Origin of the sequence: Siphonobacter curvatus (assembly GCF_002943425.1) — a bacterium.
In the GTDB taxonomy this organism is placed as follows: domain Bacteria; phylum Bacteroidota; class Bacteroidia; order Cytophagales; family Spirosomataceae; genus Siphonobacter; species Siphonobacter curvatus.
Map to the genome: position 1 here is coordinate 173,014 of NZ_PTRA01000001.1, position 230,686 is coordinate 403,699.

The window sequence follows — 230,686 nt, forward strand, 5'->3', positions numbered from 1 at the left end:
AACTGAAAGCGGAAACTGAAAACGAAACTGAAATCTCAGCAAAGACATGCTTCAGCAAGAATCTAGATGTAGCGTAGCGGATAATAGTGGTGCCAAAGAGGTACTCGTAATCCGCGTGTTGGGCGGTACGGGCAAGCGTTACGCATCTATCGGCGACAAAGTCGTAGTAACCGTAAAACAAGCCCTCTCCTCTTCGAACATGAAGAAGGGAACGGTGTCTAAAGCCGTAGTGGTTCGTACGAAAAAAGAAATTCGCCGGAAAGACGGATCTTACATCCGTTTTGAAGATAACGCCGTCGTACTTCTAAACAACCAGGACGAACCGCGTGGAACTCGGATCTTCGGACCAGTTGCTCGCGAATTGCGTGAAAAGCAATTCATGAAAATTGTTTCGCTGGCTCCTGAAGTGCTCTAATCACTCAGGATAATCGTACGAAATCAAACAATGGAAAAGCAAAAGCAAGTGAAGCTTCACGTTCGCAGCGGTGACACGGTTTTAGTGATCGCCGGTGACGCTAAAGGTAAAACCGGCGTTATCAAGTCTGTGGATCGCGAAAAGCAACGGGCTATCGTAGAAGGTGTGAATCTGGTAAAGAAACACGTGAAACCTTCCGCGACCAACCCTCAGGGAGAAATCAAAGAAATCGAAAGTCCCATCCACATCAGTAACCTGAAAGTGGTAGACCCGAAGACGAACGAAGCCTCCCGCACCGGCCGTAAACTGAACGAAAAGGGCAAGTCTCAGCGTTTCAGCAAAAAGAGCGGTAACCTTATTTAACTAGCTTGGCGGTTAAAAGCTGTCAACACGAAACAGTGGGTCGGAAATCCACAAACCATTCGCATCAATGGCAACTCCCAGATTAAAACAAAAGTACTTTGACGAAGTAGTTTCTGCTTTGAAAGAGAAGTTCCAGTACAAATCGGTGATGCAAGTACCGAAACTGGAAAAAATTGTGATCAACAAAGGTATCGGTGCTGCTGTAGCAGATAAAAAGCTGGTTGACGTAGGGGTAGAAGAATTATCTACGATCTCAGGTCAGAAAGCGGTAGCCACGATCTCTAAGAAAGCAATTTCTAACTTCAAGCTTCGTGAAAACATGCCTATCGGAGCGAAAGTAACGCTGCGTGGCGAAAAAATGTACGAATTCCTGGACCGTCTGACGTCGATCGCTCTGCCTCGCGTACGTGACTTCAAAGGAATTAGTGACAAAGGCTTTGATGGCCGTGGTAACTATACTTTAGGTGTAAAAGAACAAATCATCTTCCCTGAGATCTCTATTGAGAAAGTACAAAAAATCTCAGGTATGGATATTACGTTCGTTACTACAGCACAAACTGACGCTGAAAGCTTAGAACTGCTGAAAGCTTTAGGAATGCCCTTTGCTGGACAAAAAAAGTAATTATTGATCCCCCGTCACTTCAGATTTCTGAAAAGGACGGGGACCAATTATAAGCAAACAAAATGGCAAAAGAATCAGTCAAAGCAAGAGAGCGGAAACGCGAACGTCTGGTAGCCAAGTACGCTGCTAAACGCAAAGCCCTCAAAGAGGCCGGTGACTTCATCGGACTTGACAAACTTCCCCGCAACGCTTCCCCTGTACGTCTCCATAACCGCGATAAGCTGAATGGTCGTCCCCGGGGTTACATGCGGAAGTTCGGTATCAGCCGTGTTACGTTCCGTCAAATGGCTTCTGATGGAAAAATTCCGGGCGTAACAAAATCGAGCTGGTAATTTTTGGTGTATCCATTTTGATTCTCTAATTTTGCGAGCCGTTTTGAAGCGGCCCGTAGCAAAATCATATTCTTTCATGGATCCGATTGCAGATTACTTGACCCGTCTGCGGAATGCCATCAAGGCTCGCCACAGAATCGTCGAGATCCCGGCTTCCAATCTCAAGAAGGAGATTACTAAAGTTCTCTTTGAGAAAGGCTATATTCAAAGTTACAAATTTGACGAAGAGGCTTCCGTACAAGGAACCATCAAAGTCGCTTTGAAATACAATCCCCTGACGAAACAGTCAGCTATCGTTAAGTTAACCCGCGTAAGTAAACCCGGTCTTCGGAAATACTCAGGTTCGAAAGAACTTCCTCGCGTATTAAACGGCTTAGGCATCGCAATTGTTTCGACGTCAAAAGGAGTTATGACGGACAAAGAAGCTCGTACCCTCAATGTAGGTGGCGAAGTACTTTGCTACGTTTATTAATTAAACCAATGGAATAGCGGAGGTCAATCTTACCACTGAAAACCTCCGCTAATTCATTTTAACACTCAGTACCATGTCACGCATTGGTAAAAAAATCATTACCCTGCCTGCTGGAGTTAGCGTATCGGTTGATAAGAGCCAGGTTACCGTAAAAGGACCTAAAGGCACATTGAGCCAAACGATTGACCCAGACATTACGGTAGAAATCGAAGGTAGCGAGTTACAAGTGGTTCGCCCTACGGAACAAAAACGCCATAAGGCCCTGCACGGTCTGTACCGTGCCCTGATCAACAATATGGTAGTCGGCGTAAGCACGGGCTACCGTACCGAAATGGAAATCGTTGGGGTAGGTTACAAAGCTTCTAACCAAGGAAATATCCTGGAATTGGCTTTGGGTTACTCTCACAGCATTTTCGTCGCTATTCCTGAAGAACTGAAGGTAACGACAGCGATGGAAAAAGGACAAAACCCTAAAGTGGTTTTGGAAGGTATTGATAAGCAACTAATCGGCCAAGTCGCTGCCAAAATTAAGTCTCTCCGTAAGGTTGAGCCTTACAAAGGCAAAGGTATTCGCTTCACGGGTGAATTCGTGCGTCGGAAAGCTGGTAAAGCGGCTGGTAAGAAATAATATTTCCAGTAGAAAGCTTCGGCTATGGCTTGAAGCTTTCTATACTCAAACGTGTGGGTCGGTAATCCACAATCAATTTGAATTACAATGGCAACTACTAAAGATTCCCGGCGGCTTCGGATCAAACGTAGCATTCGCAGTAAAGTGGATGGTACGCCTGTGCGTCCTCGTTTGACGGTTTTCCGCTCTAATAAAGGTATTTATGCCCAACTAATCGATGACGAAGCTGGCAAGACAGTAGCCGCTTCTTCTTCTTTCGAATTAGGCTTACAGGGTAACAACGTTGAAGCTGCTAAGCAAGTAGGCTTGAAAGTAGCCGAATTAGCTAAGGCCGCTGGTATTGAAGCTGTGGTGTTTGACCGGAACGGTTACCTGTATCACGGGAAAGTAAAAGCACTAGCTGACGGAGCCCGCGAAGGTGGCCTTCAATTCTAATTTCAAAGAATCATGCAAACGAACAGACCTACCAAGTATAACGAGTCAGAGTTAAAGGAACGTGTTGTTGCTATTAACCGGGTAGCTAAAGTAGTAAAAGGCGGTCGTCGCTTCAGCTTCTCAGCTATCGTAGTAGTAGGCGATGGCAAAGGCGTAGTAGGCTACGGATTAGGTAAAGCCAACGAAGTAACCGACGCGATTGCTAAAGGAATTGAAGATGCCAAGAAAAATGTGGTACAAGTTCCTTTATTGAAGCATACGGTACCTCACGATATGGAAGGTAAATTCTCAGGTGGTTTCGTACTGCTGAAGCCTGCTGCTCCTGGTACGGGAGTAATTGCGGGTGGTGCTATGCGTGCCGTTCTGGAGAGCGCCGGTATTCGCGACGTATTAGCGAAATCAAAAGGTTCTTCCAATCCTCACAACGTAGTAAAAGCTACGGTTGATGCTCTGCTGAAAATGCGTGCACCCCACGAAGTAGCTCGTCAGCGTGGAGTGAAACTGGCAACCGTATTCAATGGATAAGTCATAGTGTTCTTAGTTCTTGGTTAATTAAGCATAACTTAAGAACCAAGAACTAAAAACCGAGAACTTTAAAGAAATGGCAAAGGTTAAACTTACTCAGGTTCGTAGCACGATTGAACGTCCTGAAAACCAAAAGCGTACTATTAAAGCCCTGGGTTTGGGCAAAATCAATCGGAGTGTGGAAGTTGAGCTGAATGATGCCATCGCTGGTATGATTCGTAAAGTGAACCACCTCATTCAAGTGGAAGAAATCTAAGAAACTCAGTGTGGAGCGGTAACGCTTTTCACTTTGAATCAATACGACAATGAATCTTAGCAATTTGAAACCCGCCGCTGGTTCTACGAAAGTAGGTAAGCGTGTCGGTCGCGGACAAGGCTCTGGTAAAGGAGCAACTTCTGCTCGCGGACATAAAGGGGCTCAGTCTCGTTCGGGTTACAGCAGTAAAAGAGGTTTCGAAGGTGGTCAGATGCCTTTGCAACGTCGTGTACCTAAGTTCGGTTTTAACAACCTGAGCCGCGTAGCTTACAAAGCAATCAATCTGGACGCTATCCAGTCTTTAGTTGAGAAAACTAATGCTACTGTAGTAGACATTGAACTGCTTTACAACAACGGTCTGGTTGGTAAAAAGGATCTGGTAAAAGTACTGAACCGCGGTGAGGTAAAATCAGCTGTTGAAGTGAAGGTACATGCCTTCTCACAAACGGCGGTTGAAGCCATTGAAAAAGCCGGTGGTAAAGCAGTTACGGTTTAGTTTCCGGATGAACGACAGGTGAATTTGAATCCTCGCTGGAATGAACAAGTTTATAACTACTCTCAAGAACATTTGGTCCATTGAGGAGCTCCGTAGCCGGATCCTCAACACCCTGTTGTTTATTACTGTTTATCGTATAGGTTCATATATTGTTCTGCCGGGTATTGATCCGGCTCGACTTCCTAAGGGCCAAGGAAATGGTTTGCTGGATTTGATTAACACCTTCTCTGGAGGAGCTTTTCAAAACGCTTCCATTTTTGCTCTGGGTATTATGCCCTATATCTCGGCGTCTATTGCAATTCAGCTGTTGACCATTGCACTGCCTTATTTTCAGAAAATGCAGAAAGATGGGGAGTCTGGTCGTCGCAAGCTAAACCAGATTACTCGTGTATTAACCATTTTCGTTACTACGGCTCAGGCAATCGCCTATACCCAATCACAGATTCCGGCGGAAGCCTTGATGATTGAGCGAAGCTGGTTTACCATTTACTCAACAATTATTTTGATTTCGGGCACAATCTTCTGTATGTGGATGGGTGAACGAATCACGGATAAAGGAATTGGAAATGGTATCTCTCTGCTGATTATGATTGGTATCGTAGCTCGTTTCCCGGTTGCTTTGCTGCAGGAAGCTGGTTCAAGAGGTACTGGTGGAGCTTTATTATTCGTAATTGAACTTGTTGCCCTGTATTTTGTTGTAATGGGTGCTGTTCTAATTACGCAAGCTACTCGCCGTATTCCTGTACAGTATGCCAAGCAGGTAGTAGGAAACAAGGTGGTTGGCGGACAACGTCAGTATATTCCCTTGAAGTTGAATGCTGCGGGTGTTATGCCCATCATTTTCGCCCAAGCGTTGATGTTCGTACCGGGTCTAGTAGCGGGCTATTTTGCTGAAAAGAGTGATACGGCTCAGTCGATTGCTCAAGCGTTTAATAGCTATGACCACTGGCAGTATAACGTGTTATTTGGTTTCCTGATTATTGTATTTACGTATTTCTATACGGCGATTTCAGTAAACCCGCAGCAGATTGCTGATGACATGAAACGGAGTGGCGGTTTTATTCCCGGTGTTAAACCTGGTTTTGAAACGTCAGAATATATCGGTCAGATTCTTGACCGTATTACCTTACCCGGAGCGATTATGTTAGCTCTGGTGGCAGTAATGCCAGCGATTGCTCGTCTGTTTGGTATTTCTCAAGGCTTTGCACAGTTTTTCGGTGGAACATCCTTACTGATTCTGGTAGGGGTAGTACTGGATACACTGCAGCAAATTGAAAGTTACCTGCTGATGCGTCGTTACGAAGGTTTAATGAAATCAGGACGCGTGCAAGGCAGAACGACTGAAAGCGTTTCTGCGATTTAATACACAGAAAGATGGTTTATCTAAAAACTGACGAAGAGATTGAATTAATCAAAATCAGTGCTCAGGTTTTGGGTAAGGCTCACGCCGAGGTTGCTAAACTGATTAATCCAGGAGTAACAACTAAGGAACTGGATCGTGTAGCAGAAGAGTTTATTCGGGATCACAAGGGTCATCCTTCGTTTAAAGGGTATAATGACTTCCCGGCTGCTCTTTGTATCTCCGTCAATGAAGTGGTCGTACACGGTTTTCCAAGTCCGTATCGCTTAAAAGAAGGAGATATTATTTCAGTAGATTGTGGGGTGTTTTTGAATGGATACCATTCGGATAGTGCATTTACTTATCCAGTGGGGGAAATTAAACCTGAAGTAAAACAACTGCTGAAACGCACCTATGATTCTCTTTACCTGGGCATTGATAAAGCAGTAGCAGGTAATCGGATTGGTGACATTGGGTATGCGGTACAAAGTCATGTGGAGCAATTTGGATACGGTGTGGTTCGAGAGTTAGTGGGACACGGCGTAGGTAAATTTCTTCACGAAGGCCCAGAGGTACCTAATTTCGGAAGAAGAGGTCAAGGTCCCCAACTCAAAGAAGGGATGACTATTGCCATCGAACCGATGATTACTCTGGGGAAACGAAGTGTGGTACAGGAAAAAGATGGTTGGACTATTCGTACAACGGATCGGCAGCCGGCCGCTCACTTTGAGCATACGGTGGCGGTTCGCAAAGGGAAGGCCGAAATCTTAACCACTTTCGAATACATTGAGCAAGTACTGGCCGAACGTAGTATGGCCATCGCATAATAGGAAGGATAGGGCGAGTACTTCTCAATTCTAAAAGTCCTATTCTAAACTAAACAAATGGCCAAACAAAGCTCTATAACCACGGACGGTATCATTCTGGAGGCATTATCGAATGCAATGTTTCGGGTACAACTCGAAAATAAGCATGAAGTGATCGCTCATATTTCCGGTAAAATGCGGATGCACTACATCAAAATTCTGCCCGGAGATAAGGTTCGCTTGGAAATGTCGCCTTATGACTTATCAAAGGCTCGTATTACCTACCGATACAAGTAAAGTTGATAGTTGGCAGTTTACAGTTTTCAATTACTGTGACTGGTAACTGAAAACCGAAGCGGTGAACCGCTGAAAACTGAAAACTCGAAATAAGATGAAAGTCAAAGCTTCGATCAAAAAGCGTAGTGCTGATTGCAAAGTAATTCGTCGCAAAGGAAAGCTCTTCGTGATCAACAAGAAAAACCCTAAGTTTAAACAACGTCAAGGTTAATCCCGCTCGATTTTGAGCGTACAAAACTTATCCGACCAATATGGCTCGTATTGCAGGGGTAGACATTCCCGACAAAAAGCGGGGCGAAATCGCTCTCACGTACATCTTCGGCATCGGCCGTAGTTTGTCCCGCACCATTTTAGCTAAAGCTGGCGTAAGCGTAGACAAGAAAGCTGGCGAATGGAATGACGAAGAATCTACGGCTATCCGTAACGTCATTAGCAGTGAATACAAAACGGAAGGACCACTTCGGTCAGAAATCCAATTGAACATCAAACGCTTGATGGATATTGGTTGCTACCGAGGTCTGCGTCACCGGAAAGGACTACCGCTCCGTGGTCAGAAAACGAAGAATAACTCTCGTACCCGGAAAGGTAAGCGTAAGACGGTTGCTAACAAGAAGAAAGCAACGAAATAATTAGTTTAGAGTTTAAGGTTTGAGGTATGAAGTCAACCTTAAACTTTAAACTTTGAACGTTTCAAACTCCATCAGAAATGGCTCAGGCAAAACGGAAAGACAAAGCCAAAAAGCGGGTCGTAGTGGTAGAACCAGTTGGACAGGTTCATATCCGAGCTACGTTTAACAACATCATTATTTCAATTACCAATAACCAAGGTCAAGTTATCTCTTGGGCTTCTGCTGGTAAAATGGGCTTTAAGGGTTCTAAGAAGAACACGCCTTATGCTGCTCAGGTTGCCGCTGCTAACTGTGCTCAAGTAGCTCACGAAGCAGGCATGCGTAAAGCTGAAGTGTTCGTAAAAGGACCCGGTTCAGGCCGTGAATCAGCGATTCGTACGATTCAAGGTTCAGGTATTGAAGTAACGTTGATTAAGGACATCACTCCGCTGCCCCACAATGGCTGCCGTCCTCCCAAACGTCGTCGCGTCTAGTACCGACACAATTCTAACTTTTAGTGAGATAGGCACCCCTGGTTGGTGATTACCAGTATCGGGCCGAAGTATTAATCAACCAATCACCTTGTCCTAATCGACAACTCAAAAGATATAGGAAACAGGTTATAACGGTATATACCGCTTCAAACCTCTCCAATTTCATTTTTCATGGCACGTTATACAGGTCCTAAGGCAAAAATCTCCCGTCGTTTTGGCGACGCAGCCGTTCTCGGTGGAGGTAAGGCTGTTTCTCGCAAAAACTATGGTCCCGGCCAACATGGCAAGGGCAAGCGGGGTAAAAAGTCTGAATATTCTCTCCAATTGCAAGAAAAGCAAAAGGTAAAATATACGTACGGTATTCTGGAAAGACAATTTGAAAACCTTTTCCATAAAGCTGCCGTTCGTGAAGGTATTACGGGTGAGAACCTGCTGAAATTGTGCGAAGCTCGTCTGGACAACACGGTATACCGTTTAGGTATCGCTCCGACGCGTCGGGCAGCTCGTCAGTTGGTCGTTCACAAACACATCGTTGTTGATGGTGAAATCGTGAACGTACCTTCTTATTCCCTACGTCCAGGCCAATTGATCTCGGTTCGTGAAAAGTCAAAATCTCTGGAAGCTGTACAGAATAGTCTGGCTGGCCGGAACACGAAGCGTTTTAACTGGTTGGAATGGGAACAGTCTAACTTACAAGGTAAATTCGTTAGCTATCCTGAACGCGATCAGATTCCGGAGAGCTTCAATGAGCAGGCAATCGTCGAATTGTATTCGAAGTAATAAGCCAAATCTTATTTACTCTGGATTTTTCCAGAGCCTTGATTCTCCCAGTAAGGATTGGAGGATGGGTTGGTCCATCCTTCAATCCTTTGCGTCGTCAAGGTTTACCATCCAAGTATTACGCTAAAAACCCAATCCGTATGTCAATACTCGCGTTCCAAATGCCCGACAAAGTCGTAATGGAAAAGGCCAACGACTTTCACGGTGTATTTGAGTTTAAGCCCTTGGAAAAGGGCTACGGTGTCACGATTGGCAATGCCCTCCGTCGGATCCTGCTCTCCTCTCTGGAAGGTTACGCCATCACAAGCGTAAAATTCTCAGGAGTATTGCATGAGTTCTCTTCCATTGAAGGTGTAATGGAAGATGTAACTGATATTATTCTGAATCTGAAACAGGTTCGCTTTAAAGCAGCCTCGGAAGTACTGGATAATAAGATTAACGTGAAGGTTAAAAACCAAAAGGTTCTCACTGCCGGTGATATCCAAAAGTTTACCCCTTATTTCACGATTCTTAATCCTGAATTAGAACTTCTCCACATCGACGAATCCAAGGAATTGGATATTGAGTTGATTCTGGAAAAAGGCCGTGGTTACATTCCCGCTGACGAACCTCGTACGACGGAATTGCCCTTCGGTCATATTGCTATCGATGCGATTTATACGCCTATCAAAAACGTAAAATACAGCATCGAAAACTTCCGTGTGGAACAACGTACGGATTACGAGAAATTGATCATTGAGGTAATGACCGATGGCTCAATCCACCCGGAAGATGCATTGAAAGGAGCTGCTTATATCCTGATTCAGCACTTCATGTTGTTCAGCGATCAGACGATGACTTTCGAAACGGTTAAACCTGAAGAAGAAAATGTAGTGGATGAGGAATTCCTGCACATGCGGAAATTACTCAAAACCCCTCTTCAGGATCTGGATCTTTCCGTACGTGCGTATAACTGCTTGAAATCAGCAGACGTTCGCTCGTTGGGTGATCTGGTGAAACTGGAAATTTCTGACATGATGAAGTTCCGTAACTTCGGTAAGAAATCACTTACTGAGCTGGAGCAACTAGTAGCAGATAAAAATCTTCACTTCGGAATGGACGTAGCTAAGTATCGTCTGGAAGAAGAATAGTATATTTGAAAGTGCTTAGAGACGAAGGCATTAGCTGTAGTTTCTAAGCACTTTTTATAACCATCGAACTGGCAGCACTCGATAGTTTTTTTAATCAATTCGTAATAGGTGGGGCAGTAGATCGCTGCAAACTGGTGTCCTGACCGCAACTTACGACTCCCATGAGACACGGGAAAAAATTTAACCACTTAGGCCGTCAGGCTTCGCATCGTAGCTCTCTGTTAGCTAACCTGACCATTTCTTTGATCTTGCACAAACGGATTGAAACGACTTTAGCGAAAGCGAAAGAACTTCGTAAATACGCTGAGCCTCTGATCAACCGTGCGAAAGAAGATACGACTCACAATCGTCGTACCGTATTTAGCTACCTGCAGAGCAAAGAAGCCGTTAAGGAATTGTTCAGTTCAGTAGCTGAGAAAGTTGCTGATCGTCCAGGTGGATACACGCGGATCATCAAATTGGGCAACCGTTTAGGCGATAACGCGGAAGTAGCTTTGATCGAGCTGGTTGACTTCAACGAAGTTTACAGCGTGAAAGAAGTAGAAGAAAAGAAAACGACTCGTCGTAGCCGTCGTGGTGGTAAGAAAACTACGGATGATGTTCCTGCTGCTGAAGTAGTAGAAACGACGCCGGTAGCTGCTGCCGCTACGGAAGCTCCTGCAACGGAAGAACAGGCTCCTGAAGCTCCCGCTGCTGAAGAAGAAAAGAAAGACGAAGAATAGTCTTTTCTCACTTTTAAAAAGGGTACTCACATTTCGTGAGTACCCTTTTTGTTTGTACTTACTTCCGGTAATCCAGAGCGGGCTTTCGATCACCCAGCAAAGCTTCGTATTTGAAATTTTTACCCCGCAATTCCTCCCATTCCTCTTTCGCTTTCTTCATTAGAGCAGGATCATTGTAAAGATCGATTGCAGTTAAGGCAAGTGTTTTGGCAGCGACCATCATTCCTTTTATACCAATGCTGGTACCACCCGCTGCTACGGCCTGCCAGCTATGCGGAGCGGTGCCAGGTACCCAGGTGGCCGCCGTCATCCCTACCGTTGGTACCACCCAGCTTACGTCCCCTACGTCCGTCGAGGCTGATCCTAGTAAACTGGCGGCCGAATAGGGAGCTATTTGTTGAGCACTGCCCGGTTTAGGCAGGGAACCGAAGGAGGCTCCAAAGCTTTCAGTAAGCTTTTCGGCAAACTTCTTCTCTTCGTCAGTGTACGAGAAGCCTCCTACCTGCTCAAGGTTTTTGTACATGAGGCTAGCCAGTGACTCTACCGAAAGTAAATTATATACGCCCCCAATTACTTCCAGTTCCATCGTGGTTTCCGTACCCAACGCGGCTCCTTCGGCGGCTTTAGTGATGCGTTTCCAGACGTTTTGTAAGATACTACGGTCTTTGTGACGGGCGTAGTAATACACTTCTGCAAAATCGGGTACTACGTTAGGAGCTTCGCCCCCTTTCGTAATGATGTAATGAATGCGGGTATCCTGTGGAATGTGTTCTCGCATCATGTTGACCATGTCATTCATGGCTTCCACGCCGTCAAGGGCTGAACGACCGCGTTCGGGAGCAGCGGCAGCGTGGGCGGAGATCCCTTTAAATCTGAATTTACCCGAAATATTAGCCAAGGAAGACGAAGGATTGGCTGCGTTCGCATCGCCCGGATGCCAGTGTAAGGCGACGTCAGTATCCTTGAAGATACCGTCCCGAACCATGTATACCTTACCCGAACCGCCTTCTTCCGCCGGCGTTCCAATGAGCTTGATAGTGCCCGTTTTGCCGGATTGCTTCAGCCAGTCTTTTACGGCAATGGCAGCTGCCGATGATCCTGTACCAAACAAATGGTGACCACAAGCATGACCCGCTCGCTGTCCTTCAATTACTTTACGTTCGGGAGTAGCTGCCTGAGCCAGACCAGGTAAGGCATCGTATTCGGCCAGAATACTAATGACGGGCTTTCCACTTCCATAGGTGGCAATAAAGGCCGTAGGAATACCCGCCACGCCTGACTCAATGCTAAACCCTGCTTTCTTTAATTCAGCCTGCAACAGGGCGGAGCTTTTCGTTTCTTGGTAGCCTACTTCGGCATAATCCCAGATTTTTTTAGAAATGGCTCCGTAGTGATCCGTTTTGTCCTGCAAGCTGGAAATGACTTTCTGGGTGTCGGATTGGGCCTGCGAGATGCTTATGCTAAGAGCAAGCAGGCTAAAACTAAGAAAGGATCGCTTCTTCATACGAGAAAGGAAATTGAGTCAATAGGAATGGAAACTTCAGACTATACTGAGGAAGCGAAGGCAAGTTACCTTCCCCTCACACTACTGGCAAGGCTACCCTTTTTGAATAATACAAAACCCATACTCTGCAATAGATACTTGCAATGGAATCCTCGTTTCGAATAAAAATAGAGACTATTTGTTCGTAAAAGCAGCGGATGGGTGAAATAGTATTTTGATTAAATGGGCGGTAGCGGTTTTCTTCAATTCCATATTTGAATAGTAGTAATTAGTGCCAAAATCAAATGTGTCTGAACTATTTTTCTTAAAAGTTTCTTTTTTAAAGAGCTTAGCTTTAAAGCTTTTCGGCTAGAAGAAGTATCTTTGTCCAATTTGTACAGTAAAAGAACTAATAGCACATAATGCCCTTGTCTGTCTTTCCGGCTAGCAAGGGCTTCTTTACGAACCAGGCATGAGCAATCAAACCCAGGAAGCCCTCCTTTTATTAGAAGACGGCACGACGTTTCGTGGTACTGCATTAGGCAAAATTGGCACGCACGGTGGCGAAATTTGCTTTAATACGGGCATGACCGGCTACCAGGAGATCTATACAGATCCCTCGTATTTTGGTCAGGTGGTTGTCAATACCAATGCACACATCGGAAATTACGGCGTCCTACTGGATACGGAAGAGGAATCGAATAGCGTGAAGATTTCAGGGATGATCTGTAATTCTTTCTCACCCATTCATTCTCGTAATGTAGCCGATTCATCTTTACAGGAGTATTTTGAAAAGGCTGGAATCGTGGGAATCAGCGATGTGGATACGCGTCAGTTAGTACGCATCATCCGCGAGCGTGGAGCGATGAACTGCATTATTTCTTCTGAAATCCTTAATCCAGAAGAACTGATGGTTGAACTGAAAAAGCTGCCTTCTATGGAAGGTCTGGAACTTTCTTCAGTAGTAAGTACGAAAGAGCCTTATTTTGTAGGGAATGAAGATGCGAAATACCGGGTTGCAGTAATGGATTACGGTACCAAGAAAAGCATCCTTAATAACTTCGCTACGCGTGATTGCTACAGCAAAGTTTTCCCCGCAAAAACGCCCGTAGAAGAGGTATTGGCCTGGAATCCGGACGGTTTCTTTATCTCGAATGGCCCGGGCGATCCGGCAGCGATGGAGTACGCCGTTGAGACAGTAAAAGAACTCATTGATACGGGTAAGCCCTTGTTTGGTATTTGTTTAGGCCACCAGTTACTGGCTGAAGCAAGTGGTATTTCCACGTATAAGATGCACCACGGTCACCGTGGATTGAATCACCCGGTACAAAACTTGATTACGGGTCTTTGTGAGATTACTTCCCAAAACCACGGTTTTGCCGTAAACGCGGATGAAATCAAAAGCCACCCGAACGTAGAAGTAACGCACGTTAACCTGAACGATAAAACCATCGAAGGGATCCGTCGGACGGATAAGCCGGCCTTCTCCGTACAATATCACCCAGAAGCGGCTCCAGGACCTCACGATTCCCGTTATCTGTTCGATCAGTTCGTTGAGCTGTTGAGTAAAGAAACAGTAGAAGCGTAGGTGTTGACTGTTTTTCGATATAAAAAAAGACCGATGCTTCAGGTATCGGTCTTTTTTTGTGAAGTCAGGGAATCGTTCGTCTTCGTAAATAGATGGCTCCAAAGACCCCTAATCCATTTTTAACTGAGCTGGGAATAAGCGTAGGCTCAGCAAAAGGATTATTGCCATTTTCCATTTGCAGGGCACTCGCTTTCAAAAATTCGTACGCATGGCGGTCACATTGGAGAATGAGTAAATCCGTTGATCGAGGCGAGCGTAAGACAGAGTCCGGGGAAACAATTCGTCCCAGATAAGCCCGTACCATGGGGGAATTAAGCCGAAGTTCAGCGGCAGTTTTGAAGTGATCCCACCGTGTTTCCAAACCGTTAATGACGGTATCTCGTCCATCAACGGCTGTCGTATCCGAAAAAGCCCACTGCCGTCCGAGGGCAAAGTAGTACGGCTCTGTACTAGTACCTCCGTTCCAAAGCAATGTATACGTTCGGTATACGGTAACGCTCAAGGGGCGTTGAATATAACTCAAGCCTTCGTCACGCCAGCTTACCCCATTCACCACGGACGGAATAGTACAGGAGGCTTCAATGGGTGGAAAATCAGGAGCTGAAGCCGTCAACGTATACGTGCTACCCGCGACTAGGGGCATTTGTCGGGTAGTAATCCGATAAACGTCGGCTCGTGGAGGTAAGGTAACCGTTCGCTGACCATTGGAAATCTGTACCACCGCATTGCGGATGAAAGCAGCACTATCCGTGCCCACCATGGGCTGATTGGAACGCAGCGTAACCTGAATGATCTGCTCGTGGGGGTTCAAGTAACATTCCAGTACCAATTTACGCTCGTACGGAATCAGTACCGAGTTTACTTCCTGCTCGCAAGCCAGGCAGCCGATCAGACTCAGAAACAGCACTACAGCAACGAGTATCTTCATGGTTTAAAACTTAAATCCGTACGAAATACTAGGAATGATCGGGAATAAGGAAACTTGCTTCAGAATACGTTTCGACTGCGTAGCGGTACTTTCCGAATCATCAATGTAATAGAAAAAGGGGTTTCGCCGACTATACGCATTGTATAGGCTAAACTCCCAAGTACGCTCGTGGTGACGCTTTTGTTTGCGAAGTTGTACGCTCAAATCCAGTCGGTGATACGGGGCGGCCCGAAAACTGTTCCGCTGGTTGTAATCAAAAACCTGAGCTGGAAAGAGAGAAACATTACCTGACTGGATCGGGCCTCGGATTTCGAAGGTGCTCTGTGGTAGAGAAAGGGCTTGTCCCGTTCCGTAGACCCAGGTTCCTGAAATCGTCACGCGGGAGTTGAGGTGATAAATGCCCACCAGTGATACATCGTGGCGGCGATCGTACCGAGCCCAGAACTTCTGTCCGCTATTGAGCTCGTCAAACTGATTTTGAATCCAGGAAAGCGTATACCCAATCCAGCCCGTAAGCCGACCGGTTTTCTTTTGTAGTAAAAATTCAGTTCCGTAGCTCCAGCCCTGACCCGCCGTAATTTGTTCTTCCCACGAACGGGGCTGCCGGTTCGTTTCCGTCAGACTTTCCAGACCCGTACTCGCCAAAAAGCTAGAACCTTCCTTGTACGAAAGAATACCATCCATCTTTTTGTAAAAGCCCTCCAGCGTTAGTGAGAAAGGACGGTAATCCTTGACCACGCCCAGAGCAATTTGCCGCGACTGTTGTGGAGCAATATTCTGCGTAGTAGGTACCCAAAGGTCTGTTGGCAATCCCACCCCCGAATTCGACAAGAGGTGAATGTACTGGTTCATGGTCGCATACGAAGCCTTTACAGCCCAATCCTGGCGAAAGGTATACGCAACCGCCAGTCGAGGCTCAGGCCGAACGTACGTGCGACCATCGGTGGTAAACGAACTTAACCGAACCCCCGCGTTGATTCGTAAAGGAGTAGTAGGGTGATAGGTGTCTTCCAGGTACAGGCCGCCTTCGTAACTGTCCAGGGGCTGACTACGAGCCACATTCTGGGAGGCAATACTACTTTCGAGGGTAACCGTCTGCGGTAGAAATCGATGTGAGGTTAGCAGTACACCCGCTTTGATGGCGTGCTTAGGTGAAGGTGACCAGTCAAAGCTACTCTTGAGGGAAAAATCCCGGATGGAAGAAGTATTTTGCAACACGTACTGACTCGTAACCTGATTGAACGTTTGGGAACTACGAGCATCTACCTGAAATTGATAATAGCTGTAAATCAGAGAAGTATTGGCGAAAAGCTGGTCAGAAAACAGGTGATTCCACCGCAGGCTAGCCGTGGCATTTCCCCAGTTTAATCCGCCGCCTTGGCTGTTGGCATCAATTCGGGAAGCGAAAGAAAATCGGTCCTGACCGAAATACCCGCTCAGATACAGCTTGTTTCGTCGGCCAAAATCATAATTGACTTTCGCGTTGAGGTCATAGAAATAATAACCGGCCTGGTTTTCGCGCGGTAGGAGAGGCCTGAGTAAAAGATCCGCATACGTCCGCCGACCGGAAATAATAAACGAAGATTGGTTTTTTTTGATGGGCCCTTCTAGTACCAAACGGCTGGAAATCAGCCCGATTCCTCCTTCACCGTGAAACGCTTCTTTGTGGCCTTCTTTCATCTGCATCTCGATAACGGAAGAAAGTCGACCGCCGTACCGGGCCGGGAATCCACCTTTGATCAGCTCGACGGATTTGAGAGCATCGCCGTTGAAAAGGGAGAAAAAGCCAAACAGGTGAAACGAATTGTATACCGGAGCATCGTCGAGCATAATCAAATTCTGGTCAGGACCACCCCCGCGAATGTACAGCCCGGAGTTACCTTCGGAGCCTTTTTGTACGCCGGGAAGCAATTGCAGGACTTTCAGCATGTCCTTTTCCCCCAATAGAGCCGGTACCGCCTTCATCTGCTGAATGGGAACCGATACGGTAGACATCTGAACATTCTGCGATTCTTTGGCTATCTGCTCGGCGGAAACGACCACCTCCTGTAATTGCCGGTTCTCCGCCCGCAAAGTCAGATTCAGTTCAGTACTTTTTCGAAAGACCAGAGTTCGGGTTTCCGTTTGAAAACCCACGGATGAAATGATTACGTTCAGACTATCCGAAGCAGGAAGCGTCAGCGAATAAAAGCCGTAAGCATTAGTAGTTGTGCCCGTTTGCCGCTCCGTTATACGAATCGATACGCCCGGTAATAGTTCGCCCGACCCCTGTTCCCGTACGTACCCACTGAGGGTAACCCGGCTGGTTTGAGCCTGAATTATACTGAAGGAAAAGAGTAAAATCAGGGTAAAACGTACCAGCATAGCAACCGATGGGTTGTCGAAAAGGTCTAGAGAGCGAACGCCAATCTACAAAACAAACGGCTGAAGTACAGAGATGTTACGAATTACTTCATTTATACGATCAATTGGGAAAATAAGAAGAAGCTACTGCAAGAAGGAGCGATCACCATACGCGAAGCTGGGGAATCCCCCAGCCGTAGCAGTTGTAATAGAGTGGATTGGATAATAGATCAGTGAACTAGCACTAAATAGGAAGGTGAAGGCTAAACGAAGAAGCACTTGTGGCAAGCAGCACACAGGCTATTCCATCAGCAAAATTCAGGATAACCGGGGAATTAAACATTGCGAAAACGCAAAAAACCACTTGCGTTTTCGCAACAAATGTACGTACACGTTTTACTTATCCCGCGAGAGTTGCGTGCGAATCCGGCTGATTTGGTAATAACTCATATTGAGATAACTCGCCAGTACGCTTTGAGCTAAACGTCCCCGTAAATTTGGATACTGTTCCTCAAACAATTGATAGCGGCGAAGCGGCGAACGCGTACAAAGCAATTGGATACGGGCATCATAGTCCAAGAAATATTGCTGCGTAAAATGAAGTACAACCTGAATATATTCGTGATGTTCTTCTTGCAATCGAATAAAGTCGCGATAATGCAAGCGAAAAATGGTACTTTCTTCTAGCGTTTCCAGGTATTGAGTAGAAGGAACTTGCTGATAAAAACTTTGGCTAATGGTACCTACTCCTCCTTCGGCTAGAATCCAGGCCGTAATCTCTTTACCCTCCTCAAAATAGTAGGCCCGCAAGAGTCCTTTTTCAATAAAATATAAGTAATCACTGGACTGGCCGGGCGTTACTAGAATAGAACCTTTTAGATACGTAGTGGGCTTAAATAATTGATTTAATGCCTGCTGAGCCGGTTCAGAAAAAGGCGGAAACTGAGTAATGACTTCAGCTAATTGGGTTGGTAATTCAGTAAGAGGTAGCATAGGCAAATAAAAACTAGCCCTCAATGTTACGAAACTTACCGTTAAATATGTCTAAGATAAAGATATTATTGTACAATAGCCATCACTTTAAAAGGCTTGGGTTCGCCAATAAATAATTGCTGAAAGCCTTCAATTTGATACGCCGCCAAACGTCCATTTTTACTTTCCAAAGTGAGAATTCGCTCCGATTCAAAGAGGTAATTTTTATCCAAAAGTGTGGCTTTAATCTTTTCCAATTTACCCTGGTCATCCGTAATTACCTCCATATATTGAACGGGTAAATTTTCTCCTTTTCGGAGGCGATAGGAAATGGTATGCGTAGAAAGCGTATCAACGAAGTAACTTTGGGTAAAAGACGGTTTATTGATATCGGCTTGTGTAAACAATTCCAGTTCTTTACTCCAATCAATTTTTTGCGTGATTAAGGTTTCGTTTTCTTCGTTTACAATCACGTCTTTCCGAACCAAGGGTTTCGTCCGACTTAAGGAGATAATCTGGGCATCGATGTATCCTTTTAAATCATAATACGGAGCTTTAAAATTATCCGAGCGTTGCGGCGACTGGCAAGCAAAGAATACTAGGGGTAGCAGGTATACCAACTTTTTCATGGCAGGAGAACAGCGAAAACGAAAAGATAGTTTGACGTCTACCAAGGTTTATGAATGCATTGAGGGGTTAAAACATAGCAGGGTTAATGTGTACCCACGAATGTTTTAACCCCTCAAGCCTCGGTATTCCGAAATTTATTTAAGGACGTAGCTCAGTTGTTCCGCGTTTTCCTGTAACCATTCGTGTACTTCTTCCACGATCTGGCGAATGGAAATTTCGGGTTTCCAGCCCGTTAGTTCGGTTACTTTGCTGTTGTCGGTGATGTACAGCGGAATATCCGCCGTACGGCCTTCCGTAACGGCTTTAATTGGAATCGTTTTTCCCGTAACCTCCTGGCAGACCTTCGTTAGTTCTACGAGCGACGTACTCACTTCGACGCCACCGCCAACGTTCAGCACTTCGCCATTTACTTTGTCGATATTGTGCAACTGCCAGTCTACCAAACGGTACAGATCGGCTACGTGCAGCATGTCACGGGTTTGTTTACCCGTACCATTAAAGCCAATGTACGCCAGTTGTTGTTCGTAAAAGTGGCGAGCTACCCACAATACCATCACGCCCTGATCGGCTTTGCCCATTTGCCAGGGGCCCGTCAGCACGCCGCAACGGTTGATCACCGTTTTCAGACCATAAAATTCATTGTATTCGTGAATCATCAGCTCCGAAGCTAGTTTAGTAGCTCCGTACAACGAGCGGGCTCCGTCGAGGGGGAAGTGCTCCGCAATACCCTTGTCAGAGGCTCCCGGAAGAGGTTGCTCTTCCGTCAGGGCAAAACGCGTATCTTTTTCCTGGTACGTCAGTTTTTCCAGCGGCTTGATCGGATAAATGCGACTGGTCGACAGGAAAATAAAGTTAGCCTTGTGCTTCAGAGCAAAGTTGAGGCAGTTGATGGTACCAACCAGGTTCGTATTGATCAGGTAATCGGGTGAGCCATTGAGACCAGCCAGGACGGAAGGTTCAGCAGAGGCTTCAATCACGGCATCTACGGCCGGAATCACGTCAAAATCTTCTTTGGAACGAATATCTCCGTGTACGAACTCAATACCAGCCGATTTGAGTCGATTGATATTTAATTCTGAACCCCGCCGTTTCAGGTTATCTAGGGCAAAGATTTCGTAGGAAGGATAGTTTTTCTTGAGACTAAGGGCGAGGGCTGAACCCACAAACCCGGCTCCGCCAGTAATAAGAATTTTCATGATACGTGAGGGTGTAGGCTGTTGCTTGCAGGCGTAGCGGTGGCTGACAGCTTCGGGCCTACATACTGGGATGGTTGAAAAATGAAAAGATGAATACTAGAAATTCAATATGTAGCTCAATCCGTAACCCGTTTGAGGTCAAAATTTTGAGCCGGACGAATGATAAGGGGCACTTTCTCGATCTTTACGGCCGAACTATCCAGCCCAAACCAGCGATCTTCGGAGGTAGTAAAGGCCTTGATGTAGAAGTACGCCTGCATGGTGATCCGCTCCCAGAAGGGTAGATCGTTTTCGAAGGACAGGAATTTTTCCAGTACGACGAAGCGGAAATCACCAATTACATTCTGCTTGTTCAGGGACTCATACCGGCTGGTAATATCCACTTCTTTCCGTTTTACCATGTCCTGGATTACTTTCCGGAAGTAAAGGTTGATACGTTGCTCTACCCGGAAACCCAGTCGGAAGGTCACTTTAATGACATCGTCAGGAGCAATAACGTTGACCTTGTACTCCATCGTGTACGGATCATCCACGGTATCCACGTGTACAAACCAGTAAATGTCAGCTCGCTTGGGACGCTTTTGGAAAATGGAGTAGATGACTTTCGATTCGATTTCACTGACCCGCGAAGCATTCGACATGAAAATCAGGTGCGTCGCGTATTTGGGAATGGACATATCCCGGCTGAGTTCTTTCAGTGGTTCCGTATAATCGGAAAGCTTCACGTATTCCGTCAAACGAGCTTTGATATTGAAGGCCCGTAACCAGATAATCATGACGCCTGCAATCGTCGAACCAATCAGTAACGAAACCCAACCGCCGTGCGTAAATTTCAGCAGGTTCGCCAGCAGGAATGAAAACTCAATGCTTAGGTAGACCACCAGGAAAAGAATCACACCGTAGAAATTGAATCGGTGCGTATACAGGTAGTACGCCATCAGCATGGTGGTCATCAACATCGTCAGCGTAATCGCTAGACCGTAGGCCGCTTCCATGTTCGTTGATTCGCGGAAATACAGTACAACGCCCATACAACCTGCCCACAACAGCCAGTTCACACTAGGCACGTACAACTGCCCTTTTTCGTTGGAGGGATACCGAAGCTTAACTTTGGGCCAGAAGTTCAAACGAATAGCTTCCGAAATCAGCGTAAACGATCCCGTAATCAAAGCCTGGCTGGCGATGATGGCTGCCATCGTCGCAATGGTAATACCGGGCAGTAAGAACCACTCGGGCATCATTTCGTAAATGGGCTTGCGACCCCGCAGAAACTCACCCGTATGTTCCATGAGCCAGGCTCCCTGACCGAAGTACTGGAGCATCAGACAGAGCTTCACAAAAACCCAGGATACCCGAATATTTCCGCGACCGCAGTGCCCCATATCGGAGTATAGAGCTTCCGCACCCGTCGAGCAAAGAAAGACCGAACCCAGTAACCAAAAGCCGCCCGCCTCGTGAGCCAGCATATCGTAAGCATAATAGGGACTAATGGCCCGTAGAATGGTCCAGTCGTGGGAAATCCAGAGAACTCCGAAGAAGCCCAGCATACTAAACCAAATGAACATGAGCGGCCCAAACGAGCGGCCCACCAGCTGCGTACCCAGAGCCTGAATCAGGAATAAAATCGTGATGATAACCAGGATGATATAAATAATATACTTCTCCAGGTGTGGATATCGCATCTCCAACCCTTCAACGGCCGAAGCCACGGACATGGGAGGCGTAATGATACCATCGGCCAGCAGAGCTGCTCCACCAATGATAGCCGGAACAGTTAACCAGCGGGCGTGCTTCCGCACTAGTGTGTATAAGGCAAAGACACCGCCTTCACCCCGGTTATCGGCCCGTAAAATAAGAATGACGTACTTGACGGTAGTAAGTAGAGTCAGCGTCCAGAATACGCAGGAAACGGCTCCTAAAGCAAGGCGTTCGGAAATGGGATTTTCGCCCACGACAGCCTGCATTACGTACAGCGGAGAGGTTCCAATATCTCCGTAAATGATACCCAGGGCAATCAGGAGCCCCGCAGTACTCACCTTATCCAGGTGTTTATGATCCATGTAAAAGTTGGCTTGATAGCCGCAAAGTTAAGTAATTAGACAACCAGCCGTACGGGGCAGAAACGAAGCTTCACAAAAAGGCCGACCAAAACGCGGAGTTTCGATCGGCCAGAAAAGTTATAATATACCTTCGACCTCTTTACGAAGCTGAGCTTCGTCCCGGAAGCCTACGAGGCGGTTGACGGGTTTACCGTCTTTAAAGAGAATAAGCGTAGGAATGGCGTCTACCCGAAATTGCTTTACCACGTCCGGGTCGCGGTCAGCGTCAATTTTTAAAACGGCTACTTTTCCGGTCCAGTCTTTCTTGAGTTTTTGCAGAATCGGATCCTGCTGTTTGCAGGGACCGCACCAGACGGCGTAGAAATCAACGAGTACTACTTTGTTGTCTTTCAGTGTCTGATCGAGTACGGCTTTCCCGGTAGGAGCCGCCACCATGGCCGGGCGTTCCTTCGGAGCAACGACGGTTTTGTTGGCGGTGGTCCATTTTAGATAGCCGCCGTCGAGGTTGTATACTTCCGTGAAGCCTTCTTTCGCTAAATACTCGGCCGCTTGTCCGCTTCGGCCGCCCGAGTAACAATACACCAGCACGGGCTTGGTTTTGTCAAGCTTCGCTACCTGCTCCGCAAAGGAGGCCTGCTGTTTCCAGTCGATGTTCTGGGCATTGGGTAAATAGCCGCGTTCGTACTCCGAAGGGGTACGAACATCGAGAATCTGCGTAGCACCGGGAAGCTTGCTCTCAAAGGCATTGACATCCAGGTTGGTTTGAGCAAGGGCCGACAGGCTCAGCAGGCTCGCCAGTACACTTACCAGAAAACGGAAATTCTTCATGTCAGGGTTGTTGATGAGCCAATGCAGCCCGAATCAGAGAGACGCTTTTTACTTCAGATTATCCAGATTATAATGGAGCCCGATGTTTTCCCGGCGGGACATGGCCATTTTTATCACAAGATACGAAACGTTGATCATGTTCCGTAATTCACAAATCGGTACCGAAACTTTTGATTCCCGGTACAATTGTTCGTGTTCGCGATACAGCAACTCTACCCGCTCATAAGCCCGGCGTAGGCGTCGGTTGGTACGCACAATACCCACGTAATTAGACATGATGCTGTTAAGCTCACGCGTCATTTCCGTCACCAATACCTGCTCTTCCGGATGCGTCGTGCCGGAGTCATCCCAGTCGGGTACATCATCCGGAATAACGGCCTGTGACAACTGTTCTATCGTATGCAAAAAGGCCCGGTGGCTGAATACGACGGCTTCCAGTAAGGAATTAGAAGCCAGACGATTAGCTCCATGCAGTCCCGTGCACGAACATTCACCGGCGGCGTAAAGGAAATGAATATTGGTTTGTCCCCATTCATTCACCCGAACGCCCCCACAAAGATAATGTTGTGCAGGTACAACCGGAATCATATCGGTCCGAATATCAATGCCCAGATCCAGGCAATGTTGCGTAATGTTGGGGAAGTGTTCCAGAAATTTTTCGTAATCGGCATCCCGCACATCCAGATAGACGTGATCGGTACCGTTCCGCTTCATTTCGGAGTCGATGGCCCGGGCCGTAATGTCGCGGGGGGCTAAAGAAAGGCGGGGGTCGTACTGTTCCATGAAGGTCGAACCGTCCGCGTTTTTCAGAATACCACCAAAGCCGCGTACGGCTTCCGAAATCAGGAACGAAGGCTTCTTACCGGGTTGGTACAGGCTGGTGGGGTGAAACTGGATGAATTCCATGTTATCACAAATCCCCTTGGCCCGGTATGCCATGGCAATGCCGTCGCCGGTTGCGATGGTTGGATTCGTGGTACTCTGGTAGATGTTCCCGATGCCACCCGTGGCCAGCATGGTGGTTTTCGCCAGAAACTTATCGACTTCGCCCGTTTGCGTATTCAATACGTATGCTCCGAAGCACTTGATGTCTTCGCGGTACCGCAGGACAGTTTCGCCTAGATGGTGTTGCGTGATGAGTTCAACGGCGTAGTAGTGCGTGAAAATCTGGATACTGCGGTGGCGTTGTACCTCTTCGAGCAAAGCCCGCTCGATTTCGGCTCCGGTAATATCTTTAAAGTGAAGAATGCGGTGATCGGAGTGGCCGCCTTCGCGGGCCAGGTCATAGTCTTCGCCGTGGCGATCGAACCGCGTTCCGTAATCAATTAGTTCTTGAATACGGGCGGGGGCTTCTTTGACTACAATCTCTACAATATCGCGTTTGTTGAGGCCATCGCCGGCGTCCACGGTATCTTCGATGTGTTTGTCGAAGGAATCTTCTTTGGACCATACCGCCGCAATGCCGCCCTGAGCGTATTTAGTGTTGGTTTCGTCGGCCTGAACTTTGGTAATGATGGCTATGGAAACCGCTTCCTGACGGCTTTCAAAATGACGAGCCAGTTTGGTCGCATAACTTAGCCCGGCAATACCCGAGCCGATCACAAGGAAGTCGTACTGATGAGTCATATTACATCCAAAACGATTTAGAGCGGCGAAAGTTAAAAGATATTTGGTAATGCGGGCAACTTAGGGAGGGAAATGTCAGGGGTATGGATGGTGATCAAGGACGGAATGTCTTATTTTAGTAAGCAGGAAATGAATTAGCTGGCCTGCAACGTATAAAACAACCTTCGAGGCCGAGCTGGCGGAGAAAAGGCTATTCTATCTAAACCCTAGTCAATGCAAACCCCTATGGATTTACTCCTTAATCGCTTACGTCGAAAGTCAATCGTACGAATAGTACTGATTCTCGGAATTAGTTTGGGATTTTTAACGGGCTGTACCGTGCGACTAGCCCCCCAACATAACCAGGCCTTAGCCGCGGGTTTAGTGGAGCAGAATAAGGCAGTGATGGAATTCTTTGCCTTTTACGCCTGGGGAACCAAAGCGGCCAGTTTTCCCGAACGCCTGCCCGAGTATAATCGCCTGATTGGTAATTTCGACGCTCTGGCCCTTCAGGCCGATGCCCGGCCCGTTCCCCGTAACAAGATCAAAACGAAAGTAAACGAAGCCTTACAGAAACGGGGCATCCCGGTACTGGAGGAGGGCGAAATACCGAGTGCTACGGCCCTGCGAAAAATTTACGAAACGCTCGTGAAAATGCGGGATACTGACCAAAAACAGGGATTGACCCTGACCGAAAGCCAAGCCTTTAAGGGGATGGTGAAAATTTACCTGGATCAGGCTCTGACGTACGAAAATTTTCTGGAACGCTAACCTACGCACCCATGGAGCTGGACATTACGCAACTCATGAAAGACATCAGCACGGCGGTATCCGCGGTACTGGGCAAAGATGTGACTACCATTCAGGGCTTTCGGGATCGGCAGTTAAAAGCCATCGCCCAGCAATCGGCCCTGATTACGGCGGGTATTGCGACGGGTGAAATCACGGAAGAAACCCGGGAGTTTTTTCTGGACAGTTTACAAGATATGGTGCTGAACTTCCTAAAAACACTACAAGGCGTTGCTCAGGTGACCATCGAGAAAGCCTGGAACGCCGCCGTAACCGTAATCTGGGACGCGATTGAAAAGGTGACGGGAATACGGTTAGTAGGCTGATCGTCATAACTACTAATGCAGAAAGAATGGAAATGCTCTTTTCCATACTTCCCGCATAGCGATTCATTGAAGTAATACAATCCGGCCTACCAATCCAGTTTGACCAGAGCTACCGCCTGCCGTTCCAGCGTAATCGGCAGGGAGACTTTGGCATCCACTGGCTGTACTTTACGCGTAGACAAACATTTTAATTTTCCCGCTTTTTCCAGGATCGCAATTTGCTGGGAACTAGGCTTTTGCGGAGAACCCATTTTCTTCCACGCCTCGTAGGAGTTGCTGTTTTCCTTATTAATTATGTAGATACGCAACGTTGTTTTGCGGGCCGGAATGTGAGCGATCTCCAGGTTGACGGTTTCCGTAGGGCCTGGTTTGTCGTCATCGTGGTAGTTCCAGATCATCACGGCTGCGGTTTTCTGATCACTGGTCGCCAGGGCTCCAAGATCGGAGGTTGGTCCATGAACGCTTGATTTCAGAACATCCGTCAACGCATACATGCGATTGCTTTGAGCCATGACCCGTTTTCCCGACATCATACCAAACATGCGGAATACATTCAGGACCGGCTTGTCTACGCCATTCGTAGCTAAATCCCGAAACCCGTAGAACCAGGGCTGATCTTCAAATTCAAAGGACCAAGATACGGCACCCAGAAAGTTGATTTTAGCCAAATCCGCCAGCAGGTACTTTCGGGCGAAAGTTGCGGCAGTATAACTGGAGTACATCGTGCCGTTACGATACGCATTCTCGGGATTCGTTGCCATGCCGCAGGCCGCACAACCTTCCGGGTCCGATTCCCCGATGATGATTGGTAAATCTTTGGTCTCGGGATACGCTGCCGTAATCGCAAAACCCGTCTTGATGTCATTCAACTGGGCGGACATGTCCATACGGACCGAGCCATCCACTAGTTTAGGCTGCCCCTTCGCGTGAAATAAAATAGCATCCACGGGTGAACCCTTCTTTCCGGTAGCGTAGTTGGTACCTGAAATGCAGTGCTTGATGAAGTTGTTGGTCCATTCAGTAGCTCCCTTGCCCCGCGTCCCCGCAATATTGATACCCCCGATTTTGGCCGTGGGTAAGGCCCGTTTCAAACCATCGGCGGCGTAGTCGTAAAGCTTCAGAAATTCTTCCTGCGTACCTTTCCAGTAATGCCCGTTGGGTTCATTCCAGACTTCCCAATACCAGCTTTCCACTTCCTGCTGTCCGTAGCGTTCGACCGAGTGTTTGACCCACTGATAGACCAATTCCCGCCATTTATTATAATCCTTGGGTGGATACGCCCAACCCGTAATAATATCCGTGTAGGGATCACCCGGCTTCCAGTAATGCCGATACGGTTCCGGATGCGTGGATAAGGCTTGCGGCATAAAGCCAATCTGAGCCAGGGGCTTCATGCCTCGCTTCACGTAACTGTCGAAAATGCTATCCACAATGGCCCAGTTATAAATGGGCTGCCCGTTGGCATCTTCGGTATACGCATTAGTAGAACCCCATTTCAGGGCCGCTTTACCATCTCCCGTTACTAATAGACTATGCGTTCGGACATAAACGGGTACGGGGCTTAACTGGGCTAGTTCCGTTAATAATTTTTGCCCGTCTTTCATGTAGGTATAGTTGGGTTCGTCATACCCAAACCAGGCCCATACGGGCCTCATGGGGGCAATTTCCTGCTTGAGATCTACTTGAATCGCAGGGTTTTGAGCAGAAGTAAAGGTCGCTGAAAGAAAGAATAGACTAAGGGCCATCCAAGCCGAAAGGATGGATGTTTGGCGAGACCAAGGTCTGCAAAAAGAGTTCATAACTTGAAGAAGTCTAGGTTTAGCAGTGGCAAAGTAAACTTTATTCTTTAGTTGAGGAATCCGGTCAGTCCGTCTACGGACGCTATTTTTCCTAGAAATGATCGTTAAGCGTACGTTGCGGTTACCTGGAGCGGGATAAATAAAGATGTGTACGAGCTTTTCGAATCGTAACGTTTACTCACAAAAAAGTCCGTAACCACCGTTACGGACTAAAAATTAAAGGATCGCTCGGTGCAGTTTCACCTGATCTTCCATAAACCCACCGTACAATCGCCGGTGGTCTTTGAAGTTGAAAACGCTTCCATCGTTTCGTACTTTCTCAATTTTTGACAAATCAAGCGTCTGTACCAGCCAATCTTCGGCCTGCGGCGTATGCGAAGCAATGATTCCTTCTTCGGGTAAACCCGTATCAGGGGTCGAGTAAAAGGCAGAAAACCCGTAATTGATATCCACCGCGGGTGACCAAAGGGCATTCCCTACGGTCTGTGAAACGACGGTATAACATTGATTTTCCAAAGCTCTTGCCCGAGCACCCACGTGTACCCGCGTAGCTCCGCGAATGGTTTCGGTACAGCTTGGAGCTACCACTAGTGAAGCTCCTAGGTTACAGAGCAACTGCGAACTCAGCGAAAATTCAACGTCGTAGCAAATCTGAATGCCAAAACGGCCCCAGTCCGCTTCAAACATGGTCAGTTCTTTTTCACCACTCGAAATACCCCAGTGCTCATTTTCGAAACGGGTCATAAAGAATTTGTCCTGATACCCCACGAGGCCCTTGGGCGAGAAGACATAAGCCCGATTGACCAGTTCTTTCTTCAGGAGTACCGGAAAACTCGGAGCAACAATACTGACGCCGTACAGGCGGGCCAGTTCAGCGAAAACCGTACAAAAATCGGCCCGCAGGGCGTCCATTTCCCGGACCTGCTGGCGGATGTTCTGGCGAATGTCTTCCGAAAACAGACTCACCAGTTCCATCGACCCGTATTCGGGAAATACCAACAGTTGGGCTTTTTGCCCGGCAGCCTGGGCTACCCAGCGTTCAGTATGCCGACGCCAGGCTAGAAAATCAACGTGTTCAGTAATCGGATATTGAGCAGCGGCAATCGTTACTTCCAAGGGTACAGGAGTTTAAGCAGTGGTAGGTGATAGAGCTTTGAGCCAATACACCATGGGTTTAGCCGTCGAGGTAGTTTCCCCAACGTCGGGCCATTCCATATGGCTTTGCAGCGAAGGTTCGCGATGATAGCCGCGTTTGGTCCAGAATTCGTCCAGGGGACGGTAGTCATGCGGACGAGCCGGATGCGTCTCCGGGCGAACCACGGAACAGAAGCAGGCCGTTTGAAACGTACCAAAGCTGCGAGCATGGGCTTCGCGTTCATCAAAAAAACGATGCCCTAATCCCTGACCCCGATAGTCGGGCAGGAGGATGCTTTCTCCGAAATAAAAAATAGTACGAACATCCATACCTGCTTCTTCAAACGGCTGACGAAGCTCAGCGGTTTCCTCTTCCAGAGGAATACAGGTGGTGGCTCCGATCATCCGGTCACCGTCATACGCCGCAAACAGGAACGAACGCTTCGTCTTCGTATAGGTCTGCAAATACGCTTTTTCGTACGCTAGAGAGCCTTCATAGAGGTACGGGAAACTTCGGAATACCGCAATGCGTAAATGGGCCAGGTCATCGAATACTTCTTCAATTGCCTGTCCAGTTTTATGAATGAAATGCATATAATCAGGAAAAGTCTGGGTGAGGCGTAACGCTGCAAAAGGTCACGCCCCACCGCAATGCCTTTACGAAACGCGTTGAATCCAGAGGGGCAGGTTGTAATACGTCGTAACGCGGGTAATTTTTCCGTCTTTCACTTCCAAGAAAGCCCCAGCGGGCAATTCGTAGGTTTGATGACGAGCTTCGGGCAGACCGTCTTCCCCCTTTTTATAAACGCCATTCACTACGAATTCAGCGGCCACCCGCGTCTGCGTAGGTTCGCTGAAAAATACCAAATCGGTTAAGGTTTCTTCGTAGCTTTCATCCATGTGCTCCAGAAACTTGGTAAACTGCTCGATGCCGATGCGGGCATCACCCTGGTTGGGTTCATGACGTATTTCGGGATCTACCAGGCTTAGCATTCCCTGCCAGTTTTTGTCGTTGAAATAGGTATAATATTGTTGAACAATTTCCAGTGCAGTCATGGTGGATACAGAAATTAAAAGATCGAATAAAACGTACTAAACATTAAAGAAACGTTTCAGGAAAAACGTTCAATGCAAATTACGACAGAATTGTAACTTTTGGCAGGATTAATGGTTCGATGTGTACAATCGAACCAATCCCTACGTTATGTCCCGCACCTATTCCTTAAAAACGATTCAGAAGTTACCTATTACGCTGGATCAGGCCTGGGATTTTTTCAGTCAGCCCGGAAATCTGAAAGATATTACGCCGTCCACGATGGGCTTTGATATTCGTAGCCACCACCATGGCGACCGGATGTACGCCGGACAAATCATTGAATATACCGTAAAGCCCTTATTCGGCATTCCGCTGTACTGGATGACGGAGATTACCCACGTAAAAGATCATGCTTATTTTGTGGACGAACAGCGGTTCGGACCGTACAGTCTGTGGCACCATCAGCACCATTTTCGGGAGATTGCAGGTGGCGTGGAAATGACCGACATCGTGCATTACCGGCTGCCTTTCTGGATTCTGGGAGATATCGCTCACGCGATCATAGCGAAAGATAAACTGCGGGAAATCTTCACCTTTCGTTATCAGAAATCTGAAGAGGTATTCGGAGCCTGGCCGGGTGGACAGTCGCTCAACATTCAGTTTTATTAGGGTACACTCACGGCTTGCTCCGATCACAGATCAGGACAAGCCGTGGTGAAGCGTCTCAGACGCAAAATCCTTACACTCCGATTGCAAATCGGGGTGAGCTTTTATCGTCTGCCTCGTTTTGGTCCGCTGGTGGGCTTTTTGCCGCCCGAATTTTTGGGTCCAGGCCGTCCACCTGGCTTGCTGGCTTTGGGTCCGCCGGGTTTACTGCCGGGCCGACCGGCGGCCTGAGCTTTTTGCCAGGGTCTGGCTTTTTTCTCGTGGAAAGCTCCCTTAAAAGTCGGATCTTCCTTCTTCCGCTGATCATCCACTTCCCGCAGCATATCCTGCCGTTCCTGGAAAGGCGTATTGGTTACTTCGACCGCTTCGGGTAAAAACTCCACTGGAATTTCCTGACCGATGATTTTTTCAATTTTCTCGATGTGGTATTCTTCAGCCTCCGTAACAAAGGTGATAGCCTCGCCGGTACGGAAAGCCCGTCCGGTCCGACCAATCCGGTGTACGTAATCTTCGTAAATCAGCGGTACATCGAAGTTAATAACGTGCGTTACTTCCTGTACGTCGATCCCCCGGGCGGCTACGTCCGTAGCCACCAGTACCCGAATTGTATTATCCCGGAAAGCCTGCATGGCGTTGATTCGCGTATTCTGTCCCTTGTTGGCGTGAATGACCCGAACTTCATCCTCTGAGAAAACCTTCCGTGAAATGAATTTGTGAATATTATCGGCGACTTCCTTCGAGCGAACAAAAATCATCACCTTTTGAAAGGCGGGGTCCTGTAAGAGGTAACCCAGCAGATTGATTTTTGTATGGAGGTTCGGTACGGAATAAATGACCTGATTCACCGTCGTTGCCGTCGTTGCCTGCGGCGTTACTTCAATACGGGTGGGGAATTCCAGAAATTCGAACGAAAACTTCTCCACTTTTTCCGGGAACGTAGCCGAAAACAGTAGGTTCTGCCGTTTGCGGGGAATGATTTCGAGAATCCGGCGAATCTGTGGCATGAAACCCATGTCCATCATCTTGTCGGCTTCATCGAGTACCATCACTTTTAGTTCTTTCGTGATGATGTCGCCGCGAAGGTACAGATCCATGAAACGACCCGGCGTACTGACCAAGATGTCTACGCCAGCCGTAAGGGCTTCAATCTGCGTTTTGGGGCCGAGTCCGCCGTACAGACAGAGTGTCCGTAAATCGGTATATTGGCCCAGTTGCTCAATAGCGTCGCCAATCTGCATGACCAGCTCGCGGGTCGGAGCCAGGATCAGAGCCCGTGGTGCCGAACCCTGAGCGTACTTGACCTTGTACAGAATGGGTAGGACGTAAGCCGCCGTTTTACCCGTACCGGTCTGAGCAATCCCCAATACATCATGACCCGCCAAAATGAGCGGAATGGCCTGTTCCTGAATGTCGGTGGGTTGCTCATATCCGGCCTCGCTTACGGCGTTGAGCAATTGCCGATTGAGGTTAAAATCTTCGAACGTCATCTTCTTATTCCTTCCAACGAAAACACAAAGGTCGCAAAAAGCCTTGGGAAACAGCATAAAAGCGACCAATGAATGGCTAGCCTGAGAGAAATCATTTGGGGCAGCATCCAAACGAATGACTGACTTGATTTTGAAAATGGGCTTTTTGACCTTTAAGAAATAAGGTTTAGTCGCCAAAAACGTTAGAAATACACAGGATCCCGTATTTTTAAGGCATTCATCAGCACTTCGGTAAACAGCTAAGCAGCCCGATGCTGCGTTCATCCCATTGTATGTTTCATCTTCCTAATGTTCGGGCCCTTTCACTGGGTCTGCTTCTAAGCCTACCTGCCGTATCTGTCATGGCCCAGAAACTGGGGCCGCTGACCGTCGAAAAAATCATGCGGGATCCCAAATGGATGGGCGTTTCGCCGAGTAATCCCTACTGGGCCGAAGACGGTTCCAGGGTTTATTTTTCCTGGAATCCCGAAGGAGCCAAAGGCGATTCGCTCTATGCTTACGAACTCGCCAGCAAAAAAATTACGAAAGTAAGTGTAACCGATCGGCAGCGTATACCGAGCGAATCGGGGAAGTACAATCAGGCGAAAACCGTAAAGCTGTACGAAAAGAACGGCGATCTGTTTTACCTCGACTTGGCTACCAAACAGATTCGCCAGCTGACGAATACGGTTGAAAATGAAAGTAATCCTACGTTCAGTAGCGATGAAAGACAGGTGATCTTCCGTCGGGGCATGAACCTGTTTTCCATGTACCTAGCTTCGGGTGAAATCAATCAACTGACCAACTTTTTGTCGGGTAGTAAGAAAGCTGATCCGAAAGCCAACGAACAGGAAAAATGGCAGAAAACGGATCAGTTAGCGATGTTCGAAGTTTTGAAGGAACGGGCCGATAAGAAAAAGGACGCCGCTAAAATCACCAAAGCCGAACAGCCCAAGCGGCCTAAGGAATTTTACCTGGAAGAACGGAACCTGATGGCTCCCACGGCAGCTCCCCACGGAAAATACGTGACTTTCCAACTGGTAAAATCGGCGGCAGGAGCGAAGAGCACGATTGTGCCTAACTACGTCACCGAATCAGGATTCACGGAAGACATTCCGGCCCGCACCAAAGTAGGGGCACCCCTGGCTTCGCATCAGTTGTTTTTGTACGACATCGAAAAGGATACCATCCGCGAAGTGAGTGCAAAAGACCTGACGGGCATTACGGAGCAGCCTAAATACCTGTCGGAGTATAAAGCGGATACTACGTCCAAAAAATCGAAGGTGCGTCCGGTACAGTTTTTCGGAACGAACTGGTCCGAAGATGGTACGTATGCCGTGGTGATCGTTCGTTCGCAGGATAACAAAGACCGCTGGATTGCCCAGCTCGATCCCGCTACGGCGAAACTAAAGGTACTTGACCGCCTCCGCGATGAGGCCTGGGTAGGTGGTCCCGGTTCATACGCACTGACCTGGCTGGATAAGGAAACGTTACTGTTTCAGTCGGAAGCGACGGGATACTCGCATTTGTACAGCATCAACCTGCGTACGAATGAACGTAAGCAGCTCACGAGTGGCAAGTTCGAAGTACAGCAGACGGTTCTATCCAAGGATAAAAAGACGATCTACTTTCAGTCGAATGAGGTACACCCCGGAGAACAGCACTGGTATAAAATGGCGGTTACGGGCGGTGAACGCGTGAAGCTGACAACCGGTATGGGAGCCCATGAGGTAAGCCTTTCACCGGATGAAACGAAACTGCTCATTCGTTATTCAACGCCTACGCAGCCTTGGGAACTGTATCTACAGGAAAACCAGGCGGGAGCGAAAGCGGAAAAAATCACAAATTCACTGTCGGATGAGTTCAAATCCTATGTCTGGAAAGAACCGCAGGTCATCACGGTAAAAGCCAGCGACGGACAGGATATTTACGCACGTCTGTACGTACCGAAGAAGAAAAACGGGGCGGCGGTCATCTTTGTCCACGGAGCCGGATACCTGCAAAACGCTCACAAATGGTGGAGTCAGTATTACCGGGAATATATGTTCCATAACTTACTGGTCGATCAGGGCTTTACGGTACTGGACATGGATTACCGGGGCTCGGCGGGCTACGGTCGCGACTGGCGAACGGGCATTTATCGCTTCATGGGAGGTAAGGACCTCGACGATCACGTAGACGGGGCGAAGTATCTGACGCAGAAACTGGGTATCAACGCCAAACGCATTGGGATGTACGGTGGTAGTTACGGCGGGTTTATGACGCTGATGGCTTTGTTCACCAAACCCGGCGTATTCAAAGCGGGGGCGGCTCTCCGGCCCGTAACCGATTGGGCGGCGTACAATCACGGCTATACGGCCAATATTCTGAATGAACCCCAGACGGATTCGCTGGCGTACCGTCGCAGCTCTCCAATTTATCACGCCGCTGGTCTGAAAGATAACCTACTCATCTGTCACGGGATGGTAGACGTAAACGTGCATTTCCAGGATGCTGTACGTCTCTCGCAGCGACTGATTGAATTGCGAAAAGAAAACTGGGAACTCGCCGCTTATCCCATGGAAGACCACGGATTTGTAGAGCCTACCAGCTGGATGGATGAGTACAAGCGGATTTTGAAGTTGTTTCAGGAGAAGTTGAAGAAGTAAGATTTACTTTAAGGTTATTTTATCAAACCCCGTACGCAGACCTGCGTACGGGGTTTGTTGTTGTCGTATAAATAGGATCTTTTACCTAGCTCGTATGAGTCAGACCGAATTTCGTCCCGCAGTCGCGGCTGACTAGTAGCTGGTGAGCCTTCCAGGCTGGACCTCTCCACGACTAACGCCTGCTCTGGGCCACCGCGTTTCGGCTATTGTAGGTCGCTCCGTTGCTCAGGAGCGGGAGAGGTTTTCTTCTAAAGGCAATTTATTTAAGTTTATTAGTTAGTGGTTGGTAGTTATTAAAGTTCAATCGGAAACCTTCATGGACGACTTAAATCCAGGCCCCGTCCTATCGCGATAAGTCGCCTTTTTCATCCGCAATGCGGTGGCTTAAAGCGGGATGAAAAGAGCGACGTTCGCGATATGCACTAAAAGATCAGCCATCTCAGCGGGACGAAAGACTGCATCTATATTATTTAAATTCACCAATCCTTGTAATATAATATTCCAACAAGCTCAGGTACAGCTTTTTCTACACCTCTGTAAACCAACCCTAAAAACACCCGATTATGGGAAAGCCTATTTCACGGCCCATGCACGGCCTAGCTGATTATGCGTATGTACCGCTTGTGGCCCTGGCTCCTAAACTGGCCGATTTTGAAAAGGAAAAAGCCGCTGTCAGCTTATGTGGTCTTTTGAGTAGTGGAGCCTTAGCCTATACTTTAGGTACCAAGGCCGAATGGGGCGTCCTGCGACTATTACCCTTCAAAAAGCACTTAGCTATTGACTTTTCGGCGGGACTTTTGGCACTGGCGGCACCCTGGCTTTTTGGTTTTGCCAAACACAAAAAAGCCCGTAATACTTTTCTGGCGATGGGCGTCATTAGTTTGCTCGCCAGTTCATTAACGAAGCCCGAAGAAATGGACGAATAGCAGACTATTGCGTCAAAAACGGATTGCTAAAGGCGGGATTCTGTAAAAACTCCGTGTCCGTAAGTGTATGTAGGAAGGCGATCAAATCTTTCTTTTCGGAAGAGGTCAGATGCATGGGACCTTTTAAGTCCGTACTGAGCGTACGGCTGGAAGCCATATGCTCACTGTAATGATCGATGACTTCCTCCAACGTCCGGAAGCGACCGTCGTGCATGTACGGACCCGTCACGGCAATATTCCGAAGCGTCGGTACGCGAAAGCGGGCAAAATCGGCGTCAAAGCCTGTTACTTCCTGCCGACCAGGATCGAGCGGTGAGGCATCAAGGCCATTATTGTGAAAGACGTTCTGGAAAAACTGGGCTCCGCCGTGACAGTGAGCACAATTCGCTCCGCGTATACCTTTGGCTACGTTGGAGGTTCGCATGAATAGATCCATGCCTCGCTTTTCGGCGGCGGTTAGCGTGTACTGATGTCTCAGGTACTGATCATACGGAGCCTGAGCAGAAATCAACGTCCGCTCAAACTGAGCCAGAGCTTTGGCCATCAGAAGGGGCGTAATGGAGTCGGTGCCAAATGCCCGTTTGAATTTTGGGGGATAAAAAGCCGTTTGTTGCAGTTTACGAGCCGCTTTCTCGGGAGCTAGTCCCAGTTCATCCGGATGAGCCATGGGAATCAGAGCCTGATCTTCCAGCGTGGGTGAGTGACCATCCCAGAAGAAATGACGTACCCAAAGCAGGTTCGCCAGCGACATGGAATTGCGGGCCGTGGTGCGTCCATTCACGCCGATACTCAACGCAAAACCATCGGTAAACGCCCGATTTTGCTGATGGCAACTGCTACAGGAGATGGTATTGTTCTTGGAAAGCAGGGAGTCGTAAAACAGAAAACGCCCTAGGGCCACGCCTTCCACGGTCATCGGGTTATCCGCCGGAATCGTGTAGCGATGCCCAAAAGAAGCCGGAATAGTAAGCGTATAGGGAGTATCGTTGCGGAGGTTAAAGGCCAGCACCACCGCACTACTCAGCAGGATCAACCAACGAAGCATACGTATCGACGAGAAGAAAAACGAGTCTACCTGTCCGGTTGCGGCCTTTCCGGCAAATGGAAAGTGAAAATAAACATTCTCTGGCAAACAAAAATCATTTGGCAAACCGGATTTCAATTTCCCTTACTTCCCGAATCCAGCGGGCGGGTTTCTTTTCGCCGGGTACTACGATTCGATACGGACCTAGGCCAGCGGGTAAGGGAGTACCGTCTACGGCATCGGCGAGTACGATAGTTCGCGTACTAAACTCTGGGTCGAGTTCTGGTAAAGCAAACAAGACCTCATACCCATCGGCGGCCCGTACCAGAGCGTATTTAACCAGATTTTCCCCGCGAAGTTGCCCGCCTACGGTTACCCCGGCTTTTTTGAGTAGCTCAATCAGCGGTATGGCCGAATAGTGGTGTTCTTTCTGGTCTTTGTCTACGGTTCTTACTTCTGTATGCGGCAGAGCTTTCAGATCGGAAGCCTGTAGTTGAAGCGGAGTATTGACTTCACCCGTAACCTTCAGAACCACCTGAGCTGATACATTCCAGGACCATACAAGAAAACCGAACAAGGACAGTAACTTTTTCATGCGACAGGAACGGGAATAGGTCTAAAGTTATCGTTATGTTTGAATGAATATAACGACCAAATGTAACGAATTGTTTAAAACTCTAGACTAGGGCTAGACTACTGGGAACCATCTATCTTTTCCGCTGTTTACTAGACACGAGTAAAAAAGCGTCTTTGCTTCCCGAACGTATGAATCAAACATCTACTTTAACCGATACTTCAGACACTTCTCATCAACAGTATCCCTGGTTGATCGCGGTTTCCGGGTTATTCATTCTCATTACCATCAATGGGCTTACTACTTCTTCGTTGTCGGTGTTTGATGAAGTTGTTCAGCGGGAGTTTCACTTGAGTCGGAGCGTACTGAAGTCCCGGGAAACGGTTACCTACGCTGTTTCGGCTCTATTCATTTTACTGTCAGGTTGGTTGATTGATCGGATTGGGGTAAAGAAGTTACTGCTGAGTGGATTAACCTTAATGACCCTGGCTCTGGGCGGCTACGGGTTCGCTCGTAATCTGACGGATTTGTATATTCTGCACGTACTGCTTGGACTGGCGTACGTTTCGGCGGGTTCAGTGGCCGTAGTGATTCTGGTTTCGTCCTGGTTTCAGAAAAAACGCGGATTAGCCCTGGGTATTACGCTGGCGGGCACAAGTTTGGGTAGTGCCATTTTTCCGCCCTTACTTACGAATCTAATTCATACGCACGGCTGGCGGGAAGCTTTTCACTGGCTATCGTTTGTCCCCCTGGTGCTGTTCGTTTATACGGCTGTCGTTGTGCATAGTACCCCCGAAACCGCCGGCATGCAACCCTACGGACGAGGGGCGACGGAAGAACCACTGGTAAAGGAGGGGCGAACGTATGCCGAAGCCCTACGTACGCCCTTGTTCTGGTTGATTGCTTTGTGCGGATTTCTTTCGTTTTTGGGAATTGTCGGCTTGGTTTCCAATCTCTTTTTACAATTACGAAGCGTTGGATTCGATTCCGGGCAAGCGGCCTGGACGCTATCGCTGTATTTCACGTTAGCATTGGTAGGGAAATTTCTGATTTCCTGGATTTCTGATCTGGTGTCCCTCTATCCTCTGTTTACCGGCTGTCTGTTGGGACTCATGGTCGGAGCAGTAGGCCTGGCTTCGCTGACGCCGAGTCTAATTATTCCTTCCGTAGGATTGGCGGCCTTAAGCTGGGGCGGCGTTTTCACTCTGTACAACGTATTGATTGTTCGATCCTTTGGCTTGAAAGCAGCCGGGAAGATCAACGGTACCATCAGCTTATTCGAAAACTGCGGTTCACTACTGGGACCACTAGTGATGGGCTGGCTCTTCGAAACCTCCGGCTCGTACCAGCAAGCCTTGTACCTGACGGCTGGCGTTTTTGGACTAACGGCCTTTCTTTCCCTGTTTTTCTTTCGGCGAGCACCCAAGGCGTACGTTTCATAGGAAGGCTCCCAAAGGGAGCTGATGATGGGGATGATTTGAGTTAAGAATCGACTAATCGTTTGGCTAAACTTAGGGATTCTACTACTTTCGTTGCGACGGAGGTAGGGAATAAAGTCCTGGATACCAGCGACGAATATTTCTTTTTACACGGTTAATCTCCAGAAAATTACGTTAAAACTACTTCGGCAGACACTTATTCCTCAACCGAAGCGTTTAAGAATCTGAAACCAATTTGGAGAGAGTGAATTCGATGAGAGCCCTTTTAGTAGTGTGGACCATTCTGGGGGTATTTCCGAACGTTTTCGGACAGACCTCTCAGTTTGTTAGTCAGTCCCATCCCCTAACCAAATCAAATTCTGAAGCCCGTTCGACGGTAGCTAAAGACAGTGACAAAACATCCCTGCACTGTATTCCGCTGTGGGGTGAAAAAAAGAAATCCGCCCAGCAAATCAAACAAGACGAAGCCTTTTTAAAGGCCTGTGACGAGAATTTCGGTAATCGGGCCGAAGCCAGCCGGTTTTTTGCCGAGCGTGGCTGGGAGTACATCGCCGAAGGTGAGCTGGATACAGCTTGCTACCGCTTCAACCTGGCCCAGTTGCTGAACACGAAAAACAGCGATGCGTACTGGGGTTTAGGGGTTGTTTGCCATCAGAAAGGACAAGGAACCGAGGCCATCCGTATGTTGAGCAAAGGAGTCGCCTGCGATTCTGCTAATTCGATGTTACTCGATGATCTGGCGACGCTGTACATTCAGCAACATCAGCAATCCGGTCAGGCTCATGATTTGGACGAAGCGTTTACCTTACTCAATCGTTCCGTACAGCTGGATACGACTAACGCCACGACGTACCTGAAACTGGCACTGGCCGAGTACCAGCGAAACAATTTTGATAAAGCCTGGGAACACCTGCACCAATGCCGTCAGCTGGATGTACAGGTCCTCGACTTCAATTTCATCGAGCAGCTTTCGGCTAAACAGGCCGATCCAAAAGGCGTATTTAATTCCGGAAAAAACTAAGTAATGATAGCGGATAATGAAAAAGGCGTAGCACGACTCGTGTTACGCCTTTTTCATTATTCAAAGTAACGCCATTGAAGATAAGTACAGAGCCCTTCCAGTTCCGGGAAAATTGAAAAAGCGTTAACGCCTAGCGTATCCAGATCGGTACGAATTTGCTTCAAACAGGTGGACGGAATTTTTACCTTGATCAACTTCTCCGTATACGAGTCGATTTCGTTCATGTACTGCTTGGTCAGTAGTTCCTGAGACGACGCGACGCTAAATACACCCGACTGATTATTGATCCGTTGCTTGATAATCCGGGGTCGTACCAGCTTAGTTTGCGGCACCTCGAAAGGGTGCATCGTTTCCAGATTGGCCGCAAAATCTTCTTCCTGAGCCATTAAAATCCACACTACGCTGTACGACGAAGCCCCTAGCGATTCGCCCGTAGCGAACCACAGGGCCGTCAGGGCATTGTTTGACCAGTCGAGCAAACGCGTGGGTAAGGTAAAATGCTGGCCCAGCGTCAGGTAATCCCAATCGTCCATGGGGCGGTGCGGCTCAATGAGCAGTGGATTTGTTCGCTTGAATTCCTGTAAAAGCGTTTGTTCCACCTGCAAAATGTCACCTTTGGCTTTCAGGCGGCAAATCTTGGGAAGCAGGGGATGATCGAACGTTTGTCCGCGAAAAAGAAAATCAATCGAGTAGCCCTGCTGGCTGTGTTCGTCTTTACTCTGCTTAATGAGCGTGAGGTACGCTTCAATCGTACTTAATTCAACTTCTTTCATGGCTGGATCGGTGGAAAATCTTGGTATTCAGTACGTACTTCTCATTCGATGTGGAGGATTTCCTTAGCCAGATGAATCATCCGTTCGCTGCCCGTGTATTTGCCTTTTTCGTCGGATAGCTTGACGACCTCGGTCCATTCTCCTTCACCCGGCTGGGCCTCCGTCATTTTAATTACAATGTTCATGGCTTTAGGGCCGACGTCATTGGTCAGACTGGTACCGATGCCAAACGACATGCCGATGCGACCCCGACAGTGTTCGGCAATGCGTACGACTTTTTCATAATTGAGTGAATCAGAGAAGGTGATGGTTTTCGACAGCGGATTGATCCCCATGCGTTGGTAATGCTGGATGACTTTATCGGTGAATTCGAGCGGATCGCCACTGTCGTGCCGGACTCCATCGAAGAGCTTGGAGAACATCTTGTCAAACTGCTGGAAAAAGACGTCCGTTGTGTACGTATCCGATAGGGCAATGCCCAAATCCCCGCGATAGACCTGTACCCAATGTTCCAGTCCTAAAGCATTCGACATCTTAAAACCGTACCGGGCTGCGTGGAACATAAACCATTCGTGGGCGTGCGTACCAATGGGTTTGGTCTGATACTGCATGGCCATGTGTACGTTGCTAGTTCCGACAAATGAACCCGCCCCGTACTGTTGCAAAGCCTGTAAAACCAATCGATGTACCCCATACGAATGGCGACGGCGGGTGCCGAACTCAGCTACCGTAACGTTCAGATCGCGGTAATTTTCAATCTTCTGGCGAGTATTCTCTATCACTTCCGCATCACTAATTCGCTTCAGATGATTCAGTTGATAGTACAGTTCACAGATTAGCGACATGAGCGGTACTTCCCACAAAATGGTACGGTACCACAGGCCTTCAACGCGTACTTCCAGTTCTTCGCCGGTTTGGATGATGTGTACTTCTTCGGGATTGTATCGGTAGCCGGCCAGAAAATCCAGATAGACGGGGTCGAGGTAAGGGCAGGTAACTCGGAGAAAGTGTTTCTCTTCGCGGGTCAGTTGCAAAGAAGCCATGGCATCAACGGCTTCCCGCAGAGCTTTGGCAAAGCCGGGCGGAAACGCATGTTTTCCCCGATTAATGAATTGATAACGGGCTCGGGCCGATGGAAAGAGCCGAATAACTCCCTGCTGCATAGTGAACTTGTAGAAGTCATTATCTAGCAGGGAGGGAAGGATGGAAGGCACAGACATGGAAACGCAGGGCTAATGGAAATGATAGTTTTTCCATAAAAGTTATGCCCGGAGTTTTAAACCGTACCAGTAAACAGTTAGGCAGGTGTAGCAGAGGCGGTGGGAGCCGTCAAGCCCATCTTTTTGCGGTACTGTTTCGTGAGCCGGCTAATGACAAAACCAACGGCTACACCTGGACCAATCCACAGCAGAAGATTGACGAAAGAAGGCATATCAGCGGGTAAGAAACGGGGACCTACATTGACCAGAAAGGCGGTTAGCGTAGCGGCATACGAAGCCAGCATTCGACCCAGGTGCGTAAAGAACCAGTGCATGCGTTGAGGCTGTACCCGTCCACTAAATACCTTGTAATCGTTCCCGCCATTGGCCAGACAAAGAGCGGTCAGGAATAGAAACAAAATGCCTTGGTAGGGTTGTTGTACCGTAAATCGCTGGATACTCCAGGCCAGCGTCACTAGCCCGAAAAAGCTTACGCCGTACATCGCAGCCCAGTCCAGTTGGGCAGGTGGTGTATCTGATTTTTTGCGTAATAAAATTCGTTTTCCGGTGAAGGTCTGGTAAAAGCTACCGACGGCTACGGGTAGAAAGAACTGCATTTTCAGCGAAAGCGGATCCAGTACAAATAGGCCCACGGTCGTAATGAATACGCCAAACATGGCCCAGTAATATATCAGGCCCCAGAAGTTATGTAAGCGGCCCCCTTTGCGGGCAATCATGGGGACTAGGCCACTAAGTAAAGCAGTAAAACCACAGATAACGTGAATGACGAGGATCGAAGCCTGAAGCGTTTTCATAAGAATTGCATGGTTGACAAGACCCTACAAACGTAGAGCTACGACGAAAACATGTCAAATCAATGGGTTGATTATCAAGATGCTGGGACGTTTGACAAAGCCAGGGGCCGTTCAGCAATCCTTCGGGATGTTTGACAAGGTCAGTGAAAGCGTTCAGTGACCAGTTCGGAATACTTGCGAGCAACGGGGACAAGCGTTTCCAGCGATCGCAGATGGAGTTTGTACCCCTGAGCGTTCCCACTCACCCGTTCCACACGGTGCAAATTGACAATGTAGGAACGATGACAGCGGACGATGAAGTCGTAGGGGATTTGCGTTTCCAGTCGACTCAGACTACTCCGGAGCAGTTCCTTGCGGAGCTGACCATTTTCCTGAAAAACGATTTCCGAGTAATTGTCCGCTGACTCAATGTACAGCAATTCGGTCACGGGTAGGCGTAGCTGATCTTTTCCGTTTTCCGCCGTGAACTGAATATACTGTTGGGTTTCGGTAGCGATTTCCTGCGGGGAGAGGGGCTCCGGCTGGGGGGGCTGACTGTACTTCTTAAGCTTTTTGACGTACGTGGTAATGGTAAAGGCCGTCGTCGGAAAAACGCCAATAATCAACGTAAACCCAATCATGGAAAGTAAACCCGGAATATGTCGAGATATTCCAAAAACGCTCGTGGTGTAAAAGTAATTAAGCACGGCAATGCCCAGAAAATGGCCCAGTATAAAGACGATGTTGCGACCAACCGTCCAGCGTTCCTCCCGAAACCACGCTGGAAATAGAGCCGGTAAGGCAAAGTAATTGGTAACCAGTACCAGCGAAGTAATGACTCCAAAACCCGCAAGAAACAGGTACTTCCCGGGCATGACGACCCGGGCGGTTCCAAAAGGCTGAAAAATAATGATAAACAGCCCCACGAATAGACCCGCTCCGATAGATAGCCACCAGGTAGCGGCATCACGCTCGAAGCGGGGATGGGGCTGAGCCAGAATCGAAAACATACGAGTTATCCCCGGATTTGCTCAATAAACATACCGATGACGGGTGGATAAGCCGCAATGGCAAAAGCAATACCGTACAAAGCTCCCCACAAGTGAGCCGAGTGATTGATATAACCCGCTCCCCGCCGGGATTCCCAGTAGGAATAGGCCAGATAAAGTCCACCGAAAATCCAGCCCGGAATGGGGATGGGAATGAAAAACAGGTACAGTGACGTCGTGGGAGCAAACATAATCCCCGCGAAAATGACGGAAGATACCCCGCCCGAAGCCCCGAGGGAATTGTAGTTGGGATTATTCCGGTGCTTGAAGTATGTGGGCAGGTCGGAAATAATAATACCGCCAATGTACAGAGCTACATACAGCAGATTTCCCATCGGCGAAATCTGCGAGAAAATGCTTTCCACCAGACCGCCGAAAGAATACAGCGAGATCATGTTAAAGGCCAGGTGACCAATATCGGCGTGAATAAAGCCCGACGTAATAAACCGCCAATACTCGTTCCGGCGATTGACTTCGTACGGATTCATTACCCAGCGACGCAGGATGGATTCGTTATTCCAGGCGTATAAACTGGCACCTACGGCCAGTAGTATAAACAGTAAGGTCAGACTCAGATTCATGGTAGCAATACAAAACGATCTTTCAGTCGAAAGATAAGGGTATTTTGACGCGTAAAAATAGCTGTTTTCACGGGGGGATAGTGATTTTACGGATTTTACAGTAATTTCCGTCCGGGCCGCAACCTGTTATCCACTAGCAATCATACTGTTATGATGCCTTCTCGCCGTGCGTTCTTTCGCCAGTCGGCCAGCGTTGCCCTCTTTCCCAGTTTAAAACCACTCAGCGAATCGTACTTTCAGGAAGTAGCACGGTACCGCTTGGGAGACTCAGCCCAAGCTCTGGCTTCTGATGAAGATTTCTGGGCTCTCATCCAGCGGGCGTACACCGTCTCGCCGACGATACTGAATCTCAACAACGGTGGCGTAAGTCCCAGCCCGACCTTGGTACAGGAAGCCGTCGAGCGGTATTTCCGCTATTCCAACGAAGCCCCGAGCTACTACATGTGGCGGGTACTGGATCAGGGTCGAGAACCCCTGCGGGAACAGCTGGCCAAGGTAGCGGGTACGTCACCGGAGGAAATCGCCATTAACCGCAATGCAACCGAAGCTCTGGATACGGTCATTCTGGGTTTACCCCTGCAAAAGGGCGATGAAGTGGTCGTCTCCAATTTCGATTACCCGAATATGATGAGTGCCTGGCGGCAACGTGAACTCCGCGATGGTCTGAAGCTCAATTACGTGAAGCTGCCCATGCCCTGCGAAGACGAGAATCAGCTGGTGAAGCTGTTTGTCGAGCAAATGACACCGAAGACCAAAGTGGTACACCTCACGCACGTCATCAACTGGTCGGGGCAGGTGCTGCCCGTTCGGAAAATTGCCGACGAAGCTCACAAACGCGGGATTGAAGTACTCGTAGACGGAGCCCACAGTTTTGTGCATCTGGATTACAAAGTACCCGACCTGGGCTGCGATTATTACGGTACGAGTCTGCACAAATGGCTAAGTGCTCCGATTGGTACAGGCATGCTTTGGGTGAAAAAAGAGAAAATTTCGAAGATATTCCCCCTGGTACCCAACGAGCAGCCGCAGTCAGACAATATTCGCAAATTCGAAAACCTGGGTACGCGACCCTTTTTCATCGAACAGGCCATCGGGCAGGCCATTCAGTTCAATAATTCCATCGGGGCAGTTCGGAAATACGAGCGTCTGTTTTATCTGAAAAACTACTGGGCTGAAAAAGTAAAAGACCTGCCTGGTATTACGCTGTATACTTCGCTGAAAAAGGGCTATTCCGGAGCCTTGGCCGTCGTTGGTGTGAACGGAATGACGCCCGGTCAGCTGGAAAGTGCACTCCTGACTCGCTTCAAAATCCATACAACGCCAATAGATAAAGAACATGTGAAGGGCGTTCGGGTAACGCCGCACGTCTATATTTTACCCTCGGATCTCGACCGATTAGTCAGTGCTCTGACGATTCTGTCAAAAGAAAACACCGATAAGCTGGCAAAAGCCGGAAAGTAACCATAAGGATTTACGGGTAAATTCCCCGGGGAGGCAGGTACTTCCCCGGGGAATTTGTTTTTTTGTAGGTATGAACCGCCACTTTGCATGAACTTAACATCAACCCGTATGAAAAATTTTGTACTTAGTCTTTTCCTGCTGACATCGGCTCTGATGAGTTGGGGGAGAAACCCGACGGGTAGCTTCTTTCAAAACCCCGTTTGCCCCTTGAAAGTGGCTATAACTCCCACCAGTGTGGGCCTTTGTGCCAGTGGGAGCGTGGTCCTGACGGCGAATCCTAGTGGTACGGCTTCTTCCGGAGCCGTGACCTACCAGTGGCGGAGGGGTACTCAAATTGTTGGAACGAGCCGAACGTATACGGCAACTACCGTGGGAATCTACAGCGTTACGCTTAGCCAGGGTTCCTGTAGAGCTACCGATACACTGACCATCACGCTGAATCCTACACCCGACCTTTCGAGTATTGCGGGCGATTCGGCCCTTTGCGAGGGACAGAAAGGCAACCTGAGTGTAACGACCTCCGGTAGTACGAGTCCCTATACGTATCAGTGGAAACTTGGATCGACCGTGCTCGCCGATAAAACACCTCAGCTTTCGATTACCAAGGCCGGTACGTACACCGTGACGGTAACCGATGCGAAAGGTTGTACCGCTTCCACCACGAAAACCGTACAGGAAACCAAACCCGTTCTGTACATCACTACGGCAACGAGTAAGCTCAACCTGTGTTCGGCGGATCAGGAAGGGGTAAAGATGCAGATTTTTCGGACGGAGAACTTTACGCCGGATACCTATGCTTGGAGACGCGGTACAACGGTAGTGGGCACGGGCTCTACCTTTGAGGCCAAAGATGCTGGAACGTATACCTTGCAGGCTACGGCAAAAAATGGCTGTCAAGCCGTGTCCGGTAATAGCATTCCGATTCAAAAATACAATTCTCCCACCGCGTATGCCGGAGCCGACACCTCCCTGACGGGCAAAGATCGCTTCGAACCCAAAGGCATCATTCCGGCCAGTGGTGGTACAAGCCCCTATACCTACGCCTGGCAAACGTCCGCTAATACACCCGTTTATACCGTGGCCAATCCGAGCATTGGGCCTTTTAAAGGCTCTGCACAGGTTTGGCTAACGGTAACGGATCGAAATGGCTGTACGGCCCGCGATACGGCCCGAATCACCTATATTGCCTGTAAGCTAAAACTGAGTGTAACGGGGGCTGACTACCTCTGCGAGGGTCGAAGCAGTACACAATGGACGGGGCGGGTCACCGATAGCCTGGGTGCTGTAACCTATAGCTGGCGGCAGGGATCAAGTCTCGTATTTGGCAATCGCGTAAACCTGACGAAAGAAGGAACCTACCTGATTAAAGTCGAAGATGCCCGCGGCTGCGAAGATTCGCTGAGCCGGAGTATCACCATCAAACCAACGCCTACGGTACAAATTTCCGGTGATTTGTTCTACTGCCGGGGTGGTGGAGCCTTACTACGGGCGAACCCCGCGGGTGGACAGGCTCCGTACGCCTACGAATGGAAACTCGGTACAGCGGTTGTGGCCAATGCTTCTGGTGTACAATTCAATGCCTCTGCTCCGGGTAACTACACCGTTACCGTTCGGGATAGTCTAGGTTGTCGGAGAGAGTCGGCGGCAGTTTCCATTGTCGAACGGGGGCAGAACATCGTTGCGAACATCGTTCCGGCTGGAAAAACCACCACCATGGTTCCGGACAGCGTCGTATTGAATGCCGTTACGGGAGCCAATTATGCCTATCAGTGGCGGAAAGATAATGCCGAAATCGCAGGAGCGACGCGGCCTCGCCTAGTACTCCGGGGTTCGCAGGCAACGGGCAATTACGTCGTAGTAGTGATTAGTGAAGGGTGCTCCGTCCCCTCTTCGCCCGTAAACGTCTGGATTGAAGGGCCTACGGCCGTAGAGCCGGGTACGACTGAAGTCGCGGTGAAGGTATACCCTAACCCTTCCGCCAGTCGGGCCATTATTGAAATAAACTTACCCCAGGCCGCCGCCGCCCAATTGCAGGTGTACACCCTGGCGGGGCAGCCTGTACTACGTCAGCAGGATACGCAGGTACAGCATCAGCATCGCTTTGATCTGGATTTGTCGGGTGTTACGGGAGGTATGTTACTCTGGAAAGTACAAGCTGGAGCATACGTACGGGAAGGCAAGTTGATAAAGACGAACTAAGTCATAAGTCAACAAAAAAGGTAAAGGCTAGCAGAGCCTTTACCTTTCTACTCCTAAAAAGAAGCCCCGGATGAAAGGGCTCTTATCAAACTAACTCCTTTTCTTGTTGCTCTAAAGGCTTGCGATTCTTTAGAGGGTGCTGCTTAGACAGCTATTTGATGATGAAGTGATTTATTTTCGGCTATGGGTTGCAGATACGTGATCTGAATATTTCGTAAATGAGCTTTCGATTCAAAACTGTTTAAAATGTTCAGTACATCGCTGTCGATATAAGAAGATCGCGTACAGTCGATTTCTACCACACTATCATGCGGAATGGTTTCCAGAATTTCCGTAATACTGACTTTATTGAGAAAGGATACGTAATCGCCCATGCGAATGCGAATACGTTCCTGCCCGTTAACATGGTAGGCATGCGTCTGGTGGGCTTTCACGTAGGTTTCCCGCAGAACGAAGAATAATCCTACGGCCAGACCGATGCCGATGCCCACTAACAAATCCGTTAGTAAAATCGCTACGACCGTCGTAACGAAAGGCAAAAACTTGAGTATCCCCGCCGCATACTGCTGTCTGAAAATGCTGACCCGGGCGAGTTTATAGCCCGTTACCAGTAAAATGGAAGCCAGCGAAGCCCAGGGAATCCGGTTCAGTACCGACGGCAGCGTCACGACGCAAACCAGTAGTAAGGATCCGTGAATCAAAGCGGCCCGTTTGGTACGTGCTCCCGCATTCAGGCTAACCGAACTCCGGACGATGACCGAAGTCAGCGGCATGCCCCCAATCAATCCACTCACCACATTACCAATACCCTGAGCCTTCAATTCCCGATTCGTCGGTGATTTCCGCTTGAGTGGGTCGAGCTCGTCGATGGCTTCGATGGCCAAAAGAGCTTCCAGACTGGCTACCATCGCAATCGACAGGGCCGAGGCATAGACCTGCGGATTATCCCAGGACGTAAAATCAGGAAATGTAAAAAGCCCAAGGAACCCCGCCACGGTTTTGGGTACGGGTAATTGGACCAGATGATTTCCCTGTAACGCCAGCGTAGGGCTCAGGGAGGAAATCAGCATATTGATGCCAATGCCCAGCGTAACGACAACTAGGGCAGCCGGAATATTCTTTAAAACCGCATATTGACGAAAAAGCGGCCGTTCCCAAAGAATCAGTACGCTGAGTGAAAGCAGCGAAATGAGAATGGCCGTTCCGCTAAACTGCTGGAAAGCAATCGTCAACTGCGTCAGGATGTCAAAGCCATCGGGCTGAAAAAGCGAAAAGCCTTCAGCGGCATCGGCGTCGTAGCCTACCAAATGCGGCAACTGTTTGATGATCAAAATGATACCAATCGCGGCCAGCATCCCCTTAATGACGGAGGAGGGAAAGAAATTACTAATAATCCCCGCCCGAAGAAAACCTAAACCCACCTGAATGAGTCCGGCGATAAACGTAGCCAGCAGAAACGTTGGAAAAGCCTCCAGGCGTTCCATGGTCGCCAGTACTACTACAATTAAGCCCGCCTCAGGTCCGGATATACTCAACTGAGATTTGCTAAGTAACCCAACGACCAGTCCACCCACGATCCCGGCAATGATTCCAGAAAAGAGCGGTACACCCGAAGCCAGAGCAATGCCCAGACACAGCGGAACCGCCACCAGAAAGGAAACCAGGCCCCCTCGCAGGTCACCCGCTATGGAAACGTCAGTCCCGTATTGAAGCTTCGTATCCATAACGGTTCGCGGTTGGAACTAGCGTTTGGGCCTATGTTGAGAGATAGTGGGAAGGCTAATAGGTTGGATAGACACTAAAATCATCCAATCCCGGAAATCGTAATTCCTCGTACTAGAAGGCGATTTTTTAGCCTGATACAAAGCTAGGGCATGCGGTCTCTTTCAAAATTAAGAGGCCATTAGAAGATTGTTAGAGAGTAATGAGGAGGTGATTAGAAAACGATTAGAAAAGCTTGGGTAGCTGTAACACGACAGAAGTCCCCCGGTTGAGTTCGGAGCTAACTAAGATGCGACCGTGGTGCAATTCCATGATTCGGTGGGTAAGGGGAAGCCCAATGCCGTATCCATGAATTTTCTTAACATTTTCGGCCCGGAAGAAGGGTTCGTAAATGTGTTTGAGATCCTCGGCACTAATGCCTACGCCCTGATCGGTAAAGGTGACGGTGGCTCCTTCCGTATTCACGCCCAGCGTTACTTCCACCTGCTTGTTTTGGGAAAATTTACAGGCGTTTTCCATCAAATTCAAAAAGGCCGTCGTGAGCAGAGTCTTGTTCCCTTTTACCAGTAACGAAGGTTGTGAAGTTGCCGTATCTCCTTCAAACGAAAAAATCATTTGATACGAGGGTTGCTTGGTTGTAAGCAGTTTGGCAGCATCGTAGATGACTTCGTCCAGAGCGACTTCCTGAAAGGTAATGGTCGATACATCCTGATTGACCTGGGCCAGTTCCAGCAGGTTATTGGCCAGATTGTTCAACCGTCGGATGGATTCGAGTACGGTTTTCCACTTCGCCTCGTGCTCCTCGGGCGTACGGGGTTTGATCAGCGTCACTTCAATCTGACCCGTAATGATGGTGAGCGGCGTACGTAACTCGTGCGAGGCGTTGGCTACGAAATCCCGCTGTACTGCAAAGGCTTTTTGCACGCGATCCAGCATGGAATTGAACGTCTGAGCCAGCTGGGCAATTTCATCTTCCTCTTTCCCCGCAACCAGGCGTTGATTGAGGTTAAAAGCCGTGATTTGTTCCACTTGTCGCACGACCTCGGAGATGGGTTGCAGGGTACGCCCGGCAAAAAACCAGCCGGAAATACCCACCAGTGTCAGGCCGAATACGAGCCCGAAACCCAGAATAGTCCGCAAGTGCCTCATCTCCGTAAGCCCGTATTCATCGTAGGCCGAGGCAATGATGATGAATTCCTTACTGTCGTAGCGATACGTTAATCCCACGATTTCCCGCTGGCCGTACCGCACAAACACTTCGCCTTTTTGCCGGACCCGCTCCAGCAAATGAAGCTTGTCGGCAAGGCGGTCGGGTCGATTGTCACTTTCGTAAACAATCTGATTCTTGGAATTATAGACAATGATCTGTTCTTCAGGCAAAGAAGTCAGGTTATTTCGCTCAAAAAGCTTTAATAGCTGGGCGTCAATTTTTTCCTCTTCAATGAGCAGGCGGGCGGTCGTTTTGGCCTTATCGCTGAGGCGTAGGTAAAAATCTTTTTGCCGGAAATACTCCGAAGTGAAGTACACGACCGACGAAAACAAAATCAGATTAGCCGCTACAATCAACAGGAAGGTTAATGATAGTTTGGATCTGATTTTCATAGTGATAGAGGGTAAACTAGTCTTCGGCTTCCTGCATGATATAACCGATGCCGCTGATGGTATGGATCAGTTTGGGCGAAAAATCCTTGTCAATTTTCTTACGAAGGTAATTGACGTATACATCAACCACGTTGGTACCCGTATCAAAATTTACGTCCCAGACCTTTTCCGCAATTTCACTACGGGACAAGGCCCGGTTCTGGTTTTTCATGAAAAACTCCAGTAAAGCCAGTTCGCGGGCAGTGAGGCTAATTTTGTGATTATCCCGCTTTACGGTTTTACTTTTCTGGTTGTATTCCAGATCAGCCAGCTTCAGTACGACGGCTTCAGCGGGTACGGCCAGTCGGCGGCGGTTGAGTGCCCGGAGACGGGCCATTAGTTCCCGAAACTCGAAAGGCTTGACCAGATAATCATCGGCTCCCGCATCGAAACCCGTTAGGACGTTTTCGGTGGTACCGAAGGCCGTAAGCATCAGTATGGATACATTCTCGTAGCGATCCCGAATGATCTTGCAGAGTTCGAACCCGTTCATAATGGGCAGATTCACGTCCAGAATCACCGTGCCGTATTCCTGTTCCTTCAACAGTTGCTGGGCTTTCAGAGCATCCTCAGCCACGTCGGCTTCGAGTCCATAATCTTCCAGGCCACTTTTGATGAAAGAAGCGACTTCGTGCTCATCTTCGACAATCAGGATTTTCATTTCCGCAGGAGATTAGGCTACGAAAGTACGGATTGGCGGGTGAAGATGGAAATAAGAAGAGGAAGGACTAGTTCTTAGCGGTTCGTTGGGCGTATCGACACAGAGGAGCTGGCTGGTGCTTAGCCATCGATAGTACTAGAGCCTTTGTAAAAGTGATATACTAGTTAGTGAGAAATTCCACGATGAATGTAGTGGTTGGTGACGCTACGATCAACACCAACCATGGCAGAGAACGGGAACTACATTAAACGCTAACAAGGGCTCAGTATAAATTGAAATTATTCTAGTTCGAATTCAAAAAACAAAGGATCATCTTTAAAAACGACTTTTACAGCTTCATTATTCTTTGTATTACGTAATATAAATGTATGATTCCTGTTATCGATATGCTCAATAAATTTAAAAACGCTATTAATATATCTTTGTAAATTAGTCCTATTGATTGCCCAAAAACTTTCCTGATATAGTATAGTAGTTGTTTTGTTCTTGTGTGTTATAATTGGATTAATGGTTAGATATTCTTTAAAACCATAGATGAACGTTACATGTCTAACTCTCAATTTATTAGTGTCAGAAACCGAGCCGTATGTAACATAAAAAATATCTCTGAATATTTCATTCATGTCCCCGTCTTCCATGAAGAAATCATGCCTCGACGTAGTTCCAAAGGATAAAGGTCCTTTATGTTTAGTAACTGTATTCTTTCTGATTTCATTTACTTTTTTTAATGAGTTGTAAGTATTATCAAAACAATTAATCCTAATATATGACCCTGTATAAGGAGCTAAGGAGGATACTTCTTCTACGTGTATATCCTGATCACATGGTTTTTCACTTGTGCAGGAAACCATACAAAACAAATACCCTGTTAGAATGAATATATAATAGTCAATATGTAATTTCATTATGAATCAAAGTGAGACGCATTTGTAATTTATGTTCTAGATACTAAATATGAAAGGCCCGATTAGAAGAAAGGACCTACTCAGAAAAGATTATTTAATCAGCTAGTAATTTTATTAATTCTGGTGCACCATAATTAATTTTCAACGTGGCATCCCCAATTATTCATTACTCATTTTACTATAGCTCCCGCCGTTGTTGGTGTTTAGCGTAGCGTCACCAACAACCTCCGAAGGCCTGGAACCTTCGGAGGTTGAAGCTAAAACGCTTACCAAAACCTATTCTACCACTACAGTCTCACCACCCGAATAACTCCGATATTCCCCGTTGTACATCGCATCGGCAGAGACGGGGCCTGCCGTAAAGCGTCCTTTGGAGACGGCTCGGGCCAGGTAATAAAACGTTTTGGGTTGAGCCGAAACGCTGGTGAAATAATGAATCCGGTCGTCCCGCAGGTCGAAATGGTCGGGAATGGATTGGTTTTTGACCCAGCTCAGTTCGCGTTCGGGCGTAAGGCGGGGGTTTTCAATTTCCAGTCCGGCGGGTAACATATCGGTTACGACCACATTTTCGACGGGCAAGCCGTTTTGCGAGCGTACCGTCACTTTCACCACAATCAGTTGATTCTGCTGTAAGGCTCCCGAAAGAGGTTTACCATTTCGGTCCAGGTATTGTTTGCGTACCTCCAGTACCTGATCGGTTGCCGCAATGGTACCGCTACGGCTTAAGCCTTCCGCTTCGGCGAAATAATATAGCGAACCTTTGCCCGTGGCGGTAATTGTGGCAGGCTGATCCAGACCTTTGCTGAGCAGCAAATCTTTGCCACTAAACGTTTCCAGTACTTTCCCATTACTCAAAATACGAGCTGTTACCGATGACTGAGCCGCCTTACGAGCCAGCTTACCGAGAGCCAGCAGAGCAAAACTTTCTTCCTGCGTAGAAAGCCAGGGAGCCTGCTTCACCGCTGCTGAAAGTTGCCGGGCCAGACCCGGAATCTGTCTATTGGCCGGGTCGGTTTCCAGCAGTGTATTCAGAACCAGAGCCTGATTCCGAATAGGGCTGGAGAAACTGCCCCCCGTTTCCCGCTCCTGTTGTTCGGGACGGAAATTGGCGGGAAGTAAGGAGGCTTTGCTGCCTTCATCACCCACCGTACCGAAAGCCGCCGCCAACAGGTATCGCCTCTCGGAAGTCAGCAGGGCGGGGTTCGCTTTGTAATAGTTCATCACTGCCCGGTTTGGTTTCCCGGCCAGGCTGAGTACGTAGAGGCTGTAAACGGTTTCACGTTTCGCCCGCGTTCGGTTGGTTACGCTGCCGTCTTCATTGGTTTGGGCTGTCTTTTCAGTGGCCTGCTTGCTGACCTGCTGGTTGAGAAAATCAAGAGCCTTGCTCAAGGTAGCGGGGTTGATTTCGTACCCGGCTTTCTGGGCTTCGAGCATGAAATGAACCGCGTATGCCGTCGTCCACCAATCTTCGCGTTGGCCCGCCTGCCACATCGAGAAACCGCCGTTGAAGAGTTGCAACGTCTCAATTTTGTGTAAGGCTGCTGTAATGTTAGTCGTTGGGTTAAGGTCCGAAGTTCCCGTTTTCAGGTACGGTTTTCGTCCCGATTGCAAGATTTTAACCAGCTCGGCGAGGTACAATTGAGGGAAAGCCACGGATACCGTCTGCTCCAAACAGCCATAAGGATACTGCAACAGGCGGTTTAAAGGATCGGCCAGCGACACCAGCGGCGAACGACTTACCCGTAGCGAGGCTTTAACGGTACCCGGCACCAGCTCTCCAACATTCAGCGGAACGGCGGCCGTTTGTCCGCCATTTACTACGCCCGAAACGGACGTTTTCACCAGCCCTACGCTGGGCCGTACCGTCAGATCAATCTCTTCACTAAACGTTTCGCCCAAACCTTTTACGCGTACCACCACTTTGCCCGTACCGATGGTCTGAGCGGCTTTCACTGAAAATACCGCCCGTCCTTCCTGGTCGGCAGCAATCGAGATGGATTGTGGAGCGGGACTGGTATTCTGCAAGGCTCCCGTCGTTTGGAGGGTAGCGGTTATCTGAGCCAGTTTTTTCGTGGTGTTGGTAATGCTGACGGGTACGGTCAGCTCGTCGGCCGGACTGGCAAAACGGGGCAGGGCCGTACTGATCACCAGCGGATCGGCCACTTTCATGTTTTTGGAAGCCGAGCCAAAAGCTTTGTCTTTGTACGCCACCGCCATGATGCGTAAGTCGCCCGAGAACTGCGGAATATCCACCGAGAATTCCGCCTCGCCGCTGCCATTAGTAGTCAGTATTCCACTCCAGAGAGCGACCAGCTTCACCCGGCCATTCGCCAGTGGATTGATGCGTTTTTCCATACTAAACCCATCGCCCCCCACCGAGCTACGCGAACGAATACTTAGCTCCGGGTGCAGATAGGCGTAGAGGTCGAATCCGCCTACTTCCAGGGCTCGTTTCTGGTAGAAAAAGCCGTAAGGATCGGGGGATTTGTAGTTTTTAAGTTGCAGGATGCCTTCGTCCACTACGGCCAGCGTTACCTGGGCACGGCCTTCTGTTTTCACCCGAATGGTCTGTTTGGTTTTCGAACGCGACTGCTCAATCGCCGTAATCGTTACGGGCAACTGGCGGTTAGACTGACCGACCATCACCGGAGCGTAGCCGTGAGCCACCGTCAGCGGCAGGTCGGCATCGTCCATGGGGCGGAAAAGCGTAGCCGAGACGTACACGTTGGGCAAGTGTTCTGCCCCGATGGGAAATTGTAGTTCGGCCGATTTCTCGTCGGTATCCAACAGGTGGTGTTCCAGTACCCGGTTTCGTTCCACCGTCACCAGCAGTTTCCCCGCGAAAGGCGTTTTGAAAAGCACTTTTGCTTTGTCGCCCACCTCGTAGCGGGCTTTGTCGAACGTCATTTCGACCTGTCCTTCGTTGTTCACTTCAAAGGCAGTACTGCTGGTTTGTCCGCGACCATAGGCGTAAAATTCCTGACTCGTCCAGTTGCGAGAACCCCTGCGATGCAGACGAATTTCGTACTCGCCCGAAGTCGCCGGAGCATAACTGACCGAAGCCCGGCCTTTGGCAAAAGTTACCTCCCGCGTAAACACGACTTTGGATTGTCGTTTGGAAGAGTACTTCATCGAACCGTCGGTATTCTTTTCAATGACGGTCTGGTATTCGTGTTTCACAATGTCGATCTGCCCGGTGGCAACTACGGGCTGTCCGGCCGCATTCAAAGCCACGAGTGGAATGGTCACGGGAGCGTTGGTACCAACGTAGGTATCCGGTAGCCCGATGCCGTACAGAACGGGTTGGGTCTGAATCGCAAAACGTTGGAGCCGGTTCACGGGTCGCCCGGTTTCGTCAAATATGGTCACAAAAGTCTGGGCTTCGAGCAATCCCATATCCTGCCAAGTGGCGGGCAGTACGAAACGCTCGCTGGCGAGTCCGGTAGCGTCGGTTTTTCCCTGCCGTACCTGATTGTCGAATTTAGTCTGATCGGGAATATCGAAGACGAAACCCTCGTATCCTTTGGGTCGGAATAGCTGACGTTTCACCTGTAACTCCATTTCGTAGTTCCGGTCGGCGGCGGGTGGGCCAAACAGGTTAGTAGCCGTGGCCGTAACCGGGGCCGTTTCGCCGGAACGGTAGCTTTCTTTGGGTGTACGGACGTCTACCTTGATACGATCGGGCATGAATTCTTCTACCGAAATGGCCTGCGAAGTCAGGAGTACATCGTTGGCATTCAGTACTTCCAGCTGATAGGTGCCCGTTAGTGTAGCCGTTTCCAGCGGAATGTCCTGGGCTACAGCTCCTTCGGCGTTGGTGGTCAGTCGCAAGGTACGATACTCTTTGCCGTTCGGCATCAGTAAGCGTACTTTCAGCGGAATTTCACCCGGCGTTTCCCAGGCCTGTTTCCGAACCACTACGTTGAAATGCAGTGTTTCGCCGGGTCGATAGATGGTCCGGTCGCCGTACAGAAAAGCCTCGAAACCCGACGCATTATCGCGTTTACCCTCTACTTCAAAGCGGCTGGTTTGTACCTGCGTATCTTCCAGAAACAGATAATTGAAGTCCTCGTCGGTACGAGCTGTAATCAGAGCCGTTGTAAAATCGGATGCTTTTAGGTCTTTAAATACCGCCAGTCCTTTGGCGTCGGTAGCAATGGTTTGAAGGGTCTGGTTATTGGAGGAAACCAGGTTCACTTGTACGTTTTTCAGCGGTTCGGTCGTCCGGATGGAGTGGGCGAAGACCAGAAATTCGTCGCCGGATTGTTTGCCAATCAAGCCAATATCCGAGATGCTGACCAGCTTGGTAGCGTTATGGTAGTACTCGTCGTTGGAATTCAGCGAGACCAGATAGATGCCCCGAAAGGAATTGGTCGGGTCCGGCAAACTCAGGTTGAGTAGGGAAACCCCGCCCGTTTTGGGTAAATCCTCCGTTTCAATCGTTTTGTTTACGACGATGTCGGAGTACGTACCGCCATCTTCTGAGTACACATACCCCTGCTCCGATCCGTTGCCCTCGCTGTCGTAGCGGTAATCACGGTAGCGGTTGTTACGAAGGTAACTGAGGATATTGTTTTCGTAAATCTTGGAAATTCGTACCTGTACTTTCGGAATATTCGTAATGTTGACCGCCACATTGCGATGGCCCTTGGACGTTAGGTACACCGCTTTTTTATGCACAAATTCCAGACCGGCGGGCATTTTTCCAAAGTACAAATCCTTGGTATACGCTTCGCTTAGTGAAGGCCCGAGTACGCCGCGTAGCTGGCTGTTGAGGGTCAGGGTGTAGGTATCCGTTTCGTTAAAGTCCCCGCGAATGAGGAGCCCGTTTTCCAGTAACTCAGGTTGCGTTTGCAGCGAAGTCGTTTTCGCTTGTATCGGAATCGGATTGCCCAGCGTATCGTATTCAACGGTAGCGGGGGGAGCGGTACTGCTGATAAGCTGATACGCCGCCGCCAGATTTTCCGGGTTCAGTTCCTGCGTAGTAATGACCTTGATGAAGCCGCGATTATTCTCAAAACCCGTTTCGACGCGTACGATTTCCAGCGTTTTCGGATCAGGGAGCGTTGTTTGTAGCTCGGTGGTTTCTTTGGTTTTAAAGGCAGTGTTGGCTACGGAAAGCCCGGATTCCAGCGCCAGATCCAGCGGTCTGGCTTCCTGAACCCCGGACAAGGTAAGGGGTACGGTACTAGCCACGCCGTTCTGTCCGATACTAAAGCCGACTTTCTGTTCCTTTTCGCTGACGGTCAGTTTGGTACCCACTTCACCGCCCGATACCGGATAATTGAAATGCAGTTTTAGTTTCGCTACTGCCTGATGGCCCGTCCGCGAGCGGGTCCAGTACGCTTCCGTTTCTTTCACCGCCAGATAAGGCGTATGAAAGGTGAGTTTTTCGGTCGAAACACCCAATGATTTATCCTTGGCCTGTGTCAGGATTTTGTCGGAAAGACGTGCCTGGTATTCGGTGGCGGGCTGGAAGGAAGACGTCGGCGAAAACACCAGTTCATTTTTCCCTACCCACTTGAAGCGACCGGGAATGGCAGGTTCGAATTCAACGAATTTAGTACTCTGCCAAATGCCCAGTTCAGCCTCCGGTACCAGGTCCTTATTGAAGGTAAAAACCAGATTCTGAGCCAGTTGAATTTCGTCTTCAAAATTGGTAGCCCGTACGACGACTTCATTGAGCTTCGAACAGGTAGAAAACAGGACGGCCAGAGCCAGCAGCCCAAACACGCGGAAGCCACGCATAGCAAAAGAAAATTTGATTGAAGTGTTGATACTGCTTCCAATAACGGAAGGATTCCTGGAAAATTGGAAAGAAAGAAAAAAGCCGTTACCGGATGCGTTCGGTAACGGCAGAGGGTATTAGCGAGGTACTTCTACTTTCTTGAGAATCTGTTCGATGATGGCGTCGGGCGTGGTGCCTTCCATTTCTTTTTCGGGCGTCAGGATGAGGCGATGCCGTAACACCGGAAGGGCCAGTTCCTGTACGTCTTCGGGCGTAACGAAATCCCGTCCCCGCAAGGCAGCCAAGGCTTTGGAGGCATTGAGCAGAGCCACCGATGCCCGGGGCGAAGCTCCCAGGTACAGAAACTTAGATGTACGGGTTTCGTGAACCAGTTGAGCAATGTAAGTAAGGACTTTATCTTCAATTACAATCTGACGGACTTTTCCTCGTAGGGTCGTCAGTTGTTGCCGGGATAAAACGGCCTGGATGGCTTCTACGGCGTCCGTATTGGAGCGGCGTTCGTGGTGACCACGCAGGATTTCTGTTTCCTGATCCAGCGTAGGATACTGCACGATGATCTTGAAAAGAAAACGATCCAACTGGGCTTCGGGCAGTCGATAGGTACCTTCCTGCTCAATGGGATTTTGCGTAGCCAGTACCAGAAAAGGAGCCGACATCGGGTAGGTTTGTCCAGCGTTGGTGACCTGCCGTTCTTCCATGACCTCGAATAAAGCCGACTGCGTTTTGGCCGGAGCCCGGTTGATTTCGTCAATCAGCACGATATGCGAGAAAATCGGACCGGGTTTAAACTCAAACTCGGAAACTTTGGGGTTGAATACCGAGGTGCCCAGTACGTCTGAAGGCATCAGATCGGGTGTAAACTGAATGCGATTGAAATCGACCGAAATGGTTTTGGCCAGTAACTTGGCCGTCAGCGTTTTGGCTACACCCGGTACGCCTTCAATCAGTACGTGACCGTCGGCAAAGAGGGCCGTCAGCAGTAGATCAATCATGGCGTGCTGGCCCACAATTACTTTTCCTACTTCCGTGCGAATATCAGCGACGGTCTGGTACAGTTCACTTAAGTCAATTCGAGATTCAAAGGCATCCATGGATTCACGCGTTCAGGCTCTCAAAATACGGCAAAATCTGCATTTGTACCGCAAAGCCCTGAATTAAAGGCGGTGGAATTGCTCGGAAGTCATTCATTAACTCCTTTCCAAAGCCAGCGAAGCCCGCATTAAATGCGTATCTTTGCGGCATGAAGCCACTGGATTTTAAGGATTTAATTATTTTCGAGAACGAAGATTTCATCGTCATCAATAAACCGCCCTACATCGCGTCGCTCGACGAACGGCAGGCGGATAATACCCTCAGTATTTTACGATTAGCCAAAGCCTACAGCGACGACGCCCAGTTGTGTCACCGGCTAGATAAGGAAACGTCGGGTGTACTGGCCATTGCCAAGAATCCGGAAGCGTACCGACATTTGTCGATGCAGTTTGAGCACCGCGAAACGGTAAAACGCTACCACGCGGTGGTGAATGGCGTCCATAATTTTCAGGGAGAATCGGTATACCTGCCCATTCTGGCTCTGCCCCGCGACGGCGTCGTGAAAATTGACCGGGCAAAGGGGAAGGAAGCCGAAACCCTTTTCTTTACCCTGAAAGCGTATCGGCAGTATACCATCGTGGAGTGTCTGCCCATTACGGGCCGGATGCACCAGATCCGTATTCACCTGACCTGCCTGAAAGCTCCCATCGTAGCGGATTCAACCTACGGCGGAAAACCGATTTACCTGTCGCAGCTCAAGCGGAAGTTCAATCTGAAAAAAGATACGGATGAGCAACCGCTGATGAAACGGGTAGCCCTGCATGCGTACTCCCTGACGTTCCATTTGCTGAACGGTGAAGAAGTGAAAATCGAAGCTCCGTACCCGAAAGACTTTGAGGTCTTGGTAAAGCAACTGGAAAAGAACGGATAAGGAAGAAAATCCTGAGCGTTCCGAAAGCTCACTGGTCCGAATAAATACAAAAAGGCCTCCCGTACGGAGGCCTTTTTTCGTAAGGCACACAACATTAAAATTTCAGATTCAACCGGGCAAACCAGAAGGAACCGTTGCTGCCCATTTGTACCGGGTCCCAGGCACCGCCCGATTCGGTCAGGCTAGGTTGGTGGAGCGTCGGATACACGTTGAAGAGGTTCGTACCGCCAATGGCTATACCAACCTGCGGTGTAATCCGGTACCCCAGCGTCAGATCGGTCGTCACTTTAGGTTTGTACACATCCAGATCGTTTAAATCATAATTCCAATTCGCCAGTTTGATCTCGCCAAACCGTACAAAACGCAACATGACATTGAACTTCCGCAGCGTATAGTCAAAAGACAAATTGATCTTCGACGGCGGAGCGGAGTACATCACGAAATAGCGTTCCCGAATATCAAAGTAGGTATCCTGTTTGCCAGCCAATCGGGGCGTGGTGTTTACCGTATCAATCGTCAGCTTATTGAAGTTTGCCGCCAGCGAGGTCGTCAGGCTACCGGCTCCCAGTGTAGCCCGATGGGTTACGATCACGTCCAGTCCACGGGTCGTCGTTGAAACGGCGTTGGTGAAAAACTGAGCCCGGCCTACGCCCAGGGCTTTCAGGTCTTCGCCAATCACATCGTCCGTGTCTTCAAAACCACCCGTTAACACCACTCGATCTTTGATTTTAATGAGATAGCCATCGACAGTGATGGACAAACTGTTCGTAGGATTCAGCGTAATCCCTGCACTCAGGTTCTGACTGGTTTCCTGTTTAAGTTTCGGAATCCCCAGGGCCTGCGTTACCCGGCTGTCGTTACGGGCAATGAGCACCTCTACAGGCTGTCCGTTCACGAAGTTGGTAATGGTCGAGTTGAAGTAAATCTGCGGCAGGGAAGGGGCCCGGAATCCCGTACTGGCCGTGGCCCGCAGCGTCAGAAAATCGGTGAGTTTGTAGCGGGCCGAAAGCTTGCCGTTGAAGGTTCCGCCAAAATCGCTGTACTGTTCATACCGCCCCGCTACGCCCAGTAATAGTGACTTCGTTACGTCTGCTTCCAGATCGACGTAAGCACCAATATTCGAACGGTTACGATTGATTGCATCGGAAGGCTGGAAGCCGGGAAACCCCTGAGCCCCTGGTGCCTGGCCCGCCTCATAACTCCGGTACGAAGCTTCTTCTCCCGCAAAAATCTGATAATTTTCCACGCGGTATTCCGCTCCGGCCGCCAGGTTAAAACCCTGGAGAACCGTTTTATAATACCGCGAAAATTTTAGACCCGTTACGTTCTGATTCAACTGAAAACCGCCGGCGTTGAACGAAGTCGGGGAGTTGGGGCCCAAAGAAGTATTAAGTGTGTTATGAACGGAGTACGTAAAGCGATTGGAGCCGAACGTATTGTATAGGTCGAACTCCGATTTACCTACTAACTGACGAACGCCTACGGTAATGGCCCGATCGTTGATTTTGCTGGAAATAATGGGATCGAAACCATCGGGATAAATGGCGGGTACGTTGCGATCATCATCCGCGAAACGGGTCCAGGCGTAGGCATCGCCCTTACGATAATTCAGACCGCCGAAAGTATAGAGTTGCGTCCGTTCACTCAAAGGAATCTTGGCATTCAGGTACACCGAGGCATTCTGTACTTTCGGGTCGCCGTACTGTCGCCGCACCACATCTTCGGGATTGGTATTCGCCCGGTTGGTATGATCGCGGAAATTGTAATCGCCCGTTACATTCACAAACCCATCTTTACCAATTTTCAGGCCGTAGTTGGCATTGACGTTGTAGTTCAGACCGTCAAATTTCTGGTTGTCGAAACGATACTTGGCCTGATAGGCTCCGGCATTGGCGTTTACTTCGAGCACATTCGTCGTTGACTTCAGAACGATGTTAATCACCCCCGCAATGGCATCCGAACCGTACTGAGCCGCGGCTCCGTCGCGTAAAATTTCAATGCGTTCGATCGCGGCCGCCGGGATGGCGTTCAGGTCCGTACCCGAATTACCACGTCCCCGGGTGCCGAATAAATTTACTAATGAAGACTGATGGCGACGCTTGCCATTGATGAGTACAAGCGTCTGGTCAGGACCTAAGCCGCGTAAGGAAGCCGGATCGACGTGGTCGGCTCCGTCGGAACCCGTCTGGCGGTTGGAGTTAAACGAGGGAGCGGCGTACTGCAGCAATTGGTTTACATCCAACTGACCCGTTCGGGAGGTAACCTTTTGCAAATCAATAATATCAACCGGGGCTGGCGTATCCGTCGGAGATCGGTTCAGACTCCGGGAGCCTACCACTTCTACCTGATTGAGTAAGTTGCCTTCCGTTAAAGTGAAGTTCAGGTTCGTGCTGCCACTCAAGGGCTTTTCCTGCCGATCGTAGCCCACAAAGGAAGCTACGATTATTGCATTAGGACCGGAGACCGTTAGCTGATACTGACCCTGGGCGTTCGCGGTCGTACCGTTCATGGTATTTTTTTCAAGGATCGTGGCTCCGGCCAGCGTTTCGCCCGTAGTAGAGGTAACCGTACCCGTCACGGTAATTTGCTGAGCAAAGCTCTGAAAGGAAAGAAAGAGAAGAAAAATAAAAAACCGATTCATCGATTTTGCTTAATAAAGTAGATAATTCAAAATTTTGGTTAGTTGCTACTGCACAGGGAGGGTATAAAAGCGTAATGAGAGATTTTACTCAAATGCAGGAGTAAAGGCTTAAATAAATGTTCACACAAAGAGCACGTTTTTAACGTGCTCTTTACAAAATGTTCTTTACCAACCGATACTCGTATTATCCGCCCGGGGATCGGAGCCGCCTTCCAGTCGGCCATCCGGTAAGATCAGAATACAATCCATACGGCCCAGAGTGCCGGTTTGCGGTTCAATAGCGTAGCCTTTTGCCTTTAGGGCATTTAATGCCTGAGTCGAAAAAGCTCCCCGTTCAAAAGTGGTACGGTCAGGCAGCCACTGGTGGTGAAACTTGAGAGCGTTGACCGCTTCTTGCATACTCATCCCGTGGTCAATGACGTTCAGAATGGTCTGGAAAACGCTGGTGATGATAGTAGAGCCACCGGGCGTACCTACAACCATGAACAATTTGCCGTCTTTTTCCACAATCGTTGGTGTCATACTGGAAAGCATGCGTTTGCCCGGCTGTACGGAATTGGCTTCGGAACCTACCAGTCCGAATACGTTTGGTACGCCCGGTTTTACGGCGAAGTCTTCCATCTCATCGTTCATCAGAAAACCAGCTCCGCCCACTACGACCCGACTTCCGTAGCCATTGTTAATCGTGGTCGTGATGGATACCGCATTGCCTTCCGCATCAACGACGGAAAAATGCGTCGTTTCGTTGCTTTCGTAGCCGGGAATGGCTCCGCCCGCAATAGCCTGCGAATCGCTGGCCTTCGCCCAGTTGAAATCGCTCCAGCGTTTGCGTAGGTATGCCGAATCCAGTAATTCGTTCACCGGGACTTTGAAAAAATCCGGGTCGCCGAGCCATTTGGCCCGGTCAGCGTACACGCGGCGTTCGGCTTCGATCATGACCTGCGTGGTCGAGTCAGCGTGCCAGCCCCAGCGTTTCAAAGGAAAAGGTTCTACCATCTTCAGCAATTGCACCAGTGCTATACCGCCCGAAGAGGTGGGTGGCATGGAAATGACTTTGTGCCCCCGGTATGTACCTGTAATGGGCGTTCGCCAGGCGGAATGATACGCATCAAGGTCTTTCTGAACGATAGGGGCTTTCGCTACGGCCATTTCCTGAATCAGCAGGCGGGCCGTTTCGCCCTCGTAAAAACCCGCCCGGCCTTTTTCCTGAATGCGACGGAGGGTTTTCCCTAAATCCATCTGGACGAAAAGATCGCCCATTTTCCAGGTGGTATCGGCTCCGGTTTTCAGGTAATAGGTTTTTCCGGGATTGTACTTTTTGATGTCGGAACGGACGCGGTTAAGGCCCTTAGCTTCGTTTTCGGTGAGGACAACGCCTTTTTCAGCCAGCTCAATGGCGGGTTGAATGACGTCCTTCCAGGGAAGTTTACCGAATTTTCGATGAGCTTCCACCATGCCATCCACCGAACCCGGAACGCCACTCGCCGAATGCCCCAGCCAGGCCATATTGGGAATAACATTGCCGAGTGAATCCAGATACATATCCCGATAAGCGGCGGCGGGAGCTTTTTCCCGAAAATCCAGCGAATAACTCTGTCCGTCTTTCGCCCGAAACACCATAAAGCCACCACCTCCGAGGTTTCCGGCCCAGGGAAAGGCCACCGCCAGAGCGAAAAACGTACCTACGGCCGCATCAACGGCATTGCCGCCTTTTTTCATGATTGCCGCACCTACCCGCGAAGCTTCCGGGTGAGCCGCAGCAACCATGACATGCTTTTCAAAAACACCCTTTTTGGTGTAGACGATAGGCTGGGCGTTGGGGTCGTCCGTAATGAATTCATAGGCTCCTTTGCTGATTTTCGGCGTGCTTTTTCGGCAGGCAACCGTCAGCAGGAGCAGGGAGAGAAAGGCCAGGGAAAGATATCGCATCGAGAACAAGGTTTATAATCTGGAAAATAGCAAATCCAGCGTAAAAAGGAATGAAACCTGCTTAAAATCTCGTGAGACCAAGTCAGTAATGATGGTTTTGTTCCTATGCTAATGGCTCTTCCTCGTGCATTAAATCATGGTGGATGTATGCCCCAGCCGTAGTACCCGAGCCCGTTGCAACGGATACGGCCCGAAAGGCGTGGGCCGCGTCTCCCGCCGCAAAAACGCCCGGTACCGTAGCCCGTTGAAAGGCGTCCACCTGAATGTATCCGTCCTCGGTAAGCTTACAGCCCAATTGTTCGTGCAGGTCCGTAGCAAAACTGAAAGGCGTTCGTACGAAGAGCGTTGGAAAATCCGTAGTTAGTCCATTTTTGAAAACGATGGTTTTCAGTTGTCCCGCTTCGTGCCGGAATTCCTGAATTTCATCTTCAATCACTGGAATGCCGTGCTTTCTGAGCTTGGTGCAATCATCCTCGGGCAATTCGCAGGGACCATCGGTAAATACATGCAGGTCTTTTGACCAGTTGCTCAGTAAACGGACAAAATCATACGTTACGCCGCTGTTGCTCAAAATGCCGATGGGTGAATTACGCACTTCGTAACCGTGGCAATAAGGGCAGTGGATGATGGACGTACCCCAACATTCCGCAAAGCCGGGAATGGGTCGCATTTGATCCGAAACGCCCGTGGCTAGTAGGATGGTTCGACCCGTGTACGTATCGCCTGATTCCGTTCGCACTTCAAAACCGTTACTCAATTTTTGAGCTTTAATGGCTTTGTCTGCCTGAAAGGTAACGGTATCGTACTGCAGGACTTGTTCTTTGGCCAGGCTACGGATCTGATCGGGTGAATGCCCGTCGTGCGTAATGAAATTGTGGGCTCGTGGGGTCTGACGGTTGCAGGGCTCGCCGCTATCAATGATGAGCACCTTCCGCAGCGAACGACCCAGGGTCATGGCCGCCGAAAGGCCAGCATAACTGCCCCCTATAATAATGGTATCAAAGGTCATGTCAAAGGAATTAGAAAGACTAGCTCGTTCGCCAAAAAAGCTGTACTAGGAAAGAGATCGAACTCCGGGATGGGCTTGGGATTTTTTTGAGGCATTCGGATGTTATCTCTGTACAATGGCAAGAAAACGTAATACTGAAACTTCTGAACATCAACCTTCCTTTCGCGAACGATTTGCGGCTTTGCGAAATCTGCCTGCTTTCTTCCGGCAAATCTGGCAAACGAGTCCTTCCCTGACGATTCTGAATTTTGTTTTACGACTGATTCGCTCGACCGTACCAACGGCTACGCTGTACGTGGGCAAACTCATTGTCGATGAGGTGATTCGCTTAGCAAATGCTCACAGTACTGATCTAACCCACTTGTGGACCTTAGTCGCGATTGAGTTTGGACTGGCCATCGGGAGTGACCTTCTGAGCCGGGGAATTAACCTCAGTGAGAGTCTACTGGGGGACTGGTACGCTCACCAAACTTCCGTCCGGCTGATGCAACACGCCGCTACGCTGGATCTGGCTCAGTTTGAAAACGCGACTTTTTACGATAAACTCGAACGTGCCCGGCAACAAACGGCGGGGCGTACGCAACTGCTGTCCCAAACCTTTTCACAGGTACAGGATCTGTTGACGATTGCTTCCCTGGCCATTGGGCTGATCAGTTTTGCTCCCTGGTTGTTACTGTTGTTACTCGTCGCCGTGATTCCTTCGTTTCTGGGAGAATTGCACTTCAACGCGAAAAGTTATTCGCTGCTTTACGGCTGGACGCCCCAACGCCGGGAGCTGGATTATTACCGGTACCTCGGAGCCAGCGACGATACCGCAAAGGAGGTGAAACTATTCGGCCTGTCCGATTTTCTGATTAACCGCTACCGGACGCTTTCGGAGCAGTACTTCCACGAAAACCGGAAGCTTGCTTTGGAGCGGGCGAGCTGGGGCAGTTTGCTGCTGGCGATTGGTACGGTGGGTTATTACGCCGCGTATGGCTACATGATTTTCCAGACCGTGCAGGGTCGCGTTACGCTGGGGGATCTGACGTTCCTGGCGGGTTCGTTCCGGCAAGTACGGAGTTTGCTCGAAGGCATCCTGGGACGCTTCAATAGCATTTCCCAGGGAGCGTTATACCTGAAAGATCTTTTTGAATTCTTTGAAATTCAGCCACAGATTGTATCCCCCGTATCGCCCCGACCGTTCCCGGTACCCATTCGCGAAGGCTTTGTTTTTGAAGGGGTAGGTTTCAAGTATCCCAACTCAGAAAAGTGGGCCGTTCGCAATCTGAGCTTTCATTTGCGAGCCGGGGAAAAACTGGCTTTAGTTGGCGAAAATGGAGCCGGAAAAACGACGTTAGTAAAACTACTGGGCCGTTTATACGATCCGGATGAAGGACGTATCCTCCTCGATGGGTATGATTTAAAAGCGTACAATCTGGAAGAACTTCGTACGCACATTGGAGTTATTTTTCAAGATTACCTACGCTTTCAGTTTTCGGCGGGAGATAACATTGCCGTCGGCGACATTGTCGAACGGGAGAATCTACCCGCTCTGGAACGAGCCGCTGAAGATAGTCTGGCCGATGCCGTGATTGCAGGCTTACCGCTGGGCTACGAACAGCCGCTGGGCCGTCGGTTTTCGGGTGGGGTGGAATTATCGGGTGGTCAGTGGCAGAAAGTAGCTCTGGCCCGGGCGTACCTCCGCGAAGCCGATCTGTTGATTCTGGATGAACCGACCTCCGCTCTGGACGCCCGAGCTGAATACGAAGTTTTCCAGCGGTTCGCAGAATTGACGAAAGGAAAAACGGCGGTGCTGATTTCGCACCGATTTAGCACCGTTCGCATGGCTGATCGTATTCTGGTACTGGAAGGAGGGAAGGTCTTGGAAATGGGTACGCACGAAGAGTTGCTAGCCCAGCAGGGACGGTATGCGGAATTGTTCGAATTACAAGCCGAAGGATACCGCTAAAAATCCTGTAAGCAAAGAGGTCCCGCTGAGTATAGCCAGCGGGACCTCTTTTTATCTATGGATACTAGAAACAGTACGTTAAAGCTGGTTGTAGTACGCAAACAGTTTAGCTAGATCTGATGGATCGCGGAAGCTGATTTTATTCGTTTTCATATACGCCTCTATCGCAGCCTGTTGATCCTGCATGAGAGCCAAAATGTTTTTTTTACCGGGACTGAATCGAACCGCTTTTCCCCGCGAAATCACGTAATAATCGCTGGTTAATTCAATTCGAGCGTTTTTCTCGCCCGTTCCAAACGCCGTATTGTAATTAGGTTTGATCGTTTTTGTTCGATGATGCTTGGCTAGTTGCAGGCGACCGGGGGTAAGCAGTTCGTAAAATCCCGTCACGGCCTCATCCGTTTGAAACTGCCGGGTATTGATGAAACGCATGGGTTGCGTGCCCTGATTCAGGGTAAAGTACTTGAGCTGATTTCCCGGAATGACTCGTATATCCCGGCGGGCTTCATTGGCGAGTACTTCTACCTCATTTTCGTAAATATTGTACCGCATTTGTATACCACCGATGCTGTCAGAGGCCGTTTTCTTATCGGCCAGTAGACCCTGATTCAGCTTGACACTACCCGTATGCCAAAGCGTATCCAGGTAAATTTCACCCACTACAGTACGGGATTCTCCTGCTTGTCCCCAAAGTACGCTGGTCGAGTTATTGGGAACGCCACCCATATTGATCCGCTCTTTGGAAACGTCAGAAAGCTGGTTTTGGGCCTGAGTCGTATAGGCAAGCAGTAGAAGAAAACTCAATCGCAGGAAATACATAGCAGTGGTTAGGTTGGATGAGAAATGAATTCTATACTCAAAAATAAAAAGGCTGCCTGATTCAGGCAGCCTTTTTAAGAAAGTTAGTTCAAGCTAAGTCGTAGTTGCACCCCGCCCTGCGTAACGGCTCGTCGGAAGGAGTTAGAGACGAGTGGGTCGTTAACCGTACGGTCGAGATATACGCGAACGTTGAGCTGACGACTGGCATTGTACGTGACGCTGGGGTTAAACTGGAAGAATACGTTCCCCGCCGTTGGGGTCGTTTCGCCTTCCAGCTTCCGGACAATGACGCGTTGATCGCGGAAGGTCAGGCGGCAATCGAAAGTCAGGTCGTTCTTGAGGCGTACCTGACGACCCCCGAAACGGAAGCGGATGTTCTGCCGCGTGAAGCCCAGGCGACCCGTCAAATCCTTGTTATTCACTTCATTGACCGAGACGTTGGAAAGGTTCAACCCGACGTTCCGATCCTGGTTGTACTCCAAACCACCCGAAATGCCATCTTTCGTACGGAATTGCACCCCAATAAAAGGAGCAAAGCGTTCCACGAATGAAATTACGCTCATGACATATACCGGAACAAACTGCCCCTCGGCGTTCACCTGATTGGCAAAGGGGTACAAGGGTGCGTTTAAAGCAACGAACGCAGCATCGTATTCCAGCGAAGAAACGAAGTTCCCAACGTTGTACGTACTCGAATACGAGTGCGTAATCTGAATCTGCGAGAATCGTCGCTTAAACCAGCCTACGTTCGTCAGACCATTGTAATTCACCCGCCAGTTCGGCAGCGGAATTTTATAGAAGGGCGAAAACTTAACCTTGTTCGGACTCTTGCCGGAATACGCCGAGAAGAAGGCCGGAATCAATACATCCTGCGAATTGAGGTTATACGAATCGCCGGCGGGGTTGGCGACCTTCAGGCGTTCGAGCAAAATGTTCCGATAGTCTTTGAAACGCTCGAAGTTGGCCGAGAAGCTTTCCCGATTGGTTTTTTCAAAAGCCGTGAGGAAGGATAAGTAACTCATGGAATAATTACCCGACCGCAGGGGAGACTGGCTCACAAAAGGACCATTGACCGTAGCGGGCCGGAAGAATTCCTGGTAGTTGTCCGAACGGTTGTAGCGTAAATCCATGAAGACCTTAAAGTCTTTCCACGGCTCCAGATCGGTAGTCGCTTCAAAGCGTTTCGTAAGCGTTTGTACAAACGGCTGGTTTTGCACCGTACTCTTGGTAATCCAACCTTCTTCGGCTCCGCGGTAACGAATGCTTGCGTCCTGGCTACCCAGAATGAAAGGTAGACCCGGTACCCCACTACGATCTCCAAACAAGTGCGGCGTGGGTAAAAAGCCGGGTAAAATCGTCGATTCTTGAATCGCATAGGTATACCGAATCCCCCGAACCGTCAGTAACAATCGAGATACGCTTTTCAGGAATTGATTACGCTCGACGTCTACTTCGTCAAAGTCACCGGGGCTACGGGCAATATCGCGGCGGGGAGCCCGGGGGGAGTTCACCCAGCGCAAAGCCTTCACTTTGTTGTAGAGGGCAACGAAGTCAACCCGACCCGTAAGTACCCGTTCGCGGGTATTCTGAATGGTATTACCAAAGGCCACACCCGTCGAATCGACGATGCCGTAACTATTCGCCTGGAACTTGTAAGCGACGTTGTATTGCAACTGGGCCGTCATCCAGTCCGTGAGCGGAAACTTGTTTAGCGGAATCTGCCAGGTATTGGTAATGCGTTGTTCAAAGTTTTTCATCCGACCGAGTCGCTTCAGACTGTTCATCACCGAATCTCGTTTTTCCGGCGTATTGATGTCGCCGTAGGGTTCGTCAATGATGGCTTGGGCCGTGGCGTTATACTGAGCATTCCAGTTTTTCGAGAAATTCCAGTTCAGTCCGTACAGGCGGTTGAATAGCCAGTACTTCTCGAATAAAGGCGTTACCCCGTCGGTCGTCAGCATCGGATTTCCCGCCGTAGAACCCGTTGCCGCCTGTCGGTACTGCGTCCGAATCAGGCTTCGGTCCATGTCGGCCCGGAAGGTTACGCTGTTGGGAATGGGAGTGAAGTTGAAGTCTTTGATCAACTGGAAAATGTGCTGGTCGTTCTTCCACTTCTTGAACGGCTCCCAGGGTTTGGGGGCGGTGGTATACGCGTAGGTAAAGCCACCCCGCTGTGACAGTTGTCGGTATTCCGCCAGCGTAATGCTCGACCGTATGGCGTCGGAGTAGGCGTAGGTAAACGAAAAGTTCTCGATGTCGTAGAAATGGGCTCGGCTGTTCGGGTTGACGCGGATCTTCCGCACGTTCGAGAAATTGATGGCTTTCCGCATGGAGTTTTCTTCCACCATTTTCCGGTACGCTTCGCGTTGATTGGCGGGCATCGTACTCAGCGATAAGTCCAACGGCATATCCGGATCGAGTGGATTGAAGTGCGGACGAATGTTCTGCCGGTCGTAGCTGAAATAAAGCGGAATTTGTAATCCCCAGTTTTGCGGGAAGAGCTTATCCAGATTCACATTCGAAGCGACACCGAAAGCCATTGAATTGCTTTGTGAACGTTCGGATATACGCGTGTCCACGCCACCAAAACCATAGGTCTTCATGGCTCCGGTCAACGTTACCGTTGCAAAATCGGCTAGCTTAATATCCGCCCGGCCGATAGCCGCGTAACCGGATCGCTGATCAAAATCCGTCGCGTGAAATTCGTTTACCCAAACGCAGAAGGACTTGGCCTGCCCATCGTCTGACTTCGGGTTTCGTACCCCCAGCATCATGACTTGAACGGCGGAAATGTCGGGCGTTCCCACCACCGTAATGTTGTACTTGCCGTCTTCGGATACCAGCGTAAAGGGCGTCGCGTTAGCCGCTCCGAGACGGTTGCGTTCCGCTTTGACGCGACGAAGTTCATCGATGGCGAAGTCAAATTTGTTGTCCAGGGGCCACACCAGCGTAGGGTCGGGAGAACCCATATTGAGCGAACTCGGCCGGGTAGCCGTCAGGCTTCGTACTTCGATTTCGTAGAAGTTGTCCTTGAAATCGGTACCCAGTCGAATGAATGCTGAGGTTTTAGCGTCTTCATCAGCCAGGTTGTCCATGTGTACGGACATGGTCAGGCGGCGGTACTGATTCAGGTTGTAGTTAACAATTTTGTAGGCCGCCCGAGAATCACCGTCCCGCAGATCCGTCACGCACAAGCTTAAGGCTTGTTCGTTGAGGGCCGCGTTGTTCAGCGTCATGATGTCGCGATCCCGTTCGTAACCCGGAGGGACGACGTAAGGTACCCGTGTATCATTGGTGCCATTTTTGTCGGCAGCAGTAGGACCATTTTCTTCCACACTTACGGTCGATACCCGGAAGTCGGCATCGTAAGGTTCGGGTACTTCGTCGAGGCCTTTGGCACTGAGATCATACTCGTACTTCCGGTACTGGAAACCCGTCAGTTGCAGCTGAGCAAAGCGAAGGACTACGGGTTCTTCAAATTCCGTCATGACCATCCGCATGAAGCGAATGGATTTGAAGCTGGTGATGCCACCTACGGAGCGACTGGGCTTACGCACTTCAACCCGGAATAAATACCACTTGGCCCCGTCGTCTGTCTGTATTTCATCAACGATGTTGTTCGACCCGACTTTTAGCTCACCAGGTTTCAGCGGAATTTCGTATTCGTAGTACGCTTCCGTTTCATTGATGGTATTATCATTATTTAAATCTTCGGAATCGGGTAAATTGGTCGAAGAAGGCGTAATCTGCGAACCCGAGGCGGTATTGGCCGGCGAGTTGTTTTCCATGCCCATAAACCGCTTATACCGCTGAATGATCGACCAGTTATTTTGATCGGCTTCCGGGCTGAAATAATACCGGAAGTCATCGTTGGAAGGGTCATTCGTAATTTGATCCAGTGCCGGACCCGTTACCCGCGAACGTACCTGGTTAATATAATTGCTGAAATAGGTCTGCTCGGCGGCATTATTTACGCCGTCAAGCCCAACATCCTGAGCGGCAATGTTATCGTTGTTGAAGGCATTGATAACGAATTGCTGCTTGGTGGCTCGTCCCCAGGCCGTCGAATCGACGTTGGCGGGCTGACCGTTGACGGTCTGCGTGCGTACCTCACCCGTAGGCAGACCATTCTCGAAGTTGAAACGACCGTCAGGAACGACGTCTTCGGAAATATCACCCAAGTGTATGAGCAGTTTACCCCCCGTGGTATTGGGTTTATCCTGCGTACCACCGTTCGCTCGAACGGGTACTTTTAGGAACGGATCCATTACCCAGAACTCCATGATTTCAATGTTGGAGTTATCAAAGTCATTATCTGAGGTAATGGCCCGCGTAATGGCTCCGAAGCTCTGTTTAGGATTTCGCAACCGACCTTCCGATGTTAGATCCGGGTTGTAGTTGTACATCCCGCGTTCGGCCGGGAAGTACGCCAGATCCAGAATATTCAGGGGCAGGTTATAATTCAGAGCCGCCTTGCCTTTAAAAATCTGCTGGGGCAGGTATTGTTTTTCGTAGAAGTTGGAAACATCCAGATCCGCGGGTACGACGTTGTTACCGAGTCCGCCCGTTCCGTAGAACGTCTGATCGACGTTGTATACGGAAATCAAAGCCCGACGATCGTTGTACTGCAAAGGGTTTCCTGGAGTGCCTTGGTTAAAGGTTACGGGTGTGGCTCCCATTCGCCAGCGGATGGGCTGACGCGTGAAATCGTAGATGGTACGGCTGCCTTCAAAATCATCGAGGTAACTCCGGTTTTGGGCCCGGGGCGTTACGCCGGGTAGCAATTGAGCGTATTCGCCACCGAAGGTAATACTCGACATTTCCTTAGTCTGAATCAAAGGCAGAGCGTCAAGGGCTTTGGTTAAAAAGGGTACGTCTTTTTTCAGGTTAGCATCAAAACCAAACAGGAAGTTGTTGACGGGCTCGTTGCCCAAAGCGACCCGCGTGATGTTGCCGGGCGTACTTTCCCGCAGTCGCATCAGCGTCGCTCCAATGTTGAAGTTTTTATCAATTCGGTAGTCAAGGCGGCCTGCTATCATAGTCCGTACTTGATTATTGAAGAGTTCGGGCGTTTCCCAACTGACGGTGATTTCCCGTCCTGAGTTCATCAAGGCATCATTCATAATCCGTACGCTTCCGCCTTCCACCACGAAGTCCGTACCCGGATTCAGGTTTACGCCACCTGCCGATACCTGCACGGTACTCTCATCGACACCAAAACCCAGCGGAATCTGGGCTCCGTTGGCTCCCTGATAACTTCCCTGAATGAAAAATTTATTCTTTTCTGCCTGCTGCGTCGCGTCAATTTGCGTACCTCGGTAAAGCGTATTCTGTACGTACTTTTCTACCAAGGCCGGATCACTATTGTTCAGCCGATTCCGTAGGGTGGAACCAAACGGTTCCAGTACGGGGAAGATAATCCGGCCGTTTTTGGGGTCAATCGTGACGTCTTCCACAAAATCAAAATTCCCATCGGGCTGGGCGTCATTCATCTGGTTGAGTTTATCCAGATTCATGACCTGTAAAAGCGGAATGCCGGCCAGATTTGTTTCCTGTAAGCTGGGGTTATCGACGCCCGTAATGTCGTCCTTATAAATCACCCGTAATTGGAAACCCTGCCGTTGTACACTTACATTTCCGCCGGAATAGCTCGTTGTCGTACTGGTCGTACTGGAAGGCGTTTGCGTACTGAGAGAATAGATGTTTTTCATCATCAAATCCCACATCGGCAAATTGGTATTATTCCGCAGGGTCGATGATTTGAGCAGTTTCAGTACAATTACTTCGTCTTGTTGCCGATTCTGGTAATCTTCCGTCAGTTCACCTACCTTGAACTTTCGGCCTTGATACGTATACTCGTAAGAAACGGCGACGATCTCGTCGTTACGGATGGGAGCCAGCAGGGAAATGTAGCCTAGCTGCGGATGAAAGCGGAATTCCCGGTCATTTAATTTGCGGGCTCCGCGTAAGAGATCAAAGTCAGCCCCCCGGGCGTAGCCACTACCGGTCAACTCGCCAGCCACGTTGTCGATCTGTCGAACCGTAGGATTCTGAGATACGTTCTGGAAAAGCCCATTGACGCTGTTATCGGCAGGCGAACTCACCGAGCCGGAAATGGGCTGTACTAGCGGAGATGTCTTGTTAAAGGGATTGCCTTCGCCCAAATCAGCCAGACCGACCAGGTTCCGTAGCGTTTCCGTATTTTGTGAACGGTTGGTTATATAAACTTCCACCCGCGTTACGGTAACGCCCGAAGTAATCATCGGAAGTTGCTGTAGCGAGCGTTCGTAATTATTACGGAAGAAATGATTCAGGAAGAAGTGTCGGTTTTCATCGTATAAATCTTCACGAATGGAAAAACCACGATTCTGGGCTCCGTTGCGAAGCACAATGCTCTGCCGCTTAGAGCGTTGCTGAGCTGCGACCAGATTCACATCCAGTTTGCCAAACCGCAGGGCTACGTTCGCTCCAAACAGGTTTTCAACACCCGGAATCAGCTGACTGTTGGTGCGAAAACTCGTATTTCCGGCTTCCACCCGCTGGATAATGTCTTCCTCCTGATTCCGAAAGCCAAGTTTGAGTTTGTTTTCGAAGTTGAAGGCGGCTTTCGTATCAAAATTGGTATTCAGGTTAAGTTTATCCCCAATCTTCCCGGCGAAGTTTACGGCAATCTGTTCATTAAAAATGAAATTACCCGTTCGCCGCTGCCGTACCGGAATCGCCGGATTGTCGATACTCTGATGGAGATAACCAAAGTCGAGCAATACCGAGCCATTGGGAAGGAAGTCGATGATGTTCGAGCCAAAAATCCGGTCGAGCGAAGGATCAGACAGTTTGATTTTAGGGAAAAGACCCCGGCCCGTCACTTCACTTTTTCCGTCGCTTCGACCCGCGTATTCCCGAATTAAGTCCCGATAGGAAGCGTTGTTCTGAATTCGCAGGTATTCGTCCAGCGAGATGTTTTCGCCGGGCCGGTACGGAATCGTCCGGTCGCCTACTTTAAAGGCGTCATTGACGGTAATTTTCTGATCCAGGGGATTAAACCGAAACTGGGTTTGTAGGTCTTTAGGATCAGGTGGGATTAAAGGGGATTGTGGGAGTCGATAACTAAACCGACTGGCTAAACGATCCGATACTTTTAATAGAGGTCGACGTCCGGTTTTGGTTCTGTACAAGGTGTCTACGCGGGCTGTGTCGGGTTGAATCTGCTGAGCCTGAGCCATCGCAGTACTTGCACCAAACAACAAAAAAGCCCTTACTAATCCTGGTACAGATATCCATCGCCGCCGCCGGGAATAAGTTCCTGACTTTCGAACGGGTTGGAAAATTCGCATTGTTAGGTAAAGTGTCCTTCGCAATATGATCTATTGAAAGAGTAGGCGTGTACACTTCGGGGGAACGAAGTGTTGGGTTACCGCATCCTTAAACGCCAAAACTAAAAGTAAAATTGCAAAAAAAGTGGGATAGGCTATCGCTTGTATTCGATTAAGAAATGATAAATGGTAGCGAATGGTTGATTCAACTCTATTTTAGGTATATTAACCTGGTTTTTTAAGCAAAAAATCTTTCCGAAAGATAGACTTCGGAAAGATTTTTGCGGGTGTATTGGGGTGCTTACCGTAAGGATTGTTTGATTAAATCTTCAACGGATGCATTAGGATCTTTTTTCAGTAGAGTATCGACTGATTTTTCGGCAACGGGACGGGGGATACCCATCACAATCAAAGCCGAAATAGCGTCGGTACGAGCTCCAGCGTTGGGACCGAGGAACAGATTGGTCGTCATACTTCCCGAAGCCAGGTGATCTTTCTTGAGTTTATCCTTGAGTTCAAGAATAACGCGTTGAGCCGTTTTTGCTCCAATCCCCTTGATGCCCTGGATCACGCGTAAATCTTCCGTAATAATCGCCTGCCGGATCTCGACCGAAGAAAGGGAAGAAAGCATCACCAGAGCCGTGTTAGGACCAATACCTGATACGCTCACTAAATCCAGGAAAAGCAGTTTTTCGCTCATTTCCTGAAAGGCGAACAGGATGTGGGCATCTTCCCGAATATTTAAATACGTGAACAAACGGCAACGTTCGTTTACCTCCGGTAAAGCCGAATACGTTTGCAGGGAAATACGTACTTCGTATCCAACGCCCTGTACGTCGATAATGGCGTAAGCAGGTTCTTTATAAGTGAGCTTGCCTTCTAAATAAGCAATCATTTGCTGGGATGATGAGCAAAACAAGCCACGGGGCGTATCGTCCGGTGGCTTGTTTTAGTAGTACTGGATGAAATATCGTTCGTGTTAAATCACTAACAGTTTCTGGCCGGGGTGTACTGCATTACCCTTGATTCCATTGAGCTTACGTAATTTGTCAATGGAAATACCGCCGTAACGTTGTGAGATTTTCCAGAGCGTATCGCCGGGTTGTACGGTGTGATACTTGCGGGCTTTGCTCAAACGTTCGTCACGACTAGTAGCCGCGGCGGATTTACTCACGGTAGCCACAGCGACCTGGGTTTGCGGTACGCTCACTTGCTGGTAAACGACTAGATGTTGTCCTGCCTTAATTCTTGAATGGCGACCCAGACGGTTCCAGACTTTCAAATCCTGGCTTGCTACCTGGTAACGGCGGGCAATGGAAGATAGCGTCTCGCCACGGTGTACTCTGTGCGAAACCCGCTTTGATTTCGTACGGACGACCTCTTCATTCAGAGCCGCACCTGACGGTTCTTCCTCATCGGAGGTATGCGAGGCTAACATCACGCGTGGAGAACCGGCGTAATTCGTAGCCGAATCCAAAATGGAACGACGGTGAGCGTAGAAATACTTCAACTCTTCTTTCGGCAAACGAACAGGATAACCCTTCGTACCCTCGGGTAGAACATCGGTCAGAATGTGCGGATTCAGTTGTTTTACCTTGTCGTAGGAAAACTGTCCGACCTGAGCTAAGGTCCGCAGATTCATGTACGAATTAACGTGAATGGTATCGAAGGCAACCACTGTATGCATCGAGTCGGGTTTGATTCCGTGATCAGCCGCGTAGTGCATCATGTACACGATGGCGGCGTATTGGGGAACGTAACCGCGAGTTTGCTTATGTAAATGTGGATAGACTTCCCAATACGTATGCTTACCCGATTTGCGGACGGCTCGCATCACGTTTCCGGGGCCGGTATTGTAGGACGCCAGCATCATTTCCCAGTCGTTATTAAAGATACGACCTAATTGCAGGAAGTACTTACAGGCGGCTTCGGTAGCCTTGTAGGGGTCGAAGCGTTCATCAACGTATTTATCAATCCGTAATTTAAAATCGATACGTCCGGTACTGGGCATGAATTGCCACAGACCACCTGCTCCAGCATAAGAAATGATTTTGGGATCGAGACGGGATTCAATGAGGGAAAGGTACTTCAACTCATCGGGGAGGCCGTACTGGGCCAGGTACTTTTCGAAAATGGGGAAATACAGGGCTTTTCTTTCCAGCATTTCCTTCACAAACGAAGGTTTACGAAAGGTAAAAAACTCGACAAACTGATGGGTTACATCGTTGTGATTCAGAGGGATTTCTTTTTGCAGCTTGGCCATGCGTTCGTGCACCAGTTGGAAATCTACTTGTGGCACGGAATCTTTCACTACGGTAGGCGTACTGTTTTTCGTCGAATCGGTCTGTGCTCCTACGGAACAAATCGAGAATGAGGCAATCGCCGCCGCAATGGTCAGGATTCGAATTGGTCTCATCTAGTAAGGGTTTGTTGTTAGGTTATACAGGAGTTTCTTCGCGAAACTCAGGAAACATACTTCATTCGATTCAGGCAGGCAGAAGGATTATTCTCAGTACTCTTCGCTACAAGAGCACTAAGGAAATGGCTACTAATGAATTGAATTTAAACGCTTACCGCTGCCTGATCCTGGATTTCCAGGGTATTAGCAAAAGCCAGTAATTTTTCTTCTCCGAAGGCTGGGGCCAAAATCTGAATTCCGACGGGCATTCCCTGTGAATCGGTACCCAGGGGTAGCGAAAGGGCGGGTACACCCGTTACGTTAGCCTGCACCGTAAAGATGTCGGCTAGGAACTCTTTCAATGGATCAGAAGATTTTTCACCGAGCGGAAACGCCACCGAAGGGGTAGTGGGGTAGAGCAGAAAATCAACCTGCTCGAAATGTTGCTCGATTTCTTCCTTTATTAAACGTCGAACGCGTTGAGCTTTGGTGTAGTACGCGTCGTAATAATTTGCACTCAGTACAAAGGTGCCCAGCAAAATACGCTTGCGGGCTTCGGCTCCCAAACCTTCCGTACGACTAAGTCGGTACAATGAATCCAGATCAACGGCTTGCGGACTACGGTGTCCGTATCGAACCCCATCGTACCGCGAGAGATTGGAACTTACCTCGGCTGTTGTCAGGATATAATACGTCGGCAGATAGTATTTAGCCAGCGGAAAATCAACGGGTACAACCGTATGTCCTTCAGCTTCTAAACGATCAATGGTTTGGCGTAAAACTGCTTTAACCGATGGATCTACACCATCCGACTCTAAACTGTCGCGAAAATAACCGATTTTTTTCAGACCGCCAGCTTCTAATTTTTCGGAGTACGCGGGTACGGGTTGCTGCGATACTGTGCTATCCTGCTCGTCGGCTCCGGCCATAACTTCCAGAATCAGAGCCGCGTCTTCCACGCAACGCGTAATAGGTCCAATCGTATCAAACGAGGAGGCATACGCCAGCAAACCCCAGCGGGACACCCGGGCATACGTAGGCTTCAATCCAACCAATCCACAAAAAGCCGCGGGTTGACGAACCGATCCGCCCGTATCCGTACCAATCGAAGCAAAGCATAAATCCGCCTGTACCGCTACGGCTGAGCCACCCGAAGAACCACCAGGTACGCGACTTTCATCACGGGCATTGAGTACGGGGCCGTAAGCGGAGTTCTCGTTGGAAGAACCCATTCCGAATTCATCGCAGTTCTGCCGACCGATGATGATGGCATCTTCGTCAAGCAAGCGTTGAACGGCCGTGGCAGTAAATTGCGAAACGAAACCATTTAAAATACGACTTCCTCCGTGTACGCCGTGATTGGCATAACACAGTAAATCTTTAATTCCGATCACCATTCCGGCCAGCTTGCCAGCCGTACCTGCGGCCAGTTTGGCATCAATACGGGCGGCTTCCTGGCGAGCTTCTTCGGCGTATACCGCTAGAAAAGCATTCAGATGGGCCTGTTGGGCAATACGATTCAGGTAATAATCAACCAAAGCACGGCACGAAACCGTACCTTGATGTAAGTCCTGCTGAAGCGAACGGAAGGAAGAATAGTACTTCAAAACGAGGGATAAATCTGGAGATTAGCTAAAAAACAACAAAAGGGCATAGTCACGTGACTAGGCCCTGAAGTGTACACAAAAACGACTATTTATTAGCTTCGTCGCCTGCTTTTTCAATTTCGCTACGAACATCTTTGCTAGCGTCCTTGAACTCACGAATACCTTTTCCAAGGCCCCGTGCCAGCTCAGGGATTTTCTTCGCTCCAAAGAGGAGAATAAAGGCAAAAATAATCAGGGCGATTTCGGGCCCACCGAGGCTAAACGCCAAAATTGTTGCCATTTCCATGATGAATGTCTTTATTAATGGATGTAAAGTTAAGGATTACCTTTGAAAAATTCTGTAGTATCCCCTGGTTTTATTCTCGTTCACGGATTGGATACGCCGCTTATTGAGGGTCAATTGGAACCGCTTGTTCGGCTTCCCAAATCTTGAATGTATCCAGATCATTCGAAATAGTACGGAACAGCCAAACTAGTAAAGCTATATCATCAGTAAAGCCGATGATGGGTAGCAAATCCGGGATTACATCGATTGGGCTGACAAAATAGATCAGTACCGCTACGGTCAGGACCACACTCTTCCAGGGTAGTTGCCGGTATTCTCCTTTGGCATACGCCCGAATCAGACGGGTCAGAAGGCCCAGCTTTTCCTGCACATCATGGATGATGGCTCCTTTGTTGGAAGTGCGGAGAACTTTAGTGATTAAATCAAGCAAAAAGGCCGGATTGCGAGCGGATCGACTGGCTTTCTTTTGAGCCTCGCGAAAAAAAAGCGATTGTAAAATGCGTTGAATAAGTGGAGTAGATTCGGCCATTGGAAAATAGAGACTCAAGTGTAGCAGTAAAAACGTTGAAATGGCCCAAAAAGATTTCAGAAAAGAGCTTATTTTTTTAGGAAAGCCTTTAAAGTTACTACAAGGTGCTCGATCATCGGAGGGGTACGAAAAAAGCCCGTGACTGACACGGGCTTTTCAATACTTATATGCTGGGTATTTACTTGAGCTGGCGAGCCAGTCGGAGTGTTTTTTCGTTCGCGGGTTCTTCGGTTTCGGACGAATCAAATTTGCGAGGGCGTCCGGCTTTTTCGTCCAATGCGGCTTTTAGATCAAGCAGAAATTTCCGTAGTTCCAGAAGTGAGTCAACTAATTCAGTATTGTTTTCCTGTTTGAATTCTTTGTTTTCCAGATACTTGCGGGCTCCTTTAAGGGTATAGCCCCGTTCTTCCACAAGCTGATAAATAATCTCCAGCTGTCGAATGTCTTCTTTGGTATACATGCGGTCACCACCCCGATTTCGCTTCACTTTATTTTTGAGCGTGGGGAAGTTGTCCGTCCAATACCTCACTTTCGAGATATCAAACGAAAACATATCTGCTACTTCTCGTATCGTATAGTACCGCTTCTCGTCCGTCATAACCGCCGCATAGTATAAGTTCCGCTGAAGGTGCTGCTAGCCCAAAAGTCCAAAGCCCTGCCTCAATGCTTTAAACGAAGAAACTCGTTAATAGCTATTGTTGCAAGGTTAGGAAGTAAAAAAATCCGGCCGGCTGACCGGATTAGACGCTTAAAAATGCCGTATTTTCTTTTAAAAAAGGTAGGTTATTCCTGATAATTTTTTGTTTTTTTTCTAACCAATTGGTTTTCAAGCGAAAAAAAACTTTGGCTTTCCCAAAGCTTCACTTTCCTGCTGCTTTCGCCCGACCGGAATTTTAAATTACCTTTGCGGGCTCAATTCCAAGTGGTTTCGTTACTTACAGCGAAGCCTTGATGACTGACGAATATCCCCATGACTTCCAGAGAGATACGGCAGGCTTTTCTTGATTTTTTTGTATCAAAAGGCCATTTAATTGTTCCTTCGGCCCCCTTAGTGGCGAAAAATGATCCCACCCTGATGTTTAATAACTCAGGAATGGCTCAGTTTAAAGATTTTTTCCTGGGAAATGCTACGCCGCCGTCCAAACGTATCGTGGATACGCAAAAGTGTCTTCGCGTTTCGGGCAAGCACAATGACTTGGAGGATGTAGGATTTGATACCTATCACCACACCATGTTCGAAATGCTAGGTAACTGGTCGTTCGGGGATTACTTCAAAAACGAAGCCTTACACTGGTCCTGGGAGTTGCTGACAGAGGTGTACCAACTACCGAAAGAACGACTCTACGTGTCGGTGTTTGAAGGTGACGAAAAGGATGGCGTACCCTTTGATCAGGAAGCATTCGATCTTTGGAAAGAAATTCTGGGTGGTGACGAACGGATCATTCTCGGCAATAAGAAAGATAATTTCTGGGAAATGGGTGAAGTGGGTCCCTGCGGTCCCTGTTCCGAAATTCACGTGGATTTACGGGATCAGGCTGAAGTAGATGCCACGCCCGGAAAATCACTGGTGAATGCCGATCACCCCCAGGTGGTAGAAATCTGGAATAACGTGTTCATGCAGTTCGAGCGTAAAGCCGATGGCTCGCTCGTTCCGCTACCTGCTCGCCACGTGGATACGGGTATGGGCTTCGAGCGGCTTTGTATGGCGATCCAGAAGAAAAAATCCAACTACGATACCGACGTATTCACGGGTACCATTGATTTTATCGCGAAAGCGGCAGGTAAAACCTACGGTCAGGAAAACTGGGCTGACATTGCGATGCGGGTCATTGCCGACCACATTCGGGCCATTGCCTTCGCCATTGCGGATGGACAGTTGCCTTCGAATGTACGGGCGGGCTACGTGATTCGCCGGATTTTACGTCGTGCCGTGCGATACGGTTACACGTATCTGGGCTTCCGTGAGCCGTTTCTGTATACGCTGATTCCATTACTAGCTGACCAGTTCGACGGCGTATTCCCGGAACTGATCGCTCAGAAAGATTTCGTAGCGAAAGTAATTCAGGAAGAAGAAGCGGCGTTCCTGCGTACGTTGGAAAAAGGACTGACTTTACTGGATAAAATTCTGGCTCAGGAGTCCGAAAGTAAAGTGATCGACGGAGCTACGGTTTTTGAACTCAACGATACCTTCGGTTTCCCAGTTGATTTAACGGCTCTGATTGCCCGTGAAAAAGGCTTTTCTATTGATGAAGCGGGTTACCAGAAAGCTTTGGGTGAGCAGAAAAGCCGTTCCCGCAAAGATGCCGCTACTGAGAAATCGGATTGGGTAGAATTGCAGGAAGGAAGCAAGACCGTATTCCTGGGTTATGACCAAACGGAGGCGGACGCTCAGATTGTCAAATACCGCAAAGTCGAAGCCAAAGGAAAGACGCAGTACCACATCGTACTGGATCAGACGCCGTTCTACGCCGAGTCCGGTGGACAGGTGGGAGATACCGGTGTACTGGCCTGGCCGAATGCCGAACTCCTGGTTGTAGACACCAAGAAAGAAAATGACCTGAGCATTCACGTCATTGAAGATGAAGAATTTGAGGAAAAACTGAACGCACACGGGGCCAGCGTACGGGCGATCGTGGATGCTTCCCGTCGTAAACTCATCGCTTCAAACCATACGGCAACCCACCTGATGCACAGTGCGTTGAAAGAAGTACTCGGATCGCACGTTGCTCAAAAGGGATCATTGGTAAGTCCAGATGTACTACGGTTCGACTTCTCGCACTTCAGCAAAATGACGGACGAGGAGATTGCTCAGGTGGAACAACGCGTGAATGAAAAAATCCGTGAGAATATTCCGTTGCAGGAAGATCGCAACGTACCCATCGAAGAAGCTCGCCAACGCGGAGCTACGGCCTTATTCGGCGAGAAGTACGGCGATTTTGTACGGGTAATTACGTTTGATCCTCAGTACTCCGTTGAACTTTGTGGTGGCACACACATCCCGGCTACGGGTGAGATTGGGCTGTTCAAGATCGTTTCGGAAAGCTCCTCTTCAACGGGTGTACGCCGGATTGAAGCCATCACTTCGGAAAAAGCATTCCAGTTACTGGAAGAGCAATCGACGCTGCTTAATCACTTACGTGATCTGCTGAAAACGCAGGATGTACTGAAATCGGTGCAGACCCTGATGGAAGAAAAAGCAGCTTTACAAAAACGGGTGGAGACGCTGGAGATTGAAAAACTAAGTTCCGTACGCGAAGCACTGGTTCAGAAAGTACAGGAGCGGAATGGTATTCATTTCCTGGCCGAACAGGTAGAAGCCCCCAACGCTGATGCTCTGAAACAACTGGCGTATCAGTTGAAAGACAAAGTGGATAACCTGTTTGCTTTACTGGTAGCCGAAGTAGGAGGCAAACCTGCTCTGGCTCTGATGATTTCCGAAAATCTGGTAAAGGAACGCGGCCTGAATGCGGGTCAATTGGTTCGTGAGCTGGCCAAGGAAGTAAAAGGCGGCGGCGGTGGTCAGCCTTTCTTTGCCACCGCAGGTGGTTCGGACGTATCCGGTCTACCCAAAGTGCTCGAGAAGGCGGCAACACTGATTGGATAGTCGTATACGATCATAAAAAATCCCCGGTCCAATTTGGGCCGGGGATTTTTTTTTAGGTACAAAACTAGATTTTCAATTTACTGTCTTCCGACAAATACGTTTTGTTCCCACTGGAATTGATGTAATACTGTCCACCCTTGGTACCTACGTAAATCGTACGGCCTTTGGCGTCTTTGCCAATCGACTTGTCCGCTCCGGCTACTTTCGTACGGGTAGCCAGGCTGGCTTCAGCTTCGTCTTTTTTCGAAAGTTTATCAGCTGCTTTCTTGGTGTCGGACTTTACTTCCTTCGCTTTCTTATCGACATTGTCCTTTGCTTCTTTCGTCTCTTTCTTAATGTCTTCCTTGGCCTCTTTTACTTTTTTGTCGGCTTTATCTTTGGCTTCCTTCGCATCAGTCTTTACTTCTTTCGCCTCTTTTTTTACGTCGGCTTTCGCCTCTTTGGCTTCCTGTTTGGCTTTCTTTAACTTTTCTTCAGCAGGCGTCTGAGCTTGCGTAGCAAGAACTAGGCTTACAAACACTAATGTAAATGCGAGTAATTTCTTCATGAACGTAGTTGTTAGGATGAAAATTAGAGTAATAATATTCAAAAAATGATAAATGTTATAATGTACGCATTGGCTTCTTACGTTTGTATCTATGAAAGTTAACTAAAGTATTGATTATTAATAGGTTAATGTAAATTAAATCTTGATTAAGTTCAGTTTGGATGTTTAAGAATCTTGCTCTGTCCGTATAACTGCCCACTGGGCTTTTGCTACCTTGCCTTCTAAATCAACAAGCCCTTGAAATTACATACAATCGATGCTGGCCATTTTAAGTTAGACGGCGGAGCCATGTTTAGCGTAGTACCGAAAGTATTGTGGGAAAGGCTGATTCCCGCCGACTCAAACAATCACATTCCATTAGCCATGCGGTGTCTGCTGATTGAAACTGAAGATCGACGGATTTTAATTGACTGCGGTATGGGGGATAAGCAGGACGCCCGTTGGCAGGGCTTCTATTACCGTCACGGCGAGGGCGACTTACTGGGTTCGCTGGAAAAAGCCGGGTTCGGAGCAGAAGCCATTACCGATGTGATTCCAAGCCATCTGCATTTTGACCATTGCGGTGGTGCCGTTCAGTGGAATCAGCGACGGGATGGATACGAATTGACTTTCCCTAATGCTACGTACTGGGCTCATCGCGAGCACTGGGAATGGGCGATGCGGCCTAACCCCCGGGAAAAAGCTACTTTTTTAACGGAGAATCTACAGCCAATTCAGCATTCAGGGCACTTACAATTTTTGGATGAAAAGAAACAGACGTTTGGGCCGTTCATTGAGTTTCTAATCATGGATGGACACACGGAAAAGATGCTCTTGCCGAAAATTCAGCTTGGTCAGCAAACGGTAGTTTTTACAGCCGACCTGATCCCTACGGCGGCCCATGTACCGGTCAATTATCTGATGAGTTACGACGTGCGGCCTTTACAGACGATGCTGGAAAAGGAAGCATTTCTCCGACAAGCGGTTCAGGAAAACTGGATCCTGGTATCCGATCATGACGCGACTTATGAGGCCTTAACCGTGCAGGAAACGGAAAAAGGCTTTCGGATTAAGGAAAGCGGAAAACTAAGTGAATTTATCTAATAAGTTAAAAGCATCCAGTAGAATGGCTCAATAGCCTATTGACGAATGGTTTTTTGAGTTTACTGAATGGTTAAAAGGATAATAGCCAGTTACTTAATTTTGTCTTTCTCCTTCTTGCCATGAAAACAATTTCTAAAAATGCTCTCTTCGTTACGCTTTACGTGCTCGCGGTACTCCTATCCTGGGTTGCTTTGTTTTTGTATTGTCAGCCTCATTAACTAGTTTTTTGAAATAAGATTGGGTCTCAAGGTTTGGCTTTGACGCTCACTTTAGAAAATTTTATACCCATTTATGGGTACTATGCAAAAATCTACTTCCTAAAGATGTAAATTCAAATCATGCCTTCTTTCGTTTGGCGGAACGGAAGAAAGGCTGAGTAGCTACTTGCTCCCAGTCTTACCAAGACTGGGAGTTTTTTTATTGTGATCATTGCTGTGGTGTAGCTTAGCGATCAAAGTAGCCGCAAGAGACAAATCAAAAAACTCTTCCGTGAAACACGAAAGAGTTTTCAGCTTACAATGCAAACCTTTATGCTCTTCGAGCAGGCTAACTTTCAACTTGGTTACCAGCGAAATAACTACTAAAATCAGGTATCTACAGAAGTATTATATGAACTGTGTGTATGATAGGCTCATTGGGGATTAGTGAGGGTTAAAGCACAGAAAACCAGGAATCTTTACTGCGGGTATTCGTAGGCTCAATCGCTACACAGATAAACCGGATAGAGTTGAGCTTTTTACTAAACATGCTATTCTAAATGTTGTAGGAAACCTTAGGTAGGAAATTAACGATTGCGGAAACAGCAAAACCTGAGCCTCACGAGAGTGCACTTTCAAGGCGTCAGTAATGGACCTTGAACTTCCCAACGAAAGAAAGGAGCCTTCTGTGTCTTACCTCTTTAGGATAGTCGTCTGAGCTAAGGATGTGTACTACCCATTTTATAGAAAGTAATAAATTTAATGCCTCACCCAGGGGGAATTTGACAAATAGAATAGCTCTTACATACCGGAAAATAGCGCAAAATCTACCTTTCATGGTGAGGATCAGTCCATTAATCGAAAGAGTAGAACGTTGGTATACCTCTGCTAATAGCTTTGTATCACTGAATCAGTCAGAGGAGTGGCGGCTTTGACGACTGAGGAAGTTGAACATTAAGACCTACTTGTGACGACATATAGGCCTTATACAAGCCTACTCACGACGGTGAGTAGGCTTTATTATGCTTGACTGTTTTGACAAGAACAACGATCGGCCAACAGATTATTTGCTGCGGTTTAACTACTGTGAATAACCTTTGGCCTATTTCGTAAAAGTCAAAATAGCTTGATTAAAGAATAGCAAGTTTGGCTACAAACGAGGAAAGTAATTGCGTAGGGACTCTTATTGTATTTCGGGAAAAAAGAGACGTCCTTGGCGAAGAGAGATTTGATCGAAAAACTCTTGGCAATAGGACTAATGAAACAATCAAGCCCTTACGATATCATCGTGAGGGCTTGATTGTTAAGTGGGCCCTGTAGGTTTCGAACCTACGACCAATTGATTATGAGTCAACTGCTCTAACCCCTGAGCTAAGGGCCCAATTTGGCGATATTCGGCCAAATGAGCCGCAAGTTTACACTTTTTTAACGCTTTTTGCAACGTACCATTAAACCTTCACCGACTTTTTTGTTTCAAAGGCTCCGAACGTTAACTAAACAGTCATGAAAAAACTCGTGTTTTCCCTCGGAGCCTTATTGCTGGCTACTACGCTGACCTTCGCTCAGGGCGAGATGGGTCGTTCCCCCGAAGAGCGTGCCCAACGGCAAACGGAACAACTGACTAAACAGCTGAACCTCTCCGCTGATCAGGCCGCTAAAGTCAAGACGTTGAGTGATGAACGCATGAAGCAGATGCAGGAAATGCGAGCGAGCGGAGCTCGCCCGGATCGTCAGAAAATGCAGGAATTACAGGAGAATTACGAGGCTAAACTGAAACCGATTCTCAGCACAGAGCAATGGACTCAGTACGAAAAAATGCGTGAGGAACAACGTAACCGGATGCGGGAAGGACGTCGCGGTGGTCCTGGAAGCAATTAATCCAGGCTTTTCTTGGCATACACGGGTAGGAACGTATTTTTATGCGTTCCTACTTTCGTTTATATCGAAGTACGTTCCCCTGCTGCATGAACAAAAAGAAAGTTCTCAACGATCCCGTATACGGGTTCATTACCATACCGGGTCACCTGATATTTGATCTGATTGAACATCCTTATTTTCAACGCCTTCGTCGGATTAAACAACTAGGCATTGCGGAGTACGTGTACCCGGGAGCCTTACATACGCGTTTTCATCATGCGTTAGGTGCAATGCACCTAATGGGCGAAGCCATCAGTACGCTCAAAAGTAAAGGACATCTGATTTCGGATCAGGAATGTGAAGCGGTACAAATCGCTATTCTACTTCATGACATCGGTCATGGTCCCTTTTCGCACGTATTGGAACATACGCTGTTGCACCATGTTTCGCATGAACGAATTTCGCTGTTACTCATGAATGAGTTAAATAAGGAATTCGACGGAGCTTTGGATTTAGCCATTCGTATGTTTTCGGGACAGTACGAACGCCGCTTCTTTTATGACCTGATTTCGAGTCAGCTGGATATTGACCGGCTGGATTACCTGAATCGCGATTGTTTCTTTACGGGAGTAACGGAAGGAAGCATTGGCTCGGAACGTATTGTGAAGTTGCTGGACGTAGTAGATAACCAGCTGGTAGTCGAACAGAAAGGGGTGTATTCGATTGAAAATTTCCTGACAGCCCGTCGCCTAATGTATTGGCAGGTATACTTGCACAAAACGTCGATTTGTGCGGAAACCATGTTGATTCAGTCGATTCGTCGGGCTCGTGAACTGGTACACGCAGGGCAATCGGTCTATACTACGCCCGCTCTGGAAATATTCATTACGAATGAACCTACCCTGGAAGATTTCCGGACTCATCCGCAATACATTCAGGCTTTTACTCAATTGGACGATTACGACATATGGGCTTGTATTAAGCAATGGACCGTACATCCTGACCGATTACTAGCCCATTTATCGACGATGTTACTCAATCGAAAATTGTTCAAAATTCGCTTTTTTGACGTTCCGCCCTCTGACGAAGTTTTCGAAGCTTTACAGGCTCAAGTTTTAGCATTGCCGGGCGTTACAGAAGCTGACTTGCCGTATTTAGTGGTACGGGGTGAAACTACCAATTCAGCGTATTTGGCGAGCCGTCAGCCTATCCGGATTCTTACTAAGGATCGAGGAGTGGTAGATGTTTCTGAAGCCTCCGATTTGCCTACCATAAAGGCTCTGAGCCAGATTGTACGCAAATATTACATTGCTTACGCAGTAAAAGGAATTTAACCCTTCAAGCGTCCTTACTAGGACGCTTGAAGGGTTAAAACAATTCTACTTCCTAGTTATTCGAACCGCAATGCGTCGATTCTGATCACGACCTGCTTGCGTTTCATTACTTGCAATTGGGTGCTCTTGTCCGTATCCTTCTGCGTCCAAACGGCTGGAGGATATTCCCATTTTCTCTAAAGCCATCTGTACGTTTCGAGCTCGTTCCTGAGACAGCTTAAGGTTCGTTTCAGCACTTCCCGTATTATCGGTATACCCTCCAATTTTTAGGTGCACTTCCGGATAGGCCTGCATGATTTCGTAGATGTTTCGAACTTCCTGCATGGAAGTAGAATCAATTTCGTTACTACCGCTCTTAAACGTCAGCTTTCTGAAATTGAACCAAGTTGTTTTATCTACCTTCAATGCCTCATCTTCAATAAATTGGATGAGTTGATTTTCAATGCTTGCCTCCCCAAAGGACAAGTCTACTCCGGTCGAAAGTTTTTTATGCACAATGACCATCGTATCCAAAGTGGTTACGCTCTCCGGCTGCGTTTCCTTTGAAATACCCGTTTCCTTTTCCGTAGTACAGCTTTTGAAAAAGTAAATGCCCGCAATAATCGCTAAAAGTAGTAATAGCCAGAGTAACCAGGAGTTGCTGCTTTTACTGGCTTCAGCCACGGGCGTCTGAGCTTTTTCTGTAACGAAATCCGTAGGTTGTGAAAAGGTGAAAAAGTGGGTAAGACCTGCCGGAAGAGCTGCTAAAACACTTTCCTTTTGATTGGTAAAGAGTCGAAATAAACCCGAAGGCGTTGAATCTTCTTTCCCAATCAGGTACGTTAAAACGCTAGCAGCAATGCTTAATAAAGAAGAAGAAGACGTATGACTGATGTCAGCAAGGGAAGCAATTCGATTGATAAGGTTACCGGTCTGACCATTGAATAAGGTTTCCACAATGGGCGAACCGCGACTAATTAATTTTTGAATGTCTAATACGGTTTTAATTGATGTGGACCATTCAGATAATCCGGAATCAATCCTTTCTTTTTTAAGTACATCAGAAATCAGACTCAACCCCTGAGGAGTAGTCGCTTTTTCTATAAAGCCGCCTAAGATTGCGGGTAGAGCAGCGTTTAAACCGACCGCCGTATGAGGCGTTGATTCGTTCAGATAATCACTGATTTTATCAACCGTAGAGGGGTTTAAATGAGCTTGTGCTAATTGAATTAAATCCATTTGAGTCAAGATACGAGGGTTGGAATTCACTACTAATAAACGATGAGTGAACAAATAAATAAAAATACTTATTTAAAACCCTGAATTTTTGCTCAAAGAAATAGGCTAATTAAACTAAAGTTAGTAAACGGTTGTCGTTATTCGTAAACCTCCGCAATTAGGGCGTAAGGGAGGTCGGACGGTCCGAAGGCCTTTGGCCCCATTCTCGGTTTGGTTGCTCGCCCATCGTTAATTCAAGCGTTCCGCCGGCTAGTATCTGATCGTGGGTTAAGAATGTTTTAGTAAATGCTTTTCCATTCAGAGTAGCATTCTGTATATAGATATTCTTAGAAGAATTCCCCCGGGCTTTAATGGTAAAAGTCTTTCCGTTGGAAAGGTGTAAGGAAGCCTGGGCAAAGCTCGGGCTGCCCAAGACGTATTCCGGTCTTCCGGGGCATACCGGGTAAAAACCCAGCATACTGAATGCCAGCCAGGCCGACATTTGCCCGCCGTCCTCATTACCCGACAAGCCACCTGGCCCTAAACCATATTCTTCCCGGACGAGTTGACGTACCCATTTCTGGGTTTTATAAGGTTGCCCAGCCCAGGCGTAGAGGTAAGCGGTATGATTGCCCGGTTCATTGCCATGCCAGTAGTAGCCTTTCTCGAACATCGTATCAAGCTTCGCTACAAAGCGTTCGTGGCCTCCCACTTGCTGTACTAAACCCTGTACATCTTGTGGGACAAACCAGGTATACTGAGCCGGTGAACCTTCCGTAATAAAGCCGACGCGTAAAGCAAACGGGTCAAACGTCTCACTCCAGCGACCATCCGCGTACCGGCCCCGGGCCCAGCCCGTTTGGGGGTCAATTACGTTTCGGTAGTTCTGAGCCCGTTTGATTAAGGAGTTATAGTCATCGGTACGGTGTAAAGCTTTTGCGAGTTGAGCCAGACAGAAGTCATCGTAAGCGTACTCCAGGGTACGGGACGTTTGCTCGCGTTTATGAAAAGCCTGCCACACCGAATCTTCCAGCGGAATGTATTGATACTGAAGGTAACTTTTTAAAGCCCGCCGTCCTTGTCCGGCTTCGTAGCTTTTCGGGTCCGTATTGACCTCAAAAGCGTTTTTGCGTAGATAGCGATAGGCCGTTTCAACATCAAAATTCCGGATTCCCTTGACGTACGCATCGGCCACCGCCGAGAGTACGTGATCGCCGATCATGGCCGCCGTATAGTGATTCCAGCAGGGAAAGATGGGCATCCAGCCGCCCTGTTCTCCCATTTTCGTAAAGGACTGCATGAGACTAGCCGACCGTTCGGGCTCGAGCAAGGCGTGAAGCGGCAGGCCTGCCCGAAAGGTATCCCACAAACTGAAGTCACAGTAGTAATCAAAATCTTTCGCGGTATGAATCGTGGTATCGTTGGCAAAACCAGGGTAGCGTCCGTCAACGTCTGAATACAGCCGGGGCGTTAATTTTGTGTGATACAGAGCCGTATAAAAGAGCGATTGATCCGCTTCGGAACCCTGGAGGGTAACCCGTCCCAGCTCCCGGTTCCAGGCTGCTTCGGAGGCTTTACGAATGGGCTCTACAGTCCAGTTTGGAATTTCCGCAGTCAGGTTCCGGCGAGCTCCGTCCAGATCTGTAAAAGAAGTACCTACTCGTACCCGTACGGTTGTGCCCGCCTGGGTAGGGAAAGCGAGGATCGCTCCCACGGCATTTCCTTTGGCCTGGGCTACCGTGTGTTTGAAATGGATCGTCGTTGCTTCGAACGTACCAAACTCTTCGAAAGGCGTATCGAACTGAATAACGAAGTAGCCACTGATCCCCGCTGATTGACCTGCCCCCTGATAAATGCGATGAACGGGATTGTATCCCACAATTTCGCGTCGTTCGGGGTAAATTTCTACGAAGCCCTGCCCTTCGTCGCTGTTCGGTTCAATCAGTACAAAATGCTTTTCTTCCTTTTGAAATTGGAACTCGAGCAATCCGGAACGGGGCGTAGCCGTCAGTTGGGCTTTCACCTGATAATCTGGTAAAACGACGGAGTAGTACGAAGGCGTTACCCGTTCCTGATCGTGCGAAAAGGAAGATTCCGGTTGGGTCGTGGGCGTACCCGAAAAGGGCATAAGCGTGACCGTTCCGTAATCCTGTACACAGGAGCCATTTAACCAGTGCGAACCCCGAAATCCGTTGATTTTCGAGTCGGTATGATAATACGGAGCGATGCACTTGGTTTCGGTCCGACGGGTTTGCGGCGTCCAGCTGGTCATGCCGTGCGGATGCCCAATAGCTGGAGAAATCTGGCCTTTCAGTTCACTCCCCGCTTCGCTATGCCTGCGGGCGGATTCGGTGGTACTAGGAGCCGAGCCAATGAGTGGATTGACGTAATCAACGGGCCTTTTTTGCTGGGCAGCGGCCGTCAGACTAACCAGAAGCAGAACTAGAAAGAATCGCATGATCGAGAGGTCTTATACGAATGACTTAAAATGGAGCAGGAAGTCCCTAGATGAAAGCCTTCATAACCGTGGAATTTTACCGAAACTGCTCATTTAAAAGCCCCAATAATTGAAATTGAAGCTTGTTTCAAAGGCCTGACTCTATGGAAATACGTATATTTACCCAGTACAAGTTTCATGCTAACCTTTGTATCATCACGCAACCAATTTACATATGAAGAAAACATTAGTTATCGCTTTGATGCTCGCACCAGCTCTGACCTGGGCACAAAGCGGAATGTATACCGTAAAGGGGAAAATGGGTACGCTCAACACCCCTGCTAAGGCGTATTTACGGTACATGAAAGGAGATAAACCTCAGATCGATACGGCCAAGATCACCAACGGAGCCTTTGAATTTAAGGGCTCGCTCGAAGCCCCGCAGAACGCCATGATTGCTATTGATGCTCGTGGATTGGGCATGCGGCGGCTGAACAATAACCACATTATACCGCTGTATCTGGAACCGGGTACAATCATGGTACAAAGCCCCGACTCAGCCCTGAACGCAAGCGTAAAAGGTACTCCTCTGAACGTAGCCAATGAAAAGCTGAAAGTAGCTTTGAAGAGCAGTAACGAACAGATGGCCCAGATGATGAAGGAGTATCAGGCCGCTACACCGGAACAACGCAAATCGAAGGAATTCGACGAAGCCATGGATGCTCGGTACGAGAAAATTCAGGGCGAACAGAAAACCATTTACGCGAAGTTCATCAAGGAAAATCCGAAGAGTGTCGTGAGTCTGGATGCTTTGCGTTCTTATGGCGGATCAGTCCCCGAATACGGGGAGGTAGAGCCCATGTACGCAAGTCTGGATGAATCCGTGAAAAGTACACCGGCGGGTAAAAAGTATTCAGAAACGCTGGCGAAACTGAAAACGACGGCTATCGGAGCCATGGCTCCGGGTTTTACCCAGGCTGATACTACGGGACGCCTAATTTCGCTGACCGATTTTAAAGGCAAGTACGTATTGTTGGACTTCTGGGCTAGCTGGTGTGGCCCCTGCCGTCAGGAGAATCCAAACGTGGTGGCTAATTACCAGAAGTACAAGGATAAAAACTTTACCGTACTGGGCGTATCGCTGGATCAGCCCGGAGCGAAAGAGGCCTGGATGAAAGCCATTCACAAAGATAACTTGACCTGGACGCACGTATCCGATCTTCAATTCTGGAACAACGAAGCGGCCCGACTTTATGGTGTACAGGCTATCCCGCAAAACTTCCTGCTGGATCCGAACGGCAAAATCATCGCGAAAAATATTCGTGGAAAAGCCCTGGGGGAGAAGCTGGCTGAGATACTGGCTACGAACTAAAACGGACTATTGTATACGAAAAAGCGGATGTTCAGCTCACTGGGCATCCGCTTTTTCGTATCGGGAAATCAGAAGATTAATACTTCCGGAGAATTCGTTCTACTGCCGTTAAATAGCCTCCCGCAAAGAGGTTGACGTGTACCAGCAAGGGATACAGGTTATACAGCGGAATGCGTTCGTTGAAACCCGGTTCTACCGGAAAAGCTTCGTAATAGCTGGTGTAAAAGCTCGTATCAAAGCCGCCAAACATAGTGGTAAAGGCGAGTTCGGCCTCCCGTAAACCAAAGTACGTGGCTGGATCGACCAGGGCTACGGCTCCTTCCGATCCCGTCATGACATTTCCGCTCCAGAGGTCGCCGTGCAACAGAGCAGCGGGTTCATCGGGAATCAGGTTCGGAAGTTTTTCGCAAAATTTCAGAAACTGATCGTGTAGTTTGCTCGAAAGCTTTCCTTCGTACAAGGCCCGTCCGGCCTGCACTTTCAGCCGATTTTCGATAAAAAAGCTAATGCCCGACTCCATCCAGTCATTTTTCTGGGGCAGAGCTCCGATGTAGTTGTTAAATTCCAGGCCGTGGCGATCATTGCTGACGTGGTGCAACTGAGCGAGTTTTCGTCCGAAGTCCGCCCAGTAATCCGGACGCTGGGCACTGGTTTCCAGAAAGTCCATCATTAGGTACGCCCCATCGTTGCGTTGTCCGTAGCCGTGTACTATCGGAATCGTCAGGATGCCCGTTTCCCGCAGCCGATTCAGACTCCGGGCTTCGGATTCAAACATTCCTTCATGATCGCCCTGATTCCATTTGATAAAATACGAACCTTCGGCGGTAATGACTTTGGCAGCCAAGTTGAAATTGCCACCGTATATAAACTGAAACTCTTTGACTTCCGGCTGGAAGCCCAACGTTTCGAATAAGACGCTTTCGATGAAGTGATACTGATCGGTACTTTGAAACATAGGCAGCTGTTGGCTATTAACTGGCTAAAGATACGGATGAACTCGAAGGAAAGAAGGCCGCTGGGACCAAGGTTCCTATTTTACCAGTCCATTTTCAATTCGGTATTTAATTTTCCCGTCCGCCGACTTCAACACAAAATCGGCTTTGGATCCGAGCTTTACATCGGTATCGATGACTAAATCCGTACCATCCAGTTCACGCGTACCAAAGAAGACCGAACAATCGCCGAATTCCTCGACGGTACCCCGAACGTACCATTTTTCGGGACGGTTGAATACAGCCAGCTCCTGACGATTGATGGCAAGGTCGGTCAAAACGGTTTTACCCTTTTTCAAAACGCGTACATTCCGGATGATCAGGTCAAAAATGGAACGCCGATTTTCCGGAATTTCCTCGTAGGCTTCAATGGCTTCGGTCTCGTAGGAACCCGAAGCAATGGCCTGGAGTCCGCTGAGTAAGGCTACGTAATTCAGTCGTCGGATCTGCTGTTTCTCGGGATCGTTGGCGTACCCACCCGATTCGATCAAAATCAGGGAGCTACCCCATTTCTGGATGTTATCCCCAAAGGCCCGGGGTTCGAATTCATCCGAAAAACGACCTACCTGATTAGGAATAAAAGTCTGTAGGGTACGATTGAGTGATACAATCAATTGCATCGAACGCTTACGTACCGGATTGACCTCGCGGGCTTCGTTGTAAGCCGTAGCCAGAAAAGAAATCGTGGCCAGATTTTTCGTTTTTCCGGCCGAGTACCGGGGTTCCTGATCGTGCAAGTTGAAGGCGAATGCCGGTTGCAGGGTTTGTTGTAACTGTTTCAGCAAACGTCCTTCGGGTGTTTGCAGGCGTAAGGCGTCGCGGTTCATGTCGATACCTAGGGCGGTACGGCGAGTCCAGGCTTCCGCTCCATCGGGATTAAGCATGGGGACGAAATAGAGTGTCGTTTTCTCCAGAATTTCCCTGCGTAAGGTGTCAAAGGAATCGTTCGAAGCCGAGAAAAACCGGAATAAATCGAAAATGGCCATCGTTGCCGTTGCCTCGTCGCCGTGCATTTGCGACCAGAGCAGCACTTTCGTTGGACCGGAACCCATTTTAACCAGATTAAGACTACGGCCTTCCGTCGATTTTCCGACTTCTGTTACTTCAAATTGGGTCTTCACTTTTTCCAGTAAAGGCAAGAGATCCTGATGTCGAAAGCGGCGTTCGGTCAGGGCTTTTTCTTTAAATGTTTCGTGCGAATCGAATACTTGTTGAGACATAGGTTGAGCATTCGCGGCAAGAGCAACCCCTAACCAGAGGAAAACAAAAGCGTATTTCATGGGGCGAGGCAGGTATGCAGCGGTCATGGATTGATTTGATGTAAAGCTTTGCCTTTGAGCGAAAGAAAGCGGGCTTGTTTGGGACTACCCACAATCTGGGAGCCGTAAATTCCCGAATTTCCCGAAAACAAATAGGCAATAAAGCAAGCTAGAGCCAGATACACGGATGCTTCGGACCCAAAAAGTTCGATGCCCATTACCGTACTGGCTAAAGGTGTGTTGGATGCTCCGGCGAAAACAGCGACGAAGCCCATACCCGCGAGTAGACTCAGGGGTAAATCGGCCAGCGGAGCCAGGGCATTGCCCAGCGTAGCTCCTACAAAAAAGAGGGGCGTAACCTCGCCGCCTTTGAACCCAACGCCCAGGGTAAACGTGGTAGAAAGCGTTTTCAGTATCCAGTCGTACCAGGCTGACGGTTCGTGAAAGGAGGCCACGATGGTAGGTACGCCCAAGCCAATGTAGCGAGTTGTTCCGGAAAAGTACACTGCTACGGCAATGATGGCTCCGCCCACCACGGGGCGTAGGGGCGAATAGGTAATCCAGCGTTTGGCCTGTTTGCTCCAGAAGTGCGTTAGTTCGGCAAAAAGCGTACTTACTAGTCCAAAGCCGATGCTAATGAGCAATACTTTTAGCAAAATCAGTACGGTTAATGCAGGTACAAAGGGAATGTCGTAGTGTGTATGGCCTACTCCCCAGAGGCGACAGGTTTGATCAGCCAATACTGCAGCGAGTAAGCTGGGAATAAGAGCCTCATATCGCAGACGGCCTAGAATGAAAACTTCCAGTGCGAAAAGAGTACCAGCCAGGGGTGTACCAAAAACGGACGCAAACCCGGCACTCATGCCCGTTACGAGCAGCGTTTTTCGGTCGGAGTCAGAGAGATGAAACAGCCGGGTAAACTGATCCGCAATGGCCCCGCCCATTTGTACGGCGGTGCCTTCGCGTCCGGCTGAACCGCCGAACAAGTGGGTGAGTAAGGTTGTAAGTAGTACGAAAGGAGCCATCCGGAAAGGAATAATTTTCCGGGGATTTTGCCATTCTTCGATCAACTGATTATTTCCTTTAACAACGTCCTGGCCCCAGTAATGATAAATAGCTCCGACTAAAAATCCGCCGAGGGGTAGAAAGGCAATAATCCACCGATGACTTTCCCGGTAGAGCGTAACCATGTCCAGGGTAACCAGAAAAAAAGCCGAAGCCGAACCCGCCAGGCCACCTACTAGGGCACTGAGCACCAGCCATCGAAACAAATAAATCAGGGAAGAGCCCGCAACGGTATCCATGCAACAAAGGTACGAACTAACGAATGAGCGACTGAATGAGATCCTGATATTCCGGATTGGTCGAGATGTTTGTTTCAGCCGTTGCTAGTTCAAAATCGGCAAAATCAAAACCCGGGGCCACCGTGCAGCCCACCAGCGCATATGTGGTACCCGCGGCGGGTCGGGACGCAAACCAGCGGCCCGCCGGTACAACGGCCTGAAATACCTCGCCCGCGTCTGGGTTGTTACCTAATCGAATGATTTCCAGTTGACCTGCTTCGTCGAACACATATACTTCCAGCGGTCCGCCGGCGTAAAAATGCCAGACCTCATCGGACTGAATCCGGTGCAACGCCGAAAAGTGATGACTCTCCAGCAGGAAATAAATCGCCGTACTGAACGTTCGCTTGCCTGAGAACCGGGCGGGTAGGGCTGGTTGCGATAACCATTCCTCAGAACGGTACATTTCCCGGAAAAATCCGCCCTCAGGATGCGGTTGCATGGTATACTTTTCGGTCCAGTAAGAAGCCGGTTTCATATCGATTGACAAGGATTTCATCGCATAAATTTCAAAAATCCAAAAGTCGCGTGCAACATTTCAGAAAGCAAGCTTGTCCTTGGTACGAAATTGATTCATGAAGCGGTTGAAATCGTTGGTGTACGGAGGGTAGTAGAAAGGCAGGAACGTAGGGGGGGAGAAGAATTCATTTCAAAGAACCCGTAACCTACCTGTCTTTTTGAAACCGTTGGAACAGACGTTGTACCTTGACCGTCATTACTCACTCGTTGAAGCCTGCAAGCGGGGCGACCGTAAGGCTCAGTACGAGCTGTACCGGCTGTACTCGAAGTCGATGTTCAACGTATGTATGCGTATCCTCAACCACATGGGGGAAGCCGAGGACGTACTGCAGGAAGCGTTTCTGGATGCCTTTCAGAAAATTCACGATTTCCGGCAGACGAGTACCTTCGGAGCTTGGCTGAAACAAATTGTAGTAAACCGGGCTATTAACCAGTTACGGCAGCGAAAAGTGCAGTGGGTAGAGGTAGAAGAAGCCGAGTATGTAGGCGAAGAAGCGTTACTGCAAGATGAAACGGAGTGGGAAGTAGAACGCGTACGAGCCGCCATTCAGCGATTGCCCGATGGATTTAGAACCGTGCTGAGTCTGTACCTGCTGGAAGGCTACGATCACGAGGAAATTGCCGAAGTACTGGGCATTTCTGAGTCGACCTCCCGAACCCAGTACATGCGGGCCAAACGTAAGTTAGTAGAAATGCTCTCAACCTAGCAGTAGCGCATGACGCACCTTTAAGACTTTATCAGCAATTAATGTACGGCTAATGGCCAAAAATACCCATGAAAAAAGATCGTATCGAACGTTTTATTCGGGATAATCGGGAGGAGTTTGATGCCTTCGAGCCACCACTGGGATTGTGGGCGGACATCGAACGGCGATTGCCAGAAGCGATTATTCCGGATGCTGAGGAGAAGGAAACCAAGGTAATTCCGCTAGGAAATACCGCTGGTAACCGATCATGGATGCATTTCTTCGTCGAAAAAAGCTGGCGAATGGCCGCTGGAGTTGTGTTATTGCTTGGCCTGGGTTTTGTGGCCGGACAATACTTTATGAAACCCCGTTATACGGATCCCATTATTGCTCAGGTAAGTCCGGAAGAAGGGAAAATGGCGTTCCGTTACGCTTCGCTGATTGAAACGAAACGGTCCGAAATTAAAGCCATCGAAACGTCTAATCCCCAATTATACCGGGAGTTTGCTTCCGAAATCGAGCAGCTCGATAAAGATTATCAGAATTTGCGGTCAGAATTACCTCAAACTCCGAATCAGACCGAGCTGGTTGAAGCCATGATTCAAAACCTGCAATTACAGCTCGATATTTTAAATCGTCAACTACAGATCATCAACCGTATATCCAAACCTAGCCATGAAAAGACTATTTAGCGGTGTGTTCCTGGCCTTGCTTTGGGTGGTACCAGCTCTGGCTCACGAACAAGGTACGCTTGCCGAACGGAAACGTACCATTGTCAAATCCTTCAGTGCGTCCACGCGTGATCGACTGTATGTTTCCAACCAGCACGGCGAAATGAAAGTAAACCTTTGGGACCGAAATGAAGTCCGGGCCGAAATCATTATCGTCGGTATGGGGAATGATGATGAAGAAGCCCAGCGTTTTGTAGATGCCGTAGGAATTGAAGAGTCTCGTTCGGGGAATATTATTCGTCTGGAAACGCGGTACAACGAGCCCAAGGGTAGTTGGAGTTGGAAGAGCTGGGGACGTAGTTCAGACGAATCAAAATCGCGGGGGGTGAAGATTAGCTATACCATTCACATGCCCAAGTACATGCCATTGGATATGCAAAACCGCTTTGCTAATGCCACGCTGGCCGATTTTTCGGCTCCGTTACGGGTAAACACGCAATACGGTGATTTCACGGCCGACCGTCTGATGAGTACCGAGAATGATATTCAGGTAGAATATGGCAAGGCTATCATTCGCCAGCTTAACGAAGGCAATTTGAAAATTCAGTACTCCAAGCTGGAACTCGATAAAGCGGATCGTCTGCGATTGGTCAATAATTACGGAACCATGATATTGGATGAAGTAGGTGATCTGGAGGCTACGATTCAGTATTCCAAGGGAAAAATTGGGAAGTTGAAAGAACAGGCTCGGCTAAGCATCAATTACTCCGATAACGTCCAGTTGCCCGTCTTATTGCGGACGGTCAAAAATCTGGATGTTCGTTCCAACTATACGACGCTCCGGTTGCCGGTACGTGAAGATCAGGACTTGGATTTTGACGTAACCGTCACGTACGCCAACTTCGGTTATCCGAGTGCTCTGCCCATTAATTTTGTGATCAAAGACGATGGCAGCGACGACTCCCGTCAACGGTATGTCCCCAAACATACGAAAACCTATAAGGGGAAAGTAGGAAAGGGAGGCTGCACGGTACGCATCGTTTCCAACTATGGTCCCGTGAAGTTCATTGACTAAGCGTTGTTCCTCTGCAACACTCCTGCATACAGCCTGTTAAACGGTCGTATGCAGGAGTTTTTTTATTACGAATAGCATACTTACTTCCACTTTGTAAAAAAAATGGCTTCTTGGAAATATCCAAAATTAGCTTTAGAACCCTGTAGAAGGCTAATCCGGCGAGGATTAACGTAGAAGTAACGATAACCTAATAAATTATTATTCAGCGAGATAGTGTTTTTTCGTTAGAAAATTCATAATTTTGCGGGCATTTTCATTGGCGGTTATCCGTAAGGCTAGCTCTGTGTGACTCGAAGTGAGGGACGACAGGCGGTGCTGTAAGCACCGGTGGTAAACAAAGCGGATAACAGACAAACGACATCAGAAAACTTTCTTCTCCGATGCAAAGCATCCGTAACATTGCCATCATTGCCCACGTTGACCACGGCAAAACCACGCTGGTGGATAAGATCATCCACTACAGCAAACTCTTTCGCGAAAATCAGGAATTCAATGATCTGATTCTGGATAACAACGATCTGGAACGCGAACGCGGAATCACGATTCTTTCCAAGAACGTATCCGTTCGTTACAAAGACGTTAAAATCAATATCATCGATACACCGGGCCACGCCGACTTTGGCGGTGAGGTAGAACGTGTATTGAAAATGGCCGACGGCGTATGTCTGCTCGTGGATGCCTTCGAAGGCCCCATGCCCCAGACGCGTTTCGTACTTTCCAAAGCGATCTCGCTGGGTCTGAAAGTAATCGTGGTTGTAAACAAAGTTGATAAAGAAAACTGCCGCCCCGAAGAAGTTCAGGAAAACGTATTTGACCTGATGTTCAACCTCGGTGCGACGGAAGATCAGCTCGACTTCCCAACCCTGTTCGGTTCAGGTAAAGGTGGCTGGATGAGCACCGATTACCGCAACAAAACGGAAGATATCAGCCCGCTACTCGATGCCATCATTGAAAGCGTACCCCCGGCTCCTCAGCCCGAAGGTATTCCTCAAATGCAGGTAACGTCTTTGGACTTCTCTCAATTTACGGGTCGTATTGCTATCGGCCGCGTATTCCAGGGAACGTTGAAAGAAGGTGCTTCCATGGGTCTTTGCAAGTCGGACGGCAGCGTAAAACGCGTTCGGATCAAAGAAATTCAGGTATTCGAAGGACTGGGACGTGTGAAAGTACCCGAAGTAAGTGCCGGTGATATCTGTGCCATTACGGGTCTGGAAGACTTCGAAATTGGAGATACCGTGACGGATTATGATAATCCTCAACCCCTGGAGCGTATTGCTGTAGATGAGCCTACGATGAGTATGTTGTTTACGATCAACAACTCGCCGTTCTTCGGTAAAGAAGGTAAATTCGTAACGTCTCGTCACTTACGTGATCGTCTGTACAAGGAAATCGAGAAAAACCTTGCTCTCCGCGTGCAGCCTACGGATAGCGAAGACCGCTTCCTGGTATTCGGTCGGGGTATTCTTCACTTGTCTGTACTGATCGAAACGATGCGTCGCGAAGGCTACGAATTGCAGGTAGGTCAGCCTCAGGTATTATACAAAGAAATCGACGGTGTGCGTCACGAGCCCATCGAATTGATGGTCGTAGACGTTCCCGAAGCTACAGCCGGTAAAGTAATTGAGCTGGCAACGCAACGCAAGGGTGAACTCACGATCATGGAGCCGAAAGGTGATGTGCAACACTTGGAGTTCAATATTCCTTCACGTGGTCTGATCGGTCTGCGTTCGGACGTACTGACGGCCACCTTCGGGGAAGCCGTAATGACGCACCGTTTCCGGGCGTATGAGCCTTTCAAAGGCCCCATCCCAGGTCGGATCAACGGATCGATCATTTCTAAAGGTACAGGTGTAGCTACGGCATACACGATCGATAAATTACAGGATCGCGGTCGTTTCTTCATTGATGCCGGTGAAGAAATCTACGAAGGTATGGTTGTCGGTGAGCACAACCGGAACAACGACATTGTGGTAAACCTTCAGGAAGCCAAGAAGCTGACGAACATGCGGGCTTCCGGTTCCGATGATAGCGTACGGATTATTCCTAAAGTAAACTTCTCACTGGAAGACTCAATGGAATACATCCAGAAAGATGAATACCTGGAAATTACGCCGAAGTCGATGCGGATGCGTAAAATCCACCTGAATGAGAACGATCGTAAACGTGCGGAAAGCAAAGGTGCTTTCGCGGATGCGTAAGCATTCTGTGCGAATTGAATAAGAAAAGAGGCAGGTCAGTTTTGACCTGCCTCTTTTCTTAAAATGGAGTTTGTACGAATTTGCGTAGGCCGCATTCGTATCCTTATTTCGTGTTTTTATTGCTTAACTCGCTCATGTCGATCTCCGAAGTTTCTCCGCAGCTGGACACTACTGAACATCTGGAATATTTTGAACGGATTGCTCCGTCGCAGGCCGCGTATCGTCGCAAAAAGAACTATTACTGGGACGAAATCACGCAATACTGCGATTATTTCTCGCACGAAGAGCTTTCTATCCTTGAAGTAGGCTGCGGTACGGGTGAACTCATTGGTCAAATCAGAGGTCGACACAAAACGGGAATTGATTTTAGCGAGGGGATGATTACCGTGGCTCGTCAGCAGTTTCCACAGGTGGAGTTTCAGGTGATGAATGCCCGCAATTTGCAGCTAGATCGTCAATATGATTTGATCATCCTATCGAATCTAATTGGGTACATTGACGATGTTCAAGCTCTGTTCGAGCAATTACAGCCTTTATGCCATGAGCGTACGAAGGTCATTGTTAATTACTACAATTTCGTCTGGGAACCTTTCCTGCGAATGGCGGAGTGGCTGGGCGTGAAGCGAAAAACGCCCCGTCAGAACTGGCTCTCCCGCATGGACATTAACAACCTACTGTACCTAGCCGGGTTTGATGTGTACCGGAACAGCATGCGGATGCTTTGCCCCGTATACATTCCATTGATCTCAACATTCCTGAATAAATACGTAGCCAAGTTACCCCTCATTCGGCACCTGGCGATTAATCAGTACAGTTTTGCCAAACCTGCCGTAGAGGTAGAAGACTGGCAGAATCGGTTTTCAACGAGTATTGTGATCCCGGCCCGCAACGAAAGCGGAAATATTGAAAATGCGTTGTTACGCATGCCCCGGTTTGGAAAGCATCTGGAAATCATCTTTGTGGAAGGAAATTCTACCGACGATACCTGGCAAACCATCCAGCGGATTTATGAGCAGTACAAAGACCAGTTCGATATTAAAATCCTTCAGCAGGACGGTAAGGGAAAGGGTAATGCCGTACGGAACGGTTTCGCCGTTGCTACGGGTGATATTCTGATGATTCTGGACGCCGATTTGACGGTTCCGCCCGAAGACTTGCCTAAATTCTACGATGCCATTGCTTCCGGAAAAGGAGATTTCGTAAACGGCTCGCGATTGGTGTATCCGATGGAAAAGAAAGCTATGCGGTTTCTGAACCTGCTGGGTAACAAATTCTTTAGCCTGCTGTTTTCCTGGTTACTAGATCGGCCATTCAAGGATACATTATGCGGAACGAAAGTAATCTTTCGATCAGATTACTACCGGCTCATTGCTAACCGTAAGTTCTTCGGCGATTTCGACCCGTTTGGCGATTTTGATTTAATCTTTGGGGCCTTCAAATTGAATCTAAAAATTGTAGAGGTGCCCATTCGTTACCGGGAACGGACCTATGGTGATACGAACATTTCCCGCTTCAAACACGGATTTATTCTATTACGGATGTGTGCGTTTGCGGCCCGCAAACTGAAATTTATCTAAAACGAGATACAACCGTTGAATAAATAAATTTTCTGACGGTTAACTCACTTACGCATGGCACAGCTTCCAAAAATTTCCATTGTTACGGTCGTATACAATGGGGCCTTAACGATAGAAGATACCATACAGTCTGTACTGTCACAGGATTATTCTAACCTGGAGTATATCATTATTGATGGAGCTTCGACGGATGGCACGCTGGAGAAGATTCAGCCCTATCGGGACCGGATTGCTCTGGTGGTTAGTGAGCCAGACCAAGGAATTTGGGATGCAATGAATAAAGGATTACAGCGAGCTACGGGCGACGTAATTGGTATTCTGAATTCGGATGATGTATATGCTCATGCCAACGTATTGTCGAAAGTGATGAACGTTTTTGAAGAGCATCCAACAATTGAAGCAGTGTACGGAAATCTAAAATACATGGACCGGGGTTTGACGAAAGTTATTCGCGACTGGAAATCAAGACCTTATGACCAGCGGTTTTTCGAATATGGCGAAATGCCACCCCATCCCACCTTTTTTGCGAAACGATCGCTGTATGACCGTATCGGGTATTTAGATCTAAACTTTCGTTTAGGAGCTGACTATGAACTTTGCTTTCGGGCCATGCGGGTGCACCAGTTACCCACTAAGTGGATTGATGATTGCTTAGTACATATGCGAATTGGAGGTGAATCTAACCGTAGTCTTAAAAACATTGTAGACCAGCATCGTTTGAATATGAAGGCTTGGACAATTCATGGTTTACCCGTTCCTTTGTCCTTCCATTACGGTAAATTTATCCATAGGTTTAAACAGTTTTTATAGGTATTACATACAATTTGTTAACTTTGTAAGCGTTTATCCAGCGTAACCCCAACGATTGCCAACCTAACTTAATAAATGCGAAGTTTTTATACATTCGTACTAAGTATTATTCTTCTTAGTGCAGGAACTGTTCATAGTCAAGTTCCTGGAAAAGTTGAGCAGTTATCCGATGCTCAAATTCAAGAGTTCATTCAAAAATCCCAGGCTAGTGGATTAAGTGAAGCTCAAATTGAACAATTGGCTCTTCAGCGAGGATATACACAGCAGGATGTTATAAAAATGCGGGATCGAATTGCTAAGCTTAAAGCTGGGCAAACGAAAACGAGTTCTAGTCAGTCTGCTGAAACAGAGACTTCTCGTAAGCAAACCGAAGCAGTAGCGGAAAAAGCTCCTACGGTTGTTGCGAAACAACAAAGTACTTCTAAAACGGAAGCAGAAGATAATACAACGCAAACCAAGGAAGTGTTCGGTTCCAGTTTCTTCCGTAATGCAACCCTTTCCTTTGAACCTAACTTACGCATTGCTACTCCCAAAAATTACTCCTTAGGTCCTGAAGATGAGCTAAATGTCGAAATTTTTGGAAGCTCCGTACAATCTTATAAACTAAAAGTAAGTCCGGAAGGAAGCATTCGAATCGAAAATTCGGGCCCTATCCTGGTCAATGGATTAACCATTGAAGAAGCTAAAGCCAAAATTGCTAGTCGCTTACGGCAACTATATTCCATGCCAGGTATAGGTATTAACGTGACTTTAGGCAACGTACGTAGTATAAAAGTGACCATCACTGGCGAAGTAGTGCGACCGGGGAGCTATACAATTTCCTCGCTTGCTACGGTTTTTAATGCCATTTATCAATCAGGAGGTCCCACGGCGAATGGTAGTTTTCGCTTAATTCAATTACGTCGTAATAATAAGCTTATACGTACGATTGATCTCTATGACTTTTTACTTAAGGGAGACGAAAAAGATAACGTTGGCTTACGGGATCAGGACGTATTAGTATTTCCAGATTATCAAGCACGGGTAGAACTGAATGGTGAGATTCGTCGACCCTTGATTTTTGAGATAAAAGAAGGAGAAACCTTAAAAGACGTTTTTCAATTTGCGGGAGGTTTTACAGATCAAGCGTATACAGCGACCATTACGGTACGTAGGAATACGTCAAAAGAGCTTAAAATACTAAATATTCAGCAAGACTTCTTCGGATCCTTTATTCCTCAAAACGGTGATCGTTTTACAGTTGGTACTATTCTAGATCGTTACGAAAACCGAGTGCAAATTGCAGGTGCTGTGTTTCGTCCGGGTGAATATGCATTAGATGAATCCATTGGTACTTTAAAACAACTGATTCAAAAGGCCGAGGGTGTGCGGGGCGATGCCTTTTTAGATCGCATTTTCATTCGTCGAGAAAAGGAAAATTTGGATGTTGAAAATATCTCTGTTGATCTAGGTAAGGTACTAAGAGGAGAAATTGAGGATGTTAAACTCCAGCGTCAGGACTTCGTAACCATTAAATCAATTGAAGAGTTACGAGAAAAATACACGGTAAGTATTGGGGGGGCAGTCAGTAATGGCGGCAATTTCGAATATACCGAAAATATGACACTTAGCGACCTAGTTACGTTAGCCGGTGGATTTGCCGAAGGGGCCGTATCTTCACGTATCGAAGTATCCCGACGTATCAAACAAGAGGATACAACCGCTAAATCAAAAGCGAATGTACAGGTATTCACGCTGTCCATAGATAAAGATCTAAAAATCACCTCGCAAGAAAAAGCATTTACCTTGCAGCCGTATGATGTAATTTATGTGAGAACGGATCCGGCCTACGAAGCACAAAAGTTAGTAGAAATAGTAGGGGAGGTTAACTATCCAGGTAATTACGCGATCGAACGGAAAGATGAACGTTTAGTGGATCTTATTAAACGAGCGGGCGGATTAAAAGATAAAGCTTTTTTAAAGGCAGCTCGCTTCTACCGACAAGGAGAATTAGTAGCCGTAGATTTAGAAAGAATCATGAAAAATCCTGGTTCTAAGGACAACCTAAGATTGGAAGACAAAGACCGTCTACTAATCCCTCAAAAAGACGAATTGGTACGAATTGCAGGAGGGGTACTGAATCCAGCTACCGTTAATTACCAAGATAATTCCTTAGAAAAGTATATCGCTCAGGCTGGTGGTTTTACAGACCAGGCTATTCGAAAGAAAGTGTATGTAACCTATGCTAACGGAAGAACCAACACTACCAAACAGGTTCTAGGCTTCAAATCCTATCCCAAAATAGAGCCCGGAGCTACGATCAATGTACCCATTGAAGACACTACTATTCAGCGTAGAATGGAGCCAGCAGAACGAATTGCAGTATTTTCTTTGATTGGCTCTTTATTGATTGCAACAGGTTCTGTATTGGCTTCTGTACTTCGTAATTAATATATAAATTTTAGGATGGAAGCGAAAGAAGTTTTCCAAAATTCGAAGTATGATAGCTCTTCAGTCATTTACTTCGCTGATATTATAAAGTTTTTAAGAAAAAAATATAAGCTGATACTATTCAATGGGATAGTATTTGGAATATTAGGAGCAATATATTCATTTTCTCTACAAAGTGAATATGCAGCAAATACAAAGATATTACCAGAGCTACAAAGCAAAAGTAGTTTGGGTAGCTTTAGGGCATTAGCTGATCTAGCTGGAATCAACTTAGATAACATGCAGATATCAGAAGCTATTCGGCCAGACTTATATCCAAGTGTTTTACAAAGCAAACCGTTTTTATTGAATTTAAGCCAATTAAAGGTTAAAGCTAGTAGTAGTAATAAATCAGAGACAGTGGAACAGTTTTTGAGGAGGCAAGAAGATAGTTTCTTATTTAAAACCCTAATATCTAGATTCCAACGAACTAATAATATTGATTCTGCTAGGGATACAAAATTGATTCACTTAGAAAATAATTTTCAAAACCAGATAATAGTATTGAATCAACAGCAAGAAAAACTTTTAAAAGACCTCAGTAAAAGAGTTAAAGTTGAGTTGGATAAAAAGACAGGTATAATAATTATCGAAACGACCATGCCTGATCCCGTTGTAGCTGCTCTTACAACTCATTATACCACTGATTATCTCACAAATTATATATTAGACTATAGAAGTGCAAAACAATCAGAGCAGGCTAAGTTTCTGATTGCTCAGAAAGAAGCAGCAAAAAAGCGTTTTCAGAAGGCTGAACAAAATTTAAGAGCTTATCAAGATCGTAACCGTAACCCCTTTTTGACAAGTGTTACCAGCGACGCAAGCCAGCTACAATCAGAATTATCAATTGCACAAAATTTATATATTGAATTATCTCGGCAAGCTGAACAAGCTCAAATTAAAATAAGGGAAGAGTTACCAATACTAAAAGTACTTGAACCCGCACAAGTTCCTTTAAAAAGAAGTAGCCCTATACGAAGTCTGATTGTGATTCAATTCATGATTTTAGGAATAATCATTGGTTTGATAGTTGCTATCCTTAAAAAGTGAAGTTCAAAATACTTATTATATTATAAATGGGCTCTAAAAAATCAACTCATATTTCAACAATTAATGCTGTCTCAGCGGGTGCACAAGTAGTAATTGTAAACATGAGCTATTTTTTGAGCTATAAAATCATATTAAATGAACTAGGTAGCAGCTATTTAGGAGTATGGACGCTTTTATTATCAGTGTCATCTTTTGTAGGTCTCGCAAACTTTGGAATTGGGCCTTTAGTATTGAAGATTATAGCGGAGGCTAAAATAAACAACTTAAACAGTAATGTAGAAAAAATTATTGGTACCAGCGGATTTATAACATTAAGTTTTAGTGTAATTGTTGCTGGTGCTTTTTATATTTTATATCCTATACTATTGAATAATGTATTAGATAGTAATAGTTTATTACTGGCTAAATCTTTACTTCCTTATATTGCTATTTCCCTAGTAATAACAGCACATGTTAATTTATTAGGGTCTTTCCTTGATGCTTTACAATTAACTTATAAAAAAAACATATTTCTATGCGTAAGTAGTATTATGTATATACTTTTAACGTATATTTTTATTAAAGAATTTGGTTTATTAGGAGCTGCTTATGCTTGGATATTGCAAGGATTGATAAACTACATGTTATCTATAATATTGCTTAAATCAGAAATACCTTATGCTTTAAGAGCTTTTTTTAGATTTAATAATCCTTTGTTTTGGGAAATGATTAAGCAAGGCTCTAAAATGCAAATAATTTCCATTACAGGTATATTTCTAGAGCCGGTAACTAAGTTTTTTATCTCAAAATATTTAGGTGTAGCAGTTGTAGGATTCTATGAAATAGCTTCGAGAATTGTGAGCGTAGTAAAAATAATAATTTCGAATGCTACTCAAGTAATAGTGCCAAGATTTTCTATTTATCGTATAAACGGAGACGTAAAGAACGAGGTTAGCTTATTTACAAATACGTTTAATAATGTATTTTTTTTAAGTACAATATCTATAGGTGCTTTGATAGGTTGCTCAAGAATATTAGCTTATATTTTTATTGGAGAAAATAATATTTTTTTTACACAGACTATTATATTAATGTCGTGTGCTTGGTATGTTAATCTTCTAGCAGTACCTAGTTATTATACATACATAGCTCTAGGAAATGTCAACATTATTCTAGTTAGCCACATCGTGATGAGTTTTTTAAATTTAATTTTGTGTTATTGTATTGGTGGCTTTTTTCAATCACAAATGTTGATTGGAGGTTGGGCACTAGCAATAATTATATCATCTTTAATTATTTTAGTCCATTTTTATACTAATTATAAATATTTATTTGCGTTTATTAATATACCAAGTAAATTTTATTTTTTATTAAAAGTATTTTGTATGAATTCTATAATTTATATAACCACAGGATTATATGATTTTAATAATTTACACAAAATATATTTGTTTTTAATTATGTATTTTATGATTTCAGTGATTGTATATCTTAAAGAAATTAAAAATTTTTATTTAACCTACTTTACTAATGAAACAATCAGTTAAAAATTTACTCAATTCTGTCTTATTCATAATTCATGGGTTAATAAGTGTTTTGCCATTTCATACTGTCCGCATATTTATGTTGCGATTATTTAAAGCTAAAATAGCTAATAAAGTTGGTATATACAGAGGTTTTGAAGTGCGTCATCCATGGAAATTAAAAATTGGTGAGGGTAGTATTATCGGTCATAAAGCACTACTAGATTGTCGTAGAGGACTCGAAATTGGAAGTAATGTAAATATAAGCAATGAAGTTATGATTTGGACATTACATCATGATTATAACGATCCTGCTTTTGCTGGCGTGGGTGATAAAGTCGTTATTGAGGATTATGCTTGGATTTGTTCAAGAGCAATTATTTTACCAGGCGTTAAAATTGGATATGGTGCTGTTGTAGCTGCGGGTGCAGTAGTGGTTAAGGATATTCCACCTATGACAGTAGTGGGGGGAATTCCAGCCAAGAAAATTGCTGATAGAAATATCAACTTGAATTATAGTATTAATCAGTATATTTTACCTATTATATAGTTATGCAATGGCCTCTTATTTCCATTATCACAGTTACTTATAATGCTGAGGACGTTATTTGTAATACAGTAGAATCGGTTTTAAAACAAACCTATCCAAATATAGAATATATTATAGTTGATGGAATGTCTTCCGACCGTACTTCGGAGTTTATTGAAGAGTATAAGAAGAGAGGCTATATCAGTACATATATTCAAGAAAAAGATGAAGGCATTTATGATGCTATGAATAAGGGCATTAGTTTGGCGAAGGGTGAAGCTATTTTGCTATTAAACGCTGGTGATATCCTCTATAATAATGCTATCAAAAGATTAGTGGAAAAAAGTACAGGAGATATTAAAAACAGAATAATTTGCTGTGATTGGTTACTGGTATTTCCTCCTAAAAAGTTCTCATATCGAAGAAACGCAATGTTTGATTTTTCTAAAAAAATGGGGGTTTCACACCAAGGCTCGTTAATAGGAAAAGAAATTTATTGTAAAATTGGATTATATAATATTAAATACAAGTATGTTGCTGATTATGATTTCTTTATTAGAGTTTTTTTAAGTAATAGTTTTGTATTCGAACACGTAAATGAAGTGTTACTTGAATATATGTATGAAGGTACTACTACCAAAAGTGCTTTAATTCAATACAATGAAAATTTTGAACTTCGAAAATCCTATGGATTCAAAAACAATAATAAATTGATTTTCAAGTGCACTAATGCCTTTAGAGTTTTGTCTAGAAAATATCTAGGGTATGACGTAAATTTATATGGATACATGCTGTTAAAGATTTTTAAAAATGTTAAATGAAATAATTAGGCAAGTAACTTACATTAAGGATCGAATTACATTCAAACAGTGGTTTTTTATTGTTGCGATATTATCTATATCCGTCGATGGATTTCCATTATTTCCTGTTAGTAGTAATAATCGACCTTTATCTATTATATTTATATTTATTTATTATTTTATAGATAAAGTTGAAAAAAAATATTTTTATAAATATGAAGTACATATATATATATTCTATTTAATACTTTGGGTTTTTACTTATTTAAAGGCTTTTTACGCCTACCATGATTACCGTGGGTTGATAAAATTCACTGTAACTGGAGTATTTGGTGTAGTTAGTGTTTGTTCTTGTTTATCCTTTTATCAAGAGATTACAGATAAGTATAAGATTACAACTCTCATTAACATACTTGTCTATTCTTTAATTTTATCTAGTATACTGCCTCTTCTCGTTGGTTTTCTTCAATATTTGTCTTTAATAAATATTTTGCCCTATAGTTTTGTAAACTTTATAACACTTCTTTTTAGTTATAGGCCTCTAGAAGATAGAATTCAATTATTAAATACAGAACCTGCTCAAGCAGGTACCTTTTTAATATTCGTATTTTTTAATGTAATGGCTTTTTACAACGATAATGAAAGGTTTAAGGTTTTTTTGTTAATTATTATATTTATATTCATTGTTATTTTAAGTTCATCATTAACATATATGACTTTTTTGTTTGCCTTATTACTATATATAATATTATTTAAAAAAATTAATATTTATAAATTTATTAAGTTTATAATGGTCTTATTTGTGCTATCTCTCTTATTATTCTTCGTCAGCTCATATTTTCTTACTGATTATACCTTAAATAAGCTAATTTTCATAAAAGATTTAATTGTGAATTTTGATGAAGATTACATAGATAAAGTTTTTTTAGTTGATTTCTCTTCGTTTGATAGACTTACGACACCTATTACTGGTTTTGCATCCCTTGAATACTCTTATTTTATGGGAGCAGGAGGCGAGAGCTTTTTTTATTTATACGAAGATATAATATTAGATAGATATGCCTTTATGTTAAAAAATACAGACTTGCAAGAAATATTGATAAATAATATGCAATCTCCTAAGTTCTTATACAGTAAAATTGTTGCTGATTTTGGTATAATATTATTTACTGCAGTTAGTTTTTTTACGTACAAAATGTTTTCTATTTTAAAAAAATATTACTCCAGTGATACCCTTATTAAGTCTTTATCTTTGTGTGTTACTAACGCTGTTGTCAGTACTCACATGGCAAGTTATTTTAATTTTCAGATAATATTAATTATCTGTCTTTTTGTGTATTATGTTTTTTTTAACGGTCGTAGTAAATTTATAGATAAGATATGAGGAAGATATTATATTTAACACCTGTACTTTCTTATCCTTCTATACAAGGCCATCAAGTGATGGCTTATAATCGAATAGTTAGTTTATCGAAGAATGAGGACAATTATGTAACTCTTGTCTGTTTTTATGATGATAAGATTGGATATAGAACTCTTATAGAAAAATTGAGTATTTATAATGTTAATGTTATTGGAATATATTTACCTAAATACAAGTCTATTTTACGACTATTGAAAAGTATCATATCTGAAAATCCTTTCCAGGTATCCTATTATTACGATGATCAAATGTCTAAAGTTTTAAATAACCAGTTTTTAAGTGATTTTGATGTTATTCATTGCAGTACTCTGAGAATGGCTCAATATTGTATTGATTATTCCCATAAGGTACTACTGGATTTAATAGATAGTATGACGCTTAATATTTCAAGTCGATTGTCTAAAGAGAAATTTGTAAAAAAAATATTTTATAAAATCGAGTATCATAAGATTAAAAAATACGAAGAAAAACTAGTTGCTGCTTTTCCATTTATCACGGTAGTAGGTACTAAAGATAAATTAGCTATTGGTAACGATGAGAAAATTATTGAAATCCCATTAGGGATCAATACTGAGAAGTTTTTTCAATATAGTGAACTTAGTCTAGATAAACGGATTATCTTCACTGGTAATATGTCTTATACCCCTAATATTGTTGCAGTACAATGGTTTTTATCTAACTGTTGGGATATTGTAAAGTCCAGAGTTCCTGAAGCAAGTTTTTATATTGTAGGAGCAAATCCTAATAAAAATATTCTTTCTTTACATGGCACGAAAGGTATAATAGTGTTGCCGAATGTTGAATCTATTGCAGATGAATTAAATAAAGCTAGAGTGGCCGTCGCCCCTATGCAAATAGGGTCTGGTATGCAAAATAAAATTCTTGAAGCTATGGCTTGTTCTTTACCTGTCATTACAACCCCTTTAGGTTTGGGGTCAATACAAGCTTCAAACAATGTGGATATTATTGTAAGTGATGAGCCTCTTGATTACGCTGAATGTTGCATTAGCCTGTTGGAGAATTATGATAAGTGTAGGAGTATTGGTACTAAAGGTCATAATTTAGTTATTGAAAAGTATTCTAATGGTGTCCAAATAAAGAGGCTTGTTAGTTTTTATGATTCAATAATTAAATTAAAATAAACTGTTTATTTACTGATTTTATTATAAATTCGTTGAGTTGCATATTGGTCTAATGTGTGGTAAGCTATCAAAACATTAAATTATACTTTTATCATACTAGTTTGATTTATTTTTAATTATCTTGATTAATTATCATATTAATCAAGATGACTTTTTAAATATTGAATTTAATTATTAAAGCTGAGCATCAATGATGTTTTTAGGCAGAATACCTTTTATATCATATACGACAGTATCTTTTTTTCTTATATTATCCCATCTCAAGCTGTAAAATTCTTTATGCGCAAGAGCTAATATTATACAGTCATAATGCTCATGTGGTTCACTAGATAGAATTCCTATATCCTTTTTTACTTTCTCTGATTTGATTAATGGATCCCAGATATCCACTTGTAATTTAAATTCTTTTAATTCATTAATTAGATCAATTACTTTACTATTACGTATGTCTGGACAATCTTCTTTATAAGTAACCCCTAGTATTAAAACTCGACTCCCGTCAATTCGATGCCCTTTTTGAATCATTAACTTTATGACTTTGTTAGTAATAAAACTAGTCATCTGATCATTAATACGTCGTCCAGATAGTAGTACTTGAGGATAATAGCCTACGCTTTCTGCTTTATGTAACAGATAGTAGGGGTCCACACTGATGCAATGGCCCCCTACTAGCCCGGGACGGAAATTTAAAAAATTCCATTTAGTAGAAGCTGCGTCTAGTACATCCTGTGTATCAATACCTAATCGATCAAAAAGTAAAGCTAACTCGTTCATGAACGAAATGTTGACATCTCGCTGAGCGTTTTCGATAGCTTTACTTGCCTCTGCTACTTTAATGGATGTTGCCTTAAATGTACCTGCGGTAATGACACTACTGTACAATTGGTTTACAAAGTCTGCGACTTCGGGTGTCGAGCCGGAAGTAACTTTCATGATAGCCGTGATGGGGCGGGTACGATCACCAGGATTGATTCGCTCGGGTGAGTAGCCACAGAAAAAATCTTGGTTGTACGTAAGTCCACTTTCCTCTGCCAGTACAGGTACACAGTCTTCTTCTGTACAACCTGGATATACGGTGGATTCATAGATGACTAGATCACCTTTCTTTAAATGCTTGCCCACCATACGGCTGGCTTCCAGTAAATAGGAGAGGTCGGGACGCTTAAAAGTGTCGATGGGTGTAGGGACTGCAATAATATAAATCGAAGCAAAACGGAGATCTTCAGGTTGGTCAGAAAAAGTTAAGTATATAGCCTCCGCAATTTCTGTCGATGCTAGCTCTTGACTAGTATCTATATACTGCTGTAATTCGCTGATTCTTTGCTGATTAGCATCAAAGCCTATAGTTGGGTATCGCTTACCCATGGTGACAGCCAAGGGTAATCCTACGTAGCCTAATCCTATAATGGCTATCTGAATCGTGTTGGTAAAAAGCAAGTTATTAGTTGTATTTATGGTATTAACAGAGCTACTCATGATTATTTTTTTAATAAATGTTAACAAATACGTTGGTAGTATTGCCTGCTTGTTTTAGATTAGCAAGTGCATTCTACCGCCTAGATTTCGCCTGCTCAAGATTTCTGTAAACCCATATAGTTATGTTTCTATTCATGGCCGAAATTTAATGTATTTATGAATACACCTTTATATCCAACCTGCCAGCAATATATTCATCGGTTAAAGAGTAAAAAGTCAATCAGTAAACAAATCATTTTGTTTACGGGCTACGACTACTTTCTTCAGAAGCACGATTTGAAGGTTTTGTTAGCTCGATATCGTGAGGTGATCTTAGTGCCCCGGCTGATTGATGAGACCTATTTAGTAAAAGAAGCACTGGCTCCCATCTTTGAGAGCTATACGGATATTCATCTAGTAGCTAACCCCGAATACGATGAGCGGTACCGAATCATCTATGAATTTGCTGCCATCACTAATAAAAATATAAAAATTCTTACCGTTTACGATTTCTGTGAGAAGTACTTGAAGAAGGTATACGTCCCTGAATCCTACACGGAATCGAATCCACTGTTGAGTTCCTTGCGAAGCAGGAATTACCTTCAAAATTTAAGTAAAACGTTCATCGACTTTTCAGTATCATCCGTGTTACTGGCAGTTTCCAGTCCTTTGTGGTTACTAAGTCGGGTGCGTATTGCTCAAGAATCACCCGGTCCCATTTTCTACCGGCAAAGTCGGGTAGGACTCAACCAAGAGGAATTTTACTGTATTAAGTTTCGTTCAATGCGTTTGGATGCTGAAGCGGCGGGAGCCCAATTTTCCAGCAAAAAGGACAAACGTGTATTCAAGTACGGAGCTTTTATGCGGGCTACGCGTATAGACGAACTCCCCCAATTGCTAAGCGTTTTCCGGGGTGAAATCTCGTTAGTAGGCCCTCGTCCCGAACGGCGGATTTTTACGGAAAGTTTTGAAGAGGTGATCCCACACTATTCAAGCCGTCACATCATTAAGCCCGGTATTACGGGTTATGCTCAGGTCATGTACCCTTACGGTGCTGGAGCAAAAGATGCCCGCCATAAATTAATGTATGATTTGTATTACATTAAAAATTGGACCGTAGGGTTAGAGTTTAAGATCATTTGGAAGACCGTACTAACGGTGTTGAACTACAAAGGCTACTAATTTACGCTACCGTGCCAGCAACTAAAATTTTGCAGTATAGCCCATTGATCGTCCCATCAATGGGCTATTTCGTGAATGATGACTTCCTAACCCATTAGCTCTTTCCAATAGTCCGACTCTTTGATTAGAATAATCGCAATACCCGCTACGGCACCTGAAATCACTAATTTCCAGTCGTGTTTCTTGACTCGGAATAGGTCAATGAGTACCCACGCAATTGTTAAAATAATGAGGACGATTAGTAACTGACCCAGTTCTAGCCCCAAATTAAAGGCCAGTAGTGGTTTGACAATCGATGCTTCTTTTCCCAGCAAACTACGTAGGAAGTTAGAAAAGCCCATCCCGTGGATGAGACCGAAAAACAGGGCCATCAAATAACGGGGGGTAGCATTCACGGGTGGGTCAGGAGTTAAGATACTGTCCGTACGACTCTTTTGAAATAGATTGGTGATAGCCGTGAAAAGGATCGTTACCGGAATCAGAAACTCAATCACATCCGTACGGTATTGAATATATTGAAGCGTGGCCAAAGCCAGGGTGACGCTGTGACCGAGTGTAAAAGCCGTAACTAGAATCAGCACGCGTCGCCAGTCGCGAAGCCGATAAATCGCACATAAAGCGATGATGAAAATAATATGATCGTACCCGTTAGGGTCAGTAATATGTTCGTAACCGAGCTGTAGGTAGAGGGCAAATTCGTTCATAGGAAATGGGTTAGGTCCGAATACTAAAGCAAAAGAGGTTTGAAAACAACTTTCAAACCTCTTTTGCTAATCACTTTTATTAATACTGCTCCGTAGTTGCGAAGAAGAAATTAGATTCGATGGCCGCGTTTTCATCCGAATCAGAACCGTGGATGGCATTCGCTTCCATGGACTTTGCAAACAGCTTCCGAATGGTTCCCTCTTCGGCATTGGCCGGATTGGTTGCTCCAATCAACTTACGAAAATCGGCTACTGCATTTTCTTTCTCCAGGATCATTGGGACGATAGGACCAGAAGACATGTAGGCACAAAGATCTTTGTAGAAGGGGCGTTCAGCGTGAACGGCGTAAAATTCACCGGCCCGGTGCTGCGTTAGCAGGGTTTTCTTCAAAGCTACAATGCGAAAGCCAGCCTCTTCAATGAGTTTGATGATTGCTCCCGTATGACCGTCTGCGGTGGCATCGGGCTTGATCATCGTAAATGTGCGGTTGCTTGCCATAGATTCGTTAAAAGTTAAAGAATTTAGATTGGGATGAATGGACTAATCTGCTGAAATCCAGCGATAAGTCAGGATATACGAATGAATAGAACCGGCAGTGTACCGAAATTCTGCCCGCAATTTAGGGATACATTTTTACCGAAAGGACAAGCCGTACACAAATGCAAAGGTTTTTGCCCTGTTTTTCAATAACTTTGCCCGCTCGTAAAAATTATCCTTGAATTTATTCGTTGATAAATTTCTGAATTTCAAATATTTAGGTTTTTACCTGGAAGAGATTGGTCGAATACGGGAGCGAACAGAGGAGTTGCATTAACCCAGAAAAGTCACATAATCCCTGTGCCGCAGTAGGATTACTAAGAAAAAATGAGCGATTTGAGTCTGAATCCACACGCGTTAGAAGCCTTGAAAAGGCTGGTTGAAACGCCGCAACGGGTAGTAATCACTACTCATTATAATCCAGATGCTGATGCTTTAGGATCTTCGCTGGGCTGGGCTGGTTACTTACGTAAGAAAGGCCATACCGTCCGGGTTATTACGCCATCCGAAGCTCCTCGTTTTCTGGCTTGGATGCCGGGCAACGAAGACGTCATTGAGTTTAGCCAGCGAACTGTAGCTTTGGCTGCTCAGACCGTTGCCGCGGCTGACGTCATTTTCTGCCTGGATTTTAATGCTCTGGCTCGCCTACATGATTTGGAAGCGATCATTCGGAATTCACCCCTGCCCAAGGTGATGATTGATCATCATCATCACCCCGAAGATTTTGCTTCGATTGTTATTTCTGAACCCACGGCAGCGGCCACCGCTCAGCTCATCTATCAGCTTATCAACGAACTCGGTGGTAAAGAACTGCTTGATGTAGCGATCGGTGAATGTCTGTATGCGGGCCTGATGACGGATACCGGTTCTTTCCGCCACCCCAGTACTAATCCTGCCGTGCACCGTATGGCGGCCGAGCTGATTGAACTAGGGGTAAATACCAACCGGATCCACCGGCTCATTTTTGATAATAACTCACTGGGCCGTATGCAATTCCTGGGGTATGTACTCTCCCAGAAATTGAATGTACTTCCCGCGTATCGGGCGGCTTACGTGGCTTTGACGGCCGAGGAGCTGAAACGCTTCAATTCGCAGACCGGCGATACGGAAGGGGTTGTAAACTATATTCTTTCCATTGAAAACGTCGTGATGGCCGTGCTGCTGATCGAACGCGATCGGGAAGTCAAACTTTCTTTCCGCTCGGTGGGGGATGTCGCTGTCAACGAGTTTGCCCGGAAGCATTTCAATGGGGGAGGGCACCGGAATGCAGCGGGTGGTCGTACGCAGGAATCGCTCGATGAGGCCGTAACGCGACTGATTTCGCTCTTGCCGGAAATTAAAGACCAATTGGATGAAGCCTAAGCTTCCAAGCATTCCGTACTTTTGTAATTAAACTCTGAAATAGAATCAATTCTCATGCAAAAAAAACGATGGGTGCTGCCGGTTTTGGCTGCTGCCACGCTGTGGTCCTGTAACCAGTTTAAGGTTAGTGTTGCGGAAAATGGAGTAAAGTACCAGTTTCACGAACACGATGAAAAAGGGAAAGTAGCCAAAGACGGAGAGGTACTAACGTTCCATATGGTCGTGAAAACGCCGGGTGATTCCGTACTGCGGGATTCTCAGAAGGAAGGGCAACCCCTGGTAATGCTGGCTCAAAAAGGTCCCTACAAAGGAAGTTTCGAAGACGGAATGAAAATGTTGGCGGCTGGTGACAGTGCTACTTTCTTTATCAGCGTAGATTCCCTGTTCCGCGGCCCAGGGGCCACGCAATTGCCTCCGTTTGCCAAAGCAGGTACGGATTTTAAATTTCAGGTAAAACTGCTGAAAATTGAAACGCAGGAAGCGTTCCAGAAGCGGGCTGAGACCGAACGTTCGGCTCGTCCGAAGAAAGAAGCAGGTGATATCTCCGCATACATCGCTAAAAATAACCTGAAAAACGCCGTAACCTTACCTTCAGGGGTACAGTATGCTACGACGCAGCCAGGTACGGGGCCCGCTCCTGCGAAAGGAGATACGGTGAAAGTATTCTACGCTGGAAAACTCCTGAGCGGAAAGATTTTCGACGAGAATCACAAAGAAGGATTGACCTTCCCCGTAGGTATCGGACAAATGATTCCTGGTTTTGATGAAGCGGTTCAAACGATGAAAAAGGGCGAAAAAGGGGTAATTATGATTCCTTCGGCCTTAGGATACGGCGAACAGGGTTCCCCCGGAGCTATTCCTCCTAATTCAGTATTAGTTTTTGAAGTAGAGCTTATTGATGTCAAAAAAGGAAAATTACCGGTATAAGCCGCTTTTTTAATTTTTTTGAAAATTTACTTGGATTTATTCCAACGGAAAGGCACCTCTTTGGTGTCTTTCATCGTTTTCTAACAAAAAATTATCGTTACAATGAAACTGTATCTTCCTCTTGTACTGGCCGGTGCCGCTCTATTGACCGGGTGCAAAGGTCTTAATGATGATTATCAAGAAAAGGCCGAAGAAAATGACAAACAAATTCAAGCCTATATTACATCTAATGGTTTGACGCCGACAAAATCTGTCTCGGGTATTTATTATCAACTCGGTGGAACGACCAGCGGCCGTAAACCGCAAGTAGGAGAGCAAGTGCGTTATACCTATTCTTTGATGCAACTCAACAATCAGATTGTTGACACTACCTTTAAAACGAAGGTAGCATCGGGAACCTGGGGACTCAATTTTAGTCGGGATAACGGAGCACTATTGGAAGGTCTTTCCCTGATGGGAGTCGGTGGAACTAATATCGTATTAAGTCCGCACTCTCGGGCCTATGGAAGTCAACAGTACGTTGACTCTACCGGAAAAGTAATTCTGCCCTCGTATTCAGCCGTTCGGTACGACATCAAAATGTTACGGGTGTTGAATGAAGCCGAACAAATTGAAGAGTACACCATGAGCAAACAATTGAATGTTACGGAAACTACCTCGGATGGCCTGCGATATATTCGTATTACTGAAGGAACCGGAGCTCAATTAACTACCGGTAAAACAGCTACTGTACGGTACCGAGGACAGCTATTGAACGGTACGAAGTTTGATGAAAGTCCAGTTGCTGGTCTGCCGTTTACGGTAGGGGTATCTTCAACTATTTCAGGATTTAATCAGGCTCTGCAAAAAATGAAGGTAGGTGGAAAAGCGATTGTGATCTTACCTTCGGCTATAGCCTATGGAACCCGAGGACGACTGAATGATGCTCAAAATGCGTACACGATTCCACCGTACGCTCCCATATTATTTGAACTGGAAATTCTTTCGGCTAACTAATAAGAGAATACGCTTAAAAGTAAAACCCCGGCTTCTCAAAAGCCGGGGTTTCTTTTTATCCTTGGAAACGTCTCTTCACAATTTCGTAGAAGTCATCGGCCTCATCGGCGACATCCCGCCACTTGTATTGAGTTGAATAAACCCGATTCATCAAATCTTTGGCCTGATCGAAACTCTGGCATTTTTCGAGCTCATCTACGGCATGATGGTACGCCGCGGCGTCACCCTGAAAAAGCTGGTTGATGAAAATGAATTTATGGTTGAGTGAAATGAAGCTATGCAAGCTGGCAATCGGTTTATGTTGAAACTGACTGCTTACAGTTTCTTCGGCAGCGGAGGAATTTTGCCGAAATTTTTCGTTAAGGTTCGTCGGTTGCATGGCAAACGGATCGCTGACACTAGCCGTCACATCTTCCGCAACGGTAACGGGAGGTGCTGTAGGAATAACGGCGTAATCCGGAGCAGGGACCGAAGGGCTGGGAATCGTTGAAGCCATGGGTTCTGGTCCGGAAGACTCCGATCGGCTCACCAATGATGAACCTGCGTATCCTTCTTCCTTCGAAGGAGACGATCCCGCCATACCCGGTGCTACCTGTTCGAAAAAAGTAGAAGAAGCCTCTTTTACGTACAGCGTAGATTCATCCAGGGGTAGCGTTTTCGCAAACTGATCTAGGATAGTGGACGTGGCATCCAGACGGCTTGGTTCATTCAGTAGCGAATCCAGCCACAAAATGGCTTGGGTTGTACTGGCCGCCGCTTCCGTACCCAGGCGTTCGGCCAGACCACCGGCAATACTGGTGTGAATGCGATTGTATTTTTGAAAAGCTTTGAGTTGATCAGCCGTAAGCTTGTAATCCGGAAGCTCGCGTAACCAGCCCTGGAAATACTCCTTAGGGGCTAGTAACAGTTCCAGACTTTCGTGCGTAGCTTTCGCTACCAGAGGTTCTAGATCTTCACGTTCGACGGAAATGTGCTGCGATACCGTATTGAGAAAGCTCTGGAGGGCCGTTTTGACTTCGGCACTTTCAAAGTTGAAATACGGGCTACGAAAGGCAGCCGCCGTTTCTTTCCAGGCATCGTACAGATCTCGGATGACAAAAAGGTTAACCTGGGATACCGGACTGAAACGGAGCAGGGCATCACCGTTGATTCGATTTTGCTGAGCGTACTGTTCATTGCAAAGTTGTGCGGCATACGCTTTAGCGTATGTTTCAACTGCGGTCACGTCTAACTTCGGCATAAGGCTATCGCGAATAGTTCTTTTAAAAGTAAAATCAAACGGAAGTATCAGCAAGAACGCTCCCGTTTTTACCCAATTGCAGACGCATAAATACAAAAATCCCCGCCAACTGACGGGGATTTTTGTATTTATGGGAAGAATTAACGTAAGGTACCTTCCAGACGATATTGTTGTCCGCTCGAAGGATCGATACCAATGATCCGCACGCGACCCCGACGATTCGCCAGCAGGTCACCCGCTTGTTTGGCATCTTTGATAACCGTATCGTCAATTTTGGTGATGATAAATCCTACTGGAACTTCCTGGTATTCCATCCAGCCATCAGGCAGTACTTCCACCACTTTAGCCCCACCGTTGATGCGGAATTTCGTTTTCTCGTTGTTCGTCACATTGTCGAGTTTGGCACCTACGGATTCAACCTGTACGAGTGAAGAAACTGTCGATTTCACAATACCCGTGCTACCGTCCATGTTTTTCAATGTAACGTTGAAGTCTTTTAGCTGACCGTCACGGTTTACCGTTACCACCACTACGTCACCGGGTTTATGCTGAGCACCGACCAGTTCTACCAGACGAGGCAAGTCGTTTACGTCTTTACCGTCCACTTTCACAATGACGTCACCGATTTTCAGACCAGCGGCTTTCGCAGCACTGGCGTTCGGGTTTTCACCGAAGCTACCGAAGTAAATACCGGAACTAGCTTTCAGATCTTTCTGGCTAGCCAGTTTTTCGTCGACTACCTGCATTTGTGAAATACCCAAGTAACCGCGTTGAACGTTACCGTACTTCAACAAATCACTAGCTACTTTCTTCACCAAGTTAGAAGGTACGGCAAACGAATAACCAACGTACGTACCCGTCTGACCACCCGCAATGGCCGTATTAATACCGATCAGGTCGCCTCTAGAATTGACCAGAGCACCACCCGAGTTACCGGGGTTCACGGCAGCATCCGTTTGGATGAAGGCTTCAATCGGGCTCTGAGCTTTCTCACGATCACCCAGGATACCAATGGAACGGCCTTTCGCACTCACAATACCTGCCGTAACCGTTGATTCCAGATCAAAAGGGTTACCTACGGCCAGTACCCATTCCCCTACTTTAATATCATCCGAGTTCGCAAAGGGCAGATACGGTAAATTCGCGGGTAGCTTTTCGCCCTGCAACTGAATCACGGCAATATCCGTGTTAGGGTCCGTACCTACGAGTTTTGCTTTAAACTTCCGTTTGTCGCTAAGTACCACTTCCAATTCAGAAGCGTCGGCTACGACGTGGTTGTTCGTAACAATATATCCATCGGGGCTGATAATCACACCCGAACCTGAGGCCATGCCTTCCTGACGTTGAGGCTGACGACGGCCACCACCGAAGTCTTCATCGCCAAAGAAGTCAAAGATGCTGGGCATCTGCCGCTGACTTACCTGACGTACAACTTTTGATTTGATGTGTACTACGGCCGGCGTTGATTTGTCGGCAGCCGCTACGAAATCGCCGGGAATACCGGCCATATTCGTAGTGAACTTTGCACCCGCTCCCGAAGCGTTAGCTTCGGTAAGTACCACATCCCGTTGAGAGCCTAATCCCAAGAGGTGAGCTCCACCCAGGGTAATTCCGCTACTCAATACCCCGACCAGGGCTAAAGATTTCCAATTGCTGTTATTCATAGCTGTTAAACGTTGTTTGGAGAGGGAAATTCATTACTAGTTTACGTAAAAAAGTGCTCCAAAATCGAATCAGCGAAAAGTTGTTCTAGTTAAGTTCTTAGACTTGCTAACCTTAACGCGGTTTAGAGAGAATCTGTTGCGAAAATAAAGGGATTAAGGTTTTTTAACAACAGATTGTGATAATAGGGTAATGAACGGGCTGAATGTTAAGAAAGCAGGGAGAGCACTAAAGTTCTCCCTGCTTCTTTCCGCACGAACCAACTGCACTAGGTACGATTAGGCAATGGAAATTTCACGAGGCTGTGCTTTTGCTTCTTCTTTTTTCGGGAGCGTCAGGTACAGGATTCCGTCGGTATAGCTGGCTTCGATTTTCTCACCATCTACGGTTTTGGGTAATACGAACGCCCGTTGGAAACTACTGTAGCTAAATTCTTTCCGGCTGTATTTTTCGGCTTTCTCTTCATTCTGGCTTTCTTTCTTAACTGAAATTACCAGACGATTTTCGTGTACGCTTACTTTAAAGTCTTCTTTCTTCAGACCAGGAGCAGCCAGTTCAAGTTGGAAGTTTCCTTCGCTTTCTTTGACATTGACAGCAGGCAAATTATGGAACTCATTCTTACCAGCTACTTGGTTGTACGATTGAAAGAAGTCATCGTTAAAGAAACGATTTACTAAAGAAGGGAATGCAGGTTGATGAAATTTCACGAGTGACATGGCTATAACGTTTTTTATTGTTTTCGATGTTTAACCGACTCATTAATTGTCGGACGACTCTATAATTAAAACAGCTATACCAAACTCAAAAATTGAAAATACAATGACAAAATGTCTTATTTAGAATAAATACTAAAATAGATTAATGACAAAATGTCTTATATCGACTTAAAATGTCAGTTTTAGGATTCATTTGAACGTTCAGGTTCCCAAACAGCTCGTACTACCTCCCGCTTGCCCTGCGGTCCCGGATGTTTTTCGACGCGAAAACCAGCTGCTTTTAATGCCCGCCGTACGTCGCTTTTGGAACAGTAGGTAGTCAATAGGCTGCCCACCTGCAAATGGCGGCCGATTCCGGAGAAGATTTCAGTAGTCCAGAGTTCTGGTTGTGAGCTGGGAGCAAAGGCGTCGTAATAGACCAGATCGTAGGGCTCGCCGAAGGTTTCATTCGCCAGAAAATCCTGAAGAGTGGCGTGGACTTTACGCAGGGTGAAGGTGGGCGACAAGCGTACTTCCGTGTCCCAGGCCGCCTCATGCAGCGATTGTAAAACCGTTGCGTGCATAAACTCATCGTAATTGAGTTGCCGATACGCTTCGGGTGGAATGGGATACGCTTCCAGGCTAGTATAATCTACAACAACGGGTGACTGCCCGGCCTTTAGCAAGGTAAGCAGAGCGTTGAAGCCCGTACCAAATCCCATTTCCAGAATCCGGATTTCCCGTTTACCCGATTCTAGCAGATAATCTAGTCCCAGTTCCAGAAAAATACGTTTCGATTCATCAAAGGCTCCGTGCAGGGAATGATACCACTGGTTAAAGCGGGCCGAGTAGAGCGTATGACTACCGTCCTTGGTGAGTACCAGCTCATTCGATGCGTGTGTCGGATCCGAATGCGTGGGGTTTGAGCTTCCTGCTTCCATTATTTCTTTTTATTCAGGGTATGATCTGACTTCGCCCGTCCTTCCTTACAGACGAATCATTCGAAAAATTTCACTTGTATACAAGGGTAAAAGAAGAGCTGATCAGAAAAATCATCCAGCTTATCTTGGATGATTGCGGCCAATTCCCGACCCTATACTTCAAACTTTACAAACGCTTTAGTCATGTTGCTTTCCCGCAAAAACTTGCCCCAAATTTCGGCAACTGTGCCGGTTCAATTACCCAATCCTTCCGTTTTTGAATTACCCGAACGCATTCTGCAATTTGGTACGGGTGTGTTGCTGCGGGGTTTGTGCGACTATTTTGTGGACAAAGCCAATCAACAGGGCGTATTCAACGGCCGAATTGTGGTGGTGAAATCAACCGGAAGCGATACGTCCGAATTTGATCGGCAGGATCAACTCTTTACGCAGGTGATTCGGGGCTTGGGCGAAGATGGACAACCGATTGAAGAATACATTGTCAACGCCAGTATTTCCCGTACCCTGGCGGCTCCGAGCCAATGGGCCGAAATTCTGGCCTGTGCGAGCAACCCCGAGATGCAGATTGTTACTTCAAATACGACGGAAATCGGTATTCAGCTCGACGAAAACGAAAATTTGCAAGCCACGCCTCCTAGATCATTTCCAGGGAAACTGACGGCCTTTCTGTACGCCCGCTGGAAAGCTTTTAACGGTTCAGTCGAAAGCGGTATGGTGATTGTACCCACCGAACTTGTGCCTGACAATGGCACGAATCTGCGGAAAATTGTACTGGAACTGGCTCGTCGCGGGAACCTCGAAGCTGACTTTATTCAGTGGCTGGAAACGGCCAACTCCTTCTGTAATTCACTGGTGGACCGGATTGTTCCCGGAAAACCCAATGCGACGGATCAGGCCGAATACCAGCAGAAACTAGGCTACGAAGATGGCCTGCTCTGCGTATCGGAAGTATACCGCCTCTGGGCTATTGAAGGCGATGAAAAGGTAAAAAGCGTACTGAGTTTCGATGCCGTAGATTGTGACGAAGCCAATGCGTTAGGCGTAATTATAAAAACCGATATTGATCGCTACCGGGAGTTGAAACTTCGCCTGCTGAATGGCTCGCACACCCTGACCTGCGGACTGAATTATCTTTCTGGCAAAAACGCCGTTCGCGAAAGCATGGTCGATCCTGTATCGAGTCGCTATGTGAAAGAATTGATGTTTGAAGAACTGGCCCCGGCCATTCCATACCCGATCGAGCTGGAGGTAGCCCGTACGTACGGGGCCAGTCTGCTGAACCGTTTTTCCAATCCCTTTTTGGAACATAAACTGCTCAGTATTACGTTGTACTATACCTCTAAGATGAAAACCCGTAACGTACCTTTGCTACTCAAGCATTACGAGCAGACGGGCACGGCTCCGGAACGTTTTGCTCTGGGCTTTGCGGCGTATGTACTGTTCATGAAGGCCGTGAAAGTAGAAGGAGGTAAGTACTTTGGCGAACGAAACGGCGAGTCCTACCTCATTCCGGACGAACCCGCCGGCTGGTATTTTGACTGGTGGTCGCGTCAGGGCGAGCTTTCGGAAGTACTCGGCAATACGGATTTTTGGGGTACGGATTTGAATGCGTTGCCGGGCTTCGGCGAGCGGGTAGCGTTCTACCTGAGCAGGCTTCAGGAAAGTCCAGCCGCCGCTTTTGAGGCCGCTTTATCCTAACTGATTTTTATTCATTTCTTTTCCATCGAAAATTCGGGTAGCAAGGTCCGGATTTCATCTTTTGAAAGAAAGAATCTTTTACTCCCATGCAGCAACGAGTATTAAAAGTCCACCCCGCCGATAACGTTATTGTCGCCCTAACTGATCTGAAAAAAGGCGAGATCATTTCGTTTCAGGGGGTCGATTACGAGCTGGTCGATGACATTGCGGCCAAGCATAAATTTCTGACGGAAGATCGGGCCGTCGATGAAGAGATTACCATGTACGGTGTGCTGGTAGGGAAGGCCAAACAGTTCATCCCCAAAGGCGGATTGATGCACACGTTCAATACCCGCCACGCTTCTGACGATTTTGGACTGGGCTCGCGTAAGCTGGAGTGGGCACAACCCGATACCTCTAAGTTCAAACAGCGGTCTTTCCTGGGGTATCACCGACAGGATGGAAGCGTAGGTACGGCCAATTATTGGATCGTACTGCCGATGGTATTCTGCGAAACCCGTAACCTGGAAGTGATGCGGGAGGCCCTGGTGGATTCCTTGGGCTACGGCAAAAATCAAGTTTGGAAAGATCAGACTGAGCAGTTGATTAGTCTCTACCGTTCCGGCAAATCTGTAACGGACATTCTCAACGCCGATTTAGCCATTGAAGAAGAAACGGCGACCCAAACCCGTCTGTTTCCGAACGTGGATGGTGTAAAATTCCTCAACCATGAAATGGGTTGTGGGGGTACACGGTCAGATGCTCAGGCTCTGTGTGGCTTGCTCGCTGGCTATGCGACGCACCCCAACGTAGCGGGAGTCACGGTACTAAGTCTGGGTTGCCAGAACGCTCAGGTATCGATTCTGAGAGAGGAAATTGCCAAGCGGGACCCGAATTTTGCCAAGCCGCTGTACGTATTTGAGCAGCAGGAAATTGGTTCCGAAGAAAAACTCATCGCCGGAGCGATCAAGCAAACCTTTGCCGGACTGATTGAAGCCAATAAAATTGAACGTCAGCCCGCTCCGCTATCCAAGCTGGTCATTGGACTGGAATGCGGTGGTTCGGACGGATTTTCCGGAATCTCGGCGAATCCGGCGATCGGTCATACTTCCGATATTCTAGTATCACTGGGTGGTACAGTCATTCTGGCGGAATTTCCGGAACTTTGCGGTGTAGAGCAGGAACTATCGGACCGTTGCGTGGATGAAGAAACGGCTTTGAAGTTCAATTCGCTGATGAAGATCTACAATTCGCGGGCGGAAGCCGTAGGTTCTGGTTTTTACATGAACCCTTCCCCGGGTAATATCAAGGATGGACTCATTACTGACGCCATCAAGTCTGCCGGAGCCGCGAAAAAAGGTGGTAATTCACCCGTTGTAGATGTGCTGGATTACCCTGAGAAAGTGACCAAGCCCGGTCTTAACTTGGTTTGTACCCCCGGAAACGACGTGGAGAGTACCACGGCTGAAGTAGCTTCGGGAGCCACCGTCGTTTTATTTACCACGGGTCTGGGTACGCCTACGGGTAATCCGGTTGCCCCCGTTATCAAGCTTTCGACGAACACGAAGCTGTACCACAAGATGAACGATATTATCGACATCAACTGTGGTACCATCATCGACGGGCAGGAAACCATCGATGAAGCGGGCGAACGCATTCTGGATTACGTCATTCAGGTAGCCAGCGGTCAGGTGACGCCGCACTCGGTGCGTCTCGGCCAGGATGATTTCATCCCCTGGAAACGTGGTGTTTCGCTGTAAGTACTACGTCATTTAATCCTAAAAAATTGAATGGGTATCGATCGTGATCTACTGCGGTGGCCTGTTCAGTTTTTTAGGATTTTTGTCTGATGGGTAGACGGAGCAGTTGAGATTTCGTAGCGAATGATACGGCTCACGCAGTTCCGACTAAAGGTTCGCCAAGAACTCTTTAACTGAAAACAGACAACGGAAAACTCTAAACTTTTTTATGCCTCTTCTTCAATCTTTTCGCTGGTTTGGTCCGAAAGACCCTGTACGGCTGTCGGACATTCGGCAAGCCGGAGCTACGGGTATTGTCTCGGCCTTACACGAAGTGCCTAACGGTAAAATCTGGACTCCCGAAGCCATTGAATCCCGCAAAACGCTAATCGAGGCAGCTGGACTGGAATGGGCTGTAGTCGAAAGTGTACCCGTGCACGAGCACATCAAGCGAGCCATGCCCGACCGGGATCAGCTCATTGCTAATTATCAGCAAACCTTACGTAACTTGGCTCAGCAAGGCATTACGAGGGTATGTTACAACTTCATGCCCGTACTCGATTGGACGCGAACGGATCTGGCCTACGTCGTACCCGACGGGTCGGAAGCCCTGCGGTTTGATGCCGTCGCCTTCGCAGCTTTCGAGTTATTTATACTGAAGCGTTCGGCGGCGGAGGCCGAATACTCGGAATCTTTCCGTCAACGGGCCGAGGTTTACTTTAAGACGTTAAACGAAAGTCAGAAAGCCTTACTGATTCGTAATATCATTGCGGGTCTGCCCGGTTCGGAAGAAAGTTTCACCGTTGAGCAATTCCAGAAAGTACTGGATTATTACGCTGAAATCGGTGACTTCGAACTCCGGCAAAACCTGTATTACTTCCTGCGAGCAGTAGTACCCGTAGCCGAAGAAGTAGGGGTGAAGCTTTGTATTCACCCGGATGATCCGCCACGGCCGATTCTGGGATTACCGCGGGTGGTGAGTACGGCAGCGGATATTCGTGAGATGTTCTCGGTAGCGGATTCGCCTGCGAATGGACTGACCTTCTGTACGGGAAGTTTTGGGGTACGGGCGGATAATGATTTGCCCGCTATGCTACAGGAGTTCGGACCCCGTACGTATTTCCTCCATTTACGGAGCGTGCACCGCGAAATTGACGAGGTACCGGAGACCTTCCACGAAGCTAATCACCTGGAAGGGCATGCGGGGATGTACGAGGTAATGAAAGCCGCCGTGGGAGAAATGAAACGTCGGGAAAAGGAAGGACGTACGGATGTAAATATTCCCATGCGACCTGACCACGGTCACCGGATGCTGGATGATCTGAATCCCGAAAAACGGACGAATCCAGGGTATACGGCCATTGGTCGCTTACGAGGACTGGCTGAGTTACGGGGATTAGAACTGGGGATTACGCAAAGTTTGTAACGTTTTCAGTGGCCTATTTTCCATTTTCAATTGCAAACTACTCGAAGGTAAGTGATCTACAACAGATCGTAGGGATTCCTAAATTAGAATTGCATTGATAAGCTGGCATGAACCCAACTGACAACTAAAAACCGAAAACTAAAAAAGCGGATTCCTGAAAGGGAATCCGCTTTTTCGTTACTCTTTATCTTTGGGTTGATTGCTCCGGATTTCTTTCCGGTTATTCGAGTTATTGTCGAGTTCTTGTTTGACCCGGCTGTCCAAGTTGTCTTTGTTTTCGGGCTTATGCATTTTATTATGCTTATGAGCCGCTGTGTTCTGTGAGGCTGGATTGGCTTTCATAGCTTTTATTGTTTTTTGAGGGGAGTAGGTAAAAACAGTGTACCACCAGAGCTTGCCTCCGCAAGCCGGGAAATCGAAAAAACTCTAAACCCCGGACGCTAAACCCTGAACTTCTTCCGTAACTTGCAGGGAATTTCAGACAGATTGCCATCACAAACACATGAACTTTCCTTCAGAACTTCGCTACACCGCTGAACACGAATGGATTAAACTCGTTGACGGTAACGTAGCATTGGTTGGTATTACCGATTATGCTCAGGATCAATTGGGCGATGTGGTTTTCGTAGAAGTTAATTCCCTGGATCAGGAATTGGCTGCCAACGAAGTATTTGGTTCAGTAGAAGCCGTAAAAACGGTATCTGATCTGTTCCTGCCCGTTGCGGGTAAAGTGCTCGAAGTAAACGAGAGCCTCAACGACAGTCCCGATAAAGTCAATACCGATCCGTACGGTGATGGCTGGGTAATTAAGCTTGAGGTGTCAAATCCGGCTGATCTGGATGCCTTGATGGACGCCGCTACTTACCAGGAGTCTGTACACTAGTCGACAGTCGACCGTTTTCTATTTTCGTGCGTATCGCTCTGAGCGAGGTGGCCGAAAATCGTCAATAAACCATTGATCAGAGCAAGGAACAAAGGACACCGAGTTTTCGGTATGCTTTGTTCCTTGTTCAACATTCGACCCTATGAATCTTCTCTTTCGTTCCGTTCGCATTATTGATCCGCATTCGGCATTTCATAATCAGGTGGTGGATGTGTGGATTGAAGACGGTATCATTCGAAAAATGGGTGAAAATCTTGCCGCTATCTCCTCTGGGCAAGAAATCCGTCAGGAGGGACTTTGTATTTCGCCGGGCTGGTGCGATCTGCGGGTTCACGCCAAAGATCCTGGTTACGAGGCTAAGGAAGATTTATATAGCCTGAAACGGGCGGCCGCCGCTGGAGGCTTCACGGAAGTCGTACTGCTTCCCAATACCAAGCCTGTAGTACAGCGGAAAGAAAGCCTCAATTATTTCCGCAGTTTTTCCGAAGATCAGGCCGTACAGTTTTTACCCACTGCCGCTCTTACCCTGGGTTGCGAAGGCAAAGATTTCACGGAAATGCTTGATCTGCATCATGCGGGAGCCGTCGCTTTTACCGATGGCGAAGAACCCATCTGGAATGCCGACATCCTGCTGAAATCGCTTCAATATCTGGCCCAGGTGAATGGTCTGCTCATTCAACGTCCCGAAGAGCCTACGCTGACGGTTCACGGTCAGATGCACGAGGGAAATATGAGTACCATGCTAGGTATGCGGGGCATTCCAACTATGGCGGAGGAACTGATGATTCAGCGGGATTTACGCCTGCTGGAATACGCGGTGGAAACCTTTGACTTGCGGCCCCGGCTGCATTTTTCCCTGGTCTCAACGGCTCGTTCAGTAGAATTGATCCGGCAGGCGAAAGCTCAGGGATTACCCGTAACCTGCGATACGGCTGCTCATTACCTGGCGTTTACCGATGAAGATCTGGTCGGATTTGATACGAATCTGAAAGTAATGCCTCCGTTCCGGCCGGCCAGCGAAGTAGAAGCTCTGCGGGCGGCTCTGGCCGACGGTACCATTGATGCTCTGGTGTCCGATCACTATCCCCAGGATACGGAATCGAAGAACCTGGAGTTTGACTTAGCCGACTTTGGAATCAGTAGTCTGGAAACAGCTTTTGCAACGGCCCTGACCTACGGAAATCTGGGATTGGAAAAAGTCCTGGAACTCTTTACGGCCAATCCTCGCTCCGTATTACAGCGAAACCCGGTAACGATTGCCGAAGGGAAAATTGCTCAGTTGACCGCGTTTAATCCGGATGAAGAATGGACGGTAAGTTTGGCTGACTGGCAATCCAAAGGAAAGAATACACCCTTCGTAGGTAAAACCTTACGCGGAAAAGTGTACGGCGTCGTGAATCAGGGTACGAGTACCTTTCATAGCAAACCCTTGAGTTTTAAAGTATAGCTGGTGTGGCAGCGAACAACGTTCGCTGCCACACATTGCCTCACCTCCATGATTAACAAGTATTTTCTACGATTGGCTTTAGGCTTAGGCTTGCTGGCTGGATTAGCCTGCTTTGCTTATTTCTACGTACTAAAGCTGACAGACGCCATGCCACTGGGTACCCGCCGGAATCTGGGGATGATCCTCATGTGGGTAGCGATGGCCTTTGGAGCCCGCCGCTACTGGAAAAACGTCCGACGACCCATGAATTTTCTGGAAATCTTTGGGTTCTGCGTACTGGTCGTCTTGACGGCGAGCTTTGTGGACGGTTTATTAGTGGCGGGTTACGTTCGATATGTCGAACCTTCACTGGTTCCGGAATTTATCACAGATCTGAAACGCCTGGCCTTGCAGGATCAGACGATGGTCAAAGAACAATTTGGCAATCAGAAAGATGCAGGACCGGTTGACTTCAAGCTTTTTCTGGAGCAAATTGAGCAGATTTCCCCGGAATCTATTTTCTGGAGCAATTTTGGCATGTTACGCATGATTTTTCACTTCCTCTACGCGGCTCTGGTAGCGATCTGGATTCGGAAGATGAGTGCTAGTAGTTAAATGTATCACCCTACTTCAATTGCATCATTAACCCCTATCCACCTACTAGGCTATGGAACCAACCCCCTCTACTGCTCGTATCGCCATGAAATGGGGAGCGATTTCTGGGATCGTTACCGCTGTATTCTCTATCAGTTATCAGGCGTTGAATATGATGCCTGACGACCCCATGAAAGCCAACATGGGCTGGGGTTTGCTGACCAATTTTCTACAAATCGGTTTTACGGTTTTAGTATTGGTGCTGGCGATGCGGGAATTTCGTACGCATAACGAAGGATATATTTCCTTTGGCCAGGGGGTAGGGATTGCGGCATTGACCGGAGCGGTATGGGGGGTACTATCGGCGGGTCTTATTTTGATCTATACGCAGTTCATTGATAATTCAGCTCAGGAAAAAACGCTGCGGGCCTTACGGAATGCGTACGAAGAACGCGGCATGACCGAAGAGCAAACCGAAACGGCCATGCGATTCGTTACCCTGATGACCAATCCCGGTTTTAGTTTTGTAATGACCATCTTAACGGGCGTAATCGTGGGTACGGTCCTCGGTCTGATCGTCGCCGCTGTGGTCAAGCGGGATCGCCCCATGTTTGCATAAGCGGATCCCGGAAAAATTTATCAGGCTCCTTCAGCGTTATACGCCCGGTTTCACTCTGCTATTTCTCCCTGTTTTTACGGTATGTTTACTATATTCAAGAAAGAAGTCAATTCCTTTTTAAGCTCTCTGGTTGGATACGTCGTAATGGCTGTGTTTCTGCTGGCGATGGGCTTGCTGGTCTGGATCTTTCCTGATACGAGTGTGTTGAACAGTGGGTACGCGGACCTGGCGACGTTCTTCAATCTGGCTCCGTACGTGTTTTTGTTTTTGGTACCCGCCATCACCATGCGGTCCATTGCCGAAGAACGAAAAATTGGTACGCTGGAATTGCTGTTCACCAAGCCGCTAACCGAGTGGCAACTGGTCATTGGTAAATTTCTGGCCGCCTGTTTTCTGATTTTTCTGGCTTTGATACCTACGCTGATCTACTACTATTCCGTGTATCAGTTAGGAAATCCGGTGGGGAACATTGATTCGGCGAGCGTACAGGGATCGTATATCGGCCTTTTTCTGCTGGGTTGCGTCTTTGCGGCCATTGGACTGTTCACTTCTTCACTGACAGATAATCAGATCATCGCATTCCTACTGGGCGTGTTTATTAGTTTCCTGCTGTATGTCGGTTTAAGCTCCGTGGCTGGACTGGAAGTCTGGAATGGAGCCGCGTACTGGTTGGGCTGGCTGGGGCTGGATACGCAGTACAATGCCCTCGGACGAGGACTAATTGACTCACGGAATATCATCTACTTCCTTTCCTTAATTATCCTCGCTCTGGCAGGAACCCGCTGGAAACTAACGCAACGGGAGTAAGAGAATACTAGAAGCGAAAAGGCCGAAGGAATGATCTCCTTCGGCCTTTATCTTTGAAAACTATAGACTATTATTTAACAATAACCCCATCCGCTACGAAAACCACGGCTTTTTCGGGCTGCGTAATTTTCGCAATTTCTTCTTTTGATTTTCCGGCGTCTTCGGCGTAATGTTTGAGTTCATTTACGGGTGTAACGCGGGAGAAGGCCTGTCCTTCAAATACAACCGTCTTGCCTTCAATATCTTTCGGTACGAAGAAATCATAGTCTTTAAAAGAAACCCGCATCGTCTTTCCTTCGGGCAGTTTCACTTTCATCCAGCAACCCTTCATTTTGCAAACGGATTCTACCGTACCGGTCACTTTGGTAGCAAGCGTATCGGATTTCTTCATTTGTTCCACCAATTGCGTGGTTGAAATCGCGTGATCGGTCGTGATTTTAGCTCCGTGGTAGGTAGCCTGAGCTTGAGCCGCCAGTCCGGTAAGGGCCAAGGCCAGGGTTATGACGAATGATTTCATGGGTATGTACGTTTGAATGGAATGCTAAAATACTGATTAACTGTAAAGTACCCAAGTTAGTTGACCACTTGCACCCAGCTCTTACACTGTTTGCCGTCGGGAAAAGTGATCAGGTAGTAATAGGTTCCCGGAGCTACGGAGGGGGTCCAGTCGTTTTGATAACTCACGTGCTGATACACGGCTTTTCCCCAGCGATTGAACACATCCAATTTTAGTCCATTGGTACCAATCACAAACTGATCGTTTTTGCCATCGCCGTTGGGCGTTACTACGTTGGGCACTTCCAGTGGTGGCTCAATGGTTATCGGTTGTGAGGCTGAAAGGGTACAACTGCCACGTTTGGCAATTCCCGTCACCTGATACGTGCCGGGTTTGGGGTACACGTAGGGCGAAGGCTGTTGCGTCGCCAGCGAATCGCCGTTGCCTAGATACCAGTCGTACTGATCGCCGCCCGCATTGGCCAGTTTGATGCGTATTTGCGTGGGTTTTACGCAGTCAAACACCTTTTCAACGGCAAAATCAGGCCGAAACGATTCATCAATGGTCACGGTGGCCGTAGCCTGTCCACGGCACCCTTTATTGTCTTTAACGATAACCGTATAGGCGGTACTTTGGGTGGGCTGTACCGTAATGGCTGCCTTACTACTATCGCTGATGGCCGAGCCAGTCCATTGATACGAACTTCCACCCGTCGCCTGAATGCGAACCGTTTGGCCCTTGCAAATGACTGGCTCCGAAACTGTGACTTGAACCGGCAGCGGTTGAATGGTCACCGTAACCGACTTCTGCCCCGTACAGCCTTTCGAATCGGAAGCCTGAACGGTATAGGTAGTCGTTTCGGTAGGGGTGGCTACGGGATTAGCAATGGTGGTACTGTTAAGCGAGCTGTGGGCCGTCCACTGGTAATTTGATCCGCCGGAAGCCCGCAACTGTACCGTTCCGCCGAGACACATCGTCGTATCTTTGCTCACTTGAAAAGCGGGTTCAGAAACGCGGATGGTTCGCTGATAGAGAGCCTCTCGTTTACAGCTCAAGGGGTTTCGACCCACGAGGGTAATGACGTATACCCCAGGCTTAGTAAAGGTAAACTCCCCCTGCACGGGATTTGTAGATTTACCCAGATTCCCAAAATTCCACTCGTAGCTTTTCCCCCCGGTACTCGTATTGACAAATTGCAGTTTAGCGGGCGTACAGACATCGATCGTATCCTGCTTTTTGCTATTTAGGAACATATCGAATTTCACTTCCAGATTGTCGATATCAAACTTGAAAACGGCGTTATTACAGTTGCCAGCCCGGTTTACGGTAGACCAGGCTCCGGGCGTGGTAGGGAAGGAGGAAGGCTGACAGGAACAAACGGCCTGATAGACATACCCCCGTTTGTCGAAGCGAGAGGTACCGCCATCCACGTGATCGCCCCGGACGTCGGGCGAAGCATTGGTATTGCCAAAAAACGTCGCGTACAGCAAGGACTTTGCTCCATTTTCTAACAGAGCCAGATAAAAATTACTACCGTCCGTCGTTTTCTGAAAAGCGTCGGTGGTAACAGGCAAGCCTTTGGTACTACTTGCGAGTGCCAGCGTTGTGCCGATGGTCGCATTGACTTCGCCGCCCCAGCCAGCCAGGTAAATATTTCCGCATTCGTTAATGAGAAAGGCCGTCGGAGCGATGTCGGGTGTACCTCTACCGCTACCAATGACGGTCGAAAAAAGCGTTCGGTCCAGTGTTGGATCAAAGGCATGAATAAACTGACCGCTGTTCCGGTTGGTGTACACGCCCGACGTAACCGGGTATTTCCCACCATTACTCAATCCTAATACGTAGACGTTTTCGTCCTTATCCAGATCCAGCAGCATGGCTACGTCGGCGTTGCTGGTACCGATGCGTTTGGTTTTCTGTACGTTTCCGTTGGCATCTAGTTTGGCCAGCCACCCGTCTTCGGGTGTCGGCAGGTTATCGCGTACGGCTCCGCAGACGTAGATATTCCCCGAGGCCGCCGCCCGTATCCCGTATGCTCCGCTGAAGCCGGGCATAATCTTCGGTCTTTCCCAGATCAGTTTCGATAAATCCGGTGAGAATTTGAGAACGGTAGCAGCCAGTCGGTCGGGGCGGCTTAGGGGAAGTTCCGAGGGGGTAGTCGTTGCTACCAGTACATTATCCTGGGTGTCCGTAATAATCTCGCCCCGGTACGCATCCCCGTAATACTGAATGCTTAGAAGGGTATTCAGATTCAGACCATCGTTGGCCGTCGTACCGTAATAGGTGGATGCCAGCAACGATTTCCCGTCCGCACTAAGTTTTGCCAGAAAAATATCGCTACCGTTGTTATAGTCCATCCCACTGAGCGGTTGAACGTAGGTGCCGCCGCTAAAACTGCGTTTATGAGCTTGCGTACTGGTTGGAAAATTCTGGGAGGAAGTCGTGCCAAAAATCAGTAGTTCTCCCTTGGAATTAACAATGAGACTATGCGGTACTTCCGTTTGTGTACCTCCCAGGTACGTAGCATACAGTAAGCGGGTACCCGTTGGATTGAATTTCAGAATGGCAACATCCCAGAGGGTTTGACCGCCGTTGCCGCCGTAATTGATTTGATAGGCTCCCGCGGTTACGGGGAAACCAGTCGCATTCGTCGATCCACCGGAGATGAGGTTACCTTCGGCGTCGTAGGTAGCGGTGTGGCCCCAGTTGTCGGAATAAGAGCCGGAGAAGCTGGCAAAGATTAACTCCGGATCAATGATCAGCGGATGTTTAGGATCGTAGCCATTGGGTAAGTGAAAGCTCACTACGTTTTTCTCACGAACGGCGAAGTGACCTTTCACTTCCGTGGTTTTCCCTCGAATTTCCTGGTAATTGTACGGATTCAGTTCCCGAAACCAGCCCATGGACGTGCGAACTTCCAGATTCCCGTGTTCGGATACGGAAAGCTTCTCCGAACCTTCGTACCGCATCTTAATCAGATCGGGGTTAGCTTCGCTGTGTACAATGAATTCGTACTTAATCGTCGAATGGTGAGCGTACAGTCGCAGATCAATACCCGGATACAATTCCTTGTACACGACTTCGCCGAAACCAGAAACGTTGGAAGCCCAGCGGCGGGCGTCGTTTCCCAGGAAGTAATTTCGGGAAATTCCGTCTGAGAGGTCACTTTTCAGGGTTGGGTTCGGATTGGAACCCTCAAAATACACGCGTACACCGTGCAGCTTTAAGGGCGTGTTGGCCGGTAAGGTTCGGTTATGAAGTTGCTTGAAGTAATCCGTGTCGTAGAAAACGTAATCCATCCCATCCGTCCGCAGGTCCAGTTGGCCGCCCGGAATTTGAATGCGGTACCGCACGCTGGCGTCCCACTGACCTTGATTGGGAATGAAAGTAACGGGCTGATTGTCAGCAAATGCAGATAAAGTAAGAAAGATAAGCAGGCAGGTAAACAGGTTCCGCATCGCTTCAGTGAGGTTAGGCAACGAATATACAAAATGCCACCGAAAGCGGAGAACCTCAGGAATCGGATTTTTACTTATACGCCTGAATGTCAATTACTTTTTCGCAGAACTGGTACTCGGCGGGCACGTTTGAAGCAATGATCAGTGTTTGATCGGCATCCAGCTTCTGAACTTCCTCGAAATACCAGTCGCTGTTGCGGGTATCCAGGTTTGAAGTGGGCTCATCCAGAATGACCAGCGGTACGTTCGAGTAGAAAGCCAGACCGAGTTTGAGCCGCTGTTTCATGCCCGAAGAAAAATTCCGGATGAATTTATCGCGGGAAGCCTTCAGATCCAGGCGTTCAATGAAGGCGGGTGTACTCAGATTCTGCTTGAAAGGCTTAAACTTCTGGTGGAAATCGACAAGTTCGGTCAGCGTAAATTCTTCAATCAATTCCAGATACGGAGCGGCGATACTGACTTGTCGGAAAAAGTGATCCGCTGGAATTTCATTGGATCCCTCGAAGTACTGAATCTTGCCTTCGCTGGCGGGCATCGCACCCGTGAGGACCTGAAGAAGCGTAGATTTGCCGGAGCCATTCGGACCCGTAATGGCCAGTCGGTCGCCGGTAGCAAGTTCGAGGGATAAGCGGCGGAAAATCCATTCCCGAATAAACCGTTTACCCAGCTGTTCGAGAATGATCTGCATGGGAAAGAAAGAAAAAGGTCAGAAGACATGATTCTGACCTTTTCAAAAAGTGCTATTCTACGGATGTCCCTTTGCCAGGGCCTTTCATAATGCCTCGTTCGGAGGAGCGGATGAAGTTGATAATTTCGTCCCGTTCAGCCGAAGCAGGGAGTTCAATTTCGATCCGGTGCAGGGCTTCAGCGTTGTTGTAGCCTTTCAGATATACGTAGCGATAAATCTCCTGAATTTCGGCAATTTTCTCGTTGCTGAATCCCCGCCGACGCAGGCCGATGGAATTCAAACCGACGTACGCAATGGGTTCCCGGCCCGCTTTTGTATACGGAGGAATATCCTTCAGTACGTGCGAACCGCCACCAATCATGGCGTGAGGCCCAATTTTCGAAAACTGATGGATTGCGGTTGTGCCTCCGATAAAAGCCCAATCCCCTAATTCCACGTGACCAGCCATTTGTACACTATTGGCCATAATGCAATGGTCGCCAATGACACAATCGTGGGCAATGTGCGTGTAGGCCATGAGCAGACAGTGGCTGCCAATAACCGTTTTACCCGCTGCTTTCGTGCCTTTGTTAATGGTTACGCATTCCCGAATCGTAGTATAGTCACCAATGATAGTCAAGGTTTCTTCGCCTTCGAATTTCAGGTCCTGCGGTACGGCCGAGATGCTGGCACCGGGAAAAATTTGAACATTCTTCCCAATACGGGCTCCTTCGAAAATAGTAACATTGGAGCCAATCCAGGAACCTTCACCGATTTCAACATTTTTATGAATGACCGCAAAGGGTTCGATGACCACATTGGGGGCAATTTTTGCATCAGGGTGAACGTATGCTAAGGGCTGTATCATTCTGTTCATTGCCAGAATACGGTACGCTTACTTCACCTACCGTAAACGGGTCGGCTTATTTTTTACGTACTAAACTTGCGGTCATGTCACTTTCCATCACCAATTGACCAGCCACCCAGGCCTGTCCGTGCATTTTGGCAATACCCCGTTTCATGGGAGCCATAAATTCGCACTTGAAAATAACGGTATCACCCGGCACTACGTTACGACGGAACCGGCAGTTTTCGATAGCCGCCAGGTACGCCCAGTAGTTTTCCGGATCGGGTACGGTACTCATCACCAAGATACCACCCGTTTGAGCCATCGCCTCGATTTGCAGTACACCCGGCATCACCGGATTCTCGGGGAAGTGACCAGTAAAGAAGGGCTCATTCATCGTTACATTTTTGATACCTACTACACTGGATTCATCCATGTGAATGATTTTGTCAATCAACTGGAAGGGATAGCGGTGGGCCAGCAAATTGGAAATCTGTTTGATATCCATGACCGGTGGAATCTTCGGATCGTATACCGGAATACTGGGTTTTTGGGTTTCCCGCATCAGCTTCTTGATTTTTTTAGCCATTTCCACGTTGGCAGCGTGACCTGGACGAGCGGCCAGGATTTGTGCTTTCAACGGACGGCCTACCAAAGCCAGATCACCTACTACGTCGAGCAGTTTGTGACGAGCAGGTTCGTTGGCATAGTGCAGGTCAATATTATTGAGAATACCCTTGCCAGGTACTACACTTACGCGGGGTTTACCGAGTAAGGAGGACAGGTGATCGAGTTCCCCGTCTTCAAACTCCCGGTCTACAATGACAATGGCATTGGAAAGGTCACCACCTTTAATCAAATTGGCCTTAAAAAGAGCTTCCAGTTCGTGCAGAAAGCAGAACGTACGGCTCTTGGCAATTTCCTGTTTAAAGAGGGTAATATCATTCAAGCTGGCGTGCTGGCTGCTCAGAACCTTCGAGTTATAATCCACCATCACCGTTACGCGGTAGTCATCGAGTGGCAAAGCAGCAATTTCTACGTCGCGATCCCGGTCCCGGTAGCGTACTTCCGAAGGAACTTCGAAGTAATTACGCAAGGCATTTTGCTCCACGAGTCCAGCATCGTCAAGGGCTTCAATAAACTTGATGGAAGAACCATCCATAATGGGCGGTTCGGGGCCATCGAGCTGAATGAGGCAATTGTCGATCTGAAGGCCCACCAAAGCGGCTAGCGTGTGCTCAACTGTATGCACCCGGGCTCCGTTGTGTTCAAGCGTAGTACCACGGGATACATCGACTACATAGTCAACGTCCGCATCGACGATGGGCTGACCCGGTAAATCAATCCGCTGGAATTTGTAACCGTGGTTGACTGGAGCCGGCTGAAACGTCATAGATGCGATTACGCCGGTATGTAACCCTACGCCGGAAACGGTGACGGGCTTCTGAATGGTGTGCTGTTTAAGATTCATCTTGGATGGATGAACAGCTATCGATTAGGGTCTTTGTAAAGTCCTTGAATCTTTCCTCGGTTACCTCAAAATGAGAAACGAAAAAAGCGTTTATCGACTCACTGCTGAACTACTGAATACTATTAGCGGGCAAAGATAATTCTTTCAGAATTTTTTCTAGTTCCCGGACCCGCTTTTCCAATTCGGGAAGTCGACGAACCAGTACTTGCGACTTGAGGTTCTCCCGGTTTTCTGCGGCGGGGGAGCCACTCAGTATGGTTCCCGGCTTCTCAATCGACTTTGAAATTCCGGATTGAGCAGTGATAATCGTATGGTCAGCAAGATGCAGGTGACCCGAAATACCTACCTGTCCTCCGATCATGCAATAATCACCAATTTTGCAGGAACCTGAAACGCCCGACTGAGCGGCCATAACCGTGTGGCGACCAATTTCGACGTTATGAGCAATTTGGATCAGGTTGTCGAGTTTGGCTCCTTCCCGGATGATGGTTGAATCTTCCGGCATGGTTGCACAATCAATAGTAGTATTGGCTCCGATGGATACGTAATCTTCCAGAACCACATTACCCAGCTGGGGAATGCTTTTGTAACTACCGTCAGTTTGCGGAGCAAAACCAAAGCCATCGGATCCAATTACGGCATTGGCATGAAGGGTACAATTGGCTCCAATCCGACAATTATCATAGACTTTTACGCCCGAGTACAGAATGGTATTATCGCCAATGACTACGTTATCACCAATGTAAACTTGGGAGTAAATTTTTACGTTTTTCCCGATCCGGCAGTGGTCGCCAATGCTGGCAAATGCTCCCAGATAAACGCCTTCACCAATTTCTGTATCCTGACCCCGGTGTACGGGCTCTTCAATCCCTGATTTACGAAAACTCAGGGCATTATGGTAAACTTCCAGCAGTCGGGTGAAAGCCGTATAGGCGTTATCCACCACGATAAGTGTGGGCGTATATGCTTTTTTAGGCTCGAAGCCTTTGCTAACGATAACGGCCGAGGCAGCAGTTGTATAAAGGTAGTGCTCGTACTTGAGGTTAGACAGAAAACTAATCGCCCCTTGTGTCCCTTCTTCGATCTTAGCTAGACGACTAACCTTCTGATCAGCAGGACCCTTTACTTCACCGCCCAAAAGCTGGGCCACCTGTGCAATTGTAAACTCCATGGAGAATATATAAAACGACGGTTAGGAATAGTTTCCTCGGTCATGTATGTATGGCTCTTGCCTTAGGAAAATACAACAAAATTGCCTATAAACCGGGTTTTTTGTGGCAAAGATACAAGACTTTTGAAATGAAAAAGAACGGGAGTCTATCCAGTATGAAAAAATGATCTATTTTTCGTAAGCGTGAGTTATTCAACGGATTACTTCGAATGAACCGAATCACCTTGCGATGAACGGACCTACTGATTTAGAGGAGCTTCGCATTCTAAAAACGCTGACTGAAAGAACTTGTTTCAAGGAGTACTAAAAAACAGACATTCCTCCGCACGTTTATACGGATACGGAGGAATGTCAGGAATGAAAGAATGGGGCTTTAATCGTGTTGAATCCGAGGCCGGGTCCAGTGCAAAGTGGGGCTTTTGCGAATAGGAATGACCAGGTTAGTAAAGGCGATCAGGATTACGGAAATCGTCAGTATCAGAATGCAGATCTCGCATACGTACACGATGGTCATGTTAGGGTCCGGCGTTTGATACCGTTTTAAGATAATCCCCACAATGGCCCAAATAACGACTAGTCCATACGAAACGCTGCGAAGGGTAAAGAGCACCAACTGAGCAAGAATGGTACCCGTAATGATCATAATCACCGTCCAAACTTCCGCCGAGACACCGAACTGATTCCAGTTGATACTGACCAGCCAAGCCGTGATATTAGCAATGGTAGCAATAGAAATCCAGCCGGCGTATAGGCCAAAGGGCGTGCGTACGACAAAACGTTGTCCCCAGGAGGTATCTACTTCAGAAACTTCGTGTACCCGCACGAGCAGCGTCAATTGCGTAACCAGAATAGCCAGCATAATAACTACGGATAACGTTACGTACTCATAATGCCAAGCGATAATCCAGGTGGCATTCAGCAGATTCGACGCAATAAACCAACCGCTCAGCCGCCGTACTACGCGGTTGACATAGTCGCTGGATAGGGAGCTAAATAGGCCTTTCAATTGAAAAAAGACGAAAATAGCCGTCATGGTATAAATCACCCCCCAAACCGAAAACGTAAGCCCGGCGGGTGTAAATAGGTTGGGATACTGATCCGAAAGCTGTCTGGTCGATTTACCATTTAAAGGCAAGCTCACGGCTGCCCAATTCACTACCAGCGTAATCAGGAATGTAACAAAATTTAAAATTTGCAGGGTTTTGATGGCGAACGATGGCCGGGATTCGGGCCGAATGTCGGCATTAACATATGTTTTCATGGCTGTGAGGATTAGTAAGCTGGGTTTGTATGACAATCAGTGTCTATCATAATAGCCTTTCAGACTCGCCACGTTGACGTGGGGTATCTGGCCCTGTTCGAGATTTTTAGGTTCAATTTCCTGTTCATAGACTATAACGGTCTCGTTTTTCGGTACAATGCCCCGCCCGTATTGCTTGACATAGACTTTAGTAAACTCCGCTCCGAAGTACAAAATAGCTGCCGAGTAATTTACCCAGAGCAGGATGATCACCAGCGAAGCGGCTGAGCCGTAGGTAGAGCTAAGGTTGGACTGCCCTAAGTACAAGCCGATCAAAAATTTACCTACCATAAACAGGATCGCGGTAAAACCCGCTCCAACGAAGGAATCTTTCCAATACAGTTTTCCATCGGGTAATACATTGAAAATCAAAGCAAACAATACCGTGATTACCGTAAAAATGAAAGCAATATTGATGATATATACAACGACTACCATTTGACTATTGAAAAGTCGTTCCAGTTGCGAACTGAACACATCCAATAGCGAATTGAGGAGCAGCGATACGAGTAATATGAAACCCATACTAATGATCAGAGAAAAAGACAGCAATCGGTTAATAAGAAGCTTCAACCAGCCTTTCTTGGGTTTGGCCCGTAAGGACCAAATGCGGTTGATGGAATCCTGCATTTCTCCAAACACCCCCGTGGCCCCAATCACTAACGTACCAATACCCACTGTTAACGCCAGCGGTGAACGATTGGAAAGCTCAGCCCGGCGGATGATTTCCTGAATCTGCAAGGCGGCCTCTTTACCGACAAGCCCCTGAATTTGCCCGAAAACCTGACCCTGAATGGCGTCCTGACCGTAGAAAATGCCCAGTAGTGAGATAATCACTAGAAGCATAGGGGCCAGGGAAAAAATCATGTAATAGGAAAGAGAAGCACTCATCTTAAGTGCGTTGTCACTGGAAAACTCACTATAGACTTCAGCAAAAAAATTAGCAATGCTTTTTAGGCGATTCATGGGTCTGATTGGAGGATTAATAGAGTATATCAGCTGGGGTACCATTTATATGCCACTTCCCTTCCCCGTTGTACCTCAGGGCTTTTTCCCCGCGACGGGGAATTATTTACTCGAACTTTTACGACTTTAACGTATATAAGGCTTATTGAAGCTAAAAATGCGAGTATTGGCACAGTGGCAAAGAGTTTTTATTCAACTAGGCACATACCGATTCACGTAAAACTTTAAAACTTTAACCATCATGAGAAGTCTATTGTATATCATCGCTGTCATCTTAATTATTGGCTGGTTAATTGGAGTAGTAGGATACAGTGCCGGAGGGCTTATCCACATCTTGCTTGTAATCGCAGTTATTTCACTGCTGTTGACCTTTATCCGTAGAGGAACAGTATAGCAAAAACAAGCTATCCATCACCGCCCACATCAGATTATTATGTCACTAGCTCTTATCATGTTGTTGACCCTGGGAGTAGGGGCTGCAATTGCCGCCATCATGGATATGGCAAGCTCAAAGAAAGATTTGGGCTACTACCGTCCGCAGGCCAAAATGGAGCGTACCGAATTCAATAACTTCATGCGAACCATCCGTAGTAAGTCGGCTCGTGTGTAATTATATAGATCTTACCCGAAAGGGTTTGTTAGGTTAGGTAAAACAATGGGGGAAAAGGAAAGTCCAGCAGCTATGCTCCTGGACTTTTTTGTTTATATATATGAACGTTCGACGTCTATACGAGCTTTCAATAGGCACGAATGACCGCTTATCCAAAAAACATTCGACACTTTCACGCTCCTGCTGTATCATTGAATAAATGAATCAAGGATACAGATGATGGGAAAGGCCTGGCTATTGGGAGTAAGCTTGTTGCTAGCTTATCCGGTTTGGGGGCAAACGAATACAGCACCGAAGCGTTCGCTCCAGGAATGTGTCGATATTGCCTGGAAAAACAATCTGGACGTAAAACAAAGCGAGGTACAGGTTGCCGTGAACCGTAATACTTTGGATCAATCCAAGTTCTCTCGTTTACCTACGCTAAATAGTGCCATTACGCAGGGACTAAACTTGGGTCGAAATATTGACCCTTTTACCAACAGCTACGTAACCCAAACGCTCAACTACAACAATGCTAACCTGACTTCTACTGCCATTATTTACAATGGCGGAATTGTCAATAATACCATCAAGCAAAATCAATTGAATACGCAGGCTAGCGAATTCGATGTGCAGGCTACCCGCGATCAGGTTGCTTTAAACGTCGTGCTGGCGTATCTACAGGTGCTTAACAACGAAGATATTCTGGCTGTATCCCGTACGCAGGTAGACATTACGCAGCAACAGGTCACCCGTACCGAAAAGCTGGTCAATGCCGGAGCTTTGCCACAGGCTAATCTGCTGGATTTGCAGGCACAGTTTGCCAACGATGAACTGTCAGTAGTAACGGCGGAGAATAACTTGGCAATTTCCAGAGTGCAACTTCTGCAACTGATGAATGAACCAGAAATTCGGGAATTAGTGCTGGATCGAATGAGCATCAATACGCCCGATGATACGTACCAAACGCCTATTCAAGATATTTACGCCACGGCAGTGCAGACCCAGTCGGCCGTAAAAGCGGCGGATCTTCGGACTCTGAGTGCTCGTAAGGGCGTTGATATTGCTCGGGGCGGCTATTTCCCTTCGCTAGGTTTTAACTTGTCCGTCGGTAGCAACTATTCGAGTGCGGCCCGCCGTTCACTGGCTGGTACACCCACGACGGTTACCAATACAGCTTTTGTTGAGTTTCAAGGGCAGCAGGTGCCCATTACCTTTACCACCACGCAGCCCGGTTTTCTTACCCAAAATATTCCCTGGACGGAGCAGCTAACCAATAACGTTAACGGTGGCATTGGCTTAAGCCTGCGAGTTCCCATTTTCAACGCTTATCAGGTTCGGTATCGGACTTCTACCGCTAGCTTGAATGTCAAAAGTCAGGAATATCAGGCGGCTAGTGTACGTCTGCAATTGCGACAGAATATCGAACAGGCGTACGTAAACATGACCTCCGCCGCCAAACGTTACGCATCACTAACCCGGCAGGTGGAATCGCTGGAGCTGGCCTTTAAAGCCGCCGAAAGTCGATTCAATGCGGGGGCCATCAATTCAGTGGATTACAACCTGGCGAAGTCGAATTTGGACCGCTCCCGAATCAATCAGATTCAAGCCAAATACGACTATGTGCTGAGAATTAAAGTGCTGGATTACTATCAAAATAAGCCGCTATCTTTCTAAAAGCGGAACAACATACACGTAGTATTGCCCAAGGTCCTAGTTATGAAACGTTCTTCAAATCGAATTTGGTGGATTCTCGGAATAATAGTAGTTCTGCTGTTGGGGGGGCTCTTCATAGCCAAATCAGCCGGTTGGATCGGAAAAGAAAAAGCCGAAGAAGCAACCTTTAGCGTAGTGAAAGCGGCCGATATTGTCGAACGCGTCAGTGCCTCTGGTAAGGTACAGCCCGAAGTAGAAGTAAAAATTAGTCCGGACGTATCGGGTGAAATCATTGAGTTGAAGATTCACGAAGGGGATTCCGTTGTAAAAGGCCAACTATTACTTCGTATTCGCCCGGACAACTATGAGTCGCTGGTAGCTCGGGCCAAAGCAGCGTTGAATCAGTCCAAAGCCAGTTATGAACAAACGAAGTCGGCCCTCGGTCAGGTAGACGCTCAGTTGATACGGGCTCAGGCCGATTACAACCGGAACAAAAAACTCTACGCGGATAAAGTCATTTCGGATGCCGATTTCGAAACGGTTGAAGCCAACTACAAGGTAGCCCGGCAAAATGTAGAATCAGCCCAAGCCAACATTGAAGCTGCCCGATTCGCCGTCGAAAGTGCCGATGCCGGCTTACGCGATGCCAATGAAACCTTACGCAAAACCACTATTTACGCTCCCTCCAACGGAATTATTTCCAAGCTGGACGTTGAGCTAGGCGAACGCGTTGTAGGAACTTCGCAAATGGCCGGTACGGAAATGCTACGGATTGCGAATCTGAACAATATGGAAGTACGGGTCAATGTCAATGAAAACGACATTGTTCGGGTAAACGTAGGCGATTCGGTAATTATTGACGTGGATGCGTATTCCTATTCCGGTCGAAAATTCAAAGGCCTGGTTACTTCTATTGCGAATACGGCCAATGGCAGTGGAAGCTCGTTATCGGCAGCAGCTACCTCTACGGATGCAGTAACGGAATTTGAAGTGAAAATCAGAATTTTACCGGAATCCTATCTGGATCTGGTGGATCGAAAAAATAAACGTAGCTTCCCTTTTCGTCCGGGTATGACGGCTTCCGTCGAGGTCGTTACGGATCGCAAAAACGGAGTACTCAGTGTACCCATTGCCGCAGTCACTACGCGTAGTGAAGAAAAAGAAACGGCAGCGACGGATCCTCAATCGCAAAAAAACCGGTCCGAAGCTCGTCCGCAGGAAGTAGTCTTTATTCACAAAAACGGCGTAGTGCAGATGCGTCCGGTGAAAACGGGTATTAGCGATTTTGAAAATATTGAAATTCTTTCGGGCCTAAAAGCCGGAGAAGAAGTTGTATCCGGGCCCTTTACCCTCGTTTCCAAAACGCTTAAAGCCGGGGATAAGGTGATGAAGAAAGTGGAAAAAGAAAAGAAATAGTTTGTTGGTGACTAACAAAATCCCCGCCGCCTGGATGGGGATTTTTTGTTTAGAGAGCAGGCATAGTCTGCCATTCTTGAATTCGTAATAAATGCCGTGGATGCAATAATCCATTAGGTGAGAGGAGAAAATTTCTTCTCCAGGTGCATACGTACCAGTTTAATCAGAATACTTCCCAGGAGATACGTTATCCGTAACATCCGCTAGGGCTATTTAAGGGTAAAAGATACCTATCCATCCGTTCGAATCAGGTTCGCTAGAATTCCTCCTTCTGTGAGTAACGTTTCGGTTCGCTCGGGGCGGGCATCCGTAAGAAAAACTTGCCCGAAGGTTCCATCTTTCATCATTCCCATCAGTTTGGTGATTCGGCGGTCATCGAGTTTATCGAAAATATCGTCGAGTAACAGAATGGGTTGCCAACCTTTTTCCTGCGTCAATAAATGAAATTGAGCCAGTTTCAAAGCTACCACAAAGGATTTCTGCTGTCCCTGCGAGCCGAATTTTTTAAGTGGATACGCGTCGATTTCAAACGCGTAATCGTCCCGGTGGACGCCCAAAGTTGTACGCTGGGCGGCTACATCGCGGTGCCGATTCAGCCAGAATTGTTGTCGAAAATGTTCGGGATCCACTTCCGACTCATAGCGGATTTCGACGGCCTCCCGACTTTCGCTCAACTCTGCGTAATGCTCCTGGAAAACGGGTAAAAATTCAGCTAAGAAGGCTTGCCGGTGTTCGTGTAGCCGCAAGGCCAGATCGACCAGTGGCTGCGAATACGCTTCCAGCAAATCTTCATCGGTGTAATGGCGTTCGTGGAATTGCTTCAGAAGTACATTCCGTTGTTCCAGAATCCGGTTGTACTGGAGCAAATCGCTCAGGTAATCGGGGCGTTGCTGGGAAAGTACCCCGTCAAAAAATTTCCGGCGTTCTTCCGAACCCTCCCGAACCAGATCCGTATCATCGGGGGCAATCAAGACTACGGGAAATTTTCCAATATGATCGGCCAGTCGTTCGTACGGTTTCTTATCGTGCAGTACGGCCTTCCGCTGACCCCGGGGAAGGGAAATGGTAATCTGCTGCGTGCGTACTGAGGTAGCGACTGGAGCCGCTTCATCGGCCGTGGATTCCGAGGGGGTAATAGAAAAATTTCCGTCAATCACCATGTAATCAGCCCCGTGCTGAATGGACAAAGCGTCCTGAGTAGTCAGTGCACTTTTAGTCAGGGATAAAAAATAAATGGCGTCGAGCAGATTGGTTTTTCCGCTACCATTCTCGCCTACAATGGCATTTACCCGCTCAGAAAATTGAAAGCTTCCCGATTCGTAGGATTTATAATGCGTTAAATGAAGGCGTTCGAGAAAAAGCATCTTTGTGTTTTGACGATTGCAGGCTAATTTCGCCGAAAGTTTTGTACCAAGGTTTTCCAGATTCGTGCCTTCGGCCGGAGAAAAGGTCGGAAAATCGGACATTATTTCCATTCTTCTTAATCCCGCGTTCAATGGCAAAAAAAGAAAAAGCCGAAGCGAAGGTAAAATACCCGAAAGAAACCTACCTCTATTGGTTTGAAAATATGCTGCTTCAGCGGCGTTTTGAAGAAAAAGCCGGGCAGCTCTACGGACAACAAAAAATCCGGGGTTTCTGCCACTTGTACATTGGTCAGGAAGCCTGCTCGTCGGGTTGCGTTACGGCCCTGACGAAAGATGACAAGTGGATCACTGCGTACCGTGACCACGGGTTTCCCCTGGCCCTGGGTACCAGCCCGAATGCAATCATGGCCGAATTGTTCGGCAAAGCTACGGGTACGACCAAAGGAAAAGGCGGATCGATGCACATTTTCGACAAAGAAGTAAACTTCGTCGGAGGTCATGGGATCGTCGGTGCTCAGATCCCGCTGGGAGCTGGTATTGCCTTTGCTGAGAAGTATCTCAAAACAAAAAATTTGTGTATCTGTTTCTTTGGCGACGGTGCCGTTCGTCAGGGAGCTTTGCACGAAGCTTTTAACATGGCTATGACCTGGAAACTGCCCGTCATTTTCGTGGTAGAAAACAATGGTTACGCCATGGGAACGTCTGTCGCACGGACGTCTAACGTAACGGATTTGTACACCATCGGCGAGGCCTACGATATGCCTTCGGAGCCCGTAGATGGGATGAGCGTAGAAGCCGTACACGAAGCCGTAAGCCGGGCTGCCGAGCGGGCTCGTAACGGCGAGGGTCCTACCTTCCTCGAATTCAAAACGTACCGCTACCGGGGTCACTCGATGTCCGATCCTCAGAAGTACCGGACGAAAGATGAGGTAGAAGAATACAAACGCCGTGACCCGATTGAATGGGTACGGGCGACCATCCTCGAAAACGAGCTGGCTACGGAAGAAGAGCTGGCCGCTATCGAAGATAAGATCAAAGAGCAGGTGGCAGAATCGGTGAAATTTGCCGAAGAATCACCCTGGCCAGATCCGAGCGAAGCGTACAAAGACGTATACGTTCAGGAAGATTATCCGTTTATTCAGGAGTAATAGCGTTATTGGTTGTTTGTTGCTAGAAATTTCCTGCGACATCAAGCCAACGAAGGAAAAGCAATACGGGTGAAAGGCATCAATCGATGCCCTTCACCCGTATTGCTTTTTGAGGGATATAGAAATGTGTTTTGTGATTGCCTAATACTTCAAACGAGTACTAGGCATTCCATACGACGTATTCGCCGCATGGCATACGGTGCTAATGAGGTTGAACTCCTTCGCAGTTAGAGGAGCGTTTAGGAGTATTCTCAAGCCTTTCAATGTATTCTTTCCAGAAAGACCACCTCATTACCCTTTAACAACCAATAACTAACAACCAAATTTAAACTTACTCTTCCCAGCCAAACGACCGCCGCACGGCCTTTCGCCAGCTTCGGTACATAGCGTTGCGTTTGGCTCGGGGCATTTGCGGTTTCCAGGTTTTTTCGATGCCCCAGTTCTGGCGTAAGTCATCAAGGTCTTTCCAGTAGCCCACGGCTAGTCCGGCGGCGTAGGCGGCTCCCAGAGCGGTGGTTTCAATCATGGTCGGACGTACTACGGGAACATTCAGTAAATCCGACTGAAACTGCATGAGGAGTTCATTAACCGTCATACCGCCATCGACGCGTAATTCCGAGAGCCGTACCCCCGCATCTTTTTCCATGGCTTCCAGAATTTCCAGCGTTTGAAAGGCGGTGGCTTCCAGAGCGGCCCGCCCCAGGTGACCTTTGGTGACGAAACGGGTCAAGCCAGCTACGACGCCCCGGGCATCGCTTCGCCAGTAGGGAGCATACAGCCCCGAAAAAGCCGGTACGAAATAACAGCCACCGTTGTCTTCCACGGTGCGGGCCAGCGTTTCGATATCTGAGCTTTTTTCGATGAGGCCCAGGTTGTCCCGTAACCACTGTACCAAAGCCCCGGCAATGGCCACGGAGCCTTCCAGAGCGTACTGAACCGGTTGATTGCCCAACTGATACGCTACGGTCGTCACGAGGCCGTGAGTGGACTGGGTTAGCGAGTCGCCGGTGTTGAGCAACATAAAACAGCCCGTGCCGTACGTATTCTTTGCTTCGCCCGGACGAAAACAAGTTTGCCCCACCAGGGCCGCCTGTTGATCGCCCAGAATGCCCGCGAGCGGTACGCCTTCAAGTACGCCTTTGGCCGTTGCATAGACTTCTGAAGAGGAACGGATTTTGGGCAGGATACTGCGGGGAATGCCAAACGTTTCCAATAAGCCCTCATCCCATTGTAAGGTACGTAAATCCATGAGCTGCGTTCGGCTGGCGTTGGTGACGTCAGTCAGGTGCAGGCCCCCTTTCATACCGCCCGTCAGGTGCCAAAGCAGGTACGTATCCATCGTTCCAAACAGTACTTCCCCTTTCAATGCATCCTTCTCCAGCGTAGCGACGTTTTTCAATAGCCACTTGATTTTCAAACTGCTGAAGTACGTAGCCAGCGGCAGCCCCGTTTGTTCACGAAAGCGGTCCGGACCTGCTTCAGCGGACAATTCCGTTACTAAAGCACTCGTTCGCGTATCCTGCCAGACCAACGCATTGTAATACGGTTTGCCGGTATAGCGATTCCACATTACGGTAGTTTCCCGCTGGTTGGTAATACCCACCGCAACGAGGTCCTTGGGCGTCAGGTTGGCCTGTTTCAACGCCTTTTGAATGACTTCTTTGGTATTACACCAAATTTCGTCGGGATTGTGTTCTACCCAGCCGGGTTGCGGGTACAATTGGGCATGCTCTTTCTGAGCCAGTGAAATAATCTGCCCTTGTTTATCAAAAATAATAAATCGGGTACTCGTCGTACCCTGATCAATCGATCCAATGTACATGTCGTCGATGGTTTTGATTGAAGCAGTCAGGGAACTAGTGAAAAGCCATGAATAACAGGCTACCCGCTACACCCCCGAGTAAGGAAGCCACCACGGGAATCCAGGCGTAGTCCCAGTCGGAAGGGCCTTTGTCGGGAATGGGTAGTAAGGCATGAGCGATTCGCGGGGCCAGGTCACGGGCCGGACTCATGGCGTAACCGGTCGTACCACCCAGCGATAAGCCAATACTCCAGACCAGTAAGCCTACCAGATAAGGACCCAGACCAATGGCCAATTCACCCGCCCCGGAAATTGAACTTACGCCGAGAATGAGTACAGCAGTGGCAATAAATTCAGAGATAAAATTACCAGTTCGGTTACGCACCGCGGGTCCCGTAGCAAATACGGCCAGCTTCGTGCTGGGTTCGGTCGTTACGGCCCAGTGGGGGAGGTATTGTAACCAGACGAGTACGGCTCCCAGAAAGGCCCCGATCATCTGAGCGAGCCAGTAGGGCAGAAGCGTGGAGTAATCCTGATTAGAGACGGCAAAGGCGAGTGTGACGGCCGGATTAAGGTGAGCATCCGAACTACCGAAGGCTTTGGCTACGAAGATCCCCAACATGACAGCAAAGCCCCAGCCGGCGGTAATCACAATCCAGCCGCTGTTTTCACCTTTGGAATTCTTTAGCAATACATTGGCTACGACGCCATCGCCCAGTAGAATTAAGACGAGCGTACCCATGAGTTCACCCCAGAATGCTTGCATAAATGGTTAGAGGAGTAGAAATGACTTTTTGTACAAAGAAAAGAATGAAAAGGATTTAGTCAAGCATAAGCTAAAAGTACAGCCCTTTGAAAAAGAAAAAACGCAGGAATCCGAGCAATAGGATTCCTGCGTTTTGGGGTGCATTGACCTTAGTCCTTTTTCTTCTTGTCGTTCTTAGAATCTTTGTCATCCTTGCCGCCGAAGATTCTTTCCAGTAAACCCTTCTTCTCTTCCTTCTTTTCACCCACGCTTCCCAAATTAATTTCGTAATCAATGGAGGGCTGGATTGCCTGAATGAAAGCATTTTGGAGAATAGTACCAATCATAAACCAGACGTTCGTATCCGGCTCTTTTATGTCCCCCTCGAAAGGAATTTTAGTAGCTAACTGGTTCTTCGGTTGATTTTTAAAGGCAAAAGCCACCGTACCAACGACTCCTTCCCAGATTTTTTGCAGAAAATTATCTTTACGATCCTCCGGCCCGAGCACTTTCAGATTTTTGATCAAAGGCTTTACGTAGCCATTAAAACGCCCTTCCTTAGCTGCCGCTTCGGCGTAGAGGCCAAACGTACCTCGATTGACATCAATCTTGGCATATGCTTTAAAGAAATCATTAAGTTTCACCAGATTGGTCCCTTTGACCTCGGCGTTTACGTCGAACGTAGGCTTTCGAGCCAGCAGGTTTAGGCGGCCATTGATATTCATCTCGCCTTCGTAGACATTGGCACGAGCCGTAACCGTAGAGGGTAATACGCTAGTCGAGTCGTAACTGTTTCGCAGGTTGAGGGCTAGCAGATGAGCGTTGGTCAGGGCAATATCCACCCGGGGTTTGGAGTGTTCATCCACGTATTCAATGCGGCCATCGTTGATTTCGACCCGGTTGACATCCAAGGGCATGAAATCATTCAACAGATCCCGAAAATCACTCGAATCTTTCTTCACCTGATTAGGCTCTACCTTGTCCTTGGTAAAGCGGAGCAGGGGTGATTCAAACACCAGCTCCCCCACAATAGAGCCTTTGAACAGGGCTTTCCATTCTACGGAAAGGTCAATAAGTTTGGCTCCGAAAAACGGTGTTTGCCGCTGGGTCGTGGAGTCGTACTTGTTCAGATATACGCTGTCAATTTTATAGGCACCTCGCAACAAAGCAATATCAATATCCTTGATGTGGCCGCGGTATCCGTTCATGGTAGACAGCGTTTTGTTGGCGTAATGCAGCACCACGTACGGGAGAGCGATCCGGGCGATGATCAGCAAAGCCAGGATACTCATCACAATGATGAGCGTTTTCTTTTTACGGGTAGTTTTCTTAGGAAGATCCATATCCGGCGACTTAGTACAACGCAACCTCTTTCCGAAAAATCAGTGCCACTATACGTTTAGCCGTAGGGAGCGTTCGGCGGGGTATGTTTGAATTACGCAAGTATTCGTTTGGCTGACGTAAGCTTCAAACCAAGCTTAGCGTCTACTTTTGCTTTATAAAAATTAGATTACTCGTATGGAAAAAGTTTGGTTTGTTACAGGAGCTTCCAAAGGTTTAGGCCTCTCGCTGGTAAAAAAACTAATCGCTACCGGACAGCGGGTAGCAGCTACTTCCCGGCACGCGGAGGCCCTTAGCGAGGCAGTAGGTACGTCTTCCGATCAGTTTCTGCCTTTGCAGGTAGACTTAGCTAACGAGGCCTCCGTTCGGGAAGCCGTGCAGAAAACCCAGGAAACCTTCGGTACGCTCGACGTAATTGTCAACAATGCCGGTTACGGGATCGGCGGTAGCATTGAAGAACTAACCGACGCCGAAACGCGTACCAGCTTCGATGTCAATGTCTTCGGTACCCTTAATGTCATTCGTGCCGTGATGCCGTACCTGCGGCAGCAACGGTCGGGGCATATCATCAATATTGCTTCCATCGCTGGCTTCGCAGCCAATACGGGTTGGGCTATTTACGGGGCCAGTAAGTTCGCAGTCGTGGGACTTTCCGAAGTACTCGCGGAAGATGTGAAGGAATTCGGTATCAAGGTGACCGTGCTTGAGCCCGGAGCCTTTCGCACGCAGTTTCTTACCAAAGAATCACTCGTGTTTGCTCAAAATCCCATTGAGGACTATCAGGCCATTCGTAACTCGCACGCTAAGTACGCAGCTATGGACGGCGTACAGCAGGGTGACCCCGAACGGGCAGCGGATGTTATGCTGGAGCTAGCAGCGATGGAACAGCCACCGGTTCGTTTATTTATGGGTAGCGACGCCTACCGACGGGCTTTACAGAAGCTGGAGATCGTTCGGCAGGATTTGGAAACGTATCAAAACCTTTCTTTCGCTACGGATTTTCAGTAAGGAAATAAAGTCAGAAAAGCCGAGGGGTTCCGCCAGTATTCATGCTGGCGGAACCCCTCGGCTTTTTTACATAGGACCCATAAGGATGAATCTATATACTGAATTATGGGTATTGTAAATAAACGTGAGATACTGGATTTTTACAGTAGTGAGGAAATAACGAATCCAGATTGATAACCTTTCCGGGTGGGCGGGGATAACGAAGTGAACCCGGTTCTGAGTGAAAGTATTTATTGCTACGCTACGTATACTCAGAAAGTTACAAATACTCGGTAACTTCATCTGTACTTGACAGTAGGGGTGTAGAATTAATGTATTTGATATACCTGTGAACCTGTTCTTTCTCCCGCACCTATTTATGATGAGTATTTTTATTGGTTTCGGCAGTTGCCTGTTATGCTTCTTCCTGAGGTACCAGGTCGAGTTACGAACGAGTGGAATGTATACCGCCAGTCGTTTAGCCCTAATTCAGACCTTACTCATTCATGCCGTTTTAGTACTTGTCTACAGTGAAACATGTTCCGCTTTTAACCAACTTAACACGCTAACGGCAACGGTTTACTGGATTGTGATTTCGGGCGTTTGGATGGGTTTGGGTATACGCAGGATGACGTTCACGGATAGGAATCTGTATCGCCAGTTCACACAAATTTTTACGTTTCGTACCTTCCCGACGGTCTATAAACTGATTTTCTGGATTACTATTCTGTTTTTCATCGCTCCTTTAGGCTTGCTGGCGGTGTACTCCACGCCTAATAATTACGACTCGAATAGTTACCATATCACCCGCATTCTAATCTGGCTGCTCAATCAAAACCTGGACCATTTCCCTACAACGCATGTTCAGCAACTGTACCATAATGTTTTTGCTGAATACCTGATTCTTCAGGTATTCTTACTTACGGGTACCGATCAGCTGATTAACGTTATTCAATTCGGGGCCATGCTGGGCTCACTATCCGTGGTAAGTTTAGTGGGCAAGCGACTAGGGATGGACTACAAAGGACAGTTTTTGATTGGTATTTTGCTGTTTACCTTACCGATTGGTATTTTCGAAAGTACGACTACGCAGAGTGATTACGTAGCCTGTTTTTTATTCCTCTGTTTTGTGTACGGTGGCCTTCAGCTAATCCATGCCTACACGTACAAAAATGGCTTACTCTGTTGTGTGGCTCTGGCTTTAGGGGGCTTCACGAAGTACCCGATTTTCTTTTTCGCCTGTCCCTTTGCCCTCTATTTCGGACTAACCTTCCTAATCCGTCAGGGGTTTAGACCTACGGCTCAGCTCTTAATTCTGGCGGTAGTTTGCATGATCCTAACATTTACTCCTTTCTTTACCCGAAACTATAGCCTTTTTCACCACGTACTGAGTCCGCCGGAAGGTTCTGCCTTTTTTGCGGAGAAAATTCCCTGCGATCGGCATTCGGTGGCTTACACCATTTCCAATGTGGTTAAAAACGCAGGTTTACACGTAGCTCTGCCCTACAACCACTACAATATCTTTATGGATTCCGTGATTCAATGGATTCATAAAAAGATCGGTGTATCCGTAAATGAACCCGCCATTAGTCTAAATGCGTACGCGACCACCTTTTCCGTACATGAAGACATGGTACCTAATACTTTGCATTTCATATTACTCTTAATTAACGTCATTTTTCTATTTTCTCAACGAGGTAGCAAGGAAGTAAAAATGCTCGTTATTTTATCGGTAATCGGTATGATGATCTTCTGTACGTTGCTGAAGTTCCAGTCCTGGAGTACACGAACTCACATGCCATTTTTTGCCGTTGGAACCATTGTGATTGGTTTCGTCTACCAAAAAATACTGAAACTCCGACAATCCGTTTTTATCGTTTTTCTGCTGTTGTCCTGTATTCCTTTTGTTTACGGTAATTCCAATAAAATGCTGATTCCAACGCGGTATTTTTCTAAAAAAATTGTTGCTCATATTCCCAAAACGGTCAATGTAAGTAGCCTGAAAATGAAGCATCAACTGGAACCTTCGCTGGGTCCGTATTATGATTTTAATTCAACGCTGGTGAAGTATTCGTATCCGATCAAGGACGTGTACCCTTACAGTGAACGAGTGAAGATCTTTTCAATGCTCGATGACGCTGGTTATTTTGATTTGGAAAAAGACGAAAATGTGTTCTGCATGGATCGAACGAAAGCGTATTTCATGAATCACATGCACGAGTACGAGCCGTTCCGTCAGGTACTATCCGCGATTGGAAGTGATGTAAAAAATGTGGGTTTCTTTTTTCGTGAAGGCGTCGGGTTCTATCACTTTTGGGCCAGCGTAGTACATCAGAATCATCCAAAAGTTCACTTCAATTATATCTATTACCCAGCCGGGTTTTCGTCGCTGCCAAATGCCAAACGTCCGTTTGCGTATAACTACATCTTAACGGATAATCTAGAGCTGGTGAAACAACACATCCCGGCTTCACGCATCGCTTCTATTCATTCGTCCAGTCGTTACCACGTCATTCAATTAAAAACCGTTTCTACCGAAACATATACGTACTGATGGATTACGTTACCGATCCATGGTCGAGTGCTTTTCGGTATCTCGCATACGTAAACTTACCCAAAGCGATAGGGCAATACAGGCCGTCAAGTACCAGTAAAACCAGTCGGCATGGCCTCGGTCCTTGAACAATAAGGCAATGTATTCGGCGGTGCCGCCAAATAACGCGACGGCCAGTGCGTAGGGGAAACTAACCCCCAGCGAACGAACGTGTACAGGAAAAAGCTCGGCTTTGATAATGGCCGAAATGGACGTACTCATGCTGAGGATCAGCATGGCCAGAATGATGAGTAACGTGGCCATCCAGCGATCCTGCGTATGACTGAGCAGGGTCAGAATCGGGTAAGTGGTCAGTACCGCCAGTATACCGTACAGAATCATCAGGCGTTTGCGGCCTATTTTATCGCCAAGTAGACCCAGGATGGGCTGGGCTAGCATGAAGACAATCAGGGTAACAACCATAATAGTGGTCGCATCGTTTTTGCTGAACCCGGCGGTATTGACCAGAAACTTCTGCATATACGTCGTGAAGGTGTAGTAGGAAACCGTCAGACCAATGGTGAAGCCGATGACCAACCGAAGTTCAGGGGCGTATTTGACGAGTTCTTTCAGCGAACCCCGTTGCTCCAGTCGCGTCGTTTCCTGAGCGAATGATTGCGTCTCGACGAGTCCCCGGCGTAGATAGATGGCCGAAAGAGACAGTATCGCTCCAATACCAAAAGGGATTCGCCAGCCCCACTCACTGAGTTGCTCAGACGTTAAGGCGTATCGTTGAAGAATCATCAAAATACCGAGGGCCACTAGTTGCCCCATCGTGGTGGTGACGTACTGAAAGCTGGAATAAAAGCCCCGCAGGTGTCGGGGAGCCATTTCGCTGAGGTACGTAGCCGCCGTACCATATTCACCACCAATACTAATGCCCTGAATCATGCGGGCGACTACCAGAATAAGCGGAGCCAGCAGACCAATCCGATCGTAACCGGGTACCAGGGCAATCAGTAAAGAGCCCGCACTCATGAGCAGTACCGAAAACGTGAGAGCTGATTTTCGACCGTAGCGGTCAGCGTAGCGTCCCATCAGCCAGCCGCCAATCGGCCGCATGAGGAAACCAATGGCAAAAATCCCGGCGGTATTGAGCAACTGAGCCGTTTCATTGTCTTTCGGAAAAAAGGCACTGGCGAAATACAGGGAAAAGACCGAGTAAGCGTACCAGTCGTACCACTCGATTAGGTTACCAATAGATCCGCCCAAAATGGAGCGAAATTGCTGACGAACGGAAAAGGTAGGTCTTGGAAGCGGAGTATTCATCGGATCACAGGGGAAGAGAGAAACAGCGAATTCTCCCGCAGAATACGATAAAATGACTGGAAAAGCTAGTGAGGTAGAGTGTGGAAGTTTAGGTTTGAAGTTTGATCGGTTTAAAGTTTAATAAGCATAGGGTTTGCTGGGTTGGGAGCAGACCGAACCAATGTAAATGAATAGCCCCGCGGAAGAGGCGGGGCTGTTAGGGAATCGGAGGGCTAGATGCGTTCGAATACCATCCGGTAGTGTTCCATGGTTTCCTGTTCAAAACACACGCGATTCGGGCTGACTCGGAATACCGCAATCAAATCCCGGAATGATTTATCACGCAGAAATTTGGGAATCAACGTAGCATAGAGCCAGTATTTCTGAAGATTGAATGCCCTGAAGCGCTTTCGCCACTGACCGATGGTTTCAATATAATCCAATCGCCCACTGCTTATCGAAACCAGTTTGAAATGCGGCTTTGCATTTTCAATCACCTGCTCCGACCCCGACGGAAGCCAAGAACCCGGAAACTGAGCAATCATTAAAGCCAACGCATAGGCGGGCGAATCCTTAGGAGCGTTCAGACTTATTTCCTCCAATGGAATCATGTTTTTGCCAAACACCATCGTCTGAATGTAGCAGCGTTTACCACGGGGTAATAAATCAGCTATATTCCGAAAGAAGTCAGCGTAGACCTGATCCTGCTTTCCAGCTTTAAATTCTTCGATGGAGCAAAAATGTTCCATCGCTCCCACACTAACGACGGCATCGAAGGAACCAAAATCGGAGGCTCTTACCTGACGACAATCTTTCAAAACCACGTCCAAGCCACTAGCTTGACAAGCCGCTGCCTGTCCCTGCGAAAGCGTGAGGCCCTTAACAGTGGCCCCTAGATTTTTAGCGTACGTCAGGAAAGGTCCCCAGCCGCAGCCCATATCCAAAACCCGTGATCCGGGTTCAATCTGCAGCTGATCCGCTATAAACTGATGTTTTCGTCGTTGGGCCTCTTCGAGCGAGAGCGAAAAATCTCCCTCGTACCGGGCACCGCTGTAATCACCATTCGGCCCTAAACTAAGGCGGAAAATTTTATCAATTGTAGTGTACGTAAAATCCAAATGTTCCTGAGATGCCATAGGAGTAGAAAGTAAAGGCCAAGGCTTGGTTGATCTACAGGAAAGTTATTGGTTTTAAAGGAAGATGGTTGCGGAAATAGAAATAGAATTCGATGCATATGAGATGATTTCTGATACTTAAGCAAACTTGATTTAGGGGATTTTTTGTGAGTATTTCTCAAAACAAGGATCTGTTACAAGTAATGATAACTGATGCTTATTTTGAGAAATTACATTACCTACTTATGAGATTGATATAATGCAATGTTTTGATGGCTAGTTGATTATAGATAATGTTTTTTGTTGAAGTTGTAATCTTTTAAATTTCTTTACTGAGTAAAAGAAAAGTAATAATCTTGATAGATTTTCTGGTAAGAGATTATCTTTATTTAGATATATATAATAGGTTGAGAAAAATTTAAAAGGTAAAAAAATACATGCCAAGAGGAGAGATAAATAAAGCTTAAAGAACAAATGAATACGTTATTGAATAAAACTATTAATTAATGCATTGATCTCCTCTTTTTGAGCTTGCGTACCTTCATCACACATATCGTTATGAATGGTATTTGTCAAAGTAATAATCTTGATTTTATACCTTTTCTGTTCTTCGCGTGTTGGCAGTACGCCTGGATCCGCGGGCTGATCGCTGGATCGGATGGAAAGGATACGGGGCTTATAGCTACGCGGCAGGGGCATGCGGCGATTATCCAGCGAAATGACTTGCGATACTAATTCAGGATACTGCTGGGCAAAGAGCATTGACATATCGCCGCCATTCGAATGCCCCACCAAGAGTACGTGTTTGAAATCTAGGTCAGGTTTCTGCTTCTGAAGGGATTGCAAGGTATAAAGAATAGTGGCCGCTCCTCTTTGCCAGTTCGGCATTCGCACTTCATAAGGCTTACCTGTAGTCGGGATGGGTTCATCGCCCGGTAATTCGTGAAGAATACTAACCACGTAGTAACCACGCTCGGCCAAATTAGTAGCAATAAAAGTGTAGGCGGTATGGCTGACCTTATAGCCATGACTCAGTATAGCTAACTTCAACTTTGATTTTGTTTGCTCGGGCCAGTAAAGTTGCAAAGGAATACGGCGGCTCCGGGCTTCGTCCAGCAAAGTCATTGAATCGATTTTGATGGGAACCTGACCCAATAGAGGGCATGAGGTAGTAAGAAGCAGGAAAAAGACGAAAATTCGGCAACGCACAGAAAGAGCAGGATTAGTTATTCTTTCTACAGTATAAGAAGAATCTGCTAAACCTGCTATATATACGAATGACTTTTGAAAACGAAAGGGCTGACAATAGCCTTACAATCAAACAAGGAAGCTAACAAAAAACGGCAGTCAGATTTTTACATCTAACTGCCGTTTGACTTTCGGTCGGGATGGCGGGATTCGAACCCACGACCCCTTGCACCCCATGCAAGTACGCTACCGGACTGCGCCACATCCCGAAATGTGGGTGCAAATATAGGGCTTAAAAGGGCGTTTGCGTGATTTTAGCCCAAGAATTTTTAATAAAAAAGCGTCCCGAAACTAGTTCGGAACGCTAAAGTATTGAAGGTCAATTAAGAGTAACTTAAATTAATTACGGCCACCTACGGCACCACTGCCGCCCTGACGCTGTTGTTGCATCGGGTTTTGGGGCTGCTGACCACCCTGGCGTTGCTTGAACATCTGGAAACGCGTGGGCTGAGCCGCCTGACGGGGATAGCTGTTGTTTTCCGTATCGATATCGGCAATTTCTTGGAAGGGGTCCAGCGTCCATTGAGTAACCTTCTTATCCGTCGGAATGATTTTCTTGATGCTGACATCGTTCATCCGCCAGATTTCAGCCGGGAAACGGAATACTTCCGTAGTTCCGTCTTCGTATTTCGCCTGAAGAATCACGGGCATCGGTACACCACCTTTGTTTTTCAGGTTCAGCGTATAGAAATTCTTGCCGGATTGCAGCAATTTCCGCTCGTCTTCCGTCAGCGTGGCTAAGTATTCTGCGTATTTTTTCTTATCGGCTTCCGTAACCGCGTATCGATCGTAGCTGTTGTAGAAGTCATTCATCGCCGGATTCGCTTCTACGACCGTTTGCTTGATGTCTTTTTTGTTCCGTTCTACGGCCATCGTTTGACGTTTCTTTTCGTCCACGGCTTTCTGAGCAGCCTTGGCAATCGCCGGGTCCATCGCATCGATGGCAAACCATTCGACTTCGGCTAAATCCTGATCGACGGGTTCTACGCCATAGAACCAGCCTTTCCAGAACCAGTCCAGATCCACCCCTGAAGCGTCTTCCATGGTACGGAAGAAGTCCGCCGGAGTCGGGTGCTTGAAGGCCCAGCGACGAGCATATTCCTGAAACGCGTAATCGAATAATTCACGACCCATGACGGTTTCACGCAAAATGTTCAGAGCCGTAGCGGGTTTTGCGTAGGCGTTCGGACCGAACTGCATGATGTTATCTGAGGAAGCCATGATCGGTACCTGCGTGTTAGGAGCCGATTTCATGTAATCCACAATGTATTGAGGCTCACCGCGACGGCTGGGGTAGTTACGATCCCATTCCTGCTCGGCCAGGTATTGGCAGAAAGTATTCAAACCTTCGTCCATCCACGACCACTGACGCTCATCTGAGTTCACAATCATCGGGAAGAAGTTGTGACCTACTTCGTGGATGATTACACCAATCATACCGTATTTCACGGATTCAGAATACGTACCATCCGATTCCGGACGACCACCATTGAAGCTGATCATCGGATATTCCATTCCACCGCCGGGGGTAGCGTGGCAGGAAATCGCCACGGGGTAGGGGTACGGAATGGTACGGGCCGAGTAACTCTTCAGCGTATGGGCCACCACCTGCGTCGAGTATTTCTCCCAGAGCGGGTTTCCTTCTTTCGAGAAGTAGCTCATACACAAGATGTCTTTACCCTGTACGTTCGTCATCATGGCATCCCAGATGAACTTACGGCTGCTGGTAAAGGCAAAGTCACGCACGTTATCGGCTTTGAATACCCAGGTTTTCTTACCCGTTGCCTTATTTTTCTCGGCGGCTACGGCTTCATCCTGCGTAACGATTAGCGTAGGCTCTTTGAAGTTTTTCTTCGCTTTGTTCAGGCGGTCCATCTGTGTTTTGGATAGTACCTGCGAATAGTTCTGGCACTCACCCGTGGCACCCACAATGTGGTCGTTGGGAGCAGTGATGGCTACTTTATAGTTACCGAAAGGTACCGTAAACTCACCCTGACCCAGGAATTGCTTGTGTTGCCAGCCGTTTACGTCATCATAGACCGCCATCCGGGGGAACCAATGGGCGATGAAGTAATTGTAGTTCCCATCTTTGAAAAACTCATAACCCGAGCGGCCGTAGTATTCCGTGATGTTGTAATTCCATTCGACCGAAAAGCTTACGGATTGATTGGGCTTCAAAGGCGTCGGTAAATCCACCCGCATCATGGTGTGGTTGGTTACCGTATGCAGGGGATTGCCCTTAGCATCTTTCACCGAAAGGATATTGTATCCGTACTCCTTGGCATTACCTCCGGCCAGCTTCGTCAATTGAGCCGCCGACATACCCTGGGGATTGACGCCACCTAACTGCGTCGTAGCTCCGATCGCATCCTTCTTGAATAAGTTCTGATCCAGTTGAATCCAGAGGTACGGCAGATCGTCCGGTGAGTGATTGAAGTAGGTAACCGTTTCGGAACCGATGATGCGTTGGTTAGCATCGTCAAGCTCCACTTTAATGTCATAATCAGCCCGTTGTTGCCAGTACTCTTTGCCGGGGGCTCCGGAAGCTGAACGGGTAGAGTTAGGCGTAGGCAGAGCCGTGCCTAATTGTTCGAAGCGGGTGTTGGCATTGAACTCCGCTGAGGGAAGATTGCCCCGTTGGGCGTACACTGAAGGCCAAAACGCACAAAAGGTGCCGATGGCCAGAATCAATCGTCTCATCCGTGATGAAGCTAAAATTAGGTGAACAGTGCTTCGAAGATACAGAAAATTTGGCGAACGTCGAGTGAAAGCGTTTAGCCTTCGGCGATTGGGGGAATTTCCGCGACAAGTAGTTAAATCTGAGATTAAAATTCAGACTGCTTTCAGGTAAAAGGCTCAAAATCAAGGTAGAGCCATATTATCAAATTGTTAAGCCCACCCCCGCGAAACTTCACTTTCTGATAAAACTGCCGAAAAACTCAGGTAACACGCCCGAGCGAATTTTGTGCCAGCAACTACCAATTGAAACGAATCAACTTATGAAACCCTCACAGACGCATATGCAACGTCTACTATTTACCTGTTTTCTGACCCTCACCGGCTTTATCTCCCTAGCCCAGACTGGAATTATTCGTGGTAAAATCAACGATGCCAAAACCAAGGAAGGTATCATTGGAGCAACGGTTCGACTCGATGGGACGAACTTGGGTACCCAAACCGACGCCACGGGAGCGTTCACGATCAACAACATTCCCGCGGGAACTCACAAAGTATTTGTCACCTACATTTCGTACCAAACCCGCGAAATCCCCACAGTGCGGGTAGAATCGGGCAATACGACGGTACTGGAAACGGAACTGGTCGAAGAAGGAAAGAACCTTTCCGACGTAGTGGTTCGGGCCGCTCGTTCCACCAACACCGAAGTAGCGGTTATTTCCGAAATCAAGCAATTCAAACCGATTGCCGTAGGGATCTCCGCTTCTCAAATTCAGAAATCACAAGACAGGGATGCGGCCGCTGCGATCCGCCGGGTACCGGGTATCTCCATTGTTGACAACCGCTTTGTACTGGTGCGGGGCCTTGGGTCTCGTTACAATACGGTAATGGTCAACGATATGATTACACCTTCTACGGAAGTAGATGTAAGAGCTTTCTCGTTTGATTTGATTCCTAGTAACATTCTCGACCGCATGATTATCTTCAAATCAGGTGCGGCCGAATTACCCGGCGACTTTGCCGGTGGGGTTATCAAGATTTATACCAAACGTAAACCCGACAATAATTTTACCGATGCCGGTTTTACGCTGGGTTATCGTGGCAATACGACTTTCAGAAACGCACAAACGCACGATCGGGGTAGTCTGGCTTGGTTAGGTTTGTGGGATAAGTCTCAGCAAATCCCTTCCAGCTTCCCAACGGATGCCAATACGTTCAATACCTTACCCTCGGCCTTACGGGCTTCGTATGCTCAATTATTTCCCAATAGCTGGGCGTTAAAGAACATCAGTATTGCTCCGGATATGCGTTTCGCTTTCAACATGGGCCGCCGGTTTGATGTAGGACAAACGCGAATCAGTAACCTGACGAGCATCAACTATTCGATGACGAATCAGTTTGCCGACATTGACCTAAAAACATTTAACAACGGTACCATCGCCAACGACGTTGCTCAGCAATACAATGATGCTACGTACCAACGCAATACTCGCTTAGGCATCCTGCATAACTGGAATTTCAAATTCTCTCCTTCCTTTACGCTGGAGTGGAAAACGCTCTTCAATCAGTTAGGCAATACGGAAACGATTGTTCGAAATGGTGAAAACGTCATTGAATCACGCGACATTATTTCGTACTCTGAACGCTTCGAAAACCGGAGTATTCTGACGAGCCAGTTGTCAGGAGAGAACATCCTGAGCGACCAAACGAAACTTGACTGGATGGCTGGTCTGGGTTACACCGGCCGTTGGGAGCCCGACTGGAAACGCATTCGCTATCAGCGGGAGCAAGTGAGCGAAGGCCCTCAGAATGAGTTTGCTGTATCTACGCCTAATAACCCTAGTCCGCTGGAATCAGGCCGCTTCTGGTCAAAAACGCACGAGTATCTGTACTCAGCAGCCGTGAATGTTCAGACGAAATTTGGTAATCCAGCGGATCGGGAACCGGCGGTACTGCGGTACGGATTTTACGCTGAACAGAAAAATCGGGATTTCAACGCTCGTTTCTACGGATATCAAAGACAAGGAAATGTACAGGCCATTAATACGCTGCCCATTGGCCAGGTTTTTGGAAATGACAATATCGGAGGTGTAGAAGGAAACTACTCCCTCCTCGATGGAACCAAGACGATCGATTCTTATACGGCTCATAACACCTACCTGGCGGGTTACGTAGGCGGGGACATTAACTTGAGTCCCAAAACTAGCCTGACGCTTGGCTTCCGGGGTGAGTACAACATGCGGACGCTGAGCAACCCGCTGCAAACGAATCTGGTAAACCAAAAGATTTTCAGTCCGCTTCCCTCGCTGAACTTTACGTATAAGCTTAACGACAAGCAAAACATTCGTTTGGCGTACTCGTATACGGTGAACCGTCCGGAGTTCCGGGAGCAAGCTCCTTTCAGCTATTATGATTTCGCCCTGAATGCGGACGTACGCGGGAACCAAACGCTGAAGACGACCAATATTCAAAACCTCGATGCCAAGTGGGAATACTACCCGACGCAAGGCGAACTGATTTCGGTAACGGCTTTCTACAAGGATTTCAAGAATCCGATCGAAAACTTCCTGTTACCCCAGGCCAATGGATTGGCTTACACCTTCATCAATAGTAACAACGCCACGAATTATGGCGTAGAGGTGGAACTCCGCAAATCGCTGGCTTCAACGGATGTTAAGTTCCTGAAAGACCTGACGCTGATTGGTAACGTGTCCCTCATTAAGAGTACGATCAATTTGGGTGACGTCGTAGCTGCTCCAGATTTGTCAGGTGAAATTCAGAATTACGACCTGACGGGAATTACCGATAAAAAGCGGTCGATGATGAACCAGTCACCGTACCTGATTAACGCTGGTGTGTACTACGCCAATGCCAATGGCTGGCAGGCAAACGTGCTGTACAACGTGGCGGGTCCCCGGATCTTCGCGGTTGGTAACGTGAATAGTCCCACGGTTTACGAAATGCCCCGCAATGTCATTGACCTGAACGTAAGCAAGACCTTCAACAAACGTTGGGAAGTTCGCCTGGGTATTCAGGATTTGCTGAACCAGTCGATTCGCCTGAGCCAGGATTTCAATCGTAACTCAAAAATCGATAAAGACGTAACCTCGCAAACGGCCAATGCCGACCAAACGATCCGTAGCTTCAAACGAGGCTCTTACAGCACGTTAAGCTTGGTGTATTCATTCGGAAGAACCTTGATTCCCTAAATAACCAATAACAGCGAGTACCTATCACACAGTTTAACTAAATCCAAATTGTTCATGCAACTGTTCAAACAAGCACGGTATGGAATGCTGGTCATTGCGGCCGGATTAGCCACTGCTTCCTGTAACAACGACGATTCCCCTGCTCCTGTAGTGACGATTGCTTCGGTTAATCCGACCAGCGGACCTGTAGGCTCTGATATTACGATTACAGGTACTGAATTTGGTAGCGACACGACGGGCGTTCGGGTAACCTTCACCGGTGGAGCCTTAGCGAAAGTAAAAACGATTGCTCCTACCTCGATCGTAGCCACGGTTCCGGCGGGTGCTCAGGATGGTCCCATTACCGTTAAAATCGGATCAAAATCAGCAGTAACCAGCCCGTCTGCCTTTACGCTGGGCAACAAGACGGTAATCGAAGTAAGCAACGAAATTGCCGCCAGTACTACCTGGGAAGCATCAAAAGTATACGTTATCAAGGGTTTTGTTTACGTAAGATCAGGAGCAACACTGACGATTCAGCCCGGTACCATTATCAAAGGTGGTCTGCCTGCTCAGGATCCTTCGGGTCAGCAACGAGGCGGTACACTGATCGTACAACCTGGTGCTAAATTAATGGCCATAGGTACGGCTAGCCAACCCATCGTATTTACTTCCTCGAAAGCTGCTGGAAGCCGTAACTACGGTGACTGGGGTGGGGTAGTACTGATCGGTAAAGCTCCGATCAACCGTCCGGGTGCAACCAACTTTGAAGGTGGTATCTCAGGAACGACGGGAACGTATAGCGATGCAGCCGACAACTCCGGTACCTTGAAATACGTACGGATCGAATTTGGCGGTATTGCTTTATCTAACCGTGATAACTCAGAAATCAACGGTTTGACGATGTACGGTGTGGGTAACGGAACGACGATCGAAAATGTACAGGTTTCTTACTCCGGTGATGATTCCTTCGAGTGGTTCGGCGGTACGGTAAACGCTAAATATCTGGTTGCTTTCCGTGGCTTTGACGATGATTGGGATACGGATTGGGGCTATTCTGGGAAAGTACAGTTTGCTCTTTCTCTGCGTGATCCAAACGTAGCGGATCAGTCTACTTCAAACGGTTTTGAGTCGGATAACTTCGATCCCGGTACGCCCGCTAACGGTGCTAACGATGGATTACCCTTGACAGGTGCTGTTTTTGCTAACGTAAGTAACTTCGTTTTCCAGGGTGCTCCTAGCTCCGCTACTACGTCCAATGGTTCCGGTGCTTTCGGTCGCGGTATGCACTTGCGTCGGAATACGTCCATTAGCGTTTTCAACAGCTTACTGGTAGGTTACCCCGAAGGCTTGCGTTTAGATGGTACGACGACCTTGGCAAACGCGACTTCCAATGGAATGCAACTGCGTGGCATCGTACTGGCGAACATGACGACGCCTGTCAATGGTGCAGGTGGCGTAACGGCTGATCAGGCAACGGCTTTCTTTAACACGACGGAGTACGCCAACCAAATTGTAACGCTGGCGAGCCTGGGTACGTTAGGACTGAATGCTAATAACTTCAACTTAGCTTCACCGGCCTTCACGGTTGGTTCTTCTTCACCGCTGTTGAGTGGTGCCGTTTGGACGGGCAAAGGAGCCGATTCATTCTTCCAGAAAGTAAACTATCGCGGAGCATTTAACGCTACGGATAACTGGACGGCTGGATGGACTAACTTTAATCCGCAGAATACGAACTACGACAAATAGACATTACGGATTTTTCATATTGGTGTTGCTCGAAAAGCCGGAGGTGCTGCCTCCGGTTTTTTCTTTATTTAATACTTTATTAATATTAGATAAATATTATAGATATATACGTCATTTATTTTTGTGATAAATCTGAACTTTTAAAAAATGAAAAAAATACTACTTTTGTTTTTAGTTTTACTGAGTATAATAATCTCATGTAAAAATGATAACATATCTTTAGAAGATTTTAACGATAAAAATAAGAATAATGAAATAGAAAGATTTAAAGAAGCACTTAAGGTTCAGCTTAGTAAAAATATAGATGCTAATAATTATATTAAAGATTATAATATATCGTGGAGTATGTCTCTAAAGAAGTATTTCGCCAATGGAAAAGTTTACTTACAGGTACCTATTCAAAATACTAAGAAAGAAGACAGATTATTTTATTATAACGATTTAAAAAAATCTATCAAAGCTCCAGATCTACAAATTTTATATTATAAGGATTCTTTAGGTCAAGAAATTCTGCAATTAATGGAAATGCTCCCAGATGTAGACTATGCAAGAAAGCATGGAGAATTTACTGAAGATTTTTCATTTTCTGGATTGCAATTATTTAGAGACTTAGATGGTAAATTAATGAACGGATACCGTTTTAAAGATGGTAAACGTATTTCTAAGGTGTTTCCTGGCGTGAGTAACGGAAGAATAAATGGGGAGGTCTGTATTATAAGTTATAGACAATACTATACTGCATCATGTTTCAATGCTTCTGGTATTATTGTCAAAGGAACTAATGTTTTATATACTAACCAGACTGGTCCTATAGCTCCCGGATGTCCATATGAGCAAGGTTATACTTGTTTCTGTTATGTACCAACTGACTCACCAGAAGTACTGTCAGAAGTTTGTACTTATATTCCGGATGATCCAACAAATCCTGGAACAGGTACAGGGTCAATAGCACTGAAGGAGCTTGAAGTAGATAAGCTTAAATTATTGGGTCCTTGTCCTGGTTTAAATAATTGGAGAAATTTAGTTATTCAACAACCAGAAAATTTTATAAAGAATAAATTAGCTGCTTTACCTAGTTATACTCCTTTTACTTCAACTATTCCAACTCTGGTTAATGTACCTGGCGATTGGTATGTTCATGCCATTTCTAATGCTGAAGGTGTCGCAATAAATTTAGATGAATATTCTGTATACTTGGATGATCTTCCTATGTTAAATGGACATAGAATGTCTATAGCAGAATTTTCAGAATATATTCGTTTACATATAAATGATTTTGTTGATAATAGTAAAGCGACTTTTAATCCTCATAGTCAAACGGGACACAATGAAAGTGCTATTTGGAATAGCTCTAACCCATTAGGGGCTATCATTTCAATTGCCATACCAGGTGATTATGGTTCAGTTATCACTACTGGGTTTTCACCAGGTGGTTTCGGATCTGCTGGTTGGACTTTTTCAACTATTCACGATCCTTGGAATGGAGATCATCCAGTTAGTGGAAATCGTTATTTTGGTGTTTACGAGCAAGGCAGCGGTTATGTGGTTTTCACCCAAGGAGCAGATCGTATAACGAATTACTTAGGCTCTCTAATGGGATGGGCTACGAACGCTGCTAATGGGACCGAGTTTCAGTTCACTCAATCTGATATTTTATGGAAAAGCTTTCAGTCTAAAATATCTCAATTTGCAAATACACATGGTACGTCTTCGCAAATTAGGGCAGCTAAACAATATACTCCTAACTGGAATAAAATTAAAGAAGCTTTGCAATCTAATAAATCACTAGATACTGTTCCTTGTAATAATTAACAATGATATGTTTAAATTATTTTTTAAGTATGCTATTGCCTTTTATTTCTGTTTATTTATTTACGTATGTTTTGCTGCTTTAATTGCAACAGAATATGGAGGTGCTGCAGCTTATCCTGGGAATAGTAAATACTCATCATTTATTATGTTTTGTTTTGACCTTTTTATTTATGTAGTATTGATGTATTTCCCGGTATATTTATTTATTCCAATTTTATATCATTTGATTATTATATATTTTAAAATTAAAATCTATAAACATTTAATTATAATGGCTGGTTTTTTGAGTGGACTTGTAGGGACAATATTTTTATGTATTAAAATAATTAAAAGTAATGTTTGGGGGTTAGATATATCTATTTTAATCTTAACTGGTTTAATATACGGATTAATTGATGCTACCTTAATTAATAAAGTGAGTGTATCATAGTATAAATGATAATTAAATCGATTTAATATAAAAAAGCTCCGTTAGTTTTCTAACGGAGCTTTTTTATATTAGAATTAGTACTTATCTTAATACCCCGCATTCTGCGTATACAACCCTGGCTGAGCGTCCAGCTCGGCCTGTGGCAGAGGATAAATGATGTATTCTTTCACAAAGGTTTGCATTTGTTTCTGTACATCTTCTTTGGCTATCCAGGCTGGAATGAGGGTGGTAATTTGTCCGCTGCGAACGAGGTCGTGCCAGCGAGTGCCTTCGGCGGCGAATTCTAGGCGACGTTCGTCGTAGAGTTGAGCCAGCGTTACATTGGAAGTGGCTTCTAGTCCCGCCCGCGTACGTACCTGATTGACAATAGCATCCACATCCGCCTGACTGCCCGTAGCTCCTTTGAGTATACACTCGGCTTTCAGCATCAGAATGTCTGTATAGCGGCTGACGATGAAGTTGATGGGCCAGTCGACCCGGTTCACGGGCACTTTCGTCAGATCAATGTATTTCTTGAAAAAGGACCGATTTTCAGTTACACCGTTGTAGGTATAGCCCGTTTGAATATTGAAAGCTTTCCGGACATCTTTCGCCGGGTACTGATTCAAGAGATCATTCGCTACGGGACGAATCGTCAGGCCGCCCTGCGTGGGTTTTCCGTTCGATTGAAACCAGGTATCGGGAGCGAGTAACCAGGGAAATGTACCCCCCACAACCGGCGTCAGACCCGTGACGTATTGAATGTCAAAAATTACTTCTGGGTTATTTTCATTAGTGTATGAAAAGATGTCGCTGTATTTGGCCACCAGTGCGTACTTCCCACTGGCGATAATATCATTGAGTTGAGCCAGAGCCAGATTCCATTCGTTTAATCCCAGACCAGGTCCCTCAATGGAGTAGTTCGGAGCCGAGCGGGTCATGTACACCAGGGCCAGAATCGCTTTGGCGGCAAACTTCGTGGCTCGTCCACGCTCGGCCGTAGCGTAGGTTTCAGGCAGGTTGGCTACGGCGAATTGCAGGTCCGATAAAATCAGGTTATACACATCCGTAACCGAGCTTCGCTGAATGGTTTTGGCTTCCGCCGCCGTAACCGGGTGATCAATGACGGGTACTTTTCCGAATAAGCGAACCAGATCGAAGTACATAAAAGCCCGCAGAAACTTGGCTTCCGCCTCCAGCCGCGTACGCAGTGTGGCATCGGTGATGATCGAACCTTTTTGTACGAGCTGATCCAGCACGACGTTGGCCCGGTAAATGCCGTTGAAGTTGACATTCCAGGCATCCGTAACGTAGGGGTTACTGGCAATCGTTTTGTGAAAACTATTGATGCCTTCCCAGTCGCGTACACCCCCGTCGGAAACGGCGTATAAATTGTCCGAACGCGTTTCGGAAAGGTTGAGTAACCGATCCGGGTAAGTCCGCAAATCGCTGTATACGGCATTGACCCCCTGAATGAAATCAGCCTGCTGGGTATAAAAGGTTTCGGTGGTACCCGCAGAAATCGGCGTTTGGTATAAATCATCCGTGCAGGAAGTAACCAGGGCTGTCAAGAACGCGGTTACTAGTAAATATCGTCTTTTCATGGAAGTCCAGTATCAGAAAGTTAAGTTCACACCAAAGATGAGCGAGCGGGCAATGGGGAGTCCACCGTAATCACCGGCTTCGGGATAGGAGCTATCTCCGCTCAGGTTCGTGTTGGTGGCTTCGGGGTTCAGGCCTCCTTTGTATTTATCCCAGCCAAAGAAGTTCTCGGCCGTAACGTAAATGCGGGCTCCCTGAATCTGCGGTACCTTAACTACGGATTTGAGGTTGTACCCCAACGTGATGTTCCGAACGCGAACGTAATCCGACGAATACAGCCAGTCGGTGTTTTTAATCCGGCCAAACGTCGAGTATACCTTACCTACCTGACCGGCACCCGGATCTTCGGGCGAACGCCAGCGATCCCGGTAAAAACCCAGGGCATTATCCACCACGCCCTGTCCGGTACGACCCAAAGCCCGACCCAGCAGTGAGTAAATCGAACCGCCATTCTGACCCTGCACCAATACGCTCAAATCGAAGTTTTTGTAACGGAAATTGTTGGTGATTCCCCAGGTATACTTGGGATTCGGTTGACCCACAATGACGCGGTCATTGGCATCAATCACACCGTCACCGTTGGCATCGAAGTATTTAGGGTCGCCCACCGTTTGTGATCCGTACAGAGCCGCTTTGCTGTCGATGTCCTGCTGGCTAAGAATACCAATCTGACGAACGACGTAAATACTGTACAGCGGATCGCCGACGCGAAGAATGGAGTGAGAAATATCAAACGACGAAGGAATGAGAATCTGGCTCTGACCACCCGCCAGCGAAAGAACCTTATTGGCGTTGTGACTAAAATTGAGCGAGGTATTCCATTTAAAGGCTCCCGTCAGGTTATTCGTATTCAGCTGCAACTCCCAGCCCGCGTTGCGTACGCTTCCGGCGTTCCCCAGCGAGGACGTAAAGCCCGTCACGCCGAGGGTCGGTACGTTGAGCAGCAGAGCCGTATTGGTTTTCCGGTACACATCAAAGGAAGCCGTAACGCGGTTACGCAGGATGGAGAAGTCAACCCCTACATCGAAGGTCTGCGATTTTTCCCAGGAAAGGTTCGTGTTGACAATGCCGCTCGGAGCTTGACCAATCGCGTTTATTCCGTTGAACGTGTAGTTGTAGGTAGCGAGCGTCGGTAAGGTACTGTAGTCGCCGATGTTGTAGTTGCCGGAAGTACCCCAGCTACCACGTAATTTCAAGTCATTGATGGCCGTAACGGATTCCATGAATGGTTCTTCCGAAATCCGCCAGCCTACGGAAGCGGAAGGGAAAACGCCCCATTTGGTATCCGCTCCGAAGCGGGAGGAGCCATCCTGCCGGACACTGGCCGTAAACAGGTATTTACCGCTGTAGCTGTACTGAGCCCGTCCGAAGAAAGAGATCAGCACGTTGCGGGCTTCGCTGGTATTTCCCGTAATGCCGTTCGCGGCGTTCAGCGTCGTGATGGCATTATTACTGAAACCACCGTTGGAACTCATGTTCGATAGTTCGATTTTATCGGACGTGTACGAAATACCGCCCAACAGCGAGAGGTCGTGCTTCTCGGCAAAGACTTTCGAGTAGGACAGTGTGTTTTCGTTCACAAACGTACGTTTCCGGTAGGTGTTGAAAGAGCCGAAGGTCAAAATGGTTTGCTGGGCGTTCCGGGCTTCAAGCGAACTGGCCACGGAGTAAGGCGTATATCCTTTCGCGGTATTATCGGTATTGTCCAGGTTCAGCGTGGTTTTCCAGAAAAGGCCTTTCGCCAGCTGGTATTCGCCGAACAAAGACCCCAGGGTTCGGAAGCGTTTGGTTTCTCCAATTACCCGTTCGAGCTTGGCAATGGGACTGTTAGCGGAAGTACTCCAGCGGTACTGACCAATGCTGCCACTGTTGGGATACAAACCCGCACTGGCTTCCTGCACGGGAGAGTAGCTGAGTAACTGGTGCAGGATATTATCTTTTCCTTCGACGCCAGGATCATGGTTGATCGAGAATGTAGGGGCCAGATTGACGCCAATTTTCAGATTTTTACTGGCTTTTACTTCGACATTCGCCCGGGCTGAATAGGCCGTATAGTCGGTATTGATGACCATGCCCTGCTGGTTGACGTAGTTCCCCGAAACGTAGTAGTTGACGTTTTCCGACCCGCCACTCGCCGAAATCTGGTAATTCTGTACCGCCCCTTTGCGGAAGGCTTCATCCTGCCAGTCAATGAATTGTAGGCCCGGGTAGCCGGGTTGCGACCAGCGGTCGTCGGTCATGTACGTCGTATTGACCTGACCTTCGGCCAATCCTAAGATAGTGCGGCGTTCGGCATTGGTTTGCGTAGCCGTACGGCCTGAGCCCGAAGCTACCCACTGAGCGTTGATAATTTCGGTAGCCCGGTCAATCCACTCTGGGCCGTTCAGCATGTCGAGTTTACGACTGCGTTCCATGTACCCGCCGTACGCGTTAACGGTAATCGTGCTTTTACCGCTTTGCCCGCGTTTGGTGGTAATCAATACGACGCCGTTAGCGGCCCGCGAACCGTAGATGGCCGCCGCCGCCGCGTCTTTCAGTACCTGAATCGACTCAATGTCGTTGGGGTTCATGTTATCGAGCGGGTTGCCCGTCGCAAAGTTTCCGGATCCATTGGGAGCTGCCGTTGCTAGCGGAAAGCCATCGATGACGTACAGCGGTTCATTGCCCGCCGTAATCGAACCCGAGCCCCGTACCTGTACACTGAGGCCCTTGCCCAGGGCTCCGCTGGTTTGTTTCACCTGTACCCCCGCCAGTTGGCCCACCAGAGCCTGATCCACGCGGAGTACGGGGCGTTCGTCCAGATTTCTGGCGTTGAGTGAAGTGATGGCACCAGTAACGTCCGTTTTTCGGGCTGTACCGTACCCAATCACCACGACCTCATTGAGAGCCTTGGTATCCGGTTGGAGCGTAACGTTTAGCGTGGTTTGTCCGTTGATGGGGAGTTCCTGGGTAATGTAGCCGATGGAAGAGACTACCAGCGTACCCGTTTTCCCCTCAAAGCGAAGGGTATACAGACCGTCCGCGTTGGTTACCGTACCAAGGTTCGTGCCTTTGATGGTAACGCTGGCTCCAGGAATGCCCTGTTTGGCGTCGTTGGAAGTCACCGTGCCCGTAATTCCCTGTGCAAAAGCTAGATTTCCTGTCAACAGGAAAAGCACCACCCAGAGGCAGACGGGTGGTCGAGTAAACCATTTTTTCATAAGATAATGCTACAGAAGTAATGTGTTAGGAAACGGAATAGCACTTTATTGATTACAAATATTATTTAAGTAAGTAAAGGGGCTGTCATGTACCTTCCTGCCGATGGGAAGAATGCAGGCAAAGAAGAGACGAGGAAAGACGATACGAAGGCGTTTATAACGAAAAGGGCGACTAGCTATTTTTTTAGGAGATTACTCGCTCAGTATCAGGAAAAATAACTACCTTTGCCTTCCGTTTTGAAAAAAGCGGATTCACTAAAATTCAGCCGGAGCTTCGCCCGGTCGGCTGATGTATCCAGGGCGAGCCAAAAATCTCTTATGGCACAACCTCAAGTAACTGATTTTGATTGGGATCACGCGGACAACCGTGGCTTTGGTAGTGGTTACTCTAAAGCTCAGCGTGATGAACTGGCTGCTCTGTACGAAGGTACGCTGAGCCAGGTAGCTGAAAAAGAAGTAGTAAAAGGTACCGTGGTTGGAATTACGGATCGTGAAGTAATTCTGAACATCGGTTTCAAGTCCGACGGGATGGTTCCCCGTACGGAATTCCGTGACATGCCCGAGCTGAAAGCCGGTGATGAAGTGGAAGTGTACATTGAAAATCAGGAAGACCCCAACGGTCAGCTGATTCTTTCCCGCAAAAAAGCGAAAGTAATCACGGCTTGGGATAATATTCAGAAGGCTCTGGATCAAGACCTCGTGATCGATGGTTTTGTGAAGCGTCGGACGAAAGGTGGTTTGATCGTAGATATCTACGGCATCGAAGCCTTCTTGCCCGGTTCTCAAATCGACGTAAAACCCATCCGCGACTTCGACGTTTTCGTTGGCAAGCGTATGGAGGTGAAAGTGGTGAAAATCAACTACGCCAATGATAACGTAGTCGTTTCACACAAAGTCCTCATCGAGAAAGACCTCGAGCAGCAACGTCAGCAAATCCTGACGAACCTGGAAAAAGGTCAGGTACTCGAAGGCGTGATCAAAAACATGACCAACTTCGGTGTATTCATCGATCTGGGTGGTGTGGATGGTCTGCTGCACATTACCGATATCTCCTGGGGTCGCATCAACCACCCAAGCGAAGTCCTCAAACTGGACCAACGCATTCAGGTGGTTGTACTGGATTTCGACGAAGACAAGAAGCGTATCTCTCTCGGCATGAAGCAATTGACGGCTCATCCTTGGGAAGCACTTCCTGCCGAAGTAGAACCCGGTGCTCGCGTAAAAGGCAAAATCGTGAACGTAGCCGATTACGGTGCGTTCCTGGAAGTTCAGCCGGGCGTAGAAGGTCTGATTCACGTGTCAGAAATGTCATGGTCTCAGCACCTGCGTAACCCTCAGGACTTCCTGAAAGTGGGCGACGAAATCGAAGCCGTTGTACTGACGATCGATCGTAGCGAACGCAAAATGTCTCTGGGCATCAAACAACTGACGCCTGATCCCTGGACTCGTCCTGAGCTGCTGTCGAAGTATGCTCCGGGTACGAAACACTCAGGAACGGTTCGTAACCTGACGAACTTCGGTCTCTTCCTCGAAATGGAAGAAGGAATCGATGGTCTGGTTCACGTATCTGACCTGTCTTGGACTCGCAAGATCAAGCATCCTTCTGAATACACGAAAGTTGGTGACAAAATGGACGTAGTGGTTCTGGAACTCGACGCTGAAAACCGTCGTCTGTCTCTGGGCCACAAACAACTCGAAGAAAACCCATGGGATACTTTCGAGAACGTCTTCACCATCGGATCCGTACACAAAGGAACGATCATTGCCAAGTCTGACAAGTTTGCTCAGATTGAGCTGCCCTACGGTATCGAAGGACAGGCTCCGATCAAGCAACTGGCAAAAGAAGATGGTTCGAACGCTGAAGTAGGTGAGTCTATCGACTTCAAAGTGATCGAATTCCATAAAGAAGAACGTCGTATCGTTGTTTCTCACACGAAAGTATGGGGCGACGTGAAGGATGAAGTGAAAGCCGAAGAGAAGAAGAAAACGCAAAAAGCTGTAGAGAAAACGAACTCTTCTGCTTCTGCTGAAAAATCAACTCTGGGTGATCTCGACGCTCTGGCTGCTCTGAAAGAGCAAATGGAACGTGGAAACTAATTCCTGACGCGAATTACTAAAGCAAGGGCGAGCCGAAAGGTTCGCCCTTCTTTTTTAGTACCCTCTCTCAAAAGGTCTCATTACAAATAGCTCTGTATCAGCTTGCTGATAGAAAGAAGGAATATCTTTTCAGAAAAAGAAGAAAAAAAATACCTCTTTTTCTGAAATCAGCTAATTTTCCCCTTATTTTTGCAGCCTCAAGAGCGAAAGAAGCTTTTGAAAAATCACAAGGTACCATGGCCGAGAGGCTAGGCAGAGGTCTGCAAAACCTCCCACAGCGGTTCGAATCCGCTTGGTACCTCCCTAAAAAATCCCTGAGCTCTCCTCGGGGTTTTTTTATTCATAGTCTTTTTGGTTTGAAGCAATCGCGGTGCTGACGAAGGAGGACGGATTTTGCGGAAGACTGTAAACTCGAATACTGAAACTGAGTTTTTAATAGACCGACCAATGTCTCAAAAAAAAATCACTTCTGCTCTTCTCTCCGTTTATCATAAGGAAGGCCTGGCACCCATCGTAGAATCTTTGCACCGTCAGGGTGTACAGTTATATTCAACGGGTGGTACACAGTCGTTTATCGAAGAAATGGGCATTCCCGTAACGCCCGTCGAGGATTTGACCAGCTATCCTTCCATCTTCGGGGGCCGGGTAAAAACCCTTCACCCCAAAATCTTCGGTGGCATTCTGTACCGCCGCGATAACGAAGAAGACGTAAAGACGGCAGAACAGTACGAAATTCCCGCCATCGATCTGGTCGTGGTGGATCTGTATCCTTTCGAAGAAACCGTAGCCGCGGGTGGTAGTAACGAAGACATCATCGAGAAAATTGATATTGGTGGTATTTCGCTGATTCGGGGAGCGGCTAAAAACTTCGAAGACGTACTCATCGTTTCGCACCGTAGCCAGTACGCCGAACTGCTCCGCATTCTTTCGGAACACCAGGCGTCAACCAGCCTCGAATTACGCCGCTACTTTGCTACGCTGGCCTTTGGCGTTACGTCTCAATACGATTCTGCGATTTATCAGTGGTTTGCCGGACAAACTTACACGGGTCGGGCGGCTGATATTTTCAACTTCAAGCAATTACCCCAGAATTCCCTGCGGTACGGCGAAAACCCGCACCAGTCGGCCACGTTCTACGGCGATCTGAAAAGCATGTTCGATCAACTGAACGGAAAAGAGCTTTCGTACAACAACCTGGTTGATGTGGATGCCTCCGTACAATTGATTGACGAATTCACGGATACGACATTCGTGATCATCAAGCATACCAATGCTTGCGGGGTAGCCACGGCTCCGACGGCGAAAGAAGCGTACCTGAATGCCCTTTCCTGCGATCCAGTATCGGCCTTTGGTGGTGTGATCGTGACGAATACAAAAGTAGACATGGCCGTTGCGGAAGAACTGAACAAACTGTTCATGGAAATTCTGATTGCTCCGGAATACGATGAAGCAGCTCTGGACCTGCTGAAATCGAAAAAGAACCGCATTCTGCTCAAGCGTAACGTGGTTCAGCCGACGAAACACATGTTCAAAACAGTATTGAATGGCGTATTGGTGCAGGATAAAGACACGGTAGCAGAAACCGCTGCTGAAATGTCGCCCAAAACGGAGAAAGCTCCGACCGAAAGCGAATACAAGGCTCTGGAATTTGCGTTGAAAGTGTGTAAGCATACGAAATCCAATACGATTGTTCTGGCGAAAGAAAATCAGTTGCTGGCGAGTGGTGTGGGACAAACCTCCCGGGTCGATGCCCTGAAACAGGCGATTGCCAAAGCAAAAGAATTCGGATTCGATCTCAACGGAGCCGTCATGGCTTCTGACGCCTTCTTCCCCTTCGCCGACTGCGTAGAAATCGCTCACCACGCGGGCGTTACGGCGGTGGTACAACCGGGAGGATCGGTTCGGGATCAGGATTCCATTAATTATTGCAATGAAAACGGACTGGCTATGGTATTCACCGGCGTTCGTCACTTCAAGCACTAATTCTCAAAGTTATCCACAACTTTCAAAAGCGTTCATTTCTTCGGGAATGGACGCTTTTTCGTTTTAATACGGCTTGTCTCGGCCTTTTAAAGAAAAATTATGTTTGGTGAAGCGTAGTTATCCACATGATACGGAAGTTATCCACATTGTTGAAGGAGTGAGGTGTGGAGAAGAAAAGAGAATGATTTCAGCAAAAGCTTTGGCCTGGATTGCGTATGCAAAATGAGGTACAGGTTTCAAAAAAACGCTCTATTAAGGAAAGGACGCTCTAAACCTTTTTCTTGGTATGAGAAATGTACTCGGTCTTTTCTTCCTTACGGTGTCGTCGTGTATCGCTCAGACTCAGCACAGGCTACCGCCCATGCCTACTACGGAACGGCAGGCTTTGGGATTTATCCACAATCCGGAATTATTTCCAGAAGAGAAAATGGATTTTCCCCTTGCAGCGGGACCGTTTGCTCCGACCTGGCAATCCATCGATGCCCAGTACCCCGGTCAGCCGGACTGGTGGCGGGAAGGTAAATTTGGTATTTTCATTCACTGGGGACCGCAGGCGGCGGGCGAAAGCGGTGACTGGTACGCCCGTCGTTTGTACGAAGAAGGTACAGAGCCGTATCAGAATCACCTCAAACGTTTCGGTCACCCTTCAGAATTCGGCTATAAAGATGTACTGCACCAATGGAATCCTACCAACTGGAATCCGGCGGCTTTGGTACAGGCATACAAGGATGCCGGTTTTCGCTACGCTCTGGTAGTAGGGGTACACCACGATAACTACGATTTGTGGAATTCCCAGTATCATCCCTGGAACTCCGTACGCGTGGGTCCAAAAAAGGATTTTCTGGCTTTGTGGAAAAAGGAATTACAGAAACAGGGCCTGCGTTTTGGCGTGGCTTTTCACCACGAGTATACTTGGTGGTGGTGGCAAGATGCTTTTGGTGCGGATAAAAACGGTCCTAAAGCAGGTGTGCCGTACGATGGCAGCCTTACCTTAGCTGATGGAAAAGGGAAATGGTGGGAGGGACTCGATCCGCGTCTGCTCTACGGGATTTCCATTCGCTACGACAGTCTGGTCCATAACGGCAAGCCCTTTACCATTCCTACGATCGCTTTCGGTAATCAGGGTGTTTTTGGTAATCACCTGACCTACGCCCGCTGGTACGCTACGCAATGGGCCCTTCGAATCCAGGACGTGATCGATCAGTACGATCCGGATTTCATTTATACCGATGGCAATAGTACCCAGCCTTTTAGCGGCTATAAAAGTGGCTCGGGGTACCGGAGCGATGCCGGAGCCCGGATAGTAGCTGATTTTTACAACAAAGGCAGTCGGGGCAAAAAGCTCGATAAGTTGAGTATCGTGAAGTTTATTCCGACAAACCGGGGAGCGGGGCGAACCTTTGAGGGAAGTTATCCCGCGGGTATAAAAACCGACCAGCCCTGGATGGCGGATATGGCCGTGGGCGATTGGTTTTATCAACCGGATTTTTACTACGATGCCGGAATGGTCATTCGGGCCCTGCTGGAATACGTCTCGCGGGACGGTAACCTGACGCTCTGCGTATCGCTCACGCCCAGCGGCGGGATGGATGCCGGCAGTGCCCGGATGTTAAAAGCAATTGGAGCCTGGATGCGAATCAATGGGGAAGGTATCTACGGAAGTCACGCCTGGAAAGAATACGGCGAAGGTGAATGGGTGAAAGATCCGAAGAACCCCGATAAACCTGCCAAACTGCGAAAATTGCCCGGTGGAAAACTGGGAAAACGTCACGCCGAGTTTCAGTTTAGTACCAAAGATTTTCGCTTTACGCGAGGCAAAGACGGGAGCATATACGCCTACGGAATGACCGTTCCTAAGCAGGAGGAAGTATTAACCATTCAATCACTGGGCACAAAAGCAGGTTTACTGAAGCAACCGATTCGTGCAGTAGAACTCCTGGGCAGTACCCAAAAACTTCGCTGGGTTCAGACAGAGGCCGGTTTGCAGATTACCTATCCCAAAGGGTTATCTTTAGAACACGTGGTTGGATTCAGGATTCGATGAAACACAAAAACGGCTTTTCTGAAAGGAAAAGCCGTTTTTGAATACGCTAAATTCTATTGTTTCAACCGAGCCGCTTCGACGGTTTGTTTGAGTGTATGCACGTACTCAATCAACTCGGCTACCAGCCCGGTCCAGCCCGTTTGGTGAGCTGCTCCGAGTCCGGAGCCATCATTTCCGTTGAAGTACTCGAAAAACTGGAGGTGATCTTTAAAGTGCGGATCCGTATTGAATTTCTTGTAATCCCGCTGATAGGGCCGAATCCCCGTTTCCGGATCGGGTGTAAAGATGCTGATCAATCGGGCTGCTACGGCCAGAGCCGCTTCTTTAATCGTTACCAGTTCGCCCGAATTAGTCGGATATTCAATTTCGAAATCATCGCCGTAGTACTGGTGGAATTTCAAGAGCGAATCCACGAACAGGAAGTTCATTGGAAACCACACCGGGCCCCGCCAGTTGGAGTTACCCCCAAACATTGAACCCGTACTTTCAGCGGGCGTATAGGCCACGCGAAGCACTTCATTTCCTACCCGAAACTCGTACGGATGATCGGCGTAGTATTTGGAAAGCGAACGGACCCCGTGATCAGACAGGAATTCGGCTTCGTCGAATACCCGTTTCAAAATCATCTTCATCCGGTGGCCACGAATGATAGATAGCAGCCGGGTTTCGCCCTTACCGGGTTCATACCAGCGGGAAATCAGCGAAGCCAGATCGGGCCGATTCGTCAGCACCCATTCCACGCGACGTTTGAAATCGGGCAGGGTATCCAGCAAATCCGGGTCCAGTACTTCCACGGCAAACAGCGGAATCAGTCCGACCATCGACCGGAGTTTCAGCAACATGCTCGGGCCGTTGGGAATGTGGAGTAAATCGTAGTAAAATTGATCTTCTTCGTCCCAGAGGCTGATTTCTTCCCGACCCAGCGATTTCATGGCTCCAGCAATGTGCAGGAAGTGCTCGAAAAACTTCGAAGCCATATCCTGATAGGCGGGTCGTTCCAGTGAAATTTCGCAGGCAATTCGGAGCATGTTCAGCGTGTACATGGCCATCCAGCCCGTACCATCCGCCTGCTCCAAATGGCCGCCCAGGGGTAACTGAGCCGAACGGTCAAATACCCCGATGTTATCCATACCGAGGAAACCGCCCCCGAAGATGTTGTTGCCCTGTTCATCCTTGATGTTAACCCACCAGGTAAAGTTGAGGAGCAGTTTGTGGAACACCCGTTCGAGGAAGCCAATGTCCCCGGTGCCGTTCATTTCCTTATCAATCTCGTATACTTTCCAGGTAGCCCAGGCGTGTACGGGTGGATTCACGTCCGAGAACGTCCATTCGTAAGCGGGAATCTGACCATTAGGGTGCATGTAGTACTCCCGCAACACGACGGCCAGCTGACGTTTGGCAAAATCCGGGTCAAGGCGAGCCAGCGGGATACAGTGGAAGGCCAGATCCCAGGCCGCAAACCAGGGGTATTCCCACTTGTCGGGCATCGACAGGATGTTGGCCGTATACATGTGCCGCCAGGTCCGGTTTCTTCCAAACTTTCGCTCAGGAGCGGGTTTGGGCATGGCCGGATCACCGTTAAGCCATTCGTTGACGTTGTAGTAATAAAACTGCTTGGACCAGAGCATACCCGCGTAGGCCTGCCGCTGAATCTTCCGTAGCTCCTCGTCTTTTACATTCTTTTGCAGATCTCCGTAAAACTCATCGGCCTCTTCGATCCGTTGCTGAAAAATGGTATCAAAATCAGTAAACGGTTCGTGATTGGAGTAATTTGAAAACCGCAAACGGATGGTAAAGCTACCCCCCGCCGGGACCGTTTTGGTGTACTGAGCCGAGGCTTTGGTACCGATATTATTGGGATTGACCGTTTTCCGTTTTCCGTTCGAAACGATGTAATCGTTGATACCATCTTTCGGGTACGGTGAAAAGTTGGGACTGTTATAGATCCGTTCGAAGTTGGTTTCGTTTTCGCAGAAAAGCAGGGCATCCGCGTCTTCCACGTACAACTTGTACTTACCCAGAATTTTGTGGCTGACTTCAATCAGCGAATTGGAGTACCCCGTCAGCATGGGGCGAACGCTGTAATTTTCGTAGCCCCAAATCCAGGTATTCCGGAACCAGAGCGTAGGCAGTACCGTAATGGGTGCCGCCTTGGGACCGCGGTTATGGACCGTCAGTTTAATCAGAATATCACTTTCATCGGCTTTGGCGTACTCGATGTTCATGTCGAAGTACTCGTCATTGTCAAAAACACCGGTATCGATGATTTCAAACTCGGGCTGTTCGCGGTTGCGGGAACGGTTTTCGCCCAGAATCTGCTCGTACGGAAAGGCCTGCTGCGGGTATTTATACAGCATGTTCATGTACGAGTGCGTCGGCGTTGAATCCAGGTAGTAGTATAATTCCTTGACGTCTTCGCCGTGGTTTGACTCGGGGTTGGTCAATCCAAACAGGCGTTCTTTCAGAATACCGTCCTTATGATTCCAGAATCCAAACGCAAAACAAATGTGTCCTTTATTATCGGAGATTCCCCCAATTCCATCTTCACCCCAGCGGTAGGCCCGGCTGCGGGCGGCGTCATGGGAGAAAAAATTCCAGGCATCGCCGTTAGAAGAGTAGTCTTCGCGAACCGTACCCCATTGGCGTTCAGCCAAGTACGGGCCCCACTTTTTCCATCCTTTGTTGTCTGCCCGTTGGGAAAGTCTAGCTTTTTCAGCAATCATACGTGAGTAGAGTGAGGGTTACGACATGGGAATCCGGCTGAGCATGAACGGCATAACCATAAAAACTTCGGCGGGTTCGTAACCTTTTACGAAACAATGTAACGATCGTACCCGAAATTTACGCCTTCCTGAGAAAGGCTGTGTAGGATACGGCCATAAATAGCGTAAAATTTCTGACTTAACGTATTTTTTTCTATGACTGCAAAATTTGCTCTGCTGGCTGGCTCTTTATTGGGGGCGTTGGGCGTTGGATTGGGGGCTTTTGGTGCCCACGCTCTAAAACCCATGCTCGTAGCAACCGGTCGCTTCGATACTTTTGAAACGGCTGTTCGGTATCAGTTTTATCACGCACTGGTCTTACTGGCAATTGGTTTACTGATGAATCAGCTGCCCGCAGTAGAAAAAGGACTGGGCTGGGCGGGTTGGGCTTTCCTGATTGGTGTCATCATTTTCAGCGGATCGCTCTATACCATCTGCTTCACGGGCATCAAAGTCTTTGGTGCCGTTGCTCCTATCGGTGGGACCGCCCTGATTATTGGCTGGGTACTGCTGGCGTTTCAGGTGGTAAAGGCTTGAGGAGGGGAGGAGGTTTGAATAGATTTGAAAGTGTTTCGAGTTTGCAATGGTTTAAGGTTTAAAAAATAGGAAGTTGGCGAAGAATAAAAAATTTGTAAGTACAAATCCATATTCCTATTTCAGACCTTACACCTCTAGCAAACTTGAAACCTGTTCAAACCTCCTTAAACGCCAATCTACCTCAATACCCATACTTCTCCTGCCATAAGGCTCGGAGGCGTTCGCGGATTTTCTCTTCGGCACCGTTTTCCTGCGGATCGAAGAGCTTGGTGCCCGTTAAGGATTCGGGTAAAAATTCCTGCTCGACGAAGTTGTTCTTGAATTGATGGGCATACTGATAGTTTTTCCCATAATTCAACTCTTTCATCAGCTTGGTCGGAGCATTCCGCAGGTGGAGTGGAATGGGCTGAGCCCCGGTTTTCTGAACCAGCTCCAGAGCCTGATTGATGGCGGCGTACGCCGAATTGCTTTTGGGTGAGGTAGCCAGATAAATAGTCGCTTCAGCCAGCGGAATACGGGCTTCGGGCATGCCGAGTACTTTCACCGCTTGGAAACAGCTTTCGGCCAGTAACAAAGCGTTGGGATTAGCCAGACCCACATCTTCAGCGGCTGAAATCAGAATTCGACGGGCGATGAATTCAATGTCTTCGCCGCCGTCGAGCATACGGGCCAGGTAGTAAATGGCTGCGTTGGGGTCCGAACCGCGAATGGATTTGATAAAGGCCGAAGCGATGTCGTAATGAGCTTCGCCGCCTTTATCGTACAGAGCAATGTTTTGCTGGACTTTCTCGAAGACCAGTTCGTTGGTAATTACCAGCGGTTCGCCCGCTCGCTGGTAATTGGTAATCAGTTCGAGAATATTGTACAACTTTCGGCCATCACCTCCTGAAAGCTGTAACATGGCTTCGTATTCTTCGACCCGAATGTCCCGGTCTTTCAGGTACTCATCCTGAGCCAGAGCCCGGTCAATCATCTGGATCAGGTCTTCTTTTTCAATTGATTTAAGTACGTATACTTGGCACCGCGAAAGCAGAGCCGGAATAACTTCGAAGGAGGGGTTTTCGGTGGTAGCTCCAATGAGCGTGACGATGCCCCGTTCGACGGCCCCCAACAGCGAATCCTGTTGCGATTTGGAAAAACGGTGGATTTCGTCGATGAACAAGATAGGACTTGCTGAACTGAAAAATCGCTGTTTAGAAGCCGATTCAATCGTTTCGCGAATATCCTTTACGCCCGAATTAATCGCGGAAAGGCTAAAGAATGGGACTTTCAGTGACTGCGAAATGAGGGTTGCCAGGGTCGTTTTACCCACACCCGGTGGCCCCCAGAGAATCATGGAGGGAATCCGCTGGGCATCGATGGCTTGGCGGAGTACGGCTTTCGGTCCTAATAAATGTTGTTGACCAATGTATTCATCCAGCGTCCGGGGACGCATACGTTCTGCGAGTGGTGGCATACGAAGTGCAGAAAATTTCCTACTTTTATTAGTAAACGCCCAAGGTACCTAGTGAAAGCAAGTTTGCTGATAGCCGATTCTGTCAAAAAATTGAACCACTTTGCCAGAACCAATCCAGTAAAATGGGCGGTAGTACTTAGGTATTTTCCCTTGATTTTATCCGGCTTTCCCCTTGATTTTTAAAGAAAAGTTGGAGGCCATACGGAATCCATGCAAATTTACTGACTAAATAAGCCGGAGACCGATCCTTAGTTGCCAATCCTCTGAAAAAGCTTCCCAAACAAACCTTGGTTTTTAGTTTGTCTAGCAAAAACTAGTTGTCACTACTTTAGGACTTCCCATACGTATAGGATAAGAAAGCGGGTAATTGACCTTTCGTCGATACGCCCAACGGTTGTAAGTAGGAGATGATTGCAAAAATCTCCCATCTATCAGCGGGTCAAAAGAGAGCCGTTAGCCATTTCTGTATAGGGCTCAGAGTGATCCGAGAATTAATGAGCATAAAAAGCGAATAATTTTGGCATTGGTTTTAGAATAGCCATCCATGAACCACACCCTAGATGACTTTCCGCTGACGCTGGCGGCCGGTATTACATTTACAGCACTCATGGGTTTGAGTAGCCTGCTGTTCTTTGTAATCACTCGGCGGAAGCAGTTGCGTCAGAAAGAATTCATTCGATACTTGGAAGGTAGTCTTGAAGCTAGCATTCGTTCCCAGGAAGCAGAAGCTCAGCGAATTGCCGCTGATTTACATGAAGATATCGGGAGTTTGCTATCGGCTACGCGAATGAGTTTTTCACTAGTAACCCGTTATTTAGATAATTGTCCCGAATCGTTACAGAGTGCTGAGCAAACCAAACGCTTACTCGAAGAGGCAGTAAAAAACGTTCGGCGAATCACCAAAGAGATTCAGCCACCCGCTCTCGAAAAACTGGGTCTAGTAGTGGTATTACAGGAATTAGTTGAAAAGGTACAACACGCTCACCCCGAAGTACTGATTGACCTGGAGTGCCGTGGTGAAGAATACCGACTCGATCGATCCGTCGAGTTTATTTTATTTAGGGTAGCTCAGGAGTTACTCCAGAATAGCCTGAAACACGCCGACGCGAGTCGTATTGAGTTGTTATTGTTGTATCAACCCAAACGAGTTTTTTTTACATTAAGTGATAATGGAATGGGCTTCGACTGGCCGAAAGTTCAACAGCAAACAACTCCTCTAGGCTTGAAAAACATCGAAAGCCGTCTGAGCGTAGTAGGAGGGCATGTGGTGTTTGAAACTTCTCCGGGTCAGGGAACGCATACCGTCGTTGACATTCCACTGCATACGTCTTGATTATTTATGAGTGGAACTTCCCACATTCGCGTAGCTATTGCCGACGATCACGCCCTTTTTCGGAGGGGACTGGCCAATATCTTGAAAACCTACGATTCGATTGAGGTCATTATGGAGGCTCAGGATGGGCAGGATTTGCTCACACAATTGGCTTTTCAGGTCCCCGATGTCGTTTTACTGGATTTACAAATGCCCGTTCTGGATGGTATTAAAACCACGGAACAGTTAAGAAACCGTTTCCCAGAGGTGAAGATTATCATCATTTCCATGCACGATGACGATGGATTTGTAACCAATCTTATGGAACTAGGGGCTAATGGCTACCTAATCAAAGACAGCGATCCGGACGAGGTTGTCAAGGCCATTCGAACCGTAATGGAGGAAAACTATTACTATGGAGCATTCCTGACCAAGGTCATGCACCGTCGGATGGTCGAACGCTCGAGGCCCCGGAAGCCTTCTTTTTCTTCGCAAACGCCCTTGAGTGAACGCGAACATGAAGTACTGCAGCTCATTTGCAGTGGACTGACCAACGCTGAAATTGCCGAAAAACTCTATATCAGTGATCGTACCGTAGAGGGACACCGTACCCGTATCATGGAGAAAATCGGAGCAAAAAATACGGCGGCTATGGTCGTGTATGCGGTGAAGAACGGCTTGTACTAACGATTGAGAAAATCACCACTCTCAATCTGCGTCAACCCTAACGTGGGTAAGTTGTAGATGTATACCCAAGCCTGTACGGTGGTGCCATTACTGAGTTGCACTGTTTCGGGTTGCCGTAGATAATCGGAATGGGCTTCGTCTTCGGGATAGTACCCTTCATAAGGGTCCAGTTCGGCAAAGGTACGTTCTGGGTCCGGTAACCAATATACTTCACCTTTTACCAAGTCGCCCGTTTCTTCACTACGGATCAGAGCCGGATACCAGTCAATCAGGTAGAGTTTTCCGGGTACTGAACCTTCATCTACCCACTGGGCCTGCCGCTGCAACACCTCATGCATCGCATGGTTGGCCGTTCGTCGTAAGGTTCCGTAGACAAATAGGTAGTTCATAGGAAGGAAATATAATTAAAAATCAAATGGAAGAACATAGGGCTTCTAAAGGCAAAGCCGCTCAAGTGAGCGGCTTTGTCCAAATAACCCTTAACCAAAACTAAAAAAGCGTTAGACCTGATAAATGGTCGGGCAGATGGAACGGCCCTGAGGGGTCCGGTTCTTCTGCGAAGGTATCGTAGTTACGTCTTCATGAGACGTAAAGAGTTGTATCGCCCAGTCCAGCACCACTGTCATTAATGAACGAGCCACTTTCGGATAGGAAGTGATGGTCGCAGCTTTAGCTGGAATTTCGTTGGGTTTGGTATGTACCAGCGTACTGGTTTTACGAGCTAGTTGTGTAACGAGTCCTTTACCGGTATACAAACGGTGGGGAGTACCCATACCGAAACCTTGGACATTGAATAATCCCAGCAATACCAACAGGAAGGAAATTTTTCGGAATGCAAGACCAAAGAACTTCATGGCTGAAAGGAGTTTACGTTCGGAGGTGATTCAAAACAACGATAAAAAATTAGTTTATGCTACCACTTCGGGATGAACGGAAACTAAACGGTATCGCTGCTCTGATTTTGATAGTACAAAGATAGGTGTTGTTAGGTACTTTGCAATACATGGTACCTAAATTTTTTACTTTTTCTTTGAAAAGCACTTCCGTGCTGGTGATTGATTTGGTTTCTGGGTAAAGGATGCAAAAGCAGGCATAAACGTTGCAAGCTGTAACAAAAAAATCCCCGACTTTATAAAAAAGCCGGGGATTGAGAAAAATGATGTACCGTATATTACAGGACAACCACTGAGTTTTCTTCCATAGAAATGCCACTAGCAACAAATTTATCCGCTTCAGTTTCATTGATCCAGACTTCGCCATCGATCAAATAGCGGAATTGGTATTCTTTGCCAGTTGTTAATTCAACAGTGCCTTTAAAAGAACCATCTTTTTGTTTTTTCAAAGGAGTAGCATCGGCATCCCATCCGTTGAATTCACCTACAACGGCAACTGCTTTAGCTCCATTGCAATGCTCAGAAGGAACAGTGAACGTGACCTTTGTAACAGGCTTACTCTTGAGTGTTTGCTTAGACAGACTCATGGTTGGATTATTCCATTTGATTTACAGAGGCAAATATGCAATTAACGACAATACAAAGCAACTGATTATCAGAAATTTAAATTACGCTAAACACCGGAATATACTATTTGAAATTTTTTATTGGTAAAGTTCAATTGTTCAGTTGAAGTGGTGTGCTACGAAAACCTCTCCGTTTCTTCCCGCCTTCTCTATCATTTTCTTAATAAGCTAGTACACAAAACTTATTCAAGGCGGAACGCTATAGGTAGATTAAACCGACACTTAACTGCTCGACCCTGTTGGCGGCCGGGTTTCCAGCGGGGCATTGCCTGTAACACCCGTTGAGCCTCTTCATCACAGCCGAAACCTAATCCTTTCAGAATCTGAAGCTGCGTGATGCTTCCGTCTTTTTCGACCACAAACGAGAGATACACATTGCCACTCACATTGGCCTGCTGGGCCTGCGTAGGATAACGAAGATTCTTTCGTAAATACTGATTGAACGCCTCCATTCCGCCCGGATATTCTGGCTGAATTTCGACCGTCAGCATCACTTCATTGTTTTCCTTGGGACTGACTTCTACAATCAGCTCCTCCTTTTTCCCAGAACTTTCCGTGACGTCTACGATGGCAGGCAGGTCATTACCTTCCAGAAACGTCCGCGAACCAGCCTGATGTACTTGCAATTGTTCTTGGGTGGCCAGAAATGAATCGTCAGGGACCTGCTCATCAGCGACTACAACTGGGGGTTTAAATTCATACGTGTTCGTTTGAGGAACGTCAGGAGTGGGCGGTGGAGGCAGGGTAGGGGGTGTTTGGGGAATCTCAGGCGTTTCAAGTTCTACTTTCACCGGCGTAAGATGAGCAGAGACCGAACTTTTTGAAGCAGATAAATGAGCAAAAAGTACGGGAGCTAAAGCGAGTAGCAGAAATAGGCTGATGCTGATTATGGTTGCCCAACGGAGGTACTGGCTTATACTTTGGCGTAGCTCATAAGCTCCGTATGCCTGATTGCGATTCGCAAAAACATAGTCTTCGAGGGTTTGATACGTTTCCATGGGTGTATAATTTAAACTAAATTTTTAGTTATAAGAGTGGAGAAAAAAGCCCGAATGAACGGGCCATAAAGGGTTTAGTGGAAAATGATTAATCGTTTTTGGTAGTATCGGCCACTACCTGAACACTGTCCTGAGCCAGCGGAGCAGTAGCGTTGGGAGTTAACTTATTAAGTTCGGCCAGTCGATTTGCCGCCAGCGTTGCATACGCACAATCTAGCATTTCCATGGGTCTAGCGTTCCGGGGATTACTCACAATGACTTTACAAGTTTTGATGAGTTCCTGATAATACGTCTTTGCCAGTTCCATATCTACCTGATAGGTATCGTGCAACTGAGCCAGTCGGTACAGAGCCTTCGGACGTTCGGACAGGTTAAAGGTTTCCTGATAGATTTTAATAGCCCGTTTGATGGACGCAGGTTTGCCTTCCAGTTCATAGACATCTCCCAGGCCCATCTGGTAGTCAGGCACCCGGGTTTGTGCCAGTTGAATAGCCTGTTTGAAATTACGGAAGGCATTGAGATCAAAATGAGCCGAATCTTTTTTTGCCTTGAGCAGATAAGCTGTACCCAAACCACCGTATACGTATTCCGTTTCTTCCCCCGCATTCAGTAGTCGCCGGAACGTAAAAATGGATTGATCCAGACTATCAATTTCGTAATACGCCCGCCCTAACATTCGCTGGTAAAAAGCCGAGGAATCACCCTGAGCCATGGTTTTCTGAAGACTGGTAACTACTTCTGCAAAGTGTCCTAGCCGAAAATCGACCCGGCTCTTTTGTAACAAGAGACGTATGGAATTGGGGTCAAGAGCCAAGCCTTTTTGCACGCATTCATTCGCCAGTATTGAATGAGCCTGGTCATTCATATCTAAATGAATCCGCGTCAACTCCGCCCACGACTCAATGTCCTGCGGATTAAGAGCTACGGCTTTGTTGTAACATGTGATAGCCTGACCCAACTGCTCCAGACGACTATACTGGACAGCAGCCTGTTTAAACAGATACGCATTCGTCGTGTCGAGTTGGATGAGACGTTGATAATAGTGCAAGGCCCGAAGATACTGAGCGTTTTTTTCGAACAGTATCGCCAGTTGATTCAATGCCTCGGTCTGGCTCGTATCACGTCGCAGTACGGTTTCATACGTTTTTCGGGCCGCTGGAAACTGGCCCAGCCGCTGTTGTACAAAGCCTAATTGCAGGGCTGCTTCTACTTGCATACTATCACTTTCCACAAGCTTTTGCAGGATTGGAACCGATTGGATATACTCCCCGCGACGAATATGTTCCTGGGCCTGTATCCAAGGTTCATGCTGGGATTGGGCCATACCTGTCAGGCACTCCAGTAGCAACAGGAGTAGAGGTAAAAATCGGAAAGTCATAGCGATAAGTGAGTTGAAGTGTTACGCTAAGGGTACCAATTATCAGAAAAGAGAATAGTCTTGAATGAAATCGTATACTACGCTAGATCGTATACGTCGCGGGGAGCATTTTATACTTGAAAGAAGCAATCAGGGAAAGCGTTCCCGTAAAATGGCTACTACTCCAACAAAGCTTTACTTGGAAGCTTTGGCTGTTTTCTTTTTGTCCATCGTAAAGTAAATCGGCAAGTTGTAGTAGCTACGAACGGTTTCTCCCTTAACTATACCCGGTTCCCATTTCGGCATGGCGTTTAAGACCCGCATGGCTTCTTCGTCACAACCAAAACCCAGGCCTTTTGCAATCTCAATATTACTAAGCGAGCCATCTTTTTCAACCACGAATCGGGTAAATACTCTTCCTTCGACATTTGCTCGTGCCGCAGGCTTCGGATAGTTAACAGTTTTAGCCAGAAAATCATACATAGCCCTCTGACCACCCGGGAACCCAGCTGCTTTATCAACAACGGTATACACATCAGGGGCGGAAGCGGGCTGGCTGGGTTTAGCGGGCTGTTGCGAAGGTTTCGCAGGCGTAGCGGGTTGGGATTGAGCCGTTACTTGCTCCGAAAAAGCGGTTGAAAGAAAGAGCATGGTCCCAAAGACGGGTAAAATTAATCCATACTTACCCAGAGCCGCAGTGCTGGAAGGCGTTTTCTGTAACATACTGATGCGAGGTTTAAGAAGCGATTTATTAAAAAAAGGATGAACTAAATCCGTCGTATTGACCCCAAACTGCTGGGAAAATAAAAGCATAGCGTAATCCGCCCGACTGGGTTCGCACTTACTGGCCACTTCGTCAGCCAGGTATTCGTGCAAGAGACGAATGTCCTGCTTCATTAAGTAAACCAGTGGATTGAACCAGTTGATAATGGCGACCAACTCAAAAAAGACCACGTCTGCGGAGTGAAGCTGCCGTACATGGACGCGTTCGTGGGCTTCAATCGTTTGCCGGTTGGATAGATTTTTACCGACGAAAAAGTGATTGAAAAACGCAAATGCCGTATTCGTTTTACGATGGTACCGATACCGAATTAAATCGCTCAGTCGCATGAGCTGGAAGGCGAACTTTCCTAACAGAAAAAGCATCCCACACATATAAACGACCGCCAGTACGTGTCCCCAGGCCAGTGGATGAGCCGATTCGTGGTTATCCAGATAATTGGGCCGAATGAAGACTACGCTTGGGTTATAATAAGCGTAGATCGACTCGTTGACCTGCTGCGTTACAAACCAGCTCCGTACCCAATCGGACTGGATGGCGGGAATAAAAAAAGCCAGAGCCGTACCTGCCAGCAGGAAGCTGCGATTAAGCTGGTGAAACGTTTCCCGTCGGAGCAGGATGCAGTAAAAGCCATAAAAACCAGCCAAATACAGATTTACTTGCAGGAGATAGTGCAACCAATTCATACCGATGGAATGGCCTTTCGGTCGTTTAAAGGTGGATAGAGGGTGTGGGCTGTTCTTGCCCGTGTAGGGCATAGGCGGAACGGACGCGGAACAGGCTTTACTGCTTCTTCATCTGCTCAATCATTTTCAGAATATCGTCAGCTTCGTTGAGCTCCACTTTCTTTTTCTTCACGAAAAACGAGAACAAACTGCCGATGGAATTGCCGAAATACCCTTCCATTAATTTTTCGGTGGCAAACGTTCGGTACTGTTCCTTCGTAATGAGGGGATGGTATCGGTGCGATTTGCCATAGGCCGTATGCCCTACGAAGCCTTTCTGTTCCAGAATCCGAATAATGGTAGAAACAGTATTATAAGCCGGTTTTGGCTCAGGCAATTGATCTAGAACGTCTTTTACAAAACCTTTTTCCAGCGTCCAGAGTACGTGCATAATCTGCTCTTCGGCTCGGGTAAGTTCTTTTTCAACCATAATTGTGCATCGTTTAATGGCTACTTCAAGGATGCGAACAGCAGGCCTCTTCGTCTTCCAGAAGTATCCTTAGTCCAAAGGTTAAACTAATATTTTAGTTTAACAACTATTTTTTTCGTTTTTTTCGATAAATAGTTTCTAGAAGTCGGGTGTGGCTGAAAATCAGTTGAATACACTTAGAAAGGAAAGATCTTACTGCAAAGTTCCCTTAAGCTAGGCTAGACCTGGATTGATATAAAAACTGCCAGCCTTGTGGGCTGGCAGCTACTCAGTGAAAGGCTCGTTTTTTAATCATTCCACCTTTGGTATCCTGAATGCTGTGCTGCACGATAAAGGCTTGATTATCGATTTTGGCGACTGCATTTTTAAGTCGCGTAATTTCCAGCCGTGTAATTACGGTATACACAATGTCAATATCGCCGTCGCGTTCGCCGCGTTTACCAAATCCTCGTTGTCCTTTGAACATGGTTACGCCACGGCCCATTTCATTCACGATCATTCGCCGGATGTACTCACTCTTTTCCGAAACGATGGTAATAGCCGTATATTCTTCCAGACCCGTAATAATAAATTCGATAGTACGGGAAGCCGAGAAGTAGGTAAGCATGGCATAGAGAGCCGTTTCGACATTAATCAGGATGGCCGATACGCTAAAAATACAAACGTTAATGGCCATGATGATGTCACCTACGGTAAAACCCGTTTTACGACTCAGGTACAGAGCCAGAATTTCAGTACCGTCGAGGACGCAGCCGCCCCGAATAGACATACCGATACCCGCCCCAAGAAAGAATCCGCCGAAGACAGCAATCAGTAACTTATCGTGCGTGAAGACAGGCAACTGCAGAAAAGCCAGAGACAGAGCCAGGCAGATAATGGCTACCAGAGTACGTATCGCAAAACCCAGGGAAATCTGTCGATAACCCAGAACGATAAACGGAATATTAAAGGCAATCAAAAGAATGGAGAGATCCCAGCCCGTCAGTGCCCGAACCAGCAGCGAAATACCCGTTACCCCGCCGTCTAGAAATTCGCTGGGGAGAAGAAAGCCGCGAAGCCCAATGGCAGCGGTAAAAATTCCCATCGCGATAAGCAGGTTATCCTTAATGATTTGTCGGGGAGACGTTTGACGAAAGACCCGGATCTGACTACGTAGAAAACGTCGTACAGGTCCTCGGCTAGTCGAGGCAATAGCTGCTTGTAAGAGAGGCGGAGACGTGTGATGCATAAAGCTAGTATGAGGAAGGAATATATAAAAAATAAAAGCTACCCTCGAATGGGCAATCAGTAAATATAAGGATTTTAACTCATGTTTTCGGCAAAAACAAGAGTTATCCACATTAGATTAGTAAATTCTAATGCGGAATATTTTTTTGTAAGAAAAGTTAATAAAGTAAAGGAGGGGTGGACCTGGATTAAGACCGTTGAAGGATGGCTTCGGCCATCCATAAATCTTCGGGAGTAGTGATTTTGATATTTTCGTATGAACCTTCCACCAGGAAAATCGGAAATCCAGCTGCTTCGGCTACGCTGGCATCGTCGGTGAATAACGGACTTTCGGATTGTTCAAAAGCCTTCTTTAATAGAGCTACCTGAAACGTTTGTGGTGTTTGTACCAGTCGTAATTGGGAACGGTCGAGGGCCTGGTTTTCCGTTTCGCTGTGCACCAGTCGGATTGAATCTTTCGCAGGCACGGATACTACTGCCGTACCCTGCTGAGCGGCCGTACGAAAACTTTCGGCGATGACCTCTACGGGGACAAAGGGACGTACGCCATCGTGCACGGCCACGATTCCTTCATTGTCTTCAATACGTTGTAGGCCATTTCGCACGGATTGGAAGCGACTTGCTCCTCCAGGCGTTTCGATGATGGGGTGAGTGAAGGTAAGCGGATACGCTTGTTTGAGCTCCTGCCAGTACGCCAGCTGATCGGCTGGCAGGCAAAGAATAACTTGAAGATCGGCGGAATAGGCCAGAAACCGTTCGAGCGTATGAACCAGAATAGGCTTACCCGCAACGGATAGAAATTGCTTGGGCAGGGCAACACCCATACGGCTGCCACTTCCGCCCGCCACCAGAATGGCGTATTGCTTCATGCAGAGAAAAACGCAAAACCGGACGTATGGCTAGCACACGTCCGGTTTCGACTATAAAATCAACATTAGATCACCGTAACTAAAGAACTTGTATTTTTCCTTCATCGCTATCTCGTAGGCCTGCATGACGAGATCATAACCACCGAAGGCACAAACGCCCATCAGCAGGACAGACTCGGGCAAGTGGAGATTAGTCAGCAGGGCGTTACTGATCTTAAAGTCGTACGGAGGGAAAATGAACCGATCCGTCCAGCCTTCACTGGGTTTCAGGCGGGCATTCGCCGATACGGATGATTCCAGCGTTTTCAGTACGGTATTTCCAACGGAGCAAACGCGTTTATTGGCGTCGAGCGAAGCATTAACCACCTCAGCCGTAGCGGGTGGAATGAAATACGGCTCAGAATCCGTTTTGTGCTTAGTTAAATCTTCGACGTCAACCTGACGGAACGTACCCAATCCCACATGCAGAGTGATGGGCGTAAATTGCGTTCCGTTGATTTCCATTCGCTTGACGATATTCTTGGTAAAGTGCAACCCTGCCGTTGGGGCAGCTACGGCTCCTACCTTATTATCGTCGGCAAAAATCGTCTGGTAACGTTCGCGATCTTCATCGGTCGTTTTACGACGGTTTTTGATTTCCTCCGGTAGCGGCGTTTCACCCAGTTCGTGGATGGCCTTCATCAAAGCACTGTGATCACCGTCGTACAGGAAACGAATGGTACGGCCCCGGGAAGTCGTATTGTCAATTACCTCAGCAACCAGATCACTATCACCAAAGTATAACTTATTGCCCACCCGAATTTTACGAGCCGGGTCAACGAGTACGTCCCAGAGGCGATGCTCACGGTTCAACTCCCGCAATAGGAAAACTTCAATTTGAGCACCGGTTTTTTCCTTGCTTCCGTAAAGACGGGCTGGAAAAACTTTCGTATCGTTGACTACCATGGTGTCTCCGTCGCCGAAGTATGATACAATGTCACCGAATTTTCGATGTTCAATTTGCTTGGTTTGCCGATTAACTACCATCAGCCGGGCATCGCCGCGTTCGGCCGGGTGAAGAGCGATAAGATTTTGCGGCAAATCAAATTTAAATTCGGATAACTTCATGGAATTCAGCTAGATACCAGATAGTTTTGGCTAAATATGCAATTTCTTACTACCGAATGTCAAGCTTTTTTGGATTTTTTGTGAAAATCTTTTAAATATCGGGTACCGTTTAACCCCTTAAAACGGCCCTTTCTTCCACATTTTGCTTGCATCCCATCTAGCGATCGTTCTACTTTAGACTTTCCCTATTTATCAGAAGATTTCCCGGTATGAAATTTCTTCGACAAGTGTTCGAAAGTCTCCGTTTCGCCTGGCAAGCCTTGCGGTCTAACCTCCTCCGTACCATCCTGTCGTTATTGGGGGTAACCGTTGGGATTTTTTCCATCATCGCCGTTTTTACGATGGTCGACTCCCTGGAAAACAGCATCCGGGAAAGCCTGAGTTTTACGGGCAGCAATACGTTGTTTGTGTCCAAGTGGTCCTGGGATTACAGTGAGCCGAATTACGCCTGGTGGAAGTTCTTCCGTCGCCCCGCTCCAAGTTACTCCGAATTTCGTTTCCTGGAACGTAATCTGGAAAATGCTCAATACATCGCCATTTCAGACGGACGGGGTGGCCAAACGCTCAAACACGGGAATAATTCAATGACGGCGGGCGTGCGGGGGATCACTTATCAGTACAATCAGATTTCGGATTTACCCGTCGAAAAAGGACGTTACTTCAGCCCCATGGAAGAAGAGGCCGCCCGTAATGTCGTGGTGATCGGAGCCGACATCGCGGCTAATTTGTTTCCCTACGAAGAAGCCGTCGGTAATTACATCCAAATTAAAGGCTTACGTTTTCAGGTAATCGGCGTCATTGAACGAATCGGAACGGGCATGTTTGAGATTGGCGGTAAGCCTGACATTCGTTGTTATATTCCGTATCTGTCCTTTTCCAAGCTCTTTCACACCAAATACTCCGAACCGAATATTTCCATCAAAGGGTACGATCGCGATGAGAAACTTCAGGAACTCGAAGGTGAACTAATGGGTCTGATGCGAACCAAACGCGGCTTGAAACCCTATCAGGAAGATAACTTTTCCATCAACCGTCCCGAAGCCATTCAGAATATTGTCGAGACGATCTTTAGTGCCTTACGCGGAGCGGGCCTCATTATTGCCTTGTTTTCGCTGCTCATCGGGGGATTCGGCATTGCCAACATCATGTTCGTATCCGTAAAAGAACGCACAAACCTGATCGGCATTCAGAAATCGCTGGGAGCAAAAACCTACTTTATACTATTTCAATTCCTGTTTGAAGCCATCTTTTTAAGTCTGATTGGTGGACTAGTAGGTATCGTGCTCGTCTGGCTACTAACTTTTTATCCACAGGAAACACTGAACATCGAACTTTCGCTGCGAAACATCCTGATTGGGTTGGGCGTGTCCAGTACAATCGGACTCCTTTCGGGCATTGTACCCGCCTGGATTGCGGCCCGAATGGACCCCGTACTGGCGATTCGCTCCAAGTAATTTTGCTGGCAATGTTTTTTAAGCCGATAGCTAGGAAAAAAGCACTAAGCATAAGCAAAATTCAATAAACGTACTTTTCTTTGGAGCTACACCCGTATCGGACTATCGCACGACTGATCCTGCGGAGAAAGGACTGGCAAAACCCACTAGTGGCCTTCCAAACGTACTTAAACAACCTATCATGAAAACCTTTGGTAAAGTTTTACTCGGCTTATTAGTAGTAACCATTCTCGTATTCTGGATATTGACACTCATCAACTATTCAGAAGGCGAACGTGCGGGTACCATCACCCGATTCAGCAAACGCGGTTATGTATTTAAAACCTGGGAAGGGGAGTTGCTACTGGGCGGTTTTTCTGAGGGCACCGGACAGATGAATGCTGAGAAATGGGAATTTAGCGTAGATTCGGGCAAAGATTCGACCATCAATACGATCAATGAAGCATTACGCTCCGGCCGCCGAGTGACGCTTTATTACGAAGAAAAACTCTTTCAGTTTGACTTTGACGGCGAAACCAAGTTCTTTGTGGTTCGGGCCCAGTTCGCCGACGGTCAGCCCTAGATGGTCTAGGATGAGGGGTTGGCACCCTGGCCCGCCGGAATTGTGTTGAATTCCTTATTCCTACTAATTATTCGATGATGACCGCTGATACCCACTTTCGGCAGGAGGCCCTTTCGCTGACGAGTGTCAGTTCGTACATCCTTACCCTGGGACTGGGATCGCAGGAACTTCAAATTAGTATTATCGACCCCGTTCGAAATCGTTGCCTTTGGCTTGATGAATACGTTTTGACGGACGTTAATACCGAAGAAGAGTACTTAGCGACCATTCAACGCCTGCTCAGTCAGCATGAGTTGATGCAAAAGACATTTTGGAAGGCCGTACGGGTCATTGTTTCCAACCAGTCATTTACGTTGGTGCCGACCTCGCTGTTTCGGAAGGAATATGCGGCCCGGGCTCTGTCGCTGGCTCGTGGACTGGTAACGGATCACGAATCGGTACAGCATACGGTACACCCAGCGTGGGAAGCCGTTACGGTTTTTTCATTACCCGTCAGCTGGACGGAATGGCTACTGGAAGTGTATCCGTTTGAAACTATTCAAATTGTTCACCAAGTCGATATTTTACTGCAGCTCAGTACAAAAATTACGGAAGATGGTCTGTTACTGTACGTAGAAAAACGGGCCGCTACGCTAGTGTATTTGCAAAGCGGACGACTGTATTACTGTAACCGCTTCGTCTATCGAGCTTCAGCGGATTTAATTTATTATATCTTGTTCGTATTAAACGAGCTGAAAGTGAATACGGAAGATATACAGGCCTGGGCCTTCGGAGATATCACTGAGAAATCCGAAGTGTACCAGGCTTTACAACCCTATCTAGCTCAACTAACGCAGGGACTGCCGGCTTCCGTAACCATTCCTGAAGTACCCGCCGATCTGGTATCGTCTTACCGAATGGTTACTTTCATGGGTTAAATTTTCTTTCTGACAAGCTTAACGTCCATCGCCTCAATGCCTCGTATTGCTTTTTTCCCCGGTTCGTTTGACCCTTTTACGAAAGGACACGAAGATATTGTTCGGCGGGGCTTGAAACTGTTCGACGAAATCATCATTGGTATTGGCCACAATTCTAGTAAAAAACGCCACTTCCCATTGGATCCCATGACCCGCTCCATTCAGCGGACGTTCATTAACGAGCCAGTCCGGGTAGTACCGTATCAGGATCTAACGGCCCGCGTCGCCCGCGATAACGGAGCCACTTTTCTGCTTCGAGGCTTACGAAATACGACGGACTTTGAGTACGAAAACAGCATTGCTCAGGTAAATCGTGATCTATACGAAGGCGTCGAAACAGTCTTTCTGATCTGTTCGCCGGAATTAGCTCCCATTTCCAGTACCATTATTCGTGACTTGCACCGTTACGGGGCCAATGTAGATCAGTACTTGCCCTATCCCGTCAGTGATTTGGAGTAACCGTTTGGATAAACTATTGAACGAGTCACCGGAAAGAGGAATCCTGAACCTTTTTCAGGCGTATTTTTTTTAGTGATAGGTCTTTCTTCGGATTTTAAAACATTGGAAAGTATGTCACGTTTGTTTTCTCCGTTAACGCTAAAAAAAATTACGCTTCGAAATAGAATTGCGGTTTCCCCCATGTGCCAGTACTCGGCCGTCGATGGTTTTGCTAACGACTGGCATTTGGTGCATCTGGGAGCCCGGGCTATTGGCGGAGCCGGATTAATTATTCAGGAAGCTACGGCCGTTTCACCCGAGGGACGTATTTCACCCCAGGATCTGGGCATCTGGCAGGATGAGCACCTCGACAAACTTCAGCAGATTACCACTTTTATTCGCCAGCAGGGAGCGGTACCAGGGATTCAGCTGGCTCATGCTGGTCGGAAAGCCAGTGGGCGTCGTCCGTGGGAAGGAGAAGGGAAGGTGCCTGTGGAAGAGGGTGGTTGGACAACCGTAGCCCCCAGTGCTATTCCGTTTCGGGAAGAAGAGCCCGTTCCCACGGTCTTGGACGAAGCAGGCATCGCGAAAGTAATCAATGATTTTAAAGAAGCCGCTGGACGTTCTTTTCGAGCAGGTTATGAACTGATCGAAATACACGCGGCTCATGGCTATCTGATTCATCAGTTCCTTTCGCCCTTAAGTAACCAGCGAACGGACGATTACGGTGGAAGTTTTGAAAATCGGATTCGCTTGTTGCTCGAAGTACTGGAGGCTGTACATACAGTCTGGCCGCAGGAATTACCCGTGTTCGTTCGGATTTCGGCGAGTGACTGGGCCGAAGGCGGTTGGGACGTAGAGCAGTCCGTACAATTAGCCAAAGTGCTGAAAACGAAAGGGGTGGATCTAATCGATTCCTCTTCGGGTGGTTTAGTATCTTACGCCCGTATTCAGGCTGGACCGAACTACCAGGTACCTTTTGCTGAGCAAATCAAAAAAGAGTCGGGTATGCTGACCGGAGCAGTAGGCATCATTACGAAAGCCGAACAAGCCGAAGCTATTCTCGAAAACGGGCAGGCCGATCTTATTTTAATCGCCCGCGAATCGCTCCGTGACCCGAACTTCCCTCTGCATGCCGCTAAAATATTAGGCGATGATATGGCTTGGGTTCCGCAGTACGAACGGGCGAAACGCTAAAGATTCAGGTACTAAGTTTAAATCGAGCTTATTCTCGAATAAAGTATAGACAAGAAAAAGTCCCGAAGGCAGCATAGCTTTCGGGACTTTTTCTTGTCTATACTTCGATACCAGGTATTAAACCGATACGCTATTCCAAAGCCGGTCAAAGACGTAGCGAATGGAGCTGTAAGAATCGACCATGGCGTTCTGGACTTCTTTTTTCGTCATCCAGGCAATTTTTTCGATGTGTTCCTCCTCCTGAGGTTGCATGTGCTGGTCGTCAAGGCAAGTCATCCGGTACCACTTCGTACGCTTTAGGATTCGGTTGCCGTTGTGCGTATAGGTATGCCAGGTGGTGCAGATTTTCTCGCCCAGTTCTGCCTGTAAACCCGTTTCTTCTTCCACTTCGCGTAAGGAAGCTTCTTTCGATTTCTCGCCCGGATCAAGTTTTCCTTTCGGTAAGTCCCAGCGTTTGAGGCGGTAAATCAACAACATTTTGTCGTCTTTGAAGACTACGCCACCGGCTGCTTTAACCACTTTGAAATAGTTTTTCAATCTTCCTTCGGCGGCCTTTTGATCGGCTACCTGTAACAGAATGCTTTGCAGAGCTGCCGGGTGTTCGTCGTGAAGAAGATCCATTAAACGCTCCGTAGTGGCCAGCGAAGCGTTGAGAATAAGTACATGACCGTGTAAATTTTCGGTTTTAATAACTTCAAGACGGGTGTCAATCACCACGTCAAAGTCACGTTTCTCCCGTAATAAATCAGATCGCTGAGCATCAGTCAGCTTAACGGGACGGTCGTTGATAAACAGGACCATGCAGGAGTTCTCTAATGGTTAATAGTACAAAAGTAAGCGATGTTGCGAAAGTCTCTATCCCCGAATCTACAAAGTATCGGCTGGATACGACAAAAACCGGAGACCCGCCTACAACGCGGAAGTAAGAGTCTGCGTTCCGGTACGGATTATTTTTAGAAGCGAACGTTCGCTGCTGGAACCCCGCAACTTCCTTTTATTTTTGTGCCATGGAATCAACTGTAGCGGCCCGCGTGGCTGAAATGCTTTTGGAAGTAAAAGCTGTACGTCTAAGTCCTGAATCGCCTTTTACCTGGGCTTCGGGCTGGAAATCACCCATTTATTGCGACAACCGGGTTACGCTTTCCTCGGCTCCGGTTCGTACGTATATCAAAGAAGCACTTGCTGAGGCGATCAAAACCCAGTTTGCGGGCGTTGAAGCCATTGCTGGCGTTGCCACAGCGGGTATTCCGCAGGGGGCGTTGGTGGCTGATGTACTGGGCTTACCCTTTCTATACGTTCGTCCGAAGCCGAAAGAACATGGCATGGGCAATCAGATTGAGGGTCGTCTGGAAGCGGGTCAGAAGGTTGTAGTGATTGAGGATTTGATTTCGACGGGTGGAAGCTCATTGAAAGCCGTAGACGCTCTGCGAAACGCCGGAGCTGAAATCGTGGGTATGGCAGCTATTTTCACCTACGGTTTTCCTGTTGCCGAACAGAATTTCCAGCAGGCAGGCGTTACGCTTCACTGTTTGAGTAACTATAATGCCCTAGTAGAAGCTGCCGTACCTCTGGGTTATATTACCGACGATCAGGTAGATACACTCAAGGAGTGGCGGCAATCGCCTAATACGTGGCGGCAATAATTGATGGATACAATGAAAAAGCGTTTTCCCTGATCATATAGAAAAGGGAAAACGCTTTTTAAATTAGGGTATTATTGAAGATTACAATATTTATCAACCAAAGTTGTCGCTTCCGTTTCGCCTAAACTGGCAGCTTTTTGCCAATCTTCGCAGGCTTGTAGGGAATCTTTTTCCAGCCAGAAGTTGGTTCCCCGCATGGTCAGAGCTTTGCCATTTTGGGGAGACAGCGTCAGTACCTTGTTGAGATGCGAGCGGCTCTGGGCGTACTTCTTCAGGTAATAGCTACAGGTAGCCAAATTAAAGTACAAGTCTTCATCAAAAGGATCTTCCTGCGAGGCTCGCAACAAATCCGGATAGGCCGTCTGAAATTCTCGTAACCGCAATAAAACTTGTCCTCGCAGGCGATAGGCGGATGTAAGGGTTTCGTCGTGGTGAATGGCCTCGTTAAGTTTCCCCATCGCTGCGGTCGTATCTTCATCGACCAGCAACCGGGTGGCATCTGCTACTTCGGTTACGGCTTGTTTCTGTTCGTATTGCTGAAAGGCAACCACCCCCAACGCCACGAATACAACCAGTAAGCCAATGCCCGGAATCAGCCAGCGATGAACCGTAGGTCGTGGTGGCTGTACCGGAGTAGGGCGTGGTCTGGGCGGCGGTGGCGGCGTAACGGGGGGCTGAGTTCCGTAGGTAAGCTTTAGATCGTACGAAGCTCGGAGAGCCGGATCAGAAAGTACCCGGTAGGCTTCATTGATAGCCTTGAAACGCTCTTCTGCCTGGATTTGGCCGGGATTTTTGTCCGGATGCCAGGTTATGGCCAGCTTTCGATACGCTCGCTTAATCTCTTCAATGGATGCCCGGGAAGAAACGCCAAGTTGTTCGTAATGAGTCAAAGTTTTAATAGATTCTGAGCTTTACGTTGGTATGAACTAGCAAGTTGAGTAGTTCTGGAAAAGATAAAATGGTTAGACCAGACCTTGCTAATCGGATGGAGATGTTGTGCTTTCAAACTTCAAACCTACTCAAACTTTCAACTGACTTCTTAGGCCAAACCGTATACTTTCCCCGGCAAACTTTTAATGAGTCCCTGAAACTCCAGATTAAGCAGTAAGGAAGCTAGCTTAGACATCGACAATTGCGATTTCCAGGCCAGATCGTCTACGTGCATGGCTCCTGAATCACGAAAGAGGCGAATAATCTGACTTTCTTCCTCCGAAAATCGGCTTAAATCCAGCGTTGGCGTCTTTAGCGAACCCGCGTTCTCCTGCCAACCCAACGTTTCAATCATCTGCGATACAGTAGTGAAAATAGTGGCTTTATTGCGGGCAATCAGAGAGTTACAGCCTTCTGAATTTGGGCTGGTCAGGTTGCCTGGTACCGCAAAAACGTCGCGGTTGTAGTTATTAGCGTACTCGGCAGTACCCAGTGCCCCGCCTCTAACCGCCGATTCAATGACAATGACTACGTCCGAAAGTCCGGCAATGATGCGGTTACGGTCCAGAAAAAAGCGGCGATCTGGTTGCGTACCCAGGGTTTGCTCCGAAAAAGACCACCCTTTTCCTGCATTAGTAAAGCCGTTTTCTGATGAGCAACGGGATAAACCAGATCCAGGCCATTTGCCATGACTCCGAACGTAGGCAAATCGTGTTTCAGAGCCGCCTTATGAGCGGTAATATCAATTCCGTAGGCCAGTCCACTTATAATAGCCGCCTGATAGGGAACGAGTTGTTCAACAATTTCTTCTGTAATTTTTTTTTCCGTACTCACTGGCTCGCCGTGTACCCACAATGCCTACGCTTCGTACGGGATTGACCGAGCCTTTTCCTTTTGAAAAAAGCAGAGCGGGTGCGTCGTAAACGGATTTGAGTCGTTGCGGGTAGCCCTCTTCATTGAAGGCGGTAATCTGGACATCCTCTCGTAAGGCCTGTTCGAGTAGTTGCTCGGCCTGGGCAAAAGTGCTTTTGGCGGCGATGTTTCGGGAGAGCAAATCGCCAATACCCCGTATTTTCTGAAGTTTTCCGGGAGGAAGTTTAAAAACCGCTTCTGCTGAGCCGCAATGGGCCATCAGCAAGCGGGTAAGCATATCGCCTACGCCCGGTGTAAGCCAGAGGGCCAGTTGATATAAACGATCCGAATGCATGCCTAAAAAAGGGTTGAATACCCCAGAAATGTGGCAAAAAATCAGGAATAAACTACTAAAAATAACTTGAAAATCCCTGAGCGGTAGAATGCTTTTGAATGAAAGTCCCACCAGAAAAAGGAAGAAAATGCTGGAAAAGAGCGGTACTTTTGAGTGAAAAACCTGGTAATCCTTCCCAAACCCCCTTGTCTCTATGTCCCGTTGGTGGATTATTCTGATTGGAATCGTACTCTTACCGACTTTGCCCGCTTGGCATAGCCGGGCTCGCGTGGAAGACATTAAAACGCGTTTTCAGCAGCGTTTGATCGAATTTGAACGGACAGCCGAACGCCTCGAACTGAGCTATCCGCTGGATACGGTCAACTCCCGCCAGTCGTTTCTGAATGCTCGCTTAGCTTACAAACGCATTGAATGGCTGGTGGAAGGCTACGATCCCGTCATGGCTCGTCAAATCAACGGTCCGCCAGTCGATGAAGTGGAAATGGAAGATCAGGTGCTGATTGAACCCCAGGGGTTTCAGGTCATCGAATCGATCATTTTCCCACGATTGGATACGACTCGACTGGATGAATTACAGCAGGAATGTGAGCAATTAACCATCAATGCCGGATTACTACGGAAACACCCCTGGCTCAACGAACTCAAAGAGGTTAATTTCTGGGATGCGATGCGGCTTGAACTAGCCCGCATCGCGACGCTGGGTATTATAGGCTACGATTCGCCGACGGTACAGTATTCGCTCCCGGAAGCAATTGCTTCGCTGGAAGGCTGTGAAGATTTGTTGAAGGAATACGAAGAGGTACCGGACATTCAGCGATTACTAGCAGAGATCAAACAAAGCTTACAGTCCGAATTCGATGACCTGGATCGTTCGGCTTTTCTGACGCAGCGACTGCGACCATTGTGTAAAGCCCTGGAAAAGTACCAGCAGGAGTTGGGGATTAAATCGCTGGAAGATGACGGTCGATTTCTGATGCCAACGGCTTGGTGGATTTTTGACGAACAACTTTTCCGGCCCGAACTGTACAGTCCTCATCCCGAATGGATGGCTACGGAAGAACGGATTGCTCTGGGACAGAAACTATTTTCAGAACCCCTGCTTTCCGGAAACGGACAGCGGAGCTGTGCCACCTGCCATCAGCCGGGACAGGCTTTTACCGATGGGTTGCCGAAGAGTATAGCCATGGGCAACCATGGGTCCGTACCCCGAAATGCTCCTACGCTCTGGAATGCTGCGTTACAGGCTACGCTGTTTCAGGATGCCCGCTCGGCTTCCCTGGAAATGCAGATTGCGGATGTGTTACGAAATCCGCTGGAAATGGATGCTTCGCTGGCCTCGGCGGTTGACAAGCTTTCAAAAAATAAAGCCTATCAGGAAGCTTTTCAGAAAGCGTACGGAGAATTAAATCCGCCGCAGGTAATGAATGCTCTGGCCGCCTATCTGCGATCTCTGGAACGGCTCAACTCCCGCTTCGATCAGTACATGCGGGGAAATGACGCAGCCCTGAATCTGGAAGAAAAACGCGGACTGAACCTGTTTGCCGGGAAAGCGAAGTGTGCCACCTGTCATTTTCTGCCTCTGACCAACAGCATGTTACCGCCTTCGTATGAGCATTCGGATGTGGAAGTACTGGGCGTTCCTGCCAACGCGGATTTGTCAAATCCACGACTGGACCCGGATCGTGGAGCAGGTGTAATCGCTAATTTCGACGTCCTACGGTATGCTTTCAAAACGCCGACGCTCCGCAATGTCGAGCATACGGGTCCGTACATGCACAATGGCGTATTTCAAACCCTGGAGGAAGTTGTTGAGTTTTATGATCGGGGTGGTGGCCTGGGGATTGGATTGAACGTACCCAACCAGACCCTTTCGCCCGAACCTTTGCACCTGAGTGTTCATGAAAAATCCGATCTGGTTGCGTTTATGAAAACATTGACGGATTTGCCTTAACTGGAAATTTCGGAGCCTCCCGGGAATAAATACTGAGAAAAGAGAGTTTGCCAATGGGGAGTAGCCGGCCCGTGTCCGGCCTTTTAGCTGACCGTATGATCAACCGTAACCTTAGCGACGGACTGAATTTCGCCTCCAAACTCACCGCCCGGCGAGTCTGGAACGGACTCAAAGTCGTATCGAGCTATATCGAATCGAAGATTACCCAAAAGCCCGTACATCGGGGTTTGCCTATTGCTTTATCCTTTGAGCCTACGACTTCCTGTAACCTGCGTTGCCCGGAATGTCCAAGTGGCCTGCGGTCGTTTACCCGGCCCACGGGTATGCTCGAAGGGGATCTGTTCAAACGTACAATCGACGAAATTGGGGCCGAGTTGCTGTATCTGATTTTTTATTTCCAGGGCGAACCCTACCTGCATCCGCAATTTCTGGAGATGGTGCAGTATGCTTCCCAGAAGGGGATTTATACGGCGACTTCTACCAACGCTCATTACCTGACCGACGCCAATGCAAAGAAGACGGTCGAAAGCGGTCTCGACCGACTCATCATTTCCATCGACGGTACCACCCAGGATGTGTATCAGCAGTACCGCGTAGGCGGGAAGCTGCATAAAGTCATCGAGGGGACAAAGCATATTCTCAAGTGGAAAAAAGAACTGAAGTCGCAGACGCCCCACGTCATTTTTCAGTTTCTGGTCGTGCAGCCCAATGAGCACCAGATTGAGGACGTGAAAAAGTTGGCAGCTGAACTCGGTGTAGATGCTGTGGGGTTGAAAACGGCCCAGATCTACGATTACGAAGGCGGGGATCCACTAATTCCGACCATTGACAAATACTCCCGCTACGCCAAACAAACGGATGGTACGTACCGCATCAAAAACAAATTCGTGGATCACTGCTGGAAAATGTGGCACAGCTGCGTGATAACCTGGGACGGACTGGTAGTACCCTGCTGTTTTGATAAGGATGCCGAATACCGACTGGGCGATCTCAAGCAGGATTCCTTCAAGCAATTATGGAAGTCCAAGCCTTACGAACAATTCCGGGCTTCCCTGATTCGAAGCCGTTCCGAAATCGAGATGTGTAAGAACTGCACAGAAGGTACCAAAGTATGGGGTTAAGGAGGCAAAAGCCCGACAAATAGTCTGATTACTCATTTTTTTTAGAGCACTTTGCTTAATAAGGCACTGAGAATCAATAAGACTTTCTACGCCTGCTTCAAGAAAAACTTTTAGCGTGAAACTTTCGTGGAACATTTGCTAGGCAATCCGATGGTTTGTTCGCATCTTTGAAATTCTAACGCACTGAGTTTACTTATGGCCAAAGTCATTGCCATTGCCAACCAGAAGGGGGGAGTTGGGAAAACCACCACTACGATCAACCTCGCCGCTAGTTTGGCAACCCTGGAGTACCGCACGTTGATTGTAGACGCTGACCCACAGGCTAACTCTACGTCGGGACTCGGGTTCAATCCGAAAGAAATTGAAAATTCCATCTACGAATGCATGGTTGATGGAATCAACGTATCCGATATCATCATTCAGACCGAAATTGATTACCTCGATCTGATTCCCTCGCACATTGATCTGGTTGGGGCGGAAATTGAAATGATCAATCTGAAAACCCGCGAAGAAAAAATGAAAGAAGCCCTGGCTTCTGTTCGCGATGAGTATGATTTCGTCATTATCGACTGTTCGCCTTCGCTGGGCTTAATTACGATCAACAGCCTCGTGGCTTCTGATTCCGTTATTATTCCCGTACAGTGTGAATACTTCGCTTTGGAAGGCTTAGGGAAGTTGCTTAACACGATCAAGATCATTCAGACGCGACTAAACACCAACCTGAGTATCGAGGGAATTCTGTTGACGATGTACGATCTGCGGGTACGGTTATCCAATCAGGTGGTGAATGAAGTAACGGCTCACTTCCAGAATATGGTTTTTAATACCATTATTCCCCGGAACATCCGTCTTTCCGAATCGCCCAGCTTTGGGGTGCCCGCCATTGCTCACGACGCAGATTCCAAAGGAGCCATCAGTTACCTGAACCTGGCCCGTGAAATTCTGACCAAAAACGGCTTAGTAACCATAGATTGAGAAGAGTTGGGCGTTTAGGTACTCGCCTGAACCCTAAGCAGTGACGACATGAATAACACCAATAAAAAAAGGGTTGGGTTAGGACGCGGTCTGGGAGCCTTATTGCAGGATTCGGACTCGGTGAACAACAGCCGGCCCAGTGCAACCCCGTTGTCGGCTCTGGAGCACATTAGCTCCATGAACGAGATCAATGTTAACTTTATTGAAACGAATCCTTTTCAGCCCCGTACGCATTTCGACGAAGAGTCGCTGGCGGAACTGGCCGAGTCCATTCGTATTCAAGGAATTATTCAGCCCATTACGGTTCGTCAATTGGGCCGTGAGCAATACCAGCTCATCTCGGGTGAACGTCGCTTGCAGGCTTCTAAACGGGCGGGTCTGACGCATATTCCGGCGTACATTCGCACGGCCAATGACCAGCAGATGCTCGAAATGGCTCTGATTGAGAACATTCAGCGGGAAAACCTGAACGCCATCGAAATTGCTCTAAGTTACCAACGATTAATTTCGGAGTGTAACCTGCGGCAGGAAGAACTGGGCGATCGCGTAGGTAAAAACCGGACGACGGTCAATAACTACATTCGTTTACTGAAGTTACCACCGGTGATTCAGGCGGCGTTGCGGGATAATAAAATCTCCATGGGTCACGCCCGAGCTATCATCAACATCGACGATGTGGATACGCAGCTGAGTCTGTTCAAACGCATTGTAGACGAAGACTGGTCGGTACGGCGGGTAGAAGAAGAGGTTCGGAAAATCCAGAATCCGGAACTGGCCCAGGATAAAACCAAAAAAGTACCTTTAAAGCAGGAAATCCGTAATCTTCAGTTTCGGCTTTCCTCGTACTTCGGATCGAAAGTTTCCATTAAATCCGATGAAAAAGACAAAGGTGAAATCCGTATTCCCTTTACCAATCAGGAAGATCTGGATCGAATCCTGGGTGTACTGGGTGAGTTATCCTAAGAATATTTAACAGTTTTTAGAAGTGATACGAAGTAAATCAGAGCGTTCTTTGGCCTTTCATTTATCAATCGCCATGAGGTTTCTGATTTATTTCGTATTGTTTTTAGGACTGGTAAAGCCCGCATTAGCCCAGAAAGCTGATTCGGTACAGATTGCCCGCGTAGGCGTTGATTCACTGACGAAATCCATTCCTGAGCCGAAAGGAAAGCTTAGAAAACCCCTGAACATTGTTCCCAAGTACGCCACATATCGTTCGCTGGCGTTACCAGGTTGGGGGCAGGCTTACGTACGCCAGTACTGGACCATTCCCATCATATACGGGGGATTTGGTGCATTGGGGTACGCCATTCATTGGAATCAAGTCCGATACAAACAGTCCATAACGGCCTGGCAAAGTCTGATTGATCAAAAGGTCACTACGGTGCCTGTGACCATTGGAGGTACGTACTACAATGCTTTAAATCAAGATCAGCTCAGGCAAAGTACATCCCTATACCGTCGTCAACGGGATTTATCCATTATCGGCTGCGTAGTGCTTTACGCCTTTCAACTCGTGGAAGCGAACGTTACGGCTCACCTGAAGACCTTTGATAATACCGACGATATTTCATTCCGGCTAAAACCGGGCGTGCAGACCGATTACGTGAGCACACCCATGGGGGTCACGGCTGTTTTTACTTTGAAATAATCCATCGTTTAAGGTTTGAACGGGTTTGAAGTTTAATGGTTGAGTTTATACAAACTTTAAACTTTTAAACCTAAAACGCTTCAAACTACAAACCACCTGAAAGCAAACCTGAAATTCATTTCCATGCGAATAGTACTCCTGGGCTACGGAAAAATGGGCAAAGTCATTGAAGGCATTGCCCTGGAACGTGGCCACGAAATTGTAGGTCGGATCGACGAAACCAATCGGGCTGATTTTGCCAGCTTTTCGCCCGCTACGGCCGATGTCGTGATTGAATTCAGTCACCCCACGGCTGCCTTACAAAACCTGAAAGATTCCATCGGACAGGGCTTGCCCACCGTATGCGGTACCACGGGCTGGCTAGAACATCGTTCGGAAATCGAAGCCCTGACGGCTAAAACCAGCGGAGCCTTTTTCTACGCTTCTAACTACAGCATTGGTGTCAACCTGTTTTTTCGTTTGAATCAGCAGTTGGCTAAACTGATTAGTCCGTATTCGGAATATCAGGTAGAGATGACTGAAATTCACCACATCCATAAAAAAGACGCCCCGAGTGGTACGGCCATTACCCTGGCTGAAGGCATTTTAGAGGTAAATAACCGTCTATCCCAATGGGCATTGGAAGAAGGCGATGGACGTAGTACCTTGCCCATCAAAGCTTTGCGGGAAGGGGAAGTGCCGGGTACCCACGTCGTAACCTACGAATCTGCTGTCGATTCCATTGAGATCAAACATACCGCTCACAACCGCCAGGGCTTTGCATTAGGGGCCGTCGTTGCCGCTGAGTGGCTGGTAGGCAAAGTAGGCGTATTTGGTATGGATGATTTACTGGGCGTATAAGAAATCAAACGCGTTTGACGTTGGAGAAAGGTTGAGAATACGGGGATTGGCCCATCAAAGTACTACCAACTGAAAATAGAAACTGTATACTGAAAAAATGGAAGTAAAAACTGTACATCAGGAGCAACCCAAAAAGAAGAAGTCGGCATTTCGGGAGTGGCTGGATTCTATCGTATTTGCGGTAGTAGCCGCCACGCTGATTCGGTGGTTGTTTCTGGAAGCCTATACGATTCCTACACCTTCGATGGAAAACAGCCTGCTGGTGGGGGATTTCCTGTTTGTAAGCAAACTGCATTACGGTACCCGTACGCCCCAAACGCCATTGCAAGTGCCGCTTACACACCAGAAAATCTGGGGTACGAATATCGATTCATACCTGGACTGGGTGAAACTTCCCATGTACCGCCTACCCGGTTTCTCGCACGTGAAGAATGGAGATGTGGTCGTTTTCAACTACCCCGATTCGCTGCATTTGCCCGCTGATTTACGGCCCAATTATATCAAACGTTGCATCGGTATTCCGGGGGACGTAGTAGAGGTGCGAGCTACGCAGGTTTTCATTAATGGCAAAGCCATGGAAAATCCGCAGAAAATGCTTCAGCCTTACCGGGTGTATACCAATGAGTCTTTGGACGAGAAGTTTTTCCTAAAATACGACATCTGGAATCGTCGTAATGAAAGCCCGAATGTATACCCGATCACGGAGCTTGATTCCGTACGCAGAGAAATGATTACCGTTGGTTATGAAGTCAATACGAGTGCCGATGTAGCCAAAAAATTCCAGGAAATGGGGATGCGGGTAGAACCCAGAATCCTCGAAAAAGGCGAACGTAGCGAAGTCATTTACCCTAATTCTTCTTTATTCGACTGGAATCAGGATAATTTCGGTCCGCTTCAGGTTCCCAAGAAAGGGGAAACCATTCAGCTCACGACTGAAAACATTGCTAAATACCGGGACGTCATTGAAAATTACGAGTACAATGACAAAGTAGAAATCGATGGTACGACGGTGAAAATCAACGGTACTGCCGTTTCAACGTACACGTTCAAACAGGATTATTACTTCATGATGGGGGATAACCGCAGCAACTCGGCCGATTCGCGGTACTGGGGTTTTGTTCCTTCCGACCATATCGTTGGGAAAGCCGTCTTTATCTGGATGTCGTTGGATCCTGAAGGAAGTTTCCTCAACAAAATTCGCTGGAAACGCCTGTTTCACTTGATCGACTAACTAGTAATTCTTTTCTTTTTATAAGGCCCGTGTTCGGAAGAATACGGGCTTTTTTGTTTGTGAGCAATAAAAACAATTTTTTAAGGAAATAATCATAATTTAGAGCCGCTTGGATGATTTGATTGCCTGCTGAACTGATTCGTTCATTTAATCTCTAAACCCCTATGCAAGGCTTGCAACGTATTGATTACGGTGTCTTTCTGATTTATTTCTTGCTCGTTTCTTCTTATGGCTACTGGATTTACCGCCGCAAAAAGTCCAGTGAAACCAATACCAAAGATTTCTTTCTGGCGGAAGGCTCGCTGACCTGGTGGGCGATTGGGGCTTCGCTGATTGCTTCCAACATTTCTGCCGAGCACTTCATCGGCATGTCGGGTTCGGGTTTTGCAATGGGACTGGCCATTTCTTCGTACGAATGGATGTCGGCAGCTACGCTGATTATTGTGGCTATTTTCTTTATTCCCATTTATCTGAAGAACAAGATTTATACGATGCCGCAGTTTCTGTCGCAACGTTACAACGATACGGTGGCAACGATTATGGCCGTATTCTGGCTATTGCTGTACGTATTTGTAAATCTTACTTCCATTTTGTACCTCGGGGCCCTAGCCGTTGAAACCATTTCCGGTGTACCCTTTACCACCTGTATGCTCGGACTGGCCGCTTTCGCCATTTTCATTACGCTCGGTGGGATGAAAGTAATTGGCTATACGGATTTGATTCAGGTGGTAGTGCTGATCATGGGTGGGGTCGCAGTAACGTTCTTGGCCCTGCAAATGGTATCAGATCAATGGGGCGGCAACGGCGTAATCGATGGACTAAGTTTATTGCACACGCACGCCAATGGCCATTTCCACATGATCTTTTCCGAAGGACATACCTACTACTACGAGTTACCCGGCATGGCCGTACTTTTTGGCGGTATGTGGATTAACAACCTGAATTACTGGGGCTGTAATCAGTACATCGTGCAGCGGGCTTTAGGAGCCGATCTACCAACGGCCCGGAGCGGTATCCTGTTTGCGGCGTTTCTCAAGCTCGTCATTCCGCTCATCTGTGTGATTCCCGGTATTGCGGCGTACGTGCTTTATCAAAACGGAGCCTTTCAGCAGGAGATGGTTGACGCCGCCGGAAAAGTAAAACCCGATCACGCGTACCCAACGCTGATGAATTTACTGCCAACGGGCTTAAAGGGATTGGCATTTGCGGCCCTAACGGCGGCCATCGTAGCGTCACTAGCGGGAAAATGTAACAGTATTTCGACGATCTTTAGTCTGGATATTTACAAGAAATTCCTCAATAAAGATGCTTCCGAAAAACAGACCGTTTTAATTGGAAGAATTGCCGTATGGGTGGCCTTTGCCATCGCCTTACTCATCACGCCGCAGTTACGTCATCTCGAACAGGCGTACCAGTTCATTCAGGAATACTCCAATTACCTGACGCCCGGAGCCTTTGCCCTGTTTTTCCTAGGGTTGTTCTGGAAACGTACGACCTCCACGGCAGCCCTCGTGGCGGCGAGTGTATCCATTCCGCTGGCGTTGCTGTTCAAGTGGCTGCCCGATACTCCTATTCCTTTTCTGCACCGCACGGGCTGGTGTTTCCTGATTCTGGCCGGACTCATGATTATTATTTCGTTGCTCGATACATCCAGTAAATTCAATCCTAAGGGCTTAGTACTGACGCGATCCATGTTCCGGATTTCACCTTCGTTCGTCGTTTTTTCGGCCCTGGTTTGGGGAATCATTGCGGCGTTGTACACTGTTTTCTGGTAAAAAAAGAATATACGTTCTGAGATTAGTTCAAAAAATACTATTTATTGTCTAAGCATTTTTGAAAATTAAATTACCTTTGAAAAAACGGTAACGAATTCAATTTCAACGGCATAAACGATTTTTCTGTCCTGTTAAACCAAGAAGTAATGAAAACCGACTTCAGTCCTCAAGAAAAAGCACCGCTATCGAGTCTCGACGTTTGGGAAGATGATTTACTGGAACGTTATCCCGAGCCGGAAACGACGGCCAAGGCCAAGGAAGAGTTCCGGAATTACGATAATCCGGAGCGGGATACCGTACGGGAGTTCTATCGCCTCAATCACACGTACCAAACCTACGACTTCGTTCAGCAGAAAAAAGCGGATTTCCTGAAGTTTGATCGGAAAGAAATGCCCATTTGGGAGGCTTTTAACTTCTTGAATACACTGGTGGATGATTCCGATCCGGACATTGAACTCGACCAGTTGCAACACCTGCTCCAGACCTCGGAAGCGATTCGGGCCGACGGCCATCCCGACTGGTTCGTCCTGACGGGTCTATTGCACGATATGGGAAAAGTACTCTGTCTGTTCGGTGAACCACAGTGGGCGGTCGTAGGAGATACGTTCCCGGTGGGCTGTAAACCTTCGGATAAAATTGTCTATCCCGAATTCTTTGAAGCCAATCCGGATAGCAAAGACGAACGCTACAATACCAAATACGGAGTTTACGAACCCAATTGTGGTCTGAACAACGTGCATTTATCCTGGGGGCACGACGAGTATCTGTATCACATGATGAAAGATCATATGCCCGAGTCGGCTTTGTACATGATGCGGTATCACTCGTTTTACGCCCAGCACCGGGAAGGAGCCTACGATCACTTGATGGACGATCACGACCGCGAAATGTTCAAATGGGTGAAGCTCTTCAATCCGTATGACTTGTATTCGAAAGCTCCCGTGCCACCCAATGTGAAAGAACTCAAACCTTACTACGAAGATTTGATAGCGAAATATTTGCCCTCAACGATTAAATTTTAATGGTTGACACACATCCTCGTTAGATGCGAGGCTACTACGATTAAGCTCTTTGGAGCGGGCATTACGAACCCCGGCGTGCAACCCGTGGAAAAAAGAAACCCCCGACTTGTGATAGTCGGGGGTTTCTTTTTATTCCACGTACAAAACCAATCCTTTCAGGTAATGGCCCTCGGGATGGAAGAAGTTGACGGGGTGATCGGGTCCCTGCGACAGGTGATGCAGGACGCGTACCTGCCGGCCGGCTTCAATAGCGGCGGCAACGATTGTATTGTAAAACAATTCGCGATCCACTACTTGTGAGCAGGAGAAGGTAAACAGAATACCGCCCGGAGCGAGTCGCTTGAGTCCTTCAATATTCAGTCGTTTATACCCCTGAACGGCTCGGTGACGGGCGTCCATGCTCTTCGCGTACGCGGGTGGATCGAGTACCACCACATCGTATTGCTGATCGTGCGTTTTGAGGTATTTTACCACGTCTTCGGCGTACGAAGCGTGCGTGGCTTCAGGACCAAACGCATTGGCTTCGACGTTCGCTTCCACTAGCTTAATAGCCTTTTCCGACACATCTACCGAATGCACCAGCGAGGCTTCCGCCGACAAGGCATAAATCGAAAAGCCACCCGAGTAGCAGAAGGCATTCAGCACACGTTTGCCTTTTACGTATTTGGTGAGCAACTGACGATTTTCGCGTTGATCCAGGAAAAAGCCTGTCTTCTGTCCGGTTTGCCAGTCAATCAAAAAAGTATGACCATTTTCTAGCACCGGGTGTGGTAACGTGATGGTATCCTTTTGCCAGAGATAGCCGTTTTGTACCGATTGAGCGTAGCGATCCGGTAAGGTTTCGTGACTCTTATCGTAAATACCTTTCAGAGCATCGCCGTATAGTTTTTGCAAAGCCTGGGCAATGGCTTCCCGCTCACGGTGCATGCCCACGCTGTGGGCCTGAAAGACGACTACACCATCGTACCAGTCAAGAATAAGACCAGGAAATCCATCTCCTTCGCCGTGTACTAGTCGGTAGCAAGTCGTGGTCGTAAACTGTAAGGCTTGCCGAACGCGAAAGGCATTTTCTAGTTTTTGTAACCAGAAATCTGCATCGGGTGTTAACGGCTCAAACGAGAATAATTTTACGGTAATTGAACCTTCGTGGTAGTGGCCCGTCGCCAGGTAGTTCTTCTGATGATCGAGTACTTCTACCACTTCGCCATCCTTCGGCTTACCGAGGGTTTTGGCAATAGCTCCCGAAAACACCCAGGGGTGGAAACGACGAACGGGAGCGTCCTTTCCGGGCTTCAATATAATCTGTACCACTGATTCCATTCCACAAAGATAACAGGGGACGGGGCAATCGTTATCAGTAGATTGTTGATAGTTAACGCAGGAAGGCTAAGATTACTAAGTTGGCAATAACCGATGCTGGAGTTGTGTAGGATATAGGTTGCAAAGCAATGGATACAGGTACAGGTTTCAATCCAATACTCCAACCCTGAAGGAATGCAGGGTAACAACCATCAACAACTAACTAAAACCCCCAAACCCTTACTCCTCCGGCCGTACCCGAAACAAATGCTGTAACCACGAACGTTTCTCCACTTGATCCGCCTGTTTATCTTTTTCACTAAGCGTAGGGAGTTGATTCAAATCCGGCTGACCCGCGTCAATCCAGCAGGTATACCAGAAATCGCCGATCATTTTTACGGAAGCCCGCATCTGTCGCTCAACTTGATGATTGAGTAACTGATGATACCGTTCGGAAAAATCACGGGAGTAGGTCTTTTGAATGACGTTACCTCGTTCTTCCAGTAAGTACTTCCGGGATTGACCTAGTTCTTGAGTCACCTGCGTTTCCAGCGAAAACAGCGAATCCAGGCAATGGTGAGCCTGACGTACCGCTTCCCAGGAGCGGCGGGCGGGCGAGCGAACGTACGCGGCTGGACCGACGAAAAAATCGTACTGCTCGGCATAAAGCTCGGGCAGACGACTTTCTCAGAAGGCGTGAATGCCTTCCTGTCCAGTCAGTTGGCCGTTGTAGTTACGCGTGGTATGTAGGGGTACATTCCCATTAGCAATGTAATGGCCTATTTCCGCCGAAAGTTTTAGAATACGAGCGATGTTTCGTTGCTGAAAGGCTTCTGTCAACTGAAACGTCATGCGTTGAATGTGCCAGGGGACGATGCCGTGCGTATTGAGCGTATCCTCGCCCCAATACGCCACGGCATCCTTCCAGTACGGTTTGTTCCAGACACTGTCGCCATAAGCCTCTACGTCGAGGTAATGGCGGGCGGCTTCACCCACGACAGCATAGCGACGCTTATCTGGATTGACGGAATTTTCCATTAGATACATTAGGTTCTTTTTATAGAAGCGACCCATTTCAGGGGGGGAGGGTAAAGATCGCCAGGCGGTTAATTCGCTGGTGAGCGTAAAAGCCCCAGCTAAAAGCCGGATACAGAGGAATTTACAGAAAAATCAGCAAGAAGAACCGTTTCATGGGTTGGAGTAATAGAAAAAGGAGTGAATGGCTATCAATCAAATTATTAGCTATCAGCTAATTTGAAGGGATTCACGTATTTAGTAAAGAATTTTTGAGCGAACGGCTGGTAATCTGAGAAGGAAGTCTTACTTTTGCATTCCTATTCCGAAAATCCATAGATTCTCAGTAATATAAAGACATGGCAAACCACAAATCAGCTCTGAAGCGGATCCGGGCAAACGAGACGAAACGCCTTCGTAACCGTTTCCAGCATAAAACGACTCGTACGTTCATCAAGAAACTGCGTGCTACTACCGATAAAGTAGAAGCTCAGGACCTGTACAAAAAAGTTGCTTCTATGTTGGATAAATTGGCGAAGAAAAACGTCATCCACAAAAACAAAGCGGCTAACAACAAGTCGAAGCTGGCAAGATTTGTCAACAAACTGCAAGCTGCTGCTTAATTGCCGGATAGACCATTGATTGAACGGTAGCCTTCCGTTCAGTTAGAAGCCTTACTTTCGCTAGTAAGGCTTTTTCGCTATTCCCCTATGACTCCTGTTTACCAGCCGCTAAGTACGATCAAGACCTGGGCCGAAGAAGATCGCCCCCGGGAAAAGTTAATGCTGAAAGGTAAAGCCGCGTTGAGTGATGCCGAACTATTGGGCATCCTGATCAATTCGGGTATTCAACAATATACAGCAGTCGATTTAGCCAAGATGATCCTGAGTAGTGTGGGCAATGACCTCAATCAATTGGCCAAACTGAGTATCAAGGAGCTTTCCAAATTTAAAGGCATCGGCGAAGCCCGGGCTATTACGATTGTATCCGCTCTGGAACTGGGTCGCCGCCGGAAAGAATCGGAACCGATCGTACGCTCATCCATCACGAGTTCAGAAACGGCGTATCAGGCGTTACGACCGCATCTGATGGATTTACTGCACGAGGAATTCTGGATTCTGCTACTCAACCGGGCTAATCAGATCATACGACCTATGCAAGTTTCAGCGGGCGGCGTTTCGGGTACGGTAGCCGATCCTAAGCTGATTTTTAAACACGCCATCGAGCATTTAGCCAGTGGTATGATTCTGGCTCACAATCACCCGTCAGGAAACCTGCAACCCAGTCAGGCGGATAGAGACCTAACCCGAAAGTTAAAGGAAGCCGGAAAGCTACTCGACATCCCCATTCTGGATCACCTAATCCTGTCCGATCATAAGTATTTGAGCTTCGCAGATGAAGGTTTACTTTAAAGGTGTCTCTTTCTTCGCTGCCACCAAAGGCCTAAACCAATCAATACCAAACCACCCGCAATGCCCGCCGTAGTAGGAAGGGCTGCATCGTCGTACAAGGGAGTCGTTTCGCCCATCTGGATGAGGCCCGACCAGTAATACGGAAGTTGCTGATCCTGCGTTTGTAACCATTGAAGCTGAGCCTTTTGTAAGGCCAGATCCTGTGGTAAACCCTGGGAAAGAAAGTGGTAAAAATCTTCAATCAAGGTGTACGTAGCCTTGTTTTCGACACTCCACAAGGTCGTAATGGTACTGGGAATACCCAAAGCCGCAAATCCCCTTGACAGACTGAATACACCTTCTCCTTTCTGATCAACCCCCACACCCGTTTTACAGGCTGACAACACGAGTAAGCGCGTACGAAAGGGAGGAGCGTTCTCCAGTTCAGAAAGTTTCAGAGCCGAATCGGCGAAGTACAGGACCGGTTCGTGGGTAGCGGTACTATCGGCGTCCGCATGGGTGAAAAGGTGTAGAATCCGGTAATCGGCAGCCTGCTCCAGAAAGGCCCGTTTAGTAGCCGCCTGGTGTACCAGCGTTTTCGGGAAAAAAACCTGCTTTTCAATCCTGGTTAAGGTCTGGACCGAACCCGGCAAAGGCTGTTGATGAAGAGCCGGAGCAAAGGCTTCGGGAGCCAGGCCCAGAAAATTTTTACTCCATCCCATCGGCGGACGTTTTCGCAGTAGAAAGCCCGCTGAATACGTGTAACTAAAAGCATGCGTATGGATAAGATAATCGGAAGGACGGTCAGGTGAAAAACGGAAGGCATCGAAAGGTAGAACGACGCCGTCCGAAGAAATGATGAAACGAGCCGAAGTCAGACCTAAGGGAGCCAGTAATCGCTGATATAATTCATAACCCAGCCGATTGAACTGCTGTACTTCCGTGACAGTAAGTTGAGCAGTGGAGCAATATTTGAGGAATTGCTGGGCTATGCCTTGCAGGCCGGTTAGCGGCAGTCGTTTGCAAACGGTTTTGGTTGGGGTGACACCCAGTGCGTACAGGGCTCGTTCGCCAATAAAGTAACTAACCAGGGCCTGATCTTTGGCCAGCAACGATTTCTGTACGGATTGCAACGAAGGTACCTGATTTTCGTACTTGTACTGATAGTACGTCGGGTGGGTTTTTTCGAGGGAACGGATAAAGGCTTGTTGAGCCTGCGTTATGCTATCCAGGCGGGTACGGGTGGCCCGTTGTTCCGCCAGTGAGCCGAGCGGGGAAAGTTCCTGCAACTGCTCGATCGTCTGGCGATAGGTTCGTTCCTGCTCGGCCAGATGAGCGGGTAATTGCCGACTGGCATTCCATTCGTTGAGACGGTCGGCCAGCAGTACGGCCCGGCTTTTTTCGAAAAAGTAAAAGGCTCGACTGCTGTTTTTCTGCCAATAACACACCTGAATGGCATCTTCGTAAAAAGACCGGGTTGTATTTCGCCAGTATAGCTTGGATTTCATTCCCTGATGACTCCACCGCATCCGGTCAATCATCTGATCGGTAACCGTGATGGTTTGCTGAGCGAGGGTGAGGTACTGCGGATCGTGCGTTTGCTGGTATCGCATTCGTAAGGCCTGCACTTTTTGCTTGAGTAACAGCAGCAGATATTCCTTCCGGGATACACTTTGCAACTGGCTCGTGTGCGGATTGGCACTCAGTCGATGGGGCGTACAGGAACGCACCAACTGATGAATACCCCGCTGGAAATAAGCCAAAGCTACCGTTGGCCGGTCACTATTGATCTCACCCAGGTTACTGTACACAATTGCTCGTACATCGGGTTCCTGAAAATAAGTTAAAGCTCGCAGATAGGCTTTCTGAGCCTGTACAGGTTGTCCCAGGTGTTTGAAAAGTATCCCTTGTTCGTTGTATAGTTTTCCCTGGGAAACGCTGTCAGTAAACGTGTGTAATGCCTGCTTAAGTAATTCCTGAGCCCGGGGCAACTGATGTAGTTGCAAATAAATGTCAATGGCCAGTAACGAATGATCTGGATTGAGGGGGCCTTGTTTAGAATCGATGACTGATTCCATCAACTGGGCCGCCTCGGGCAACTGATTCAAGCCGATGAGGCCTTCTACTTTCTGATTCAGATTATACAATTCGCGGGAAGAACTATGGGCCAGACGGGCGTAGTCAATACCCTTGTCGGCGTATTCAACGGCCTGATGAAAATCACCTTTGGCGTTGGCCAGATACGCGTACTGGGCACAGGCTGCGGCCACCCGTTCGTGAAACTGGTAACGTTCGCTGTGCGTAATAACTTGCAGGAGGGTACTCTCGGCTTCTTCCCAACGGTTGTTTCCGATGAGATAAGCCCCGTAGCGATACATACTCTGCGTATACAAGTCGGGGGGAAGAGCAGGCAGACGAACGGCTTCCTGTAACTGTTCCAGGGCTTTTTTCTTATTACCCGCCAGCCAGTACAGATTGCCCAGAGTGTTTAGCAACCGACCGTAGGAAGAATCCCTGGCTATTCCACAATGCTTCCAGTCGCGTTTCAGGTTCTCCCAGTCAGCGATGGATTCCGACGGAAGTAGGCGACTGACTTGAAAGGCAAATGTAGCGGAGGGTCGGCATTGGGCATAAGCCGACCCTCCACTCAGGAACAGAATACCCGCGAGTAGTTTAAGGACGATATGGGATATACTGGCCGTCAACGACGTAGGCTTTCAACGACTCATTGACTTGTAGGGGCAGGTGTTTCAGATACGCGGCTTTCAGCGAAAGGTTGCCCGACTCGTAATCAGCCCGGATAGCGGCGTAATGGCGGGCGGCCAATCCCAACGCATACGGTGTGGCAAAAGACGAACCTTCAATGGCACCAGACTCCTGTTTGCAGGAACGATACGGGTTGCGAAAACTACCCTCTTCCGTTAGCACGCCAAGCGTAACGTATCGGTTCGAGTAGTTTTCGTAAGGTACCAGTTGCTTTTTAGTAATCACGAAAGGCCTGGGCAAAATCTCAAGGGGTCTCCGGGATGGACCCGGCTTCACAGTTGTAACGGTAATGATGTTATCGAGCCCCAAACAGGCCGGATAAAAGGAAGTACTGGAAATATCTTTCGGCGTGCCGTCTATATCGCCGTGATTACCCGCAGCACAGAATACCATCACCCCAGCTTTATTCAGGGTTTCGAAGAACCGCTCCAGCAACGGAATTTTCGCTCCGTAATACCCAAAACTGGCGTTGACGATATTCGCTTTGTTTCGAACTACGTAAGCCAGGGCACAGAGCAGATCGGAAAGGGAGCCAATGCCCTCCTGATCGAAAACCTTCAGGATCATCAGTCGCGTGCGGGGCGAAAGCTGATGAATGATGTGAGCCACTTTAGTACCGTGTCGGTACAGGTTGTTATCAATCGGCAGGTGTTCGGAAGAAGGCGGAGCGAGGTCGGGGTACGCAAAATTCCAGCCAATTTGTTCCACCGCTACGGTACCTTTCGAGCAAGGATCAATCGCTTGCTGGTACCAGCACGGAATCTGATAGTCCCGGTCTTCCAGACCCGTATCGATGATGGCTACGGTAGTCTCGTCGGACGATCGATTATATTTTCCCAGGTAATACTGATTCGGATCGACCCGCGTAGATTCAATGACCTCGCAAGCGGAAGGATCCCAGGCGACGGCGGAGGTGCAATAGTCCAGTTCTGTTTCCATCCGTCCCACCGGCGGTTGCGTCGAAGCGTGTTTGGGAGGAACGCCTTCTACCTGACTAATGCCCCGAAGCTCGTGTAGGTTTTCACCTTCCAGTAAAAAAGTGAGCGGTCCCAGACAATCACATTCAACCGTCCGCTGAATCTGATACCGTTTATGATTTAAATCGTAGAGATACGCCGAGCAACTAGCCCGTTCGACTTCCGTCAGCGTTCGGTTGAACAAAATCTCGTAATTCCTGCCGTTGAAGAAGTCGAGTAATTGCTGGCGAGTCGTCAGTTCGAATCTATTTCCTTTTTCATCGAATAATTCCAGGGATTCAATCTGTACAATCTGACGGTTCCGATAGGCGAAACCCGTTCCCGATTCTACTTCTACAATATCCCGGTACTTGGCATTCCCCCGAAACAAACGAAGGAAATCATCTTTGGTACGAAAAGAACTGACCATGGGTTTGCCTCGGCGAAGGGGCTCTTCCCGATTGGGGTCGGGCTCTTGATTTTGCATAGAAGATAGGAGTTAAGGTTAAACGAATAAAAGGGGGTTATTTCATCCATTCGACAGCCTCGGCCTTACCCGGTAAGCCTTCCTGCACCACACGCTTCAGTAAAGACTCCACGGCTTCTGCATCCTCGGGACGGTTGCGTTGAATACGGGCCAGTGCTTCATAAAAAGGACCCGGATTCGCGTACAGATCGGTTCGCCGACTCAGGTGCTGAAAGTGTTCAATGGCCTGATCATATTGTTTCAGCCGCAGAGCCGTAAGGCCCGCCAGCCGCTGAGCGTCGCTATCGGTAGCGTGTTGTACCAGCCAGGCGTCAAAGAGCTGAGCGGCCTGGGGTAATTTACTCTGATTGTACAGGCCAATCCCCTGCTGAAGGGTATCGCTGCGACCACTCATCGCCGTACCCAGGGTTTGTAATTCCTGGCTTACGTACGCATCGGCCAGCTCTCGCCGCGAGGGTTCCTGCATTCGCCAGAACCACAGGCCCAGTACCACCAGCAATACGGCCGCCAGCCCTGCTGCGTATCCGATCCAGGAACGTTGTACGACGGGTCGCGGGGGTTGCCCTTCCCATTGTTTCCGTTTTTCAGCCAATACTTCCAGTCGAGCAGCCTGACGGGCCTGTAAATAAAAAGCTGCCGCCGAAGCAAGTTCGGGGTCGGTTTTCAGGGCTTCTGCAAATTGTTTTCGCTCGGTCTCGGGCATTTCACCCTGGAAAAACCGATCCACTTGTTCTAATTCATTCATCACCTACGATCTTCTGCTTTTGGATTCCGCATATAAGGCCCTCAATCGCTCCAGACAACGTAAGCGGCTGGTTTTGGCTACGGCTGCCGTCTGGTATTGTAAATGCTGGGCGATCTCTTCGTCGGAATACCCTTCTCCCCAGGCTAGCACCATCTGTCGGCACTTATCGCCTAAACTGGCCAATCGCTCCCGAAGTAGTGTCAGGTCACTTTCCGTCATCAGATGCTGTAGTACCGTTCGGGTTTCGTCGGGCAATACCAAATCCTCCAGCGATACGCCCTGATGGACACTTTCCCGATTAGTCGAATTTTTTCGAACCAGGTCAACACATTTGTTATAAAAAATTTGATAGAGGTAGGTTTTCAGGCCCGAGCGGCCTTCAAAACGATTGGAGGTAAGGTGTTCGATGACGGTGAGTACAGCGTCGGAGTAAGCACTGGCACATTCATCGGGACTCAGCTTGTGCTTAAACGTCGCTTCCCGAATCAGGTATTGATACTGCTCGTAGAGGCGATTTTCACAGTTACGACGCAAATTCCCGCCGGCTTTGATTCCCGCGATAAGATCCGAATCCGAAAGAGCTCGTTTTAATAAAATCATGGAGGAACAGGCAAGGAAAGCGGCTGTAAATTAAACAGTTAGTAGTAAAATAATCGAACGATGTATTTTTTTTATCGAAAGATGTTTCCGCTCTACAGGCGAAGTGCGACCAAACCATCAGAACGCACTAACAGCTACCATCATGTCTAGCTTACCTCAATCTCGCCGCTTTTATCTGTCGCCCCGCGAACTCCAGTTACCCGATACGGCCTTAACCCTCCGCGAACGTGAAGTGCTGGGGCTACTGGCTCAGGGAATGAGTTACAAAATGATCGCTTACGAGTGTGGAATCACCTTTAATACGGTTCAAACGCACATCAAACGCGTGTACATGAAATTAGGAGTCAATTCAGCTACCGAAGCCATTTTACTGGGCTTCCGAAAGGGTATCATTTCTTTATAAATCGACCCGTTCAACCTTCAACTTGCTTTATATCGGGGCTGGCTTTTTTGAAAGTCAGCCTTATTTTTTACAAATACCGAATTCCTTTCTGAACCGCAGCCAGGCGGTCTTTTCGAATGAAAATGCGTACACCCTCCACGCGACTCAGAAACTGGTAATGTCGCTGGATGTACCGTCGAATGGCAGGAATGCTTTCGTGAATAGCGGAGGTATGCACAAACGGGAAGTTGTGTGTAGAGCCTACGGCATCTACGAACACGGCGGGGGTATTGGTTTTCAAATTATGTAAATACCGCTGCTGATAATCCACCATGAGTGGACTTTCGGTGGTGCAACGGACGGAATGATTTTCGGCGACAGCCTGCGGCATCTGAGCCATGACGTATCCCTCGGTCCACCAGCCCCAGATGGCTAAACTTTCGCCCGGTCCAGCGTACTGATGAATTGTAGTAATGACCCGGTTGGAAGCCAGGTCTTTGCTTTCTTCCGCATTGGTATAAGAAGTGTTCCGAATCAGGGAAGTCCACCAAACGGAAGATCCCACGACAATTAAAGCGACGGTATAATTGAACTGAACCGTGCGGTAGGAAAAATGCCGGGTAATCGAACGGAGCGAAAATGTGTTGACAAACGTAAGGAAGGGAATGAAATACAATAAATAATGGTGGAAGAACATACCCGGTTTCACAATGGTATAAGCCGTAATCAGAAACCAGCTAGCCAGAAAAACAAGCAGGGATTTTTCGAGTTTCCAGAACCAGCGAAACGCGAACAAAAAGAGCAGAATACTGATGAGCAGGAAATCACGGAACGGGAATACTTTCACCAGCATGGCTACCAGATGATGGAACCGTCGGTACAGACTAACTTCCTGTCCATACACTAGGTTACCTTCAATGTAATACAGATAAAAATCGCCGAGAACTTGATAATAGAGCAGGAAGCCAAAAAACAGCACCGTAACGGAAATCGCTCCCAGCACCAGGCTGATGATGCCTTGGTACGCTCGTATCTGGAAACATAAGTACAGACCATAACCGCTGAAAACCAGGGCTATGGGTAAGCTTTGGATCTTTGCCCAGGGCACTAAGGCCAATACAAAACCCAGTATAAATCCGGAAGACTGAGGAGTTTTCTGAATCGAAGCCAGCGTGTACAGACTGATACTGAAAAGAAAAATAGACAGGATTTCGCTTGAGTAATGAATGAAATCGTGGGTCTGATTATAAGCGTAAAATAGTAGGGTCAGCGTAAGCGATAAACGAGCCGATTGGGTATCGAAAAAAGACTGAAGAGCCTTATACAAAGCTATGAGCGTACCGATGATCAGAAGCAGACAAACCATGCGACAAGACGTATAGTCAAAAGTACCCGTGAGGAGTTTGCCCAAAAAAAGTACGTAGCTGTTGAGAGGTCCGGAAGTGGTCCCATCCACCGACTGCCAGAAAATTGGCCGATCCCACAGCGTCATCGCTTGAGTGATGACCGAACTTTCATCAATGTTGATCTGCTGGTTGTAAAGAATAAAGGGTAATCGTAAGACGGTGAGAATCAAAATCAACGTACTTAGAAACACCGTATCCGACTGGTGTTTCTGCCAGTTCAACTGGATGAGAATGAACAGGAATCCCAGCGATAGGATAAAAAAGTAAATAGGATTGCTGTCAAACAAAACGAGTTCCTTCATCATTCGTAGTTAAGAATGACACTGATGACTGAGGGGATGTGCAATGAATAGCGGAATGCGGGTGTTGAAGCCTAGGAATAGGCGGTTTCCTTAGAAACAGCTGCAACGAAATACTACCTGGCGGAGTAGGGTAAGAATGCGTACTGTAAAGTACGCGGAACAGTCAGCAAGATCAGCGATACATGCTGAAATTACAAATAAATAGCGGAAAGTTTGGGTACAAAAAAGGCTGGCCCTATTCAGACCAGCCTTTGGCTTATCTTCTTCTCTTTTTCTTTACCGGAGCCTTACGTTTGACCGGGGCTTTGGCTTTCGCACCCCGCTTGACAACGGCATGATGGCGTCCTTTGCGATGCACTACCTTATGTTTGACCACCGGAGCGACGGGTAACATTTTGTAGAGATCTGACAGGGAAAGCTCCGGCGTAACGTCGCCTCCGCCCTGCATCCCTTCGCCCGCCAGCATCTGATCGCCCGTTTCGGGATCCACGTTTTCACCCCGCAGGAAGAACCGGGCTTTATCCGGGTACAAAATGGCTTGTACCATTTTTACCTGCGATAGATAGCTGTTGGCTACGTTGGAAAGCATAATGATACTACTCTGATCGGGGCGGTTTCGCATGAAATAATTCTTGAAACCATGCCACCAGCCGGTATGGAAGGTCAGCCACTGATCATTGGGTATTTTCTGTAAACGCCAGCCGAAGCCGTAGTTCCGCGTAACGAGTCGGGAGTCATCGTTGGCTGGTCGAAAAGCTTCTTCCAGCGTTTTCTGGCTAATGAGTTGTTCGGTATACAAGCCCCGATCCCACTTAAACATATCTTCAGCCGTGGAATACAAACTCTTATCACCCGTTACGCTGTCGAGATAATCAATGGCCAGCGATCGTCGGCCTCCCGTATAGCCCGTTGCGGCGGCCATGAGCAGGTTCGTATTGGTGCCGTCGTACACGAAGGTGTTGTTCATACCCAGGGGTTTGAACAAATTTTGCTCGGCGTATTTGCTAAAAGGTTTTCCGCTGAGTTTTTCAACGATATAGGAAAGCAGGACGTAATTCGTGTTGTTGTAGTGAAACCGCACATTCGGACGACCATAGGGAACGGGCTTATACAAACAAAGCTTATCGACTACTTCCTGATTACTGAGTGGTTGAGTTTTGTCACAGTACTTTTCCAATCCGTACTGATAGCTGGGCAGGCCCGAGCGGTGCGTTAGGAGCAGTCGAATGGTGATGGACGAATCGTAAGGAAAATTAGGAATGAATTTATAAACCGGATCGTCGTAGTTAAGAAGTCCTTTTTCTT

192 protein-coding genes, 3 tRNA genes and 1 pseudogene (1 of these 196 cut by a window edge) are annotated in these 230,686 nt (G+C 47.5%); 98 read left to right on the forward strand and 98 right to left on the reverse strand.

The annotated features are described in order from the left end of the window. Window positions 1–46 precede the first annotated feature (46 nt). The 19 genes from rplN (at window position 47) to rplQ (ending at window position 10,720) form a co-directional block, all read left to right on the forward strand. Complete coding sequence (gene rplN, locus C5O19_RS00690) at window positions 47–415, forward strand: 50S ribosomal protein L14 (protein WP_094816351.1); 369 nt, start codon at window positions 47–49, stop codon at window positions 413–415. Window positions 416–445: 30 nt separating this feature from the next. After that, on the forward strand, window positions 446–778 hold the full coding sequence (gene rplX, locus C5O19_RS00695; protein ID WP_094816353.1) for a 50S ribosomal protein L24: 333 nt from the start codon (window positions 446–448) through the stop codon (window positions 776–778). Window positions 779–845: 67 nt separating this feature from the next. Beyond that, entirely contained in the window at window positions 846–1,400 is a 555-nt protein-coding gene (gene rplE, locus C5O19_RS00700; RefSeq protein WP_094816355.1) for a 50S ribosomal protein L5, read from the forward strand. A 62-nt stretch (window positions 1,401–1,462) separates the two neighbouring features. Next, on the forward strand, window positions 1,463–1,732 hold the full coding sequence (gene rpsN, locus C5O19_RS00705) for a 30S ribosomal protein S14 (protein WP_094816357.1): 270 nt from the start codon (window positions 1,463–1,465) through the stop codon (window positions 1,730–1,732). 76 nt (window positions 1,733–1,808) lie between these two features. Continuing rightward, window positions 1,809–2,204, forward strand: coding sequence for a 30S ribosomal protein S8 (gene rpsH / locus C5O19_RS00710; protein ID WP_094816359.1), 396 nt, complete (start codon window positions 1,809–1,811; stop codon window positions 2,202–2,204). Between the two features lie 73 nt (window positions 2,205–2,277). After that, window positions 2,278–2,832, forward strand: a complete 555-nt coding sequence (rplF, locus tag C5O19_RS00715; protein WP_094816361.1) for a 50S ribosomal protein L6 — start codon at window positions 2,278–2,280, stop codon at window positions 2,830–2,832. Between the two features lie 87 nt (window positions 2,833–2,919). Further along, complete coding sequence (rplR, locus tag C5O19_RS00720; protein ID WP_094816363.1) at window positions 2,920–3,267, forward strand: 50S ribosomal protein L18; 348 nt, start codon at window positions 2,920–2,922, stop codon at window positions 3,265–3,267. Between the two features lie 12 nt (window positions 3,268–3,279). Next, the gene (rpsE, locus tag C5O19_RS00725; protein WP_104709472.1) at window positions 3,280–3,792 is read left to right on the forward strand and encodes a 30S ribosomal protein S5; all 513 of its coding nucleotides are present in this window, start codon (window positions 3,280–3,282) and stop codon (window positions 3,790–3,792) included. Between the two features lie 76 nt (window positions 3,793–3,868). Next, window positions 3,869–4,048 (forward strand): 50S ribosomal protein L30, encoded by a 180-nt coding sequence (gene rpmD, locus C5O19_RS00730; RefSeq protein ID WP_094816367.1) that lies wholly within the window; start codon window positions 3,869–3,871, stop codon window positions 4,046–4,048. Between the two features lie 49 nt (window positions 4,049–4,097). Beyond that, window positions 4,098–4,544, forward strand: coding sequence for a 50S ribosomal protein L15 (gene rplO, locus C5O19_RS00735; RefSeq protein ID WP_094816369.1), 447 nt, complete (start codon window positions 4,098–4,100; stop codon window positions 4,542–4,544). Between the two features lie 40 nt (window positions 4,545–4,584). Next, entirely contained in the window at window positions 4,585–5,907 is a 1,323-nt protein-coding gene (secY, locus tag C5O19_RS00740) for a preprotein translocase subunit SecY (protein WP_094816371.1), read from the forward strand. Between the two features lie 11 nt (window positions 5,908–5,918). Then, window positions 5,919–6,710, forward strand: coding sequence for a type I methionyl aminopeptidase (gene map, locus C5O19_RS00745; RefSeq protein ID WP_104709473.1), 792 nt, complete (start codon window positions 5,919–5,921; stop codon window positions 6,708–6,710). 57 nt (window positions 6,711–6,767) lie between these two features. Continuing rightward, on the forward strand, window positions 6,768–6,986 hold the full coding sequence (infA, locus tag C5O19_RS00750) for a translation initiation factor IF-1 (protein WP_093200805.1): 219 nt from the start codon (window positions 6,768–6,770) through the stop codon (window positions 6,984–6,986). A 94-nt stretch (window positions 6,987–7,080) separates the two neighbouring features. Further along, window positions 7,081–7,197: a type B 50S ribosomal protein L36 gene (gene ykgO, locus C5O19_RS00755; protein ID WP_094816375.1), complete on the forward strand. Its 117-nt coding sequence runs from the start codon at window positions 7,081–7,083 to the stop codon at window positions 7,195–7,197. Window positions 7,198–7,237: 40 nt separating this feature from the next. Beyond that, window positions 7,238–7,615, forward strand: coding sequence for a 30S ribosomal protein S13 (gene rpsM, locus C5O19_RS00760; protein ID WP_094816377.1), 378 nt, complete (start codon window positions 7,238–7,240; stop codon window positions 7,613–7,615). Window positions 7,616–7,692: 77 nt separating this feature from the next. After that, window positions 7,693–8,088 (forward strand): 30S ribosomal protein S11, encoded by a 396-nt coding sequence (gene rpsK / locus C5O19_RS00765; RefSeq protein WP_094816379.1) that lies wholly within the window; start codon window positions 7,693–7,695, stop codon window positions 8,086–8,088. Between the two features lie 171 nt (window positions 8,089–8,259). Further along, window positions 8,260–8,868, forward strand: a complete 609-nt coding sequence (rpsD, locus tag C5O19_RS00770; protein ID WP_104709474.1) for a 30S ribosomal protein S4 — start codon at window positions 8,260–8,262, stop codon at window positions 8,866–8,868. A gap of 140 nt (window positions 8,869–9,008) precedes the next feature. After that, entirely contained in the window at window positions 9,009–9,998 is a 990-nt protein-coding gene (locus C5O19_RS00775; RefSeq protein ID WP_094816383.1) for a DNA-directed RNA polymerase subunit alpha, read from the forward strand. A 161-nt stretch (window positions 9,999–10,159) separates the two neighbouring features. Continuing rightward, window positions 10,160–10,720, forward strand: coding sequence for a 50S ribosomal protein L17 (rplQ, locus tag C5O19_RS00780; RefSeq protein ID WP_104709475.1), 561 nt, complete (start codon window positions 10,160–10,162; stop codon window positions 10,718–10,720). A 58-nt stretch (window positions 10,721–10,778) separates the two neighbouring features. Here the strand turns inward: rplQ and C5O19_RS00785 are convergent, their stop codons facing one another. Next, on the reverse strand, window positions 10,779–12,224 hold the full coding sequence (locus tag C5O19_RS00785; protein WP_104709476.1) for an amidohydrolase: 1,446 nt from the start codon (window positions 12,222–12,224) through the stop codon (window positions 10,779–10,781). 451 nt (window positions 12,225–12,675) lie between these two features. Between C5O19_RS00785 and carA the strand changes: the two genes are divergently transcribed. Further along, complete coding sequence (carA, locus tag C5O19_RS00790) at window positions 12,676–13,791, forward strand: glutamine-hydrolyzing carbamoyl-phosphate synthase small subunit (RefSeq protein WP_104709477.1); 1,116 nt, start codon at window positions 12,676–12,678, stop codon at window positions 13,789–13,791. Between the two features lie 64 nt (window positions 13,792–13,855). Here the strand turns inward: carA and C5O19_RS00795 are convergent, their stop codons facing one another. The 8 genes from C5O19_RS00795 to nadB all read right to left on the reverse strand — a co-directional run bounded on the left by C5O19_RS00795 (window position 13,856) and on the right by nadB (window position 24,374). Continuing rightward, window positions 13,856–14,719, reverse strand: a complete 864-nt coding sequence (locus tag C5O19_RS00795) for a DUF4249 domain-containing protein (protein WP_104709478.1) — start codon at window positions 14,717–14,719, stop codon at window positions 13,856–13,858. Window positions 14,720–14,722: 3 nt separating this feature from the next. Continuing rightward, window positions 14,723–17,083: a TonB-dependent receptor gene (locus C5O19_RS00800; protein WP_104709479.1), complete on the reverse strand. Its 2,361-nt coding sequence runs from the start codon at window positions 17,081–17,083 to the stop codon at window positions 14,723–14,725. Between the two features lie 375 nt (window positions 17,084–17,458). After that, window positions 17,459–18,055 carry a Crp/Fnr family transcriptional regulator gene (locus C5O19_RS00805; RefSeq protein WP_104709480.1) on the reverse strand — a complete coding sequence of 199 codons (597 nt, stop codon included), beginning with the start codon at window positions 18,053–18,055 and terminating at the stop codon, window positions 17,459–17,461. A gap of 65 nt (window positions 18,056–18,120) precedes the next feature. Beyond that, entirely contained in the window at window positions 18,121–18,663 is a 543-nt protein-coding gene (locus C5O19_RS00810) for a hypothetical protein (protein ID WP_104709481.1), read from the reverse strand. Between the two features lie 135 nt (window positions 18,664–18,798). Further along, on the reverse strand, window positions 18,799–19,860 hold the full coding sequence (locus tag C5O19_RS00815) for an NAD-dependent epimerase/dehydratase family protein (RefSeq protein ID WP_104709482.1): 1,062 nt from the start codon (window positions 19,858–19,860) through the stop codon (window positions 18,799–18,801). 116 nt (window positions 19,861–19,976) lie between these two features. Then, window positions 19,977–21,920 carry a KUP/HAK/KT family potassium transporter gene (locus C5O19_RS00820; protein WP_104709483.1) on the reverse strand — a complete coding sequence of 648 codons (1,944 nt, stop codon included), beginning with the start codon at window positions 21,918–21,920 and terminating at the stop codon, window positions 19,977–19,979. 117 nt (window positions 21,921–22,037) lie between these two features. Next, on the reverse strand, window positions 22,038–22,748 hold the full coding sequence (gene trxA, locus C5O19_RS00825) for a thioredoxin (protein ID WP_104709484.1): 711 nt from the start codon (window positions 22,746–22,748) through the stop codon (window positions 22,038–22,040). A 48-nt stretch (window positions 22,749–22,796) separates the two neighbouring features. Continuing rightward, window positions 22,797–24,374: an L-aspartate oxidase gene (gene nadB, locus C5O19_RS00830; RefSeq protein WP_104709485.1), complete on the reverse strand. Its 1,578-nt coding sequence runs from the start codon at window positions 24,372–24,374 to the stop codon at window positions 22,797–22,799. A 225-nt stretch (window positions 24,375–24,599) separates the two neighbouring features. Between nadB and C5O19_RS00835 the strand changes: the two genes are divergently transcribed. Together C5O19_RS00835 and C5O19_RS00840 are read left to right on the forward strand one after the other, a co-directional pair. Beyond that, on the forward strand, window positions 24,600–25,124 hold the full coding sequence (locus tag C5O19_RS00835) for a hypothetical protein (protein ID WP_104709486.1): 525 nt from the start codon (window positions 24,600–24,602) through the stop codon (window positions 25,122–25,124). Window positions 25,125–25,135: 11 nt separating this feature from the next. Then, window positions 25,136–25,468, forward strand: coding sequence for a hypothetical protein (locus tag C5O19_RS00840; protein ID WP_104709487.1), 333 nt, complete (start codon window positions 25,136–25,138; stop codon window positions 25,466–25,468). 86 nt (window positions 25,469–25,554) lie between these two features. On the opposite strand, the gene C5O19_RS00845 is transcribed toward C5O19_RS00840, so the two are convergent. From C5O19_RS00845 to C5O19_RS00860, 4 genes are all read right to left on the reverse strand, one after another. Then, window positions 25,555–27,213, reverse strand: a complete 1,659-nt coding sequence (locus tag C5O19_RS00845) for a GH39 family glycosyl hydrolase (protein ID WP_104709488.1) — start codon at window positions 27,211–27,213, stop codon at window positions 25,555–25,557. 270 nt (window positions 27,214–27,483) lie between these two features. Next, a complete protein-coding gene (locus C5O19_RS00850; protein WP_104709489.1) occupies window positions 27,484–28,383 on the reverse strand; it encodes a carbon-nitrogen hydrolase family protein in 900 nt (299 codons plus the stop codon). Between the two features lie 12 nt (window positions 28,384–28,395). Then, the gene (locus C5O19_RS00855; RefSeq protein ID WP_104709490.1) at window positions 28,396–28,995 is read right to left on the reverse strand and encodes a GNAT family N-acetyltransferase; all 600 of its coding nucleotides are present in this window, start codon (window positions 28,993–28,995) and stop codon (window positions 28,396–28,398) included. Window positions 28,996–29,058: 63 nt separating this feature from the next. Then, entirely contained in the window at window positions 29,059–29,457 is a 399-nt protein-coding gene (locus C5O19_RS00860) for a nuclear transport factor 2 family protein (protein WP_104709491.1), read from the reverse strand. A gap of 148 nt (window positions 29,458–29,605) precedes the next feature. Here C5O19_RS00860 and C5O19_RS00865 point away from each other — a divergent pair, with 148 nt between their 5' ends. Further along, complete coding sequence (locus tag C5O19_RS00865; RefSeq protein ID WP_104709492.1) at window positions 29,606–30,106, forward strand: SRPBCC family protein; 501 nt, start codon at window positions 29,606–29,608, stop codon at window positions 30,104–30,106. Between the two features lie 101 nt (window positions 30,107–30,207). Here the strand turns inward: C5O19_RS00865 and C5O19_RS00870 are convergent, their stop codons facing one another. Then, window positions 30,208–31,590: a DEAD/DEAH box helicase gene (locus C5O19_RS00870; protein WP_094816471.1), complete on the reverse strand. Its 1,383-nt coding sequence runs from the start codon at window positions 31,588–31,590 to the stop codon at window positions 30,208–30,210. 272 nt (window positions 31,591–31,862) lie between these two features. Here C5O19_RS00870 and C5O19_RS00875 point away from each other — a divergent pair, with 272 nt between their 5' ends. Beyond that, window positions 31,863–34,217, forward strand: a complete 2,355-nt coding sequence (locus C5O19_RS00875; RefSeq protein ID WP_104709493.1) for a prolyl oligopeptidase family serine peptidase — start codon at window positions 31,863–31,865, stop codon at window positions 34,215–34,217. A gap of 563 nt (window positions 34,218–34,780) precedes the next feature. Beyond that, on the forward strand, window positions 34,781–35,143 hold the full coding sequence (locus C5O19_RS00880; protein ID WP_104709494.1) for a hypothetical protein: 363 nt from the start codon (window positions 34,781–34,783) through the stop codon (window positions 35,141–35,143). A gap of 4 nt (window positions 35,144–35,147) precedes the next feature. Here the strand turns inward: C5O19_RS00880 and C5O19_RS00885 are convergent, their stop codons facing one another. Beyond that, a complete protein-coding gene (locus tag C5O19_RS00885) occupies window positions 35,148–36,188 on the reverse strand; it encodes a cytochrome-c peroxidase (RefSeq protein ID WP_104709495.1) in 1,041 nt (346 codons plus the stop codon). A 94-nt stretch (window positions 36,189–36,282) separates the two neighbouring features. After that, entirely contained in the window at window positions 36,283–36,762 is a 480-nt protein-coding gene (locus C5O19_RS00890; RefSeq protein WP_104709496.1) for a molybdopterin-dependent oxidoreductase, read from the reverse strand. Window positions 36,763–36,932: 170 nt separating this feature from the next. Here C5O19_RS00890 and C5O19_RS00895 point away from each other — a divergent pair, with 170 nt between their 5' ends. Together C5O19_RS00895 and C5O19_RS00900 are read left to right on the forward strand one after the other, a co-directional pair. Further along, window positions 36,933–38,183, forward strand: a complete 1,251-nt coding sequence (locus C5O19_RS00895; RefSeq protein ID WP_104709497.1) for an MFS transporter — start codon at window positions 36,933–36,935, stop codon at window positions 38,181–38,183. A gap of 250 nt (window positions 38,184–38,433) precedes the next feature. After that, a complete protein-coding gene (locus C5O19_RS00900; protein ID WP_104709498.1) occupies window positions 38,434–39,201 on the forward strand; it encodes a tetratricopeptide repeat protein in 768 nt (255 codons plus the stop codon). Between the two features lie 56 nt (window positions 39,202–39,257). Here C5O19_RS00900 and C5O19_RS00905 read toward each other — a convergent pair whose 3' ends face one another. The 5 genes from C5O19_RS00905 to C5O19_RS00925 form a co-directional block, all read right to left on the reverse strand. Next, window positions 39,258–39,974, reverse strand: a complete 717-nt coding sequence (locus tag C5O19_RS00905) for an FRG domain-containing protein (protein WP_104709499.1) — start codon at window positions 39,972–39,974, stop codon at window positions 39,258–39,260. A gap of 41 nt (window positions 39,975–40,015) precedes the next feature. Continuing rightward, window positions 40,016–41,194, reverse strand: a complete 1,179-nt coding sequence (gene pncB / locus C5O19_RS00910) for a nicotinate phosphoribosyltransferase (RefSeq protein WP_104709500.1) — start codon at window positions 41,192–41,194, stop codon at window positions 40,016–40,018. A gap of 77 nt (window positions 41,195–41,271) precedes the next feature. Next, complete coding sequence (locus tag C5O19_RS00915) at window positions 41,272–41,988, reverse strand: hypothetical protein (protein ID WP_104709501.1); 717 nt, start codon at window positions 41,986–41,988, stop codon at window positions 41,272–41,274. A gap of 140 nt (window positions 41,989–42,128) precedes the next feature. Then, a complete protein-coding gene (locus C5O19_RS00920; protein WP_104709502.1) occupies window positions 42,129–42,977 on the reverse strand; it encodes a LytR/AlgR family response regulator transcription factor in 849 nt (282 codons plus the stop codon). A gap of 5 nt (window positions 42,978–42,982) precedes the next feature. After that, the gene (locus tag C5O19_RS00925; protein WP_243406297.1) at window positions 42,983–43,597 is read right to left on the reverse strand and encodes a rhomboid family intramembrane serine protease; all 615 of its coding nucleotides are present in this window, start codon (window positions 43,595–43,597) and stop codon (window positions 42,983–42,985) included. 153 nt (window positions 43,598–43,750) lie between these two features. On the opposite strand from C5O19_RS00925, the gene C5O19_RS00930 reads away from it, so the two are divergent. Further along, window positions 43,751–45,058: an aminotransferase class V-fold PLP-dependent enzyme gene (locus C5O19_RS00930; RefSeq protein ID WP_207766419.1), complete on the forward strand. Its 1,308-nt coding sequence runs from the start codon at window positions 43,751–43,753 to the stop codon at window positions 45,056–45,058. A 108-nt stretch (window positions 45,059–45,166) separates the two neighbouring features. Then, window positions 45,167–47,257, forward strand: a complete 2,091-nt coding sequence (locus C5O19_RS00935; protein ID WP_165795908.1) for a T9SS type A sorting domain-containing protein — start codon at window positions 45,167–45,169, stop codon at window positions 47,255–47,257. A gap of 143 nt (window positions 47,258–47,400) precedes the next feature. On the opposite strand, the gene C5O19_RS00940 is transcribed toward C5O19_RS00935, so the two are convergent. From C5O19_RS00940 to C5O19_RS00965, 5 genes are all read right to left on the reverse strand, one after another. Next, window positions 47,401–48,981, reverse strand: coding sequence for a SulP family inorganic anion transporter (locus C5O19_RS00940; RefSeq protein WP_104709505.1), 1,581 nt, complete (start codon window positions 48,979–48,981; stop codon window positions 47,401–47,403). Window positions 48,982–49,204: 223 nt separating this feature from the next. Then, a complete protein-coding gene (locus tag C5O19_RS00945) occupies window positions 49,205–50,581 on the reverse strand; it encodes a sensor histidine kinase (protein WP_104709506.1) in 1,377 nt (458 codons plus the stop codon). 16 nt (window positions 50,582–50,597) lie between these two features. Then, entirely contained in the window at window positions 50,598–51,281 is a 684-nt protein-coding gene (locus C5O19_RS00950) for a response regulator transcription factor (RefSeq protein ID WP_104709507.1), read from the reverse strand. A 1,181-nt stretch (window positions 51,282–52,462) separates the two neighbouring features. Then, a complete protein-coding gene (locus C5O19_RS00960; protein ID WP_104709509.1) occupies window positions 52,463–57,934 on the reverse strand; it encodes an alpha-2-macroglobulin family protein in 5,472 nt (1,823 codons plus the stop codon). Window positions 57,935–58,051: 117 nt separating this feature from the next. Next, on the reverse strand, window positions 58,052–59,026 hold the full coding sequence (locus C5O19_RS00965) for an AAA family ATPase (protein ID WP_104709510.1): 975 nt from the start codon (window positions 59,024–59,026) through the stop codon (window positions 58,052–58,054). A gap of 149 nt (window positions 59,027–59,175) precedes the next feature. Here C5O19_RS00965 and C5O19_RS00970 point away from each other — a divergent pair, with 149 nt between their 5' ends. Beyond that, on the forward strand, window positions 59,176–59,898 hold the full coding sequence (locus tag C5O19_RS00970; RefSeq protein WP_104709511.1) for an RluA family pseudouridine synthase: 723 nt from the start codon (window positions 59,176–59,178) through the stop codon (window positions 59,896–59,898). Between the two features lie 94 nt (window positions 59,899–59,992). Here C5O19_RS00970 and C5O19_RS00975 read toward each other — a convergent pair whose 3' ends face one another. The 3 genes from C5O19_RS00975 to C5O19_RS00985 form a co-directional block, all read right to left on the reverse strand. Next, the gene (locus tag C5O19_RS00975; RefSeq protein ID WP_104709512.1) at window positions 59,993–62,539 is read right to left on the reverse strand and encodes a TonB-dependent receptor; all 2,547 of its coding nucleotides are present in this window, start codon (window positions 62,537–62,539) and stop codon (window positions 59,993–59,995) included. 165 nt (window positions 62,540–62,704) lie between these two features. After that, window positions 62,705–64,468, reverse strand: coding sequence for a gamma-glutamyltransferase (gene ggt, locus C5O19_RS00980; RefSeq protein WP_104709513.1), 1,764 nt, complete (start codon window positions 64,466–64,468; stop codon window positions 62,705–62,707). Window positions 64,469–64,571: 103 nt separating this feature from the next. Beyond that, complete coding sequence (locus C5O19_RS00985) at window positions 64,572–65,477, reverse strand: NAD(P)/FAD-dependent oxidoreductase (protein ID WP_104709514.1); 906 nt, start codon at window positions 65,475–65,477, stop codon at window positions 64,572–64,574. A gap of 115 nt (window positions 65,478–65,592) precedes the next feature. On the opposite strand from C5O19_RS00985, the gene C5O19_RS00990 reads away from it, so the two are divergent. Then, on the forward strand, window positions 65,593–67,428 hold the full coding sequence (locus C5O19_RS00990; protein WP_104709515.1) for an ABC transporter ATP-binding protein: 1,836 nt from the start codon (window positions 65,593–65,595) through the stop codon (window positions 67,426–67,428). 78 nt (window positions 67,429–67,506) lie between these two features. Here the strand turns inward: C5O19_RS00990 and C5O19_RS00995 are convergent, their stop codons facing one another. The 8 genes from C5O19_RS00995 to C5O19_RS01030 form a co-directional block, all read right to left on the reverse strand. Continuing rightward, window positions 67,507–68,247 carry a hypothetical protein gene (locus C5O19_RS00995; protein WP_104709516.1) on the reverse strand — a complete coding sequence of 247 codons (741 nt, stop codon included), beginning with the start codon at window positions 68,245–68,247 and terminating at the stop codon, window positions 67,507–67,509. Window positions 68,248–68,330: 83 nt separating this feature from the next. Beyond that, complete coding sequence (gene sov, locus C5O19_RS01000) at window positions 68,331–75,581, reverse strand: T9SS outer membrane translocon Sov/SprA (RefSeq protein WP_104709517.1); 7,251 nt, start codon at window positions 75,579–75,581, stop codon at window positions 68,331–68,333. Between the two features lie 280 nt (window positions 75,582–75,861). Then, window positions 75,862–76,455, reverse strand: coding sequence for a Holliday junction branch migration protein RuvA (ruvA, locus tag C5O19_RS01005; protein WP_104709518.1), 594 nt, complete (start codon window positions 76,453–76,455; stop codon window positions 75,862–75,864). Window positions 76,456–76,539: 84 nt separating this feature from the next. Beyond that, window positions 76,540–77,976, reverse strand: coding sequence for a lytic transglycosylase domain-containing protein (locus tag C5O19_RS01010; protein WP_104709519.1), 1,437 nt, complete (start codon window positions 77,974–77,976; stop codon window positions 76,540–76,542). A gap of 146 nt (window positions 77,977–78,122) precedes the next feature. Continuing rightward, complete coding sequence (gene gatA, locus C5O19_RS01015; protein WP_104709520.1) at window positions 78,123–79,565, reverse strand: Asp-tRNA(Asn)/Glu-tRNA(Gln) amidotransferase subunit GatA; 1,443 nt, start codon at window positions 79,563–79,565, stop codon at window positions 78,123–78,125. 85 nt (window positions 79,566–79,650) lie between these two features. Continuing rightward, window positions 79,651–79,851, reverse strand: coding sequence for a Sec-independent protein translocase subunit TatA/TatB (locus C5O19_RS01020; protein WP_094808974.1), 201 nt, complete (start codon window positions 79,849–79,851; stop codon window positions 79,651–79,653). Between the two features lie 100 nt (window positions 79,852–79,951). Further along, entirely contained in the window at window positions 79,952–80,380 is a 429-nt protein-coding gene (locus tag C5O19_RS01025) for a YkvA family protein (RefSeq protein ID WP_104709521.1), read from the reverse strand. Between the two features lie 178 nt (window positions 80,381–80,558). Continuing rightward, window positions 80,559–80,978, reverse strand: a complete 420-nt coding sequence (locus C5O19_RS01030; RefSeq protein WP_104709522.1) for a MerR family transcriptional regulator — start codon at window positions 80,976–80,978, stop codon at window positions 80,559–80,561. Between the two features lie 372 nt (window positions 80,979–81,350). Here C5O19_RS01030 and alaS point away from each other — a divergent pair, with 372 nt between their 5' ends. Next, on the forward strand, window positions 81,351–83,984 hold the full coding sequence (gene alaS, locus C5O19_RS01035) for an alanine--tRNA ligase (protein WP_104709523.1): 2,634 nt from the start codon (window positions 81,351–81,353) through the stop codon (window positions 83,982–83,984). Window positions 83,985–84,048: 64 nt separating this feature from the next. On the opposite strand, the gene C5O19_RS01040 is transcribed toward alaS, so the two are convergent. After that, window positions 84,049–84,531: a hypothetical protein gene (locus C5O19_RS01040; RefSeq protein ID WP_104709524.1), complete on the reverse strand. Its 483-nt coding sequence runs from the start codon at window positions 84,529–84,531 to the stop codon at window positions 84,049–84,051. Window positions 84,532–84,768: 237 nt separating this feature from the next. On the opposite strand from C5O19_RS01040, the gene C5O19_RS01045 reads away from it, so the two are divergent. Then, window positions 84,769–85,614: an MBL fold metallo-hydrolase gene (locus C5O19_RS01045; RefSeq protein ID WP_104709525.1), complete on the forward strand. Its 846-nt coding sequence runs from the start codon at window positions 84,769–84,771 to the stop codon at window positions 85,612–85,614. 1,505 nt (window positions 85,615–87,119) lie between these two features. Here the strand turns inward: C5O19_RS01045 and C5O19_RS01050 are convergent. Next, window positions 87,120–87,192: transfer RNA gene (locus tag C5O19_RS01050), tRNA-Ile, on the reverse strand. A 122-nt stretch (window positions 87,193–87,314) separates the two neighbouring features. Between C5O19_RS01050 and C5O19_RS01055 the strand changes: the two genes are divergently transcribed. Together C5O19_RS01055 and C5O19_RS01060 are read left to right on the forward strand one after the other, a co-directional pair. Continuing rightward, window positions 87,315–87,689 (forward strand): hypothetical protein, encoded by a 375-nt coding sequence (locus C5O19_RS01055; RefSeq protein WP_104709526.1) that lies wholly within the window; start codon window positions 87,315–87,317, stop codon window positions 87,687–87,689. An 86-nt stretch (window positions 87,690–87,775) separates the two neighbouring features. Next, entirely contained in the window at window positions 87,776–89,002 is a 1,227-nt protein-coding gene (locus C5O19_RS01060) for an HD domain-containing protein (protein ID WP_104713774.1), read from the forward strand. A 45-nt stretch (window positions 89,003–89,047) separates the two neighbouring features. Here C5O19_RS01060 and C5O19_RS01065 read toward each other — a convergent pair whose 3' ends face one another. Then, the gene (locus C5O19_RS01065; RefSeq protein ID WP_104709527.1) at window positions 89,048–90,220 is read right to left on the reverse strand and encodes an OmpA family protein; all 1,173 of its coding nucleotides are present in this window, start codon (window positions 90,218–90,220) and stop codon (window positions 89,048–89,050) included. Between the two features lie 157 nt (window positions 90,221–90,377). Continuing rightward, window positions 90,378–92,657, reverse strand: coding sequence for a GH92 family glycosyl hydrolase (locus C5O19_RS01070; RefSeq protein WP_104709528.1), 2,280 nt, complete (start codon window positions 92,655–92,657; stop codon window positions 90,378–90,380). A 214-nt stretch (window positions 92,658–92,871) separates the two neighbouring features. Between C5O19_RS01070 and C5O19_RS01075 the strand changes: the two genes are divergently transcribed. Next, window positions 92,872–94,008 (forward strand): TlpA disulfide reductase family protein, encoded by a 1,137-nt coding sequence (locus tag C5O19_RS01075; RefSeq protein WP_104709529.1) that lies wholly within the window; start codon window positions 92,872–92,874, stop codon window positions 94,006–94,008. A gap of 76 nt (window positions 94,009–94,084) precedes the next feature. On the opposite strand, the gene C5O19_RS01080 is transcribed toward C5O19_RS01075, so the two are convergent. The 4 genes from C5O19_RS01080 to C5O19_RS01095 all read right to left on the reverse strand — a co-directional run bounded on the left by C5O19_RS01080 (window position 94,085) and on the right by C5O19_RS01095 (window position 98,080). Next, entirely contained in the window at window positions 94,085–94,963 is an 879-nt protein-coding gene (locus C5O19_RS01080) for a fructosamine kinase family protein (RefSeq protein WP_104709530.1), read from the reverse strand. 75 nt (window positions 94,964–95,038) lie between these two features. Next, on the reverse strand, window positions 95,039–96,307 hold the full coding sequence (locus tag C5O19_RS01085; protein ID WP_243406298.1) for a M14 family zinc carboxypeptidase: 1,269 nt from the start codon (window positions 96,305–96,307) through the stop codon (window positions 95,039–95,041). Then, window positions 96,304–97,563 carry a voltage-gated chloride channel family protein gene (locus C5O19_RS01090; protein WP_104709531.1) on the reverse strand — a complete coding sequence of 420 codons (1,260 nt, stop codon included), beginning with the start codon at window positions 97,561–97,563 and terminating at the stop codon, window positions 96,304–96,306. The genes C5O19_RS01085 and C5O19_RS01090 overlap by 4 nt, the downstream gene beginning before the upstream one ends. A gap of 16 nt (window positions 97,564–97,579) precedes the next feature. After that, the gene (locus C5O19_RS01095; protein ID WP_104709532.1) at window positions 97,580–98,080 is read right to left on the reverse strand and encodes a cupin domain-containing protein; all 501 of its coding nucleotides are present in this window, start codon (window positions 98,078–98,080) and stop codon (window positions 97,580–97,582) included. 208 nt (window positions 98,081–98,288) lie between these two features. Between C5O19_RS01095 and C5O19_RS01100 the strand changes: the two genes are divergently transcribed. The 13 genes from C5O19_RS01100 to C5O19_RS01160 all read left to right on the forward strand — a co-directional run bounded on the left by C5O19_RS01100 (window position 98,289) and on the right by C5O19_RS01160 (window position 114,053). Further along, entirely contained in the window at window positions 98,289–98,828 is a 540-nt protein-coding gene (locus C5O19_RS01100; protein WP_104713779.1) for an RNA polymerase sigma factor, read from the forward strand. 68 nt (window positions 98,829–98,896) lie between these two features. Continuing rightward, the gene (locus C5O19_RS01105) at window positions 98,897–99,499 is read left to right on the forward strand and encodes a hypothetical protein (protein WP_104709533.1); all 603 of its coding nucleotides are present in this window, start codon (window positions 98,897–98,899) and stop codon (window positions 99,497–99,499) included. Further along, window positions 99,483–100,553 carry a hypothetical protein gene (locus C5O19_RS01110; protein ID WP_104709534.1) on the forward strand — a complete coding sequence of 357 codons (1,071 nt, stop codon included), beginning with the start codon at window positions 99,483–99,485 and terminating at the stop codon, window positions 100,551–100,553. Before C5O19_RS01105 ends, C5O19_RS01110 begins: the two co-directional genes overlap by 17 nt. A 380-nt stretch (window positions 100,554–100,933) precedes the next feature. Then, complete coding sequence (gene typA, locus C5O19_RS01115) at window positions 100,934–102,751, forward strand: translational GTPase TypA (protein WP_104709535.1); 1,818 nt, start codon at window positions 100,934–100,936, stop codon at window positions 102,749–102,751. Between the two features lie 134 nt (window positions 102,752–102,885). Beyond that, entirely contained in the window at window positions 102,886–104,328 is a 1,443-nt protein-coding gene (locus tag C5O19_RS01120) for a bifunctional class I SAM-dependent methyltransferase/glycosyltransferase family 2 protein (protein ID WP_104709536.1), read from the forward strand. Window positions 104,329–104,382: 54 nt separating this feature from the next. Beyond that, on the forward strand, window positions 104,383–105,138 hold the full coding sequence (locus C5O19_RS01125) for a glycosyltransferase family 2 protein (protein ID WP_104709537.1): 756 nt from the start codon (window positions 104,383–104,385) through the stop codon (window positions 105,136–105,138). A gap of 75 nt (window positions 105,139–105,213) precedes the next feature. Next, on the forward strand, window positions 105,214–107,568 hold the full coding sequence (locus C5O19_RS01130; RefSeq protein ID WP_104709538.1) for an SLBB domain-containing protein: 2,355 nt from the start codon (window positions 105,214–105,216) through the stop codon (window positions 107,566–107,568). A 15-nt stretch (window positions 107,569–107,583) separates the two neighbouring features. Further along, complete coding sequence (locus C5O19_RS01135) at window positions 107,584–108,657, forward strand: GNVR domain-containing protein (RefSeq protein WP_104709539.1); 1,074 nt, start codon at window positions 107,584–107,586, stop codon at window positions 108,655–108,657. Window positions 108,658–108,683: 26 nt separating this feature from the next. Further along, window positions 108,684–110,183, forward strand: a complete 1,500-nt coding sequence (locus tag C5O19_RS01140; RefSeq protein ID WP_104709540.1) for an oligosaccharide flippase family protein — start codon at window positions 108,684–108,686, stop codon at window positions 110,181–110,183. Next, window positions 110,167–110,709 (forward strand): LbetaH domain-containing protein, encoded by a 543-nt coding sequence (locus tag C5O19_RS26445; RefSeq protein WP_165795909.1) that lies wholly within the window; start codon window positions 110,167–110,169, stop codon window positions 110,707–110,709. The genes C5O19_RS01140 and C5O19_RS26445 overlap by 17 nt, the downstream gene beginning before the upstream one ends. A gap of 2 nt (window positions 110,710–110,711) precedes the next feature. Further along, the gene (locus C5O19_RS01150) at window positions 110,712–111,509 is read left to right on the forward strand and encodes a glycosyltransferase family 2 protein (RefSeq protein ID WP_104709541.1); all 798 of its coding nucleotides are present in this window, start codon (window positions 110,712–110,714) and stop codon (window positions 111,507–111,509) included. Continuing rightward, window positions 111,499–112,872: a hypothetical protein gene (locus tag C5O19_RS01155; RefSeq protein WP_104709542.1), complete on the forward strand. Its 1,374-nt coding sequence runs from the start codon at window positions 111,499–111,501 to the stop codon at window positions 112,870–112,872. Before C5O19_RS01150 ends, C5O19_RS01155 begins: the two co-directional genes overlap by 11 nt. Next, window positions 112,869–114,053 carry a glycosyltransferase gene (locus C5O19_RS01160; RefSeq protein ID WP_104709543.1) on the forward strand — a complete coding sequence of 395 codons (1,185 nt, stop codon included), beginning with the start codon at window positions 112,869–112,871 and terminating at the stop codon, window positions 114,051–114,053. The genes C5O19_RS01155 and C5O19_RS01160 overlap by 4 nt, the downstream gene beginning before the upstream one ends. A gap of 174 nt (window positions 114,054–114,227) precedes the next feature. Here the strand turns inward: C5O19_RS01160 and C5O19_RS01165 are convergent, their stop codons facing one another. Next, window positions 114,228–115,529: a nucleotide sugar dehydrogenase gene (locus tag C5O19_RS01165; RefSeq protein ID WP_317046449.1), complete on the reverse strand. Its 1,302-nt coding sequence runs from the start codon at window positions 115,527–115,529 to the stop codon at window positions 114,228–114,230. A 156-nt stretch (window positions 115,530–115,685) separates the two neighbouring features. On the opposite strand from C5O19_RS01165, the gene C5O19_RS01170 reads away from it, so the two are divergent. Next, window positions 115,686–116,690 carry a sugar transferase gene (locus C5O19_RS01170; RefSeq protein ID WP_104709544.1) on the forward strand — a complete coding sequence of 335 codons (1,005 nt, stop codon included), beginning with the start codon at window positions 115,686–115,688 and terminating at the stop codon, window positions 116,688–116,690. A gap of 86 nt (window positions 116,691–116,776) precedes the next feature. On the opposite strand, the gene C5O19_RS01175 is transcribed toward C5O19_RS01170, so the two are convergent. Next, window positions 116,777–117,394, reverse strand: coding sequence for a HupE/UreJ family protein (locus C5O19_RS01175; protein ID WP_104709545.1), 618 nt, complete (start codon window positions 117,392–117,394; stop codon window positions 116,777–116,779). A gap of 79 nt (window positions 117,395–117,473) precedes the next feature. Then, window positions 117,474–117,893 (reverse strand): nucleoside-diphosphate kinase, encoded by a 420-nt coding sequence (locus C5O19_RS01180; protein WP_104709546.1) that lies wholly within the window; start codon window positions 117,891–117,893, stop codon window positions 117,474–117,476. 366 nt (window positions 117,894–118,259) lie between these two features. Here C5O19_RS01180 and C5O19_RS01185 point away from each other — a divergent pair, with 366 nt between their 5' ends. The 3 genes from C5O19_RS01185 to C5O19_RS01195 all read left to right on the forward strand — a co-directional run bounded on the left by C5O19_RS01185 (window position 118,260) and on the right by C5O19_RS01195 (window position 121,217). Further along, complete coding sequence (locus C5O19_RS01185; protein ID WP_104709547.1) at window positions 118,260–119,294, forward strand: DHH family phosphoesterase; 1,035 nt, start codon at window positions 118,260–118,262, stop codon at window positions 119,292–119,294. A gap of 54 nt (window positions 119,295–119,348) precedes the next feature. Further along, window positions 119,349–120,221 (forward strand): FKBP-type peptidyl-prolyl cis-trans isomerase, encoded by an 873-nt coding sequence (locus tag C5O19_RS01190; RefSeq protein ID WP_104709548.1) that lies wholly within the window; start codon window positions 119,349–119,351, stop codon window positions 120,219–120,221. A 102-nt stretch (window positions 120,222–120,323) separates the two neighbouring features. Further along, a complete protein-coding gene (locus C5O19_RS01195) occupies window positions 120,324–121,217 on the forward strand; it encodes an FKBP-type peptidyl-prolyl cis-trans isomerase (protein ID WP_104709549.1) in 894 nt (297 codons plus the stop codon). Between the two features lie 55 nt (window positions 121,218–121,272). On the opposite strand, the gene C5O19_RS01200 is transcribed toward C5O19_RS01195, so the two are convergent. The 4 genes from C5O19_RS01200 to mnmD all read right to left on the reverse strand — a co-directional run bounded on the left by C5O19_RS01200 (window position 121,273) and on the right by mnmD (window position 125,755). Continuing rightward, entirely contained in the window at window positions 121,273–122,457 is a 1,185-nt protein-coding gene (locus tag C5O19_RS01200) for a hypothetical protein (RefSeq protein WP_104709550.1), read from the reverse strand. Between the two features lie 140 nt (window positions 122,458–122,597). After that, window positions 122,598–124,121, reverse strand: coding sequence for a trypsin-like peptidase domain-containing protein (locus C5O19_RS01205; RefSeq protein ID WP_104709551.1), 1,524 nt, complete (start codon window positions 124,119–124,121; stop codon window positions 122,598–122,600). Window positions 124,122–124,397: 276 nt separating this feature from the next. After that, window positions 124,398–124,835 (reverse strand): Hsp20/alpha crystallin family protein, encoded by a 438-nt coding sequence (locus C5O19_RS01210; protein ID WP_094812474.1) that lies wholly within the window; start codon window positions 124,833–124,835, stop codon window positions 124,398–124,400. Between the two features lie 182 nt (window positions 124,836–125,017). Next, a complete protein-coding gene (mnmD, locus tag C5O19_RS01215; RefSeq protein WP_104709552.1) occupies window positions 125,018–125,755 on the reverse strand; it encodes a tRNA (5-methylaminomethyl-2-thiouridine)(34)-methyltransferase MnmD in 738 nt (245 codons plus the stop codon). Window positions 125,756–125,938: 183 nt separating this feature from the next. Between mnmD and C5O19_RS01220 the strand changes: the two genes are divergently transcribed. From C5O19_RS01220 to uxuA, 3 genes are all read left to right on the forward strand, one after another. Then, window positions 125,939–127,453, forward strand: a complete 1,515-nt coding sequence (locus tag C5O19_RS01220) for a tagaturonate reductase (RefSeq protein ID WP_104713785.1) — start codon at window positions 125,939–125,941, stop codon at window positions 127,451–127,453. A gap of 86 nt (window positions 127,454–127,539) precedes the next feature. Further along, the gene (locus C5O19_RS01225) at window positions 127,540–129,192 is read left to right on the forward strand and encodes a UxaA family hydrolase (RefSeq protein WP_104709553.1); all 1,653 of its coding nucleotides are present in this window, start codon (window positions 127,540–127,542) and stop codon (window positions 129,190–129,192) included. 208 nt (window positions 129,193–129,400) lie between these two features. Continuing rightward, on the forward strand, window positions 129,401–130,597 hold the full coding sequence (uxuA, locus tag C5O19_RS01230) for a mannonate dehydratase (RefSeq protein WP_104709554.1): 1,197 nt from the start codon (window positions 129,401–129,403) through the stop codon (window positions 130,595–130,597). Window positions 130,598–130,774: 177 nt separating this feature from the next. On the opposite strand, the gene C5O19_RS25915 is transcribed toward uxuA, so the two are convergent. Next, window positions 130,775–130,939, reverse strand: coding sequence for a hypothetical protein (locus C5O19_RS25915; RefSeq protein WP_158242685.1), 165 nt, complete (start codon window positions 130,937–130,939; stop codon window positions 130,775–130,777). A 160-nt stretch (window positions 130,940–131,099) separates the two neighbouring features. Here C5O19_RS25915 and gcvH point away from each other — a divergent pair, with 160 nt between their 5' ends. The 5 genes from gcvH to gldF all read left to right on the forward strand — a co-directional run bounded on the left by gcvH (window position 131,100) and on the right by gldF (window position 134,926). Beyond that, on the forward strand, window positions 131,100–131,480 hold the full coding sequence (gcvH, locus tag C5O19_RS01235; protein WP_094812463.1) for a glycine cleavage system protein GcvH: 381 nt from the start codon (window positions 131,100–131,102) through the stop codon (window positions 131,478–131,480). Between the two features lie 142 nt (window positions 131,481–131,622). Continuing rightward, window positions 131,623–132,927: a dihydroorotase gene (locus C5O19_RS01240; RefSeq protein ID WP_104709555.1), complete on the forward strand. Its 1,305-nt coding sequence runs from the start codon at window positions 131,623–131,625 to the stop codon at window positions 132,925–132,927. Window positions 132,928–132,975: 48 nt separating this feature from the next. Next, window positions 132,976–133,521 carry a DUF4199 domain-containing protein gene (locus C5O19_RS01245; RefSeq protein ID WP_094812458.1) on the forward strand — a complete coding sequence of 182 codons (546 nt, stop codon included), beginning with the start codon at window positions 132,976–132,978 and terminating at the stop codon, window positions 133,519–133,521. Between the two features lie 52 nt (window positions 133,522–133,573). Beyond that, a complete protein-coding gene (locus tag C5O19_RS01250) occupies window positions 133,574–134,119 on the forward strand; it encodes a DUF4199 domain-containing protein (protein ID WP_104709556.1) in 546 nt (181 codons plus the stop codon). Window positions 134,120–134,200: 81 nt separating this feature from the next. Further along, the gene (gene gldF, locus C5O19_RS01255) at window positions 134,201–134,926 is read left to right on the forward strand and encodes a gliding motility-associated ABC transporter permease subunit GldF (protein ID WP_104709557.1); all 726 of its coding nucleotides are present in this window, start codon (window positions 134,201–134,203) and stop codon (window positions 134,924–134,926) included. 70 nt (window positions 134,927–134,996) lie between these two features. Here the strand turns inward: gldF and C5O19_RS01260 are convergent, their stop codons facing one another. From C5O19_RS01260 to C5O19_RS01295, 8 genes are all read right to left on the reverse strand, one after another. Next, on the reverse strand, window positions 134,997–135,443 hold the full coding sequence (locus tag C5O19_RS01260; RefSeq protein WP_104709558.1) for a DUF4920 domain-containing protein: 447 nt from the start codon (window positions 135,441–135,443) through the stop codon (window positions 134,997–134,999). A 56-nt stretch (window positions 135,444–135,499) separates the two neighbouring features. Then, entirely contained in the window at window positions 135,500–138,880 is a 3,381-nt protein-coding gene (locus C5O19_RS01265; RefSeq protein WP_104709559.1) for a DUF7948 domain-containing protein, read from the reverse strand. Between the two features lie 70 nt (window positions 138,881–138,950). Further along, window positions 138,951–139,568 carry an ABC transporter ATP-binding protein gene (locus C5O19_RS01270; RefSeq protein ID WP_104709560.1) on the reverse strand — a complete coding sequence of 206 codons (618 nt, stop codon included), beginning with the start codon at window positions 139,566–139,568 and terminating at the stop codon, window positions 138,951–138,953. A gap of 52 nt (window positions 139,569–139,620) precedes the next feature. Beyond that, on the reverse strand, window positions 139,621–140,415 hold the full coding sequence (gene lpxA / locus C5O19_RS01275) for an acyl-ACP--UDP-N-acetylglucosamine O-acyltransferase (RefSeq protein ID WP_104709561.1): 795 nt from the start codon (window positions 140,413–140,415) through the stop codon (window positions 139,621–139,623). 55 nt (window positions 140,416–140,470) lie between these two features. Next, the gene (locus tag C5O19_RS01280; RefSeq protein ID WP_104709562.1) at window positions 140,471–141,865 is read right to left on the reverse strand and encodes a bifunctional UDP-3-O-[3-hydroxymyristoyl] N-acetylglucosamine deacetylase/3-hydroxyacyl-ACP dehydratase; all 1,395 of its coding nucleotides are present in this window, start codon (window positions 141,863–141,865) and stop codon (window positions 140,471–140,473) included. A gap of 109 nt (window positions 141,866–141,974) precedes the next feature. Beyond that, on the reverse strand, window positions 141,975–143,036 hold the full coding sequence (gene lpxD / locus C5O19_RS01285; RefSeq protein ID WP_104709563.1) for a UDP-3-O-(3-hydroxymyristoyl)glucosamine N-acyltransferase: 1,062 nt from the start codon (window positions 143,034–143,036) through the stop codon (window positions 141,975–141,977). Between the two features lie 373 nt (window positions 143,037–143,409). Further along, the gene (locus C5O19_RS01290) at window positions 143,410–144,297 is read right to left on the reverse strand and encodes a tryptophan-rich sensory protein (protein WP_104709564.1); all 888 of its coding nucleotides are present in this window, start codon (window positions 144,295–144,297) and stop codon (window positions 143,410–143,412) included. A 36-nt stretch (window positions 144,298–144,333) separates the two neighbouring features. Further along, complete coding sequence (locus C5O19_RS01295; protein ID WP_104709565.1) at window positions 144,334–145,302, reverse strand: YihY/virulence factor BrkB family protein; 969 nt, start codon at window positions 145,300–145,302, stop codon at window positions 144,334–144,336. 241 nt (window positions 145,303–145,543) lie between these two features. On the opposite strand from C5O19_RS01295, the gene C5O19_RS01300 reads away from it, so the two are divergent. From C5O19_RS01300 to C5O19_RS01310, 4 genes are all read left to right on the forward strand, one after another. Beyond that, window positions 145,544–145,696, forward strand: coding sequence for a lmo0937 family membrane protein (locus C5O19_RS01300; RefSeq protein ID WP_104709566.1), 153 nt, complete (start codon window positions 145,544–145,546; stop codon window positions 145,694–145,696). Between the two features lie 39 nt (window positions 145,697–145,735). Then, window positions 145,736–145,912 carry a hypothetical protein gene (locus tag C5O19_RS25920; RefSeq protein ID WP_165795910.1) on the forward strand — a complete coding sequence of 59 codons (177 nt, stop codon included), beginning with the start codon at window positions 145,736–145,738 and terminating at the stop codon, window positions 145,910–145,912. Between the two features lie 216 nt (window positions 145,913–146,128). After that, window positions 146,129–147,568, forward strand: a complete 1,440-nt coding sequence (locus C5O19_RS01305; protein ID WP_104709567.1) for a TolC family protein — start codon at window positions 146,129–146,131, stop codon at window positions 147,566–147,568. A 42-nt stretch (window positions 147,569–147,610) separates the two neighbouring features. After that, window positions 147,611–148,963, forward strand: a complete 1,353-nt coding sequence (locus C5O19_RS01310) for an efflux RND transporter periplasmic adaptor subunit (RefSeq protein WP_104709568.1) — start codon at window positions 147,611–147,613, stop codon at window positions 148,961–148,963. 230 nt (window positions 148,964–149,193) lie between these two features. On the opposite strand, the gene recF is transcribed toward C5O19_RS01310, so the two are convergent. Next, window positions 149,194–150,327 carry a DNA replication/repair protein RecF gene (recF, locus tag C5O19_RS01315; protein WP_104713787.1) on the reverse strand — a complete coding sequence of 378 codons (1,134 nt, stop codon included), beginning with the start codon at window positions 150,325–150,327 and terminating at the stop codon, window positions 149,194–149,196. A gap of 131 nt (window positions 150,328–150,458) precedes the next feature. Between recF and pdhA the strand changes: the two genes are divergently transcribed. Beyond that, window positions 150,459–151,475 carry a pyruvate dehydrogenase (acetyl-transferring) E1 component subunit alpha gene (gene pdhA / locus C5O19_RS01320; RefSeq protein ID WP_104709569.1) on the forward strand — a complete coding sequence of 339 codons (1,017 nt, stop codon included), beginning with the start codon at window positions 150,459–150,461 and terminating at the stop codon, window positions 151,473–151,475. 331 nt (window positions 151,476–151,806) lie between these two features. On the opposite strand, the gene glpK is transcribed toward pdhA, so the two are convergent. The 3 genes from glpK to C5O19_RS01335 all read right to left on the reverse strand — a co-directional run bounded on the left by glpK (window position 151,807) and on the right by C5O19_RS01335 (window position 155,364). Next, on the reverse strand, window positions 151,807–153,297 hold the full coding sequence (gene glpK, locus C5O19_RS01325; protein ID WP_104709570.1) for a glycerol kinase GlpK: 1,491 nt from the start codon (window positions 153,295–153,297) through the stop codon (window positions 151,807–151,809). 34 nt (window positions 153,298–153,331) lie between these two features. Further along, window positions 153,332–154,042, reverse strand: a complete 711-nt coding sequence (locus C5O19_RS01330) for an MIP/aquaporin family protein (RefSeq protein ID WP_104709571.1) — start codon at window positions 154,040–154,042, stop codon at window positions 153,332–153,334. Window positions 154,043–154,191: 149 nt separating this feature from the next. Next, the gene (locus C5O19_RS01335; protein ID WP_104709572.1) at window positions 154,192–155,364 is read right to left on the reverse strand and encodes a DUF748 domain-containing protein; all 1,173 of its coding nucleotides are present in this window, start codon (window positions 155,362–155,364) and stop codon (window positions 154,192–154,194) included. Between the two features lie 175 nt (window positions 155,365–155,539). Between C5O19_RS01335 and C5O19_RS01340 the strand changes: the two genes are divergently transcribed. Beyond that, window positions 155,540–156,370: an oxidoreductase gene (locus tag C5O19_RS01340; protein ID WP_104709573.1), complete on the forward strand. Its 831-nt coding sequence runs from the start codon at window positions 155,540–155,542 to the stop codon at window positions 156,368–156,370. Between the two features lie 358 nt (window positions 156,371–156,728). Then, on the forward strand, window positions 156,729–158,903 hold the full coding sequence (locus C5O19_RS01345; protein ID WP_104709574.1) for an ArnT family glycosyltransferase: 2,175 nt from the start codon (window positions 156,729–156,731) through the stop codon (window positions 158,901–158,903). A gap of 9 nt (window positions 158,904–158,912) precedes the next feature. On the opposite strand, the gene C5O19_RS01350 is transcribed toward C5O19_RS01345, so the two are convergent. From C5O19_RS01350 to C5O19_RS01370, 5 genes are all read right to left on the reverse strand, one after another. After that, a complete protein-coding gene (locus C5O19_RS01350; RefSeq protein WP_104709575.1) occupies window positions 158,913–160,211 on the reverse strand; it encodes an MFS transporter in 1,299 nt (432 codons plus the stop codon). Window positions 160,212–160,423: 212 nt separating this feature from the next. After that, window positions 160,424–161,326 carry an SAM-dependent methyltransferase gene (locus tag C5O19_RS01355; RefSeq protein ID WP_104709576.1) on the reverse strand — a complete coding sequence of 301 codons (903 nt, stop codon included), beginning with the start codon at window positions 161,324–161,326 and terminating at the stop codon, window positions 160,424–160,426. 462 nt (window positions 161,327–161,788) lie between these two features. After that, entirely contained in the window at window positions 161,789–162,355 is a 567-nt protein-coding gene (locus tag C5O19_RS01360; RefSeq protein WP_243406299.1) for an alpha/beta fold hydrolase, read from the reverse strand. Between the two features lie 333 nt (window positions 162,356–162,688). Continuing rightward, window positions 162,689–162,762: transfer RNA gene (locus C5O19_RS01365), tRNA-Pro, on the reverse strand. A gap of 130 nt (window positions 162,763–162,892) precedes the next feature. After that, window positions 162,893–165,253 (reverse strand): M1 family metallopeptidase, encoded by a 2,361-nt coding sequence (locus C5O19_RS01370; protein ID WP_104709578.1) that lies wholly within the window; start codon window positions 165,251–165,253, stop codon window positions 162,893–162,895. Window positions 165,254–165,573: 320 nt separating this feature from the next. Here C5O19_RS01370 and C5O19_RS01375 point away from each other — a divergent pair, with 320 nt between their 5' ends. The 4 genes from C5O19_RS01375 to C5O19_RS01390 all read left to right on the forward strand — a co-directional run bounded on the left by C5O19_RS01375 (window position 165,574) and on the right by C5O19_RS01390 (window position 172,408). Continuing rightward, the gene (locus C5O19_RS01375; protein WP_104709579.1) at window positions 165,574–168,438 is read left to right on the forward strand and encodes a TonB-dependent receptor; all 2,865 of its coding nucleotides are present in this window, start codon (window positions 165,574–165,576) and stop codon (window positions 168,436–168,438) included. A 54-nt stretch (window positions 168,439–168,492) separates the two neighbouring features. Beyond that, entirely contained in the window at window positions 168,493–170,166 is a 1,674-nt protein-coding gene (locus C5O19_RS01380; protein WP_104709580.1) for an IPT/TIG domain-containing protein, read from the forward strand. Window positions 170,167–170,313: 147 nt separating this feature from the next. Continuing rightward, a complete protein-coding gene (locus tag C5O19_RS01385) occupies window positions 170,314–171,978 on the forward strand; it encodes a hypothetical protein (protein ID WP_104709581.1) in 1,665 nt (554 codons plus the stop codon). Between the two features lie 7 nt (window positions 171,979–171,985). Then, window positions 171,986–172,408, forward strand: coding sequence for a hypothetical protein (locus C5O19_RS01390; protein ID WP_104709582.1), 423 nt, complete (start codon window positions 171,986–171,988; stop codon window positions 172,406–172,408). 86 nt (window positions 172,409–172,494) lie between these two features. On the opposite strand, the gene C5O19_RS01395 is transcribed toward C5O19_RS01390, so the two are convergent. Beyond that, window positions 172,495–173,991: a RagB/SusD family nutrient uptake outer membrane protein gene (locus C5O19_RS01395; RefSeq protein ID WP_104709583.1), complete on the reverse strand. Its 1,497-nt coding sequence runs from the start codon at window positions 173,989–173,991 to the stop codon at window positions 172,495–172,497. 12 nt (window positions 173,992–174,003) lie between these two features. After that, window positions 174,004–177,189 (reverse strand): SusC/RagA family TonB-linked outer membrane protein, encoded by a 3,186-nt coding sequence (locus C5O19_RS01400; protein ID WP_104709584.1) that lies wholly within the window; start codon window positions 177,187–177,189, stop codon window positions 174,004–174,006. Between the two features lie 318 nt (window positions 177,190–177,507). Between C5O19_RS01400 and rpsA the strand changes: the two genes are divergently transcribed. From rpsA to C5O19_RS01420, 4 genes are all read left to right on the forward strand, one after another. Then, window positions 177,508–179,286: a 30S ribosomal protein S1 gene (gene rpsA / locus C5O19_RS01405; RefSeq protein WP_094812407.1), complete on the forward strand. Its 1,779-nt coding sequence runs from the start codon at window positions 177,508–177,510 to the stop codon at window positions 179,284–179,286. A gap of 230 nt (window positions 179,287–179,516) precedes the next feature. Continuing rightward, window positions 179,517–179,587 (forward strand) — tRNA-Cys (locus tag C5O19_RS01410). A 146-nt stretch (window positions 179,588–179,733) separates the two neighbouring features. Further along, window positions 179,734–181,269, forward strand: coding sequence for a bifunctional phosphoribosylaminoimidazolecarboxamide formyltransferase/IMP cyclohydrolase (purH, locus tag C5O19_RS01415; protein WP_104709585.1), 1,536 nt, complete (start codon window positions 179,734–179,736; stop codon window positions 181,267–181,269). A gap of 286 nt (window positions 181,270–181,555) precedes the next feature. Beyond that, on the forward strand, window positions 181,556–183,313 hold the full coding sequence (locus C5O19_RS01420) for an alpha-L-fucosidase (protein WP_104709586.1): 1,758 nt from the start codon (window positions 181,556–181,558) through the stop codon (window positions 183,311–183,313). A gap of 53 nt (window positions 183,314–183,366) precedes the next feature. On the opposite strand, the gene C5O19_RS01425 is transcribed toward C5O19_RS01420, so the two are convergent. Next, window positions 183,367–186,036 (reverse strand): MGH1-like glycoside hydrolase domain-containing protein, encoded by a 2,670-nt coding sequence (locus C5O19_RS01425; RefSeq protein ID WP_094812401.1) that lies wholly within the window; start codon window positions 186,034–186,036, stop codon window positions 183,367–183,369. Between the two features lie 195 nt (window positions 186,037–186,231). Here C5O19_RS01425 and C5O19_RS01430 point away from each other — a divergent pair, with 195 nt between their 5' ends. Continuing rightward, window positions 186,232–186,612 (forward strand): DUF423 domain-containing protein, encoded by a 381-nt coding sequence (locus C5O19_RS01430; RefSeq protein WP_104709587.1) that lies wholly within the window; start codon window positions 186,232–186,234, stop codon window positions 186,610–186,612. Between the two features lie 181 nt (window positions 186,613–186,793). On the opposite strand, the gene C5O19_RS01435 is transcribed toward C5O19_RS01430, so the two are convergent. Further along, window positions 186,794–188,068, reverse strand: a complete 1,275-nt coding sequence (locus C5O19_RS01435; RefSeq protein WP_104709588.1) for a replication-associated recombination protein A — start codon at window positions 188,066–188,068, stop codon at window positions 186,794–186,796. Window positions 188,069–188,612: 544 nt separating this feature from the next. Between C5O19_RS01435 and C5O19_RS01440 the strand changes: the two genes are divergently transcribed. Together C5O19_RS01440 and C5O19_RS01445 are read left to right on the forward strand one after the other, a co-directional pair. After that, the gene (locus C5O19_RS01440) at window positions 188,613–189,401 is read left to right on the forward strand and encodes a sensor histidine kinase (protein WP_104709589.1); all 789 of its coding nucleotides are present in this window, start codon (window positions 188,613–188,615) and stop codon (window positions 189,399–189,401) included. Window positions 189,402–189,407: 6 nt separating this feature from the next. Next, window positions 189,408–190,067: a response regulator transcription factor gene (locus tag C5O19_RS01445; protein ID WP_104709590.1), complete on the forward strand. Its 660-nt coding sequence runs from the start codon at window positions 189,408–189,410 to the stop codon at window positions 190,065–190,067. On the opposite strand, the gene C5O19_RS01450 is transcribed toward C5O19_RS01445, so the two are convergent. The 10 genes from C5O19_RS01450 to queA all read right to left on the reverse strand — a co-directional run bounded on the left by C5O19_RS01450 (window position 190,064) and on the right by queA (window position 199,080). Then, the gene (locus C5O19_RS01450; RefSeq protein WP_104709591.1) at window positions 190,064–190,456 is read right to left on the reverse strand and encodes a gamma-glutamylcyclotransferase family protein; all 393 of its coding nucleotides are present in this window, start codon (window positions 190,454–190,456) and stop codon (window positions 190,064–190,066) included. The genes C5O19_RS01445 and C5O19_RS01450 overlap by 4 nt on opposite strands. Before the next feature lie 111 nt (window positions 190,457–190,567). Continuing rightward, the gene (locus tag C5O19_RS01455; protein WP_104709592.1) at window positions 190,568–190,921 is read right to left on the reverse strand and encodes a hypothetical protein; all 354 of its coding nucleotides are present in this window, start codon (window positions 190,919–190,921) and stop codon (window positions 190,568–190,570) included. 317 nt (window positions 190,922–191,238) lie between these two features. Further along, the gene (locus C5O19_RS01460; protein WP_104709593.1) at window positions 191,239–191,547 is read right to left on the reverse strand and encodes an isoamylase early set domain-containing protein; all 309 of its coding nucleotides are present in this window, start codon (window positions 191,545–191,547) and stop codon (window positions 191,239–191,241) included. Between the two features lie 221 nt (window positions 191,548–191,768). Next, window positions 191,769–192,584, reverse strand: a complete 816-nt coding sequence (locus C5O19_RS01465; protein WP_104709594.1) for an energy transducer TonB — start codon at window positions 192,582–192,584, stop codon at window positions 191,769–191,771. An 88-nt stretch (window positions 192,585–192,672) separates the two neighbouring features. Then, complete coding sequence (locus C5O19_RS01470) at window positions 192,673–193,962, reverse strand: tetratricopeptide repeat protein (RefSeq protein WP_104709595.1); 1,290 nt, start codon at window positions 193,960–193,962, stop codon at window positions 192,673–192,675. Between the two features lie 174 nt (window positions 193,963–194,136). Then, window positions 194,137–195,408 (reverse strand): M56 family metallopeptidase, encoded by a 1,272-nt coding sequence (locus C5O19_RS01475; protein WP_165795911.1) that lies wholly within the window; start codon window positions 195,406–195,408, stop codon window positions 194,137–194,139. Window positions 195,409–195,505: 97 nt separating this feature from the next. Then, a complete protein-coding gene (locus tag C5O19_RS01480) occupies window positions 195,506–195,877 on the reverse strand; it encodes a BlaI/MecI/CopY family transcriptional regulator (protein ID WP_104709597.1) in 372 nt (123 codons plus the stop codon). Between the two features lie 268 nt (window positions 195,878–196,145). Beyond that, window positions 196,146–197,105, reverse strand: coding sequence for a YitT family protein (locus tag C5O19_RS01485; RefSeq protein WP_104709598.1), 960 nt, complete (start codon window positions 197,103–197,105; stop codon window positions 196,146–196,148). A 187-nt stretch (window positions 197,106–197,292) separates the two neighbouring features. Continuing rightward, window positions 197,293–197,973: a 2-C-methyl-D-erythritol 4-phosphate cytidylyltransferase gene (locus C5O19_RS01490; protein WP_104709599.1), complete on the reverse strand. Its 681-nt coding sequence runs from the start codon at window positions 197,971–197,973 to the stop codon at window positions 197,293–197,295. 51 nt (window positions 197,974–198,024) lie between these two features. After that, entirely contained in the window at window positions 198,025–199,080 is a 1,056-nt protein-coding gene (gene queA, locus C5O19_RS01495; protein WP_104709600.1) for a tRNA preQ1(34) S-adenosylmethionine ribosyltransferase-isomerase QueA, read from the reverse strand. A gap of 209 nt (window positions 199,081–199,289) precedes the next feature. On the opposite strand from queA, the gene C5O19_RS01500 reads away from it, so the two are divergent. The 5 genes from C5O19_RS01500 to C5O19_RS01520 all read left to right on the forward strand — a co-directional run bounded on the left by C5O19_RS01500 (window position 199,290) and on the right by C5O19_RS01520 (window position 203,687). Continuing rightward, complete coding sequence (locus tag C5O19_RS01500) at window positions 199,290–200,534, forward strand: ABC transporter permease (protein WP_104709601.1); 1,245 nt, start codon at window positions 199,290–199,292, stop codon at window positions 200,532–200,534. 181 nt (window positions 200,535–200,715) lie between these two features. Continuing rightward, window positions 200,716–201,096 (forward strand): hypothetical protein, encoded by a 381-nt coding sequence (locus tag C5O19_RS01505; protein WP_104709602.1) that lies wholly within the window; start codon window positions 200,716–200,718, stop codon window positions 201,094–201,096. Window positions 201,097–201,170: 74 nt separating this feature from the next. Then, window positions 201,171–202,013 carry a DUF3822 family protein gene (locus C5O19_RS01510; protein WP_104709603.1) on the forward strand — a complete coding sequence of 281 codons (843 nt, stop codon included), beginning with the start codon at window positions 201,171–201,173 and terminating at the stop codon, window positions 202,011–202,013. Between the two features lie 36 nt (window positions 202,014–202,049). Further along, window positions 202,050–202,511: a pantetheine-phosphate adenylyltransferase gene (gene coaD / locus C5O19_RS01515; protein WP_104709604.1), complete on the forward strand. Its 462-nt coding sequence runs from the start codon at window positions 202,050–202,052 to the stop codon at window positions 202,509–202,511. 111 nt (window positions 202,512–202,622) lie between these two features. Then, window positions 202,623–203,687, forward strand: a complete 1,065-nt coding sequence (locus C5O19_RS01520) for an NADH:flavin oxidoreductase/NADH oxidase (RefSeq protein ID WP_104709605.1) — start codon at window positions 202,623–202,625, stop codon at window positions 203,685–203,687. Between the two features lie 117 nt (window positions 203,688–203,804). Here the strand turns inward: C5O19_RS01520 and C5O19_RS01525 are convergent, their stop codons facing one another. Beyond that, complete coding sequence (locus C5O19_RS01525) at window positions 203,805–204,488, reverse strand: NUDIX hydrolase (protein WP_094812360.1); 684 nt, start codon at window positions 204,486–204,488, stop codon at window positions 203,805–203,807. 206 nt (window positions 204,489–204,694) lie between these two features. On the opposite strand from C5O19_RS01525, the gene pyrE reads away from it, so the two are divergent. Continuing rightward, entirely contained in the window at window positions 204,695–205,330 is a 636-nt protein-coding gene (gene pyrE, locus C5O19_RS01530) for an orotate phosphoribosyltransferase (protein ID WP_104709606.1), read from the forward strand. A 71-nt stretch (window positions 205,331–205,401) separates the two neighbouring features. Here pyrE and C5O19_RS26490 read toward each other — a convergent pair whose 3' ends face one another. The 4 genes and pseudogenes from C5O19_RS26490 to C5O19_RS26465 form a co-directional block, all read right to left on the reverse strand. Further along, entirely contained in the window at window positions 205,402–206,220 is an 819-nt protein-coding gene (locus C5O19_RS26490) for a J domain-containing protein (RefSeq protein WP_104709607.1), read from the reverse strand. Between the two features lie 149 nt (window positions 206,221–206,369). Beyond that, window positions 206,370–206,615, reverse strand: coding sequence for a DprA-like winged helix domain-containing protein (locus C5O19_RS26450; RefSeq protein WP_317046450.1), 246 nt, complete (start codon window positions 206,613–206,615; stop codon window positions 206,370–206,372). 78 nt (window positions 206,616–206,693) lie between these two features. Continuing rightward, window positions 206,694–207,094, reverse strand: a pseudogene (locus tag C5O19_RS26460) (DNA-processing protein DprA); the annotation flags it as partial. After that, on the reverse strand, window positions 207,057–207,467 hold the full coding sequence (locus C5O19_RS26465; protein ID WP_317046452.1) for a DNA-processing protein DprA: 411 nt from the start codon (window positions 207,465–207,467) through the stop codon (window positions 207,057–207,059). The gene C5O19_RS26465 and the pseudogene C5O19_RS26460, both read right to left, overlap by 38 nt. A gap of 193 nt (window positions 207,468–207,660) precedes the next feature. On the opposite strand from C5O19_RS26465, the gene C5O19_RS01545 reads away from it, so the two are divergent. From C5O19_RS01545 to C5O19_RS01585, 9 genes are all read left to right on the forward strand, one after another. Continuing rightward, a complete protein-coding gene (locus tag C5O19_RS01545) occupies window positions 207,661–209,418 on the forward strand; it encodes a cytochrome c peroxidase (protein ID WP_104709608.1) in 1,758 nt (585 codons plus the stop codon). A 98-nt stretch (window positions 209,419–209,516) separates the two neighbouring features. Beyond that, the gene (locus tag C5O19_RS01550; protein ID WP_094812552.1) at window positions 209,517–210,539 is read left to right on the forward strand and encodes an SPASM domain-containing protein; all 1,023 of its coding nucleotides are present in this window, start codon (window positions 209,517–209,519) and stop codon (window positions 210,537–210,539) included. A 195-nt stretch (window positions 210,540–210,734) separates the two neighbouring features. Then, window positions 210,735–211,514 carry a ParA family protein gene (locus C5O19_RS01555; protein ID WP_094812349.1) on the forward strand — a complete coding sequence of 260 codons (780 nt, stop codon included), beginning with the start codon at window positions 210,735–210,737 and terminating at the stop codon, window positions 211,512–211,514. 48 nt (window positions 211,515–211,562) lie between these two features. Then, complete coding sequence (locus tag C5O19_RS01560) at window positions 211,563–212,477, forward strand: ParB/RepB/Spo0J family partition protein (protein WP_104709609.1); 915 nt, start codon at window positions 211,563–211,565, stop codon at window positions 212,475–212,477. 73 nt (window positions 212,478–212,550) lie between these two features. After that, window positions 212,551–213,165 carry a DUF5683 domain-containing protein gene (locus tag C5O19_RS01565; protein WP_104709610.1) on the forward strand — a complete coding sequence of 205 codons (615 nt, stop codon included), beginning with the start codon at window positions 212,551–212,553 and terminating at the stop codon, window positions 213,163–213,165. A 123-nt stretch (window positions 213,166–213,288) separates the two neighbouring features. Then, window positions 213,289–214,005, forward strand: coding sequence for a 4-hydroxy-tetrahydrodipicolinate reductase (gene dapB / locus C5O19_RS01570; protein ID WP_094812343.1), 717 nt, complete (start codon window positions 213,289–213,291; stop codon window positions 214,003–214,005). 97 nt (window positions 214,006–214,102) lie between these two features. Further along, complete coding sequence (lepB, locus tag C5O19_RS01575; RefSeq protein ID WP_104709611.1) at window positions 214,103–215,236, forward strand: signal peptidase I; 1,134 nt, start codon at window positions 214,103–214,105, stop codon at window positions 215,234–215,236. A gap of 164 nt (window positions 215,237–215,400) precedes the next feature. Then, entirely contained in the window at window positions 215,401–217,011 is a 1,611-nt protein-coding gene (locus tag C5O19_RS01580) for a sodium/sugar symporter (protein WP_104709612.1), read from the forward strand. A 146-nt stretch (window positions 217,012–217,157) separates the two neighbouring features. Further along, window positions 217,158–218,033: an inositol oxygenase family protein gene (locus C5O19_RS01585; RefSeq protein ID WP_094812337.1), complete on the forward strand. Its 876-nt coding sequence runs from the start codon at window positions 217,158–217,160 to the stop codon at window positions 218,031–218,033. 129 nt (window positions 218,034–218,162) lie between these two features. Here C5O19_RS01585 and C5O19_RS01590 read toward each other — a convergent pair whose 3' ends face one another. Together C5O19_RS01590 and C5O19_RS26195 are read right to left on the reverse strand one after the other, a co-directional pair. Beyond that, window positions 218,163–219,353, reverse strand: coding sequence for a class I SAM-dependent rRNA methyltransferase (locus C5O19_RS01590; protein WP_104709613.1), 1,191 nt, complete (start codon window positions 219,351–219,353; stop codon window positions 218,163–218,165). 219 nt (window positions 219,354–219,572) lie between these two features. Next, a complete protein-coding gene (locus C5O19_RS26195) occupies window positions 219,573–219,872 on the reverse strand; it encodes a hypothetical protein (RefSeq protein WP_243406300.1) in 300 nt (99 codons plus the stop codon). On the opposite strand from C5O19_RS26195, the gene C5O19_RS26200 reads away from it, so the two are divergent. Then, window positions 219,864–220,082, forward strand: coding sequence for a hypothetical protein (locus tag C5O19_RS26200; protein ID WP_243406301.1), 219 nt, complete (start codon window positions 219,864–219,866; stop codon window positions 220,080–220,082). The two genes, C5O19_RS26195 and C5O19_RS26200, sit on opposite strands and share 9 nt — an antisense overlap. On the opposite strand, the gene C5O19_RS26205 is transcribed toward C5O19_RS26200, so the two are convergent. Beyond that, on the reverse strand, window positions 220,020–220,370 hold the full coding sequence (locus C5O19_RS26205) for a phospholipase C/P1 nuclease family protein (protein ID WP_243406302.1): 351 nt from the start codon (window positions 220,368–220,370) through the stop codon (window positions 220,020–220,022). The two genes, C5O19_RS26200 and C5O19_RS26205, sit on opposite strands and share 63 nt — an antisense overlap. Before the next feature lie 335 nt (window positions 220,371–220,705). Between C5O19_RS26205 and rpsT the strand changes: the two genes are divergently transcribed. Beyond that, on the forward strand, window positions 220,706–220,969 hold the full coding sequence (gene rpsT / locus C5O19_RS01600; RefSeq protein WP_094812331.1) for a 30S ribosomal protein S20: 264 nt from the start codon (window positions 220,706–220,708) through the stop codon (window positions 220,967–220,969). Between the two features lie 87 nt (window positions 220,970–221,056). Continuing rightward, complete coding sequence (gene radC / locus C5O19_RS01605; RefSeq protein WP_104709614.1) at window positions 221,057–221,758, forward strand: RadC family protein; 702 nt, start codon at window positions 221,057–221,059, stop codon at window positions 221,756–221,758. On the opposite strand, the gene C5O19_RS01610 is transcribed toward radC, so the two are convergent. From C5O19_RS01610 to C5O19_RS01625, 4 genes are read right to left on the reverse strand one after another with little or no spacing between them, the layout of a single operon-like run. Further along, window positions 221,755–224,442 (reverse strand): CHAT domain-containing protein, encoded by a 2,688-nt coding sequence (locus C5O19_RS01610; protein WP_104709615.1) that lies wholly within the window; start codon window positions 224,440–224,442, stop codon window positions 221,755–221,757. The genes radC and C5O19_RS01610 overlap by 4 nt on opposite strands. Continuing rightward, window positions 224,411–225,946, reverse strand: a complete 1,536-nt coding sequence (locus C5O19_RS01615) for a S8 family serine peptidase (RefSeq protein WP_104709616.1) — start codon at window positions 225,944–225,946, stop codon at window positions 224,411–224,413. Before C5O19_RS01615 ends, C5O19_RS01610 begins: the two co-directional genes overlap by 32 nt. 37 nt (window positions 225,947–225,983) lie before the next feature. Then, window positions 225,984–226,691 (reverse strand): tetratricopeptide repeat protein, encoded by a 708-nt coding sequence (locus C5O19_RS01620; protein ID WP_104709617.1) that lies wholly within the window; start codon window positions 226,689–226,691, stop codon window positions 225,984–225,986. A 3-nt stretch (window positions 226,692–226,694) separates the two neighbouring features. Further along, window positions 226,695–227,291 (reverse strand): RNA polymerase sigma factor, encoded by a 597-nt coding sequence (locus C5O19_RS01625; protein ID WP_104709618.1) that lies wholly within the window; start codon window positions 227,289–227,291, stop codon window positions 226,695–226,697. Window positions 227,292–227,433: 142 nt separating this feature from the next. On the opposite strand from C5O19_RS01625, the gene C5O19_RS01630 reads away from it, so the two are divergent. After that, window positions 227,434–227,694: a response regulator transcription factor gene (locus tag C5O19_RS01630; RefSeq protein WP_104709619.1), complete on the forward strand. Its 261-nt coding sequence runs from the start codon at window positions 227,434–227,436 to the stop codon at window positions 227,692–227,694. A gap of 67 nt (window positions 227,695–227,761) precedes the next feature. Here the strand turns inward: C5O19_RS01630 and C5O19_RS01635 are convergent, their stop codons facing one another. After that, entirely contained in the window at window positions 227,762–229,384 is a 1,623-nt protein-coding gene (locus tag C5O19_RS01635) for a hypothetical protein (RefSeq protein WP_104709620.1), read from the reverse strand. A gap of 253 nt (window positions 229,385–229,637) precedes the next feature. Then, window positions 229,638–230,686: the 3' portion of a serine hydrolase domain-containing protein gene (locus tag C5O19_RS01640; protein ID WP_165795912.1), read on the reverse strand. 382 nt of this gene lie beyond the right edge of the window; the window shows 1,049 of its 1,431 coding nt (coding positions 383–1,431); its start codon lies beyond the right edge, outside the window; its stop codon occupies window positions 229,638–229,640.

Bases quoted from the DNA above. Each gene is read 5' to 3' on its own strand.
- rplN (WP_094816351.1), top strand. From the start codon at position 47: ATGCTTCAGCAAGAATCTAGATGTAGCGTAGCGGATAATAGTGGTGCC.
- rplX (WP_094816353.1), top strand. From the start codon at position 446: ATGGAAAAGCAAAAGCAAGTGAAGCTTCACGTTCGCAGCGGTGACACG.
- rplE (WP_094816355.1), top strand. From the start codon at position 846: ATGGCAACTCCCAGATTAAAACAAAAGTACTTTGACGAAGTAGTTTCT.
- rpsN (WP_094816357.1), top strand. From the start codon at position 1,463: ATGGCAAAAGAATCAGTCAAAGCAAGAGAGCGGAAACGCGAACGTCTG.
- rpsH (WP_094816359.1), top strand. From the start codon at position 1,809: ATGGATCCGATTGCAGATTACTTGACCCGTCTGCGGAATGCCATCAAG.
- rplF (WP_094816361.1), top strand. From the start codon at position 2,278: ATGTCACGCATTGGTAAAAAAATCATTACCCTGCCTGCTGGAGTTAGC.
- rplR (WP_094816363.1), top strand. From the start codon at position 2,920: ATGGCAACTACTAAAGATTCCCGGCGGCTTCGGATCAAACGTAGCATT.
- rpsE (WP_104709472.1), top strand. From the start codon at position 3,280: ATGCAAACGAACAGACCTACCAAGTATAACGAGTCAGAGTTAAAGGAA.
- rpmD (WP_094816367.1), top strand. From the start codon at position 3,869: ATGGCAAAGGTTAAACTTACTCAGGTTCGTAGCACGATTGAACGTCCT.
- rplO (WP_094816369.1), top strand. From the start codon at position 4,098: ATGAATCTTAGCAATTTGAAACCCGCCGCTGGTTCTACGAAAGTAGGT.
- secY (WP_094816371.1), top strand. From the start codon at position 4,585: ATGAACAAGTTTATAACTACTCTCAAGAACATTTGGTCCATTGAGGAG.
- map (WP_104709473.1), top strand. From the start codon at position 5,919: ATGGTTTATCTAAAAACTGACGAAGAGATTGAATTAATCAAAATCAGT.
- infA (WP_093200805.1), top strand. From the start codon at position 6,768: ATGGCCAAACAAAGCTCTATAACCACGGACGGTATCATTCTGGAGGCA.
- ykgO (WP_094816375.1), top strand. From the start codon at position 7,081: ATGAAAGTCAAAGCTTCGATCAAAAAGCGTAGTGCTGATTGCAAAGTA.
- rpsM (WP_094816377.1), top strand. From the start codon at position 7,238: ATGGCTCGTATTGCAGGGGTAGACATTCCCGACAAAAAGCGGGGCGAA.
- rpsK (WP_094816379.1), top strand. From the start codon at position 7,693: ATGGCTCAGGCAAAACGGAAAGACAAAGCCAAAAAGCGGGTCGTAGTG.
- rpsD (WP_104709474.1), top strand. From the start codon at position 8,260: ATGGCACGTTATACAGGTCCTAAGGCAAAAATCTCCCGTCGTTTTGGC.
- C5O19_RS00775 (WP_094816383.1), top strand. From the start codon at position 9,009: ATGTCAATACTCGCGTTCCAAATGCCCGACAAAGTCGTAATGGAAAAG.
- rplQ (WP_104709475.1), top strand. From the start codon at position 10,160: ATGAGACACGGGAAAAAATTTAACCACTTAGGCCGTCAGGCTTCGCAT.
- C5O19_RS00785 (WP_104709476.1), bottom strand. From the start codon at position 12,224: ATGAAGAAGCGATCCTTTCTTAGTTTTAGCCTGCTTGCTCTTAGCATA.
- carA (WP_104709477.1), top strand. From the start codon at position 12,676: ATGAGCAATCAAACCCAGGAAGCCCTCCTTTTATTAGAAGACGGCACG.
- C5O19_RS00795 (WP_104709478.1), bottom strand. From the start codon at position 14,719: ATGAAGATACTCGTTGCTGTAGTGCTGTTTCTGAGTCTGATCGGCTGC.
- C5O19_RS00800 (WP_104709479.1), bottom strand. From the start codon at position 17,083: ATGCTGGTACGTTTTACCCTGATTTTACTCTTTTCCTTCAGTATAATT.
- C5O19_RS00805 (WP_104709480.1), bottom strand. From the start codon at position 18,055: ATGCTACCTCTTACTGAATTACCAACCCAATTAGCTGAAGTCATTACT.
- C5O19_RS00810 (WP_104709481.1), bottom strand. From the start codon at position 18,663: ATGAAAAAGTTGGTATACCTGCTACCCCTAGTATTCTTTGCTTGCCAG.
- C5O19_RS00815 (WP_104709482.1), bottom strand. From the start codon at position 19,860: ATGAAAATTCTTATTACTGGCGGAGCCGGGTTTGTGGGTTCAGCCCTC.
- C5O19_RS00820 (WP_104709483.1), bottom strand. From the start codon at position 21,920: ATGGATCATAAACACCTGGATAAGGTGAGTACTGCGGGGCTCCTGATT.
- trxA (WP_104709484.1), bottom strand. From the start codon at position 22,748: ATGAAGAATTTCCGTTTTCTGGTAAGTGTACTGGCGAGCCTGCTGAGC.
- nadB (WP_104709485.1), bottom strand. From the start codon at position 24,374: ATGACTCATCAGTACGACTTCCTTGTGATCGGCTCGGGTATTGCCGGG.
- C5O19_RS00835 (WP_104709486.1), top strand. From the start codon at position 24,600: ATGGATTTACTCCTTAATCGCTTACGTCGAAAGTCAATCGTACGAATA.
- C5O19_RS00840 (WP_104709487.1), top strand. From the start codon at position 25,136: ATGGAGCTGGACATTACGCAACTCATGAAAGACATCAGCACGGCGGTA.
- C5O19_RS00845 (WP_104709488.1), bottom strand. From the start codon at position 27,213: ATGGCCCTTAGTCTATTCTTTCTTTCAGCGACCTTTACTTCTGCTCAA.
- C5O19_RS00855 (WP_104709490.1), bottom strand. From the start codon at position 28,995: ATGCATTTCATTCATAAAACTGGACAGGCAATTGAAGAAGTATTCGAT.
- C5O19_RS00860 (WP_104709491.1), bottom strand. From the start codon at position 29,457: ATGACTGCACTGGAAATTGTTCAACAATATTATACCTATTTCAACGAC.
- C5O19_RS00865 (WP_104709492.1), top strand. From the start codon at position 29,606: ATGTCCCGCACCTATTCCTTAAAAACGATTCAGAAGTTACCTATTACG.
- C5O19_RS00870 (WP_094816471.1), bottom strand. From the start codon at position 31,590: ATGACGTTCGAAGATTTTAACCTCAATCGGCAATTGCTCAACGCCGTA.
- C5O19_RS00875 (WP_104709493.1), top strand. From the start codon at position 31,863: ATGTTTCATCTTCCTAATGTTCGGGCCCTTTCACTGGGTCTGCTTCTA.
- C5O19_RS00880 (WP_104709494.1), top strand. From the start codon at position 34,781: ATGGGAAAGCCTATTTCACGGCCCATGCACGGCCTAGCTGATTATGCG.
- C5O19_RS00885 (WP_104709495.1), bottom strand. From the start codon at position 36,188: ATGCTTCGTTGGTTGATCCTGCTGAGTAGTGCGGTGGTGCTGGCCTTT.
- C5O19_RS00890 (WP_104709496.1), bottom strand. From the start codon at position 36,762: ATGAAAAAGTTACTGTCCTTGTTCGGTTTTCTTGTATGGTCCTGGAAT.
- C5O19_RS00895 (WP_104709497.1), top strand. From the start codon at position 36,933: ATGAATCAAACATCTACTTTAACCGATACTTCAGACACTTCTCATCAA.
- C5O19_RS00900 (WP_104709498.1), top strand. From the start codon at position 38,434: ATGAGAGCCCTTTTAGTAGTGTGGACCATTCTGGGGGTATTTCCGAAC.
- C5O19_RS00905 (WP_104709499.1), bottom strand. From the start codon at position 39,974: ATGAAAGAAGTTGAATTAAGTACGATTGAAGCGTACCTCACGCTCATT.
- pncB (WP_104709500.1), bottom strand. From the start codon at position 41,194: ATGTCTGTGCCTTCCATCCTTCCCTCCCTGCTAGATAATGACTTCTAC.
- C5O19_RS00915 (WP_104709501.1), bottom strand. From the start codon at position 41,988: ATGAAAACGCTTCAGGCTTCGATCCTCGTCATTCACGTTATCTGTGGT.
- C5O19_RS00920 (WP_104709502.1), bottom strand. From the start codon at position 42,977: ATGTTTTCGATTCTGGCTCAGCCCCATCCCCGCTTCGAGCGTGATGCC.
- C5O19_RS00925 (WP_243406297.1), bottom strand. From the start codon at position 43,597: ATGAATCTGAGTCTGACCTTACTGTTTATACTACTGGCCGTAGGTGCC.
- C5O19_RS00930 (WP_207766419.1), top strand. From the start codon at position 43,751: ATGCCTTCTCGCCGTGCGTTCTTTCGCCAGTCGGCCAGCGTTGCCCTC.
- C5O19_RS00935 (WP_165795908.1), top strand. From the start codon at position 45,167: ATGAAAAATTTTGTACTTAGTCTTTTCCTGCTGACATCGGCTCTGATG.
- C5O19_RS00940 (WP_104709505.1), bottom strand. From the start codon at position 48,981: ATGGATACGAAGCTTCAATACGGGACTGACGTTTCCATAGCGGGTGAC.
- C5O19_RS00945 (WP_104709506.1), bottom strand. From the start codon at position 50,581: ATGAAAATCAGATCCAAACTATCATTAACCTTCCTGTTGATTGTAGCG.
- C5O19_RS00950 (WP_104709507.1), bottom strand. From the start codon at position 51,281: ATGAAAATCCTGATTGTCGAAGATGAGCACGAAGTCGCTTCTTTCATC.
- C5O19_RS00960 (WP_104709509.1), bottom strand. From the start codon at position 57,934: ATGCGTGGCTTCCGCGTGTTTGGGCTGCTGGCTCTGGCCGTCCTGTTT.
- C5O19_RS00965 (WP_104709510.1), bottom strand. From the start codon at position 59,026: ATGGATGCCTTTGAATCTCGAATTGACTTAAGTGAACTGTACCAGACC.
- C5O19_RS00970 (WP_104709511.1), top strand. From the start codon at position 59,176: ATGAAGCCACTGGATTTTAAGGATTTAATTATTTTCGAGAACGAAGAT.
- C5O19_RS00975 (WP_104709512.1), bottom strand. From the start codon at position 62,539: ATGAATCGGTTTTTTATTTTTCTTCTCTTTCTTTCCTTTCAGAGCTTT.
- ggt (WP_104709513.1), bottom strand. From the start codon at position 64,468: ATGCGATATCTTTCCCTGGCCTTTCTCTCCCTGCTCCTGCTGACGGTT.
- C5O19_RS00985 (WP_104709514.1), bottom strand. From the start codon at position 65,477: ATGACCTTTGATACCATTATTATAGGGGGCAGTTATGCTGGCCTTTCG.
- C5O19_RS00990 (WP_104709515.1), top strand. From the start codon at position 65,593: ATGGCAAGAAAACGTAATACTGAAACTTCTGAACATCAACCTTCCTTT.
- C5O19_RS00995 (WP_104709516.1), bottom strand. From the start codon at position 68,247: ATGTATTTCCTGCGATTGAGTTTTCTTCTACTGCTTGCCTATACGACT.
- sov (WP_104709517.1), bottom strand. From the start codon at position 75,581: ATGCGAATTTTCCAACCCGTTCGAAAGTCAGGAACTTATTCCCGGCGG.
- ruvA (WP_104709518.1), bottom strand. From the start codon at position 76,455: ATGATTGCTTATTTAGAAGGCAAGCTCACTTATAAAGAACCTGCTTAC.
- C5O19_RS01010 (WP_104709519.1), bottom strand. From the start codon at position 77,976: ATGAGACCAATTCGAATCCTGACCATTGCGGCGGCGATTGCCTCATTC.
- C5O19_RS01020 (WP_094808974.1), bottom strand. From the start codon at position 79,851: ATGGAAATGGCAACAATTTTGGCGTTTAGCCTCGGTGGGCCCGAAATC.
- C5O19_RS01025 (WP_104709521.1), bottom strand. From the start codon at position 80,380: ATGGCCGAATCTACTCCACTTATTCAACGCATTTTACAATCGCTTTTT.
- C5O19_RS01030 (WP_104709522.1), bottom strand. From the start codon at position 80,978: ATGACGGACGAGAAGCGGTACTATACGATACGAGAAGTAGCAGATATG.
- alaS (WP_104709523.1), top strand. From the start codon at position 81,351: ATGACTTCCAGAGAGATACGGCAGGCTTTTCTTGATTTTTTTGTATCA.
- C5O19_RS01040 (WP_104709524.1), bottom strand. From the start codon at position 84,531: ATGAAGAAATTACTCGCATTTACATTAGTGTTTGTAAGCCTAGTTCTT.
- C5O19_RS01055 (WP_104709526.1), top strand. From the start codon at position 87,315: ATGAAAAAACTCGTGTTTTCCCTCGGAGCCTTATTGCTGGCTACTACG.
- C5O19_RS01060 (WP_104713774.1), top strand. From the start codon at position 87,776: ATGAACAAAAAGAAAGTTCTCAACGATCCCGTATACGGGTTCATTACC.
- C5O19_RS01065 (WP_104709527.1), bottom strand. From the start codon at position 90,220: ATGGATTTAATTCAATTAGCACAAGCTCATTTAAACCCCTCTACGGTT.
- C5O19_RS01070 (WP_104709528.1), bottom strand. From the start codon at position 92,657: ATGCGATTCTTTCTAGTTCTGCTTCTGGTTAGTCTGACGGCCGCTGCC.
- C5O19_RS01075 (WP_104709529.1), top strand. From the start codon at position 92,872: ATGAAGAAAACATTAGTTATCGCTTTGATGCTCGCACCAGCTCTGACC.
- C5O19_RS01080 (WP_104709530.1), bottom strand. From the start codon at position 94,963: ATGTTTCAAAGTACCGATCAGTATCACTTCATCGAAAGCGTCTTATTC.
- C5O19_RS01085 (WP_243406298.1), bottom strand. From the start codon at position 96,307: ATGACCGCTGCATACCTGCCTCGCCCCATGAAATACGCTTTTGTTTTC.
- C5O19_RS01090 (WP_104709531.1), bottom strand. From the start codon at position 97,563: ATGGATACCGTTGCGGGCTCTTCCCTGATTTATTTGTTTCGATGGCTG.
- C5O19_RS01095 (WP_104709532.1), bottom strand. From the start codon at position 98,080: ATGAAACCGGCTTCTTACTGGACCGAAAAGTATACCATGCAACCGCAT.
- C5O19_RS01105 (WP_104709533.1), top strand. From the start codon at position 98,897: ATGAAAAAAGATCGTATCGAACGTTTTATTCGGGATAATCGGGAGGAG.
- C5O19_RS01110 (WP_104709534.1), top strand. From the start codon at position 99,483: ATGAAAAGACTATTTAGCGGTGTGTTCCTGGCCTTGCTTTGGGTGGTA.
- typA (WP_104709535.1), top strand. From the start codon at position 100,934: ATGCAAAGCATCCGTAACATTGCCATCATTGCCCACGTTGACCACGGC.
- C5O19_RS01120 (WP_104709536.1), top strand. From the start codon at position 102,886: ATGTCGATCTCCGAAGTTTCTCCGCAGCTGGACACTACTGAACATCTG.
- C5O19_RS01125 (WP_104709537.1), top strand. From the start codon at position 104,383: ATGGCACAGCTTCCAAAAATTTCCATTGTTACGGTCGTATACAATGGG.
- C5O19_RS01130 (WP_104709538.1), top strand. From the start codon at position 105,214: ATGCGAAGTTTTTATACATTCGTACTAAGTATTATTCTTCTTAGTGCA.
- C5O19_RS01135 (WP_104709539.1), top strand. From the start codon at position 107,584: ATGGAAGCGAAAGAAGTTTTCCAAAATTCGAAGTATGATAGCTCTTCA.
- C5O19_RS01140 (WP_104709540.1), top strand. From the start codon at position 108,684: ATGGGCTCTAAAAAATCAACTCATATTTCAACAATTAATGCTGTCTCA.
- C5O19_RS26445 (WP_165795909.1), top strand. From the start codon at position 110,167: ATGAAACAATCAGTTAAAAATTTACTCAATTCTGTCTTATTCATAATT.
- C5O19_RS01150 (WP_104709541.1), top strand. From the start codon at position 110,712: ATGCAATGGCCTCTTATTTCCATTATCACAGTTACTTATAATGCTGAG.
- C5O19_RS01155 (WP_104709542.1), top strand. From the start codon at position 111,499: ATGTTAAATGAAATAATTAGGCAAGTAACTTACATTAAGGATCGAATT.
- C5O19_RS01160 (WP_104709543.1), top strand. From the start codon at position 112,869: ATGAGGAAGATATTATATTTAACACCTGTACTTTCTTATCCTTCTATA.
- C5O19_RS01165 (WP_317046449.1), bottom strand. From the start codon at position 115,529: ATGAGTAGCTCTGTTAATACCATAAATACAACTAATAACTTGCTTTTT.
- C5O19_RS01170 (WP_104709544.1), top strand. From the start codon at position 115,686: ATGAATACACCTTTATATCCAACCTGCCAGCAATATATTCATCGGTTA.
- C5O19_RS01175 (WP_104709545.1), bottom strand. From the start codon at position 117,394: ATGAACGAATTTGCCCTCTACCTACAGCTCGGTTACGAACATATTACT.
- C5O19_RS01180 (WP_104709546.1), bottom strand. From the start codon at position 117,893: ATGGCAAGCAACCGCACATTTACGATGATCAAGCCCGATGCCACCGCA.
- C5O19_RS01185 (WP_104709547.1), top strand. From the start codon at position 118,260: ATGAGCGATTTGAGTCTGAATCCACACGCGTTAGAAGCCTTGAAAAGG.
- C5O19_RS01190 (WP_104709548.1), top strand. From the start codon at position 119,349: ATGCAAAAAAAACGATGGGTGCTGCCGGTTTTGGCTGCTGCCACGCTG.
- C5O19_RS01195 (WP_104709549.1), top strand. From the start codon at position 120,324: ATGAAACTGTATCTTCCTCTTGTACTGGCCGGTGCCGCTCTATTGACC.
- C5O19_RS01200 (WP_104709550.1), bottom strand. From the start codon at position 122,457: ATGCCGAAGTTAGACGTGACCGCAGTTGAAACATACGCTAAAGCGTAT.
- C5O19_RS01205 (WP_104709551.1), bottom strand. From the start codon at position 124,121: ATGAATAACAGCAATTGGAAATCTTTAGCCCTGGTCGGGGTATTGAGT.
- C5O19_RS01210 (WP_094812474.1), bottom strand. From the start codon at position 124,835: ATGTCACTCGTGAAATTTCATCAACCTGCATTCCCTTCTTTAGTAAAT.
- mnmD (WP_104709552.1), bottom strand. From the start codon at position 125,755: ATGGAAGCAGGAAGCTCAAACCCCACGCATTCGGATCCGACACACGCA.
- C5O19_RS01220 (WP_104713785.1), top strand. From the start codon at position 125,939: ATGTTGCTTTCCCGCAAAAACTTGCCCCAAATTTCGGCAACTGTGCCG.
- C5O19_RS01225 (WP_104709553.1), top strand. From the start codon at position 127,540: ATGCAGCAACGAGTATTAAAAGTCCACCCCGCCGATAACGTTATTGTC.
- uxuA (WP_104709554.1), top strand. From the start codon at position 129,401: ATGCCTCTTCTTCAATCTTTTCGCTGGTTTGGTCCGAAAGACCCTGTA.
- C5O19_RS25915 (WP_158242685.1), bottom strand. From the start codon at position 130,939: ATGAAAGCCAATCCAGCCTCACAGAACACAGCGGCTCATAAGCATAAT.
- gcvH (WP_094812463.1), top strand. From the start codon at position 131,100: ATGAACTTTCCTTCAGAACTTCGCTACACCGCTGAACACGAATGGATT.
- C5O19_RS01240 (WP_104709555.1), top strand. From the start codon at position 131,623: ATGAATCTTCTCTTTCGTTCCGTTCGCATTATTGATCCGCATTCGGCA.
- C5O19_RS01245 (WP_094812458.1), top strand. From the start codon at position 132,976: ATGATTAACAAGTATTTTCTACGATTGGCTTTAGGCTTAGGCTTGCTG.
- C5O19_RS01250 (WP_104709556.1), top strand. From the start codon at position 133,574: ATGGAACCAACCCCCTCTACTGCTCGTATCGCCATGAAATGGGGAGCG.
- gldF (WP_104709557.1), top strand. From the start codon at position 134,201: ATGTTTACTATATTCAAGAAAGAAGTCAATTCCTTTTTAAGCTCTCTG.
- C5O19_RS01260 (WP_104709558.1), bottom strand. From the start codon at position 135,443: ATGAAATCATTCGTCATAACCCTGGCCTTGGCCCTTACCGGACTGGCG.
- C5O19_RS01265 (WP_104709559.1), bottom strand. From the start codon at position 138,880: ATGCGGAACCTGTTTACCTGCCTGCTTATCTTTCTTACTTTATCTGCA.
- C5O19_RS01270 (WP_104709560.1), bottom strand. From the start codon at position 139,568: ATGCAGATCATTCTCGAACAGCTGGGTAAACGGTTTATTCGGGAATGG.
- lpxA (WP_104709561.1), bottom strand. From the start codon at position 140,415: ATGATACAGCCCTTAGCATACGTTCACCCTGATGCAAAAATTGCCCCC.
- C5O19_RS01280 (WP_104709562.1), bottom strand. From the start codon at position 141,865: ATGAATCTTAAACAGCACACCATTCAGAAGCCCGTCACCGTTTCCGGC.
- lpxD (WP_104709563.1), bottom strand. From the start codon at position 143,036: ATGGAGTTTACAATTGCACAGGTGGCCCAGCTTTTGGGCGGTGAAGTA.
- C5O19_RS01290 (WP_104709564.1), bottom strand. From the start codon at position 144,297: ATGAAAACATATGTTAATGCCGACATTCGGCCCGAATCCCGGCCATCG.
- C5O19_RS01295 (WP_104709565.1), bottom strand. From the start codon at position 145,302: ATGAATCGCCTAAAAAGCATTGCTAATTTTTTTGCTGAAGTCTATAGT.
- C5O19_RS01300 (WP_104709566.1), top strand. From the start codon at position 145,544: ATGAGAAGTCTATTGTATATCATCGCTGTCATCTTAATTATTGGCTGG.
- C5O19_RS25920 (WP_165795910.1), top strand. From the start codon at position 145,736: ATGTCACTAGCTCTTATCATGTTGTTGACCCTGGGAGTAGGGGCTGCA.
- C5O19_RS01305 (WP_104709567.1), top strand. From the start codon at position 146,129: ATGATGGGAAAGGCCTGGCTATTGGGAGTAAGCTTGTTGCTAGCTTAT.
- C5O19_RS01310 (WP_104709568.1), top strand. From the start codon at position 147,611: ATGAAACGTTCTTCAAATCGAATTTGGTGGATTCTCGGAATAATAGTA.
- recF (WP_104713787.1), bottom strand. From the start codon at position 150,327: ATGCTTTTTCTCGAACGCCTTCATTTAACGCATTATAAATCCTACGAA.
- pdhA (WP_104709569.1), top strand. From the start codon at position 150,459: ATGGCAAAAAAAGAAAAAGCCGAAGCGAAGGTAAAATACCCGAAAGAA.
- glpK (WP_104709570.1), bottom strand. From the start codon at position 153,297: ATGTACATTGGATCGATTGATCAGGGTACGACGAGTACCCGATTTATT.
- C5O19_RS01330 (WP_104709571.1), bottom strand. From the start codon at position 154,042: ATGCAAGCATTCTGGGGTGAACTCATGGGTACGCTCGTCTTAATTCTA.
- C5O19_RS01335 (WP_104709572.1), bottom strand. From the start codon at position 155,364: ATGGATCTTCCTAAGAAAACTACCCGTAAAAAGAAAACGCTCATCATT.
- C5O19_RS01340 (WP_104709573.1), top strand. From the start codon at position 155,540: ATGGAAAAAGTTTGGTTTGTTACAGGAGCTTCCAAAGGTTTAGGCCTC.
- C5O19_RS01345 (WP_104709574.1), top strand. From the start codon at position 156,729: ATGATGAGTATTTTTATTGGTTTCGGCAGTTGCCTGTTATGCTTCTTC.
- C5O19_RS01350 (WP_104709575.1), bottom strand. From the start codon at position 160,211: ATGAATACTCCGCTTCCAAGACCTACCTTTTCCGTTCGTCAGCAATTT.
- C5O19_RS01355 (WP_104709576.1), bottom strand. From the start codon at position 161,326: ATGGCATCTCAGGAACATTTGGATTTTACGTACACTACAATTGATAAA.
- C5O19_RS01370 (WP_104709578.1), bottom strand. From the start codon at position 165,253: ATGAGACGATTGATTCTGGCCATCGGCACCTTTTGTGCGTTTTGGCCT.
- C5O19_RS01375 (WP_104709579.1), top strand. From the start codon at position 165,574: ATGCAACGTCTACTATTTACCTGTTTTCTGACCCTCACCGGCTTTATC.
- C5O19_RS01380 (WP_104709580.1), top strand. From the start codon at position 168,493: ATGCAACTGTTCAAACAAGCACGGTATGGAATGCTGGTCATTGCGGCC.
- C5O19_RS01385 (WP_104709581.1), top strand. From the start codon at position 170,314: ATGAAAAAAATACTACTTTTGTTTTTAGTTTTACTGAGTATAATAATC.
- C5O19_RS01390 (WP_104709582.1), top strand. From the start codon at position 171,986: ATGTTTAAATTATTTTTTAAGTATGCTATTGCCTTTTATTTCTGTTTA.
- C5O19_RS01395 (WP_104709583.1), bottom strand. From the start codon at position 173,991: ATGAAAAGACGATATTTACTAGTAACCGCGTTCTTGACAGCCCTGGTT.
- C5O19_RS01400 (WP_104709584.1), bottom strand. From the start codon at position 177,189: ATGAAAAAATGGTTTACTCGACCACCCGTCTGCCTCTGGGTGGTGCTT.
- rpsA (WP_094812407.1), top strand. From the start codon at position 177,508: ATGGCACAACCTCAAGTAACTGATTTTGATTGGGATCACGCGGACAAC.
- purH (WP_104709585.1), top strand. From the start codon at position 179,734: ATGTCTCAAAAAAAAATCACTTCTGCTCTTCTCTCCGTTTATCATAAG.
- C5O19_RS01420 (WP_104709586.1), top strand. From the start codon at position 181,556: ATGAGAAATGTACTCGGTCTTTTCTTCCTTACGGTGTCGTCGTGTATC.
- C5O19_RS01425 (WP_094812401.1), bottom strand. From the start codon at position 186,036: ATGATTGCTGAAAAAGCTAGACTTTCCCAACGGGCAGACAACAAAGGA.
- C5O19_RS01430 (WP_104709587.1), top strand. From the start codon at position 186,232: ATGACTGCAAAATTTGCTCTGCTGGCTGGCTCTTTATTGGGGGCGTTG.
- C5O19_RS01435 (WP_104709588.1), bottom strand. From the start codon at position 188,068: ATGCCACCACTCGCAGAACGTATGCGTCCCCGGACGCTGGATGAATAC.
- C5O19_RS01440 (WP_104709589.1), top strand. From the start codon at position 188,613: ATGAACCACACCCTAGATGACTTTCCGCTGACGCTGGCGGCCGGTATT.
- C5O19_RS01445 (WP_104709590.1), top strand. From the start codon at position 189,408: ATGAGTGGAACTTCCCACATTCGCGTAGCTATTGCCGACGATCACGCC.
- C5O19_RS01450 (WP_104709591.1), bottom strand. From the start codon at position 190,456: ATGAACTACCTATTTGTCTACGGAACCTTACGACGAACGGCCAACCAT.
- C5O19_RS01455 (WP_104709592.1), bottom strand. From the start codon at position 190,921: ATGAAGTTCTTTGGTCTTGCATTCCGAAAAATTTCCTTCCTGTTGGTA.
- C5O19_RS01460 (WP_104709593.1), bottom strand. From the start codon at position 191,547: ATGAGTCTGTCTAAGCAAACACTCAAGAGTAAGCCTGTTACAAAGGTC.
- C5O19_RS01465 (WP_104709594.1), bottom strand. From the start codon at position 192,584: ATGGAAACGTATCAAACCCTCGAAGACTATGTTTTTGCGAATCGCAAT.
- C5O19_RS01470 (WP_104709595.1), bottom strand. From the start codon at position 193,962: ATGACTTTCCGATTTTTACCTCTACTCCTGTTGCTACTGGAGTGCCTG.
- C5O19_RS01475 (WP_165795911.1), bottom strand. From the start codon at position 195,408: ATGAATTGGTTGCACTATCTCCTGCAAGTAAATCTGTATTTGGCTGGT.
- C5O19_RS01480 (WP_104709597.1), bottom strand. From the start codon at position 195,877: ATGGTTGAAAAAGAACTTACCCGAGCCGAAGAGCAGATTATGCACGTA.
- C5O19_RS01485 (WP_104709598.1), bottom strand. From the start codon at position 197,105: ATGCATCACACGTCTCCGCCTCTCTTACAAGCAGCTATTGCCTCGACT.
- C5O19_RS01490 (WP_104709599.1), bottom strand. From the start codon at position 197,973: ATGAAGCAATACGCCATTCTGGTGGCGGGCGGAAGTGGCAGCCGTATG.
- queA (WP_104709600.1), bottom strand. From the start codon at position 199,080: ATGAAGTTATCCGAATTTAAATTTGATTTGCCGCAAAATCTTATCGCT.
- C5O19_RS01500 (WP_104709601.1), top strand. From the start codon at position 199,290: ATGAAATTTCTTCGACAAGTGTTCGAAAGTCTCCGTTTCGCCTGGCAA.
- C5O19_RS01505 (WP_104709602.1), top strand. From the start codon at position 200,716: ATGAAAACCTTTGGTAAAGTTTTACTCGGCTTATTAGTAGTAACCATT.
- C5O19_RS01510 (WP_104709603.1), top strand. From the start codon at position 201,171: ATGATGACCGCTGATACCCACTTTCGGCAGGAGGCCCTTTCGCTGACG.
- coaD (WP_104709604.1), top strand. From the start codon at position 202,050: ATGCCTCGTATTGCTTTTTTCCCCGGTTCGTTTGACCCTTTTACGAAA.
- C5O19_RS01520 (WP_104709605.1), top strand. From the start codon at position 202,623: ATGTCACGTTTGTTTTCTCCGTTAACGCTAAAAAAAATTACGCTTCGA.
- C5O19_RS01525 (WP_094812360.1), bottom strand. From the start codon at position 204,488: ATGGTCCTGTTTATCAACGACCGTCCCGTTAAGCTGACTGATGCTCAG.
- pyrE (WP_104709606.1), top strand. From the start codon at position 204,695: ATGGAATCAACTGTAGCGGCCCGCGTGGCTGAAATGCTTTTGGAAGTA.
- C5O19_RS26450 (WP_317046450.1), bottom strand. From the start codon at position 206,615: ATGATTGAAACGTTGGGTTGGCAGGAGAACGCGGGTTCGCTAAAGACG.
- C5O19_RS26465 (WP_317046452.1), bottom strand. From the start codon at position 207,467: ATGCATTCGGATCGTTTATATCAACTGGCCCTCTGGCTTACACCGGGC.
- C5O19_RS01545 (WP_104709608.1), top strand. From the start codon at position 207,661: ATGTCCCGTTGGTGGATTATTCTGATTGGAATCGTACTCTTACCGACT.
- C5O19_RS01555 (WP_094812349.1), top strand. From the start codon at position 210,735: ATGGCCAAAGTCATTGCCATTGCCAACCAGAAGGGGGGAGTTGGGAAA.
- C5O19_RS01560 (WP_104709609.1), top strand. From the start codon at position 211,563: ATGAATAACACCAATAAAAAAAGGGTTGGGTTAGGACGCGGTCTGGGA.
- C5O19_RS01565 (WP_104709610.1), top strand. From the start codon at position 212,551: ATGAGGTTTCTGATTTATTTCGTATTGTTTTTAGGACTGGTAAAGCCC.
- dapB (WP_094812343.1), top strand. From the start codon at position 213,289: ATGCGAATAGTACTCCTGGGCTACGGAAAAATGGGCAAAGTCATTGAA.
- lepB (WP_104709611.1), top strand. From the start codon at position 214,103: ATGGAAGTAAAAACTGTACATCAGGAGCAACCCAAAAAGAAGAAGTCG.
- C5O19_RS01580 (WP_104709612.1), top strand. From the start codon at position 215,401: ATGCAAGGCTTGCAACGTATTGATTACGGTGTCTTTCTGATTTATTTC.
- C5O19_RS01585 (WP_094812337.1), top strand. From the start codon at position 217,158: ATGAAAACCGACTTCAGTCCTCAAGAAAAAGCACCGCTATCGAGTCTC.
- C5O19_RS01590 (WP_104709613.1), bottom strand. From the start codon at position 219,353: ATGGAATCAGTGGTACAGATTATATTGAAGCCCGGAAAGGACGCTCCC.
- C5O19_RS26205 (WP_243406302.1), bottom strand. From the start codon at position 220,370: ATGGAAAATTCCGTCAATCCAGATAAGCGTCGCTATGCTGTCGTGGGT.
- rpsT (WP_094812331.1), top strand. From the start codon at position 220,706: ATGGCAAACCACAAATCAGCTCTGAAGCGGATCCGGGCAAACGAGACG.
- radC (WP_104709614.1), top strand. From the start codon at position 221,057: ATGACTCCTGTTTACCAGCCGCTAAGTACGATCAAGACCTGGGCCGAA.
- C5O19_RS01615 (WP_104709616.1), bottom strand. From the start codon at position 225,946: ATGCAAAATCAAGAGCCCGACCCCAATCGGGAAGAGCCCCTTCGCCGA.
- C5O19_RS01620 (WP_104709617.1), bottom strand. From the start codon at position 226,691: ATGAATGAATTAGAACAAGTGGATCGGTTTTTCCAGGGTGAAATGCCC.
- C5O19_RS01625 (WP_104709618.1), bottom strand. From the start codon at position 227,291: ATGATTTTATTAAAACGAGCTCTTTCGGATTCGGATCTTATCGCGGGA.
- C5O19_RS01630 (WP_104709619.1), top strand. From the start codon at position 227,434: ATGTCTAGCTTACCTCAATCTCGCCGCTTTTATCTGTCGCCCCGCGAA.
- C5O19_RS01635 (WP_104709620.1), bottom strand. From the start codon at position 229,384: ATGATGAAGGAACTCGTTTTGTTTGACAGCAATCCTATTTACTTTTTT.